The organism is Streptomyces sp. NBC_01268, from assembly GCF_036240795.1.
In the GTDB taxonomy this organism is placed as follows: domain Bacteria; phylum Actinomycetota; class Actinomycetes; order Streptomycetales; family Streptomycetaceae; genus Streptomyces.
In genome coordinates, this window is sequence record NZ_CP108454.1 from 5,612,946 (window position 1) to 5,843,631 (window position 230,686).

Genomic DNA, 230,686 nt, shown 5'->3' on the forward strand with positions numbered 1-230,686 from the left:
GCAGCGCAGGAAGGTGGACTTGCCGGAACCGGACGGGCCGATCAGGCAGAACACCTCACCGTTCTGCACCTCCAGGTCGATGCCCTTGAGGATGTGTGCGGCGCCGTAGGACTTGTGGACGCCCTCGGCCTTCACCATGGCAGTCACTTGGCCACCGCCTCACGGTTGGAGAATCGGGAGAGGTTCGCCTTGACCTTCTGCCACGGCGTGAGCGGCAGCGAGCGCAGCGCGCCCTTCGCGTAGTGCCGCTCCAGGTAGTACTGGCCGACGCTGAACACCGAGGTCAGCGTCAGGTACCAGACCGAGGCGACGAAGAACATCTCCATCACCGCGAACGAGGTCGAGGCGATGTCCTGTGCGCTGCGCAGCAGGTCCGGGTACTGCACCGCGACCACCAGCGACGAGGTCTTGAGCATGTTGATGAACTCGTTGCCGCTCGGCGGGATGATCACCCGCATCGACTGGGGCAGGATCACCCGGCGCATCGTCTTGCCCTGGGACATGCCCAGTGCGTGCGCCGCCTCGGTCTGGCCCTCGTCGACGGACTGGATGCCCGCTCGGACGATCTCCGCCATGTACGCGCCCTCGTTGAGGCCGAGGCCCAGCAGGGCGGCCAGGAAGGGGGTCATGACGTCGGTCATCTCGTCCTTGTAGAACCCGATGTTGAGGATCGGGAAGATCAGGGCGAGGTTGAACCAGATGAGCAGCTGGACGTAGACCGGGGTGCCCCGGAAGATCCAGATGTAGAGCCAGGCGACGCTGTTGGTCACCGGGTTCTTCGAGAGGCGCATGATCGCGAAGACGATGCCGAGCACCAGGCCCAGCGCCATCGAGGCCACACTGATCAGGATGGTGTGCCACAGGCCGGTGAGGATGCTCGGGTCGAAGAGCTTCTCCGGCACGGTCGCCCAGCGCACGTCGCCCTGCGAGAAGGCGAAGACGAGCAGGGCGAGGAGGGCGACGACCAGGATTCCGGCGACCCAGCGGCCGTAGTGGCGTACCGGGATGGCCTTGATCGCCTCAGGCGGGTTCCCCGCAGGGGCGGGCGACGCCCCGGCGGGAACCTTGTCGATCTTGTCAGTCACAGCGACTGCCCTTCGGTGTTGCGGGACGAGGGTCAGGAGCCGCCGTTGATCTTGGCTGCGGGGATGGCGCCGTCGCCGGCGTTCCACTTGTCGAGGGCGGCCTTGTAGCTGCCGTCCTTGATCGCCGCATCCAGAGCCGCGGCGAGAGCGTCCCGCAGCTGGGTGTTCTTCTTGTCGACGGCGATGCCGAAGTAGCCGGCATCGGTCTTGTTGGCGATGGCCTCGAAGTCGTTGCCGCCACCGGCCGTCTGGGCGATGTACGCCGCGACGGGCGAGTCGTTGAGGTCGGCGACGGCGCCGCCGGCCTTGACCCGGGTCTGGGCCTCGGCGTCGGTGGGGAAGGACTCGAAGGTCAGCTTCGGCTTGCCCTCCTTCTCGCACTTCGCCGCCTGGTCCTTGGCGGCCTGCTCGTAGGTGGTGCCCCGCTGCACGGCGAGCTTCTTGCCGCACAGGTCGTCCAGCGACTTGATGTTCTCCGGGTTGCCCTTCTTCACCAGGATGCCGGTGGAGGCGGTGAAGTAGTCGACGAAGTCGACGCCGGTGCCGGTCTTGTTGCCCTTGTCGTCCAGGCCCTCCTGGCGGGCCTTCGTGTCCGTCATCGAGGACATCACGATGTTCGTGCGGCCGGTGGGCAGGGCCGTGAGCAGGGTGTCGAACGTGCCGCTCTCGAACGTGAACGTCACGCCGAGCTGCTTGGACAGGGCGGCCGCGATGTCGGGGTCGACACCGACGACCTGCTCGCCCTTCTTGAACTCCATCGGCGCGTAGGTGGCGTCCGTGCCGACCTTGATGACGCCGGCCTTCTGGATGTCCGCCGGCAGCTTCGAGAAGAGCGGGGCCTTGCTGGAGCCGGCGGTGGTGGAGGAGCCGCCCTCCTTGGTGGAGCCGCCGTTGGTCTGGTCACCACAGGCGGTCAGCAGCATGGAGCCGGCGACCGCGATGGCGGCGACCGCGGCAAGACGGGAGGTGCGGGTCTTGGCGGTCGTACAGCGCGTGGAGCGTGCGGTCATGGTCGGGTTCCTCCGGCGTGTGAGGGAGTTGCCATAGGTCGCGCACGCACCTTCGAGTGCCGCGACCTCGTGTGATTACGGCATCTTGCCATTCGGACCGCCTCAAACCGACGGCCACGGATGTCAAAATCGGGTAACGGGTCATTGCCGAATCACGGCGACCAGATGCCCCAAGGCAGAACCTTCTGCGGGAAGACATTCCCCGCACCGAAAATTATCCCGCGGATCTCGCCATTCGGACTATACGAAGGCCGCTATTCGGGTGGGGAATACATCTTTCCGGACAAGGTGTGACGTGTCGTTCTCCGTCCGTACCCGGTAGCGCTCGGTATGAGTCGCGTCACCGAGGGGGTATGGACTCGTCTCCGGACCCGTCCGTCCGGTAAGAAGGATCCTTACACCCCTCATCCGGGGCTCAGGGCGCGTTGTGCGGCGCGCCCGCGCGGCTGCCAGACACGGCGGCTGCGGGACCCACCCACCCCTCCTCATCCAGGAGCGGCCACCCTCAAATGAAGAAGACTTAAGGGGTCAACCCAATGGCAGCGGAGATCGTCAATCCTCGCAGCGACACCGGCACGGAAGGGGCTCCCGGTGAGCCCTTCGATCCGGCCTTCGCGCTGCACCGCGGCGGCAAGATGGCCATCACGGCCACCGTGCCGCTCCGCGACAGGGACGACCTGTCCCTCGCGTACACGCCCGGCGTCGCCAAGGTGTGCACCGCGATCGCAGAGAACCCCGAGCTGGTCAACGACTACACCTGGAAGTCCCAGGTCGTCGCGGTCGTGACCGACGGCACGGCGGTGCTCGGACTCGGCGACATCGGCCCGGAGGCCTCGCTTCCGGTCATGGAGGGGAAGGCCATCCTCTTCAAGCAGTTCGGAGGCGTGGACGCGGTGCCGATCGCGCTCGCCACCACCGACACCGACGAGATCGTGGAGACCGTCGTCCGGCTCGCCCCCTCCTTCGGCGGCGTGAACCTGGAGGACATCTCGGCGCCGCGGTGCTTCGAGATCGAGCGCAGGCTGCAGGAGCGGCTCGACATCCCGGTCTTCCACGACGACCAGCACGGCACGGCCATCGTCACCCTCGCCGCACTCCGCAACGCGGCGAAGCTGACCGGCCGGACCCTCGGCGAGCTGCGCGCGGTCATCTCCGGCGCCGGCGCGGCCGGTGTGGCCATCGCCAAGTTCCTGCTGGAGGCGGGCCTCGGCGACGTCTGCGTGACGGACCGCAAGGGCATCGTCAGCAGCGACCGCGGCGACCTCACCGACGTCAAGCGCGAGATCGCCGGCCTCACCAACAAGGCGGGCCTGACCGGCTCCCTGGAGGACGCGCTGGCCGGCGCGGACGTCTTCATCGGCGTCTCCGGCGGTACGGTCCCCGAGGCCGCGGTCGCGTCCATGGCGCCGAACGCCTTCGTGTTCGCCATGGCCAACCCGAACCCCGAGGTGCACCCGGACGTCGCGCACAAGTACGCGGCGGTCGTGGCCACCGGCCGTTCGGACTACCCGAACCAGATCAACAACGTCCTCGCGTTCCCCGGCATCTTCGCCGGCGCGCTCCAGGTCCGGGCCTCCCGGATCACCGAGGGCATGAAGATCGCCGCCGCGAACGCGATCGCGGACGTCGTGGGCGACGCGCTCGCCGCCGACTGTGTGATCCCGTCGCCGTTCGACGAGCGGGTCGCCCCCGCCGTCGCGGCCGCGGTGGCCGCCGCCGCCCGCGCGGAGGGCGTCGCCCGCCGCTGACGCGTCACCGCGCGCGACTGCCGATCGTCGAAAGGGCCCCGTACACGCGTACGGGGCCCTTTCGCGTACGCGGGCGGCGCGGCCCCGAGGGACGCGCGTCACACCTGTGCCTGGTTCCGTGCGCTCCCCGTCGGCCCCTAGTGTCAGGCGCATGTTCGCCGCCTACGCTGCCCGAATCGACCGCGACCAGCCCCTCAACGGCCTCGAACTGGGGGAACGCCCCGAGCCCGAGGTGCGGCCCGGCTGGACTACCGTCACCGTCAAGGCCGCCTCGCTCAACCACCACGACCTGTGGTCGCTGCGCGGGGTCGGACTGCCCGAGGAGAAGCTGCCGATGATCCTCGGCTGCGACGCCGCCGGGATCGACGAGCACGGCAACGAGGTCGTGCTCCACTCCGTCATCGGTCAGACCGGCCACGGCGTCGGCCCGGACGAGCCGCGCTCGATCCTGACCGAGCGCTACCAGGGCACCTTCGCCGAGCGGGTCACCGTGCCCAGCTGGAACGTGCTGCCCAAGCCGAAGGAGCTCTCCTTCGAGGAGGCCGCCTGCCTCCCCACCGCCTGGCTCACCGCGTACCGGATGCTCTTCACCAACGCCGGTGTACGGCCCGGGGACTCGGTCCTCGTGCAGGGCGCGGGCGGCGGTGTCGCCACGGCCGCCATCGCGCTCGGCAAGGCGGCCGGCCTGCGGGTCTACGCCACCAGCCGGGACGAGGCCAAGCGCAAGCGGGCCGTCGAGCTCGGCGCCGTCGAGGCGTACGAGCCGGGGGCGCGGCTGCCCCGGCGGGTGGACGCCGTCATCGAGACGGTCGGCGCCGCCACCTGGTCGCATTCGGTCAAGTCGCTCCGCCCGGGCGGCACGCTCGTCATCTCCGGCGCCACCAGCGGCGACCGGCCCTCGCACGCCGAACTGACCCGGATCTTCTTCCTGGAGCTGAAGGTGGTCGGCTCGACCATGGGCTCCAAGGACGAGCTGGAGGACCTGCTCTCCTTCTGCGCGGCCACGGGCCTGCGCCCGGTGATCGACGAGGTGCTGCCGCTGGACCGGGCGCGCGAGGGCTTCGAGAAGATGGCCTCGGGCGAACTCTTCGGAAAGATCGTCCTGTCGACCTCTTGATGACTCGCCAGTAGTACTGATGGGATCTCCGGCACGCGAAACGTGAACAATGCTCACTTCATCGTGCCGGAGGCTCCCTTGTTGCGCACCACCCTCATGGCGACCGCCGTCGTCGCCGCGCTCCTCGCCCCGACGACCGCCCACGCCACCCCGGACACCCCGTCAGGCGCCCTGTCAGGCGCCGCGCCGGGCACCGCGACGGGCGGGGACGGGATACCCGCCCTCACCGACGCCCAGGGCCGCGCCCTCACCCTGCGCGGCTGGAACCTGGCGGACAAGTCCCACAGCGGTGACCAGGCCCTGAGCGGCATCACCGAACGCCACTTCCGCGACATGCGGGCCAAGGGCTTCAACTTCGCCCGCCTGCTGGTCTTCTGGGACGACCTGGAGCCGAGGCCCGGCCAGTACAGCCAGGCCTACCTGCGGAAGATCGACCGGGTCCTCGGCTGGGCCCGGAAGTACGACGTGAAGGTCGTCCTCGACGCCCACCAGGACGTCTTCGGGCCCGAGTTCGGCTCCCGGGGCATCCCGAAGTGGGCGACCAGGACCGACGGGCTGCCCTTCACCCCGCACCCCGACGACTGGTTCTCCGAGTACTTCGAGCCGGCCGTGCAGCGGGCCTTCACCCATCTGTACGAGGACGCCGACCTGCGCCGCGCCCAGGCCCGGATGTGGCGGGTGCTGGCCGAGCGCTTCCGCGACCACCCGGCCGTCCTCGGCTACGACCCGATCAACGAGCCCATGGGCGAGCTGCGGGAGGGCGAGGACCTGCCGACCGCCGCCCGCCGGATCGAGCGCGAGCAGCTGACCCCGATGTACAACCGGATCGCGGACGAGATCCGCGCGGTCGACCGCGACGGCTGGATCTTCGTCGAACCCACCCCGATCGTGGGCGAGGGCGTGCCGACCGGGCTCGGCCGGATCGACGACCCGAAGATCGTGTACGCGCCGCACTTCTACAACGGCGCGATGGAGGCGGGCGGCGACTACGACCCGGCCGCCCGCTGGATCGAGAACTACGAGCAGGCCGTCACCCTCTACCCCAAGCAGTACAAGGTGCCGGTGATCGTGGGGGAGTGGGGCCCGCTCAACAACTCCCAGCCGAACATGAACCGCTTCTACCGCGAGGCCATGGCCTCGCTCGGCCGCTACAGCTCCGGATCGGCGGGCTGGGAGTGGTGCTACGGCGGCGGCTACTGCGCCGTGGACGGCGCCGGAGCCTTCCGCACCAACAAGGAGCTCACCGCCGAGCCGTACGCGGAGGCCGTCGCGGGCACCGTGCGCTCCTCCTCGTACGACCCGGCCGCGGGCGTCTACCGGCTCACCTACGACTCCCCGACCCGGCGCGGCTCCCGCGTCACCGAGCTCTCCCTGCCCCCGGGCGCGTGGCAGGTCGCGGCCCGGGGGAGGGCGTTCGTCTGGCAGAGGGCCGACGGCCGGGCCTGGGTCCTCGCCGCCCCCGGCGCCCGGGTGACGGTCACGGTCACCCGGGGCTGACGACGGGCACCGGGCCCGGCCTCAGCTCTTCGCGCGGGGGCGCAGGAGCGCGGTGATCTCCGTGGCCGCGCTCGCCAGGTGGCGGCGCGCCTCCGCCAGCTGGTCCCGGTGCACGCCGTGGTCGCGGGCCGCGTCGCGGACCTCGTCGCGGAAGCGGTCGAGGAGCCGGTCCAGCTCGCGGGCCGGATCGCCCCCCGTCCCTATGTCCGCGGCCCAGTCGGCGGCGGCCCGCTCCGGGCCGTGCGCCTGCTCCTTGCCCGGCGCGTGCTCCGGGGCCGGGGCGTACTCCGCGGCCAGGCCCTGGTCCGGGGTGTGCTCCGGGGCGAGGCGCTTCGGGGCCGGGGAGCCCTCCGTGCCCGGGGCCTCCGCCGCGGTCAAGGTGTCTCCGGCCGGCGCGACCCGGTCGGACCCGGGAGCCGCTTCCTCGGCCGGGGCCCGGCCGGGGGCGGGGGCACCGCCGGTGGGCTGGTCCGGGACGGGGCCGCGGCGGGAGGCCTTGTCGTGGCCGGCGCCCGTCACCAGGTCGCCCAGCTGGGCCGTGATGTCCGAGATGCCCTTCCAGACGTCCTTCGGCCACTCGCCGCGCGACACCTGCTCCCGCACCTGCTCCTGGACCTGCTCCTGCACCTGCCGGGCGATCCGCTGGAACTCCTTCGCCTGGCGCTTGGCCGACTGCGCCTCCGCGCGGGCCTGGCGGGTCTGCTCCCGCCACTCCTGCCGGGCCCTGCGCAGCTCCTCCTTGGCGTCGGCGAAGGAGGAGGACTCCTTGGTGCGGGACGCGCTCGCCGCCGCCCGCATCTCGTTGCGCAGCTTGCCCGCGGCGCCGCGGACGTCGTCGCGGATCTCGGCGGCCAGCTCGGAGACGGACTCGCGGATCTCCACCTCCAGGTCGGCCAGCTCGCCGCCCCGGCCGGCCAGCTCGGCGCGGCCCGCGTCGGTGATCGAGTAGACCTTGCGGCCGCCCTCGGTGGCATGGGTGACCAGGCCCTCGGCCTCCAGCTTGGCGAGCCGCGGGTAGACCGTGCCCGCGGAGGGCGCGTACAGCCCCTGGAAGCGCTCCTCCAGGAGCCGGATCACCTCGTACCCGTGGCGGGGCGCCTCGTCGAGCAGCTTGAGCAGGTAGAGGCGGAGTCGGCCGTGGGCGAAGACGGGCGGCATGTCAGAGGGCCTTTCCGGACGCGGAGGGGGTGGCGGTCCAGCCGTCGCCGTCGGGCTCGGGCTCGGGGCGGCGCAGCAGGGCGATGGAACCGGAGACCGTGGTGGCCCGCACCGTGCCCCGGCCGGCGCCGAGGGTACCGGTGATGGACTTGGTGCCCCACTGGCCGCCCACCCGCAGGTCCTCGAACGCGTTGGAGACGCCGCCGCTGGTGGTGCTCGCCTCGACCGTGGCGTCGGTCGGGTGCGGCAGCCGGATGGCGACCTCACCGGAGACGCTGGTGAGGCGGATGTCGGCGGGCGGCCCGTCGAGGCCCGCGGCCGGGTCGAGGTCCACGACCATGTCCCCGCTGACCGTCTCGGCCTTCACCGCGGTGCCCGCGCCCTCGAACACGGTGACGTCCCCGGTCACCGAGTTGACCCGCAGCGCGCCGGTGACGGACTGGGCCTCCAGGTTCCCCGAGACGGTCTCGGCGCGGACCGGGCCGGAGAGCTTGACCAGGGTGGTGTCGCCGGTGACCCCGCGGACCTCCGTGCGTCCTCTGATGCCGGAGATCACGGCCTCGGCGCCGATCACCCCGACCTCGACGTCGGCGCCCGCGGGGACGGCGACGGAGACGACGGCCCGGCGCCGGTGGCCCTTGGGATCGAGCCACTTGAGGAAGCCCTTCCAGTGGAGGTCCTCGTAGCTCACGGTCAGGGTGGAGCCCTCCTGGCTCACGATGAGCGGCGGGCCCTCGATCTCGGAGATCTCCAGGCGGGCGGAACTCTCGTCGGTGCCCACGACGTTGACCGTGCCGTTGACGACGCGGATCTGGAGCCGGGTCACGGGATCGGTCAGCGGGAGCTTCCGCGGCTCGGTGACGGACCACTCTGTCATGGTGCTGGCCTCCCGTGTGGGCTCACGACTCCGGACGATGCGCGACGCAACATATCGCGTATCTCGATAGACACGATATATCGCGGTAGGGTCACGTCAACCCTGAATCTCCCCTGACAGGGTTCGATGAGGGGGCGTCGCGGCGGGCATGTACCGCCGTACACGGACAAATTGCCCTAGCGTAGGGGCCATGAACGCGACATCGGGATCCCGCCCCGCCGGAGCGCTGCTGCTCTGCCGTGCCGAGCCCTCGGCGGTCCGTCCGCCGGCCCAACTGCTCAGGGAGGGGCTGCTCCTCGCCCCCGCGGGACCCGAATGGAGCGTCCTCGTACCGGAGGGCAAGCCCTGGCTCGACGACGGCGAGCCCGTCGAACGGGTCGTCACCGGCTGGGCCACCGCCCTGGCCGTCTCCGCCGCCACCTGGCCCGTCCTCGCCCTGTGGTGGGACGCGGAACGCGCCGGGCTCACGCTCGCCGCCGGGTTCCGCAGGACCGTCGGCTACACCTGGCTCGCCGACGGGACGCCCGTCGGCGAGGACGAGGCCATGCGCACCTTCGCGGCCCGCCTCGACCTCGACCCGGTCCTCGACGTCCAGGCCCTCGAACCGCTCACCCGGCCCGACCCCGACGCCGACGCCCACGCCCGGCTGATCGGCATCACGGCCGTCCTCGCCCGCGCCGGACTCGCCCTGCCCACCGGCCTCACCCCCGGCGAGAGCGCCGACCGGCTGCGTTCCGTGGCCCGCGTCCAGGGCGCCGAACCCATCGAATGGCACGGCTGGCGCGATGCCGTACGCGCCGAGCTCGACGCCGTGGAGGGCGGCCGCCTCGGTCCGTACCTGCGCGGCCCGAAGGCCCGGCTGCTGGGCGCGGCCCAGCTCGCGGCCGGAGTGCCGCTGCTCGCCCTCGGGGTCACCCGCCGCAGCGGCGGCTGGGCGACGGCCGGTGTGCTCCTGGTCGCCCACGGGGCGCTCGGACTCGCCTACGACCGGCTGCGCGGCGACACCCCCTAGCGGGTGTCCCGCCCTGATCCGCGGGGCGGGCCCACGGCCCGCCCGGTACCCGCTCAGTCCTCGTCGTCGTCCTCGTCGTCGAGACGGGCCAGCCAGGTCGCGAGGCGCTCGACGGGCACCTCGAAGTCGGGGTTCAGGTCGACGAAGGTCCGCAGCTGCTCGGCGAGCCACTCGAAGGTGACCTCCTCCTCGCCGCGCCGCTTCTCCAGTTCCTCGATGCCACGGTCGGTGAAGTACATGCGATCAGAATAGGCCGTGCCGCGACGCCCCCACGGCGTCCCCTGTTCCTCCTCCGCACCACGGACTAGCCTTCTTCATCATCGTTTCGGGGAGCGGGGGCCGCTGTGACGCATGGAATCGCTCGCATTCGACTGGACGACGGGACACCCGTCTGGGCCCGGGTCGGCGCCGTGGAGGAGCTGGACCGGGGCGGCGGCTTCCAGGACACCGGCATCGGCTCCCTCGGGGACCGGGTCGTGTCCATGGCCGGCGGCCTCTCCGACGTGGTGCGCGGGGTGGTCGGCTCGCTGCGCGCGGGCATCGACCCGCAGTCGCCCGTCGAGGTCGCCGTCAGCTTCGGCATCGAACTCTCCGCGCAGGCGGGCAAGGTGATCGGCGTCCTCGCCGACGGCGGCGGCAAGGCCTCCGTGAACGTCTCCCTCACCTGGACCGAGCCGGGCCCCGCGCCCGCCGCACCACCGCCCGGCGGCTCCGCGCCCACCGTCCCGCCGCCGACCGCATCCCCGGAGGACGAGCGCGGCACCGGCCCCCTGCGGCCCCCGGCGGCCGATGGCGCCTCATGAACGCCTTCGACGCTCTCGTGCGCCCCGCACTCGTACGCATCGCCGCTCCCGGTGGCGGGTATGACCCGCACGGCGACCCGTACTGGGGCACGGGCTTCTTCATCGCCCCCGGCTGGGTGCTGACCTGCGCCCACGTCGTGGCGAAAGGGGGGAGCGCGGTGTGGAGGGACGAGCCTGCCGTCGGCATCACCTGGGAGGGCGGCGAGACCACCGGCCGGGTCGTGCTGGCCAAGCCGCGACCCGCCACGCCCGAAGAGGTCCCGGCCCGCTGGGACTTCCCCGACCTCGCCCTCGTCCACGTCCCCGACGCCCAGGGCGCCGCCTGCGTCCGGCTCAGTGAGCGTCCGCCCACCACCCCGAGCCCGATCAGCCTGCACGGCTGGTCCCACCAGACCGGCGAGGTCCGGATCCGGCACGCCGAAGGAGAGGCCCACGCCGTCGACGGCGGAGCGCTCCTGCTGCGCTGGACCCTCCCCGTGGAAGGCGTCTCCGGCGGGCCCGTCGTCGACCTGCGCCGGGGCGCGGTGATCGGCCTCAACAAGGGCCGCGGCCGCGACGAGGGCGCCGCCGTCCCGCTCACCGCCCTGCGCGAGCTCCACGACGTGCCCGGCGGCGAGATCCTCCACGAGGTGCTGCGCGCCCACGACCGGCACCACCTGGCCCGCCTGCGCTCCCCGCGCGGCGGACGCACCTGGACCGCCGCGCAGATGGAGCTGTGGCCCGCCACCGCGCGGGGGGTCAGCCCCGTCCGCCGCGCCCAGCTCTACGGCCGCTTCGCCGAACTCCCGCCGCCCACCGGCCCCGGCGAGGTCATGGCGCTGGTCGACGCGGTCAAGCGCCGGGTGCTCCACCCGGACTACCAGGCCGTCCTGGAGACCGACGCCCGCACCTGGCGCGACGGCGTCGGCCTGCTGCACGAACTCCACGCCACCCAGCAGGAGAACCGGCCCGGGAGCACCGACCTCGGGCTCGACGCCGTGCTCCTCTACGCGGCGCACATCGTCCGGCACCTCACCGACCGGTACGGCTCCGGGCCCGGCACGGAGGGCCTGGGGCGCCTGGAGGACTGGATCGTCGACGAGTCCGGCGGCGCCCACGGCGCCGTCCAGGAGGAGATCGCGGCCCTCCTCGACCCCGAGGCGCCCCGGACCGGCGCCGCCGACGCGGAGCACGAGGAGCCCGCCGAGCGCCCCGCGCGCGAGGCCGGCGCCCGTGCCGACGTACGCATCGAGGTCGACCCCGTCCCGTGGGCCACGCCCCAGCGCTACACCTGGCGCCTGATGCTGCTCTTCGACGGGCGCACGGTCAGCCCGCTCAGCGGCAACGACACCGGGGTGGCCCGCGACCAGCTCCAGGAGACGCTGCGCGCCCCGCTCGTGGACGCCCTGCGCCGCGGCGACAGCGGGGACCACCTCGCCGCCGTCGAGGTGGTGCTGCCGCGCGAGCTGTTCGACCTGCCGCTCGACACCTGGCGGCTCACGCCCGAGGAGGAGCACTTCGGCGAGCGCTCCCTCCCGCTCGGCCAGCGCCGGATCGTCGTCCTCCGCGACCGCCACCGCAGCCACCACCCGCCCTCGCCCGAGTGGCGGCGGCGCTGGCGGGGCAGCGAGAGCGGCCCCCTGCGCGCCGTGCCGCTGCGCGCCGAGGTCCTCGCCGCGGGAGCCGAGGGGCACGCCCCGCACGTCCGCAGGGAGAGCCGGATGGGCGCCTACGAGCGGCTCGGCGGCGCCGTCGACGGCAGCGTGCCGGTCTACTGCGGCCCGGTCGGCGGCGGTGACGGCCACCGCGCGATGGACGTGGCGCTCGCCGCCGGGCACCCCATCGCCCTGTGGCGGCACGGCGCGCCCGAGCACGGCGACTGCGCCGAGTTCCACCACAAGGCCGGCAAGCTGCTCGCGGGCGCCGGCTCCGCCGAGGGCCTGCACCAGCCCGTCCGCACCCTGCGGATGCGGGCCGCCGACGTGGAGGCCGACCCGAGCGAGCGGTCCGAGCACGCCTGGGCCGAGGACCTCGCCGTGCTCTACGACCCCCCGGACCGGCCGCCCTTCGACGACCTCCTCCAAGGGCCGCCCCTGCTCGGTGAGGCCGACCGGTGAGCCCCGCCGCGAGCGCGCGTGCCCGGACGCAGGCCCCGCCGGCCCGGACGGCGGTTCCGCCTCTCCGGGACCCGCCTCCGTCAGCCGGGACGGCGGCTCCGCCCGCCCGGAGTGCGCCGCCGCTCGCCCGGAACGCGCCCCCACCGGTCCGGAGCACGCCCCTGCCGGCGCCCCCCGCGCGCCCGGAGCGCACGACCTCGTGCCCGCCCCCGCCTCCGGTCCCAACTCGCCCGCAGCGAGACCGATTTGACCGTCGGCAGACCGGGTGGCCGAACGGTACCGTCGAGGGGGCCGGTGACATCACCACTGCCAGGAGGAGTCAGGCGTGAACGATTGGCGGATCTACCGTGGTGCCGGCCATCCGCACGACGAGGTACGGCGACTGCCCGCCCCGCCGCCTTGGCGCGACTTCTCCGCCGGAGGGGCCGACGACACCCTCGCCGGCTCCGACCGGCGGCTCGGTGTGCGCCGCCGGCTGGTCCAGAACCACCACCCGAGGCCCGCCGAGACCGACGCCGTCAACGCCGCGCTCTACCTGCGCCGCCCGCTCCTGGTCACCGGCAACCCCGGCACCGGCAAGTCCACCCTCGCCCACGCCGTCGCCCACGAGCTCGGCCTCGGACGGGTGCTGCGCTGGCCCATCGTCAGCCGCACCACCCTCCAGGACGGCCTCTACCGCTACGACGCCATCGGGCGCCTCCAGGACGTGCAGCTGGAGCGCGCCCGCGCCGACGCGGGAGGCACCGCCACCGCCGCGAGCCCGGCCGGCATCGGCTCGTACCTGCGGCTCGGTCCGCTCGGCACCGCGCTGCTCCCCTCCGAACTGCCCCGCGTGCTGCTCATCGACGAGCTGGACAAGAGCGACATCGACCTGCCCAACGACCTCCTGAACGCCCTGGAGGAAGGCGAGTTCGCCATCCCCGAGCTGGAGCGGCTCGCCGACCGCGAACCGGTCGTGGAGGTGCTCACCGACGACGGACGCAAGGTCCCCGTCTACGGCGGACGGATCCGCTGCAGCACGTTCCCCTTCATCGTCCTCACCTCCAACGGCGAACGGGACTTCCCCGCGGCCCTGCTGCGGCGCTGCATCCGACTGGAGCTCGAAGCCCCCGGCGAGGAGCAGCTCGGCGCCATGATCGAGGCCCACCTCGGCCCCGACGCAGCCGCGGCCGAGCCCGGCCTCGTCGACCGCTTCCTCGACCGGGAGCCCGGCGAGGTCATCGCCACCGACCAGCTGCTCAACGCCCTCTACCTGACCCAGCACGCCCCCCGCACCGAGCGGGTGACCCGGGAACGCATCGCGGACATGCTCATGCAGCCGCTCGATCAGCCGAGGTGATGGCCGGATGCACCGGACGAACCGGATGCACCTGGAAGAACTCACCCGCAGAATGCGGGCCGGCGGCCAGGACCCCACCGCCGAGGAGGTGGCGGACGCCGTCTGGCTCGCCCAGTGGCTGCCGGGAGCCGACCCGGAGGGGCGCTCGGAGGACCGGCCGTCCGGTCCCGGGCTGCCCGGAGACCCCGAGGACCGTACGGATCAGGCCATCGGCGACGACGTCACCCCGGCACCACCCGACGCGACCGACCCACCGGCCCGCGCCACCGAGACCGTCGACCTGCGCATGCGCTACGACCGCACCGGGGCGAGCGGCGCCGGCGGGGCCGCCGTGCGCTCCGGCGCCGCCCTGCCCGTCCGCGCCCCCGGCGCCAACGCACTGCCCGGCCTCCTCGGCCTGCAGAAGGCGCTGCGCCCGCTGCGCCACTACGCCGCCCGCTTCCCGGCCCGCCCCGGCGAGGGACGGCTCGACGAGGACGCCACCGCCGAACACAGCGCCGCCTCCGGCATCCTCACCCCCGTGCTCCGCCCCGCGGCCGGAGTGCGCCCCGACATCCAGCTCCTCATGGACACCGGCCCCGCCATGGTCGTGTGGACCCGGATGGTCGAGGAGCTGCGCCAGGCCTGCCAGCAGTCCGGCGCCTTCCGCGACGTCCAGGTCCACCGCCTCTACGACACCGGCGAGGGCCCGCCGCTCGTCACCACCACCTCCGGACCGGACGGGCGCCCGCGGCTCCGCCCCGGCGACCAGCTCCACGACCCCACCGGGCGCCGCCTCACCCTGATCGTCAGCGACTGCGTGGGCCCCCTCTGGCAGCGCGGCGCCGCCCAGCGGCTGATCCACCAGTGGCCCCGCCAGTCGCCGCTCGCCCTCGTCCAGCCGCTGCCCCCGCGCCTGTGGTCCCGCACCGCCCTGCCCGTCGAACCCGGCGTCCTGCTGCGCCCCGCCGCCCCCGGCGGGCGGCCGCGCTTCGAGCCCGACGAGGCCCCCTGGGAGCCCGTCGCCCCCGACCTGCGGGCCGTGCCCGTGCTCACCCCCACCCCCGAGGCCTTCGCGTCCTGGGCGCGGCTGCTCACCGGACACGGCGGAGGAGCGGTCCGCGGCTGGGCCGCCCGCATCGGCCCGGAGTCCGCCCCCCTCGCGAGCCCCGGCGTGCCCCGGAGCGTGCGCCGCGGCGACGACGAGCTGCTGCGCGCCTTCCGCGCCGGAGCCTCCCCGGGTGCGATGCGGCTCGCGGTCCATCTCGCCGCCGCCCCGCTCGCCCTGCCCGTGATGCAGCTGGTGCAGCGCGCCATGCTCCCCGACACCGGCCCCATGGAGCTGGCGGAGGTCCTGCTCAGCGGACTGCTGAGACGCCTGCCCGAGCCCACCCCGTACCCCTGCTTCAGCTACCCCCGCCCCGTCCAGGACCATCTGCTCGGCTCGCTCGACCGGGGCGCCGCCGCACTCGTCCTCAAGCACGTCTCCGAGTTCGTCGAGCGCAACTTCGGCCAGGGCATGCGCAACTTCCCGGCCCTCGCCGCCGCCCGGCTCGCCGGCCACCGCACCGAGGACGAGGCCGCCGCCACCGTGCCGGGGGAGGAGCCCCTGGAGGCCGCCGACGCCGAGACGGAGCTCTTCGCCCGCATCCCCGCGCGCGTGCTGCGCTTCTACCAGCCCGACCTCGTCACGCCCGACCCGCTCGCCCGCGCCCGCCGGCTGCTCGACGAGTGGCGCGCCCAGTCCGACCCCGCCCTGCTCACCGCCGCCCGCGAGCTGGCCGAGGCCGCCCTGGGCGGCGAGGACCCGGCCGCGTCGCCCGAGGACACCGCGGGCGCCCTCCTCGTCCTCGGCCAGGCGCTGTACGCGCAGGCCGGCACCCTCGCCGTCCGGGACGCCGGGCAGCGCCAGGAACTCCTCACCCGGGCCCTCGCCGAGCTCGAACGGGCCGGGGAACTGGCCGCGCCCGGCGGCTACGTCTGGGCCGAGGCGCACCTCGAACAGGCAGCCGCCCGCCACGCCCTGTGGCGCCACACGGGCGACCCCGCCGGCCTCGACGCGGCCCTCGCCGCGCTCGCCTCGGACCTGAGGGGCACCTCCTCGGACCTGAGGGGCACCTCCTCGGACGTCACGGGCGTCGCCTCGGACGTCGCGGGTGCCGCCTCGGACGTGACGGGCTGGCCCGAGAGCCACCGGCCCGCCCTCCTCGTCCGTCGCGGACGCCTGCTGCTCGCCCGGGGCGACGGAACGCCCGCCGCGACCGCGTTCACCGCCGCGCTGGCCCTCGGCGAGAGCGGCCCCGTCCTGCTCGACCTGGCCGACGCCCGCCACCTCGCCGGCTCCGCCCCGGACACGGTCGCCGCCGCGCTCGACCGGGCCGAGCCGCTGCTCGGCGACTCCACCGCGCTCCGGCTGCGCTGGACCACCGCGAAGGCCCGGCTCCACGAGACCACCGGCGACGGCCCCGCCGCCGACGAGGCCTACGAGCAGGCCACCCTGCTCACGCCCGCCGAGGGCGAGCAGCGCGGCCGGCTCCTGATGACCTGGGGCGAGTCCCTGATGCGCCGGGCGGCCGCCGGGGCCGGCACCGCGCCCGTCGACCGCGCCGAGTCCGTGCTGCGCGAGGCCCTCACCTGCCTGCCCGCCGACGACGCCGCCCGCTCCCGCGCCCGGGTCCTCATCGGCAGCGTGCTCGCCCTGCGCTTCGACCGCGGCGGCTTCCTGCCCGACCTCTACGAGAGCCGCCACCTCCTCGACCAGGCCGTCCGCGCCGCCCGCGAACCCGGACCGCGCGCCGCGGTGTGGCTGCAACTGGGCTGGGTGCGCTTCCAGCTGAGCGAGACCTCGCGCGACGGGCAGCTCGCCGACGCGCTCACCGCCTACCAGCGCGCCGCCGAGGACGCCCGCACCGCCCGCGGCGAGGTCCCCGGCACGATCACCGCGGCCCGCGCGCTGCACGCCCAGGGCGCGGTGCTGTACCTGATGGGGCGGGTCGGGCGCGCCACCACGGTGCTGCGCTCCGCCGCCGGACAGTGGCGGCGGCTCGACGCGGCGCTGCAGCCCGTGGACTGGGCGGACGTGGACCGCACCCGGGCCCTCCTCGCGGAGGTCGAAGCCCACCCGAGGCAACGGCCCGACCGGCTCACCCGGGAGGACCGGCGCCGGATCGCGCCGCCGTGGTGGGCGTGGGGCGGGGCGGAGGCGTAGCCGAGGAGCGCGCGGAAGCGGCGGAAGCGGAACGGCTTGATAACGGGGGCGTGAATGGGCGCAGTTGAGTCGAACGGGTTTCTGAGTTCTTGGCGTCGGGAAGAACCGCTGCGCCGCTACGACCGTGGGGGACAGGCGCCGGTGAGGAGGAGCCGAGAGTGTTGGAGCACATGGAGTGGGTGGCCGATGTCGACCGCGAGGACGGTCGCTCGTCGCACCTGCCCGATCTCGCGGCCGTCGACCTGCGGACCTTGCGCTTCATGGACGATCCAGAGCTCGCGACGGCCGTCGACCGGCTGTTGTGGCGGCCCGAGCAACTGGCCGACGCCTGGCCGGAGGGCGCACTCACCGACGACGGCGAGGCCTACGGCGTCCACTGACGGCACGTCCGGCGGACGACGCCTGTTTCCGGCCAGAGACGGGGAGTCGCGGGCGGCCTGTGGGAGGCGGCGGCCATGACCCTTGCCGGCCCCCACGCCGCGGCCCTCGCGGAGCTGGCGCGCACGCGCTCCGAGCAGAGTGGCGCCTCGCTGCTGCGCTCCGCCCTGCACGCCCGGCGCCTGTTGCTGCTCAAGGCCCTGCTGGTGCGGGTCCAGCGGAACCGCGACGCCGTCGACGAGGCGGTGTTCCGGCGTTTCACCGCCTCCTGGCGGCTGCTCGAAGAGGCCGAACGGCGCCACCCCGCCGTCGTCCGGGACCTGCTCGACTACCCGACGACGGGCGGCTGGCTGGCCGCCGCGCTGGCGGAGCCCGTCGGACCGGGCCTCGACCGCCATCTGGCACGGCTCGACGTCCTCGCCGCCACGGCCGCGTTGCGGGCGGGCTGCCCGGTCGACCGCACGGTCGAGGTGCCCGGCGGGCTCCTCGTGCTGCCCGGGGTCGGGCGGCTGCGCGCCGGAGCGGACCGGATCCGGATCACGTCCCGGTCCCGCGTCGGCCGGCTCCGCCCGGAGGGGACCGAGCGCGCCGCCCCCGTCGTCCTCCTGCTCACCGACCGCCGGACCGGCGCCCTCACCGGCCGGGGCCCCGGCTGGCGCGGCCTGCACGTGCTCAGCGGCTCCGTCGCCCGCCTCGACGACATGGACCCGTACCGCGTGCCGCCCGGCGGCATCGGCAGCCCGCCCCGCGCGGCCACCGACCACGCCGTCACCGACCGGGAAGCCTGGTCCGACCGCTGGCGGTCGGGGCTCGCCCTGCTGGTCAGGACCGACCCCTCCCGGGCCGCCGAGGTGCGCCGCGCGGTGCGCGCGCTCGTGCCGCTCGTGGCCCACGGGCCCGGAGCGTTCGGAGCGACGCTCAGCGCCGCCCCCGGAGCCGTACTGACCTCGTTGCCGTCGGGTGCGCAGGACATGGCGGAGACGCTCGTCCACGAGCTGCACCACAGCAAGCTGGCCACCCTGCACGAGCTCGTGCCGCTCTACGGGCCGGGGCGGGCGGCCGTGCACAAGGTCGGCTGGCGTGCCGAGCCCCGGCCCATCTCCGGGGTGCTGCACGGCGCCTACGCCCACCTGGCGCTGACCGACCTGTGGCGCGGCGCATCCGTTGCCGAGCAGCTTCCGCGACCCTGGCGGGCGCGTGCCGGTCAGCAGTTCGACCGTATCCACGATCAGGTGGGTGAAGCCTTGGCGATCCTGCTTGAATCAGATGAACTGACCACTGAGGGACGGAAGTTCGCCCATCAGATGCGGCGGCACCACGCGAGCCTGAGAGCGGCCCCGAGGGCGGCTGGGTAACACTGTGCCCACGGCACATGACACTGCGTTGCGCGGGAGCGGGACGGGAGACGTACAGATGGCGGAACAGCGGTCGGGTGGCGACGCGACGGCGGAGCACGGAGGAAGAACGGCGCCGGGACACGTCCTCGTCGTCTTCCCCGGCTACAACCGCGCCTGGGCGACCTGGATCAACCAGCGGCTCGAAGCCCACGGGGTGCGCGCCACCCTCCAGAGGTGGGACCCGCCCCGCGAGATCCCCCTGGTCGACTCCCTCGGCGACCTGCTGCTGGCCCGCGGGAGCGTCCTGCTCGTCCTCGACGACTGGTTCTTCCAGCTGGGCCCCCGCCCCGCCGGCGAATGGAACGAGGTCCTGCGCGGCTTCGTCCTGGAGCGGGCCGAGCGCTTCGCCGCCGTCAACCTCACCAACCGCACCCTCCTCCCGGCCACCGCCGTCCTCGAACCCGTCAGCCTCTGGGGCGTCGGCGAGGAGGAGGCAGAGGCGCGGCTGCTCAGCCGGCTCGGCATCGAACCCCGCCGTTCGGCCGGCCGCCGCATCGCACCGGGGTCCCTGGTCCGCTACCCCGAGACCCCGCCGGAGATCTGGGGCGAGATCCCGCGCCGCAACCCCCGCTTCACCGGCCGCGACGACCTCCTCACGGAGCTCCAGGAACGGCTCATGGACGCCGAGCGCGGCAAGGCCGCCTGCACCCTGCTCGGCATGTCCGGCATCGGCAAGACCCAGATCGCCGCCGAGTACGCCCACCGCTTCAGCCCCGACTACGACGTCGTCTGGTGGGTCAACTCCGACGACCGCAACGTCCAGCGCGACCGCTTCGGCGAGCTGGCCGCCGCCCTGCAGCTCCCCAGCGGCAACGAACCGGGCGAGCGCATCCGCGCCGTCCGCGAGGCGCTGCGCCGGGGCGACCCGCACGCCCGCTGGCTCATCGTCTTCGACGGCTGGGACGACACCGACGGGGCGGGCGTGCTGCTGCCGCAGGGACCCGGCCACGTCCTCATCACCTCCCGCAACCGCGGCTGGGGCGACCACACCGACACCCTCGCGGTCCCCGGATTCGACCGGGCCGAGTCCACCGCCTACCTGATGCGGCGCGCCCCGCACATCACCGCGCCCGAGGCCGACGACGTGGCCGCCGAGTTCGGCGACGTCCCCCTGCCGCTCGTCCAGGCCGCCGCCTGGCTCGGCGAGTCCGGCATGGAGGTGCCCGAGTACCTGCGGATGGTCCGCGACGGCCGGCTGTCCACCGTGGACGAGCCGAGCGCCGGCGACGGCTTCCCCAACGCCTCCCTCACCTCCTGGTCGATACTGATCAACCGGCTCCGCCGCGCCCAGCCGCAGGCCATCGACGTGCTCAGCCTCTGCGCGTCCTTCGCCCCCGGGCGCATCCCCCTCGGCATCGTCCGCGCCTACCCCCAGGCCGACCTGCCCGAGGACCTGCGCTGGATGGTCACGGACCTGCCCGCCTGGAACCGCGCCCTGGACACCCTGGTCAACTACTCGGTGCTGAGCCGCGAGGCGCGCGGACCCGTGGCCAACGTCGAGATGGGGCCCCACCAGGAGTCCGTGCACATGCACCGGCTCGTCCACGACATCGTCGCCCGGCTCACCGACGGCGAACACCGCGAGGCGCACCGCAAGGCCGTCCGCACGCTGCTCGCCGAGGCCGACCCCGGCAACCCCCTGGACAGCCGCCACTGGCCGCGCTACGCCGAACTCCTGCCGCACCTGGAGCCCTCCGGCGCCCTCGCGAGCCGCAACCCGCGCGTCCAGACCGCCGTCCTCAACTGCCTGCGCTACTGCTTCCGCAGTGCCGAGTTCCGGGCCGGCATCCGGCTCGCCGAGAAGATCCGGGAGAACTGGTCCGGCTTCATGGACCCGGTGAGCGCCGAGATGCAGGAGCTCACCACGCAGGAGTGCTACATCCTGCGCTCCTTCGGACGCTTCCGCGAGGCGTACGAACTCGACCTCGCCCTGCGCGCCAAGCTGGACGAGGCCGCCCCCGACGAGCTCGGCTCGCTGAGGTCCGCCGTCTCCATCGCCAGCGACCTGCGCTTCCTCGGCCAGTACCAGGAGTCCGAGCGCATCCAGCGCGACGCCTTCGCCGAGGCCCAGCGCCTCCTCGGGGAGAACGAGTTCCTCACCCTCGTCGCCGGACACAACCTCGGCCTGATGCTGCGCATGCTCGGCCGCTACAAGGAGGCGTACGAGCACGACGTCGCCTCCCTGTCCCGCAGCGAGGCCGTGCTCGGCACCCGGCACTCGCACACCCTCAGCGCCAGCAACGCCGTGGCCCAGGACCTGCGCCTGCTCGGCAACTACCGCGAGGCGCTGGCCCGGCAGGAGGCCAACGTCCGCTTCCACGTCCAGGTCCTCGGCCCGCAGCACCTGAACACCCTCTACGCGCGCGCCCAGCTCGCCCTGTGCCGGCGCCGGGAGGGAGGCTTCCAGCAGGACCTCGGCGCCACCATGGCGAGCCTGCTCGAACAGATGCACCAGGTCCACGGGCGGGACCACTACCTGACGCTCTCCTCCATCAACAACTACGCCAACTACCTGCGCGAACACGGCGACCTCAGCCACGCGCGCGACCTCATCCAGGAGGCCGAGGCCGGCTACCGCAGCCTCGTCGGCCCCGCCCACCCCGTCGCCACCGGCGTCTTCGCCAACACCGCCCTCGTCCTCCAGGCCGCCGGCCAGCGCGCCGACGCCCTGGCGATCCTGGAAGGCGCGCTCGCCGGTCTCACCGCCTCCCTGGGGGCGGACCACCCCTGGGTCATCGGCTGCGCGCTCAACACCACCGCCGCCCGCAACTTCAACGGCCGGGTGAGCGACGCCGCCGAACTCAGCCGGGAGACCCTGCGCAGGGCCCGGCACACCCTCGGCAACGAGCACCCGCTCACGCTGTCCTGCCAGGTGGCGCTCGCCACCGATCTGCGGGGGCTGCGGGAGACCGAGGAGGCGGGGAAGCTGGAGGAGGACGCGCTGCTCACGCTCACCCGGACCCTGGGCGCCCAGCACCCGCACACGCTGTCGGCGCGTCAGCGCAACCGGCCGTACTGGGACTTCGAGGCCAACCTGGGCTGAGCCCCGTACCGTCCGCGGCGACGCCGGAGGCCCGGCACCCCACGCGGGGTGCCGGGCCTCCTCGGTGCTTGGACTCGACTCAGGCGTCGAAGACCTCCGCGACCAGCTGCGCCTGCTCGGCCTGGTGGCGCTTGGCAGAGCCGACCGCCGGGGACGAGGAGTGCGGGCGGGAGATCCGGCGCAGGCGCTCGCCCGCCGGGATGTCCGCGCCGACCGCCAGGTCCAGGTGGTCGATCAGGTTGAGCGCGATGAACGGCCAGGCACCCTGGTTCGCCGGCTCCTCCTGGGCCCAGATGTACTTCGCCGCGTTCGGGTACTTGGCGATCTCGGCCTGCAGCTCGGCACCCGGCAGCGGGTACAGGCGCTCCAGACGGATGATCGCGGTCTCCGTGTCGCCGCGCTTCTGACGCTCGGCCTCCAGGTCGTAGTAGACCTTGCCCGCGCAGAAGACGACCTTGCGGACGTCCGCCGGGTTCACCGTGTCGTCACCGATCACCGGGCGGAAGCCGCCGGTGGTGAACTCCTCCACCTTGGACGCCGCGGCCTTCAGACGCAGCATCGACTTCGGGGTGAAGACGATGAGCGGCTTGTGGTGCGGGTTGTGCACCTGCCAGCGCAGGAGGTGGAAGTAGTTCGACGGCAGCGTCGGCATGGCGACCGTCATGTTGTCCTGGGCGCACATCTGGAGGAAGCGCTCCGGGCGCGCGGACGAGTGGTCCGGGCCCTGGCCCTCGTAGCCGTGCGGCAGGAGCAGCGTGACGCCGGAGGTCTGGCCCCACTTCTGCTCGGCCGAGGAGATGAACTCGTCGACGACGGTCTGCGCGCCGTTGACGAAGTCACCGAACTGGGCCTCCCAGACGACCAGGGAGTCCGGACGGGCCAGCGAGTAGCCGTACTCGAAGCCCATCGCCGCGTACTCGCTGAGCAGCGAGTCGTAGACGTTGTAGTGGGCCTGGTCCTCGGCCAGGTAGAGCAGCGGGGTGTAGTCCTCGCCGGTCTCCTGGTCCACCAGGACCGCGTGGCGCTGGCCGAAGGTGCCGCGGCGGGAGTCCTGGCCCGACAGGCGGACCGGGGTGCCCTCCATCAGCAGGGAGCCGATGGCGAGGGTCTCGCCGAAGCCCCAGTCGATGGTGCCGTCGTCGATCGAGGCCGCGCGGCGCTGCATCTGCGGCATCAGGCGCGGGTGGACCGTCACCCGCTCCGGGATGCTCACCTGCGACTCGGCGATCCGCTTCACGACCTCCGCGGAGACCGCGGTGGTCACGGCGACCGGGAACTCGGGCTTGGCGTCCGGGACCTGCGGGGTCGACGGCGCGGCGGTGGCCTCGCGGACCTCCGCGAAGACCTTCTCCAGCTGGCCCTGGAAGTCCTGGAGCGCCTGCTCCGCCTCTTCCAGCGTGATGTCGCCGCGACCGATCAGGGACTCGGTGTACAGCTTGCGCACCGAGCGCTTCTTGTCGATCAGGGTGTACATCTGCGGGTTGGTGAACTGCGGGTTGTCGCCCTCGTTGTGACCGCGGCGGCGGTAGCAGATGAGGTCGATCACGACGTCCTTGTTGAACGTCTGGCGGAACTCGAAGGCGAGCCGCGCGACGCGGACCACGGCCTCCGGGTCGTCGCCGTTCACGTGGAAGATCGGCGCCTCGATCATGCGGGCCACGTCGGTCGCGTACATCGAGGAACGCGAGGACTCCGGGGCGGCGGTGAAGCCGACCTGGTTGTTGATGACGATGTGGACCGTGCCGCCGGTGCGGTAGCCGCGCAGCTGCGACATGTTCAGCGTCTCGGCCACGACGCCCTGGCCCGCGAAGGCCGCGTCACCGTGCAGGGCGACGGGCAGGACGGTGAAGTCCGTGCCGCCCTTGTTGATGACGTCCTGCTTGGCGCGGACGATGCCTTCCAGGACCGGGTCGACCGCCTCCAGGTGCGAGGGGTTGGCGGCCAGGGAGACCGTGATCTGCTCGCCGTCGAGACCGGTGAAGGTGCCCTGGGCGCCCAGGTGGTACTTCACGTCGCCGGAGCCGTGCATCGACTTCGGGTCGAGGTTGCCCTCGAACTCGCGGAAGATCTGCGCGTACGACTTGCCGACGATGTTCGCCAGGACGTTCAGGCGGCCGCGGTGGGCCATGCCGATGACGACCTCGTCGAGGCGGGACTCCGCCGCCGAGTCGATGACCGCGTCGAGCAGCGGGATGACGGACTCGCCGCCCTCCAGCGAGAAGCGCTTCTGGCCGACGTACTTGGTCTGCAGGAAGGTCTCGAAGGCCTCCGCCGCGTTCAGCCGGCGCAGGATGCGCAGCTGCTCCTCGCGCTCCACGCGGGCGTGCGGGCGCTCCACGCGGTCCTGGATCCACTTGCGCTGCTTCGGGTCCTGGATGTGCATGAACTCGACGCCGGTGGTGCGGCAGTACGAGTCGCGGAGCACGCCGAGGATGTCGCGGAGCTTCATCATCGACTTGCCGGCGAAGCCGCCGACCGCGAACTCGCGCTCCAGGTCCCACAGGGTGAGGCCGTGCTCGGTGATGTCCAGGTCGGGGTGCTTGCGCTGCTTGTACTCCAGCGGGTCGGTGTCGGCCATGACGTGGCCGCGGACCCGGTAGGAGTGGATCAGCTCGAAGACGCGCGCGGCCTTGGTGACGTCGTCGTCGTGCGAGGCGTCGATGTCCCGGAGCCAGCGGACCGGCTCGTAGGGGATGCGCAGCGACTTGAAGACGTCGTCGTAGAAGCCGTCGTCGCCGAGGAGGAGGTTGGCGACGATCCGCAGGAACTCGCCGGAGGCGGCGCCCTGGATGACCCGGTGGTCGTAGGTCGAGGTCAGGGTCATGACCTTCGAGATGCCCAGCTTGTTCAGGGTGTCCTGGGAGGTGCCCTGGAACTCGGCCGGGTAGTCCATCGAGCCGACGCCCATGATGACCGACTGTCCGGGCATCAGGCGCGGCACGGAGTGGACGGTGCCGAGGCCGCCGGGGTTGGTCAGGGAGACCGTGACGCCGGTGAAGTCGTCCATCGTCAGCTTGCCGACGCGGGCGCGCTTGACGATGTCCTCGTAGGCCTGCCAGAACTCGAAGAAGTTCAGGGTCTCGGCCTTCTTGATGCCGGCGACGACGAGCTGGCGGTCGCCGTTGGGCTTCACCAGGTCGATCGCGAGGCCGAAGTTCACGTGCTCCGGCTTGACCAGGGTCGGCTTGCCGTCCTTCTCCGCGAAGGAGTGGTTCATCGCCGGCATGGCCTTGATGGCCTGCACCATCGCGTAGCCGATGAGGTGGGTGAAGGAGATCTTCCCGCCCCGGGCACGCTTCAGGTGGTTGTTGATGACGATGCGGTTGTCGAACAGCAGCTTCACCGGGACGGCGCGGACGGACGTGGCCGTCGGCATCTCCAGCGAGGCGTTCATGTTCTTGGCGACCGCGGCGGCCGGGCCACGCAGGGTGACCAGCTCCGGGCCGGCGGGGGCCTCGGTGGCCTCCTTGGCCTTGACCGGTGCGGGAGCCGCGGCGGCGGGCTTCGCGACCGGCGCGGGGGCCACGGGAGCCGCCGGAGCGGGCTTCACGGGGGCCGGGGCCGGGGCGGGCACCGAGGCGGCCGGGGCGGCCGGAGTGGCGGCAGGCGCGGCCTGTGCGGGGCCCGCCTGCGTCGCCACGGGCGCGCTCGGCGTGGTGGCGGCCGGGGTCGCGGGGGTCTCCGCGGCGCCGGGCTTGTAGTCGGCGAAGAAGTCCCACCAGGCACGATCGACCGAATTCGGGTCCTGGAGGTACTGCTGGTAGATCTCGTCGACGAGCCACTCATTGGCACCGAAGGCGGCGGCAGGGGACTTTCCCTGCCCGTCTTGGTCGGTCGGGGAGCTCGGGGTACTGGGGGACTGAGACGACACGGCGGTAACCGCCCTCTTCCGCTTCACAAGGTGATGGACAGCGGAAATAAAGGCTACGCCTCCCTGGCCGGGAGGTGCAGGCCGGGCACTCCAACGTCGCGCAAGTCACACTTGACGGGGTGTTTCGGTGCCATGAATGGCGGGAAACAAGCGTGGTTCTGCCCTCGTACGGGTAGGGGAAAGTGCGGGTGCCGCCCCCTGGGGGCGCATCCCTGTCCTGTTCCTGACCACGTCACGCGGGTCTCTCGTACGAGTGCTCGTACGGTTACACGCAGAACGCCTGCTTCCGGTTCGAACCCTACGTCAATCCCGCGAGGGAAAGCTGCCCGGAAGGGTGAGCCTGATGCGGCATCCACGTGACGATTCGGCCACGCCGATGTGGCCGCCGTGCAGATCCACCGCCCAGCGCGCGATCGCGAGGCCGAGCCCCGTGCCGCCGTCACTGCCGGGACCCTGCTGGGCCGGGACCGTGCCCCGGTTGAAACGCTCGAAGACCTTGTGCCGCTCCGCCTCCGGGATGCCCGGGCCCTCGTCCTCGACCTCCAGCTCCAGGGAGTCCGGGAACGGCCCGCGCCGGGCCCGTACGGTGACGCGCCCGTGCGGCGGAGAGTGCTTCACCGCGTTGTCGATCAGGTTCGCCATCACCTGGTGCAGCCGCTCGGCGTCCGCGAGGGCGGTCAGCTCCGGCGGCGACACGTCCAGGTGCAGGTGCACGTCCGTGCGGTTGTGCAGCCCCGAGCTGGTGGTCAGACCGCGCTGGGAGGCCGCCAGGTTCGCCTCCCGCAGCACGCCGGAGAGATAGGGCCAGACCTCGAAACGACGCGTCCTGAGCGCCACGACACCGTTGTCGAGCCGTGACAGGTCGAGGAGCGTCTCCACCAGCCGGCCGAGCCGCTCGGTCTGCTTCAGGGCCGTCCGCATGGTCTCCGGATCGGCCTCGGAGACCCCGTCCACCACGTTCTCCAGCACCGCGCGGAGCGCCGCGATCGGGGTGCGCAGCTCGTGTGAGACGTTCGCCACCAGCTCCTTGCGGTGCCGGTCCACCGCCTCCAGGTCGTCCGCCATCCGGTTGATCGTCGACGCCAGGTCGCCCAGCTCGTCCCGGCGGTCCGCGCCGCGCACCCGGCGGCTGAAGTCGCCGCGCGAGATCGAGCCCGCCACCGTGTTCATCTCGTCCAGCGGCGCGGTCAGCGACTGCGCCACGAACTGGGTGATCAGCAGGGTCGCGATCATCGCGAAGATCGTGATGTAGCGGAACTCGGTCGAGGTGCGGATCGCGACCAGCGCCAGGCACGAGGTCAGCAGGACGGCCCCGACCACCAGCGCGCCCAGCTTGGTCTTGATCGAGATCACTATCCGGTGCCGCTCCCGCCGGGGGCGGCCGTCGGCGTCCCGCCGCGGGCGGCTCACGGCGCCGGGGTCTCCAGCGCGTAGCCGACCCCGTGGACCGTACGGATGCGCTCGGCTCCGATCTTCCGGCGCAGCGCCTTGATGTGGCTGTCGACGGTCCGGGTGCCGGAGGCGTCCGCCCAGTCCCACACCTCCGCGAGGAGCTGCTCGCGGGAGAGCACCGCGCGGGGCGTGTTCGCCAGGCAGACCAGCAGGTCGAACTCGGTCGGCGTCAGGTGCACGTCCTCGGTCCGGACCCGGACCCGGCGCTGCGCGTGGTCGATCTCCAGCTCGCCCAGCCGCAGGATGCCGCTGCGCGGCGTGACCGCCGCCAGCGCGGCGCGCTCCACCCGGCGCAGCAGGACGTGCACCCGGGCGGCCAGCTCGCGCATCGAGAACGGCTTCGTCATGTAGTCGTCGGCGCCGACGCCGAGACCGACCAGCATGTCCGTCTCGTCGTCACGGGCCGTGAGCATCAGGACCGGGACCGGGCGCTGGGCCTGGACCCGCCGGCAGACCTCCAGGCCGTCGAATCCGGGCAGCATCACGTCGAGGACCATCAAGTCCGGCTGCCAGGCCTCCGCCGCGTCGACGGCGGCGGGGCCGTCCGTCGCCGTCTGCACGAGGAAGCCCTCCGCCCGCAGCCGCGCGGAGATCGCCTCCACGATCGTCGTGTCGTCCTCGACGACAAGGACGCGCCGCTGGGCCCCCGGAGTGGTCGCCGCACCGTGGTGAGTGGTGTGTGTCTGCTCCATTGCCCCGCCTCGCGTCGCTGATGTCGGTGCAGCAGCCTAGAGGTACCGGCGGCGTCACGGCTACGCAGGCCGGACGGCGAGGTGCACCGCGTCGGGGACGCCCCGGGCAACGGGGATCTCTTCGGTGCGTACCCCGCTGAATCCGGCATTCCGCAACGACCCTTCGAAATCGGCGGACGGCCGGGCGGACCAGACGGCGAGGATTCCGCCGGGCTTGAGCCGGTCCGCGCAGGTGGCCAACCCCTGGGCGGAGTACAGGGATTCGTTGTCCTCGGTGACCGTCCAGTCCGGGCCGTTGTCGACGTCCAGACAGAGGGCGTCGTAGGTGTCGGGAGAGGTGCGGAGGTAGTCCAGGAGGTCCGTGTGCAGGATCACGGTGCGCTCGTCGGCGAGCGCCGGGCCGGAGATCGCCGCGAGGGGGCCCTCGCGGTGCCAGTCGATGACCGCCTCCTCACGCTCCGCCACGGCGATCCTGCGCCAGCGGGGGTCGGCGGCGGCGTGGGCCAGCGAGAAGCCGACGCCCAGACCGCCGATGAGGACGGCGGGGCCCGAGTCGCGGACCGGCTCGGGGAGCGCCGCCATCGCCGCGTCGATCAGCAGGCGCTCCGAGCGCCCGTCGGAGGTGTCCATGAGGAAGGTGCCGTTGGCGATGATCTCGTAGCGCTCGGCGTGTCTGCGCAGGACCACTTCTCCGTACGGGCCCTCGCGGCGGTCGATGACGACGGGGGTGACGGGGGTGGCGGGGGTGCTCATCGCTGGCTCGCTCCGTTCTCGTCCGCGGTGCTCGGCCCGGCCATCCTCCCGAGGGCGGACGGCCGGGGCAAACACGTTACGGAGTCCGGGGGTTCGCCGCGCGCGTGCTCAGAAGCGGGGCGCGTCGTGCTTGACGTACCGTTCGATGCGGTTCAGCGTGCGCCGCGCCTCGACCGGCGTGCCGTACGTGCGGTCCCAGGTGACCGGCGCGACCGTGATGTGGCCCTGGTCGAGCAGCCAGGTCGAGTCCGCGTCCTCGCGGCCCTCCGCGCACTCGCCCTCGCCCGTGCCGTCCACCGGGCACAGGCCGAGCGCGATGTCGAAGGAGTCGCTCGTGCCCCGCTGCTCGAAGGCGTGGTAGACCACCGCGCCGTCGCCGACCCGCGTCCACACCGGGGGCTTCGCGCGCTGTCCGGCGCTCACGTCCGGGTAGTCGACCTTGAGCGCGAAGTCCGGGGTCAGCAGGGAGCGCGCCCGGAGGCCGGCGACGAGGCGGGCGCCGAACACTGCGTGGGCGCGGTAGTTCTCGCGCGGGAAGGACGTGTTGCTCTCGTCGCCGGACGACGAGAAGGCGACGGCCGGGACGCCCTGGTCGATCGCGGCGACGGCGGCGCCGACCGTACCCGAGTCGTTGACGCTGGCCGAGACGTTCGGGCCCGAGTTGATGCCGGTGAGGACGACGTCCGGGGCCTCCTTCCAGCCCACCTTCGCTCTCAGTCCGCCGCGCAGGGCCAGCTTCACCGTGTCGGCCGGGGTGGCGCTCGGGGTGTCCTTGCCGCAGGGGCCCGCGGCGAGGCACACGCCGAAGACCGCGCCCCGGGACGGGGCGGTCGCGCAGTCGCCCTCGTAGCCGGCGGGCAGGGCGGTGCGGCGCTGGGCGGTGACCACGCCGCCGTTGGTGACGGCGGTCCCCTTGCCCGACTGGACCTGCCAGGGGGCCATCACGACGACGTCCGCGCCGGCGGCGCACATCGCGCGGCGCAGTTCGTAGAGGCCGAGGCCGTCGGAGTTGCTCGCCTTGGCGGCCTGCATGGAGTCGTCGTTGGAGATCAGGACGCGGAGGCCGGCGAGGGGGCGGTGCTCGGCGGCGGGGGCGGCGGGCGCCGTGGCGTAGGCGGTGGCGCCGGCGGTGAGGAGGGCGGCGGCTGCCGTGGTGAGGGCGGTGTAGGTGCGCATGAGGGTCCCTTCGTGTCATGGGCATGGCAGGTGGGGAGGAAAAAACGATCCGGGGCCCTGCCCCCCACGGGAGGGCCCCGGATCGGGCGCGGGGCGGCGTCAGGAGCCCCGCGGTCTGTGGGTGTGGTGCGGTCTGTGGTGTGGTCTGTGGTGCCGTGGTCCGACGGGGGCCGGGGCCTCCGCGGGGGTGGGGGTGTCCGGACTGCGACCTTCACTTCGCTTCGCTCGTTACGGGCGCCGCCACGTCCGGACACCCCCACCCCCGCTCCGGCCCCGGCCCCCTCCCGCCGTCTAGATCTCCAGGCCGTGGCCGTACGGGAAGACCGGGTCCACCGTGTCGTTCGGGACGTCCGGGCGGGAGGCCGCCACGGCCGCCATGGAGCGCGGCAGCTCGAAGGGGAGGCGGCCCTCCGGCTTCGCCCGGCCGAAGGCCACGTCCAGCAGGGCCTCGTCGCTCGCGCCGTAGTCGGCGATCAGGGCCGCCGCGTGCTCCGCGATCTCGGGGAGGACGGCCGGGCGCTCCAGGTTGACGCACACCACGGTGGGGGTCGCCTCGAGGAGGGCGAGGACGCGGGTCAGTTCGGCGTCGGGGAAGGCCAGCGAGCCCGAGTGGAAGAACGACTCGAACTTGTTCGGGCGGTCCTCGAACGGAGTGCGCAGGCGGAGGATCGCCAGGTCCGCCTCCGCCGGGGTCGGCACGGTCTCGCCGTACGCCGCCGCGGTGGCCGGGTCGACGTTCTCCACGTACAGCTTCGGCCGGCCCTGGAGGGGCAGCGGTCCGTCGGTGAGGACCGTCAGGGAGCGGCGCTGCGCCGCCGCGCCCAGCGCCGTGAAGTCGGCGCGGCCGACCGTCTCCTCGGCCTCGTCGGGGTCGACGTACCGCCGGTCGTCGAAGAGGCCGAGGGTGAACTTCTCGTGCAGCAGGCGCCGTACGGAGGCGTCGACGCGGGACTCGGCGATGCGGCCCGAGGTCACCAGCTCGACGACGACCTCCGGGCACTCCTCGCCGCCGAACTGGTCCGCGCCCGCGTCCAGGGCCTTCGCCGCCCGCTCGGCCACGCTCAGGTGCTCCACGCCCCAGGCCCGCGCCTCGTGCGGCTCGCCGAAGATCTCGCTGTCGTTGAGCAGGCCCCAGTCGGTGCAGACGATGCCGGTGAAGCCGAGCTCGTCGCGCAGGAGGCCCTGGATGACGCCCCGGTTGAAGCCGAAGCCGACCTCCTCCCAGTCGGTGCCGACGGGCTGGCCGTAGTACGGCATCATCTGCGAGCAGCCGGCGGCGATGGCCGCCTTGAACGGCTCCAGGTGGTGGTCGCGCAGCCCGCCCGGGTAGACCTGCTCCTTGCCGTGCGGGAAGTGCGGGTCCTCGCCGTCCTTCTGCGGGCCGCCGCCCGGGAAGTGCTTGACCATCGCCGCGACCGAGTCCGGGCCGAGCTCCTCGCCCTGGAGGCCGAGGACGTAGGCGCGGACGAGTTCGCCGGTGAGGGCGGCGTCGGAGCCGAAGGTGCCGGACTGGCGGGACCAGCGGGGCTCGGTGGCCAGGTCGATCTGCGGGTGCAGCGCGGTGCGGAAGCCGACCGACAGGTACTCGCGGCGCACCGTGTCGGCGAAGCGGAAGACCAGCTCGGGGTCGCGGATCGCGGCGAGGCCGAGCGCCTCGGGCCAGGCGGAGAAGGCGCCGGAGTCGAAGGAGGCGCCGATGTTGTCGGTGAACGCGTGCCGGGGGTCCGTGGAGAGCGAGACCGGGATGCCGAGCCGGGTGGCGGCGGCCATCTCCTGGATCGCGTTGTGCCACAGGGCCATCTGTCGGGCGCCGTGGCTGCCGAGCAGGTTGAAGTGGGTGAGGCCGCGGCCCTCGATGAGCTCCGGGGTCGTGCACTCCACCATCGAGCCGTCCGTCTCGGTCACCGGGGTGCCGTCCGGATTCATCATCAGCATGGAGTGGAAGAGCTGCCCGGCCTTCTCCTCCAGGGTCATGCGGGCGAGGAGGTCCTCGACGCGCTCGGCGACCGGGCGGGAGGGGTCCTGGTAGGGGTGCATGTCCGTACCTGCTCTTGCGTCGCTGATCGGACGGCCAGGCTAAGCGTGAAAACCGAGTACCTACTAGGTTTGTGTTCTGTGGCGTGGGTCACAGGGTGGGGAGGGGGGTGGTCCCGCTTCGTTAGGGTGGCTCCATGGCGGAGGACGAGGGGCGGCCGGGGCGCAAGAGCGCAGGCCGGGGCAGCTATGCGGTCGGTGACGCGCGGCGGCTGAAGATCCTGGACACCGCCGTCGAGCACTTCGGGCGCTGGGGCTTCCACGCCTCCTCGCTCGCCCGGATCGCCAACGACTGCGGCATCACCCAGGGCGGGCTCCTCCACCACTTCCGCAGCAAGGAGGACCTGCTCCTCTCCGTGCTCGCGCAGAGCGAGGAGCACGACGTGGAGCGGCTCTTCAGCGAGGAGCCGGAGTCCTACGCGGCGTACGTGGACACGCTCGTCGGCCTGATCGAGGACAACACCCGGCGGCCCGGCATCGTGCGCATGTTCAACGTCCTCGTCGGCGAGTCCGGCAACGTCGGCCACCCCGCCCACGCGTACTTCAAGGAGCGGTACGCGCGCGTGCTCCGGCACACCGTCGAGCTCCTGGAGGCGTGCGTCGAGCGCGGCGAGCTGCGGGCCGGCATCGACTGCGAGGCGGTCGGCAGGGAGCAGCTCGCCGTCATGGACGGGCTCCAGATCCAGTGGACGCTCGACCCCGGGACCCTGGACATGCCGGGGCGGGTGCGGGACTTCCTGCGGCGTCAGTACGAGGAGATCAGGGCCTAGGTCTGCGGGCGCGCCCTGGGGTATGTCCGGCGATGCCTAGCGTCCCGTCGGCGGGCCGCCGTCCGGGAGGGCCTTGAAGACGCGGTCCAGGGCGGGCGGGCGTGCGCCGTCGCTCGCGATCACCGTCCGGTGGGCGTACGTCAGGGAGTACTGGAAGCCGTCGGCGATCGGGCTGCCGGACGGGCGGGCCGGGACCTTCGCGTACGCCGGGTCCTCCAGCGCGGCGCGCAGCTCGGCGACCTCGGCCGCGGTCATCCGGCCGCTCTTCGGCGACTTGGCGCGGGTGACCGTGGTGTAGGTGCCGTCGTACTTCACGACCAGCCGGTTGTCGACGCCGGCGAAGCCGCCGGTGACCGCCACCTCGAGCAGGACGTCCTGCGGGGCCGGCTGCGCGGTGCCCGCGGTGGGCGACGCGGTCGCCGGGGTGGTGGCCGGGGTCGCCGGGGCCTGGCCGCAGCCCGTCACGGTGATCACCGCGGCCAGCAGGGCCGCGGCACCGTACCTCTTCTCCATGGAGCCGAGCATGCCCGCTCGGCTCCCTCCGTGCAGCCGGAACGGCTCAAGCCGCGCGGACGATGCCGGTCAGTGGCCCCCGGTAGCACCAGCCGAGCGAGTCGTACAGCGCCATCCCGTCGGTGGTCGCCGCCAGCACGCCGGTCTCCGCGCCCGCCTGCGCGGCGGCGGCCTCCAGGGTGCGCATGACGTTGGCGCCGAGGCCCCGGCGGCGGTGGGCGGCGTCCGTCTCGATCTGGTCGGCGACGGCCGTCGGTCCGGTCGGCGCGATCTGCCCCCGGGCGGCGAGCGTGCCGTCCGGGGCGAGGATCCGGACCCGGATCACGCCGCCCTCGGTCTCCGTCGTCCGCGCGTAGCCGTCCGGGGGTGCGGGCCGGGCCGCCGGGTCCAGCTTCTTGGTCATCATGAACCCCGGGTCGTCCGGGATGGTCCACCCGTCGGTGATCCACCGCGCCGCCTCCTCGGGCGCCGCCATCACCTTGAGCCAGGCGTACGGCTCGGTGATCCCTGCGCACAGCCTGCCCACGGAGGCCGCGTCAGGGTGCGGCAGCACGTGCCGGAAGGGGTGGCGGGGCAGTCCCACGTGGATCCGGTAGCCCCAGGGTTCGACGACGGCGGGCTCGGTGCCGCGGGAGGCGGTCCAGCCGGAGACCCAGGCGGAGGTAATAGATGCAGTGTCCATGGGGGTATTACAGTCGCTGTTCGCGGGGCGTGCGAGGGTGATCGCTCAGAGCGAACAGCGGGAGGGGAACATTCCTCCGCTCACGTGCATTGAGTCCATGTAGCTCAACTTGACTGCCGAAGGGGAGATCATGGCTTCTGAGTCCATGGGGACCGCGCCGCTCACACTGCCTGTGCTGCCGCTCGACGACGAGGTCGTGCTGCCCGGAATGGTGGTGCCGCTGGACCTGTCCGACAACGACGTCCGGGCCGCCGTCGAGGCCGCCCAGGCCGCCGCCCGCAGCGGGACGGGCAAGCCGCGCGTGCTGCTCGTGCCCCGGGTGGACGGCACCTACGCCGCGACCGGCGTGCTCGGCACCGTGGAGCAGGTCGGGCGGCTCTCCGACGGCGACCCCGGCGCGCTCGTCCGCGGGCGCGGACGGGTCCGCATCGGCGCCGGCACGACGGGCCCCGGCGGGGCCCTGTGGGTCGAAGGCGCCGCCGTCGAGGAGGCCCTGCCCGATCCGCTGCCCGGATCCGTGACCGAACTGGTCAAGGAGTACAAGGCGTTGGCCACCAGCTGGCTCAAGAAGCGCGGCGCCTGGCAGGTCGTCGACCGCGTCCAGCAGATCGACGGCGTCGGCGCCCTCGCCGACAACTCCGGCTACTCGCCCTTCCTCACCGTCGAGCAGCGGGTCGCGCTCCTGGAGACCGCCGACCCGGTCGCCCGCCTCAAGCTGGCCACCGCGCAGCTGCGCGAGCACCTGGCCGAGCAGGACGTCGCCGAGACCATCGCCAAGGACGTCCAGGAGGGCGTCGACAAGCAGCAGCGCGAGTTCCTGCTGCGCCGTCAGCTCGAAGCCGTCCGCAAGGAGCTGCGCGACCTCAACGGCGAGGCGGAGGGCGACGAGTCCGACGACTACCGGGCGCGCGTCGAGGCCGCCGACCTGCCGGAGAAGGTGCGCGAGGCCGCCCTCAAGGAGGTCGAGAAGCTGGAGCGGGCGAGCGACCAGTCGCCCGAGGGCTCCTGGATCCGGACCTGGCTCGACACGGTCCTCGAACTGCCGTGGAACGAGCGGACGGAGGACGCGTACGACATCCAGGGCGCCAAGGCCGTGCTCGACGCCGAGCACGCGGGCCTGGAGGACGTGAAGGAGCGGATCACCGAGTACCTGGCGGTGCGCAAGCGGCGCGCCGAGCGGGGCCTCGGGGTCGTCGGCGGACGGCGCGGCGGCGCCGTGCTCGCGCTCGTCGGCCCGCCCGGCGTCGGCAAGACCTCGCTGGGCGAGTCCGTCGCGCACGCGATGGGACGCACGTTCGTGCGCGTCGCCCTCGGCGGCGTGCGCGACGAGGCCGAGATCCGCGGCCACCGGCGCACGTACGTGGGCGCGCTGCCCGGCCGGATCGTCCGCGCCATCAAGGAGGCCGGGTCCATGAACCCGGTGGTCCTGCTCGACGAGATCGACAAGGTCGGCTCCGACTACCGGGGCGACCCGGCGGCGGCCCTCCTGGAGGTCCTCGACCCCGCGCAGAACCACACCTTCCGGGACCACTACCTGGAGGTCGAGCTCGACCTGTCCGACGTGGTGTTCCTCGCCACCGCCAACGTGCTCGAAGCCATCCCCGAGGCGCTGCTCGACCGCATGGAGCTCGTGCGGCTCGACGGCTACACCGAGGACGAGAAGGTCGTCATCGCCCGCGACCACCTGCTGCCCCGGCAGCTGGAGAAGGCCGGTCTGGAGCCGGGCGAGGTCGTCCTGGAGGAGGCGGCGCTGCGCAGGCTGGCCGGCGAGTACACCCGGGAGGCGGGCGTCCGCACCCTGGAGCGGTCCCTCGCGCGCCTGCTGCGCAAGGTGGCCGCCCAGCACGAACTGGGCGACCGGCAGCTGCCGTTCACCATCGGCCCGGACGAGCTGCGCGGCCTCATCGGGCGCCCGCACCACGTGCCGGAGTCGGCGCAGGACCCGGCCGAGCGCCGCACCTCGGTGCCCGGCGTCGCCACCGGTCTCGCCGTGACCGGGGCGGGCGGCGACGTGCTCTTCGTCGAGGCCTCGCTGGCCGACCCGGAGACGGGCGCGGCGGGGCTCACCCTCACCGGCCAGCTGGGCGACGTGATGAAGGAGTCCGCGCAGATCGCGCTCTCCTTCCTCCGCTCGCACGGCGCGGAGCTGGAGCTGCCCGTCACCGGCCTCAAGGACCGCGGCGTGCACATCCACTTCCCGGCGGGCGCGGTCCCGAAGGACGGTCCGAGCGCGGGCATCACGATGACCACCGCCCTCGCCTCGCTCCTGTCCGGACGGCTGGTCCGCACGGACGTGGCGATGACCGGCGAGGTGTCGCTGACCGGCCGGGTGCTCCCGATCGGCGGTCTGAAGCAGAAGCTGCTCGCCGCCCACCGGGCGGGCGTCACGACGGTCGTGATCCCCAAGCGGAACGAGGCCGACCTGGACGACGTCCCGGCCGAGATCCTGGAGAAGCTGGAGGTCCACCCGGTGACGGACGTCCGGCAGGTCCTGGAGATCGCCCTCGCCCCGGCCCAGGTCGCGGTGGGCGCGGCGGCCTGACGCCCGTTCTCCCGTACGGCGGTGGGGCGCCCTCCCAAGGGGAGGGCGCCCCACCGCCGTTGTCAGTGGCGGCTGCGATGCTGAGGGTATGGACGAGAAGGCCTTCTGGGCGCTGATGGGGGAGCTGCGGCACCGACCGGGGTCGCGGGACGAACGGCTGGAGTGGCTGCGGGGGGAGCTGGCGCGGGGGCCGGCGCAGGAGTGCGTGGCGTTCCAGGTCGAGCTGGAGGCGGCCTGCGACCGGGCCTACCGGGCCGACCTGTGGTCGGCGGCCGAGCGGATCCTGGGCGGTTGGTGCTCCGACGACGGGTTCTTCTCGTTCCGCCTCTGGCTGGTGGCGCTGGGGCGCGAGGTCTTCGAGGAGGCCCTGGTGTCTCCCGACAGTCTGGCCGGGGTGCCCGAGGTGCTCCGGCTCGCGGGGCGGAGCACCGACTCCTGGTGCGAGGCGGAGGAGTGGCCCGACCTGGAGGAGCTGGACTACGTGGCGGCGGACGCCTACGAGGACCTGACGGGGGTGGCCGACGAGGGGGAGGCTTTCTACGACGCGCTCGACGCGGCCCAGGGCGACGACGTCCCGGACCCCGAGGCGCCGCCGCGCGAAGAGCCCCTGGAGGAGGACGGGATACCGCGGCTCGCCGCTCTCTTCCCTCCTCGGGCCGACCTGGGCTAGGACCCGCCCCGCGGACGGGGCCTGGCCCAGGTGCTCAAGGGCTCGGGGTTCAGGCCTGGTTGCGGCGCCGCGCCAGCAGGATGCTGCCCGCGCCGAAGGCGGCGAGCGCGCCGGCGCCCGCGAGGGCGAGCGGGAGCGGGGAGGCGGGGGCCTCGGTGGTGTCGGCGGACAGGGCGGGGGGCTGCTCGTCGCCGCCGTGGCCCTTGTGGCTCACGGTGGAGAGCTGGGCGCCCGCGGCGAGCTCGGCCTCGGTCGGGGCCTCGGCCTTCAGTGCCGTGGTGGCGGCGGCGGAGCCGAAGGTGACGTCCGAGCAGCTGTAGAAGGCCTCGGGGCTGTCGTTGCGCTGCCACACCATGTAGACGATGTGGCGGCCGGAGCGCGCCGGGAGGGTGCCGTCGAAGGCGTAGTAGCCGTCGGTGGCGGTGCGGGTGGTGTTGTAGACGGCGACCGGCGCGGTGTCGAGGTCGGACCACTTCAGGGGCTGGGTGGGGTCGAAGCCCTGCTTGGTGATGTACATCGTCATCGTGCCGGAGTGCGCAGCCGTGGCGCGGATCTTGAAGCCGAAGGCGCCGGGGGCGACGGCGGTGGCCGGCCAGTCGGTGCGGGCCCAGTCCAGGGCGCGGTACTTCGCGCGGTTGGCCGAGCAGAGCTTGCCGTCCGGGATCAGCGCCTTGTGCTGCCCGTCGGCGTTGGCGATGTTGACCTCGTTCCAGTCGTAGAGCGGCTGGGTGCCGGAGTCGGCGACGAGGTCCTTGCACACCTGCGACTTGGGTGTCTCCGGGCCCTCCGCGTAACAGGCCGCCACCCTGCTGACGGGGTTGAACACGGCGCCGTGCGCGCTCGCGGCGGTCGGCGTGAGGGGGACGAGCACGGCGGCGGTGAGCGCGGTCGCGGCGGCGGCGCGGCGGGAGCGGGAGGTCGTGATGCGGGGCATGGCGGAGCTCTCTCTCGTGCGTGGGGGAGTACGGGACGAGCAACGTGCGCACGGTGCGGGCGAGTTGCGGCTCGTCCGCGGCCCACCGAGGGTCGCATTGGTCCATACCAATGGGCAAGGGGTGCGCCCGAGAAAGCCGGAACGCGGGGCGCGGGGCCGCGGCGAGGCAGCGACGCGGCGACGCGGGACGGCTTGGGGGAGAGGAGGTCCGTCGGCGCGGGCGCACAAAGGGGCGGGCCTCCCGGGTGCGCCGCCGCACACCCGGGAGGCCCGCCGCCCCGCACCGTCAGCCGTTCGCGAGCGCCTGCACCCGCGAGTAGTCCCCGTTGAAGTGGTTGTGGTCGCCGACCGTGGGACCGGACGACGTGTACTGCCACATCGTGTAGTAGCCCCAGCCGGCCGGCAGGGTGCCGACCTCGGAGGCGTACCGCGCGACCCACAGCGGGTTGGCCGAGGCGAAGCCGCCGTAGTTGCCGGTGCACTGGGTCCACCAGCTCGTCGCCGTGTAGATCACCGCGTCCCGGCCGGTGCGGTACTTGTACCGGTCGAGGAAGTCCCTGATCCAGGCCACCATCCCGGACTGCGTCTTGCCGTAGCAGGTCGCGCCGTACGGGTTCCACTCGATGTCCAGCGCGCCCGGCAGCGTCCGGCCGTCCTTGGACCAGCCGCCGCCGTTGTTCACGAAGTAGTCGGCCTGTGCCGCGCCCGTCGTCGTGTCGGGGGTGGCGAAGTGGTACGTGCCGCGGATCATGCCCACGTTGTACGAGCCGTTGTACTGCTGCGTGAAGGAGGTGTTCTTGTAGTACGTGCCCTCCGTCGCCTTGACGTAGGCCCACTTCACCCCGCTGTTCCACAGGGTCGCCCAGTTCACGTTGCCGTTGTGGCTGGACACGTCCACGCCCTCGGTCTGGACGGCCTGGATCGAGAGGCCGGCGGGCTTGGCGCCCTGGCCGTCGTGCGCGACCACGCCCATGCCCATGTAGGCGGAACCGCGGGCGGGCACCTGCCGGGCGCCCGGGTCCTGGGCCGCGGTGGCGGGGCCGGCGAGAGTGAGGGGAAGGAGGAGGGCCAGGGCCGCGAGGGCGGCGCCGGCGAGGGACGTCCCGGATCTGTGCACACGCATTGCGTGCCTCCGAAAGGTTCGGTGGGGGGAGCGATGTCGACGAGTCCTGGTGTGGACATGTCAGCGAAGACGCTTGGGTGAGACGCTACGCACGTAGACCCGCCCGGCGGAAGGGGGCCCGACTGCTGCCGTTGGTCTACGCCTGCGAAATACTGGAGGAGCTGCGGCGATGGCCGCGGCCGGAAGAAACTTTCAGCGAGCGGAAAGCGCGTGAGGGGTGCTGACGTGCACGGAAGCGGTACGGGGAGTGAATCCGCGTCCACCGGCGGGAGTGGTGTGGACCAGGAGTTCCTCGCCCTGGAGCGCGAACTGGCGGTCTTCCTGCGCCGCGCCCGGGCCCAGTCCGGCGAGATGGCCCGCGAAGTGCACCCCGAACTGGAGCCCGCCGCCTACGGCCTGTTCGTCCGGCTCGACGACGCCGGACCCCAGCGCGCCACCGACCTGGCCGGCTACTTCGGCGTCGGCAAGGCCACGATGAGCCGCCAGCTGCGCGCCCTCGAACAGCTGGGTCTGGTCGCCCGCGACCCCGACCCCGCCGACGGCCGCGCCTCGCTGGTCCGCCTGACGGAGGAGGGCCAGGGCCGCTTCCGCAGTGTCCGGGACGCCCGCCGCGAGCGGTACGTGCGCAAGCTGGCCGACTGGGACCGCTCCGAGGTCGCCGAACTGGCCCGGCTGCTCCACCACTTCAACGTGCGCTCGGAAGGCTGACCGAGGGGCGCGGGCCCCGCCGCGCCCCTAGGGCGGGCCCTAGAGCTCCGCGTACACGGCCGTCGCGTCGTCGTGCGGCTTCCCGCGGTGGACCCCGCCGGCCTCCGCGGCGGCGGTCTCCAGGGCCCGCACCCGCCGGAGCAGGCCGTGCGCCCCCTCCGCGTCGAGCACCCCGAAGCAGTCCGCCCAGTCGCCCTCGCCGAACAGCTCGACCCAACGGGTCGCCCCGTCCGTGAGCGCCGCCAGGGCCCGGACCCCGGCGCGGGGCGTGGTGCCGGTCACCGCCCGCGCGGCCACCGCGGGATCGGCGGCCGCCGTGAAGAAGCCGCCCTCCCGGTTGCGCAGCCGGTCCGTCGCCTCCAGCGAGCGCAGGACCTCCTTCGGGACGCGGTCCAGACGGTCGTCGAGCACCGCCCGAACCGAACCGTCCGGGGACCGCAGGAGCAGCGCCGCGTCCGACAGGACGAGGTGCTCCACCGTCGTCCCGTCCCAGCGCGCCATGGCCACCGTCGCCTGCGGAGTGCGCACGTGAGAAAGGTCACAGGTGTTCCGGTGGGCGTCCGCGGTGCGCCGGATTGCGGCGGCGAGAATCTCCGGCAGCGTCAGATCGAGGCGCGAAGCGGACAGTTCCGTCAAAGCGCCGCCGAGCCGCGCGGTGAACCAGGGCACCGTGTGCACACATCCGGTGTCGCCCGCCGGTGGCGTCACCCCGTCGAGGACCACGACCGTGCCACCCGCGCCCGAGGCGGGCAGGGCTGCGGCGACCCAGTCCTCGTTGGGCCGTTCGGGACTGCCGGGGAGGGTGACCGCTTCGGTGCGCATGATCCCCAGTCTGCCCCGGGCGACCCCGCCCTGCATCACTCCTTCACAGCGCCTCCAGACCCCCGAATCTGGCCTGTACCAAAGGGGCCTGACGGGGTCCGAGGCCCGGAACGGCAAGCTCCGGGAAGCTGCGGGCGGGCATCCTGCCAAAGGCCGCGCGGAAGATCCAACCGAGGGTAAGTCCGGTGCCCCGGCGCTCACCGGGAGGAGTTGTTTGCCAACTCATGAGTGTTGTTCACTCGTTCGGGTGGCGGAGCGGCCGATGCGAGTCCCCTGACCAGAACCGCTGAAATGGTCGGAAGACACACCAGGGGTGGGGGCTCTCGACATGTGACCGGTCGTCACCTCTGCTTCATGGGCGGACGATCAAGAATGCGAGCACCGGTGCAGAAGAAGCGGCCTCGGAGCAACAACGGCGCGCGGAGCCAGACCCCCGGTGACCCGCAGCACCCCGGCCTGCCCGCGCACGGCACCGACAGCGCCCCCCAGGCCCCCGCCGGCCGCCCCAAGAGGGTCCGCGGCCGCCTCGTCGCCGGTGTCGCCCTGGTCGGCGTCACCGTGCTCGCCGCCGGCGCCCCCGCGATCCTCACCGCCTCAGGCGACCTCGACGACTCCGTCAGCCTGGTCGCCCTCGCCGAACTCGACCGGCAGGCCGTCACCCTCGCCCACTCCCTCTCCGACGAGCGCGACGAGGTCGTCGCGTACATCGCGGCCGGGCGCGACGAGCAGACCGGCGACGACAAGCGGCAGGTCACCAGCGCCCGGTCCGCCCGGGTCGACCGCCAGATAGACGAGATCCGCACCGCAGCCCCCGACGACCTGCGCCGTGAGCTCTCCGGCGTCCCGTCGATCCGCCGCACCGCCCTCACCGGCAAGGGCTCCGCCCTCGACGCGCACCGCGCCTACACCGAGGTCATCGCCAAGCTGCAGGCCCTCGCCGACCGGCTCGCCGAGGACACCCCCGCGCGCGCCGCCGAGTCCGTCCGGGCCCCCGCAGCCCTCGGCCGGGCCACCGAGCAGGCCTCCGCCGAGCGCGGCCTGCTGCTCGCCGCGCTCGCCGTCCCCCGGCCCGAACCCACCGGCACCACCCACTACGACCCCGCCACCGGCACCTACGTCGCCGACGAGGCGGAGGGCGCCGCCGAGGCCGACCGGCTCCGGGCCGCGCTGACCTCGGCCGCCCAGCAGGCCCGGGTCCGCGAACTCGCCGCCCTCGGCGACTTCGACCAGGCCGCCACCACCCCCGCGCGCGACTCCCTCGCCGCCACCGTCACCGGGCCCGACGTCAAGAACGCCGAGCGCTACCTGGCCCGCCTCACCGACCGGCCCGAGCTCTCCGCCTCCGAGCTCAACACCGACCCGGCCAAGCTGGACGCCGCACTCTCCGCCCGCATCGAGCAGATGCGCGGCGTCGAGTCCGCCCTCGCCACCGAGCGCGCCGAGCGCCTCACCGCCCTCCGCGACGACGACGTCACCGCCCTCGAAGTGCGCATCGCCTTCCTCGGCGGCTGCCTGCTCGTCGCCGTCGGCATCTCCACCTACGTGGCCCGCAGCCTCACCCGGCCGCTCGCCGTGCTGCGCATCGGCGCCGCCCGGCTCGCCACGGCCGCCGAGCCGCACGCCGAAGAGCCGATCCGCTTCACCGGCCGCAACGACGAGTTCGCCCAGGTCGTACGGTCCCTCAACACCCTCCAGGGCAAGCTGGGCGCGCTCGCGGCCCGCGCCGAGCGGCTCGACGCCGAGCACGCCGACCTGACCGGCGCCCGCGAGGCCCTCGCCGCCGAGCTCGCCGCCCAGCGCGCCGAACTCCAGGGCCACAGCGCCCGGCTCACCGCCGAGCTCGAACGGCTCAAGCAGACCGTCCAGCACACCTTCGTCAACCTCTCGCTGCGCAGCCTCGGGCTCGTCGACCGCCAGCTCGGCGTCATCGAGAAGCTGGAGGAGCGCGAGCAGGACCCGGACCGCCTCGCCACCCTCTTCAAGCTGGACCACATGGCGACCGTCATGCGCCGGCACAGCGAGAACCTCCTCGTCCTCGCCGGCCACGAGCACCACCAGGGGCACCCCGGCCCGGTGCCGCTCGTCGACGTGCTGCGGGCCGCCGTCAGCGAGATCGAGCGGTACGAGCGGGTCAGCATCCAGGCGCTGCCGCCGCACGCGCAGGTCGCCGGGTTCGCCGCGGACGACCTGAGCCACCTGGTCGCCGAGCTCCTGGAGAACGCCACCTCGTTCTCGCCGCCCGACTCCCAGGTCCAGCTCTCCGGCTGGCTCCTGGAGTCCGGCGAGGTCATGCTCTCGGTCCAGGACGCCGGCATCGGCATCACCCCCGACCGGCTCGCCGAGCTCAACGCCCGGCTCGCCGACCCCGCCATCGCCGACACCGAGGGCGAGGGCCTCGGCATCCGCGTCGCCGCGCTGCTCGCCGCGCGCCACGGTGTGCGGGTCGAGCTGCGCGAGCAGAAGCCGGGCGGCGTCGCGGCCGTCGTGGTCCTGCCGCTGCCGCTGCTCCCCACCACCCCGCCGGCCGCCGTCCCGCCGCCCGTCCCGGTCGCGGCCGACGCGCCCGTGGTCACGCTCCCCGGCTCCGTCGCCGAGGCCAACTCCAACACCCTGCCCTCCCGCCACCGCGACCCCCTGGTGGAGGCCGCGGAACGCGCCATCGCGGCCGCGGAGGCGGAGACCCGCGCCGCGACGGCAGCACGGGAGCAGGCGCAGGAACAGGCGCAGGAACAGGCCCAGGAGCAGGCGCAGGACCAGAGGCCCGAGCCCGCGCCGGCGTACGAGCCGGAGTCGGCGTACGAGCCCGTGCCCGCCCCCGTACCGGCGTACGAGCAGGAGCCCGAGCCCGCCCCCGTACCGGCGTACGAGCAGGAGTCGGCGTACGAGCCCGAGCCCGCCGCTCCTGACGAGATCCCCGCCGCGACCCCGGTGGAGTCCGTCTCCGAGACCACCCTCCAGGTCCGGCTCCCCGACCCCCCGCCCGAGCCCGACGCGCACGAGCGGAGCGTCGAAGAGGCGGAGATCCCCGCGGACGAGGCCGGGCCGCGGCCCGGGCGCTGGGAGCGGGTCACGGACAAGGGGCTGCCCAAGCGGACGCCGCGGATCGTGCGGCAGGCCGGGAGCGCCACCCCGCCGATACGCACCCGCGGCGTCGACGCGGAGGCCCTGCGCCGCCGGCTCGGCGGCTTCCAGCGGGGCGCCGAGCACGGCCGCCGCGACGTGGCCGCCGAGATCGAGGCCGGGCACACAGCACGTACCGAGGAGAACACGGGGGACACAGTCGAGGAGGCACGCGGTTGACTGCGACCGGAACATTCGGGCTGAGCACTGAGGCCCGCAATCTGCAATGGCTGTTGGGCAACCTCGTCGAGGAGGTGCCGGGGGTCCGCTCCGTCGCCGTCGTCTCCTCCGACGGGCTGCTCCTGCTCTCGTCCGACCCCGAGGTCCAGAACGCGGCCGTCGAGGCGGACCGGCCCGAGGGGCCGCGGGGCTCCACCGCCGACCTGGCCACCATCGTCTCCGGCATCGGCAGCCTCACCATCGGCGCCGCCCGGCTGATGGACGGCGGCGGCGTGAAGCAGACCATGGTCGCCATGGAGGAGGGCAGCGTCTTCGTCATGTCGATCAGCGACGGCTCGCTGCTCGGCGTGCACGCCACTCCCGACTGCGACATGAGCGTCATCGCGTACCACATGGCGCTCTTCGTCGGCCGCGCCGGCCACGTGCTCACCCCCGAACTCCGCAGCGAACTGGCCAAGTCGATGGAGAGCTCCCAGTGACGTCCGTTCCCTCGGGGTTCTCGGCCCACCACCCGCACCGGCTGCCGATACGCGGCGAGGGGCGGCGCCCGGCCCGCGTCCGCCCGTACTCGCTCACCGGCGGGCGCACCCGCTTCGGCCACATCCTCCTCGTCGAGACCTTCGTCGCCGCGCTGGAGGCCGCCCCCGAGCGGAAGGTCCTGACCGGCGGGGGGCTCGCCGCGCGCGGGCTCATGCCGGAGATGCGGGCCATCGTCGAGGTCTGCCGCCGCATGCGCACGGTGGCGGAGATATCGGCGCTCCTGAAGATGCCGTTGGGAGTCGTCCGGGTGCTGCTCAGCGACCTGGCCGACCAGGGAAAGATCCGCGTGTACGGGACAGGGCACGGCACCGACCGGCCCGACCGCGCGCTCCTCGAAAGGGTGCTGAGTGGACTCCGCCGTCTCTGAACCGCCGACCGCCGTCGTCGGCATCCCCGCCCAGCCCACCGGCCCGGCCGAACCGGAACCCGAAGAGGGCGCCCAGGACTGGCAGCTGGACCACACCCGCGCCCCGATCGCGACCAAGGTCGTCGTCGCGGGCGGCTTCGGTGTCGGCAAGACCACCTTCGTCCGCGCGGTCTCCGAGATCACCCCGCTGCAGACCGAGGCCCTGATGACCCGGGCGAGCGAGGACCACGACGACCTCACCGCCACCCCGGACAAGCTCACCACCACGGTGGCGATGGACTTCGGGCGGATCACCCTCGACGACGACCTGGTGCTGTACGTCTTCGGCACGCCGGGACAGCAGCGCTTCTGGTTCATGTGGGACGACCTGGTGCGCGGCGCGATCGGTGCGATCGTCATGGCCGACACGCGGCGGCTGACCGACTGCTTCCCCGCGCTCGACTACTTCGAGAGCTGCGGCCTGCCGTACATCGTGGCCGTCAACCACTTCGAGGGCACCGAGGTGTTCGAGACGGACGACGTGCGCGAGGCGCTGACCGTGCCGGCCCACGTGCCGGTCGTCGTCATGGACGCGCGCAAGCGGTACAGCGTCGTCGAGACCCTGCTCGCGATGGTCGCCCACGCGCTCGAAGCCTCCCCCGAATAGCCCCCGAGTCCCCCCTCAAGGTCGGTCGCACATGCGGAAGATACTCATAGTCGGCGCCGGTCAGTCCGGTCTCCAGCTCGCCCTCGGTCTGCAGTCCAAGGGCTACGAAGTCACCCTGATGTCCAACCGCACCGCGGACGAGATCCGGTCCGGCCGGGTCATGTCCACCCAGTGCATGTTCGACACCGCGCTCCAGCACGAGCGCGACCTCGGCATCAACTTCTGGGAGTCCCAGGCCCCGCGCATCGAGGGCCTCGGCGTCTCCGTCGGCGCGCCCGACGGCGGCCGCGCGATCGACTGGGTCGGCAGGCTCCGCGGCCACGCCCAGTCCGTCGACCAGCGCGTGAAGATGGCCGGCTGGATGGAGACCTTCGCCCAGCGCGGCGGCCAGCTCGTCATCCACGGCGCGGCCGTCGGCGACCTGGACTACTTCGCCCGCAGCTACGACCTGGTGCTGGTCGCGGCCGGCAAGGGCGAGCTGGTCTCCATGTTCGGCCGGGACGCCGCCCGCTCCCCGTACGACGAGCCGCAGCGCGCCCTCGCCGTCAGCTACGTCCACGGGCTCGGCCCGCGGCCCGAGCACCCCGACTTCGACGCGGTGCGGTGCAACGTGGTGCCGGGCGTCGGCGAGCTGTTCGTCATGCCGACCCTCACCACCTCCGGCCGCGCCGACATCCTCTTCTGGGAGGGTGTCCCCGGCGGCCCGGTCGACGCCTTCAAGGGCGTCAAGGACCCCTCCGAGCACCTGGCGCTGACGCTGGAGCTGATGGAGAGGTTCACGCCCTGGGAGTACGCCCGCGCCACCAAGGTCGAACTGACCGACGCCGGCGGCACCCTGGCCGGCCGCTACGCCCCGACCGTCCGCAACCCCGTCGGGCAGCTGCCGAGCGGCGGCCTGGTCCTCGGCGTCGCCGACGTCGTCGTCGCCAACGACCCGATCACCGGTCAGGGCTCCAACTCGGCCGCCAAGTGCGCCGCCGCCTACCTGGCCGCGATCGTCGAGCACGGCGACCGGGAGTTCGACGAGAGCTGGATGCGGGCGACCTTCGAGCGCTACTGGCAGACCGCCCGGCACGTGACCAAGTGGACCAACGCGATGCTCGCGCCGCCGCCGGAGCACGTCCTGAACCTGCTCGGTGCGGCCGGCGGCCTCCAGCCCGTCGCCGACCGCTTCGCGAACGGCTTCGACGACCCGGCCGACTTCGAGAACTTCTTCTTCGACCCGGAGAAGACCGCCGCCTACCTGGGCTCGGTCGCCGGCTCCTGAGCCGCCGGGCCCCGAACCGCCGGGCCCCGAACCGCCGGGGCACGGTCCCCGCCGTACCCCTCGTCCGCGCCGTCCGTGGCTCCCGCCGGGAGCTCGGGCGGCGCGTACGTCGTCAGGGCCGGGGTGTCGGGATCGGGGCGTACGGCGCCCAGGAGCGGGTTCGCCGCGAGCGGGGAGACCTTGATCCGGGCGCCGGGGCGCGGGGCGTGGACCACCAGGCCGTCGCCGAGGTACAGGGCGACATGGGTGGCCTCCGGGAAGTAGACGACCAGGTCACCGGGGCGCAGCCGGGACAGCGGGACGCGCGGCAGGGTCCGCCACTGCTCCTGGCTGGTGCGGGGGAGTTCGCGGCCCGCGTCCGCCCAGGCCCGCTGGGTCAGGCCCGAGCAGTCGTACGTGTCGGGGCCCTCGGCGCCCCACTCGTACGGCTTGCCGATCTGCGCCACCGCGAAGCGCAGCGCCTCGGCGCCCGCCCGTGAGGGGGCGCGGGGGCCGTCGAGGACGCCGGAGCCGAGGAGTTCGGCCTGGGCGCCGGCGGTCTGGGTGCGTTCCAGGGCGCCGAGTCCGGCGAGCTGCTCGGGGGAGAGGGCGGCGAGCAGCCCCTCCACCTCCCGGAGCCGGGTCTGCACGTCGTCGCGGTGGGCGCGCTGCCGGGCGGCGAGCGCGGTGCGCCGGTCCAGCGCCTTGCGGGAGGCCGTCGCCAGGTCGGCGGCCCGCCGTTCGGCCCCCTGGAGCCGGGTCACGGCACCGGCCCGGTCGCGGGCGGCCCGGGCGAACAGGTGGTTCTGGTCCAGGGCGTGCTGGGGGTCGCGGGCGAGCAGCAGCCGCAGGTACGGGGAGAGTTCGGAACGCCCCTGGTACTGCTCCCGCGCGAGCCGCCCGGCCTCGTTCCGGCCGCGCGTGAGCTCGGCCCGCGCGGCGGAGAGCCGCGCGGTGACCTGCCGGGTGTCGGCGGTCTGGCGCCTGAGGGTCTCCTCGCCGGCGTTGTAGGCCTCGGTGGCCTGCTCGGTCTCCCGGTAGAGACTCCGCAGCCGCCCGAGGAGGGAGCCGAGGGACTCCTGCGCCCCGGCGGCGGGGGCGGCCCCCGGAGCCGCCACGGCTCCCGCGGCGCTCCCCGCTTCCGCGTCCGTTCCCGCGTCCGTTCCCGCGTCCGCGGCGGCCCCGGTGTCCGAGGCCGTCCCCGTCCCCGTCCCCGTCTCCGTCTCCGGCGCCCCTGGCTCCGGCGCTTCCGTCTCCGCCGTCCCTGCCTCCGACCTCCCCGCCGTCCCCGCCGTCCCTGTCTCAGCCGTCCCCGTCTCCGCAGCCCCCGCCACTCCCGTACTCCCGGGTACCGGTGGCTCGGCCGCCGTCGCCGGGGGGCCGGTCACTCCTGTCACCCCGGTCAGGGCCGTTGTCGCGGCGAGTACCCCCGTGCAGACCGTGCGCAGCAGCCGTACCGACACGTCACCACCTCCATCGGGATGATGGCGCGGTGATTAGTGTGATGAGCGGACCGGCGTGGGGGTGTTCGCGGGGCTCACTCGTTCGGCGCAGCCGGTTTCCGGGGCTTCGACCAGGGCCAGCGGATCTCGCGGCGCTCCCGGCCCTCCGGCGCGTACACGTAGACCCAGCCCTGCTGGAGCCCGAGCCGCTTGCCGTACCCGGCCGGCTCGCGGTGGTAGGCGTACACGGCCGCGGGGCGGCCCTCGTGGGCCGGGACCGGGACCTCGTACCACTTCGGGGGGTGCCCGGTCGGGCCGAGCAGGACGGGCAGCGTCCGGCCGTCGAGGGGGCCGCCGCGGAAGGGGGTGTTCTCGCTTCTCACCCCACCAGTGTCCCCTCCGCCGGGCTCAGAGCAGGTGCGCGGCCTCGCTGACCACCGGGATGACGTTCCTGGCCAGGGTGCCGACCGGCCCCGCCGCCGTCTCCTGGGAGAGCAGCCGGGTCACCACCCGGCCGGTCTCCGGGTCGCTCGCGGCGGTCGCGGCGAGCAGGGCGACCAGATGGTCCACCAGCCAGTCCCGCAGCTCCCCGGCGGCCGGCTGCTTGCCCTCGTCGACCCAGATCAGGGAGGCCGCCTCGACGGCCGCGATCCAGGTCCGCACCATCATTCCGAGACGCGGTCCCGGCCGGTCCACGCCCAGGTGGAAGAGGATCTGTTCGGCCGCCGCCCGCCGGACCTCGTCGACGATGGCCGAGGTCCGCGAGGTCTCGGCGACGCTGCCGCCGCGCAGCAGCGCGGCGAACCCGGCGTCGTGCCCGTCCACGAAGGCCAGGTACCGGTCCAGGACCCGCGCGAGCCGCTCGGTCGGCGGCCCCGCCGCGGGCTCGGCGAAGCAGTGCTCCAGGGCGTCGGCCGAGGAGCGCAGCGCCGACTCGTACAACTGCTGCTTGCCGCCGGGGAAGTAGCGGTAGACGAGCGGCCGCGAGACCCCCGCGGCCTCGGCGACGTCGTCGAGGGAGACGTCCTCCGGCGCCCGGTGCGCGAAGAGCGTCTGGGCGGCGTCGAGCAGCTGCCGCTTCCGCTCCTCGACGCTGAGCCGGCGGTACGCGGGCGAGGCGGGACTCGTCATGCCCGCAGCGTAGCGCCGTACGGGGCCGCGCCGGGCGGCTCCGTACGGATCGGGGCAGCTCAGGCGGGCGTTCAGGCCAGCAGCCCGGAGGACTTCCAGAGCCGGCGGCCGGCGCCGCGCAGCACGCCGATGTCGTCCAGGAAGTCGGTCAGCCGCTTCGCCCCGGACTGCATGACCTCGCGCCGGTGGCCGCTCGCCTTCACCTGGGCGACGGCCTCGCGGCGGTCCAGGCCGACGTTCTCGTACACCTTCGGGTTGACGAAGCAGGTGGAGAAGACCCGGGCGGCCTCGCCGCAGCTGAGCCGGGTGAACTCCTGCTCCCAGCGCGGGGCCGTCGCCATCTGCCGGCGCAGCTCCTCCCGCGCGTACCGCACGTGCCGGGCCTCCTCGACCACGTGGATGCGGGTGACCCCGCGGACCAGCGTCTGGACGCGCTCGTCGGGGAAGGTGAGCCGCTGCATCCAGTCCAGGATCTCCTCGCCGAGGAGGGTCGCGGCGAAGGAGCCGGGGGTGGTGGAGACGGTCTTCAGGATCCGGCCCAGGTTGTGGTAGACCCGCGGCACCGGGTACTCGGGGGAGCCGCCGCGGGTGATCAGCCGGGCGAACATCATCGAGTGCCGGCACTCGTCGGCGATCTCGGTGAGCGCGTAACGGACGTGCTTGCTGGTCAGCGCCTTGTCGTAGATGTGCCGCACGAGCAGCTGCATGAGGATGATCTCGAACCAGATCCCGAGCGAGGCCAGCGAGGCGGCCTCGTGCCGGGAGAGGTCGATCCGCTGCTCCTCGGACATCCGGCGCCACAGCGGGGTGTCGTAGAGGGAGACCAGCTCGGGCGGCCAGAACCATTTGCCGTCCTCGAAGGGGGCGTCCCAGTCGAGCTCGGTCTCGGGGTCGAAGGAGTGCTTGAGGGAGGACTCCAGGAGCCGCTCGGCGACCTGTTCACGGTCGCGCAGCGGGCCGAGGGCGTCACGCAGGAGGGCGAAGTCGGGCTCGGTGAGACTGGCCATGCAACGTATAAGACTCCTCGTCAGTAACGTCGTCAATCCCTCACGCACGACTTGTTGACCCTGCGTCTACCAACGTGTGAGCCTGCTGGGAACCGTAGGAAGGAGCCGTCAGTGTCGACGCACGACCTCTATGCGCAGGCCCCCAGGGAGCCCGTCTGGCAGGTGCCCGCGACGGGCGCCGCGCGCTTCGGCTGGGATTACGACGACGGGCGTGACCGTCTCCTCGCCCTCTACCAGAAGGGCAAGGACAAGCAGTGGGACGGCGCCACGCGGATCGACTGGGACCTGGAGGTCGACCCGTACGACCCGCTCGGGACCCCCGACGAGGCCATGTCCCTCTACGGCACCCGGCACTGGGCCAAGCTCACCGACAAGGACAAGGGCGAGCTGCGCCGGCACTACACCTCCTGGCAGTTCAGCCAGTTCCTGCACGGTGAGCAGGGCGCCATGATCTGCGCCGCCCGGATCGTCGAGTCGGTGCCCGACCTGGACGCCAAGTTCTACTCGGCCACCCAGACCATGGACGAGGCCCGGCACGCGGAGATCTACGGGCGCTTCCTGCACGAGAAGATCGGGATGCTCTACCCGATCAACGACAACCTCCAGAGCCTGCTCGGCGACACCCTGCGCGACTCCCGCTGGGACATGCCCTACCTCGGCATGCAGGTGCTCATCGAGGGCCTCGCGCTCGCCGCCTTCGGCATGATCCGCGACACCACCGACAAGCCGCTGCCCAAGCAGATCCTCGCGTACGTGATGCAGGACGAGGCCCGCCACGTCGCCTTCGGGCGGATGGCGCTGCGCGACTACTACAGCCAGCTCTCCGACGCCGAACTGCGCGAGCGCGAGGAGTTCGTCATCGAGGGCTGCTACCTCATGCGCGACCGGCTGCGCGGGGTCGAGGTCCTGGAGAACTTCGGCATCCCGAAGAAGGAGGCCGAGGCGCTCAGTGAGCAGAGCGAGTTCCTGCACCTCTTCCGCAAGCTGCTGTTCAGCCGGATCGTGCCCTGCGTCAAGGACATCGGCCTGTGGGGCGAGCGCCTCCAGAAGGCCTATCTCGACATGGGCGTCTTCGACCTCGGCGACTCCAACCTGGACCTCCTGATGACCCAGGACGAGGAGATGGCCGAGGCCCTGGACCGCGAGCGCTTCGCGGCCGAGGAGCAGGCGCGGGTCGCGGAGGTCGAGACGGCGATCGCGGAGGGCGGGGCCTCCGCCTAGCCGGTACGGGAAAGGGGTGAGCCCCCGGCGCCTCGGGGGCGCCAGGGGCTCGGTGTCGTGCGTGCGGCCGAGATCAGCCGAACGCCTTGATGGTCCGCCAGTCGACGGCCAGGACCGTCTTGACCGGCCCGTTGGTGTTGGTGGTGGACGGGTTGTACAGCTTCATGTTGCCGGTGTCGCCGAAGCGGGCCCAGATGTCCGGGATCCCGTCCTTGTTGACGTCGGGGATGCCGATCGCCGACGTCACGTTGGCCTCGGTCCAGTTGGTGCCGAAGGTGACGTCGCCGTTGAGCGAGTTCGCCGCCAGCTTGATCGACTCCAGGTCGACGCTGCCGGCGACCGGACCGGGCTTGCCGTGCCGGGCGTACATGTTGCCGTTGTCCAGGTTGCGCCAGAGCAGGTCGGGCGTGCCGTCCTTGTTCATGTCCGCGATGTTGACGATGTCGCGGCGGGCCCAGGCCGTGCCCTCCATGAGCGTGGCGGTCTGGAAGCTGGCGCCGGTGTAACCGGACAGGATCCAGAACGCGGTGCCGGCGCGGAGCGCGATGTCCGGGTGCTTGTCGCCGGTGACGTCGCCGATCGCCTTCATCTGCGTCCAGGTGCTCGGCGCGGGCGCGTTGGACGGCAGCCGGATCTTGATCCGGTCGTCCACGTTGAAGCTGCCGTAGCCGTCGCCCGGGTAGAGCCAGAACTGCTTGTCCGGGGTGACCGCGAACAGGTCGGTCGAGCCGTCGCCGGGGTAGGCGTCGTTGTAGTGCGCGATCAGGGACGGCGTGCCCGCGGCGTCGATCCAGTGGTTCGGCGGATCGGTCTGCTTGCCGGCCGTCACGTAGGCCGCGGCCAGGCAGCTGTACAGCTCACCGCCGGTGCCCGCGACCGCGGGGTCGGCAGGAGCACCGACGCAGTTCTTCAGCTTGCCGTCCGGGTAGAGGACGAGCAGGTCCGGGATGCCGTCACCGCCGGTGTCCATCGGAGCGTCGGCCGTGTCCCGCGGCGGCAGGTAGAAGGAGTAGTCGCCGCGCAGGCTCTGGTTGCCGTTGGCGTCGTACGCGAACACGTTGATCTGGATCGGACCCGCGTGCGGCGGGGCGACGTCCGGCAGCGTGATCTTGCCGTTGACCGGCGGCGGGGTGTCCTTGTAGCCCTGCCCCTCGAAGCCGTACGAGAAGCGCGTCGCACCGGGGGCGCTGAAGGTGAAGTCACCGGGCTTGCCGAACTTGACCTTCGCCCAGGTCTTGCCGTCCGCGGTCGCCTCGTCGAACACCGTGCTGGTGATGTCCGGCTGCGGCGGTGCGGTCGGGTCGACCGTGAGCCGGCAGGGGTAGGACCCGTCCGGGAAGTACGAGGAGCTGGAGCCCGCGGCGGGGTAGGTCGAGTCCTCGGAGCGCACGTCCCAGAGGAACGTGGTGTTGGCCGTGATGTCCTTCAGGAGCGGATCCGTGGCCGGGATGATCACCTGCGCCCAGCCGTTGGAGTCCGGGGTCGCCAGCGGACGCTCCTGCGCGGAGCCGCCGTCCTTCCAGAACCGGAAGCGCAGCTTGGAGAGGTTCCCGTCGACGTCGGCGCCCTTGGCCTTCAGGGTGATGTTGGTACGGCCGATCAGCACACCGGTGCCCGAGCTGCCCGTCACGCACGCGCCGCCGGGGGCGGAGGTGCCGGAGGTCGGCTGGGTCGGCGGGCGGTTGAACTGACCGGTCAGGGTCGCGCCGGTGGCGGCGAACTTGCGCCACGTCTGGGTGTCGGACTCGCTGGTGGCGCGCATGCCGAAGGTGATGTTCGACCAGCCCTTGTCGGCGCCCTCCTGGGCCGCCGCGGTGACGGTGAACGACTCGTACTCGTCCGGGCACGAGGTCGACCAGCCGTGCGCGAAGGACTTCTTGTGCAGCACCTTCGCCCAGCTCGGCTGCGCGTTCCAGGTGGTGCCCGAGGAGATTCCGCCGGTCAGCCAGAACTCCATCTGCCGCTCGGTGCAGGACCAGGAGTGGTTGTTCTTGACCTTGAAGTAGGCCCAGTCGAACTTGGCGTCCTTGTAGGTGGAGGAGAACCGCATCTGCCAGAAGGAGCGGGCCAGACCGCCGGTGTCGCTCTCGTAGCCGACCCGGGCGTCGGAGGTGCCGGAGGAGAAGTTCGTACCGTTCCAGAAGCTGGAGCTCGGGTACTTCTTGTACGCCACGGTCCAGTTGAGGAAGCCCGTGTTCAGCGGCGGGTCGATGAAGACCGGGTACGCGGTGTCGGCCCGGGTCAGCAGCTTGGTCTCGGCCACCTTCAGACCGACGGTCAGGTCGCCGGTGCCTTCGCCGGCGAGCGCGACCGGCAGCTGGGCCGACTTCGCGCCCGGCTCGATGCCGGTCAGACCCGACAGCTTGAGCACGTCGGCCGGGGTGGCGACGGCGGTGCGCGGCGCGGCGTCCGGCTTGTCGGAGTCACGTCCGGAGGAGTCCCAGGCGAACGGCGTCGGGATGGAGGCGATCTCCTGGCCCGACTTGTCCAGAACCTGGATCACGTTGGCGCCGGTGTTCTGCCGGAAGACGGCGGTCTTCGAGGTCACCCCGAACTTCACCGTCGCCAGCGCCTCGTTCCGCGCGGCCTCGCGGTTCTTCACGATCAGGACCTGGCCGAAGCCCCCCTCCGCGCGGGCCACGAGCAGCAGGTCGACGCCCGGGAAGACCTCGGGGTAGAGCGCACGCGGGCCGTCGAGGACGGGCTCGGGAAGTGCGGTCGGCCAGGTGTACGTGACGGTGTGGCCGCCCAGGTCGACCTCGGCGAGCGGGGTCCCGTTCGACGTCCCCCCGGCCAGCGGGAGCCGGCTGAAGGAGCGGTCGGCGCGCGCGGGCTTGCCGCCGCCGGAGAACCGGACCGGGACGACGGCGTTCGCCGGGCTGACGTTCAGCGGCCCGGCGGCCTTCGTGCGGTGCAGCGTGGTGTCGATCGGCGCCCACGTGCCGGCAGCGTTCTTCGCGCGCTGGGGCAGGGCGTCGATCTGGGTGAGCATCTTGCCGTTGGGCTGCGCCCAGATGAGCTGGGTCTCGGTGGTCGCCGTCTCGACGAGCACCTTCTTGCCCGTCCGCTTCGCCTCGGCCACCGCGGTGGCCTCGTCACGCGGACCCACCGACGCGTTCCGCGCTTCGGTGGAGGTCTGGGAACCCGGGACGGTCGGGCCGTTCGGCTGCCACCAGGGCAGCAGCGCGGCGGTGAGTGCGGCCAGGACGAGGCCGAGAGTGAGGGTCAGCCGTGTGCGCGTGCGCACGAACGGGCTGAGAAGGCTAGGCGGCGCGGGCACGGCGTTCGACTCCCGTGTGAACCAGAGGATTTCGGACAGAACAGACAGCCCCGCGGTACAGACCGCGGGGCGCAGGCGCGCACACGATCACACGGCAACCAAAAGACGTCCATATCTGAGAGATTTATGAAGATGTTATGAACGAATGTGGCAGAATCCGACTGAACGTCAAGATGGCTGCATTATGCATATTTGTCGGATCGTAAGATTCCGGATGTGGCGAACTGTCCGCTCTTTCGCAAAGATCGAGAGTGCGGTGCTCTGTTTGCGCATGCACCGTGGCGAATCTCACCCCGCGCGGCTGCCGCTGTGCTCATCGTTCTTGAACCCAGAGCCGTACATGACAGAGAGTGCGCACGCACGCGCCTGATCCGGGCGCGTGCTCTTTGGTGTTTCCGCACCTCATCCGTTGTCTTGTTCGTCTGGGTGGGAGTCGACGCGTATGCGTGCTTCAGGTCCACTGTCATGGCTGGGGCGACATCGCCTCGCCCTGACAGAGTCACAACGACGACGCCGTCGGCTCAGCCGCACGGCGGTCGTCCTATTGTTGTCATCGACGTTGACGGTGACCAGCCTGGGCTCGCAGGCCCTGGCCGTCCCCGGGGACGGGATGAGCCGCGAGGAGACGACCGCAGAGGTCGACCTCCCGGACATCCCGGAGAGCACCGCCCTGGCCGACGACATCGAGGCCCAGAAGGTCCTGAGCACCGCTCAGGCTCAGGAGGTCAAGCCGTACGTGCCGCAGGCGGTCGACCCCTGGGCGGCGGACGCCGGCAAGGCCGACCCCTCCAAGGTCGAGGCGGGCAAGACCGTCCAGGTCACCAACACGGCCACCTCGGCACTGCTGCCGGTCGGTGTCGGCGTCCCGGTCGGACAGGACCCCGCCACGATCGCCGGTGACTGGCAGGTCGCGATCAAGTCGACCACCACGTCCGAGGAGTCCGGCGTCCCCGGCATGGTCATGGAGATCGTGCCCCCGGCGACGGCCGACCCCACCGCACAGGTGCTCCTCGACGTCGACACCAGCGGCTTCAAGGACCGCTACGGCCAGCTCGCCGCCGAACGCTTCGGCCTGATGCTGCTGCCGAGCTGTGTCCTCGACTCCCCGGACACCGGCGACTGCGCCCCCGACGAGGGCGTCGAGACCATGGCCGGGAAGGCCGAGCAGGACCACGGCGTCGCGCGGCTGCGCAGCACCGTCAAGGACGTGCCGACCGCGCAGGCCGGACTGAAGCCGACCGCGAAGAAGGGCTCCGCGACCCGGCAGATCCTGTCGGGAACCGTTCCGGTCGCGAACCTGCTCCCGGACGCGGGTGCCGCGTCGCAGACCTCCGGCGCCTCCGCGCGCAAGGCGTCCCTGCCGGCCGCGGACGGCCTCCAGGTCGTCGACGCCTCCGGCCGCCAGGTCGTCGGCGCGATGGACACCGGTTCCTCGGCGTCCGGTGACTTCACGGCCTCGCCGCTGCTGTCCGCCGGCTCGTGGGCGGCGGGTTCCTCCAACGGCGCCTTCACCTACGCGTACCAGGTCCAGACCCCGGAGACCGCCGGCGGCCTGATGCCGAAGGTGAACCTGTCGTACAACTCGCAGTCCGTCGACGGCCGCACCTCCTCGACGAACAACCAGGCCTCCTGGATCGGCGACGGCTGGGACTACAACCCGGGCTCCATCAGCCGGACGTACACCAACTGCCGCCAGGACTCCAAGAAGGCCGGGGCCAACAACAAGGACCACCGCACCGCGGACCTGTGCTGGGGCTCCGACAACGCCACCCTCTCGCTCGGCGGCATGACCACCGAGCTGGTGTGGGACGCGGGCAAGAAGCAGTGGTTCACCGCCAACGGCGACGGCTCCACGGTCCGGCAGGTCACCGGTGAGGACACCGACAACAAGGCCCGCAACAACGAGTACTGGATCGTCACCACCAAGGACGGCACCAAGTACCACTTCGGTCTGAACCGGCTCCCGGGCTGGTCGAACCACGGTGCCGACCCCGACGACCCGACCACCGACTCCGTCCTGACGGCGCCCGTCTACGGCAACCACCCGGACGAGCCCTGCTACGCGGGCCCGACCAAGGAGGACTGGAAGAAGTCGTCCTGCACCCAGGGCTGGCAGTGGAACCTCGACTACGTCGAGGACATCCACGGCAACGCGATGTCCTTCTGGTGGAAGAAGGAGCAGAACTACTACGCGAAGAACTTCTACTTCAAGGGTCCGGTCAAGTACGACCGCGGCGGCTACCTGTCGCACATCTACTACGGCCAGCGCAAGGACACCCTCTTCACCGCCACCGCCCCGGCGCGCATCGGCTTCGAAGTCGCCGAGCGCTGCTACAACGAGGGCACGCTGACCTGCTCGGACGACAACTTCGCGTCGCCCGACCCGGGTAAGTACCGCATCTGGTACGACACCCCGGCCGACCTGCGCTGCCAGGCCGTCACCTCGACGTACAAGCGGAAGTGCTGGAACGCCGGTCCCACGTTCTGGACCACCAAGCGCCTGGACAAGATCACCACGTCCGCGCAGCGCCTCACCACCACCGCCGCGCGCCAGGTCGTCGACGAGTACCAGCTCAAGCAGAGCTTCCCGGTCCTCAGGACCGGCGCCAACACGGCCCTGTGGCTGGAGTCCATCCAGCGCACCGGTTACGCCCGCAAGGGTTCGACCGACGCCAAGGTGCAGCTGAACCCGGTCCGCTTCGAGTACAACGCCGATGACATGCCCAACCGCGTCCTGCGCGGCGGCAGCGAGGCCACCGACCCGCGCCCGGGCTTCTCCCGGCTGCGTGTCGCCCGCGTCGTCAACGAGTACGGCGGCGAGACGGTCGTCGAGTACAAGAAGCGCCAGGACCAGTGCCTGTCCGGCACCGGCCTGCCGGGCAAGACCGACACGGCGGCGCTGAAGTCCAACACGCGCCTGTGCTACCCCTCGTACTGGCACCCGGACTCCGAAGTCGAGGACATCGACTGGTTCAACAAGTACGTGGTCGACTCGATCGAGGAGCTGCCGAACGTCGCCGGCTCGTTCTCGACGACGACGGCGTACGACTACAAGAACGCCGGCTGGAAGCTGGCCGAGGCCGAGTTCACGAAGAAGTCCACCCGGACCTACTCGCAGTTCGCGGGCTTCGAGCAGACCACGGTCGTCACCGGTCAGCGCAAGGCCGCCTCCGACAGCGGCGAGGGCTCCACCCCCGGCGAGGACACTCCCGGCCAGGGCGGTCCGGGCGCCGAGGCGCCCAAGACCAAGGCCGTCACCCGCTTCTACCGCGGCATGGGCGACAACGTCCCCATGACGGACGTCCATGGCAACCCGATCAAGACGGCGGACGGCCGGCAGGTCTACGACCGTGACGCCTTCGCGGGCCGCATCGCCGAGGAACTGGCCTACACCAACGCGACGGACGCCGACACCGACTGGCTGACCCGCAGCATCACCATCCCCGAGGCGACCGAACTGGCCAGCCGCGACCGCGGCGACGGCCTGACGGCGCTGAAGGCGTGGCGGGTGACCGAGCCGGAGGAGGTCGCGTACACGAAGTCCTCGGGCACCGGCGACGACAAGCGCACCCTGCGGACCGTGCGGACCAGCACGACGTACGAGTCGACCTACGGCCTGCCGGTGTTGGTGGAGTCGCTGGGCGACGACGCCAATCCCGGCGACGAGTCCTGCACCAAGATGGAGTACCTGCACGACACGACCAGGAACCTGATCGGTCTGTCGAAGCAGGTCCTCGCCTCGCCGACGACGTGTGCCAAGGCCGACTGGGCCAACCTCGGCTCGCTCAGCGGCGCGGCGCGCACGGCCTACGACAACACCACCTACGGCACGGCTCTCGGCGCCACCGGGCGCGGTCTGGCGACCGAGTCCTGGTCGCTGAACGGCAAGGGCACCGGCTTCCAGTCCAGCGGCACCACGGTCTTCGACGCCATCGGCCGGGTCACCAAGCTGATCGACCCGGACCGCAAGGAGTCGCTGATCACCTATGACCCGCCCTCGGGTCAGGTGTTCAAGATCACCGAGACGAATCCGCTGGGCCACGCCCAGGTCAAGGAGATCGAGCCGGGCCGTGCGGTCACGCTGAAGGCGACCGACGCCAACGGCTACGTCAGCGAGTCGATCTACGACCCGCTGGGCCGACTGGCGGAGGCGTGGTCCCCGGGCCGCACTCCGGGCTCCGGTGTCCCGGACTTCCGCGCCGACTACGTGATCCCGCAGGAGGTGACGGACCCGGACGACCCGGACGGCAAGAAGATCCGCAAGCCTCCTTACGTCACCACGTACGCGCGTGGCTACGAGGACCGGATCGAGAAGTCCGTCACCATCTACGACGGTCTCGGCCGTGAGCGCCAGTCGCAGGAGAAGGCGGACGGCGGCGGCCGTCTGATCACCGACACGCTGTACAACAGCGCCGGTGAGGTCTACCAGACCAACAACGCCTACCTGAACCAGGACGAGCCGGACGGCGAGCTGTTCACGCCGCTGGCTGACACCACCGTCCCCAACATCACCCGGTACTCGTACGACGGCCTCGGCCGCGTGCTCGAGGAGATGCCGGTCCTCAAGGTGAAGGCCCCGGGTACGACCGAGGCCATCTCCCAGGACGTCCCGGAGAAGGCGGTCCGGTACGAGTACGGCCCGGACTGGTCCAAGGTGATCCAGCCGCAGGGCACCTCGACCTACCAGGTCTTCACCGACGCCGTCGGACGCACCGTCCGCACCGACACCATCAACCCGGCGGCGCCGGGCGGCCGCACGTCGACGCGCTACGAGTACGACCCGCGCGGCCAGCTGGCGAAGGCGACCTCGTCGACCGACGAGGCCCACCCGTGGTCGTGGACGTACGACAAGCGCGGCCGGATGGAGACGGCGACCGACCCCGACACCGGCACCACGGTGACCACGTACGACGACCGTGACCGTCCGGTGACCGTCGCCAACGCCCGTGGCACCGTGTGGAACAGCTACGACGAGCTGTCCCGCCCGAAGCAGCAGCGTGAGACGGACGCCAACGGCAAGGTCCTGTCCGACTTCACCTACGACACGGTGCCCGGCGGCAAGGGCCTGCCGGCTACCGCCACCCGTTACACGGACGGCCTCGCGTACGTCCAGAAGGTCAACGGCTACTCCAAGGAGTACCAGCCGACCTCGACGACCCTCTCGCTGCCCGACTCGATCGTCAGCACCTGGGGTCTGCAGAAGGACTACACCTACGGCTACACCTACTCCGACAACGGCATGCTGGACGAGGCGACCCTGCCCAAGGCCGGCAAGTTCGACGCGGAGAAGCTGGTCGTCCGGTACAACAAGGACGGCAAGCCGGTAGCCCTCTCCGGAAAGGACTGGTACGGCACGGAGACGGTCTACTCTCCGTACGGCCAGGTCATGCGCTCCACGCTGGGCGCGCAGCCGTACCGGGTGTGGGCGCAGAACTCGTACGACGAGTCCACCGGCGAACTGACCAAGCAGGAGACCTACCGCGAGAAGGCCGACCCGTCGGTCGTCAGCGGCAACCTCGTGTCGAGCCGTTCCTACTCCTACGACCCCTCCGGCAACGTCACGGGCATCCGTGAGGGAGCCACCGGGATCGAGGAGAACCAGTGCTTCACGTATGACCCGCTGGGTCAGCTGAAGGAGGCCTGGACCTCCAAGGACCAGACCGCCTGCACCACCCCGAAGAAGGCCGACGGCAGCCTCAACGTCGCCGCCGGTGCCGACGGTTCGGGTTACTGGCAGCAGTACGAGTACGACCTGATGGGCAACCGGAAGAAGCTCGTCGAGAAGGACCTGTCGGGCAACACCGCCAAGGACGCCACGACCGCCTATGCGTACGGCAAGGCGGACGGCGCTCAGCCGCACACGCTCACCAAGGTGTCGAAGACCTACACCACCCCCGCGGGTGCGCAGGTCCAGGCCGAGGCCGAGCGGCTGTACGAGCTGACCGGCGAGACCAAGCAGGTCACCTCGCTCCAGAACGGCGACAAGCAGACGCTGTCCTGGACGTACGACGGCCAGATCGACCGGATCACCGGCGCGGGCGCCGGAGGCCAGACCCCGTACGTGGGCCTGGCGGACAAGTGCCTCGACCTCAAGAGCGGCCTCGGGGCCGCCGCACAGCCGGTCCAGCTCTACACCTGCAACACCACCGTCGCCCAGAACTGGAAGTTCGTGCCGACCCCCGCCCTCGTGGGCGGGACGCAGCCGGACGCCAACCGGGGCACCATGACGGTGTACGGCGACTGGTGCCTCCAGCCCGCCGCCAACACGGCCGGCTCGGCGGTCCAGATCCAGAAGTGCAACGGGTCCGCCGCGCAGGAGCTGAAGCGGAACACCGCGGGACAGCTGATCCACCCCGCGTCGAACAACCTGTGCCTCGCGGTCCAGGGCGCCAACGCGACGAACGGCACGGCGATCGTGCTGGCCGCCTGTGACACCGCGTCCGCGGCCCAGCTGTGGGGGGCCCAGAACGACACCCGCCACATCTACGGTCCCGGCGGCGACCGTCTGCTGACCATCAAGGGCAAGACGGCCACGCTGTACCTCGGCGACACCGAGGTCACGATCCAGCCGGGCGGTGTGCTGCTGAACAGCCAGCGCACCTACTCCACCCCCGGTGGCCAGGTCATGCGCTACGCCGCCGGAACGGCGGGCGACCAGCTGGTCGCCATGACCAGTGACCACCAGGGTTCGACGTACGCCGAGGTCGCCATGAGCGGCACGATGGCGGTGCGGATCCGCAAGCAGGACCCGTTCGGCAACCAGCGGGGCGCCGGCACCGTCGGGGCCAACCAGCAGAGCCACACCGGCTTCCTGGGCAAGGTCCGGGACGACGCCTCCGGCTACACGCCGCTGGGTGCCCGTCTCTACGACCCGGTGGTCGGACGGTTCCTGTCCGCCGACCCGATGATGGACCTGAACGACCCGCAGCAGTCCAACGGGTACGTCTACGCCCACAACAACCCGGTGACGTTCGACGACCCGAGCGGTCTCGCCATCAGCCTGACCGCATCCGAGCGGGCCGCGGCCCTCGCGGGCGCGGGTCTGTCGGCGGCGCAGGTGGCCCAGGCACAGGCGATGCAGGGCAAGTCCCTCACCTCCGTCATCCTCGCGGTCGCGTGGGAGACGCTGAAGGACTTCATCGGCATCAACGACGCCATGGCCTGCTTCGGCGGCGACATGTGGTCCTGCGCCAGCATCATCATCGACGCGATCCCGTGGGCGAAGCTCGGCAAGATCCCGTCGGTGATCAAGGCGGTCAACCGCACCATCGACGCGATCCACGCGTTCAAGGCGGCCAAGAAGGCGGCGGAGGCCGTCCTCAAGGCGGCCAAGGCCGCCGAGGCGGCAGCCTTGAGAGCCAAGAAGGCGGCGATCGACAAGGCCAAGAAGGAAGCGGCGCAACGGGCGAAGAAAAAGGCGGCCGAGGCAGCCAAACGCAAGGCCGACGCCGCCGCCGCGGCGAAGCGGAAGACCGGTAACCCGGCCCACAAGCAGTCCCAGGCGAAGGCCGCGCCGAAGTCCTCCTCCCAGCCCAGGCCCAAGAGCGGGGGCGGCGGCAAGAGCTCCGGCGGCAAGGTCAACACCAGCAAGCCCGGCGGTTCCTCCGGCGGTTCCTCCCGGAACAGCGGCGGTTCCAGTGGTGGCGGCGGCTCCGGCAAGGCCGGCTGCAACAGCTTCGTGCCCGGCACGAGGGTGCTGATGGCCGACGGCTCCACCAAGCCGATCGAGAAGGTCAGGACCGGCGACAAGGTCCTCGCGACCGAGCCGGAGACCGGCGAGACCCGCGTCGAGACGGTCACCGCCGAGATCAAGGGCCAGGGCCTCAAGCACCTGGTCACGGTCACCATCGACACCGATGGTGCCGCCGGCGACCGGACGGCCCTGTTCACGGCGACCGACGGCCACCCCGTGTGGGTGCCCGAGCTGCGCCGCTGGATCAAGGCCACCGACCTGAAGCCGGGTCAGTGGCTGCGGACCAGCTCTGGTACGTACGTGCAGGTCACGTCCGTCCAGCGGTCGATCGCTCCGGCGGCGACCGTGCACAACCTCACGGTCAGCGAGATCCACACGTACTACGTGCTCGCGGGTGCGACCTCGCTCCTCGTCCACAACGACTCCTGCCCGACGGCGGGCGAGTCGGGCGGCGGCGACCATGAGAACTGGGCGCCGGACAACTACTCGGACGCGGAGATCGAGGCCCGCCAGACGGACATGAACGACCTCGGTGCGTTCTTCGACGTTCCGGAGGAGACGCACCAGCTGGTCGCCGACTTCCGTGCGAACCCGAACATGCCGGCGCGTCACGGCACCGCTCCTGACGGACTCGACCACTTCACCGGACGGGACCTCAATCCCCGGCAGCGGGCCCAGTGGTCCTCGTGGATCGGACAGGGCCCGACGGGTGGAGCGTTGATCTACTGGAACAGGCAGCAGGGAAGTCAGATCCGGATCATGGTCCATCCGACGACCGGTCAGATCGCCTGGTTCCCGCTGACGAGGGGTGGCGTCCACAACTACGGCTCGCCACGCATCTACAGCGGCCTCTGGGGCAGGTAGTAGATTAGAGAAAAAGCAGTGCGCGGCATCCCACAAGGGGTGTCGCGCACTGTTACGTCCACCCTCCGTGGACGTGTCCGAAGATCTTCCGGAAAGGTTTGAACAATGGACCACGCTGGGCGACTCGCCCCTGCCGGACTGGTCTTCCTGGAACTGATGGACCTGGAACTCCCACTCGTCCCGCCGACGCTGGCCAACCTGGCCACGGGATATCAGCAGCGTTCCGGGCAGTGTTCCGTCGCGACCGTCGAGCGCACCGAGCCGGATTTCCTCACCAAGGCGAACGACAGCTGGTTCGAGCTGTGCCGTGCGGGCGGGCTCATCGGGGACGACGGCGCATTCCTGGTCACCGTCCCGCTCGACGAGAGCCGCCGGGACCTGTGGTGGGCACGGGTCCGGCTTGCCGAATCCTGGGACCTGGTGGGCGAGGGTTCCGTCACCGCGCTGGGTCTCGGTTTCGGCTCACCGGAGTTCACCACGCTCTCGGTGGCGGGAGACGTCGCCGCCTTCTGCGCCTCGCACGAGCTGGCCGTGACCACCGTGGTGGCGGCCGGATTCTCCGGTCTCGCGGATCTCCGGAAGCACGCGGAATGGGTGGCGAGCCAGCGGAGGACCTCGAAGCAGGAAAAGGAAGCCGCCGGGCGTTGGCTCGAAGCCACCGCAGGCTGAGCAAGGGCCGTCGTCACCACCACCGTGGGGACGACGGCCCTTCTCGTTCCCCCTACCGCCCCCGCCCCTCCGCCTCCAGCCGCAGCCCCTCCTCCATCACCGCGCGGGCGATCGGGGCCGCGTTCCCGCCGCCGCTGATGTCCGTGCGGTTCGCCTCCGCGTCCTCCACCACCACCGCCACGGCGACCGCCGGCTGGGCCGAGTCGGTGGCCTGGGCCCAGGCGATGAACCAGGCGTAGGGGGTGCCGGTGTTGCCGAGGCCGTGCTGGGCGGTGCCGGTCTTGCCGCCGACGCGGGCGCCGGGGATGGCGGCGTTGGTGCCGGTGCCCTCCTCCACCGCGCGGACCATCAGGTTCTGGAGCTGGTTGGCGGTCGAGGGGCGCATGGCCTGGCGGTAGCTGCGGCGGCCCGTGGTGTCGACGGTGGTGCCGCGTGCGGTGGTGGTGCGGTCGATCAGGTGGGGGGCGGCGATCTCGCCGTTGTTGGCGACCGCCGCGGCGACCATCGCCATCTGGAGCGGGGTGGCCGCGGTGTCGAACTGGCCGATCGAGGAGAGGGCCAGCTGGTCGTCGCTCATGGCGGTGTCGAAGTTCGACGCGGCCACCCAGGACGGGACCCGCAGACCCGTGTCGTTGAAGCCGAACTGTCCGACCGCCGTCACCATGTCCGCGAGGCCGACCTTCACCCCGAGGCCCGCCATCACCGTGTTGCAGGACCACTGGATCGCGTACGCGAGGGAGGCGTCCCCACAGCCCGTCGCCTCGTTGGGGAGGACCCGGCGGGTGCCGGGCAGGACGAACGGGTCGGGGGTGCGGGTGGGGGCGTCGACGTCGGTGACCACGCCCGCGTCGAGGGCCGCCGCCGCGGTGACGATCTTGAAGGTGGAGCCGGGCGGGTAGGTCTGGCGCAGCGCCCGGTTCAGCATCGGCTGGCTCGGGGAGGTGGTGAGCCGCTTCCAGGAGTCGGCCACCGCGGGGCCCGTGCCGGACAGGACGCCCGGCTCGTACGAGGGGGAGGAGACCAGCGCGAGGATCCTGCCGCTCGCCGGCTCGATCGCCGCGACCGCGCCCCGTCGGCCGTCCAGGCCGCGGTACGCGGCCTCCTGCATCCGGGCCCGGATGGTGGTGACCACGTCGCCGCCGGGCTGCCGGCCGCGGCTGACGTCGTTCCACAGCGGGAGCGGCGCGAGCATCGGGTCGGTGCCGGAGAGGAGCGCGTCCTCGGCGTTCTCGACGAGGCTCGTGCCGTACGTCTGGGAGGCGTATCCGGTCACCGGTGCGTACAACGGGCCCTGGGTGTAGGTGCGTTCGTAGCGGAGCTGCTGGCCGCTGTCGCGGGAGCCGGTGACCGGGTGTCCGTCCACGAGGATCTCCCCGCGCGGCTCGCCCCAGCGGGTGATCGCGATGCGACGGTTGGCCGGGTCGGCGTCGTACGCGTCGGCCTCGAAGACCATGACCCGGGCCGCGTTGACGAGGAGGGCGACGAGCAGGACCAGGCAGAGGGCGGCGGCCCGGCGGATGTAGCGGATCATCGGGAGTCCTTCGTGTCGCGGTCCGCCGTCACTTCGCGTCCTCCGTGATCGGTGCGATGACCCCGCCGTCGGCCATGTCGGGGCGGGGGGCCCGGGCCGAGTCGGAGACCTGGACCAGGAGGGCCACGATGATCCAGTTGGTGACGACGGAGGAGCCGCCCTGGGCGAGGAACGGCATCGGCATGCCGGTGAGCGGGATCAGGCCCATCACCCCGCCGGCGATGACGAAGACCTGGAGGGCCAGGATCGAGGCGAGGCCGATCGCGAGGAGCCGCCCGAAGGCGTCGCGCAGGGCGAGGCCGGCCCGGTAGCCGCGCGCGACGAGCAGGGCGTAGAGCAGGAACAGGGCGGTCAGGCCGACCAGGCCGAGCTCCTCGCCCGCGGTGGCGAGGATGAAGTCGGACTTGGCGGCGAAGCCGATCAGGATCGAGTGGCCGAGCCCGAGGCCCGCCCCGAGCATCCCGCCGGCGGCGAAGGCGAAGAGCGACTGGGCCAGCTGACCGGGTCCGTCGCCGGCCCGGATCGAGGCGAACGGGTCGAGCCAGTCCGTGACCCTGCCGTGCACGTGCGGTTCGAGGGAGCCGACCAGGAAGGCCCCGGCCGCGGCGAGCACGAGCCCGACCGCGATCCAGCCGGTCCGGCCGGTCGCCACGTACAGCATGATCACGAAGAGGCCGAAGAACAGCAGCGAGGTGCCCAGGTCGCGTTCCAGGACCAGGACGCCGACGCTGAGCAGCCAGATCGCGACGATCGGGCCGAGGACCCGGCCGGTGGGGAACTGGAGCCGCCAGACCGTGCGGCCGGTGTAGGCGAGCGCGTTGCGGTTGGCGGCGAGGTACGCGGCGAAGAAGACCGCGAGCAGGATCTTCGCGAACTCCCCGGGCTGGAAGGAGAGTCCGCCGATCCGGATCCAGATCTTGGCCCCGTTCACGGCGGGGAAGAAGATCGGCAGGATCATCAGGGCGAGGGCCGTCGCCACCGACAGGTACGCGTACCGCTGGAGCACCCGGTGGTCGCGCAGCAGCAGCACCACCACGATGAACAGGCCGACGCCGAGCGTCGACCAGACCAGCTGGGTGGGGGCGGCCCGGTCGCCGGGGGTCTCCAGGTCGAGCCGGTAGATGAGGACCAGGCCGAGTCCGTTGAGCAGGACGGCGATCGGCAGCAGCAGCGGGTCGGCGTAGGGGGCGCGCCATCGGACCGCGAGGTGCGCGAGCAGGGAGAGGAGTCCGAGCCCGGCGCCGTACCGGGCGGCGTCCGGCGGCACGGCGCCGCTGCGGGCCAGGCCGACCTCCGCGTAGCCGTAGACGCAGATGAGGACGGCGCAGACGAGGAGCGAGAGTTCCACGCCGCGGCGCCTGGGGATGCGCAGCCCCGGCGGGGGCGCGTCCCGCGCGTCCTTCGTGTTCGTCGGCGGCGGTGCGGTCATGGACCGCAACGTAGCAAGCAGTAAGCCTTATGTCCCTTTTGTGTGACGGTGTGCCGCCGGGCGGCCGTCAGGCGCCGTCAGCGGCCGGTCGCCCCGGGGCCCTTGGCGCCGCGGCCTTCGGCGCCCGGGCCCTCGGTCGCGGCGGGGTCCGCCCCGGCCTCCGGATCCGCGAGCGGCACGTACTCCGGGAGCGTCAGCCGGGCGACCGCCCCGCCGTCCGGCGCGTTGGCGAACACCAGCTCCGCGCCGATCACCTCGGCCTGCCCCGCCGCGATCGTCAGACCGAGCCCGTGGCCCTTGCCGCCGCTCTCCGTACGGAACCGCTGCGGGCCCGCGGCCAGCAGGTACTCCGGATACCCGGAGCCGTGGTCCCGTACGGTCACCACCGGTCCGTCCACGCTCAGCACCACCGGCGGCAGTCCGTGCCGGTGCGCGTTGGCGACCAGGTTGCCGAGCACCCGCTCCAGGCGCCGCTTGTCCGTCTCCACCGTCGCGCCGCGCACGATCCGCACCTCGGTCGTGGTGCCGGAGCCCCGCACCACCCGTTCCGCCAGCGGGCCGAGCTCGTGCACGGCGAGGTCGACGGTCTCGGTGCCCGCGTCGAGGCGGGAGATCTCCAGCAGGTCCTCGGTGAGCCCGCGCATCGCCCGCACCCGGTCCCGGACCAGCTCCGACGGGCGTCCCTCGGGCAGCAGTTCGGCCGCGGCTGACAGGCCGGTCAGCGGGGTGCGCAGCTCGTGCGCCACGTCGGCGGTGAAGCGCTGCTCGGTCTGCAGCTTGCGCTGGAGTGAGGAGGCCATCGTGTCGAGCGCCCCGGAGACCGTGGCCACCTCGTCCTGGGGGCGCGAAGGGTCCTCGGTACGGGGGTCGTTGACGCGTGCGTCGAGGTCGCCGGCGCTGATCCGCCGGGCCACCTGCGCGGTCAGGTGCAGCCGCCGGGTGATCCGGGTGACGGCGAAGGCGCCGACGAGCAGGGTGGCGCCGATGGCGAGCACGGAGGAGCCGAGGATCGAGCGGTCCAGGCCGTCGATGGTGGCCGCGCTGGTCGTGTAGTCGACGCGGACGGCGAGGGCCCTGCCGTCCGCCGGGCCCGCCGCCCACATCGTCGGCCGCCCCTGGTACTCGGTGACCATCGTGCCCCGGTCGCCGCGCAGCGCGAGGGCGCGCAGCGAACCGGGCAGCCCGTCCGGGTCGACCCCGGCGAAGCGGGGGAGCGGCTCGCCCGACTCGTACAGCCGGCTGACCTCGTCGAGCCGGCCGAGCGCCTTGTCGCGGGAGTCCTTGACGGTCTGGCCGGCCACCGACACGTGGACGAGCACGCCGAGGAGCGCCGCGAGCGCGCAGCACATGACGGTGATGAAGACCGCGGCCTTCCAGGTGAGGGTCGCGGTCCAGGCGGGCAGCAGGGGTCGCCTCACTGGCTCACCTCGGGCGGTGCCGCGTCGGGCCGTCCGGCCCCGGGCGCGGCGGGCGGCGGCGCGACCGGGTGCGGGGTGGCGCTGGGGCTGACGAACGCGGGCGCCGGGACGACCGAGGTCCCGGGGCCCGGCGGCTTGACCCGCACGATCTCGTCCCGTGCGGGCAGCATCGTGCGCTGCTGCTCGTCCCAGGACCAGGCGGTCCGGTACTCGTAGCCCGGGATGCCCGCCGAGCTGACCCGCATGATCAGGTCCCGGCCGGCCAGCTCGACGCTGATCACCTGGTCGACGGTGGACATGATCCGGGTCAGTCCGCCGTTCTCGGCGAGGTAGACCCGCACGCCGAGCTGCTGGTCGGGCATCCGGATGCCGACGATCAGCTCGTCGCGACCGTTGCCGGTGAGGTCGCGGTAGTACGGGGCGAGGACCGGGCAGTCCTTGTGGTCGGTGGTGCAGGCCTCGATCGCCCGGGTCGTCTGCTCGTACAGCCCGTCCGCGCCGCTGCGGGCGTCGCCGTGGGCGCGGACCTCCGCCTGGACCACCGCCACCGCGTCGACGGAGTGGACGTCGTTGTCGGGGACGTCGATGCCGGGGACCCGTTCGGTGTCGGACTCGCCGTAGTCGATCGGCGGGTTCGTCGCGGGCGGCACGTCGGGCCAGAGCCGGACCGGCCCCACGGCGGTGGGGGTGGGGCCCGCGCTCTTCAGCTCGCCCTGGTTGCCGCAGCCGGCCAGGGCGAGCGCGCCGAGCAGCACCGCGGCCGGGACGGCCGCGGCGCCGATGAGGTGTACTCCGCGCGGTCTCACGCTGTTCCTTCGCGTCTCACTTCACCAGGTCGGCGAAGACGATGATGTTGTCGGTCCGGTGCCCGTCCCGGACGGGTCCCCCGCAGGTGATGAGGCGGAGCTCGGGGCGGTCGGTCTTCCCGTAGACCTTATTCGTAGGGAAGTCCTTTTTGTCTACCTGCTGTATCTCACGGACCGCGAACCGGGCCGTGGTGCCGTCCGCCCTTCGGACTTCGATCAAGGACCCCGCACCGAGCTTCGCCACGTTCCGTAGCAGCGCCGGACCCCGGGCCGTGTCGTAGTGCGCCACCAGGACGGCGGCGCCGCGCTCGCCCGGCGTCACGCTCCCTGTGTACCAGCCCGGCTGCTCCGCCTGTTCGACGGAGGGCACCTGGAGCTCCCCGTCCGCGTCCAGGCCCAGGCGCAGGACGGGCCCCGCGTCCACGTCCGCCGAGGGGACCACCAGCCGGACCGGCTCCGAGGCCGCCATCGGCCGCACGGCCGCGCGGTGCTCCGCCGGGGCCGCGGAGACATGCGGCACCCGCACGTCGGGCGCCGTGGCGGCCGTCCCCGCCCCCGCGCAGCCGACGACCGTGCCACCCCCGACGGCCAGCGCGAGCACGCTCCCGGCGAGGAGCCGCCGGTGGCGGGCGGGGGTGCGGCGGTGCGGCGTGCGGCCGGGGGAGGCGAGGCCGGGGGTACGGGAGGTGCGGCGCGGGACACGGCTCATGGCGGGCTCCGATTCGGGCGGGACTGAGGCCGAATCCGAACCTAAATGCCCTAGTTCGCGGTGATGTAACGGTCGGCCGGAGGTGAGGCCGCGAAGCCGTCACACCTGCCGGCGCGCAGGGCCCCGCCCCCGCCGACGACGTACCGGGACGCGCGCCCTCACGGCGCCGGCCGGACGGGCCTCGCCCCCGCCGTCACATCCGGTGCCGCTCCATCCGGGCCAGCGCCGCCCGGCACAGCGTGAGCAGCTTCTCGTCGTCGTGCACGTCGTGCGAGCCCGCACCGTCCTCGCGCGCGTTGTGGCGGTGTCTTCGGGCCAGCTCGGTACGGATCGCGAACTCCGCCTCCGCCGCCGCCGGGCCCATCTCCGCCAGGCACTCGGCCACCGTCACCCGCGTGTGCCGGTTCTCCTCCCAGGCCGCCAGCAGCACCGGCAGCACCGTCTCCGCGTCGCCCGACACGCGCCACAGGGCAGCCGCCGAACGCACCCGGACCCACAGGTCCCGCGCCCCGAGCCCCGCCCGCAGCGCCGGGGCCGCCGCGGCCGCCGCCGGGCCGATCGCGCCCAGCGCCCGCGCCGCCGCGCACCACTCCGCGCCCGAGGCGCCCGGCCGCAGCCAGCGCCCCAGGGCGTCCAGCGCCTCCGCCGGCGAACCGTCCAGCGCCCACACGGCCTGCGCCGCCATCGAGGACACCGCCGCCGACTCCGCACCGAGCAGCGCCCGCGCGTCCTCCAGCGCCTCCCGGGCCGAGGGCCCGAACGCCGCCAGCGTCCGCAGGCACGCCTCCCGCACCCAGTCCCGCCGGTTCGGCGGCGCCTCGCGCAGCACCCGCAGCACCTCCGGCAGCGCCTGGACGCCCCGGACCGCGCCCAGCGCGCACAGCAGCGGCGCCGCCCGGTCGTACAGGAGCTCGTCCAGCTCCACCTCCGCCAGCCTGCGCCGCAGCGCCGGGGCGAGCGGCAGCGCCGCCGGGCCCAGCGCCTTCACCGCGTACAGCAGCTCGCGCCGCACCTCGCCCTCCTCCAGGGCGCGCGCGAGCAGCGGGATCGCCCGCGCGTCCCCGCAGCGCGCCAGGGCGAGCAGGGCACCGCCCCGCCCGGCCCGCGCCCCCGGACCCGGCAGGCCCAGCGGACCCTGCGGGGCGGCGGCGAGCCGGACCGCCAGCGCGTCCGCCGAGGGGCCCGCCAGCTCGAAGAGGCGCTCCAGGAAGGAGGTGGCGGCCTCGCGCAGCCGCGGCTCCGGATCGCTCAGCTGCGCGCCGACGAGCCGGACCACCTCCTCGTACCGCCCGCGCCACACCCGTATCAGGGCGCCGCACAGCCAGATCGCGTCCGAACGCTGCCCCCAGTCGGGGCTGCGCAGCTGGGCCAGGATGAGCGCGATGCGGTCGTCCACCCGGTCGTCGAGCGCCGTGTGCAGGGTGCGCAGCAGCTCCTCGGTCCACGGCGTGGGGCGGCCCGCCGAGTGCTCCTCCAGGAGCTCGCGGACCTGCCCGATGAGCGTGGGGGTGGCCGCCCGCGGGGTCTCCCCGGCCGGCTCGCCCGGGGCGGTGCGCACCTCGTCGAGGAGGACGGTGACCCGCTCCACCACGTCGTGCGGGATCTCGGCGGGCGCGACCCGGGCCAGCTGGGCGAGGGCCGCGAGCCGCAGCCCGGGCGCCTGCGCGGCGCGCGAGAGCCAGGCCAGCCAGTCGGCGGTCTCGGCGCGCAGCGACTCGTGCCGCAGCGCGAGCCGGCCGACGGCGTGGACCAGGGCCAGGCGCACCTCGGTGTCCCGCTCCACGGTGAGCCGCTCCCGCAGCAGGCCGAGCACCCGGACGGGGTCGGGGTGCAGCGCGGCGAGCGCGCACGGGGCCGCGATCCGCACCTCGGGGTCGGGGTCGCAGACCAGGGCGAGGAAGACGTCGGCCCCGGCGGCGATGGCGGCGGCGGCCATCGCGAAGTTCGCCGCCGGTATGAAGTCCTCGTCCTCCGCGTCGAGTTCGGCCAGCTCCTCGTCGTCGCCGAGGTCGATGCCGCCGATGCTGGTCAGCAACTCGACGATGCAGCCCCGGTCCTGGACCTCGGGGTCGGCGACGAGTTCGAGCAGGAAGGGGATGCAGGCGAGCGTCGAGTCGTACACGTCGCCCTGGTGGTGGACCGCCCCGTACATGCCGTCGATCGCGTTCTCCCGCTCGGCGGGATCGGCGGAGGCGAGTCCGCGCAGCAGCTCCGGCACGTCGTCCGCCGGGCCGTACGCGTGCCCCAACGAGGCCCAGTCGACCTCCTCGATCCCCGTCAGCATGCCAGGCCGCCTTCCCCGTGAGCGCTGTACCAGGCAGCAAGTGTGCACCAACGTGCCGATAACGAGGGCCCGCCTGCGGGACGCTCTCGGCGAACCCCCGCGCGGCCGCTCGCTTTGCGCCACGCGGCGGAACGCCCGTCACCCCGCCGTCACCCCGCCGGAGCCCCGCGGGACCCCTCCCGGACCCCCTCAGGACCCTCACGAGGCCCCCGCACCCGGTCCATACCCGTACCCGGGGACGGCCGACCGGCCCGGTTCCGCACCGGGTGGGCCGCCGGGCGGCCGCGGCGGCGTTTGCTGAGTTTGTCCTGAACGAAGCGCCGGAGGAGGGGGACGATGCGGGCGGGGGAATCAGCCAGTGGGCTCGTTCGTGGCTTGACCGGAGCCGGAGCCCGGGGCAGGCTTCCCCGCCCCGTCCCGCCCGGTCTCCCGTTCCGGCTCCTCCGCCCCCTCCCGTACCCGGACGAAGCGGGCGGTGTCCTGGCGGCCCGCCGGCATCCGCAGCTCGACGGGCAGCTGCTCGGTCAGCGGGCGTACGGTCCCGTGCTCCGGGTCGGCCATCGGCCCGGCGAGGAGCCCCGCCGTCAGCTCGGCGACCTCGCGGGCCTGCGGTGCGGTCAGCCGGGGACTGGTGCGCAGGGTGCGCCCGTCGGGCAGCCGGACGAGGACGGCGTGCGGACGGTCGGGCGGCCCGAAGACGCCGACCAGGACGGCGTCCCGGGTGTCCGCGTACCGCACCTTCCGCCAGGACCAGCTGCCGCCCGGTCGGTACGCAGAGGTCCAGGCCTTCGCCACGATCCCCTCGACGCCCGCCTCCCGCAGGCTCCCGAACCACTCCCGGGCGGTGTCCTCGTCCTCGGTCGCGAGCACCCGCTGGAGCGGCGGGCCGGTGTCGGCGAGGGCCGCGCCGAGCAGCTCCCAGCGCTCCCGCAGGGGCCGGGCCCGCAGGTCGTGGCCGGGGAGGGCGAGCAGGTCGAAGGCGATGTACGAGACGGGGACGCCGGCCCGCTCGCGCTCCCGGTGGGAGCGGAGCAGGTCGGTGAAGCTCAGCCGCCCTTCGCGGTACGCGCAGAGCTCGCCGTCCAGGACGACGCCCGGCGGCAGCCGCTCGCCCAGGTACGCGGCGACGGCAGGGAACTCGGGGGAGAGGTCGCGGCGGGCCCGGGACTGGAGGAAGACCCGGCCGCCGTCGAGGACGAAGGCGAGGGCGCGGAAGCCGTCCAGCTTGAGGGAGTACTGGAGGCCGCCCGGGACGCTGCCCTGCGCGGGGATCTCGTCGGCGGACCGCGGCCGCATCACGTCGACGGGCGGGCGGAGCACGACGCCGGAGTCGGGGCCGGGGCCGGGGCCGGGGCTGGGATCGGGGTCGGGGTCGGGGGTCCGGTACGTGCTCACGGTCCTCCTCCGGGGGTGCGGGCGCCGGCCGCGCGGCCGCTCACGGCAGCGCTCCCGCGGCCGCCGGGTCGAAGAGCGGGGCGAGCAGCTCCCCGTACCGCTCCAGGCGCGGGGCGATGTCGTCCAGGAGCAGGACGAGCCGGTCGGGGGAGGTGCAGGCCTCGACCTCGGCCCAGGTGACCGGCGCCGAGACGGCGGGGAGCGGGCGGGCGCGCAGGGTGTAGGGGGTGGCGGTGGTCTTCGCGGCGGCGTTCTGGCTGTGGTCGACGAAGACCTTGCCCCGCCGCAGCGCCTTGGCCATGCGGTGGACGACCAGCCGGGGGAGCTCCGCCTCCGCCTCGACGGCGAGCGCGCGGGCGTACGCGGAGACCTGCCCGGACGGGGTCGGCTCCAGCGGGACGAGCAGGTGCAGGCCCTTGGACCCGGAGGTCTTCGCGTACGCCGTGAGACCGTCGGCCGCGAGGCGTTCCCGCAGGTGGCGGGCGACCAGGCAGCACTCGACGACGCTCGCGGGCGGTCCGGGGTCGAGGTCGAGGACGAGCCGGTCGGCGACGGCCTCGGAGCCCGCCCGCCACTGCGGGGTGTGGAACTCGACGACCAGGTTGGCCGCCCACATCAGCGAGGCCAGGTCCTGGACCATCACCTGCCGGGCCCGCGGGTCCTCGGAGCGGGGCACGGGGGTGGTCTTCACCCAGGCGGGGGTGCCGGGCGGCGGGTTCTTGGTGAAGAAGAGCTGGCCCTCGGGGCCGTCCGGATAGCGCAGGAAGGAGACCGGGCGGTCGCGCAGATGGGGCAGGATCGCGGCCCCGACGGTGGCGTAGTAGTGCAGCAGCTCGCCCTTGGTGGTGCCGGTGGCGGGGTGGAGGACCTTGTCCAGGTTGCTGAGCGCCAGCCGCCGCCCCTCCACCTCTGTGATGGGCGTCATACGATGAGAATCCCATGATTCCCGACTTCACGGGATGATCACGGCAAACCGGCTCGAAAGGCGATGAAACGTGCGATCCATCTGGAACGGCGCCATATCCTTCGGGCTGGTCAGCATCCCGATCAAGCTGGTGAACGCCACCGAGAGCCGGTCGGTCTCCTTCCGCCAGATCCACCTCGAGGACGGCGGCCGGGTCCGCTACCGCAAGGTGTGCGAGCTCGACGGCGAGGAGGTCTCCGCGGCGGAGATCGGCAAGGCGTACGAGGACGCCGACGGGTCCATGATCCCGATCACCGACGAGGACCTGGCCGCCCTGCCGCTCCCGACGGCGAAGACCATCGAGATCGTGGCCTTCGTCCCGGCGGGGGAGATCGACCCGCTCCAGATGGACGCCGCGTACTACCTCTCGGCGAACGGGGTGCCGGCCGCCAAGCCGTACACCCTGCTGCGCGAGGCGCTGAAGCGCAGCGACAAGGTGGCGGTGGCGAAGTACGCGCTGCGCGGGCGCGAGCGGCTCGGCATGCTGCGGGTGGTCGACGACGTGATCGCCATGCACGGGCTGCTCTGGCCGGACGAGATCCGGGCCCCGGAGGGGGTCGCCCCCGAGACCCCCGTCACGGTGCGGGACGCCGAACTCGACCTGGCGGACGCCTTGATGGCCACCCTGGGCGAGGTCGACATCACCGGCCTGCACGACGACTACCGGGAGGCCGTGGAGGAGATGATCGCGGCGAAGGCCGAGGGTGGCGCGGCGCTGGCACCCGCCGAGCCCGAGGCGGAGGGCGGCGGACAGGTCATCGACCTGATGGCGGCCCTGGAGAGCAGCGTCCGCGCGGCGAAGGAGGCCCGGGGCGAGCCGGGCGGGGAGGCGGCCGGGGAGAAGGTCGCCGAGGTGACCGAGCTCACCTCGCGCAAGAAGGCGGCCCGGGCGCCCGCGGCGCCCAAGGAGACGGGCGCGAAGAAGTCCACGGCGCGGACGGCGACGAAGAAGACGGCGGCACCGGCCCGCAAGTCGACGTCCAGGACGGCGTCCGGCGGATCGTCCGCGAAGGGCACGGCCAAGAGCACGGCCACGAAGAGCACGGCCACGAAGAGCACCGCCAAGTCCACGGCGGCCGGGTCCGCGGCGAAGGGCGCCGCCAAGTCCCCCGCCAGGAGCGCGGCCAGGGGCTCCGCCAAGTCCGCGGCCGAGCCGGCCGCGACGAAGCGGCAGGCGAAGAAGGCGACCCCGCGCAAGCGGTCCGCGTGATCCGGCGGAGGTGGCCGGAAGTGACTCCAGCCACACCCCGAATGGGGGCACGGGTAAAGAATTCGCCATGATGTCGCGGGGGCGTCTCGATATGTGGTCCAGGGGCCTCGCGTACACGTCTGTGGGTAGCGCACACGCGTGTTCCTGACTGTTTTCGGTCGCGACGCGTGCTGGCCGGAGACCGCCCCGACCTGCTGACGGCCCGGCCCGGGCGGGGCGGACGTGTCCGGAATGCTTCGGCCGCCACGGGCCGTACATGCGGCCGGTGTATCCTCGGGGATCAAAAAAGGTCCGGAAAATGTAACCGGAATTCAATGTTCCCCTTTACTTCGCAGACACAGCCCGTTTACGGCGTCGATCTTTGACAAAGCGAAGCGGTGGTTTTTAGACTCGTTGGACAACAGTCTAGGGGGAGACGATGAGTCAGCGTACGCAGGAGAAACCGAAACCTCTGATACCCGACGTTTATATCGACCGTGATTCCGTCGGCTGTGACAGCTGGCGGATCCTCGTGGTGGAGAGCGAGCTCCGGTACGCCGAGTCGCTCGTGACGGGCCTGCGCCGGCACGGCCACCAGGTGTCCACCGTCGAGACCGGCGGCGCCGCGCTCCAGGTCTACACCTCGGCCGACCTGGTCCTGATCGATCTCGAACTGCCCGATCTCGACGGCCTTGAGGTCTGTCGGGCGATTCGCGCCGCCGGAGACACCCCGATCATCGCCGTCACCGCCCGCGGCTCCGAACTCGACCGGGTCCTCGGCCTCCAGGCCGGCGCCGACGACTACATGGTCAAACCGTACGGATTCCGTGAGCTCATGGCCCGTATGCAGGCCGTCATGCGCCGGTCCAGGCCCCGGCCGCGCGTCATGGACGTCATCGACCAGGGCCCGCTCCGCATTGACGCCGGAGCCCGCCAGGTCAGCCTCCACGGAAAGCAGATAGACGTCACCCGAAAAGAGTTCGACGTTCTTTATCTGCTCGCCTCCAATCCGGGAAACGTCGTCCCCCGCAAAAGGCTCATGCAGCAGATATGGGGAGATTCCTGGTCTCGTAGAACCGTGGACACGCACGTGAGCAGCCTCCGCAACAAGCTGGGCTGCCGGGACTGGATCGTCACCATTCGCGGTGTCGGATTCAAGCTCGGCAAAGTGTAATAGGCAGCGTCGGCGCACGGTTTCGGAACACGGAGAATCGGAAAATGGCTCACCCGGCGACGCACCTGCCCCCGCGGGCCGTGTGCGTGGGCGAGGACTGCAGGCGCAGCGCCGTCGACGGCGGCGGCAAACGACGGGTACGGCCGGACCTCCGGCTCTGCCCCCCATGTCTTGGCCGGCTGGTCGCGGCCCTCGAAGAACTTCCCGGCCTCTACGCCGAGTGCGAGCGGGTGCTCGGCGGCGCCGGCCCGGCGCGAGGGTCCGGCGAACGGCGCGGCACCGGCGGCCGGCCCGCCGGAATCCCGCTCAACGGCCCGGCGGCCGAGGTGCGTTCGGCGATCGTCGCCACCCTCGGTTCCTGGAGCGGACTCGTCGCCGAAGAGCGGGGCTTCCCCGCACCCCGGCGCACCCCCGTCCACCTGGCGGCCTTCCTGCTGCGCAGCGCCGAGTGGCTGGCCGCCCACCCCGCCGTCGCGGACGCCACCCGCGAGCTGGCCCGGCTGGTCGGCGCCGCCCGGCGGGTGGCCCGCGAACCGGTGCGCCACCTCCCGGTCGGGCCCTGCGTGGAACCCGGCTGCACGGGCGGACTCGCGGTCGTCGGCGGCACCCGGCGCATCCTGTGCGACGCGGACCCGGCCCACCAGTGGGCGAGCCACGAGTGGACCCGGCTGCGCCGCGCCATGCCCGGCCAGCGCGTGCCCGCCCAGGCCGCCGCGCGGGTCCCGGCCCAGGGCGCGGCACGGGTTCCCGCCCAGGGCACGGCGCCCGCGCCCGAGCCCGTCGAACGCTGGCTCACCGCCCGGGACATCGCGGACCTGTGGGGCGCGCCCACCGGCACCGTCTACCGGCTCGCCAGCGAGCAGCGCTGGCGCAGGCGCAACCGCTGCGGCCGCACGTACTACGCGGAGAGCGACGTCCACGGCAGCTTCAGCGGGCGCCGGCCCCGCACTCCCGCGATGAAGTGACACGGAGGGCCGGGGACCGGGGGGCCGGAACACGGCCCACGGCACCCGCCCACGGCCCCGCCCGCGCACCCGCCCACGGCGCCCGCCCACGGCCCCGCCCACGGCGCCCGCCCACGGCACCTGCGCATGGCGACCACCCCACGGCACCCGCCCCGAGCCCACACCCACCACCCACCACCCCGACGCCCCGCCCCCGGCTCCCGTCCGGACGGCGGGGCGTCGCCGTTCCCGAGGAGATCCCGCCCGATGCAGGCCGAAGCCTGGTTCCTTGAGGTGGACACCGTCCCGTCCGCCGACGCACTCGACACCACCGCCCTCGACGCCCACGAGCGGCAGCGCGCCGCGTCCTTCGTACGGGCCTCCGACCGCACGCTGTACACCGTCGCGCACCTCGCCCTGCGCACCCTCCTCGCGCGCCTCCTCGGCGCCCGCCCCGAGGAACTGGCGTTCGCGCGCGAGCCCTGCCCCTGCTGCGGGGCCGCCCACGGGCGGCCGGTGCTCGCCGTCCCCGAACCGCCGGTGCACTTCTCCCTCTCGCACACCCAGGGCCTGGTCCTCGTCGCCACCGCCCCGGTCCCCGTCGGCGCCGACGCCCAGCTGCGCCCCGCGCCGGGGGACGTGACCGGACTGCTGCCCGCCCTCCATCCCGCCGAACGCGCCGCCCTCGCGACCGAACCCGACCCCGCCCGGCGGGCCGCCGCGTTCGGCCGGATCTGGGCCCGCAAGGAGGCGTACCTCAAGGGCCTCGGCACCGGCCTCGGCCGCGACAGCACCCTGGACGACCTCGCCGCCGACCCGGCCGGCTGGACCGTGGACGACCTGCCCTGCGGCCCCCGCCACCACGCCGCCGTCGCCCTGCGCGCCGCCCGCCCCGACACCCGGCCCCCGGTGTCGCACCACGTCCTGTCCCTGACCGAGTTGTGAGAGAACCCGCGCAGCCCGACCGGGATTTGAGAAACCCGACACAGCTCTGACACAAGCCCCATTGAACGCGGGGGCCCGTCCGAAGAAGCTGGACGTGAAGGTCGGTGCGCTGTCTCCACCGCGCGGCCCGCCCGGCCGGATCCACCTTCCCCGGCCGCCCCCACGCCGTCTCCGTCGCCGTCGTGCTGCCCATCCCGCAGCCGGCGGCGGCCGTGTTCCGGCACCCGTCGCGCGCCCCTCCACGGGGCCACCGCACCCCACACCGCACACCAGAGAGAGGACATCGCCATGACCGTGGCCATCCCATCGACCCGGACCGTCGCGGACCTGCTGCTCCAGGCCGCGGAGGCCCACCCCGGCTCCGGCGTCCTCCACCACGAGGGCGACGCCGGCGCCGCCGCCGCCCCGCTCCAGACGTACCCGGAGCTGGTGCACGAGGCCCGTCGGGTCCTCACCGGCCTGCGCGCCCGCGGGCTCGCCCCGCAGGACAAGGTCGTCCTGCTCCTGGAGCGTCCGCGGGAGTTCCTCACCGCCTTCTGGGCCTGCCTCCTCGGCGGCTACGTGCCGGTGCCGATGGCCCCGCTCGGCGGCGACCCGGAGCGCTGGGCCGCCCAGCTCGGCCACGTGCACACCCTGCTCGACGGGCCGCTGGTCGTCACCAACGACAGCCTGGCCGCCGAGCTGCCCCGCGTCGACGGCCTCGCCGTCACCGCCCTGGACACGCTGTACGGCACCGAGCCGGCCGAGCTGCTGCACGAGGCGGCCCCCGAGGACACCGCGCTGCTCGTCCTCACCTCCGGATCCACCGGCAACTCCAAGGCCGTCCGCCTCACCCACGCCAACCTGATCGCCTCCATGGCGGGCAAGAACACGGCCCACCACATCGGCCCCGACGACCTCTCGCTCAACTGGGTCTCCTTCGACCACGTCGCCGCGCTCCTGGAGTGCCACCTGCTGCCGCTGTCCGTCGGCGCCACCCAGCTGCACGTCGAGGCCGCCGTCGTCCTCGGCGAACCGCTGGACTTCCTGCGGCTGGTCTCCCGCTACGGCGTCACCATGACCTTCACCCCGAACTTCCTGCTCGGGCTGCTCAACGCCTCCGCCGACCGGCTCGACGAGCACGGCCCGGTCGACCTGTCGAAGCTGCGGCACATCATCAGCGGCGGCGAGGCCGTCGTCCGCACCACCGGCGAGGCCTTCCTGGCCCACTTCGCGCCGTACGGCCTCAAGGGCGACACCCTCTGGCCCGCGTTCGGCATGACCGAGACCTGCGCCGGGTCCATCTACTCGCGCGAGTTCCCCGCCTCCGACCAGGGGCAGGAGTTCGCCAACCTCGGGCGCCCCGTCGACGGCCTGCGGATCCGCGTCGCCGACGAGCAGGACCGGCCGCTGGGGGAGGGGCAGACGGGCGAGCTCCAGCTCATCGGCCCGATGATCACGCCCGGCTACCACAACAACGAGCAGGCCACGAAGGACGCCTTCACGGCCGACGGCTGGTTCCGCAGCGGTGACCTGGGCCGGATCGACGACGGGCGGCTCACCCTCGTCGGGCGCAGCAAGGACAGCATCATCGTCAACGGCGTCAACTACTTCAGCCACGACATCGAGACCCTGCTCCAGGAGCTCGACGACGTCGCCCGCTCCTACGTCGCCGCCTTCCCCACCCGCGCCCCGGGCTCCGACACCGAGCAGCTCGTCGTCGCCTTCCACCCCGAGGTCGAGGACGGTGACGAACTCGCCCTCTACCGCGTCCTGTCCGCGGTCCGCGCCAGCGTCGTCATGCACTGGGGCTTCCGCCCCTCGCTGATCCTCCCGCTGCCGAAGGAGGCCTTCCCGAAGACCAGCCTCGGGAAGATCCAGCGCCCGCTCATGCGCAAGCGCCTCGAAGCGGGGGCGTACGCGGAGACCGCCGACGCCGTCGCCGACCTGATCCTGCGCCGCCTCGGCGGCTACACCGCGCCCGAGGGCGAGACCGAGACGGTCCTCGCCGGGATCTACGCGGAGATGTTCGACACCGACCCCGCGAAGCTGAGCGCCACCGCCAACTTCTTCGACCTCGGCGGCACCTCGCTCGACATCCTGCGGCTGCGCAGCCTGGTCGCCCGCCGGCTCGGCGCCCAGGACCTGCAGATCATCACCGTCCTGATGGCGCCGACCGTCCGCGCGCTGGCCGCCCGGCTCGCCGAGGACGCCGCCGGCGGGGCCGCGGTCCGCCCGTACGACCCGATCGTGCCGATGCAGGTCGTCGGCGACAAGACGCCGCTGTTCTGCGTCCACCCCGGCGTCGGCGAGGTCCTCGTCTTCGTCAACCTCGCCAAGTACTTCGTCGGCGACCGGCCGTTCTACGCCCTGCGTGCCCGCGGCTTCAACCCCGGCGAGAAGCCCTTCGAGAGCTTCGAGGAGATGGTGAGCACCTACGTCGCCGCCATCCGCGAGAAGCAGCCGCACGGCCCCTACGCCGTCGCCGGCTACTCGTACGGCGGCGCCGTCGCCTTCGAGATCGCCAAGGTCCTGGAGGCCGAGGGCGAGCGGGTCGACTTCATCGGCAGCTTCAACCTGCCTCCGCACATCAAGTACCGCATGGACGAGCTGGACTTCGTCGAGACCGCGGCCAACCTGGCCTTCTTCCTCGCCCTCATCGACAAGAAGCAGTCGCTCGACCTGCCGAACGAGCTGCGCCACCTGTCGCGCGAGGAGCAGCTCGCGTACTTCATCGACCACGCGCCCGCCGCCCGGCTCGCCGAACTCGACCTGGACCTGGCCAAGTTCACCGCCTGGGCCGAACTCGCCGACGGGCTCACCGACCTCGGCCGCAGCTACTCGCCGTCGGGCCACGTCCGCGGCATGTCCGTCTTCTACGCGATACCGCTGCGCGGCACCAAGGAGGACTGGCTGAACAACGAGCTCAGCCGCTGGAAGGAGCACGCCGACGACGTCAGCTTCATCGACGTCCCCGGCGAGCACTACACGCTGATGGGCCCGCAGCACGTGGCCGGCTTCCAGTCGATCCTCCGCAAGGAGCTCGACCGGGCGCTCGGCGACGGCAAGTAAGCACGAAACGAAGGGGACTGCACAGATGAACGGCAAGAAGATCCTGGTCACCGGCGGCACGGGCCAGGTGGCCGGACCGGTCGCCAAGGCGCTCGCCCAGGACAACGAGGTCTGGGCGCTCGGGCGCTTCGGCACCCCCGGCTCGGAGGACGCCCTGCGCGAGCACGGCATCACCACCTTCCGCTGGGACATGGACGACACGAGCGAGGACGCCCTCAAGGGACTGCCCGAGGACTTCACCCATGTCATCCACTCCGCGGTGAACCGCGGCGAGGACGGCGACTTCAACCGGGCGGTCGAGGTCAACACCGTCGCCGCCGGCCGCCTGATGACCCACTGCCGCACCGCGGAGGCGTTCCTGTACGTCTCCACCGGCGCCCTCTACAAGCGCCAGACGCTCGACCACGCCTACCGGGAGGACGACCCGGTCGACGGCGTCGCCGACTGGCTGCCCGCCTACCCGGTCGTCAAGATCGCCACCGAGGGCGCGGTCCGCGCGTACGCGGCGACCCTCGGCCTGCCCACGATCATCGCCCGCCTCAACATCGCCTACGGTCCCGGCGGTTACGGCGGCGTCCCGATGCTCTACTTCAAGCGGATGCTGGCCGGCGAGCCCATCCCGGTCCCGGTCGAGGGCCAGAACTGGTGCTCCCTGCTCTACACCGACGACCTCGTCGAGCAGGTCCCCCACCTGTGGAACGCGGCGACCGTGCCCGCCACCCTCACCAACTGGGGCGGCGACGAGTCCGTCGGCATCACCGACTGCGTCCGTCACCTGGAGGAGCTCACCGGCGTCCAGGCCAAGCTGGTGCCGAGCGAGGTCACCCGCGAGACCTACCAGTTCGACCCGACGCTGCGGAAGCAGCTCACCGGGCCGTGCAAGGTCGACTGGCGCGAGGGCATCCGCCGCACCGTCGAGTCCATGTATCCCGAGTACGCGAAGCAGCGCTGAGGAGCGGCGAGCGATGACCACCACCACCAGCAACCTGGACCTGATCCACGCGGCCTACGCCGCCTTCCGCGACCGTGACGTCGACGCGCTCGTCGCCACGATGGCCGAGGACATGGAGTGGATCCACCCCGAGGGCATGCACGCCTACGGCCTCGGCGGCACCAAGCACGGCCACGCCGGGGTCCGGGGCTTCCTGGCCCACGTCCCGACCGTCCTCGGCGGGATGAGGCTCCAGCCCCTGGAGTTCCTCGACCACGGAGACCGGGTCGTCGTCTTCGGCGTCCGTGACGTGACCTCCCGCAGCGGCCACACCGAGACGCTGCAGTTCGTCCACTCCTGGACGTTCCGCGACGGCAAGGCCGTCCGCATGGAGGACATCTTCGACACGGTCGCGTTCCACCGGGTGATCGAGAGCTGACGGGCGCCCTCGGCCATGACATCCGCCACCGCGTACGCCTTCCTGGGCCCCGAGGGCACCTTCACCGAGGCGGCGCTGCGCAGGCTCCCCGCGTACGCCGCCCACGGTGAGGAACTGCCCCGGCGCCCGTACCCCAGTGTCCCCGCGGCCCTGGACGCGGTCCGCCGCGGCGACTGCGCGACGGCCGTGGTCCCGCTGGAGAACTCGGTGAAGGGCGTGGTGCCCGCCACCATGGACCAGCTGGCCGAGTCCGGGCTGCACATCACCGGCGAGGTCGAACTCCCGGTGACCTTCGCCCTGATGGCGCCGGACGGCACGGAGCTGGGCGACGTACGGGAGGTGTACAGCCACCCGCACGCGCTCGCCCAGTGCGCCGGGTGGCTGGACGAGCACCTCCCGGCAGCCCGGGCCGTGCCCGCCGACTCCACGGCCGCCGCCGCGCACGAGGTGGCGCGGCGGCCGGCCGGCGGGGCTGCGGCCATCGCCGCCCCGCCGGCCGCCGAGCGCTACGGCCTGCGGGTCCTGGCCGCCGGCCTCGGCCGCCGCGGCGGAGCGGTCACCCGCTTCGTCGCGGTCTCCCAGGCCTGGTTCCCGCCCGCCCGCACCACCCGCGACCGCACCTCGCTGGTCGTCACCACCGAGGACGGCGGCCCCGCCCGGCTCGCCGCGATCCTCGCCCTCTTCACCGACCGCGCCATCGAGGTGAGCCGGGTCCACGCCTGGCCCACCGGCGAACGCCTGGGCAGCTACCGCTACTTCGTCGACGTGGACGGACACGTGGAGAACCCGGCGGTACGGGGCGCGTTGTCGAGCCTGGCCGGACTGGGCGCGACAGCCCGCTTCCTCGGGAGCTACCCGAGATGGACCGGTCCCCGCCGTCCCGCGGCGAGCCACCGCCCCGCCCCCGCCCACACCGTCGTGGGCAGTCGTTCCGCCGGGGCGGAAGGGGTGGGCACAACGGAACGGCGCCCCGCCGGGCGCCTCCGCTCCGATCACCCGGCCCCGAGCACCCGCACCTAGGGGTGCCGTGGGTCATGCCGGGCCCGCCACCGCCGCCGGGCCCGGCGGAAACCCCCTCCCAGGAGAGGTCCCCCATGCCGCCCACCCTGCTCCACATCGACACCAGCGCCCGCCTCGGCTCCACCACCCGCCGCGTCACCGCCGAGTTCGCCGCTTCCTGGCGCGCCGCCAACGAGGGCGGCACCCACCTCCACCGCGACCTCGCCGCGACCCCCGTGCCGCACATCGACGGCGACCAGATCGCCGTGACGCAGCGCATCGAGGCGTCCGGGGTCCGGGACCTCGACGAGGCGAGGAACGCGGCCCGCACGGCCGGCGAGAAGGCGAGCTGGGCCACCACCTGGGAGCTGGTCGACGAGGTGCTCGCCGCCGACACGATCGTCCTGGGGCTGCCGATGCACAACTTCTCGCTGCCCTCCACGTTCAAGGCCTGGCTCGACCGGGTCCTCATCCCGCCGCTCGTCGTCGACCCGGAGACCGGCACCGGCCCGCTGGCCGGCCGGCAGGTCGTGGTGGTCACGGCCCGCGGCGGCGCGTACGGCCCGGGCACGCCCCGGCACGCCTACGACTTCCAGGAGCCCTATCTGCGGGCCGCCTTCGGCATGGTCGCCCTCGCCGACGACCTGGTCTTCCTGCACGCCGAGCTGACGAAGTCCGGGCACGTGGCCCGGCTGGCCGGCTTCCAGCGGCTGGCGGCCGAGTCGCTGAAGGAGGCGCTGGAGGGCGCCCGCAAGCACGCGCAGCGCGTGCACCTCTGACGTACGGAACGTCGCGTCCCTGACCTCACCCCCTCTTTCTTCCTCTCCGAGAGGTTTCGCCATGGAGACCCTGAAGCCCGAGACCCCTGAATTCGAACTGGTGAACACATGGGCCGGCCTCCCCGCCGCCCAGCAGCCGGAGTACCCCGACCCCGCCGCCCTCCACCGCGTCACCCGCGGGCTCGCCACCGCCCCGCCGCTCGTCTTCTCCGGCGAGTGCGACCGCCTCAAGGGCCGGCTGGCCGCCGTCGCGCGCGGGGAGGCCCTGCTCCTCCAGGGCGGCGACTGCGCCGAGACCTTCGACCGGGTCTCCGCGGAGACCGTGCACAGCAAGCTGAACACCCTGATGCAGATGTCCGCGGTCCTCACGTACGCGGCCGCCATGCCCGTCGTGAAGGTCGGCCGCATCGCCGGTCAGTACGCCAAGCCGCGCTCGCAGCCCACCGAGACCCGTGACGGCCTCACCCTCCCGACCTACCGCGGCGACGCCGTCAACGGCCTCGCCTTCACCTCCGAGGCCCGGATCCCCGACCCGGAGCGCCTGCTGCGGATGTACCAGGCCTCCTCCAACACCCTCAACCTCGTCCGGGCGTTCACCGCCGGCGGTTACGCGGCCCTCAGCCAGGTGCACGAGTGGAACCGCGACTTCATCGCCGGCTCGCCGCTGCGCGAGCAGTACGAGGCCATCGCCAGCGGCATCGACCGCGCCCTGAAGTTCATGGACGCCACCGGCGCCAGCCCGCGCGCCTTCGACGACTCCGAGTTCTACGTCTCCCACGAGGGGCTGCTGCTCGACTACGAGGCCCCCCTCACCCGCCACGATCCCGACACCGGCCGGGTCTACGCCACCTCCGGGCACATGCTCTGGATCGGCGAGCGCACCCGCGACCTGGACGGCGCCCACGTCGAGTACTTCTCCCGCGTCGCCAACCCCATCGGCGTGAAGCTGGGCCCCAGCACCACCGCCGACACCGCCCTGCGGCTCATCGACCGGCTCGACCCCGACCGGGAGCCCGGCCGGCTCACCTTCGTCGTACGGCTCGGCGTCGGCAAGGTGCACGAGGTGCTGCCCGAACTCGTCGAGAAGGTCACCGCCTCCGGCGCCCGGGTGGCCTGGGTCTGCGACCCGATGCACGGCAACACGATCGGGGCGCCCTCCGGTCACAAGACCCGGCACTTCGACGACATCCTCGGGGAGGTCCGCGCCTTCTTCGAGGTCCACGGCGCCCTCGGCACCCACGCCGGCGGCATCCACGTCGAGCTCACGGGCGACGACGTCACGGAGTGCGTCGGCGGCGGCCACGACCTCGGCTTCCCCGACCTCTCCGCCCGGTACGAGTCGGCCTGCGACCCGCGCCTCAACCGCAGCCAGTCGCTCGACCTGGCCTTCCTGGTCGCGGAGTTCCTGCACGGCGAGGAGGGCGCGTGACGGCGCCCGCCCGGCCGAAGGGGGAGGCATGAGTACGGCACGTGCCGAGCTGGGCCGGCTCCGCGACAGCATCGACAACATCGACGCCGCCGTGGTGCACCTGCTCGCCGAGCGTTTCACCCACACCCGCCGGGTCGGCGAGCTGAAGGCCCGGCACGGCCTGCCGCCCGCCGACCCCGGGCGCGAGGCCCGGCAGATCGCCCGGCTGCGGAGCATCGCCGAGTCGGCCCGGCTGGATCCGGAGTTCGCCGAGAAGTTCCTCAACTTCATCGTGGCGGAGGTCATCCGGCACCACGAGTCGATCGCACGGTCCAGCACGGAACATCGAATTCCGGCCGCTCGTGACGGGGGTGTTTCCATGCCCGTCCTAGCGGAATATTGACATTCGCTTGGTGAAAACCGACAGAGCATGTGCACGACCTGCGAAAGTGCGCACAGCCCTGAATCCTCCTCCGTTGATCGAGGTTTCCGGCCCACCGGAGAATTAAGGCCATGATCCGGCCCGATTCTCCGAGGCCGGCCTCTCTCGTTCACGACGGACCCGGCGTCTTCTCTCCGGGATCACCATGGGGGATTTCGTGATCAGTCGCAGAAACATGCTCAAGGCGGGCGTGGCCACCGGCGCGGTCGGCGCCGCCGGCCTGCTGGTTCCGGCGACGGGGGGATCCGCCCAGGCGGCCGACCTCGACCCGGCGGGCATCCCCAAGTTCACCCAGCCCATGCCCCTGGCGCCGACGCTCGCCCCGTACTCCTCCACGGGCACCGCGGACTACTACGCGATGACGATGAAGGAGGCCGACGTCGAGATCATCCCCGGCCGCCTCACCCGGGTCCGCACCTTCAACGGCAGCTTCCCGGGTCCCGTCATCCGTGCCAAGTCGGGCGTGCGGGCCGTGGTGCAGCAGACCAACACCCTGTCCGTGCCCACCTCGGTCCACCTGCACGGCGCGCACGTGCCGCCGGACAGCGACGGCGGCCCGATGGACCTCCTCGCGCCGGGCGGCGGGACCAAGACGTACACGTACCCGAACCAGCAGCCGCACGCCAACCTCTGGTTCCACGACCACGCGCACCACCAGGAGTCCGAGAACGTCTTCCTCGGCCTGACCGGCACCTACCTGCTCACCGACGACGTCGAGCAGGGCAACATCCTGCCGAAGGGCGCGTACGACATACCGATCCAGCTGCGCGACGCCCGCTTCGACGACAAGGGCCAACTCGTCTACGCCATGGACGACTTCCTCAACCGGAACGTCATCCTCGCCAACGGCAAGGCCTGGCCGTACTTCGAGGTCGCCCGCAAGCTGTACCGCTTCCGCATCTTCAACACCGCGAACATGCGGTACTTCAAGCTCAGCCTGACCGGCAACGCGCCCTTCACGCTGATCGGCACCGACGGCGGACTCCTGCCCAGGCCGCAGGAGGTCACCAGCGTGACCCTCTCCCCGGGCGAGCGCGCCGACATCATGATCGACTTCTACGAGTACCCGCTGGGCACCACGCTGGAGCTCAAGAACGCGCCCGACGCGATGCCCGGCGGCCCCGCCGACGCGATCACCAAGGTGCTCCAGTTCCGCGTCACCGGCACGGGCAAGGAGTTCGGCACCATCCCGTACGACCTGCGCACCCTGCCGGCCCTCCCGCCCGCCACGGTGAACCGGTCCATCACGCTGAGCATGGACGAGAACGGCATGGCCTCGGACATGGGCTACATCAACGGCCTCGTCTACGACATGGACCGGATCGACACCGAGATCGCCTACGGCACCACGGAGATCTGGACCGTCACCAACGCCAACACGATCATCCCGCACAACTTCCACATCCACCTGGTGCAGTTCAGGGTGCTGGAGCGCAACGGGGTGCCGGTGACCTCGGGCCCGGAGGTCGGGCTCAAGGACACGGTGAACCTGAACCCGGGGGAGACGGTCAAGATCCAGGCGACGTTCACCGGATACCGGGGCACGTACCTCTACCACTGCCACATCTTCGACCACGCGGCGATGGGCATGATGGCCACGATGAAGATCGTCTGACGGGACGCGGCAGGACGGGTCCGGGCGCGGGGGCGGGCACGAGCGACACGTACGGGGCGGCGGCTGCCGCCCCGTACGTGTGCGTGCCGCCCGGCTCACTCGGAGTCGAAGGTCCTCCGCGACATGCTGATGTACTCGCGGTGCTGCTCGGACCACTTGATGAGGGAGCCCACCTCCGTGGACAGGGTGTGCCCGACCGGCGTCAGTTCGTAGTCGACCCGCGGCGGCGTGCTGGGCGTCACGGTCCGGATCACCAGGCCGTCGCGCTCCAGGCTGCGCAGGGTGAGCGTCAGCATGCGCTGGGAGATGCCGTCGATGGAGCGCCGGAGCTCCGAATAGCGCCGGGGCCCGTCCCCCAGGATCGCCATGATCAGAACGCTCCACTTGTCGCCGACCCGGTCGAGCACATCCCGCAGCTGACAGATGGCCAGACCCTCGCTGACCTGGTCAGGAACATTCATGTGCGTAGCGATCTTTGAAGTGCCGTCTTCTGCCACCCCTGCAGCATCGCCCAGAATTCTTGTGGAAACAAGAAGTGACCAGCGCACTGTTTGTGCGCGGCTTTGCCGCGCCCCGCACCGGAGGAAAACCATGGCCGTCGATCTGAGCGTTCTGCCCCCGCGCAAGGGACCCCGTCCCGAGACGACCGGCCGGGAGATCCCGCACGACCAGCTCGAGGACTTCTCCCCGCCGGAGATCCGTGACGCCCTGGTGGCGCGTGCCCAGCAGCTGCCGGGCGTCTTCACCAGCCCCAGCCTGGTCTCCGAGCCCGGCTCCATGGCCCTGCGGCTGAACCGGAGCAACCGGCCCTTCGAGGCCTTCCTGCACCCGTCGGTCGACGAGTTCGGGCACATCCACCGGTCCGGCTTCATGCACCTCGCGGTGCCGGTCGAGGCCCTGCCGGCGCTCACCGAGCTCGGCTGGATCGAGCCGCACCCCATCACCCGGCGCGCGGAGTTCCCGGACAGCATCGTGATGCTCTACGCGCCCCGCGACGAGGACGAGCTGGAGGTCGCGGCCGTGGTGCTGCAGGCCTCGTACGAGCAGGCCGTGGCCTGAGGCAGGCCACGGCCCGCGCGGCCGCAGTCCCCGTCCGTCCACCGCTCCACCGCTCCACCGCCCTTCCGTTCATCGGGAAAGAGGAACACCCCATGCGTGCAGTGACCATCGAGGAATTCGGCGCCGCCCCCACCGTCAACGAGGTGGCCAAGCCGGTCCCCGGCCCCGGCGAGATCCTGGTCAAGGTCAGCCACTCCTCCCTCAACGGCTTCGACGGCGCCGTCATCTACGGCTTCCTCAAGGACGTCCTTGAGCACAAGTTCCCGGTGACCCTCGGCAAGGACTTCGCCGGCACGGTCGAGGCCGTCGGCGAGGGCGTCGGCCGCACCGCCGGCGAGCGGGTCTTCGGCGTCGTGATGAAGCCGGTCGTCCAGGACGGCGCACTCGCCGAGTACGTGGTGGTGGGCGAGGGCTACGGCATCGCCGCCGCCCCCGAGGGCCTGGACTCCGCCCACGCCGGCGCGCTCGGCCTGGCCGGCTCCGCCGCCGTCGGCGTGATCGACGCGCTCGCCCCCCAGCAGGGCGAGACGGTGCTGGTGATCGGCGCGACCGGTGGCGTCGGCGCGTACGCGGTGCAGCTCGCCGCCAAGACCGGCGCGACCGTCATCGCCACCGCCAAGCCGGGCGCGGAGACCGAGTTCGTCAAGGGCCTCGGCGCCACCCACGTCGTCGACCACACCGGCGACCTGGCCGCCCAGATCCGCGCGCTCTCCCCGGGCGGCGTGCACGCCGCGGCCCACCTGGCCGGCGACCCCGGTGCCGCCGTCGCGCTGGTCGCCGCCGGCGGCCGGCTCGCCTCCACCCTGGGCTTCGGCCCCGAGGCCGCCACCGAGCTCGACATCACCGTCACCTCCGTGATGGCCAACCCCGACCCGGCCACCCTGGAGCGCCTCGCCGACGCGGTCGTCTCCGGCGCCCTCACGGTGCCGATCGCCGAGACCTACGCCCTGGACGCGGTCGGCCAGGGCTTCGCCGCCTTCGGCGCGGGCACCGTCGGCAAGATCGGCGTCTCCGTCGCCTGACACCCGCACCACCTGCGTACGGGGTGGCCGGGGCCCACGGGCCTCGGCCACCCCCGCACGGCCGCACGCCGCACAGCACGCCCCACAGCAACGCTTCGCCCCGCCCGTACGACGTCACGCAGCCAGAGCCCCGGAGACTTCCCCATGGACGCACCCACCAGCGCCGCCGCCGAGCAGCGCCAGCCCGACTTCGGCCGGATGTTCGAGATGGTCACCAGCTTCTGGGTGGCCCGCGCCGTGCACGCCGGAACCGTGCTCGGCCTCCCCGACCACGTCGCCGAGCGGCCCCGGACCTCCACCGAGCTCGCCACCCTGACCGGCACCGACCCGCGCTCCCTGCACCGGCTGCTGCGCGCGCTCGCCGGCGTCGGCGTGCTGAGCGTCGACGAGCGGGGCCGGTACGCGACCACGGCCCTCGGCGACACCCTGCGCACCGACCTCCCCGGCTCGCTCGCCTCCTTCGTCCAGCTGGAGCTCGGCGCCGCGCACCACGGCACCTGGGGCCTGCTGGCCGACGCGGTACGCACCGGGGAGCCGGTCTTCGCGGCCGCGTCCGGCCACCCGATCTGGGAGTACTTCGAGCGCACGCCGGAGATGGCCGACCACCTCGGCAAGGCCATGACCGGGCTGACCGCGATGGTCGCCGACGCCGTCCTGGAGGTCTTCGACTTCTCCTCGTACGGGAAGATCGTCGACGTCGGCGGCGGCGAGGGCGGCTTCCTGAGCGCGATCCTCGGCGCCCACCCCGAGGCGTCGGGCATCGTGTTCGACCTGCCCCACGTGGTCGCCAACGGCCGGACCCGGATCGCCGACGCGGGCCTCGCGGACCGCTGCGACCTGGTCGGCGGCAGCTTCTTCGAGAAGGTCCCCGAGGGCGGCGACCTCTACACGATGAAGTGGGTCCTGCACGACTGGAACGACGAGTCCAGCATCGAGATCCTCAAGTCCGTGCGGCGCGTGATGCCGGACGACGGACGGCTCCTGGTGGTGGACACGGTCGTCCCGGAGGACGGCGGCTTCTCGCCGAGCAAGATCATCGACCTCAACATGATGGTCCTCAGCGGCGGCCAGGAGCGCACCGCGGAGGAGTTCCGCGCCCTCCTCGACGCGGCGGGCTTCACGCTCACGCGCATCCTGCCGACGGCCTCGCCGAGCAGCGTGGTCGAGGCGATCCCGACCCGCTGAACGCGGAGCACGCCCCCGCACGCCCCCGCTCTCTCTCCCCTTCGTCCCACCCCTTCCCCTCCCTCTCCCCATCCCCATCCCACCCGCTCAAGGAGCAACCGTGTTCATCGCATACGTCGTCCTGGCGATCCTGGTCTCGCTGGTCCTGCTCGGATCGGCGCGCGGCAAGCTGGTGCGCGACGAGAAGATCGTCGCCGGCATGCAGAAGGTCAACGTCCCGGACAACTGGCTGCCCCGCCTCGCCACGCTGGAGATCCTGGGCGCGATCGGCCTGATCGCGGGCATCTGGTTCCGCCCGCTGGGCATCGCCGCCGGCGTGGGCGTGGTCCTCTACTTCCTCGGCGCGATCGTCACCCACATCCGCGCCAAGGACGGCAAGGGCGCCCCGGTCCCCGCGGTCCTCGCACTGCTCGCCGCCGCGCCGGTCGTCCTCGGCCTCGCCGCCAACTGACCCGTCACCGCAAGGAGGAGTCCCATGACCGCCGCCACCGAGAACCCGACCCCGGTCGACTTCTGGTTCGACCCGCTGTGCCCCTGGACCTGGCTCACCTCGCGCTGGCTGGTGGAGGTGGAGCGTCAGGGCCTCGTCGAGATTCGTTGGAATGTCATGAGCCTGGCGATTCTCAACCAGGACCGGATCGACCAGATCCCGGAGCAGTTCCGGGAGTTGCTGGGCCCGAAGGGCTGGCGCCCGGTGCGCGCTCTGGTGGCGGTCAAGGACAAGTTCGGCAACGAGGCGGCCGCCCGCCTGTACGCGCAGCTGGGCGAGCGCTTCCACCCCGGCGGCCGGGCCCCCGAACTCGACGTGATCCGCGAGGCGCTGGAGGCGGCGGACCTGCCGGACAGGGCGGCCGCCGAGCTCATCGCGTACGCGGAGAACGACACGTACGACGATGCGGTGCGCACCTCGCACGAGGCGAGCCAGGCGGCGGTGGGCGAGGAGGCCGGCAGCCCGGTCCTCGCGGTGCCTGGCCCGGAGGGGGAGCCGCTGGGCTTCTTCGGCCCGATCCTGTCGCGGGTGCCGCGGGGCGAGGCGGCGGCGCGGCTGTGGCAGGCGACCCGGCTGGCGGCCTCGGTTCCGGGCTTCGCGGAGTTCAAGCGGGCGAGGGTGGAGGGCCCGGTCTTCGACTGACGCGGGCGGACGGAGCCTCGCGCCGACCACTCGCCGCACACCCTCGCTCCCCCTCCCCGCACCCCCCTCGCACCCCTCTCCCACCCCCATTCCACCCCTACACCACCCTCAGGGCGGTCAGCTCCCCGCATAACGGACGGAGTTGGCCGCCCTTCGGACAACTGATGGTCAAATCCTTGTTGCGCACCTGTCATTAACGCTCGTTCGCTGGCACGCTCACTGCTCGCACCACCCCCCACAACCCCCCCCCACGCTTCACAGCGAAGGAGCCCGCGTGACCCGCCAGCAGTCCTCGCACCGTCGTACCACCGTCCGCGCCGCCGCCCTGATCGCCTCGGCCGCCATGGTCGTCGTCGGAGTCCAGTCCGGCTCCGCCAGCGCCGATGCCCAGCGCGAAGCCGGCGCGACCGCCCTCGCCCTCAGCAAGACGCAGCGCGCCGCCGCCATCCAGGACGCCCAGGCCGCCGCCGTCGGCACCGCCGCGTCCATCGGCCTCTCCGCCCCGGAGAAGCTGGTCGCCCGTGACGTCGTCAAGGACGCGGACGGCACCGTCCACACCCGCTACGAGCGCACGTACGAGGGCATCCCGGTCCTCGGCGGCGACCTCGTCGTGCACCAGAAGAAGAACGGCGCGCGCTCGACCACCAAGGCGACCCAGGCCCGGATAGCCGTGGCGGACACGACCCCGGAGCTGTCGGCGGCCGTCGTCGGCAAGACGGCCGTGGCGTCCTCGGGTGCCCGGTCCGCGGCGGCCTCCTCGGCCCGCAAGGTGATCTGGGCGGCCACCGGCAAGCCGGTCCTGGCGTGGGAGACCGTGGTCACCGGCACCCAGGCCGACGGCACGCCGAGCCGCCGTCACGTCGTCACCGACGCGACCAGCGGCAAGGAGCTGTACTCCTACGAGTCCATCGAGACCGGCGTCGGCAACACCGAGTACAGCGGCCAGGTGACGCTGGGTACCTCGGGCTCGTACACGCTGACCGACGCGGCTCGCGGCGGCCACAAGACGTACGACCTGAAGGGCGGCACGTCCGGCACGGGCACGCTCTTCACCAACTCCACGGACGTGTGGGGCAACGGCCTGGCGAGCAACCGCGAGACCGCGGCGGCGGACGCGCACTACGGTGCGGCGGTCACGTGGGACTTCTACAAGAACGAGCTGGGCCGCAGCGGCATCCGCGGCGACGGCGTCGCGGCGTACTCGCGCGTGCACTACGGCAACGCGTACGTGAACGCGTTCTGGGACGACGCGTGCTTCTGCATGACGTACGGCGACGGCACCAACAACTCGGCGCCGCTGACCTCCCTGGACGTGGCGGGCCACGAGATGTCCCACGGCCTGACCTCCTCGACGGCGAACCTGCGCTACAGCGGTGAGTCCGGCGGTCTGAACGAGGCGACGTCCGACATCTTCGGCACGTCGGTCGAGTTCTACGCGGCGAACTCCACGGACGTCGGCGACTACCTCATCGGCGAGAAGATCGACATCAACGGCGACGGCACCCCGCTGCGCTACATGGACAAGCCGAGCAAGGACGGCAAGTCCGCCGACTACTGGTCGAAGTCGGTCGGCCGCCTGAACGTGCACTACTCCTCGGGCCCGGCGAACCACTTCTTCTACCTGCTGTCCGAGGGCAGCGGCACGAAGACGGTCAACGGCGTGACCTACAACTCCCCGACCTACGACAACTCCACCCTCGCGGGCATCGGCCGCCAGAAGGCCTACAAGATCTGGTACAAGGCCCTGTCCACCTACATGACCTCGTCCACGGGCTACTCGGGCGCCCGCACCGCCACGCTCTCGGCGGCGACCGACCTGTACGGCGCCGGCAGCACCGAGTACAACGCGGTGGCGGCGGCGTGGAAGGCGATCAACGTCAAGTAGCAGTCCAGGAACGGAAGAGGGCCGCGCGGCAGCGAACTGCCGCGCGGCCCTTCCTGCTTGCGCGCCTGTCTCCGCGCCCCCGACTCACTCGCCGTGATGGACCTCTCCGGTCATGGCGTCCATGGAGGGATGCATCTTCATGGGCCCGTAGTCGTCGATGTCCGAGGGCCGGGGCTTCTCGGGCCCGTCCGGGCCGAAGCGGACGATGCGCTCGACGCGGCAGATCCTGAACAGGCGGTCGTCGACCGTGAGTTCGTCGGCCCGGTCGGCGGCACGGTACTTCTCGGCGATCCGGGCGTACCGCTCGCGCTGGGCCTCGCCGAACTCGTAGAGCAGCGGCCAGATCCGGGTGAGCGCGGAGTAGAGGAACCGCCGGGCGTCGTGCGGGGTGGCCAGGAGGGACCCCTCGGGCCGCCAGGTGTCGCCGGTCCGCTCGACGACCCCGAAGGTGACGGGCATCAGGGCGATCTCGGGATGCCGTACGACCGCCCGCCGGGAGTCCTCGCGGACGGCGGCGGGGTAGCGCTTCCCGGAGTACTCGAAGCTGCGCAGCCCGAGCCGCAGGGCCTCGGACATGAGCCCGCGCTCTCTGAACGGGTCGAGCACGAAGCCGACATCGGGGGAGTCGGCCGACCCGCGGTCGTCCCAGGTCCGCTCGATCGGCTCCACGTCGGTGGGCCGGGGCGGCTCGAGACCGTCGGGACCACTCCTGGCGAGCTCGTCCCCCCGGACGATCCGGTACCGCTCGTCGAGCACTTCCACCTCGTCGACGGCCTCCCGCTCCAGCACGGCCACGGCGGCGAGCAACTCCCGCCGCACGTGGGGGTCGTCGGTGTCGTCCTTGGCGCGGAACCAGAGCCTGGAGTTCAGGCCGTCCCGCGAGACCTGCGGCATGCCGTCCTGTAAGGGCGTCACCATCCGCCACTCCCCACCCCCTTCCCCGCCCTTGCGCTGCACGGCCACCCCGAACAGGGCGCCCCGCACGGCGAGAGACGGAAACCGCAGCGAGGCCTGCACGGCGTCGGCCTCACTCACCCAAGCGACGGGGTCCCCACTGGCGACGAGATCCCGCTTCATGCGCTCCAGCCGTAGCTTCCAGTCATCGCTCATGCGCGCATTGTTCCGCCGGGGGAGGGGGCCCTGGCCAGACTTCCAAAAGAACGACCAGCGCAGTTGGGTTGCCCAGGGGGCGCACACCCCACCCGCCTCACGCACCCGCACGACAACCCGCCGCCCGGCCCCGCGCATGAACCCGGAACGCCCGCACAGGGGACCCGCCCCCACATACAACAAGACCCCGTCCTCAGCGTTTCCACTGAAGGCGGGGTCTGTTCGGCACTTCTCGCGAAGTGCCCCCGGCAGGATTCGAACCTGCGCACACGGCTCCGGAGGCCGTTGCTCTATCCCCTGAGCTACGGGGGCGTCCGCCGCGTTCGGCGGCGACGGGTAGAACCCTACCAGCTCGTGAGGCGTGCCTGTGAACAGGTATTTCCGCCGCGTCACCAGGGGGTGTTCCCTCGCGCGGGTCGGAAGTGGGCAAAAGCCGGACGTGGCCCTTCCCGTAGACCTACTCTCGACGTGTGTCAGGCGTGTCCGGGCGGGTGCTCGTTGTCGATGACAACAGGGTGATCCGCCAGCTGATCAGGGTCAATCTCGAACTCGAGGGGTTCGAGGTGGTGACCGCGGCCGATGGTGCCGAGTGCCTGGATGTCGTGCATCGGGTCTGTCCTGATGTCGTCACCCTCGATGTCGTCATGCCCCGGCTGGACGGGTTGAAGACCGCCGCTCGCCTGCGGTCCGATCCGCGGACCAGTCACCTCCCCGTGGCGATCATCAGTGCCGGCACCGAATACGAGAGGGAGGGCGGCGCCTCCGGCGTGGACGCCTTCCTCGCCAAGCCCTTCGAGCCGTCCGAGCTCGTGCGGGTCGTGCGTCAGCTCATGCACCGGGAGCGGCGCGGGCAGCACGGCGAGGGAGCCGGGCAGGAGCAGGAGGGCGGCGAGGAGCCGCCCGCATCCTGGAGAGCGCGCGGCTGGGTGCGCTAGGCGGGAGGCGGGGCGCTCACGTGCGGAAACGTCGGGGCGCCCGCCTTCACCGCCCACATGCCGAAACCGGTTCGCGTTCTCACCCCCCTCCTCCCCTAGGCTGGTCCCGTGACCCCCGCGGACCTCTCCCTCACCGTGCTGCACGCCGTGCGCCGTGCGGTCGACGAGGGTGCGCTGCGGGTCGAGGTGCCCCCGCGCGTCAAGGTGGAGCGGCCCCGGCCGGGCGGTGTCGGCGACTACGCCAGCAGCATCGCCCTCAGCCTCGCGCGGCCCTCCGGGCGGCAGCCCCTCGACGTCGCCGGGATCCTCAAGGAGCGGCTGCACGGCAGCCCCGGGATCCGCGCCGTCGACATCACCGGGCCCGGGTTCCTCAACTTCACCCTCGACGTCGGACAGGGCGCGCAGCTCGTCCGGGAGGTGGGGGAGACCGGGCCGGCGTACGGGCACTCCGACGCGCTCGGCGGCAGTGTCGTACGGCTCGCCGATGCCACCGAGGACCGGGCCCGGCTCGTCAACGAGACCGTCGTCCGGCTGCTCCGTTCCCAGGGGGCCGACGCGGAGGTGGGTGGCGCCGGCGCGAGCGAGCGGATCCACGTCCTTCCCGCTCCCTTCACCCCCGACCTCCTCGGTCCCGACGCCGCCCGCTGGGCGCTCCTGCGGCCCGCCCCCCACGATCACGCCCTCCCCGGCGGCCCCCTCCTCGTCCAGCACGAGCGCAACGCCCTCTTCCGCGTGCGGTACGCCCACTCCCGGGCCCGGGCTCTGGTCCGTAACGGCGCACAGCTCGGCATCCGGGCCGGGTACGAGGCCGAGGCCGAGCCCGAGGCCCGAGGCGATGCCCAGGGCGAGGTCCGGGGTGAGGTCCCGAGCGATGCCCACGCCGACGTCCGGGCCGATGCCGACGCCGGGGCCGATGCCGGCGTCCGCGCCCATGCCCGCGCGGGCGCCCCCGACACCCACACCGCCGCCCCCGCCCCCGCCCTCCTCGCCCTCCTCGCCGATCACCCCGCCGTTCTCCTCGCCGCCGCGCGCCACCGCGCGCCCGACCGGGTCGCCCGGCACCTCGAAGGCGTCGCCGACGTGCTTCTCGGGTTCCAGCACACCGTTCTGCCCCTCGGTGACGAGAAACCCTCGGCCGCCCACCGTTCCCGGCTCGCGCTCGCCGAAGCCGCCGGGACGGTGCTCGCCGGTGGCCTCTCCCTGCTCGGCATCAGCGCACCCGACCAGATCTGAAAGAGCCAGTCGCCATGAGCCGTTCCGCACACCCCGCCGGGCCCCGTCACGCCGACGTCCTTCCCGAGGGGCACTACTCCGCCCCGCCCGCCGACCTCAACCAGCTCGACCCCAAGGTCTGGGCGCGCACCGTCGCGCGGGACGAGCGGGGGGTCGTGACCGTGGGCGGGATCGGAGTCGACGCGCTGCAGCAGGAGTTCGGCACGCCCGCGTACTTCCTCGACGAGGACGACTTCCGGGCGCGCTGCCGGGCCTGGGCCGACGCCTTCGGCAAGGACGCCGACGTGTTCTACGCCGGCAAGGCGTTCCTGTCGCGGGCCGTCGTGCGGTGGCTCAAGGAGGAGGGGCTGAACCTGGACGTGTGCTCCGGGGGCGAGCTCAGCACCGCGCTCTCGGCCGGGATGCCCGCCGAGCGCATCGCCTTCCACGGGAACAACAAGAGCGAGGGCGAGATCCGGCGGGCCGTCGAGGTCGGGGTCGGGCGGATCGTGCTCGACTCGTTCCAGGAGATCGTCCGGGTCGCGCACATCGCGCAGGCCCTCGGCAAGCGGCAGCGGGTGCAGATCCGGGTGACGGTGGGCGTCGAGGCGCACACGCACGAGTTCATCGCCACCGCCCACGAGGACCAGAAGTTCGGCATCGCCCTCGCGGGCGGCCAGGCCGCGGAGGCCGTGCGCCGCGCGCTGTCGCTGGACGGGCTCGAGCTCATCGGCATCCACTCGCACATCGGGTCGCAGATCTTCGACATGGCCGGCTTCGAGGTGTCCGCGCGGCGGGTCGTGCAGCTGCTCGCCGAGGTGCGGGACGAGCACGGCGTCGAGCTGCCCGAGATCGACCTCGGCGGCGGCCTCGGCATCGCGTACACCTCCGACGACGACCCGCGCGAGCCGCACGACATCGCCAAGGCGCTCTCCGAGATCGTGACGCGCGAGTGCGAGTCCGCCGGGCTCGCCACGCCGCGGATCTCCGTCGAGCCGGGGCGCGCCATCGTCGGTCCCACCGCCTTCACCCTGTACGAGGTGGGGACGGTCAAGCCGCTGGAGGGGCTGCGCACGTACGTCTCCGTCGACGGCGGCATGTCGGACAACATCCGCACCGCTCTGTACGACGCCGAGTACAGCGTCGCCCTCGTCTCGCGGACGAGTGACGCCGAGCCCGTGCTCGTGCGCGTCGTCGGCAAGCACTGCGAGAGCGGCGACATCGTCGTACGCGACGCCTTCCTGCCCGCCGACGTGGCGCCCGGCGACCTGCTCGCCGTGCCGGCCACCGGGGCGTACTGCCGCTCCATGGCGAGCAACTACAACCACGCGCTGCGCCCGCCCGTCGTCGCGGTGCGGGACGGCGAGGCGCGGGTCATCGTGCGGCGCGAGACGGAGGAAGATCTCCTGCGTCTCGACGTCGGGTGATGAAATAGTCGGGTGATGGAATCGATGTCTCAGGATCCGGACCGAGGGCGGAATCGCCCGTCCGGTGAGTGAGACTGGTTCCCACCGCAGGAAACCGTAGAGATACGAAGACCAAGAAGTACGAGAGACGAGGTCGGATGATGCGTACGCGTCCGCTGAAGGTGGCGCTGCTGGGCTGTGGAGTGGTCGGCTCAGAGGTGGCGCGCATCATGACGACGCACGCCGCCGACCTCGCCGCGCGCATCGGCGCTCCGGTCGAGCTCGCCGGCGTGGCCGTCCGCCGGCCCGACAAGGTGCGCGGCGGCGTGCCCGCCGAGCTGATCACCACCGACGCCACCGCCCTGGTCAAACGCGGGGACATCGACGTGGTCGTCGAGGTCATCGGCGGGATCGAGCCGGCCCGCACGCTCATCACCACCGCCTTCGAGCACGGCGCCTCCGTCGTCTCCGCCAACAAGGCGCTGCTCGCCCAGGACGGCGCGGCCCTCTACGCGGCCGCGCAGGAGCACGGCGAGGACCTCTACTACGAGGCCGCCGTCGCCGGCGCCATCCCGCTGATCCGGCCGCTGCGCGAGTCGCTCGCCGGCGACAAGATCAACCGCGTGATGGGCATCGTCAACGGGACGACCAACTTCATCCTCGACAAGATGGACACCTCGGGGGCCGGCTACTCCGAGGCGCTCGACGAGGCCACCGCGCTCGGATACGCCGAGGCCGACCCGACCGCCGACGTCGAGGGCTTCGACGCCGCCGCCAAGGCCGCCATCCTGGCCGGGATCGCCTTCCACACCCGTGTGCGCCTCGACGACGTGTACCGCGAGGGCATGACCGAGGTGACCGCCGCCGACTTCGCCTCGGCGAAGCAGATGGGCTGCACCATCAAGCTGCTCGCCATCTGCGAGCGGGCCGCCGACGGCGAGTCCGTCACCGCGCGCGTGCACCCGGCGATGATCCCGCTCAGCCACCCGCTCGCCTCCGTCCGCGAGGCGTACAACGCCGTCTTCGTCGAGGCGGAGGCCGCCGGGCGGCTCATGTTCTACGGCCCCGGGGCCGGCGGCTCGCCGACCGCGTCGGCCGTCCTCGGCGACCTGGTCGCCGTGTGCCGCAACAAGCTCAACGGGGCCAACGGCCCCGGCGAGTCCGCGTACACCCAGCTGCCCGTGAGCCCCATGGGCGACGTGGTGACGCGGTACCACATCAGTCTCGACGTGGCCGACAAGCCGGGCGTCCTCGCCCAGGTCGCGACGGTCTTCGCCGAGCACGGCGTGTCGATCGACACCGTCCGCCAGACGGGCAAGGACGGCGAGGCCTCCCTCGTCGTCGTCACCCACCGCGCGCCCGACGCCGCCCTCTCCGGGACCGTCGAGGCGCTGCGCAAGCTGGACACCGTTCGTGGTGTCGCCAGCATCATGCGTGTTGAAGGGGAGTAAGGACCCATGACCACCAAGGGCACCCACCAGTGGCGCGGCATCATCGAGGAGTACCGGGACCGTCTTCCGGTCACGGACACGACGCCGGTCGTCACGCTCCGTGAGGGCGGCACGCCGCTCGTCCCCGCTCAGGTGCTCTCCGAGCGCACGGGATGCGAGGTGCACCTCAAGGTCGAGGGCGCCAACCCCACCGGCTCCTTCAAGGACCGGGGCATGACCATGGCCATCAGCAAGGCCAAGGAGGAGGGCGCGCAGGCCGTCATCTGCGCGTCCACCGGCAACACCTCCGCCTCCGCCGCCGCCTACGCGGTGCGCGCCGGCATGGTGTCGGCGGTGCTCGTCCCGCAGGGCAAGATCGCGCTCGGCAAGATGGGCCAGGCGCTCGTGCACGGCGCCAAGATCCTCCAGGTCGACGGCAACTTCGACGACTGCCTCACCCTGGCCCGCAGCCTCTCCGAGAACTACCCGGTGGCGCTGGTCAATTCGGTGAACCCGGTCCGCATCGAGGGCCAGAAGACCGCCGCCTTCGAGATCGTGGACATGCTGGGCGACGCCCCCGACATCCACGTGCTGCCCGTGGGCAACGCCGGCAACATCACGGCGTACTGGAAGGGGTACCGGGAGTACGCCGCCGACGGCATCGCGGCCCGCACCCCGCGCATGTGGGGCTTCCAGGCCTCCGGCTCCGCGCCCCTCGTGCGCGGCGAGGTCGTCAAGGACCCGTCGACCATCGCCACCGCGATCCGCATCGGCAACCCGGCCTCCTGGGACTACGCGATCGCCGCGCGCGACGAGTCGGGCGGCTTCATCGACGAGGTGACGGACCGTGAGATCCTGCAGGCGTACCGCCTGTTGGCCGCGCAGGAGGGCGTCTTCGTCGAGCCCGCCTCGGCCGCCTCGGTGGCCGGCCTGCTGAAGGCCGCGGCGCAGGGCAAGGTCGACCCGGGCCAGCGGATCGTCTGCACCGTCACCGGCAACGGCCTCAAGGACCCCGACTGGGCCGTCGCGGGCGCTCCGCAGCCCGTCACCGTCCCGGTCGACGCCGCGGCCGCCGCCGAGCGACTCGGCCTGGCCTGACCCCGGGTGCCGTGCGGTTCCTGATCGGGGTCACACCCGATCAGGAACCCACATAGGCGCACAGGTTGGCGCGCGACACGCATCGTGCGCCTCCTGTGCGCCCTATGTCGCCACAGAACCTTCCTTCGATAGGCTGTACCGAACCCGCCCCGGTGCATATGCGCGGTGCTGTTGCCGTTGTCGCCCCCGAGGCACGAGCGGCCCCCGGGTTCTGAGCACCTCCGCAGTCATCCCCGCAGTCCCCACGCAGTCACGCAGTGCCGCAGTACCGACGCAGTGCCGCAGTCACCACGCAGTGCCGCAGTTCTTCCCCCGCACAGTTCCCGCAAGTCAAGGAGAGTCAACGAGCGATGGCCGGTCCCGCGTTCCGCGCCGCCGCCGTACGGGTGCGCGTCCCCGCCACCAGCGCCAATCTGGGCCCGGGCTTCGACGCCTTCGGCCTGTCGCTGGGGCTCTACGACGACGTGGTCGTCCGGGTCGCCGACTCCGGGCTGCACGTCGACATCGCCGGAGAAGGTGCCGACACCCTTCCCCGCGACGAGAGCCACCTGCTCGTACGCTCGATGCGCACCGCCTTCGACCTGCTCGGCGGGCAGCCGCGCGGCCTTGAGGTCGTCTGCGCCAACCGCATCCCGCACGGCCGCGGCCTCGGCTCCTCCTCCGCCGCCATCTGCGCCGGCATCGTCGCCGCCCGCGCCGTGACCATAGGCGGCGACACCCGCCTCGACGAGGCGGCGCTGCTCGAACTGGCCACCGAGATCGAGGGGCACCCCGACAACGTCGCGGCCTGCCTGCTCGGCGGCTTCACGCTCGCCTGGACCGAGGGCGGGGCCGCCCGGGCGATCAGGATGGAACCCTCGGATTCCATCGTTCCGGTGGTTTTCGTGCCCGGCAAGCCCGTGCTCACCGAGACCGCCCGCGGCCTGCTCCCGCGCACCGTCCCGCACGTGGACGCCGCTGCCAACGCCGGGCGCGCCGCCCTCCTCGTCGAGGCCCTGACCCGCCGCCCCGAGCTGCTGCTCGCGGCCACCGAGGACCGGCTGCACCAGGAGTACCGGGCCCCCGCGATGCCCGAGAGCATCGCCCTTGTGAACCGGCTGCGGGCGGACGGTGTGCCCGCGGTCATCTCCGGCGCGGGCCCCACGGTCCTCGCGCTGGCCGACCACGCAACGGCCGACAAGGTCGCGCTGCTCGCGGGCGAGGGGTGGGCCGCGAACCGGCTCGACCTCGACGCGCCCGGAGCGAGCGTCCTGCCGCTCGCGCCCTGACGGGCAGCCCGTGCGGCTCCTGAGCCGGAGCCGCACGGACACGAGATTGCCGGTGACGGAGAGGGGGAATGTTTGTTGGAGCCGGTAGTGTTAACCTCAAGTCTGCACCCGACGTCTTTGTGGCGCGGTGCTGAGTGTCCCCATCAGGGACCGCCAATTCTTCCGGGAGCCTCCTCCACTGCCTGAGCAGCCTGCCTGAGCAGATTCGAGCACGCTCCGGAACCGGCACGACACCCCTCGCTTTTCTTCTTCGAGGGCCGAGCAGGGGGCGCTCGGGCCGGACCCACAGCTTTTCTCTCTCTTCCGCCGTACCCGGCGGGACCACCGCCCCGGACACGGTCCACCAAGCAGGACCGCTGCCGGACAGCACAACCGGTCGCCGAGCCAGATGGCCGACGTCCGCTCCAGGGAAGGACCCTTCGTGAGCGACACCACCGATCTGATGGGCGTGACTGCCGACAACAGTGTCGACACCTCCGCGCCCGCCGCAGGTGCTGCCTCCGGCACCACCGCACGGCGCCGCCGCTCCGGCACCGGCCTCGAGGGCATGGTCCTGGCCGAGCTGCAGCAGGTCGCGTCCGGCCTCGGCATCAGGGGCACCGCGCGGATGCGCAAGAGCCAGCTGATCGAGGTCATCAAGGAGGCGCAGGCCGGTGGCGGTTCCGCCGCCCCCGCCAAGTCGGCCGACGCCGCCGAGACCAAGCCCAAGCGCCGCACCGCGGCCAAGGCCCGTACGAGCGACGCCGAGGCCGCGCCGAAGGCCGAGAAGGCCGAGCCGGTGGCCCAGCAGCAGATCGAGATCCCGGGCCAGCCCGCGTCCGAGGACGCCCCGGCCGGCGAGCGCCGCCGCCGTCGCGCCACCGCCCCCGCCGGTTCTCCGGAGGGCGAGGCCAAGGCCGAGACCGCGCAGGCCGTCAAGACCGAGGCGCGCGCCGAGACCAAGACCGAGACCCAGGGCGACGCCAAGGCCGAGGCCGCCGTCGACGGCGCCGAGGGCCGCGGCCGTCGTGACCGCGGCGAGCGGGGCGAGCGCGGTGACCGCCGCGACCGTCAGCGCGACCGCCGTGACCGCGGCAAGGGCGACGAGCAGCAGGGCGGTGGCCAGGGCGGCCAGCGCCAGCGTCAGGGCGGCCAGGGCCAGCCCCAGGTCCAGGGCCAGCCGGGCGGCCAGCCGGCCGGTCTGCAGGACGAGGACGACTTCGAGGGCGGCCGTCGCGGCCGTCGCGGGCGCTACCGCGACCGTCGTGGGCGTCGTGGGCGTGACGAGTTCGCCGCCGGCGAGCCGCAGGTCGCCGACGACGACGTCCTGATCCCCGTCGCGGGCATCCTCGACATCCTCGACAACTACGCGTTCATCCGGACCTCCGGCTACCTGCCCGGCCCGAACGACGTGTACGTCTCCCTCGCCCAGGTCCGCAAGAGCGGCCTGCGCAAGGGTGACCACGTCACCGGTGCCGTGCGCCAGCCGAAGGAGGGCGAGCGCCGCGAGAAGTTCAACGCGCTGGTGCGCCTCGACTCGGTCAACGGCATGGCGCCGGAGTCCGGCCGCGGCCGCCCCGAGTTCAACAAGCTCACCCCGCTGTACCCGCAGGACCGCCTCCGTCTGGAGACCGACCCGGGCGTGCTGACCACGCGGATCATCGACCTCGTGTCGCCGATCGGCAAGGGCCAGCGCGGTCTGATCGTGGCCCCGCCGAAGACCGGCAAGACCATGATCATGCAGGCGATCGCCAACGCGATCACCCACAACAACCCCGAGTGCCACCTGATGGTCGTCCTGGTCGACGAGCGTCCGGAAGAGGTCACCGACATGCAGCGGTCGGTCAAGGGCGAGGTCATCTCCTCGACCTTCGACCGCCCGGCCGAGGACCACACCACCGTCGCCGAGCTGGCCATCGAGCGCGCCAAGCGCCTCGTCGAGCTGGGTCACGACGTGGTCGTCCTGCTGGACTCCATCACCCGCCTGGGCCGCGCGTACAACCTCGCGGCGCCCGCCTCCGGCCGCATCCTGTCCGGTGGTGTCGACTCGACCGCGCTCTACCCGCCGAAGCGCTTCTTCGGTGCCGCGCGCAACATCGAGGACGGCGGCTCGCTGACCATCCTGGCCACCGCGCTGGTCGACACCGGCTCGCGCATGGACGAGGTGATCTTCGAGGAGTTCAAGGGCACCGGCAACATGGAGCTCAAGCTGGACCGGAAGCTGGCCGACAAGCGCATCTTCCCGGCCGTCGACGTCGACGCCTCGGGCACCCGCAAGGAGGAGATCCTCCTCGGCAGCGACGAGCTCTCCATCACCTGGAAGCTGCGCCGCGTGCTGCACGCGCTGGACCAGCAGCAGGCGATCGAGCTGCTGCTGGACAAGATGAAGCAGACGAAGTCCAACGGCGAGTTCCTGCTCCAGATCCAGAAGACGACTCCCGGAGCGGCGAACAACGACTGACGCGAGACGTCGGTCACACGGCCGCGGGCCGGCTTCGGCCCCGTGATCCGGCCGTGACCTGCACGAACGACTGCGCCCACCGTGTCCGCACGGTGGGCGCAGTCGCGTTACCGTCCGTAGCGCACCGAAACCTCACAGGCTCCTGTGCAACCCTTTTGGGTGTTTCGCCGTCACAGAAGGTGAAACCGAGGCCTGAGGGATGACGATGACCGAGCACAGCCAAGGCACCCGAATACGAGGCACCGGCCGCCGTCGGAAGCCGCCCACCAAGGGGCGCCGCGTGGTGACCGTGGTGGCGTGGGGCGCCGCGGCGCTCGTCGTCCTCGGCGGTGCCGGACTCGGCTACGCGTACGTCAAGCTGGACGGCAACATCAAGGGCGTCGACATCAACGCCCAGCTGGGCAAGGGTCGCCCCGACGACGTCGACAACGGCTCGATGGACATCCTCGTGCTCGGTTCCGACTCCCGCTCCGGCGACAACAGCGCGTACGGCAAGGACGAGGGCGGCGCCCGGTCCGACACCGCGATGGTCGTGCACGTCTACGAGGGCCACAAGAAGGCCTCCGTGGTCTCCATCCCGCGCGACACCCTGATCGACCGCCCGCGGTGCACCGACTCCGCGGGCAACGCCGTGCCGGCCGAACACCGGGCCATGTTCAACACCGCGTACGAGGTCGGCGGCCCCGCCTGCGCCGTGAAGACCGTCGAATCGATGTCCGGGATCCGCATGGACCACTACATCGAGGTCGACTTCACCGGCTTCAAGAAGCTCATCGACCGGCTCGGCGGCGTCGAGGTCACCACGACCAAGGCCATCAAGGACAGCAAGAGCCACCTCGACCTCGAACCCGGCACCCACACCCTCGACGGCGAGCAGTCCCTCGGCCTGGTCCGCACCCGCAAGAGCGTCGGCGACGGCAGCGACCTCGGCCGCATCCAGCTCCAGCAGGCCTTCATGAAGGCCTTCATCGACCAGGTGAAGAGCGTCGGCGTCTTCACCAACCCCAAGACGCTCTTCGACCTCGCCGACACCGCCACCAAGGCCATCACGCCCGACTCCGAGCTCGACTCGGTCAACGAGCTCATGGGCTTCGCCAAGAGCCTGTCCGGCCTCGGTGCCGACGACGTCCACATGGTCACGCTGCCGGTCGAGTACGACCCGCGCGACCCCAACCGCGTCATCCCCCTGGAAGCCCAGTCCCAGGAGGTCTGGAAGGCCCTCAAGGCCGACCGGCCCATCCCGGCCGCGGCCGCCGAGAGCGGGGCCACCGGCAAGGCCGACGGCCTCGTGAAATAGCCCGGGGGAGCCCTGGAGGCACCCTCGGGAGCACCCCGGACGAAGCCCAGGAATAGTTTCGGCCACACCCCGGTTTTGGGAGATGCGGCCGGTCCTGGCAGACTGGTACGTCGGCCCCGGTTCACGCAGGTGCAGCCAGCACGGCGACCCGGAGCCCTCCCGAAACTAGGAGACACCTTGAAGCGCGAGATCCACCCCGAGTACGTCGAGACCCAGGTCAGCTGCACCTGTGGCGCGTCGTTCACCACGCGTAGCACCCTGACCGAGGGCACCATCCGTGCCGAGGTCTGCTCCGAGTGCCACCCGTTCTACACGGGCAAGCAGAAGATCCTCGACACCGGCGGCCGCGTCGCCCGCTTCGAGGCCCGCTTCGGCAAGGGTGCGGCCAAGAAGTAGCACGTCACTGCGCCGGTCCTTGGTCGCTCCCGCTCGGGGCACCGGACCGGCGCTTTGCCGTCCCCGCAGTGGTTCCCGCAGCAGCCCTTTTTGAAATCCACCCCAGGAGCACCCGATGTTCGAAGCGGTCGAGGACCTGGTCGGCGAGCACGCCGACCTCGAGAAGAAGCTCGCCGACCCTTCGGTCCACTCCGACCAGGCGAACGCGCGCAAGCTCAACAAGCGTTACGCGGAGCTGACCCCGATCATCGGCGCGTACAAGGCGTGGAAGCAGACGGCGGAGGACATCGACACCGCCAAGGAGCTGGCCGCCGACGACCCCGACTTCGCCGCCGAGGTCAAGGAGCTGGAGAAGCAGCGCGAGGAGCTGACGGACAGGCTCCGCCTGCTGCTCGTCCCGCGCGACCCCAGCGACGACAAGGACGTCATCCTGGAGATCAAGGCCGGCGCGGGCGGCGACGAGTCCGCCCTGTTCGCCGGCGACCTGCTGCGGATGTACCTGCGCTACGCCGAGCGCGTGGGGTGGAAGACCGAGATCATCGACGCCACCGAGTCCGAGCTGGGCGGCTACAAGGACGTCCAGGTCGCCGTGAAGACCAAGGGCGGCAACGGGGCCACCGAGCCCGGCCAGGGCGTCTGGGCGCGGCTGAAGTACGAGGGCGGGGTGCACCGCGTGCAGCGCGTGCCCGCCACCGAGTCGCAGGGCCGCATCCACACCTCCGCGGCCGGCGTGCTGGTCACCCCGGAGGCCGAGGAGGTCGACGTGGAGATCCACGCCAACGACCTGCGCATCGACGTCTACCGCTCGTCCGGTCCCGGCGGCCAGTCCGTCAACACCACCGACTCCGCGGTCCGCATCACCCACCTGCCGACCGGCATCGTCGCCTCCTGCCAGAACGAGAAGAGCCAGCTCCAGAACAAGGAGCAGGCCATGCGCATCCTGCGGTCCCGGCTGCTCGCCGCGGCGCAGGAGAAGGCCGAGGCCGAGGCCGCGGACGCGCGCCGCAGCCAGGTCCGCACGGTCGACCGCTCCGAGAAGATCCGGACGTACAACTTCCCGGAGAACCGCATCTCGGACCACCGCGTCGGCTTCAAGGCGTACAACCTGGACCAGGTGCTCGACGGAGAGCTGGACCCGATGATCCAGGCCTGTGTCGACGCCGACTCGGCCGCCAAGCTGGCCAACGCGTAAGGCCGCGCACGACCTTGTAAAGCCCCACCCGCACCACGGAGGACCAGCGTGAACCTGCTGCTTGCCGAGGTGGCCCAGGCCACCCAGCGGCTGGCCGACGCCGGCGTTCCCTCACCGCGTTTCGACGCCGAGGAGCTCGCCGCGTTCGTGCACGGCGTCAAGCGGGGGGAGCTGCACAACGTCAAGGACGCGGACTTCGACGCCCGCTACTGGGAGGCGATCGCGCGCCGCGAGGCGCGCGAACCCCTCCAGCACATCACCGGGCGGGCGTTCTTCCGCTACCTGGAGCTCCAGGTGGGCCCCGGCGTGTTCGTGCCGCGCCCGGAGACCGAGTCGGTCGTCGGCTGGGCCATAGACGCCGTACGCGCCATGGACGTCGTCGAGCCGCTCATCGTCGACCTGTGCACCGGCTCGGGCGCCATCGCGCTCGCCATGGCGCAGGAGGTGCCGCGCTCGCGCGTGCACGCGGTCGAGCTCTCCGACGACGCGCTCGTGTGGACCCGCAAGAACGCCCAGGGCTCGCGCGTCACCGTGCACCAGGGCGACGCGCTGACCGCGCTGCCGGAGCTCAACGGCCAGGTCGACCTGGTCATCTCCAACCCGCCGTACATCCCGCTCACCGAGTGGGAGTACGTGGCCCCCGAGGCCCGCGACCACGACCCGGACATGGCGCTCTTCTCCGGCGAGGACGGTCTCGACACCATCCGGGGCATCGAGCGCACCGCGCACCGGCTGCTGCGTCCCGGCGGGCTCGTCGTCATCGAGCACGCGGACACGCAGGGCGGCCAGGTGCCGTGGATCTTCAACGAGGAGGCCGGCTGGGCGGACGCCGCCGACCACCCCGACCTGAACAACCGGCCGCGCTTCGCGACCGCCCGCAAGGCCACCCCATGACCAACCAGTCCAGGCACGACGCGTACGAGAAGGCAGGCGAGTGATGGCCCGGCGATACGACTGCAACGAGGCGACGGACCGGGCGACGGGTCTGCGTGAGGCCGCGTCCGCCGTACGCCGCGGCGAGCTCGTCGTGCTGCCCACCGACACCGTGTACGGGATCGGCGCGGACGCCTTCAGCTCGGAGGCCGTCGCGGACCTGCTCGCGGCCAAGGGCCGCGGCCGGAACATGCCGACGCCCGTCCTGATCGGCTCCCCGAACACGCTGCACGGCCTCGTCACGGACTTCACCGAGCAGGCCTGGGAGCTCGTCGACGCCTTCTGGCCGGGTGCGCTCACCCTGGTCGCCAAGCACCAGCCCTCGCTCCAGTGGGACCTCGGCGACACCCGGGGCACCGTCGCGATCCGCATGCCGCTGCACCCGGTCGCCATCGAGCTGCTCACCGAGGTCGGCCCGATGGCCGTCTCCTCGGCCAACCTGACCGGACACCCGTCGCCGGAGGACTGCGACGCCGCCCAGGGCATGCTCGGCGACTCCGTCTCCGTGTACCTGGACGGCGGTCCGACCCCCGGCATCGTGCCGTCGTCCATCGTCGACGTGACGGGCAAGGTGCCGGTGCTGCTGCGCGCCGGCGCGCTCACCGCGGAGGAGCTCCGGAAGGTGGTACCCGACCTCGAGGTGGCGAATTGACCGCCCCTGAGGGGCGTGGCATAGCGGGGCACCCGAACGACGGCACCACCTTCCGCATCCTCCACGTCAGCACCGGCAACGTCTGCCGCTCGCCGATCACCGAGCGGCTGACCCGGCATGCCCTGAGCGACCGCCTCGGCGATCCGCTGGGCGGCGGCCTCATCGTGGAGAGCGCGGGTACCTGGGGCCACGAGGGCGCCCCCATGGAGGCCAACGCGGAGCTGGTCCTCGCCGACTTCGGCGCGGACCACACCGGCTTCGTGGGGCGCGAGCTCCTCGACGAGCACGTCATCCGCGCCGACCTGGTCCTCACCGCGACCCGCGACCACCGCGCGCAGGTCATCTCGATGGGCCACTCGGCGGGCCTGCGCACCTTCACCCTGAAGGAGTTCACCCGCCTCGTCCGGGCCATAGATCCGACGACCCTCCCCGACCCCCGCGACGGCCACGACACGATCGACCGCGCCCGCGCCCTGGTCCGTGCCGCCGCCGCTCTACGCGGGTGGCTCCTGGCCCCGTCGGCCGAGGCGGACGAGGTGAACGACCCGTACGGGGCGCCCATCACGTTCTTCCGCTCCATCGGCGACGAGATCCAGCAGGCGCTGGACCCGGTCGTGACGGCGCTGACAGGCGTGTCGGCCAGGCGCTGACGCCGCTGACGGGGGCTCCGGCGCCCCGGCAGGTGCGCGTGGACCCCGGGCGGCCCCGTGGGGCGGCGAAGGCGGCCCGGCGTGCCTACAGTGGATTTCCAGACCGCTCACGCCCGGAGCCCCCCATGCCGGTCACCGCGCCTCCCGAGGCAGAACACCAGAGCCCGCTCGACGTGCTGCGCCGCCAGGACCCCGAGGTCGCCGACGTGCTGCTCGGCGAGGCGCGCCGGCAGGGGGACAGCCTCCAGCTGATCGCCGCCGAGAACTTCACCTCGCCGGCCGTCCTCGCCGCCCTCGGCTCGCAGCTCGCGAACAAGTACGCCGAGGGATATCCCGGCGCCCGTCACCACGGCGGCTGCGAGTACGCCGACGCCGCCGAACGGATCGCCGTCGACCGGGCGCGCTCCCTCTTCGGCGCCGAGCACGCCAACGTGCAGGCCCACTCGGGCTCCTCCGCCGTGCTCGCCGCCTACGCGGCGCTGCTGCGCCCCGGGGACACCGTGCTCGCCATGGGGCTCGCGTACGGCGGGCACCTCACGCACGGCTCGCCCGCGAACTTCTCCGGCCGCTGGTTCGACTTCGTCCCGTACGGCGTGGACGCGGAGACGGGGCTCGTCGACTACGAGCAGGTCGCCGCGCTCGCCCGGCACCACCGGCCCAAGGCGATCGTCTGCGGCTCGATCTCCTACCCCCGGCACCTGGACTACGCCGTCTTCCGGTCCATCGCCGACGAGGTCGGCGCCTATCTGATCGCCGACGCCGCCCACCCCCTGGGCCTCATCGCCGGCGGCGCGGCCCCGAGCCCCGTCCCGTACGCGGACATCGTCTGCGGCACCACGCACAAGGTGCTGCGCGGTCCGCGCGGCGGGCTGATCCTGTGCGGGGCGGAGCTGGCCGAGCGGGTCGACCGGGCGGTGTTCCCGTTCACCCAGGGCGGGGCGCAGATGCACACCATCGCCGCCAAGGCCGTCGCCTTCGGCGAGGCGTCGACGCCGGCCTTCACCGGCTACGCCCATCAGGTGGTCGAGCACGCCCGCGTGCTGGCCGCCGCGCTCGCCGCCGAGGGCTTCGCGCTGACCACCGGCGGCACCGACACCCACCTCATCACCGCCGACCCGTCGCCGCTGGGCGTCGACGGACGTACCGCCCGGGCCCGGCTGGCCGCCGCCGGTGTGGTCCTCGACACGTGCGCGCTGCCGTACGGAGACGGCCGGGGCATCCGGCTCGGCACGGCCGCGGTGACGACACAGGGGATGGGGGCGCCGGAGATGGCCCGGATCGCCGCGCTGTTCACCGCCGCGCTGCGGGACGACCCTCGGGAATCGGCCAGGGTACGCGCCGAAGTACGCGATCTGGCCGGGCGTTTTCCCCCGTATGGCCGGTAAAAAGCGGGTCGCCGCAACCGTTCGTGGAGCCGGTGTGTCCTCGACCATGGGGACGGCCCGGCTAGGGTGTGGGGCTGAGATGGCCAGCGATTCCTGTGGGGCAGCCCGTGCGTGATTACCTGCTGACGCTCTGTGTCACGGCCGCGGTGACCTATCTGCTGACCGGTCCGGTGCGGAAGTTCGCCATCGCGACCGGAGCGATGCCGGAGATCCGCGCCCGCGACGTACACCGAGAACCGACACCGCGGCTCGGTGGCATCGCCATGTTCTTCGGCCTGTGCGCGGGGCTCCTGGTCGCCGACCACCTGCAGAACCTGAACAGCGTCTTCGAGCTGTCCAACGAGCCCCGCGCGCTGCTCTCCGGCGCCGCACTGATCTGGCTGATCGGTGTCCTCGACGACAAGTTCGAGCTGGACGCGCTGATCAAGCTGGGCGCCCAGATGATCTCCGCCGGCGTGATGGTGATGCAGGGTCTGACCATCCTGTGGCTGCCCATCCCCGGCGTCGGCACGGTCGCGCTCACCCAGTGGCAGGGCACCCTTCTGACCGTCGCCCTCGTCGTCCTCACCATCAACGCGGTGAACTTCGTCGACGGTCTCGACGGTCTCGCCGCCGGCATGGTCTGCATCGCCGCCGCGGCCTTCTTCCTCTACGCGTACCGGATCTGGTTCGGCTACACGATCGAGGCGGCCGCCCCCGCGACCCTGTTCGCCGCCATCCTGATGGGCATGTGCCTGGGCTTCCTGCCGCACAACATGCACCCGGCGCGGATCTTCATGGGGGACTCGGGCTCGATGCTGATCGGCCTGATCCTGGCGGCCTCGGCCATCTCCATCACGGGCCAGGTCGACCCGGACGCGCTGAAGATCTTCGAGGGCTCGACGAAGGCGGCCACGCACGCGGCGCTGCCGGTCTTCATCCCGCTGGTGCTGCCGCTGACCATCATCGCGATCCCGATGGCCGACCTGGTGCTCGCCATCGTGCGCCGCACCTGGAAGGGCCAGTCGCCGTTCGCCGCGGACCGCGGCCACCTGCACCACCGGCTCCTGGAGATCGGGCACTCGCACAGCCGTGCCGTGCTGATCATGTACTTCTGGTCGGCGCTGATCGCCTTCGGCACGCTGGCCTACTCGGTGCACTCGACGTCGATGTGGATCGTCCTCGCCGTGGTCTTCCTGAGCGCGGTCGGTCTGGTGCTGCTCCTGCTGCCGCGGTTCACGCCGCGCGCCCCGCGCTGGGCCGAGGCGGTCGTGCCGCCGCGCTACCGGCGCCGCAAGGTCGTCCCGCTCGCCGAAGTGCCCGAAGGGCCGGAGGAGGAGCGCGTTCCGGTGCCCGCGGGGGTCAACGGATCGACCGCGATCGGCAACCGGGCGCGCTTCTCCGACCGGAGTAAGGCCGGAGCGCGTGGTTGACGCACCCGTTTGCGAATGCCGCATCGGGTGCCAATACCAGACAAGTCGCCCTGCTGTCCTGCACACACGGGCGCGTTAACTCTCAGGTGTGACAGTTGGCACACCTCACGAGTAAAGACCTATTCAAATAGTTTGTGATACGGTTCACGAGACCCGGCGCCAGTGCCGAAAGACCGTAGTGCGACGGTCCGTTGGCCCCGAGACCCACCTCGGACCGGGCTTACGCTCGTCCTTGACGACACCATCGCCCCCTCCAGCAAGCGGAGACACCGCCATGCCGTCCAACGACGCACGCCTACTGCTGCACACCGCTGTACCCACCGCTGCCGCCGGCGCCATCGCGACCGTCGTCAGTGGTGTCGTCGCGGGCGGCAAGGGCGCTCTCGGCGCCGTCGTCGGCACCCTGGTGGTGATCCTCTTCATGGGGCTCGGGCTGGTGGTGCTGCAGCGGACGGCGAAGAAGCTCCCGCAGTTGTTCCAGGCCATGGGACTCATGCTCTACACGGCCCAACTGCTGGTGCTCTTCATCTTCCTGGCCTTGCTGAAGGACACGACCGCGTTCGACTTCAAGGCCTTCGCGTTCACGCTTCTCGCCACGACCGTGGTGTGGGTCGCCGCCCAGGCCCGGGCCTACATGAAGGCCAAGATCATGTACGTCGAGCCCGATAAATCGGGACCGAAGTCGTGAAGGGTAGGGCCGGGATAAAGACGAGTTCGGCTTCCTGCTATCGTCCGGTGCCAACTGCGGCACTGCGGGCGCGGGCATCCGAAACGGCGCCTGACCCAGCGCGAGGCTCGATGCCGAACCGCCGCCCCCTTATCCGTAAGACCAGTCCAGTGCCGACCCGCGGCTGCGTGCCGCGCCGACACAACGAGGTTGCCGTACCTATGCGCCACGCTGAAGGAGCCCGCGGTGAGTGCTGACCAGACGCTTGCCTTCGACCCGGATTGCCACATCTTCACCGGATGCGGCTTCCCGGCGCCGGGCCTGCACACGTTCATGTACGAGCCGATCGCCACATGGGGGAGCTTCGAGCTCACGAAGCCCATGCTGCTCGCGATCCTGGGCTCGATCGTGGTCGTCGGCTTCTTCTGGGCCGCTTTCAACAAGCCCAAGCTGATCCCCGGCAAGATGCAGATGGTCGGCGAGGCCGGTTACGACTTCGTGCGCCGCGGCATCGTCTACGAGATCATCGGCAAGAAGGACGGCGAGAAGTACGTCCCGCTGATGGTGTCGCTGTTCTTCTTCGTGTGGATGCTCAACCTCTGGTCGATCATCCCGCTCGCCCAGTTCCCGGTCACGTCGCTGATCGCCTTCCCGGCGGCCCTCGCGCTGATCGTGTACGTCCTCTGGGTCTCGCTGACCTTCAAGAAGCACGGCTTCGTCGGCGGCTGGAAGAACATCGTCGGCTACGACAAGTCGCTCGGCCCGATCCTTCCCCTGGTCGTCGTTCTCGAGTTCTTCTCGAACCTGCTGATCCGGCCCTTCACGCACGCGGTCCGACTGTTCGCGAACATGTTCGCCGGTCACCTGCTGATCGTGATGTTCTCGCTGGCCACGTACTACCTCATGCACGGCCTCGGCTTCGTCTACGCCGGCGCCTCGTTCGTGATGGTCCTCGTGATGACCGCCTTCGAGCTCTTCATCCAGGCCGTCCAGGCGTACGTCTTCGTCCTCCTGGCCTGCAGCTACGTCCAGGGCGCGCTCTCCGAGCACCACTGAGCCGACCCGGCCCGCAGCACCACACCCCCCAACCCACAGTCGTCCGGTGGCCAACCCCCACCGGGTCCTTGAAAGAGAAGGAAGAACCGGCATGTCCGCTCTCGAGACTCTCGCCGCCGTCAACGGAAACGTCGCCTCCATCGGCTACGGCCTCGCTGCCATCGGCCCCGGCGTCGGCGTCGGCATCATCTTCGGTAACGGCACCCAGGCCCTCGCCCGTCAGCCCGAGGCGGCCGGCCTGATCCGTACCAACCAGATCATGGGTTTCGCCTTCTGTGAGGCGCTTGCCCTCATCGGCATCGTCATGGGCTTCGTCTACAAGTAAGCCGGACCGACAGCCCGACCCTTTTTACGGAAGGCACTGATGTGAACGCTCTGCTTCTTGCGGAAGCGGCGGAGCCCCAGCCTCCGCTCATCCCGCATCTCGATGAGCTCGTCATCGGCCTGATCGCCTTCGTCATCGTCTTCGGCTTCCTCGCCAAGAAGCTCATCCCGAACATCAACAAGGTTCTGGACGAGCGCCGCGAGGCCATCGAGGGTGGCATCGAGAAGGCCGAGTCGGCCCAGATCGAGGCTCAGAGTGTGCTGGAGCAGTACAAGGCCCAGCTCGCCGAGGCCCGCCACGAAGCCGCGCGTCTCCGCCAGGAGGCGACGGAGCAGGGCACCGCGATCATCCAGGAGATGAAGGCGGAAGGCCAGCGCCAGCGCGAGGAGATCGTCGCGGCCGGTCACACCCAGATCGAGGCCGACCGCAAGGCCGCGTCCGCCGCGCTGCGTCAGGACGTCGGCAAGCTGGCCACCGACCTGGCCGCGAAGCTGGTCGGCGAGTCCCTCGAGGACGTCGCCCGCCAGAGCCGCACCATCGACCGCTTCCTCGACGAGCTCGAGGAGAAGGCCGAGGCCGTCCGATGAACGGAGCGAGCCGCGAGGCACTGGGCGCCGCACGCGAGGCCCTCGACGCGCTGACCGACAACACGTCGGTCGACGCGGCGAAGCTCGCCGGTGAGCTGGCCGCGGTCACCGCGCTGCTCGACCGCGAGGTGTCGCTGCGCCGGGTCCTGACCGACCCGGCCCAGGCGGGCGAGGCCAAGGCCGAGCTCACGCAGCGACTCCTGGCCGGTCAGGTGGGCGGCGAGACCGTCGACCTGGTCTCCGGTCTGGTCCGTGCGCGCTGGTCGAGCTCCCGTGACCTGGTCGACGCGGTCGAGGAACTGGCGAACATCGCCGACCTCACCGCCGCCCAGCGGGCGGGCGCCCTGGACGACGTCGAGGACGAGCTGTTCCGGTTCGGCCGGATCGTCTCGTCCAACCCCGAGCTCCGCTCGGCGCTGACGGACAAGACCGCCACGGCCACGGCCAAGGGCGAGCTGCTGCGCAGCCTGCTCGGCGGCAAGGCCAACGCGGTCACGGAGCGACTCGTCGTCCGTCTGGTGACCCAGCCCCGTGGACGTAGCCTGGAAGCGGGACTCGAGTCCCTGTCCAAGCTCGCCGCGGCGCGCCGGGACCGGATGGTCGCGGTCGTCACCTCGGCGGTGCCGCTGAGCGATCAGCAGAAGCAGCGCCTCGGTGCCGTGCTGGCCAAGCTGTACGGCCGCCAGATGCACCTGAACCTGGACGTGGACCCGGCGGTCCTCGGCGGGATCACCGTGCGGGTCGGTGACGAGGTCATCGACGGCAGCATCTCGGAGCGCCTCGGCGAGGCGACCCGGCGACTGGCCGGCTGACACCAGCCGCCACACCAAGCAAGACAGCAACACATGCGGCCCGGTTGGGCCGTGCAGAGATTGCAGAAGTTCCTGGGGGTCGGCCCCCAGACCCCTAAGAAACTTCGGGCCCAACAAGGAGAGCAGGGAACCCAGATGGCGGAGCTCACGATCCGGCCGGAGGAGATCCGGGACGCGCTGGAGACCTTCGTCCAGTCGTACCAGCCGGACGCGGCCTCGCGCGAGGAGGTCGGCACGGTCAGCCTGGCCGGCGACGGCATCGCGAAGGTCGAGGGTCTTCCCTCGGCCATGGCGAACGAGCTGCTGAAGTTCGAGGACGGGACCCTCGGTCTCGCGCTGAACCTCGAAGAGCGCGAGATCGGCGCGATCGTCCTCGGCGAGTTCAGCGGCATCGAGGAGGGGCAGTCGGTGCAGCGCACCGGCGAGGTCCTCTCCGTCGGTGTCGGTGAGGGATACCTGGGTCGCGTCGTCGACCCGCTCGGCAACCCGATCGACGGTCTCGGCGAGATCGCGACCGAGGGCCGCCGCGCCCTCGAGCTGCAGGCCCCGGGCGTTATGGCCCGTAAGTCGGTCCACGAGCCGATGGAGACCGGCTACAAGGCCGTCGACGCCATGACGCCGGTCGGCCGTGGTCAGCGTCAGCTGATCATCGGTGACCGTCAGACCGGCAAGACCGCGCTGTGCATCGACACGATCATCAACCAGCGTGACAACTGGCGCTCGGGCGACGTGAACAAGCAGGTGCGCTGCATCTACGTCGCCGTCGGCCAGAAGGGCTCCACCATCGCGTCCGTCCGCGGCGCGCTGGAGGAGGCCGGTGCCCTCGAGTACACGACCATCGTCGCCGCCCCGGCGTCCGACCCGGCCGGCTTCAAGTACCTGGCGCCGTACACCGGTTCCGCCATCGGTCAGCACTGGATGTACCAGGGCAAGCACGTCCTGATCGTCTTCGACGACCTGTCGAAGCAGGCCGACGCCTACCGCGCCGTGTCGCTGCTGCTGCGCCGCCCGCCGGGCCGCGAGGCCTACCCGGGTGACGTCTTCTACCTGCACTCGCGTCTGCTCGAGCGCTGCGCGAAGCTGTCGGACGAGCTCGGCGCGGGTTCGATGACCGGTCTGCCGATCGTCGAGACGAAGGCGAACGACGTCTCGGCGTTCATCCCGACCAACGTCATCTCCATCACCGACGGCCAGTGCTTCCTGGAGTCCGACCTGTTCAACGCCGGCCAGCGTCCGGCCCTGAACGTCGGTATCTCGGTCTCCCGAGTCGGTGGCTCCGCCCAGCACCCGGCCATGAAGCAGATCGCCGGCCGCCTCCGCGTGGACCTGGCCCAGTTCCGTGAGCTGGAGGCCTTCGCGGCCTTCGGTTCGGACCTGGACGCCGCCTCGAAGGCGCAGCTGGAGCGTGGTCAGCGCATGGTCGAGCTGCTCAAGCAGGCTCAGTACCAGCCGATGCCCACGGAGAACCAGGTCGTCTCGGTCTGGGCCGGCACCACCGGCAAGATGGACGACGTCCCGGTCGCCGACATCCGTCGCTTCGAGGCCGAGCTCCTGGCGTACATGCGTCAGAGCCACTCCGGTCTCATGACCTCCATCCGCGAGGGCAAGAAGATGTCGAACGACACCCTGACGGCCGTCGCCGACGCCATCGCGGAGTTCAAGAAGCAGTTCGAGACGTCTGACGGCAAGCTGCTCGGCGAGGACGCTGCCGCCGTCAACGTCTCGAAGTGACGACGGAAGGGACCTGACTCATGGGAGCGCAGCTCCGGGTCTACAAGCGTCGCATCAAATCCGTCACCGCGACGAAGAAGATCACCAAGGCGATGGAGATGATCGCCGCCTCGCGCGTCGTCAAGGCGCAGCGCAAGGTGCAGGCGTCGACCCCGTACGCCACCGAGCTGACCCGCGCGGTCACCGCGGTGGCCACCGGGGCCAACGACAAGCACGCGCTGACCACCGAGGTGGAGAACCCCAGCCGTGCCGCGGTCCTGCTCCTCTCGAGCGACCGCGGTCTGGCCGGCGCGTTCAACTCCAACGCCATCAAGGCGGCGGAGAAGCTCATCAAGCAGCTGGAGGGCGAGGGCCGCGCGGTCGACATCTATGTCGTCGGCCGCCGTGGTGTCGCGCACTTCAACTTCCGTGAGCGCAAGCTCAGTGACACGTGGACCGGCTTCACGGACGAGCCCACGTACGCGGACGCCAAGACGATCGCGGCACCGCTGATCGAGGCGATCGAGAAGGACACGGCCGAGGGTGGTGTGGACGAGCTCCACATCGTCTACACCGAGTTCATCTCGATGATGACGCAGACGGCGGTCGAGGCCCGGCTGCTGCCCCTCAGCCTCGACGAGGTGGCGAAGGACGCCGGCGAGTCGGACACGCTCCGCCCGCTGTACGACTTCGAGCCGTCGGCGGAGGACGTCCTGGACGCCCTCCTGCCGCGCTACGTCGAAAGCCGGATCTACAACGCGCTGCTCCAGTCGGCTGCTTCCAAGCACGCCGCCACGCGCCGCGCGATGAAGTCGGCGACCGACAACGCGGGAGACTTGATCAACAACCTCTCCCGACTTGCCAACGCGGCCCGACAGGCCGAAATCACCCAGGAAATCAGCGAGATCGTCGGTGGCACCGCAGCCCTGGCCGACGCGACCGCGGGGAGTGACAAGTAATGACGACCACTGTTGAGACGGCCGCCGCCACGGGCCGCGTCGCCCGGGTCATCGGCCCGGTCGTCGACGTGGAGTTCCCCGTCGACGCGATGCCGGAGATCTACAACGCCCTGCACGTCGAGGTCTCCGACCCGGCCGAGGACGGCGCCAAGAAGACGCTGACCCTCGAGGTCGCGCAGCACCTCGGTGACGGCATCGTCCGCACCATCTCGATGCAGCCCACCGACGGTCTGGTCCGCCAGGCCCCCGTGGTCGACACCGGCGACGGCATCACGGTGCCCGTCGGCGACGTCACCAAGGGTCGCGTGTTCAACACGCTGGGCCAGATCCTGAACGAGCCCGAGGCGGAGTCCGAGGTCAGCGAGCGGTGGTCCATCCACCGCAAGGCCCCGGCGTTCGCGGACCTCGAGTCGAAGACCGAGATGTTCGAGACCGGCCTCAAGGTCGTCGACCTTCTCACCCCGTACGTCAAGGGTGGAAAGATCGGTCTGTTCGGTGGCGCCGGTGTCGGCAAGACCGTTCTGATCCAGGAAATGATCATGCGTGTGGCCAAGCTGCACGAGGGCGTTTCCGTCTTCGCCGGCGTCGGCGAGCGCACCCGTGAGGGCAACGACCTCATCGCGGAAATGGAAGAGTCCGGCGTTCTGGACAAGACCGCGCTGGTCTTCGGCCAGATGGACGAGCCCCCGGGCACCCGTCTCCGCGTCGCCCTCGCCGGTCTGACCATGGCGGAGTACTTCCGCGATGTGCAGAAGCAGGACGTGCTGTTCTTCATCGACAACATCTTCCGCTTCACGCAGGCCGGTTCCGAGGTGTCGACCCTGCTCGGCCGTATGCCCTCCGCGGTGGGTTACCAGCCGAACCTGGCCGACGAGATGGGTCTCCTCCAGGAGCGCATCACCTCGACCCGTGGTCACTCGATCACCTCGATGCAGGCGATCTACGTCCCCGCGGACGACCTCACCGACCCGGCGCCGGCGACCACCTTCGCCCACCTCGACGCGACGACGGTTCTCTCCCGTCCGATCTCCGAGAAGGGCATCTACCCGGCCGTGGACCCGCTGGACTCCACGTCCCGGATCCTGGACCCGCGCTACATCGCGCAGGACCACTACGACGCCGCCACGCGCGTCAAGGGCATCCTGCAGAAGTACAAGGACCTCCAGGACATCATCGCGATTCTCGGTATCGACGAGCTGAGCGAGGAGGACAAGCTGGTCGTCCACCGCGCGCGCCGTGTCGAGCGCTTCCTGTCCCAGAACACCCACGCGGCGAAGCAGTTCACCGGTGTGGACGGTTCGGACGTTCCGCTCGACGAGTCGATCGCCGCGTTCAACGCGATCTGCGACGGTGAGTTCGACCACTTCCCGGAGCAGGCCTTCTTCATGTGTGGTGGTCTCGAGGACCTCAAGAAGAACGCCAAGGAGCTCGGCGTCTCCTGAGCCCCGTGCTCGCCTGAGGGGGGCGGGAGACGTTCCCGCCCCCCTCTTCACGCCCTTTAGAATTGATCCCAACACCCGGCAGCACCGCCGGGTGGTGACCCGAGGAGCCACCCTTGGCTGCTGAGCTGCACGTCGAGCTGGTCGCCGCGGACCGGAGTGTCTGGTCTGGCGAGGCCACCCTGGTCATCGCGCGTACGACCTCCGGCGACATCGGCGTCATGCCCGGTCACCAGCCGCTGCTGGGTGTGCTGGAGTCGGGCCCCGTGACCATCCGTACGAGCGAGGGCGGCACTGTCGTCGCCGCCGTCCACGGCGGTTTCCTGTCGTTCGCCGATGACAAGCTGTCTCTGCTCGCGGAGATCGCCGAGCTGGCGGACGAGATCGACGCCCAGCGCGCCGAGCGCGCACTGGAGCGCGCGAAGACGGATTCGGACGCCGCCGCCGAGCGGCGCGCCGAGGTCCGGCTGCGCGCGGTATCGGTCCGCTAGCGGACCGCGCGAGAGCCCAAGCCCTCAGCCGCGGTACGGTCCGGAATTTTCCGGACCGTACCGCGGCTGAGGCGATGCAGATGCAGGTTGTATTCGGTACGGCCGGGTCCACCGGTTACGGGACGCAGCGAGGAGGTCGGTGAAGATGTTCCTCGCTCTGCTCGTGTGCGGCCTGGTCGTCGCACTGGTGGTGGTCGGACTCTTCGTCTTCGGCTTGCGCCGCAGGCTGATCCAGCGCGCCGGCGGCACCTTCGACTGCTCCCTGCGGTGGAACGTCGCCGACGAGCCGGACCCCTCCGGCAAGGGCTGGGTGTACGGCGTCGCCCGCTACAGCGGTGACGAGATCGCCTGGTTCCGTGTCTTCTCGTACGCCCCCCGCCCGCGCAGGGTCCTGGAGCGCTCGGCCATCGAGGTCCTGGAGCGCCGGATGCCCGAGGGCGAGGAGGAGCTCGCGCTGCTCTCCGACTCGGTGATCCAGGGCTGTCTGCACCGCGGCACCCGCCTGGAACTGGCCATGAGCGAGGACGCGCTCACCGGTTTCCTGGCCTGGCTGGAGGCGGCGCCTCCGGGCCAGCGGGTCAATGTCGCTTGATCCCTGTTCTTCCGTTCGGCCCGGCGAGTGCCATGTGTGGATCGCCCGGGCCGTTTCCGTGTCCGCTTCCGGGCACCTGTGCGCCCTGCTCGACCAGCGTGAGCGGCGGGTGTACGAGTCGCTGACCGGGGAGCCGGTCCGCGCGCAGTACCTGACCGCGCACGCCCTGCTGCGTTCGGTGCTCGGCGCCGCCCTGGACCGGGATCCTGCGGGTCTGGCCTTCGGGGCCGGGCCGCACGGCAAGCCCTACCTGACGGACGCCCCGGTCGAGTTCTCGATCTCCCACTCGGGCGAGCTGGTCGCGGTCGCGCTCTGCGCCGACACGCCCGTCGGGGTCGACGTCGAGCGGATCACCGCGCTGGCCGAACCGCCCCTGCCGGTGCTCTCGGAGCGGGAGCGCGCCGCGTTCGACCGCGTGCCGGGGCCGGAGCGGGCGGTGGCCTTCACCTCGTACTGGGTGCGCAAGGAGGCGGTGCTGAAGGCGACGGGGGAGGGGCTGCGGGTGGATCCCGCGCGGCTCACGGTCTCCGCGCCGGACCGGCCGGCCGAGCTGCTGGCCTGGCGGGGCCGGGACGGCGGACAGCCGCACCCGGAGGTGCGGCTGTACGACCTGGACGCGGGGGAGGGCTACCGGGGCGCCGTCGCCCTGCTGGGCGGGGCGCACCGGATCGTCCGGCACGACGGGGGCGGCGTGCTGCACCGCCCCCGCCGGATCGTGGGCTAGCTCAGCCCGCTGTTGATGGCGCCGACCAGCTCGCCGTTGCCGGTGTCGCCGCTGAACTCCCAGAAGAAGGCGCCGCCGAGGCCCTGGTTCTTGGCCCAGCCCATCTTCGAGGTGACGGTGGCGGGGGTGTCGTAGCTCCACCAGTTGGTGCCGCAGTGGGCGTAGGCGGTGCCGGCGACGGTCCCGGTGGCCGGGCAGGAGTTCTTGAGGACCTTGTAGTCCTCGATGCCCTGCTCGTAGGTGCCGGCGGCCGGTCCGGTGGCGGTGCCGCCGGGCGCGGCCTGGGTGACGCCGGTCCAGCCGCGGCCGTAGAAGCCGATGCCGAGCAGCAGCTTGTTGCCGGGGACGCCCTGGGCCTTGAACCTGGCGATGGCCTCGGCGGAGTTGAAGCCCTGCTGCGGGATGCCGGCGTACGAGGTGAGCGGCGAGTGCGGGGCCGTCGGGCCCTTGGCCGCCCAGGCGCCGAAGAAGTCGTACGTCATCACGTTGAACCAGTTCATGTACGGCGCCGCGCCCGCGTAGTCGGTGGCGTCGATCTTGCCGCCGGTGGAGGCGTCGGCCGTGACGGCCGCGGTGACCAGGGCGTTCGCGCCGAACTTGGCGCGCATCGCCTGCATCATGTTCTTGAAGGCGGCCGGGCCGCTGGTGTCGCAGGACAGACCGCAGGCGTTCGGGTACTCCCAGTCCAGGTCGATGCCGTCGAAGACGTCGGCCCAGCGCGGGTCCTCGACCAGGTCGTAGCAGGACTGGGCGAAGGCGGTCGGGTTCTGGACGGCCTGGCCGAAGCCGCCGGACCAGGTCCAGCCGCCGAAGGACCAGATGACCTTGATGTTCGGGTAGGCCTTCTTCAGCTTGCGCAGCTGGTTGAAGTTGCCGCGCAGGGGCTGGTCCCAGGTGTCGGCGACGCCGTCGACGGACTGGTCGGCGGTGTAGGCCTTGTCGTAGTCGGCGTAGGAGTCACCGATCGTGCACTTGCCGCCGGTGACGTTGCCGAACGCGTAGTTGATGTGCGTGATCTTGGCGGCGGAGCCGGAGGTCACGATGTTCTTCACGTGGTAGTTGCGCCCGTAGACGCCCCAGTTGGTGAAGTAGCCCATCTTCACGACGTTCGGGGGCGGGGTGCCGCCTCCGCCGCCCGTGGTGCGGACCGGGGTCGCGGCGCTGGCGGGGCCGGTCTGGTCGATGGTGTCGCGGGCGACGACCGTGTAGCTGTAGTCGGTGCCCGCGGTGAGCCCGCTGTCCGTGTAGGTGAGGGCGGTCGTGGTGGTGACCTTCGTGCCGTCGCGCAGCACGTCGTAGTTCTTGACGCCCTTGTCGTCGGTGGCCGCGCTCCAGGTGAGCTTCACCGAGGTGTCGGTGACGGCGGAGGCCGCAGGGGCGCCGGGTGCGGAGGGCGGGTTGTCCCCGGGCTGGGTGGAGCCGTCGCAGGAAGCGCCGTTGATCTTACAGCCGCTGGGCGCGCCGGAGCCGCTGCCGTTGAAGCCGAAGGAAGCGGTGGCGCCGGGGGCGAGGGTGCCGTTCCAGCCGACGTTCTTGGCGGTCCAGTGCGTTCCGGAGCTGGTGACGGTGGCGTCCCAGGCGGAGGTGACCGCGGTGCCGGAGGGGAAGTCCCACTCGACGGTCCAGGAGGAGAGCGTGGTGGTGCCGGTGTTCTTCACCGTCCACTTGCCCTCGAAGCCGGAGCCCCAGTCGGAGCCCTTGGTGTAGGTGGCGGTGGCCGAGGTCGCGGCCTCGGCGGGGGCGGCCAGACCGATCATGGCGGCCAGTGGCAGGACGAGGGCGGTCAGACCGGCGGCAGCCCGGTGTCTGAACCCTGCTCTGCGCGTCGGTGCTTGAGTGCTCAACGGTGCTCCTCAAGTTGCGGACGACAAGGGTGGGGGTGGTCCGAAAAGGTGCGCGCGCCCGCCGAGCGTAGAAAGGTCTGGACCAGCCGTCAAGAGGTCCAGACCAACGTTGGAACGGTCTCTCTCAGATTTCTCTCAGATATCCGCCGGGTATGTGCCAGGGCTCCAGGGGCTCCTCACTGGATCCCCAACTCCTGTGCGAGCACGGCCGCTTGGACCCGACTGCGCAGTTCCAGCTTCCCCAGCACCTTGCTGACGTGCGTCTTCACCGTGGCCTCCGCCATGTCGAGGCGGACCGCGATCTCCGCGTTCGACAGACCCGAGCCCAGCGCCCCGAGCACCTCGCGCTCACGGGGCGTCAGCCGGTCCACGATCCCCGGATCGACGGTCGGCGCGGGACGGCGCGGGGTCGCGAACTCGGCGATCAGCCGGCGGGTCACCGCGGGCGCGATCAGTCCCTCGCCGCCCGCCACCGTCCGTACCGCCCCGATCAGGTCCTTGGCGTCCGTGTTCTTCAGCAGGAAGCCCGAGGCCCCGGCCCGCAGCGCCCCGAAGACGTACTCGTCCAGGTCGAAGGTGGTCAGCACCAGCACGTCCGCCAGGCCCTCCGCCACCACCAGCCGGGTCGCCGTCACCCCGTCCATCCGGGGCATCTGCACGTCCATCAGGACCAGGTCCGGGCGCAGTTCACGGGCCAGTTCCACCGCCCGCTCGCCGTCCGCGGCCTCGCCGACCACCTCGATGTCCGGGGCGCTGCCCAGGATCAGCACGAGCCCCGCGCGCACCGCGCTCTGGTCCTCCGCGACCACGATCCGGATCGTCATGCCTCCGGTGTCCTCTCCTCGGCGGGCAGCTCGGCCCGCACCCGCCAGATCCTCGTCCCGTGCCCGTCCGGCACGGGTCCCGCCTCGAACTGCCCGCCGAGCAGCGCCACCCGCTCCCGCATCCCCACCAGACCGGCCCCCGACCCGGGGGCGCGGGGTCCGGGGCGCTCCCCGAACGGACTGGTCACCCGCACCGTGAGGGCCCGCTCGTCACGCGCCAGGGTCACGGTGACCGGTCCGGCCGCCGCGTGCTTGAGGGCGTTGGTCAGCGACTCCTGCACGATCCGGTACGCGGCCAGCTCGACCGGCGCCGGGAGCTGTTCCCCGGTCTCCTCGCGGGTGTCGTCGAGCCGGAACGCCAACCCGCTGCTCGCGCCGTTCGTGCGGGCCTGCGCCACCAGGGCGTCCAGGCCGGAGAGCCGGGGCACGGCCGCCGGTGCGGTGTCGTCGGAGCTGTCCCGGAGCAGGCCGATCAGCCGCCGCATCTCGGCGAGCCCGGCCACACTGTTCTCCCGGATCACGCCCAGCGCCTGCCGGGTGGTGGCCTCGTCGTCCAGGGAGAGCGCGGCCGTGGAGTGGATCGCGATGGCCGACAGGTGGTTGGCGACCATGTCGTGCAGCTCCCGGGCCATCCGGGCGCGTTCGGCGACCACCGCCTGGGCCCGGTCCATCTCGGCCAGCAGCGCGGTCTGTTCCGCGCGCAGCCGCGCCGACTCGGCGGCCTCCCGGTGGTTGCGCACGACGGCGCCGGTGACCGCGGGCAGGAACGACACCATGCCGCTGACCACGCCGACCAGCAGGGCGATCGCGTTCTGCCACCACACCAGCAGGCCGATCGTCAGGCCGACCGTGATCAGACCCGTCGAGTACGGGATCCGCTTGGCCGAGGCGGGCGTCCCGTACACCACGGCGGCGTAGACGACGTCCGTGAACATGAGGACGGTGGCGAGATTGCCGTTGGTGAGCTGGTCGGCGACGATCGCGAGGGTGCCGACGGTCAGGGCCGTCCGGGGCGCGGTCCGGCGCACGGCCTCCATCGAGGCCATCACCACGAGCGGGACCAGCGCCGCCCAGGGCTGCGGGAAGACGTTGTCGACCTTGGTGTACAGCCCGAACGACCACAGCAGCAGGCCGCAGGCGAGGCCGGCGGCGGCGATGAACAGGTCGTCACGGTGAGGTCGGGGCAGGCGCACCCCTCCATCCAACACGCTGCTCCCGCGCCGGACGTCCTCGTACGGGCCGAGCCGTCCCTCCGTCGAAGGATGTAGACGCGGTTCCTCACCGCCGACGACGCGACCGCGCCGACCGGCCGCGAGGCTGGTGGGGTACCGGAAGGGGAGTCCCGTGATCGTCACTCTGATCGTGATCTGCGAGGTCGGCTTCTGGGTCCTGCTCGCCGCCGGACTCGCCGCCCGCTACCTGTGGCGCAAGCCGCGCCTCGGCCTGGCCCTGCTGCTGTGCGAGCCGCTCCTGGAGGTCGTGCTGCTCGTGGTCACCGCGATCGACCTCAAGAACGGCGCCGACCCGAGCGCGAAGCACGGGCTGGCGGCGCTCTACATCGGCTACACCGTCGGCCACGGCCACCGCACCGTGCGGTGGCTCGACGGGCACGCCGCCCACCGCCTCGGCGGCGGCCCGCCGCCCGTGGGAGCGCCGAAGTACGGGATGGCCCGGGCCCGCCACGAGGGCCGGGTGTGGCTCGGCTCGCTGGTGGCAGCGTCCGTCGCGACCGGCCTGCTGCTCCTGGCCGCCTGGTACGTCGGCGACTCCGGCGACACCGAGTCGCTCAGGGGCTGGATCACCGTCGCCTGGCGGGCGGCCGGCATCCACGGCCTGATCGCCCTCTCGTACATGCTCTTCCCGAAGAAGGCGCCCAAGAGCGCGCCCAAGAGCGCGCCCAAGAGCGCGCCCAAGAGCGCGCCCAAGAGCGCGCCCAAGAGCGCGCCCAAGAGCGCGCCCGAGAACGCGCCCGAGGGCCCGCCGGAGGACGCACGCAAGGATGCGCCCGTGGACACGCCGAAGGGCGCGTCCCAGGGGCGGCCGTCCGGACCGGACCCGTCAGCGGTCTCCGCCCGGGACCCACAGGACGTCCCCGACCTCCTTGTTCGCCGTCCGGGCCAGGATGAAGAGCAGGTCCGATAGGCGGTTGAGGTAGGTGGCGGTCAGCGGGTTCATCGTCTCGCCGTGGACCTCGATCGCGGCCCACGTCGAGCGCTCCGCCCGCCGGACCACCGTGCACGCCTGGTGCAGCAGCGCGGCGCCGGGCGTGCCGCCGGGCAGGATGAAGGAGCGCAGCTTGTCCAGCCGCTCCAGGAACAGGTCGCAGTCGGCCTCCAGCTTGTCGACGTACGTCTGCTCGACGCGCAGCGGCGGGTACTGCGGGTCGGGGACCACCGGGGTCGACAGGTCCGCGCCCACGTCGAACAGGTCGTTCTGCACGCGGACGAGGACCTTCACGACGTCCTCGTCGAGCTGTCCGAGCGCGACGGCCGTGCCGATGACGGCGTTGGCCTCGTTGGCGTCGGCGTAGGCGGAGATCCGCAGATCGGTCTTGGCGGTCCGGCTCATGTCGCCGAGGGCGGTGGTGCCCTTGTCGCCGGTGCGGGTGTAGATGCGCGTCAGATTGACCATGGGGCCAGCCTAGTTAGGCGTGGGCCCTGCGGAAGGTGCGTGTGCCCACCGTCACGGCCAGCGCCGCGAGGCCGACGGCGACCAGCACCCCGTACAGCATCGCCGTGGTCGCGTACCGCCCGACGTAGGCGTCCCGGACCGCGTCCACCAGGTAGCGGAACGGCATCAGCCGCGAGAGCAGGTCGAGCCAGCCGGGGGCGAGGGTCATCGGCAGCATCAGCCCGGACAGCAGCATCGACGGGACGGTGAGGGTGTTGACGGCGGGGCCGAACTCCTGCGGACTGCGCAGCTTCAGCGCCAGCGCGTACGAGAGGGAGGCCAGCGCGAAGGTCAGCAGCGCCACGAAGCCGAAGCCGATCAGGATGCCGGCGAGCGGTGCCCGGAGCCCCATGAGCAGGGCGACGAGCACCAGGAGCACGGCCTGGAAGACGAAGAGCGCGGCGTCCCGCAGGACCCGGCCGAGCAGCAGCGCGAGCCGGCTCACGGGGGTGACGCGCAGCCGTTCGAGGACGCCCCAGTTCTTCTCCATGATGACCGCGAAGCCGGCGAAGGAGGCCCCGAAGAGGCCGAGCTGGAGCAGCAGTCCGGGGACCAGGACCTGCCAGGAGTCGCCGGTGCGGCCGAGCGGCAGGCCGGTGAGCAGCGGGCCGAAGAGGAGCAGGTAGAGCAGCGGCATCAGCACGCCGAAGAAGATCTGGAACGGCGAGCGCAGGGTCTGCCGGGCGTAGCGGCCGAAGAGCACCGCGGTGTCGTGGAGAAGCATGGGGAACTCCTGGGGCTGGCGTCGGCGCGCGGTCAGACGGAGACGGGCGCGGTGTCGGCGGGCGCGGGGCCGCGGCCGGTGAGGGCGAGGAACGCGTCCTGGAGGGTGTCGGCGCCGTGCTCGGCCTTGAGCGCGGCGGGGGTGTCGTCGGCGATGACGACGCCCCGGTCCACGACGACCAGGCGGTCGGCGAGGGCGTCGGCCTCGTCGAGGTAGTGGGTGGTCAGGACGACGGTGGTGCCGTGCTCGTCGCGCAGCCGGCGCACCAGCGCCCACAGGTCGGCGCGGCTGCCCGGGTCGAGGCCGGTGGTCGGCTCGTCCAGGAAGAGCAGCTCCGGGCGGTGGGTGAGGCCGAGCGCGAGGTCCAGGCGGCGCCGCTGGCCGCCGGAGAGGGCGGTGGTGGAGCGGTCGAGGAGCGCGGTCAGGCCGAGGTCCTCGGCGAGTTCGACCGCGCGGGCCTCGGCGCGGGGGCGGCGGAGCCCGTACAGGCGCCCTTGGAGGACCAGCTCGGAGCGCACGGTCTCCTGCGGGTCGACCCCGCCGGACTGGGCGACGTAGCCGATCCTGCGCCGCACGCCCACGGGGTCGCGGACCAGGTCGTGGCCGGCGACGGTGGCGGCACCGCCGGTGGGCGCGAGCAGCGTGGTGAGCATCCGCAGGGTGGTGGTCTTGCCGGCGCCGTTGGGGCCGAGGAAGCCGAGGATCTCGCCCTGCCGCACGGTGAGGTCGATCCCGCGGACGGCGTGGACCTCGCCCTTGGGCGTGCGGAAGGTCCGGGACAGCCCGGAGGTGCTGATGATTGGCATGGTGACCACAAAAACAGAGTCGCTTAAATTTTGCAACGTCTCCAAAATTTCAGGGCGCCTAGGATGGGCGCATGGCTGAGGGGCTCAGGGAGCGCAAGAAGCGTCAGACGAAACAGCGGATCTCGGACATCGCGACCGGGCTCTTCCTGGAGCGCGGCTTCACGGCCGTCACGGTCGCGGAGATCGCGGAGGCGGCGGACGTCTCCGTCAACACCGTCTACAACTACTTCCCGGCCAAGGAGGACCTCTTCCTCGACCGGATGGAGGGCATCACCCACCGGCTCGCGCGGATGATCCGCGGCCGGGACGAGGGGGAGTCCGCGGCCCGCGCCGTGCTGCGGGAGATCCGCGGGCACGTCACCGCCGTCTCGCCCGCGTACGGACTGATGGACGGCTACGACGCCTTCATGCGGGTGATCGACGAGGCGCCCACCCTCAAGGCCCGCCTCTTCCACCTCCAGCAGGAGGTCCGCGAGGCCACCGTCGCCGCCCTCCGGGAGGACGTCGGCGCCCCGGCGGACGACCCGATGCCGCTGCTCGTCGGCAGTCAGATCGCCTGGATCCAGGACACCGTCATCGCCTTCATCAGCGCCGAGATGACCGCAGGCCGCAAGGCGGGCGAGGTCTCCCGCGAGGCCCTCGACCTGCTCGACGAGATCGAGGACCTGCTCGGCGGGCGCGTGCTCGACTACGCGGTGCGCACCGGCTGAGCCGCCCGCACCCCCGCCGCCAGGGCGCCGGCCGCGCGGACCGCCTGCTCCTCGGTGGTGAAGCGGCCGAAGCCCACCCGGATGCTGCCCCGGATCCGCTCCGGCGGCAGCCCCATCGCGGTCAGCACATGGGACGGCTCCTGCGCCGAGCTGTTGCACGCCGAACCCGAGGAGACGGCGACCGCCGTGACCTCCAGGAGCAGCTGCTGCGCGTCCGCCTCCTCGAACGACAGGTTCACCGCGTGCGGCAGGAACCCGACGCCCGTACCGCTGTTGAGCGTGTGGGGCACGAGCTCGGCCAGCTCCGCGAGGAAGCGCCCGCGCAGCGCGGCCAGCCGGCCCGCCTCCCGGTCGCGGCCCGCCGCCAGCAGCTCCACCGCCCTGCCGAGACCGACGACGGCGGTCGTGTTCGGCGTCCCGGCCCGCAGGCCGCGCTCCTGCCCACCGCCGTGCAGCAGCGGCACCAGCGGAGCCCGGTCCGACAGGTCGTTGGCGACGTACAGGACGCCGATGCCCTTCGGGCCGTAGATCTTGTGCCCGGAGAAGGTCAGCAGGTCGACGCCCAGCTCCCGCACGTCCACCGGAAGGGTGCCCACGCCCTGGGTGGCGTCGCAGTGCAGCGGCACCCCGGCCGCCCGGGTCAGCTCCGCGATCCGGGCCACCGGCTGGATCGTGGAGACCTCGTTGTTGGCGAGCATCACCGACACCAGCGCCGTCTCCGGCCGCAGCGCCGCCGCCACCCGCGCCGGGTCCACCCGGCCCTCGGCGTCGACCGGCAGCACGGTCACCTCGTGGCCCGCCGCGCGCAGCGAACGACAGCTGTCCAGCACGGACTTGTGCTCCACCGCCGTCGTCACCACGTGCCGGGCCCGGCCGCCGGGACCCCGCCCGACGACGCCCTTGACGGCGAGGTTGTTGCCCTCGGTGGCACCCGAGGTGAAGTAGACCTCGCTGCGCGCCGCCCCGATGAACCGGGCCACGGTGCCGCGCGCCCGCTCGATCTCGCGGAAGGCCCGGAGGCCGGCCGCGTGCGGGCTCGACGGGTTGGCGAAGCACTCCGTGGCCGCGGTGTGCATCGCGTCGGCGACCGCCGGGTCCATCGGGGTGGTCGCCTGGTGGTCGAGATAGATCGTCGCCATGTCGCGCTCTCCTCAGAAGTCGTACGCGGTGTAGGTCAGGGCGATCGGGTCGGCGCACTCCGCGTCGGCGAAGACCAGCGTGATCTCCTCCTCGGAGCTGCCCAGGGTGCGCAGGTAGATCTCGGCGCCCTTGGTCACCTTGTCGCGGTCGGCCAGGGAGTTGATGTCGACGACGTGGCGGCGGGGGCAGTCGGGGAAGGCCCGCAGCCGGGCGAAGTAGCGGGCGAAGTACTCGGCGACGATCAGCGGGCAGCGCGGCACGACGTGGGCGTCCTTGACCACGCCGGCGAGGACCTTCGCGTAGCTCCGGGAGCGGAAGAGGATCTCGTCGCCCTCGCGGGAGAACGGCGGTTGGAGCTCGGTCCCCCGCGCGGCGTGTTTCATCGCGCGGGCGGCCCGGTTGCGCAGGGTCCGCTCGCGGGTGACGGAGTAGGAGACCCCGGCCGCGGCCGCCGCGGCGTCGAGCGGGGCGAGATCGAGCGCCTCGGGGGCGGACGAGCCCGGAGCCGGGACCGTGCAGACGTCGGTGGAACAGGACGTGCCGAGGTCGTTGACGATGACGTCGTAGAGGACCTTGTTGCCCCGGTGCAGCCTGCGGGCCACCGCGCCCGTCTCCAGGGCGAGGTCGAAGGAGTTCCGCGAGAAGGCGCCGATCCCGGCGGCGGTCTCGAAGTAGCCGCCGGCGACGAGCACGGCCGAACGCGTGGTGCGGGAGACGGTCTCCAGGAGGGGCGCGACGCGGGCGGCGCGCTCGGTGCTCAGGGTGGTGGTGGGGCTCATGTCTGGTGCACTCCGTTCTGCTTCGGGGAAGTTCGATCGGACGGTGCTGCGCACGTGCCGGGTACGGGGTCGGGGTCCGGGCGGGGGGTCAGGGCCGGGCGCGGGGCCGCCGGGCCGGGGCGCGGCCGGGGCCGGGCACCGGACCGCAGTCGCGGGCGGGGCCGGAGGCGCGGGCGGCGCCCGGATCGGGGCCGGTGTCGGTCCCGGGGGCCTTCGTGCTGTGCGCCGCGCCCACGCCCGTACCGATCGCCGCGCCCACCACGCAGAGCACGGCGGCCCACTGGAGCGGCGAGAGGCGTTCGCCGAGCAGGGCCAGGCCCACCAGGGCGGCGATGACCGGTTCGACGGTGGAGAGCACCGCGAACACCCGGGGCGGCAGCCGGCGCAGGGCGGCGAACTCCAGCGAGAACGGGACCACCGTGGTCAGCACGGCCACCGTGAGCGCCGCGGCCAGGACGCCCGGTTCGGTGAGTACGGCGAGCGGCGGAAGCCCGAGGGTGGGGGCGGCCGGCAGGGCGAGCACGGCGGCCACGCTCAGGCCGAGGGCGAGTCCCGCGCCGCCCGGGACGGCCCGCCCGACCCGGGCGCCGAGCAGGATGTAGCCGGTCAGGGCCGCACCGGTGAGCAGGGCGGCGGCGAGCCCGACCGGGTCGTCGAGGCCCCGCGTGCCGCCGAGGACGAGCAGTCCGGCTGCCGCGAGCAGCACCCAGAGCCGGTCCAGGGCCCGTCGGGAGGTCAGCGCGGCGAGCAGCAGCGGCCCGCTGAACTCCAGGGTGACGACCACGCCCAGCGGGAGCCGGGAGGTCGCCTCGTAGAACGCGAACTGCATGACGGTGAAGACCGCCCCGTACGGCAGCAACAGCCGCCACCGGGTGCGGAGCAGCCGTAACGCGGGCCGGGAGAACAGGCAGAGCAGCGCGGCGGAGAACAGCAGCCGGAGCAGGGTGGCCCCGGCCGGGCCGGTCTGCTCGAAGAGCGTCTTGGCGAAGGCGGAGCCGAACTGCAGGCTGATCATGCCCGCCAGCAGCAGAAGCGGCGCGGGGGCGGCTCTCGGGTCGTGGCGACGCATGACAGGGGAGTGTATACCCCCCAGGGGTATAGCGCGAGGCGCGGCGGCCCGCCGGCGGGGTGTCGCGAGTGTGACGTCCGTCAAACCGGGCGTGACGCGCATTACTTCACGGTCACTTGGCGCCCCGGGCCCGCTAATCTCCGCCGAAGAGCCAGAAGTGAACAGTTGTTGAGGGCATAGAGGGGTGGAAGACGTGGCCAGGAAGCTCGCCGTCATCGGGGCCGGACTCATGGGGTCCGGTATCGCGCAGGTCTCGGCCCAGGCGGGCTGGGACGTCGTCCTGCGGGACGTCACCGACGCCGCGCTGACCCGGGGCACCGACACCATCAAGGCCTCGTACGACCGCTTCGTCGCCAAGGGCAAGCTGGACGCCGCCGACGCCGAGGCCGCCCTCGGGCGGATCACCGCGACCACCGAGCTCGAAGCCGTCGCCGACGCCGACATCGTCGTCGAGGCCGTCTTCGAGAAGCTGGAGGTCAAGCACGAGATCTTCCGCGCCCTCGACAAGGTCGCCAAGGACGGCGCCGTGCTCGCCTCCAACACCTCCGCCATCCCGATCACCAAGATCGCCGCGGTGACGGAGCGCCCGGAGGCCGTCGTCGGCACCCACTTCTTCTCGCCGGTCCCGATGATGCAGCTCTGCGAGCTGGTCCGCGGCTACAAGACGAGCGACGCCACCCTCGCCACCGCGCGGGAGTTCGCCGAGTCCGTCGGCAAGACCTGCATCGTCGTCAACCGCGACGTCGCCGGCTTCGTCACCACCCGTCTCATCTCGGCGCTCGTCGTCGAGGCCGCCAAGCTGTACGAGTCGGGCGTGGCCACCGCCGAGGACATCGACATCGCCTGCAAGCTGGGCTTCGGGCACGCGATGGGACCGCTCACCACCACCGACCTCACCGGCGTCGACATCCTCGTCAACGCCACCAGCAACATCTACACCGAGACCCAGGACGAGAAGTTCGCCCCGCCGGAGCTGATGCGCCGGATGGTGGACGCGGGTGACATCGGGCGCAAGAGCGGGCAGGGCTTCTACACGTACTGATGCCGCACGGGGGTCGGTACGGAGTCCGCACAGGGGTCCGACCGCCCCCCGCGCCATCGCCCCCAGGGGTGAATTTCGATATCGGTTCGCTTACAAGGCGCAACGCTTCTGCCGATGCGGCAGTCAGTCGTTGCGAAGACGGGCACACGACGGAGCACTCTCGGGGAGCGCATATGCACATCAGGGGCGACCACGTCGAGCTGGTCGTCGGGGGCCGCCTCGACGTCCGCAGCGCGGCGGACGCCCGTACGGTCCTGCACTCGGCGGTCGACGACGGAGTCGGCGACCTCGTGCTCGACCTGACCGGCCTCGACTCCTGGGACGCCACCGGGCTCGGGGTCATCATGGGCGCCCACCGCAGAGCCGGCCGCTGCGGCCGCCGACTGGTGCTGCGCGGGGTGCCGCCCCAGATGCAGCGCCTCCTCGTGGCCACCCGGCTGCACCGCATCCTCGCCATCGAGGGCGGCCTCGCCGCGGAGTCGCTGCCGCGCGTCTGACCCCGCGTCACCCGTGACAGGGTGCCCGTGGGGCACCCGCGCACCTGTGAAGCTGTTGTGGAGACCAGGCGTCACGCTCAATCCTCACAAGACCGTGACGTCTTGGTCTCCACGGCACCCCGCCTGTTCCCGGAGCTCGGACAACCGTCTAGGGTCGGCTCTCCTGCACATCGCCCGCCGCTTGGGAGCTTGGACCATGGACCCGATCAACCGGGGACCCGAGGAGTACGGTCACGACACCGAGGGCGAGGACGCCCGCCCCGGACACGCCGCACTCGTGCCCGCGGCCACCACCCCCGCCCGGGTCCGCACGACCCGCGTCGTCGCCGGCGGCCTGCTGCTCACCGTCAACCCCGTCGACGGCAGCGAGATCGAGGTCTGCCCGCCCGGGGAACAGCCCCCGGCCCCCCGCCGCCGCACCGCCGAGGAGCGCGCCGAGGCCGCCCGCGCCGCCGCGCCCCCCGTACCGCCGGGCCCCGCGGCCGCCGCCCTGCCCCTGCTGGAACGGCAGGAACAGCGCGAGCTCCTGGTCGAACACCTCAGCCGCGGCCGCTCCGCCCGCCTCACCGGCCCCGCGGGCTCCGGCCGCAGCACCCTGCTCGCCGCCGTCGCCGCCGACTGCGCGGACATCGCCCCCGACGGCGTCGTCCACCTCTCCGGCCACCACCGCACCCCCACCGAGCTGCTGTACGAGCTCTTCCACACCGTCTTGTACGCGCCCGGATTCCGGCCCGACCGCGAGGAACTCCTCCTTGAGGTGCGCCGCATCGGCGCCATCGTCCTCGTCGACGACCTGGAGTTCGGCGGCTCCGCCCTCGACGACCTGCTCGCCGCCACCCCCGACTGCGCCTTCCTCTTCGGCGCCGCCCCCGACGCCCCCGCCGCCTCTCCCGAGGCCGACCTCGAAGAGGTCGCGCTCACCGGACTCGGCCGCGCCGCCGCCGTCGAGCTCCTGGAGACCGCCGTCGGCCGCACCCTCACCGAGGAGGAGGCCAACTGGGCCGGCGACCTCTGGTTCGAGTCCGAGGGCCTGCCGCTCCGCTTCGTCCAGGCCGCCGCCCTGCTCCGGCAGCGCGACCGGCTCCGGGTCGCCCCCGCCGAGTTCGACGCCTTCGGCGCCCTGGAGGAGGCCTTCGGGCCCTCCGGCGCCCCCGTCGCCGCCGCCCCTGCCCCCGGGGACGCCGCCGACGACCCCGACGTCGAGGTGCGCGACATACCGCTGCCCAGCCTCGGCGAGGGCGCAGCCCCGGCCTCCCTGCTCGCCTCCCGGCTCAGCCGCGCCGCCCAGGACACCCTGCGCTTCGCCGTCGCCCTCGGCGGCGAGGTGCCGCACCAGGCCCACCTCCCCGCCCTCGTCGGCGACACCCACGCCGACGCGGCCCTCGGCGAACTCATGGGCTGCGGACTGCTCTCCCCGGTCGGCTCCCGCTACCGCCTCGCCGCCGGAGTCCTCACCCAGCTCCTCGCCCAGGGGTACGAGGGGGACGCCGCCGACCGCGCCCACACCGTCGCCCAGCACTACGCCTGGTGGGCCGGACACCCCTCCGTCACCCCCGAGCGCGCCACCGCCGAGGCCGACGCGCTGCTCGCCGCCCTGGGCGCGCTCGTCCCCGGCGCCGCCGCCGAGCACACCGCGACCGCCGTACAGCTCGCCCGCGCCGCCGCGCCCGCCTTCGCCGCGGGCCTCCACTGGGGCGCCTGGGAGCGGGCCCTGCGCAGCGGCCAGGAAGCCGCCCGGCGGGCCGGCGAGGTGGCCGAAGAGGCCTACTTCCACCACGAGTTGGGCATCCTCGCGCTCTGCGCCGGCAGCCTCCAGCGGGCCCGCGCCGAACTGGAGGCCTCCATCGCCCTGCGCGGCGCCCTCGCCGACAAGCGCGGCACCGTCGCCGGCCGCCGCGCCCTCGCGCTCGTCGCCGACCTCACGGGCGAGTCCGCCCCGGTCGAGCCCGCTCCGCCCGCCGCGCCGGCCCCGTCGGCCCCGCCGGCCCGCCGTGACGGCCCGGCCTCGCCGCCCCGCGGCGTCCCGCTCGCGGCCAAGCCCGCCTTCCCCGCCCTCGCCGCGCCGAGCGACTTCTCCGACTTCCCGGCCTTCCCCGGCCCCGCGTCGGCCCCGCCGACGGCACCCACCGCCGTCGTCGGCCCGCTCGCCGCGTCCGCCGCGTTCCCGGCCTTCCCCGACGACGCCCCCACCGTCCTCACCCCCGCGGACCGGGCGCAGGACCAGGGCCGGCCCGGGCTGCGCAAGGGCATCGTCGCCGGCGCCCGCCGCAACCTGGCCGCGGTCGGCGCGGGCGCCCTGCTCGTCGCCGTCCTCGGCACGGTCGTCACCATCGGCGCCACCTCCGGCAACGACGAGCACCCCGCCAACGACCGGGTCACCTCCGACAGCACCGCCGACCAGGGCGACGGCACCGGCGACGGCACCCCGGGCGACGACGAGCCCACCGAGGACTCGACCAGCCGCCCCTCGGACCCGGGCGCCCCGCAGCCCACCGGCACCGCCACCCCCGGCGGCACCGGCTCCCCGGGCACCCCGACGGCCCCCACCGGCTCCCCGTCCGCGACCGGCAGCGCCACTCCGAGCGACCCGGCGGCCACGACGACGGCGCCGCCGAAGCCCACGCTGTCGCCGACGAGGACCACCTCCCCGTCCACGAAGCCGCCGGTCACCCCGTCGACGACGCCGCCCACGACTCCGCCGACGACGCCGCCGACCACCGCCCCGACGACGACGCCGCCCACGGAGAACCCCAGCGGCTCCGCCTCCGCCTCCCGCTCCGAGTCCGCCCCCGCGGAAACGGGCGGGAACCCGGTCTGATCCGCGGGCCCCGCGGACTGCGCGGACCCCGAGAAGGACGAAGGCCCGGATGCCGTGGGGCATCCGGGCCTTTCTCGTACCTGCGTGCGTACGGTCAGAACAGACGCAGCTTGTCGTCCTCGATGCCGCGCAGCGCGTCGTAGTCGAGCACCACGCAGTCGATGCCGCGGTCGTTGGCGAGCACGCGGGCCTGCGGCTTGATCTCCTGGGCGGCGAAGATGCCCTTGACCGGCGCCAGGTGCGGGTCGCGGTTGAGCAGCTCCAGGTAGCGGGTCAGCTGCTCGACGCCGTCGATCTCGCCGCGCCGCTTGATCTCCACCGCGACCGTCGCGCCGTCGGAGTCGCGGCACAGGATGTCCACCGGGCCGATCGCCGTCGGGTACTCGCGCCGGACCAGGGTCCATCCCTCGCCCAGGGTCTCGATGCGGTCCGCGAGCAGCTCCTGGAGGTGCGCCTCGACGCCGTCCTTGATCAGACCGGGGTCGACACCGAGCTCGTGCGAGGAGTCGTGGAGGATCTCCTCCATCGTGATGATCAGTTTCTCGCCCGCTTTGTTGATCACGGTCCAGATGCCCGCCTCACCGTCGGCACCCTCCTTCAGGGTGCACGGCGGCGACATCCAGTTGAGCGGTTTGTACGCGCGGTCGTCCGCGTGGATGGAGACGCTGCCGTCTGCCTTGACCAGGATCAGACGGGGCGCGGAGGGCAGGTGGGCGGTGAGCCGGCCGGCGTAGTCCACGGAACAGCGGGCAATGACGAGACGCATGGTCCGCAACGCTACAAGACGGACGCCTTCCGGCGCGATTCGGGCCGTAACGCCCGCCCGGCGCACGCCCAACGACCGTCACTTATTGGCCGGTTGTGTGCCCAATCTCCTGGTGCGGGCAGACCGGCGCGCTTACCGTGGAAGACAGGAGGTCGTCGCCCGTGCACGCTGCGTGCGCGTCGCCGGCCTCTGCCCCTGCCCGCAAGACCCCGCCCGTCGGGGTCGCGAGAGGAGAACCCATGTCGCTCGACGTCTCACCGGCGCTGTTGGAACAGGCCGAGCGAGGCGAGGTCGACGAAGCCGACTTCGTCGACTGCGTCCGGACCTCCCTGCCCTACGCATGGGAGATGATCAGCTCTCTGGTGGCACAGCTGAAGGTCGACGGCGGCGAGTTCGCCGACAACCAGACGCCGCCGCCGAACGAGCAGGCTCGTGGTCAGCTGCTGCGCGCACTGGCGAGCGATGCCATCCGAGGTGCGCTTCAGCGGCACTTCGGGGTGCGTCTCGCCTTCCAGAACTGCCACCGCGTGGCGGTCTTCCCGCTGGACCCCTCCGTGGACGAGCGGCTCGCCCGCTTCACCTCCATACGGGGCCAGCTGCTCAACCAGTCGCCCGAACTGCGCGACTGCTGACAAGGCCTGGTGCTGCCGCTCCGCGTCGCGGGAGAGCGAGGAGACGCCGGAGCGGCAGCACGGTCCCGCACCACCCGCACGCGGGTCAGACCAGCAGCGGCAGCACCTCGGTGCCCAGCCGCCGCACGTTCTCCTCGGTGCCGGCGAGCTCGCCCGAGCCTTCGGCGAGCAGGGCGAAGCGGGTGATCCCGGTCCGCTCGGAGGTCGCCGCGAGCCGGTCCGCCGCCAGCTTCGGCGTGCCCACCGGGTGCAGCCCGCACAGCAGCTCCGTGTACGCCACCGGATCGCGCATCGCGCGCTGCCGGCCGTCCACGGTCACATGGGCGTCGAGCCCCTGCTTCAGCCAGCCCGGCATCGCCTTCACCAGGGCCTCCGCCGCGTCCGCGCCGCGGTCCGCGAGCTGGACCACACCGGCCGAGACGTGCCCGGCGCCGATCCGCGCGATCTCGTCCCGCCCGCGCCCGGCCTCCCGCGCGGCCCGCTCCCAGCAGGCGACCATCTCGGCCTTCTCCTCGTCCCCGCAGTGCATGCCGAGGAGCATCGGCAGGCCCCGCTCGGCGGCCAGCCGCACGCTCGTCGGCGAGGTGCAGGCGACCACCACCTCGGGCGAGGCCGGTCCGCCGATCAGCTCGCCGGGGCCCGGCACGACGGCCACCTCGCGGAAAGCGAATCGTTCCCCCTGGGCGCGGACCCGGGGCTCGCGCAGCCAGCGGAGCAGCAGGTCCAGCGATTCGGGGAAGCCCCCCTCGTACGCCGGGAGCCCCGAGCCGAACACCTCCAGGTCCACCCACGGCCCGCCCCGGCCCACCCCGAGGGTGAATCTTCCCCCGGAGGCCACGTGCAGCAGGGCCGCCTGCTCGCCCAGCGCGACCGGGTGCGCGCTCGGCAGCACGCTGACCGCCGTGCCGACGCGCAGCCGGCGGGTGCGCCCGAGGAGCAGCGCGGCCAGGGTGACGGCCGACGGGCAGACCCCGTACGGCACGAAGTGGTGCTCGGCGAGCCAGACGGAGTCGAGCCCCGCCTCCTCGGCCGCCTCGGCGGTCCGTACCGCCCGGTGCAGCGCCTCCTGCTGGCCCTGGCCCGGGAACTGGGCGGCCAGCACGAACGTACCCACGCGCATCGCCTTCTGCCTCCTTGCGGCCGACGCGTTCTCCCCCTCGCGAACTTCCCCTCGTACCGGCAACAACGTCTGACACGTGCCAAAGGCAACGGGCGTTCATGAAGTTCTTGCGATTTTCGGCTGATCCGCCATGGGCGGGTGCGGGACGACCCCGTCGCGGCCCGTAGGCTGGACGGAACCGTCAGTTTCCACGCCCCCGTGAGGTGTCGAAGTGTCCCCGCGCCACAACCGCGCCCGAGGCGGCGCGAACCCCGATCCGCAGGGTGATCAGGGCGACCGGTACGGCGGCTCGCAGCGCAGTGAGACCTGGCAGGGCGAGGAGTGGTACGTCCGCCATGTCGCCGGCGCGAGCTCGCCCGGCAAGCGCTACCGCTGCCCCGGCTGCGACCAGGAGATCCCCGGCGGCGCCCCGCACGTGGTGGCCTGGCCCGAGTACGGGGGAGTGGACGACCGCCGGCACTGGCACAAGGCCTGCTGGAACGCGAAGGACCGCCGCACCAGCCGGGTGCAGCGGTCCCGCAACGCGCCGAAGTACTGAGCCCGGGGCCGGGCCCTACACGTCCTTGCTGTTCAGCAGGGCGAACGAGCCGCCGAGCACCACCGCCGCGACGCCCGTCATGATCAGCAGCGGCTCCCAGCCCGCCGGGCCGTTCTCCCCCAGGGGGGCGGCGTCGCTGTACAGCGCGATCATCTGCGAGGGGATCGAGTAGGTGAACAGGAACTCCTGCACCGACTTCAGCGCCTCGGAGAACATGAACAGGGCCGCCACCAGCGGAAGCAGCAGCAGGCCGATCATCACCGTGATCGCGCCGGCCGAGTGCCGGATGAGCGTGCCCACCGCCAGCGACAGCAGACCGAGCATGGCGAGGTAGCCGCCCGCCCCGACCGTCGCCCGCAGCCACTCGCCCGTGGTCGGCGTCGCCGCCGAGTCCACGATGGCGACCTGCGCGGCCGCCACGAGGGCCGCCACCACGGTGGTGACCGTGAAGACCAGCAGGAAGAAGACGATCGCCTTCGCCGTGAGCACCCGGGCCCGGCTCGGGCAGGCCGTGAGGGTCGTACGGATCATGCCCGTGCCGTACTCGGAGGCGATGGTCAGGACGCCGAGCGTGATCACGCAGATCGAGGCCGGCAGCATCCCGAAGAAGCCGAAGCCGAGCGCGGACTCCTCACCCATCGGGGCGTCCGCCCCCGCGGCGATGGCCGCGACACCCAGGCCGATGGCCAGCATCAGCAGCACCATGACCCCCAGCGTCCACATCGTGGAGCGCACCGAGCGGATCTTCGTCCACTCGGAGGCCAGCGCGTCGCCGAGGTGCGCCCTGCGGACCGGGATGGGGGAGACGTAGGCGTACGGGGTCGTCATCGGGCGTCCTCGGGGTTCTGGCCCTGCTGGGGGTTCTGCGGGGTGGCGTACGGGTTCTGTCCGGGCGGCGGCGGGGCGTACCAGCCCTGCTGCGGCACCTCGGGGACCACGTACCCCTCCGGCTGCTGCGGCTGCCCGTACGGCTGCTGCTGCGGCGCCTGGAGGTGGGCCAGCCGGTCGTCGGTCGAGCGGTAGTCGACGGCGCCCTGCGTCATCCGCATGTACGCCTCCTCCAGCGAGGCCTGGTGCGGGGAGAGCTCCCACAGGCGCACGTCCGCGCCGTGCGCCAGGTCGCTGATCCGGGGCAGCTGGAGCCCGGTCACCCGCAGCGCGCCGTCCGGCTCCGACATCACCCGGCCGCCGGCCTCGGTGAGCACCGCCGTCAGCTTCTCCCGCTGCTGCGGCTCGGTCTCCGGGGTGCGGACCCGGGCGAAGTCGGCGGAGTTCGCCGAGATGAAGTCCGTCACGCTCATGTCGGCGAGCAGCTGCCCCCGGCCGATCACGATCAGGTGGTCGGCGGTCAGCGCCATCTCGCTCATGAGGTGGCTGGAGACGAAGACCGTCCGCCCCTCGGCGGCCAGCTTCTTCATCAGGTTGCGCACCCAGAGGATGCCCTCGGGGTCCAGGCCGTTGACCGGCTCGTCGAAGAGCAGCACCTGCGGGTCGCCGAGGAGCGCCGCCGCGATGCCGAGCCGCTGCCCCATGCCCAGCGAGAAGCCCTTGGAGCGGCGCCGCGCGACGTCCTGGAGGCCCACGACCCCGAGCACCTCGTCGACCCGCCGCGCAGGGATCCCGGCGAGCTGGGCGAGCGACAGGAGGTGGTTGCGGGCGCTGCGGCCGCCGTGCACGGCCTTCGCGTCGAGCAGCGCGCCGACCTGCCGGGGAGCGTTCGGCAGCTGCCGGAAGGGGTGGCCGCCGATCGTCACGTGGCCGGCGGACGGCGTGTCCAGGCCGAGGATCATGCGCATGGTCGTGGACTTGCCCGAGCCGTTGGGGCCCAGGAAGCCGGTGACATGGCCGGGCCTCACCTGGAAGGAAAGGTTGTACACGGCCGTCTTGGCGCCGTAGCGCTTCGTCAGGCCGACTGCCTCGATCATTCTCCAGCCCCATCGACAGGTCAGGTCGTCGTCGGGGCGTGATGGCCGGTGGCCGGAGCCCCCCGTATGAGCTAGGAGCTTAACCAGCCGTTGACGGTTCCGACGAAGCGGAACCGTGACGTTCCCGTAAGGACCGGACGCGCTACGCGTCCCGGTTCTTCAGCACCAGGTAGCCGCCGAGCAGCGACGCCGCCACCCAGATCAGCATGATCCCGAGGCCGCCCCACGGGCCGTACGGCGCCTTGTCCGAGCCCATCGCGTCGGGCACGACCTGCATGATCTTGGAGCCGGCCTGGTCGGGGAAGTAACGGGCGACCTCCTTGGCCTTCGGCACCGCCGACAGGATCTGGGAGATCAGGAAGAAGAACGGCACCAGGATGCCCAGCGACAGCATCGAGGAGCGCAGCATCGTCGCCACGCCCATCGAGAAGATCGCGATCAGGCCCATGTAGAGGCCGCCGCCGACCACCGCCCGCAGCACGTTGTCCGCGCCCAGCGTCGTGCGGTGGTCGCCGAGCAGCGCCTGGCCGAGGAAGAAGGACAGGAAGCTGGTCGCGAGGCCCACCAGCAGGGCGAGGCCGCCGGCCACGACGATCTTCGAGAAGAGGAAGGCGGCGCGCTGCGGAACGGCCGCCAGCGAGGTGCGGATCATGCCCGAGGAGTACTCGGTGCCGACCACCAGGACACCGAAGACCACCATCGCCAGCTGCCCGAGCACCATTCCGGAGAAGCTGAGGAAGGTGGGGTCGAAGGTCGCGCGCTCGACGTCGGACAGCTTGGCGTACTGGGAGCTCATCAGCGCGCACAGCGCCGCGCTCATCGCCACCGTCACCAGGAGGGCGCACGCCAGCGTCCACACCGTCGACGAAACCGTCCGGATCTTGGTCCATTCCGACTGGAGGACCGCGGATGCCGCTGCCATCGATCAGGCTCCCTCGAAGCTCTCGCCCCAGCGGGGCCCGTCGACCGGGGCGTGGGGCACGCCCCCGCCACCGTGTACGTCCGTCCCGTGCGCGTGGTACTCCACCGCGCCGGCCGTCATCTGCATGAACGCCTCTTCGAGCGAGGCCCGCTGGGAGCTCAGCTCGTGCAGCACGATCTGGTGGGAGGCCGCGAGCTCGCCCAGCTTCTCGGTCGTCGTCCCGTCGACCTCCAGCGTCCCGCCGCCCGCCTCGACGGCGACGAAACCGTTGGCGTGCAGCAGATCCCGCAGGCGTTCCTGCTGCGGGGAGCGCAGCCGGACGTAACTCCTGGAATTCTGCTGGATGAAATCCGCCATCGAGGTGTCGGCCAGCAGCTTTCCCTGCCCGATGACGATGAGATGATCCGCCGTCAGCGCCATTTCACTCATGAGGTGGCTGGAAACGAAGATCGTCCGGCCCTCCGCGGCCAGTGCCTTCATCAGATTGCGGATCCAGTGAATTCCCTCGGGGTCCAGACCATTGACGGGTTCGTCGAACATCAGGATCTCGGGATCCCCGAGCAACGCCGAGGCGATTCCCAGCCGTTGGCCCATGCCGAGCGAGAAACCCTTCGACTTCTTCCGCGCGACCGCCGTCAGGCCGACCAGATCGAGCACCTCGTCGACCCGCTGCTGCGGGATGCGGTTCGCCTGGGCCAGGCACAGCAGGTTGTTGTACGCCGAGCGGCCGCCGTGCATCGCCTTGGCGTCGAGGAGCGCCCCGATGTACTTCAGGGGCTCCTGGAGCTCCCGGTAGTGCTTGCCGTCGATCCGGACCGTCCCGCTCGTCGGGTTGTCCAGATCCAACATCATCCGCATCGTGGTCGACTTGCCCGCCCCGTTCGGCCCCAGGAAGCCGGTGACCACGCCGGGCCGCACGGTGAAGCTGAGACGGTCGACCGCGACCTTCGACCCGTACCGCTTGGTGAGGCCCTGCAGCTCGATCATGCGTACCAACCTACGGGCACGCGAAACCCCCCGCCACCGGAATGACAGGGGGTTTTCGGGAACTCCTGACGGCCCGCGGGCCGCCGCCGACTAGCGGGTCTGCTGGGCGGGCACGCCCGCGGTCCGCTCGTCGTCGATCGGGGAGCTGGCCGCGGCCACCGCGGCACCGGTCAGCGTGGCCAGCATCTCGCGGACGTTGGTCAGCTGCGCGTTGATGGAGTCGCGGCGGTTCGTCAGCGCCGCCAGCTCGCGCTCCGATTCGCTGCGGATCCGGTCGGCCTTGGCGTTCGCGTCGGCCACGATGTCCTCGGCCTGGCGCTGCGCGGTCTCCACCGTCTGACGGGCCCGGCGCTCCGCGTCCGTGCGCAGCTTCTCGGCCTCCAGGCGCAGCTGCTCCGCCCGGTGCTCGATCTCGGCCAGACGCTTCTCGGCCTTCGCCTGACGCGCGGCCAGGTCCCGCTCCGACTGCTCGCGGCGCTTGGCCAGGTTCGTCTCGAAGTCCGCGGCGGCCTGGGCGGCCTTGGCGCGGGTCTCCTCGAAGAGGGCGTCCGCCTCCTCGCGCTTCGACTGCGCGTCCTTCTGCGCCTCGGAGCGCAGCGAGTTGGCCTCGCCCTGCGCCTTCTCGACGATCCGGACGCCCTCGTCCTCGGCCTTCGACTTGCGCTCGGCCGCGAAGGACTCCGCGTCGTTGCGCACCTGCTGGGCGGCCGACTCGGCCAGCTCGCGGTGCTGCTCGGCGGCGCGACGGGCCTCCTCACGCAGGTCCTTCGCCTCCTCCTCGGCCAGCCGGAGGATCTTCTCGACGCGGGCGCCGAGACCGGCGTACGACGGCTCGGCGTCGCTGACCTGGGCCTGGGCGTTCTGCGTTTCGAGGTGGAGTTCCTCGATGCGCTTTTCCAGAGAGGTGATGCGAGACAGGGCGCTGTCACGGTCGGCGACGAGCTTGGTAATGCGGTCGTCCACCTGACCGCGGTCGTAACCACGCCGCACGAGCTCGAAGCCGAAGGGGGAGGATGTGTCGCTCATGAGGTTCCTGTCGAAAGAGACCGGTGAGGTGTTAGAGGGAATCCTAGGGGCCGAAGCGGCGTGTCATCGAGCGTATGCCCGTTTGATCTGGAGAATGTCCAGCCTTTTGAGTGGCTAGCTCTCCGAAGACTTGCCACTCGAACGAGTGGACCCCGTCGACGCGCCCGCCTTGACCGTCTGGGCACCGGAGGACTTCGCCCCACCGCCCGGAGCCTCGAAAGACTCCAACGCTTCGAGGACGTCCTGGACACGGGAGATCTCGGCATTGATGCTCTCGCGCCGGCGCACCAGCACCTCCAGCTCGCGCTTGCCCTCCTCGACGGTCTGCTCGGCCTCCCGCTCCGCCTCCGCCTTGATCTTCTCCGCCTCCGCGACGAGCGACGCCTTCTTCTGCTCGGCCTCCTTGAGGAGCGCCTCCGCCCGCTTCACCGCGGCGATGCGCACCTTGCTCGCCTCGGAACTCGCGTCGGAGAGCATCTCCTTGGCCTTCTCCTCGGCCTCGGCCCGCTGCTCGGTCGCCGCCTTCACCAGCTTGTCCACGCGCTCGCCGGCCGTCTTCATCTGCTCGGACGTCTCGTGCCGCGCCCGCTCGTGCAGCTCCTCGATCTCGCTCTCGACCCGGGCACGCAGCTCCTCCGCGCGGTCCCTTATGGCCGTGGCGTCGCTGCGCGCCCCGATCAGCAGCTCGTCCGCGTCGGTGCGGGCCTTCTCCACCAGCGAGTTGCCCTCGATGGTCGCCTCGGCGGCGATCCGCTCGGCCTCCTTGCGGGCCGCGCCGACCATCGTGTCGGCCTGCGTCTCCGCCTCGGTGGTGGCGCGCAGCGCCTCCTCCTGGGCCTTCGCCATCAGCTGGTCGGCCTGCTCGGCCGCGTCCGCGCGCTTCTTCGCGCCGGCCTCACGGGCCTCGTCGAGCGTCCGGTCGGCCTCGGCGCGCGCCTCGGAGCGCATCTCCTCGGCCGCCGCCTCGGCGTCCGCCTTGACCCGCTCCGACTCGACGCGGATCCGCTCGGCCTCGGCCGTCGCCTCGCCGACGAGGGTGTCGGCCTGCTCGGCCGCGTCGGCGCGCCGCTTGTCGGCGGCCTGCCGGGCCTCGTCCAGGACCTGCTCGCCGTCGGCGCGGGCCGCGGCGCGCAGCGCCTCCGCCTCCGCCTCTCCGTCGGCCTTGACCTGCTCGGCCTCGGTACGGAGCCGGGCCGCTTCCTGCTCGGTGAGCTCCAGGAGCTCGGCGGCCTCGGTGGTGATCCGCTCGGCCTCGGCCGTCGCCTCGGCGATCAGGGCGTCGGCCTGCTCGGCCGCGTCGGAACGCCGCTTGTCGGCCGCCTGCCGGGCCTCGTCCAGGATCCGGTCGGCGTCCTCCAGCGCGGCCGTCCGCAGCGCCTGCGCGTGCGCCTCGCCGTCCACCTTGACCTGCTCGGCCTCGGTACGGAGCCGGGCCGCGTCCTGCTCGGTGAGCTCCAGGAGCTCGGCGGCCTCGGTGGTGATCCGCTCGGCCTCCGCCGTCGCCTCGCCGACGAGGGCGTCGGCCTGCTCGGCCGCGTCGGAACGCCGCTTGTCGGCGGCCTGCCGGGCCTCGTCCAGGACCTGCTCGGCCTCCGTGGTGATCCGCTCGGCCTCGGCCGTCGCCTCGCCGACGAGGGTGTCGGCCTGCTCGGCCGCGTCGGAACGCCGCTTGTCGGCGGCCTGCCGGGCCTCGTCCAGGACCTGCTCGGCCTCCGTGGTGATCCGCTCGGCCTGCGCACGGGCCTCGCCGACCACCGTCTCCGACTGGGCGGCCGCCTCCGAACGGATCCGGTTCGCGTCGTCGCGGGCGTCCGCACGGGTGCGGGCCGCGTCCTGCTCGGCCGACGCCAGCGCGTCGGTCGCCTCGGTCCGTACCCGCTGCGCGTACTCCGCGGTGTCCGCCCGCAGCTTCTCCGCCTCCGCGAGCGCGTCCGTCACCGTCCGCTCGGCCAGCGCCTTCGCCGCCTCGGACTCCTCCTGCGCGCGCCCACGGACGCGGTTCGCGTCCTCGGCGGCCCGCTCCCGCTCCTCGTACGCGTCGGAGCGGACCCGGTCCGCCTCCTCCTGCGCCTCGGTACGGGTGCGCTCCGCCGCGTGCTCGGCGGCGCTGCGCAGACCCGCGATCTCCTCCTCGGCCGCCTCGCGCAGACCGGAGACCGAGTCCCGCACGTCCTGTGCGGTCTGCTCGGCCGCGGACACCATCTCCGTGGCGCGGGCGTCGGCCTCCTCGACCAGCCGGTGCGCCTCGGTCTGGGCCTCCTCCACCCGCGTACGGGCGGAGGCCAGCAGGTCCTCGCTCCGCTCCCGGGCGAGCTCGCGCTCCCGGTCGGCCTCGGTACGCGCCGAGTCCAGCGTCTCCTCGGCCTCCCGGCGGCGCCGGTTGGCCTCCTCCTGCGCGGCGGACAGCGCCTCCGCGGCCTCGGCGGCGACCCGCTCCGCGGCGGACGCGGCCTCCGCCCGCACCCGGTCGGCGGTCTCCTGCGCCTCGGACTTCAGCCGCTCGGCCTCGGCCCGGGCCTCCTCGCGCAGCGTCGTGGCGGCGGACTCCGCCTCGGAACGCGCCGTCGACGCGTCCTGCGAGGCCTCCGTACGCAGCCGCTCGGCCTCCTGCTCGGCCTGCGCCTGGAGCGTACGGACCCGCTCGGCGGCCTCCGTACGCAGCCGGTCGGCCTCCTCGGCGGCCTCCCGCCGGATCCGCTCGCCCTCGGCCCGCGCGCCGGTCAGCTCCTCACCGGCGGCCGACAGCTTCGTCTCCGCCTCGGTGTGCAGCCGGGTCAGCTCGGCGGCCGCATCCGCCTGCCGCGCCGCGGCGGCCCGCTCTGCCTCGTCGCGCAGGGCGACGGCGATCTCCTCCGCCGCCTCCTTGACCGCCTCGGCCTGCTCCTCCGCCTCGGCCCGCATCCGCTCGGCCTCGGCGCGGGTGCGCTCCAGCGTCTCCTCGGCCTGGGTGCGCAGGGTCTGCGCCCGCTCCATGGCCTCGCCGCGGACCCGCTCGCTCTCCGCGCCCGCGCTCGTCCGCTGCTCGTCCGCGTCCGTCCGCGCCTTGGTCAGCAGCGCCTCGGCGGTCTTCGCGGCCTCCTCGATCTGGCCGACGGCCTCGCGCCGGGCCTCGCCGCGGATCCGCTCACCCTCGGCGATGGCCTCGGCCCGCAGCTGCTCGGCCTCGCCGCGCAGCCGGCGCGCCTCCTCCTGCAGCTCGACCGTCTTGGCGCGGTACTCCTTGGTGTCGTCCTTCGCCGAGCCCAGCAGCTCGTCGGCCTGCTCCTCGGCGGTGGACCGCAGCCGGTCCGCCTCCGTCTCGGCCTCACGGCGGATCCGCTCGGCCTCCTCGGCCGCCTTGCGGGTGGTCTCCTGGGCGTTCTCCGACGCCTTGGTCAGGACCTCCTCGGCGGTCCGCGCGGCCTTGGCGAGCGCGGCGGCGGAGTCCTCCGCGGCGACCGTACGGGCCTTCTCCGAGGCCTCCGAGACCAGCTTCTCGGCCTCCGCGGTCGCCTCGCGCAGCTTCTCCGCGGCCTGCTCCTTGAGGGCCTCGGCCTCCTTGGTGGCCTCGCCGACCAGGCGCGCGATCTCCGCCTTCGCGGTCCGGGTGCGCTGCTCGTTGACCGACTCGGCCGAGGCGATCTGCTTCGCCGCGGAGTCCTTGGCCTCGGTGAGCGCCCGCTCGGCCTCCGTACGGGCCTCGCGCAGCCTCTCCTCGGCCGCCTGGACGCGCTGCTCCGCGGCCCTGGACAGCTCGGCGGCCTCACGGCGCGCCTGGTCCGTCTCCGCGGTGGTGGCCGAGCGCAGCTGCTCGGCGTGGCTGGTGGCCTCCTGCGCCTGGCTGGAGGCGGCGCCGAGCATCCGCTCGGCGTCCTTGCGGGCGCGCAGCAGGATCGCTTCCGCCTCGGCACGGGCCGACTCGGCCTCGGAACCGATCCGGCGACGGGTCTCCTCGGCGACCCGGGCCGCCTCGGCGCGCGCGGCGGCCAGCGACTGCTCGGCCTCGGCGCGGGACTCCTCCATCAGCCGGCGGGCCTGCGACTCCGTACGGGCCCGCAGCTGCTCGGCCCACGCCACGTTCTCGTTGACGTGCGACTCGACGGTCTGACGGCGCTCGTTCAGCTCCTGGTCGAGCTGCTGGCGGCGGGTGACCGCCTCCGTGTGCAGCTCCGACTGGAGCCGGGCCTGCTGCTCCGCGTGCTCCTGGAGGATGCGCTGGGTCTGGGCGCGCGCCTCGCGCAGCTCCCGCTCGGCGTCCTGGCGCAGCTGCTCGGCCTGCGCCTGCGCGTTGCGCAGCATCTGCTCGGCCTGATAGCCGATGTCCGCGCTGTCGTAAGCGGGCCTGGACGCGATGGTGCGGCGCGCCTCGTGCAGCTTGGCGCGCAACACCTCGACCTGGTAGCCGAGGTCCTCGGCGTGCTGGACGGCCTTCTCCCGCTCGGTCTTCAGCCGTTCCATCTCGGCTTCGAACCGCGAGAGATGGTCGTCTTCAGCTCGCTGGCTCTCCTGGCGTTCGTAGCCCCGCACTGCGCGGTCCATCCTTCCCCGAGCTCTTCGAGCAGGGGAGACCCCAACCCTGGTCGCAACTCCAGCGATCACGCCCTCACGGACGAGGGCGGACCCCCGGGGAATCGTGGCAGATCGGACGACCCCGACATCCCGACTTCGGACCCGTGCGCGCACGGCTCCGACCGGCCCCGGCCCGGAGTCGCCCACTCTACCGGGCCGGGAATCCGGAGGTCAGTGCTCCGCTGAGGAGTGGTCAGCCGAGGGCTTCGCCGAGGTGACCAGTTCCGTCAGCACGCCGTGGCAGTCCTTGGGGTGGAGGAAGGTGATGCGGGAGCCCATGGAACCGATCCGCGGCTCGTCGTAGAGCACCCGGACGCCCTTGGAGCGGATGTCCGCGGCGTCCGCGTCCACGTCCGCGGTCCCGAAGGCGATGTGGTGCACGCCCTCGCCGTTCTTGGCGAGCCACTTGCCCACCGCCGAGTCCTCCCGGGTCGGCTCCAGGAGCTGGAGGTAGGAGGCCCCGCCGTCCGAGGTCTCGTTGATCTTGAGCATGGCCTCGCGGACGCCCTGCTCCTCGTTGACCTCTTCGTGGAAGACCTCGAAACCGTAGGTGGCCCGGTAGAACGCGACGGTCTCGTCGAGGTTCCGGCAGGCGATTCCGATGTGGTCGATTCGCGTCAGCATTCCTCCAGTGCAGCGCCGACCGGATGGTTACGCAACGTGCGCGCGATCACACCGGCAGGCCGGTGACCCGGCGCGGCACCGCTCAGTACATTGGCGGTAAACCCTCGTTCACTCCTCATCTCAAGGGGCTGTGCCTCATGTCTGGAACGACCGGTACCACCTCAGTGATCGTCGCGGGCGCCCGCACGCCCATGGGTCGCCTGCTCGGCTCGCTCAAGTCCTTCTCGGGCGCCGACCTCGGCGGCTTCGCGATCAAGGCCGCCCTCGACCGCGCCGGCATCGGCGGCGACCAGGTGCAGTACGTGATCATGGGCCAGGTGCTCCAGGCGGGCGCCGGCCAGATCCCCGCCCGCCAGGCCGCCGTCAAGGCCGGCATCCCGATGAACGTCCCGGCCCTCACCATCAACAAGGTGTGTCTCTCCGGTCTCGACGCCATCGCGCTCGCCGACCAGCTGATCCGCGCGGGCGAGTTCGACATCGTCGTCGCCGGCGGCCAGGAGTCCATGACCAACGCCCCGCACCTGCTGCCCAAGTCGCGCGAGGGCTACAAGTACGGCGCCATCGAGATGCTCGACGCCATGGCGTACGACGGTCTGACCGACGCCTTCGAGAACATCGCCATGGGCGAGTCGACCGAGAAGCACAACACCCGTCTGGGCATCCCGCGCGACGTCCAGGACGAGATCGCCGCCCTCTCGCACCAGCGCGCCGCCGCCGCCCAGAAGAACGGCGTCTTCGAGGCCGAGATCACCCCGGTCGAGATCCCGCAGCGCAAGGGCGAGCCGGTCGTCTTCTCCCAGGACGAGGGCATCCGCGCCGAGACCACCGCCGAGTCCCTCGGCAAGCTGCGCCCCGCCTTCGCCAAGGACGGCACCATCACCGCCGGCACCTCCTCGCAGATCTCCGACGGCGCCGCCGCCGTGGTCGTCATGAGCAAGGCCAAGGCCGAGGAGCTGGGCCTGGAGTGGATCGCCGAGATCGGCGCCCACGGCAACGTGGCCGGCCCGGACAACTCGCTCCAGTCGCAGCCGTCCAACGCGATCCTGCACGCCCTGAAGAAGGAGGGCCTGGAGGTCGCCGACCTGGACCTCATCGAGATCAACGAGGCCTTCGCCGCGGTCGCCCACCAGTCAATGAAGGACCTCGGCGTTACCCCGGAAAAGGTGAACGTCAACGGCGGCGCCATCGCGCTCGGCCACCCCATCGGCATGTCCGGCGCCCGCGTGGTGCTGCACCTGGCCCTGGAGCTCAAGCGCCGCGGCGGCGGCGTCGGCGCGGCCGCGCTGTGCGGCGGCGGCGGCCAGGGCGACGCCCTGATCGTGCGCGTCCCCGGCGTTTCCGGCAAGTAAGTCACCCACGCAAGGAGCACCGCTGATGGTGGACGTCCCCGCTCTGGTCGCCCAGGCACGGGAGGGCCGGCCGCGTGCCGTGGCCCGGCTGATCTCGCTCGTGGAGGGGGCGTCCCCGCAGCTGCGCGAGGTCATGGCGGCGCTCGCGCCGCTCACCGGCAACGCGTACGTGGTGGGCCTCACCGGCTCGCCCGGCGTCGGCAAGTCGACCTCGACCTCGGCGCTGGTCAGCGCGTACCGCCGGGCGGGCAGGCGGGTCGGCGTCCTCGCCGTCGACCCCTCCTCGCCGTTCAGCGGCGGCGCGCTCCTCGGCGACCGGGTGCGGATGTCGGAACACGCCTCCGACCCGGGCGTCTACATCCGCTCCATGGCCACCCGCGGGCACCTGGGCGGCCTCGCCTGGTCCGCCCCGCAGGCCATCCGGGTCCTGGACGCGGCCGGCTGCGACGTGATCCTCGTGGAGACCGTCGGCGTCGGCCAGTCGGAGGTGGAGATCGCCTCCCAGGCCGACACCTCCGTGGTGCTGCTCGCCCCGGGCATGGGCGACGGCATCCAGGCCGCCAAGGCGGGCATCCTGGAGATCGGCGACGTCTACGTGGTCAACAAGGCCGACCGGGACGGCGCCGACGCCACCGCCCGCGAGCTCAACCACATGCTGGGCCTGGGCGAGGCCCGCGCGGCCGGTGACTGGCGCCCGCCGATCGTCAAGACGGTCGCCGCGCGGGGCGAGGGCATCGACGAGGTCGTGGAGGCGCTGGAGAAGCACCGCGCCTGGATGGAGGAGCACGGCGTCCTGGCCGAGCGCCGCCGGGCCCGCGCGGCCCGCGAGGTCGAGACCATCACCATCACGGCGCTGCGCGAGCGGATCGGCGACCTGCACGGCGACCGGCGCCTGGACGCCCTCGCCGAGCGCATCGCGGCCGGCGAGCTCGACCCCTACGCGGCCTCCGACGAGCTCATCGCGAGCCTGACGGGGCACTGAGCACGCCCCTGAGCCACCGGAAGGGCCCGGCACCTGTCACCAGGTGCCGGGCCCTTCCCGTCCGCGTACGCGGTCCTACGGCTTGCCCCTCCGCCCGCGCAGCTGCTCGGCGACGGGCTTGAGCGACTCGTGGAGGTCGGTCAGCGCCGCGGAGCTCAGCAGGTCGATGAAGTGCTTGCGCACGGACTCCACGTGGTGCGGCGCGACCTTGCGCATGGTCTCCATGCCGTGGTCGGTGAGCACCGCGTACAGGCCGCGCCGGTCCGACTCGCAGTTCTCGCGGCGCACCAGCCCGGCGTTCTCCATCCGGGTGATCTGGTGCGAGAGCCGGCTCTTGGACTGGAGCGTCGCCGCGGCCAGATCGCTCATCCGCAGGCGCCGGTCCGCCGACTCGGACAGATTCACCAGAATCTCGTAGTCGTTGTTGGTCAGGCCGAAGGGCTGGAGGTCCTTCTCCATCTGGTACGTCAGCATCCTGTTGACGTCGAGGTAGGTGCGCCAGGCGCACTGCTCGGCATCGGTGAGCCAGGGGGTGGCCGTCTCGGTCTCCATATATGGATTCTACCTAAGAAGTTGAAAACTTGACGAAATGGGAAGGTGTGACGCCGGGCACCCGGACCCGGCCCCCGAGCCCCGGTCGACGGGCGCAGACGTTCGAGGACGTCACACTCCGCAGACTACCGCTCACAGGCCGAAGCGACGCTGGAGGTCTCCGAGCTGTCCGGGAAGGCGCGGTACCTGGCCGAGCGGGCCCTGGCCGGAACCGGGTGCCCCGTGGGTGCCCGGCACGCCCGGCTGGGCGCCCGGCTCGCCGATGGCGCGCTCCGGCATGAGCAGCTCCGTCGACTGGAGCAGCACCGTGCCCGCGCCGACGAACTCGAACTGGTGCTCCTCGCCCGAGGTGCCGCCGAGGCCCGTCAGGGCCCGGACGCCGCCCATCACGCCCGTCATGTAGCCGTGGTCGTAATGGTGGCAGGGGGAGGGGCAGTCGGCCCAGCCGACCAGGGCCTGCGGGTCGACCCGGAGCGGGGGCTCCATGAAGACCACCGGGCCGTTGGAGGCGGCGACGAACTTGCCGGTGCCGATGAGGGTGACGAAGCCCGGCACGATCGACTGCTTGAGGGCCAGCGTCGGCTGGTAGGCGAGCAGGTTGCCCGATCGGATCGTCAGGTTGCCCTCGTCGAGGTCGAACGAGTTCACGTCGAAGGCCCGGTCGGCGAGGAGCATCTTGCCGCTGCCCTCGGCCACCACCCAGTCGCCGGCGTGCAGCGGCGAGTGGAAGGAGGTGCGGACCAGGCGGTCGAGCCGGCCGTGGCCGATGCCGTTGAACTCGATGCGCCCGTAGTAGGCGATCATCTTGCCCTTCTGCAGGAACCACTGGGAGCCCTTGAGCTCCACGCAGAAGGTGTACGCGTTGACGTTGTCGTCGGAGGGGAGGGAGTGCGGGTCGAGGGCGACGGGCCCTCCGGACGAAAGGGTGCTCACAGCTTCTCCTCCGAGGCCTGTACGTACACCGCGCCGCTCCCGCTCAGCTCCAGCTGGAACGCCTCGCCCGAACCGCGGCCGACCATGTCGCGCCAGCCCAGCGCGGTGGACAGCTTGTTGCGGACGTCGCCGTGGTGGGCGACGTAGGCCTGCGGGTCCACGTGGACCGGGCGGCCGGGGGTGATGGGGAGTTCGATGACGCCGCCGTGGGCCATGACGGCGACCGCGCCGTGGCCGCGCAGGGTGGTGGTGAACAGGCCCTGGCCGGAGACCTGGCCGCGGACCATGCCCATGACGCCGCCCTGGGAGCCCAGGAACATCGTGCCCTGCTCCAGCGTGCCGTCGAAGGCGAGGAGCCGGTCGGCCTCGACGTACAGGGTGTCGCCGGTGAGGCCGATGACCTGGATGTGGTGGCCGCCGTGGCCGAACATCACGGTGCCGTTGCCCTCGACGGTCATCAGGGGGGTCGCCTCGCCGGCCACCCGGCGGCCGATCATCGACATCAGACCGCCCTGGCCGCCGGCGATGTTCGGCGTGAAAGTGACGTCGCCGCGGTACGCGAGCATCGCGCCGCGCTGGCTGAAGAGCCGCTGGCCCGGGATCACCGTGGCCTCGACCATCTTGGAGTTGATCTCGCGGAAGGGCATCAGACGTCGCCCCCGATCGTGTTGCGCTCGCTGGGCTGCACGTAGACGAGGCCGTCGCCCTCGAAGCGGATCTGGAAGGCCTCGCCGCCGCCCTCGCCCATGAAGGTGCGGAAGGTCACACCCGACTGGAAGTGCTGCTGGAGGTTGCCCTGGTGGGCGATGTACGCGCCGGGGTCGACGTTCAGCGGGTACTGCGGGGTGACCCGGAGCACGACCGCGGGGCCGTCGGACATGATCGCGGCCTGGCCGGTGCCCTCGACGGTCGTCGTGAACAGGCCGTTGCCGGTCGCCCCGCCGCGCAGGCCGGTGAAGGTGGTCCCGGTGCGCAGGCCGGCGTCGGCGCAGAGCAGGTTGCTGGACTCGACGTACAGCTTGTCGCCGTGCAGCTGCACGAGGTTGATCTCGGAGGCGCGGTCGGCGAACCAGCAGGTGCCCTGCCCGCGGACCTCCATCACCTCCATCTGCTCGCCGGTGAGCCGGCGGGTCACCATGCCGCGCAGGCCCTCACCGCCGCCGGACATCTTCTTGAACGCCATCTGGCCGTCATAGGCGACCATCGAGCCGTTCTTCGCCTTCACGGCGTCGCCGGTCATGGACACGGCGAGCACTTTGCTGCCTTGGAGTCGGAACGTTGCCACGGGGGTGAAGGTACTTGCCCCCCGCCTAAAGGGACAGCAAAGTCCCCGTGCACAATGGGACGGCCCTTGTGCATCCGTTCACAAGATCGAACGAAGGTGACCCCTGCCGTGGACATCAAGACCGCCTCCTCCCTGCACCGGCTCCGGCTCGTCTCGGCGCCGGAAGCCGTGTCGTTCCTGCTGCTGCTCGTCTGCTCCGTGCTCAAGCGGACGACGGACTTCAACGCGGTGCCGGTGATGGGTGCGATCCACGGCATCCTCTTCGTCCTCTACGTGCTCTTCTGGCTGGACGCGTGGAACCGCACCAAGTGGAGCTTCGGCACGGCCGCGCTCTACTTCGTCCTCTCCGTGCTCCCGCTCGGCGGCTTCTTCGCCGAGCGCAAGCTCAAGGCCGAGGCCGAGGCCGCCGTCATGGCCTCCCGCGCCCGCCGCGAGGGCGTGGTGAACGCGTGATCGTCGCCTTCTCCGTGACTCCCCTCGGTGTGGGGGAGGAGGTCGGCGAGTACGTCGCCGACGCCGTCCGGGTCGTCCGCGAGTCCGGCCTGCCGAACCGCACGGACGCCATGTTCACGTCGATCGAGGGCGAGTGGGACGAGGTGATGGACGTCGTGAAGCGCGCCGTCGCCGCGGTGGAGGCGCGGGCGCCGCGCGTCTCGGTCGTCCTGAAGGCGGACATCCGGCCCGGTGTCACCGACGGTCTGACCGCCAAGGTCGAGACGGTCGAGCGGCATCTCGGAGCCTGAGGCCGCCCACCCGCGCACGTACGGAGCCCCCGATCCCGACCAGGGCCGGGGGCTTCGTCGTGTCCGCGTCCCGAACCGCCTTGAGCATGTGCTCAAAACTCGCTACTGTCCCCCTTGAGCGGTCGCTCAAAACGACGCTCGACAACGGGGAGGGGCCATGGGGCTCTACGTCGAGGCGCGCGTGCGCACCGACCTGGACACGCTCTGGGAGCGGACCCAGGATCCGGCGCAGCACCAGCGGTGGGATCTGCGGTTCACCGAGATCGCGTACCTGCCGGGCGCCGAGGGGGAGCCGCAGCGGTTCCGGTACGCCACCCGCGTGCTGCCCTTCCTGGCCGTCGCCGGCACCGGTGTCTCCGCGGGGGAGCGCCACCGGGCCGGCGGCGACCGGGTCTCCGCCCTCCGCTTCTCCTCGCCGCACCCGCTGTCCCCGCTCGCCGAGGGCAGCGGCTACTGGCGTTACGTGCCCGGGCGGGACGGCGTGCGCTTCCTGACCGGCTACGACTACCGGCCGCGCTGGGGACGGTTCGGACGCCTCGCCGACCGGCTGCTCTTCCGGCCTCTCATGGGGTGGGCCACCGCCTGGTCCTTCGACCGGCTGCGCCTGTGGTGCGAGCTCGGGGTGAGCCCGGAGCGGGCCCGCGCCCACTGGCTGTTCGAGACCGCCGCCCGGATCCTCCTCGTGGCCGTCCCCGTCACGGCGGGCTCCCTGTCACTCGGCGCGGTGTCGCTCGCCGCGGTGCCGGCGGCCGTCCTCGGGTCCCTCGCCGCCCTGCTCGTACCGCCGTCCCCGCGTACCCCGGCGGCCCGCCGCTGTCTGCGCGCCGCACCGTCCCGGAGCCGCGCGCCGCGTCTCCTCGCCACCCTGGAGGGGCCGTGAGCTCGATCTTCCGCACCGCCATGGGGGAGGCCGCCTTCGGACGGCTCCACCCCGAGCTGCGGCGGCGCTTCTCCGTCGGGCTCGACAGCGGTGAACTGTGCGTCGGGCGGGGCGTCATGGAGCGCATCTGGCACGGCCGGGGCCTCGCCCGGCCGCTGATCCACCCGTTCCTCGCGCTCGGCGGCACCCGCAACATCCTGCTGCCGCGGACCGGGCGGGACGTCCCCTTCACCATCGAGAACGTGCCGTACCTCGACTCGTACGGACGCGAGACCGTCACCTTCGTGCGGACCTTCGCCCTGGCCGGCGGCCCGCGCCGCTTCGACGCCACGATGGTGCTCGGCCCCGGGCGCGGCAGCGTGCTCGACTACCTCGGCACCCATCAGCACCTCGCCAGCGAACTGCGCCTGTCCGCCGAGCCCGACGGCTCGCTGCTCATCCGCTCCGGCGAACACCGTTTCCGCGAGGGCCCGGTGGACCTGCGGGTGCCCGCACTCGTCGGCGGCGACGCCGAGGTGCGGGAGTCCTTCGACGAGCGCACCGGCCGCTTCCGCATCCGGGTCCGGGTCGTCAACCGGTACGTCGGGCCGCTGTTCGGCTACGACGGGTCGTTCGCGGCCGAGTACGCGCCGGTGCGCGAGCGCGGGGTGCGTCCGGGGCTGCGGCCGGTGCGCGAGGAGGTGCGGGCGTGAGCACCGAGGACACCCGGGAGCGGCTGCTCGACGGGGCGCTGCGCACGCTGATCGAGCAGGGCATCGCCAAGACCTCGGCGCGCGCGGTCGCCGCCACCGCCGGTGTCAACCAGGCGCTGATCTTCTACCACTTCGGCTCGGTCGACGAACTCCTCTCCGCCGCTTGCCGCCGGGGCGCCGAGCAGCGGGTCGCCCGGCACCGCGAGCGGCTGCGCGCGGTGGGAAGCCTCTCCGAACTCCTGGCGTTCGGGCGGCAGATGCACGCCGAGGAGCGGTCGGCCGGACACGTCGCCGTGCTCGGGCAGCTGCTCGCCGGGGCGCAGACCCACCCGCGGCTCGCGCCCGCGACGGCCGCCGGGCTCGACCTGTGGATCGAGGAGATCGAGGGGGTGCTGCGCCGGGTGTTCGCCGGCGGTCCGGTCGACGGTCTGGTCGATCCGGCCGGGCTCGCCCGGGCCGTGGCCGCCTCCTTCGTGGGCATGGAGCTGTACGAGGGGGTCGACCCGGAGGGGGCCGGAGCCGCCCTCGACGCGCTCGAGCAGCTGGGCGGCCTGATGGCCGCGCTCGACGAGCTGGGCCCCGTCGCCCAGAAGGCCCTGCGCTACGCGTTGCGCCGTCGGAGTGACGTTCCGTAGAAACCCTCGCTCGGCCGAATCCAGTCGACACGTCGATGAATGTCCCCTTTCGTGGGGCTATCGACTCGTTCGACGACAGCTGGAGGCACCGTGCGGCCGCGAGGCTACGACTACGACACCTACAGCCGACTCGCCGGTCCCCTCACGGAGCCGGACCAGGACTCGTACCGGGTGCGGTACCGAAGTCTGCTCTCGAAGGAGCCGCACCGCGTACGAGCCGTCCTCCTCATGGGGCTCGCGCCCCTGCTGTCCGCGCTGCTGCTGGCCTACCTCGTCTGGCCGAGCCACTGGACGGTCCGCGAGGGCGACGACCGCTGGCGGGTCCCGTACGACACCGTGATGCTCGTGTCGATCGGGCTCATCTGCTTCTTCATGCTGGTGAACGTCACCTCGATCGCGCACGCCACCCTCGTCGCCCGCGACCCGATACCCGTGTACCCGGAGAAGGGCACCCGGGTCGCCTTCCTCACCACGTACGTGCCCGGCAAGGAACCCCTCTCCATGGTCCGCGCCACCCTCCGGGGCGCGGTCCGGCTGCGGCACGAGGGGCCGTTCGACGTGTGGCTGCTCGACGAGGGCGACGACGCCGACGCCAAGGCCCTGTGCGAGGAGCTCGGCGTCCGCCACTTCACCCGGGCCGGCGTGCCCGAGTGGAACCGCCGGAAGGGCGCCCACAAGACCCGCACCAAGCACGGCAACTACAACGCCTGGCTCGCCGTGCACGGCGACGCCTACGAGTTCTTCGCCTCCGTCGACACCGACCACGTGCCGCTGCCGGACTTCCTGGAGCGGATGCTCGGCTACTTCCGCGACCCCGACGTCGCCTTCGTCGTCGGCCCGCAGGTCTACGGCAACTACACCTCCGCCGTCACCAAGGCCGCCGAGTCCCAGCAGTTCCTCTTCCACGCGCTCGTCCAGCGGGCCGGCAACCGCTACCGCGCGCCCATGTTCGTCGGCACCAACAACATCGTGCGGATCTCCGCCCTCCGGCAGATCGGCGGCCTGTGCGACTCGATCACGGAGGACATGGCCACCGGCTTCGAGCTGCACCGACGCAGGAACCCGCAGACGGGGCGCTTCTGGCGTTCCGTCTACACCCCCGACGTCCTCGCGGTCGGGGAGGGGCCGGCCTCCTGGACCGACTTCTTCACCCAGCAGCTGCGCTGGTCCCGCGGTACGTACGAGACGCTGCTCAGGCAGTACTGGAAGGCACCCTTCCGCACCCCGCCCGGCCGCCTCCTCAACTACACGCTGATGCTGGTCTACTACCCGATGACCGCGGTCAACTGGTTCCTCGGCATCCTCAGCTGCGTCCTCTTCCTGTGGATCGGCGCCTCCGGCACCCAGGTCTCCTCCGCGGTCTGGCTGATGATCTACAGCGACGCCGTCGCCCTCCAGGTCGGCCTCTACCTCTGGAACCGGCGCCACAACGTCTCGCCCCACGAACCCGAGGGATCCGGCGGCCTCGCCGGCATGGCGATGTCCGCGCTCGCCGCGCCGATCTACCTCGCCTCCCTCGGCTCCGCCGTGCTGCGCACCCGCGGCCGCTTCGTCGTCACCCCCAAGGGCGGCGAGGCCAGCCCCGACCGGGTCCGCACCTTCCGCATCCACCTCGCCTGGGCGGCCGTCCTCATCGCCTCCCTGGTGGCCTCCGCGCGGTTCGGCCACACCCACGCGGCCATGCGCACCTGGGCGGTCCTCGCCCTCGCCGTCAGCCTGGCGCCGATCGTGATCTGGAGCCTCACCGCCCTGCGCGGCCGGCGCAGCCGGCGGATCCGCGCGCAGGCCAGGGAACGGGTCCGGGCCCGCGGCGGGGCGGACGCCGCCGAGGGCGTCGCCCGCGTCTCCCCGCCGGTGCCGCCCGCGCCCGCCGGCACCGGCGCGCCCACGACGAGCGGGGGGAGCTGAGCCATGGCCTACCGGCCCTCCCGGCAGTTCAAGAAGACCCTGCTCGGCAGTGGCGCCGTCCTCGTCCTCGCGGCGCTCAACGCCCCGGCGGCGGTCTCCTTCGCCACCGGGAAGTACCACGCCTACAAGATCGCCCAGCCCGGCTACAAGCGGCAGTTCGGCTCCTGGTCGGTGGTCGACGTTCCCGACCGGTACCGCGTCAACGCGATCCACGCGGCCCTCCTGCACACCGGCAAGGTGCTGCTGATAGCGGGCTCCGGCAACAGCCAGGAGAAGTTCGACGCCGGCACCTTCGAGACCGTGCTCTGGGACCCGGTGCGGAACACCTTCGAGGCGATCCCCACCCCCGAGGACTTCTTCTGCTCCGGCCACACCGCGCTACCCGACGGGCGGCTCCTCGTCGCCGGCGGCACCGCCCGCTACGAGATCCTCGACGGCGAGGTCAAGAAGGCCGGCGGGGGCATGCGGGTCAAGAACGAGAGCCCCGACCGGGCCGTCACCCTGAAGAAGGGCACCCTCTTCCGCTCCCCGTCCGGCGTCGAGTACGTCTCCAAGACCGACGTCACCGTCCCCAAGGCCAAGCGCGAGTTCGAGATCTCGTACTTCGAGTCCGGCCGGATGAAGCCCTGGAAGACCAAGGTCACCGCCGCCGAGGCGCGGGTCTTCGTGGAGGCCGTGCAGGAGGGCCCGCAGGCGCTGACCACGGAGGCCGCGCAGTACGAGGTCGTCGGGCTCAAGGGCGAGGAGGCCGACGACGTCTACGGCCTCGCCCAGAAGCTCACCACCGAGAAGCAGGACTTCCAGGGCATCAGGGCCGCCTACGAGTTCGACCCCGAGGCGGAGCGGTACATCCCCGTCGCGCCCATGAGGGACGCCCGCTGGTACCCGACCCTGGTCACCCTCGCCGACGGCAGGGTCCTCGCCGTCTCCGGGCTCAACGACGTGGGCGACGTCGTCCCCGGTGACAACGAGATCTACGACCCCACGACCAAGAAGTGGTCCACGGGCCCCTTCCGCTACTTCCCCACCTACCCCTCGCTCTTCCTCACCAAGGGCGGCAAGCTGCTCTACACCGGCTCCAACGCCGGCTACGGCCCCGCCGACAAGGGCCGCGAACCGGGTCTGTGGGACCTGGAGAAGAACTCCTTCACCAAGCTGGGCGGCCTCAGCGACCCCGACCGGCTGGAGACCTCCAGCTCGCTCCTGCTGCCGCCCGCGCAGGACCAGCGGGTGATGGTCCTCGGCGGCGGCGGGGTCGGCGAGTCGCCCGCCTCCACCGCCCGCACCTCGATCGTCGACCTGTCGAAGGAGGGCCCGGTCTTCCGCGACGGGCCCGCCCTGCCGCAGGGCACCCGGTACCTGAGCAGCGTGCTCATGCCCGACGACACCGTCTTCACCAGCGGCGGCTCCCGGGACTACCGCGGCCGCGGCGGCAGCGACATCCTGCGGGCCCAGTTCTACGACCCGAAGACCAACGCCTTCGCCGCCGCCGCCGACCCCACCGTCGGCCGCAACTACCACTCCGAGGCGCTGCTGCTGCCCGACGGCCGGGTCGCCACCTTCGGCTCCGACCCGCTCTTCGACGACACCGACAACACCAAGCTGGGCACCTTCGAGCAGCGCATCGAGGTCTTCACCCCGCCCTCCCTGTACCGCGGCGGCGCCGACCGGCCGGTCCTCGGCGAGGGTCCGCAGGAGCTCGACCAGAACGGGCGGGCGACGTTCAAGACGAAGGACGCCGCCCGGATCGCCGAGGCCCGGCTGATGCGGCCCAGCGCCGTCACCCACACCACCGACGTCGAGCAGCGCTCGGTGGAGCTGGGCCTGACCAGGGAACCGGACGGCGTCACCGTCACCGTCGAGGTCCCCAAGGACCGCACCCTCGTCCCGCCGGGCTGGTACATGGTCTTCGTCACCGACCGGGACGGGATCCCGTCCGAGGCCCAGTGGATCCAGGTGAAGGACGACCCGGCGGGCCGGCCGAGCCGGCCGGAGCGGACGGAGCGGCCAGAGCGGCCAGAGCAGGCGGTGGCGGAGTGAGGAGCGCTCAGGCCTTCGCGCGGCGGGCGAGCCCCAGCGCGTAGTCGGGCCACCAGGTACCGGCGGCCGGGCCGCCCCGGCAGGGGCCGTCCGAGTCGCCGGGCCGCTTGATCCACAGATAGGCGTCGACCAGCTCGTCCCCGGTCCGGTCGGTCGGCGGCACGCCGAGCGAGCGGCCCGGCGGATTGCACCAGCCCTCCGGCCGGTCGCCCGGCAGTGGACCGTCGCCGTTGCGGCTGGTGTCCACGGTGAAGTGGGTGCCGCCGAGCAGCCGGGAGAGCCCGGCGCCGAAGCCCCGGACCACGTCGTTGGTCTGGAAGTTGGAGACGTTCAGCGCGAAACCGTCGGCGCGGGCGATGCCCGCCCGCCGCAAGGGCTCCACCAGCTTGTCGGGCCGCTCGATCCAGGCCGGGTTGCCCGCGTCCAGATAGACCCGGGTGCGCGGCTGCCGCTTGAACCGCTCCACCGCCTCCGACAGCAGCCGCAGCCGCTCCTCGTGGTACTCCGCCGGGGTGCAGCCGTCCACGACGTGGGGCACCGCGTCCGGCTCCAGGACCACCACCGCGGGGGCGTCGCCGATGGCACCCGCGAAGGCCTCCACCCAGCGCCGGTACGCCGCGGCGTCGTGCGCCCCGCCCGCCGAGTACATGCCGCAGTCGCGATGCGGGATGTTGTACGCCACGAACAGCACGGTCCGCAGATCCGGCGCCGCGCCCCGCACCGCCTTCGCCACGTCCGGTACGGGGTCGTCGCCGGCCGGCCAGTCGGCGACCGGCCGCTCCGCGATGCGCCTGAGCAGCCGCGCGTCCTCCGACCGCCCCTGCGCCTCGTACTGCCGCACCTGCCGGGCCGCGTCGCTGTCCGGGTCCACCCAGAAGCGCGAGCCGCCCGTGGGGGGCGCCGCCCCGCCGCGCGAGACGGGCGCGTCGTCGCGGCCGCAGCCGGCGAGCACCAGCGCGCCGACGAGGGCGAGCGCGGCGGCGGTGACGGAGCGACGGGACATCCGGCCCCCAGGGTCGGGATACGGGAGGTACGTGAGCGTGCGTAGGGCCTGAGCGTGCGTCGGGCCTGAACGTGCGTCTGGCCCGAGCGTGCGGTGGACCCGAGCGGGGCTCCTGCGCGGGCGGCCTTCGAGCGAGCCCGCTCGAAGGGGGACAGACCGGGGTCATCCTGACATGTCGGTCAGTCGGCGTCCGGCTGCGACACCGCCAGCGCGATCCCCAGCGGCGTCCGCTCGTACAGCACCTGGTGCCCGTACCGCCGCGAGCTCAGCAGCCCCGCCGCCCGCAGCACCGCCAGGTGCGCCGACACCGACGAGGGCGCCAGTCCCAGCCGGTGCGCCAGCGCCGTCGTCCCGGCCGGCTCCTCCAGCGCGCACAGCACGTCCGCCCGCGCCCGTCCGAGCAGCCGCGCCAGCGCCTGCGGCGTCCGGTCCCGGGCCTCCGTCCACAGCGCGCCGATGCCCCGCGCCGGATACGCCACCGTCGGCTGCCACGGCGGGTCGAAGCCGCTCACCACGTCCGGCCAGGTGAACACCGAGGGCAGCAGCACCAGACCCTGACCGTCCAGCGCCCGCACGTGCTCACCGTGGTAGTCCACCGTCAGCGTCGAACTCTCCTCAGCCCAGGAGAACGCCGGGTGCAGCTCGCTCAGCAGCCGCTCCAGCCCCCCCTCGGCGAGCCGCCGCGAGTGGTACGCGACGTCGGCTTCGAGCAGCGCCCGCAGCCGCGGCCACTCCGGCTCGATCAACGCCTCCCAGGCCCGCTCCAGGAGCTCGGCGAGCCGCTCCAGCGCCCCGGCGGGATCCGCGAGCATCCGCCGCCCCTCGGCCGTGGCCGCCGCACCCGGGGTCTCCGCGAGCGCGCGCCGCACGTCGTCCAGGACCAGTGCCGGATCCGTCTCCCGTACGGCCGCGATCTCCCGCTCGAACGTCGCCGTCGGTCCGATCGGCGGCGGATAGAGGAAGTCCGGACTGTGCCCCCGCAACGGCATCAGCAGCTGCAACGGCCCCAGGTCCACCCCGGCCGCCGCGTCCGCGATCCGCCGCAGCCACGGCAGGTGGTACCCCTGCTGGCGCGGCCGGGCCAGCACCCGCACCGCGCAGTGCGTCTCCCACAGCGGCGAGATCGCGAACCGGATGCGCAAGGGATCGGCCTCGCCGAAACGCAGGTGGTACGGCATGGGCGCGCCTCCGGCCCGGGACGGAAGATTCGGCTGGACCCGAAAGTCTAGGGCCCCGGCCCGAAGGACCGCACGCTCCTGCCATGTCCACGAACGACACCCGGGAGCCCGCGGCGGCCCCCGCGCCCACCCCCGCCGCCTCGCCCGCCGCCCCCGCCTCGCCCGGATACTCCGCCGTCTTCGCCGTACGCGAGTTCCGCTTCGTCTTCGTCGCCCACCTCTTCTCCCTGCTGGGCGTCGTCGTCAGCGAGCTCGCCCTCACCGTGCTCGTCTACGACCTCACCCGCTCCCCGCTCCTCTCCTCCCTCACCTTCGCCCTCGGCTTCCTGCCCTACCTGCTCGGCGGCACCTTCCTCGCCGGCCTCGCCGACCGCCACCCGCCCCGCCGCGTGCTCGTCGTCTGCGACCTCGTCTGCGCCGGCTGCGTCGCGCTCATGGTCCTGCCGACCACCCCCGTCGCCGCCCTGCTCGCCCTGCGCTGCGCCGTCGCCGCCGTCGCCCCCGTCTTCAACGGCACCCGCATCGCCACCCTCGCCGACATCCTCGGCGAGGGCGAGCTCTTCGTCCTCGGGCGCTCGCTGCTCCGGATCGTCTCCCAGAGCGCCCTGCTCACCGGGTTCGGCGTCGGCGGAGTCCTGCTCACCGTGCTCACCCCGCGCGGCGCCATCGCGGTCACCGCCGCCACCTTCCTCGCCTCCGCCGTCCTGCTGCGCCTCGGCACCGCCCGCCGCCCGGCCCGGGCGCCCGAGCGCCGCGAGGGGATCGGGGCCACCTGGGGCATCCTGCGGAACCGGCGGATCCGGGCGCTCATGCTGCTGTTCTGGGTCCCGCCGGTCTTCTTCGTCGTCCCGGAGGCGCTCGCCGCCCCCTACGCCGACGAGATCGGCGTCTCCACCGCCGCCCTCGGCCTCCTCATGTGCGCGGTCCCCGCCGGCACGATCCTCGGGGAGCTCCTCGCCGGCTCCGCCCTCAGCGCCGCCACCCGCTCGCGGATCGTCCACCCGCTGCTCCTCACCGGCTTCCTCCCCTTCCTCGTCTACGCCCTGCGTCCCGGCCTCGCCCTCGCGGCCGCCGCGCTCTTCCTGGCCGGGGCGGCGGGCGCGTACAGCCTCGGTCTGGACGCCTGGTTCGTCGCCGCGGTGCCCGAGGAGCAGCGCGGCCGGGCGATGACCCTCATGACCGCCGGGATGATGACGGTGCAGGGCCTCGGCATGGCCGGCGCCGGGCTCGCCGCCGAGTTCGCGCCGGTGCACACGGTCGTCGCGGGGACCGGTGTCCTCGGCACGCTCTGCGTGCTCGGGCTCGTCCTGGAGGTGCGGGCGACCGAAAGGCGAGACGCGGCTGACCGTCATATGACCAGTGGGTAAGGTCGACGCGTGCCGAAGCCGCTCAGTCTCCCGTTCGACCCCATCGCCCGCGCCGACGAACTCTGGCAGCGGCGCTGGGGTCCGGTCCCCTCGATGGCCGCGATCACCTCGATCATGCGCGCCCACCAGATCCTGCTGGCCGAGGTGGACGCGGTCGTCAAGCCGTACGGGCTGACCTTCGCGCGCTACGAGGCGCTCGTCCTGCTCACCTTCTCCAAGGCCGGCGAGCTGCCGATGTCCAAGATCGGTGAGCGGCTCATGGTGCACCCCACCTCCGTCACCAACACGGTGGACCGCCTGGTGCGCTCCGGCCTCGTCGCCAAGCGCCCCAACCCGAACGACGGCCGCGGCACCCTCGCCACCATCACCGACAAGGGCCGCGAGGTCGTCGAGGCCGCCACCCGGGACCTGATGGGCATGGACTTCGGGCTCGGGGTGTACGACTCCGAGGAGTGCGCGGAGATCTTCGCGATGCTGCGCCCGCTGCGGGTCTCGGCGCACGACTTCGACGAGGGCTGACCGGACCCCCGACCCGCGCGAAGATCGCCCGGAACGTGCCGTTACGCTCGACGGCATGAAATCCAGCGTGCTGACCCGCTACCGCGTCATGGCCTACGTGACCGCGGTCATGCTGCTCGTGCTCTGCACGTGCATGATCTTCAAGTACGGGTTCGACATGGGCGAGGACGTGACCTTCGCGGTCTCCCAGGCCCACGGCGTCCTCTACATCATCTACCTGGTCTTCGCCTTCGACCTGGGCTCGAAGGCCAAGTGGCCGTTCGGCCGGCTCCTGTGGGTGCTGCTGTCCGGGACGATCCCCTTCGCCGCCTTCTTCGTCGAGCGCAAGGTCGTCCGCGACACGCTTCCGCTGGTCAGCGGCGCGCAGCCGGTTCCGGCCAAGGCCTGACCCCCACCTCCGCACGTATGTGCGGAGGTTTCCCATCGACATTTACTAGGACGTCCTAGTAAATTCGAAGCATGGACGCTGACGCGATCGAGGAAGGCCGCCGTCGCTGGCAGGCCCGTTACGACAAGGCCCGCAAGCGCGACGCCGACTTCACCACGCTCTCCGGCGACCCCGTGGAGCCGGTCTACGGCCCGCGCCCCGGGGACACCTACGAGGGGTTCGAGCGCATCGGCTGGCCCGGTGAGTACCCCTTCACCCGGGGGCTGCACCCGACCGGCTACCGCGGCCGGACCTGGACCATCCGCCAGTTCGCCGGCTTCGGCAACGCCGAGCAGACCAACGAGCGCTACAAGATGATCCTGGCCGCCGGCGGCGGCGGGCTCTCGGTCGCCTTCGACATGCCGACCCTGATGGGCCGCGACTCCGACGACCCGCGCGCGCTGGGCGAGGTCGGGCACTGCGGCGTGGCCATCGACTCCGCCGCCGACATGGAGGTCCTCTTCAAGGACATCCCGCTCGGCGACGTCACCACCTCCATGACGATCTCGGGCCCCGCCGTCCCGGTCTTCTGCATGTACCTGGTCGCCGCCGAGCGCCAGGGCGTCGACCCGGCCGTCCTCAACGGCACGCTGCAGACGGACATCTTCAAGGAGTACATCGCGCAGAAGGAGTGGCTCTTCCAGCCCGAGCCGCACCTGCGCCTCATCGGCGACCTCATGGAGCACTGCGCGGCCGGCATCCCCGCGTACAAGCCGCTCTCGGTCTCCGGCTACCACATCCGCGAGGCCGGGGCGACGGCCGCGCAGGAGCTCGCGTACACGCTCGCCGACGGCTTCGGCTACGTCGAGCTCGGCCTCTCCCGCGGCCTCGACGTCGACGTCTTCGCGCCCGGCCTGTCCTTCTTCTTCGACGCGCACCTCGACTTCTTCGAGGAGATCGCCAAGTTCCGCGCCGCCCGCCGGATCTGGGCCCGCTGGATGAAGGAGGTCTACGGCGCCAAGACCGACAAGGCGCAGTGGCTCCGCTTCCACACCCAGACCGCCGGTGTCTCGCTCACCGCGCAGCAGCCGTACAACAACGTCGTGCGCACCGCGGTCGAGGCCCTGTCGGCGGTGCTCGGTGGCACCAACTCGCTGCACACCAACGCCCTCGACGAGACCCTCGCGCTGCCCAGCGAGCAGGCCGCCGAGATCGCCCTGCGCACCCAGCAGGTGCTCATGGTGGAGACCGGCGTGGCCAACGTGGCCGACCCGCTGGGCGGCTCCTGGTACGTCGAGCAGCTCACCGACCGGATCGAGGCCGACGCCGAGAAGATCTTCGACCAGATCAAGGAGCGCGGTCTGCGCGCCCACCCGGACGGCAAGCACCCGATCGGCCCGATCACCTCCGGCATCCTGCGCGGCATCGAGGACGGCTGGTTCACCGGCGAGATCGCCGAGTCCGCCTTCCGCTACCAGCAGTCCCTGGAGAAGGACGAGAAGCGGGTCGTCGGCGTCAACGTGCACCACGGCTCCGTCACCGGCGACCTGGAGATCCTGCGGGTCAGCCACGAGGTCGAGTGGGAGCAGGTCCGGGTGCTCGGCGAGCGCAAGGGCCGCCGCGACGACGCGAAGGTCACCGCCTGCCTGGACGCCATGCTGGCCGCGGCCCGGGACGGCTCCAACATGATCGGCCCGATGCTGGACGCCGTGCGGGCCGAGGCCACGCTCGGCGAGATCTGCAACGTGCTGCGCGAGGAGTGGGGCGTCTACACGGAGCCCGCGGGCTTCTGACCTCCCGAGCTCCGCACCGAGCCGCCGTACGCCCCTCCGGGAGTGTGCGGCGGCTCCGTCGTACCGGAGGACCACCGCTCCCGGCGGCTACCGCTCCGCCGCCGCCGCGAGGCCGCCGAGGAGCAGGGCCGTGAGGCGCTGCACCCAGGCCTCGTCCACCGGCTCCGCGCTGACCAGCGCCCGGTGCACCACCGCGCCCGCGACCACGTCGAAGATGAGGTCGTCGATCGCCTCGACGGTCAGCGGGTCGCGCTCCTCGGGGAGTTCGCCCCGCTGCTGGGCGCGCTGGCGGCCCTCCAGGACGAGGCGCTTCTGGCGGTCCACGATCGAGGCGCGGATGCGCTCGCGCAGCGGCTCGTCGCGGGTGGACTCCGCGACCACGGCCATCAGGGCGGTCTTGGTCTCGGGGCGTTCGAGGAGCGCCGCGAACTGGAGCACCACGTCGGCGATGTCGGCCTGGAGGGAACCCCGGTCGGGCAGTTCGAGTTCGTCGAAGAGGACGGCGACGGCGTCCACGACGAGTTCGTTCTTGTTGGCCCAGCGCCGGTACAGGGTCGTCTTGGCGACCCCGGCCCTGGTCGCCACGTCACCCATCGTCAGCTTGGACCAGCCCAGCTCCACCAGGGCCGCCCGGGTCGCCTCCAGGATGGCCGTGTCGGCCTCGGCGGAACGGGGGCGTCCGGATCGAGCGCGGGAGCGGGTACGGCTGCACATGGAGGTCGACCATACCCGCCGGTAGGTATTGCGCCAGGGGGCGGTGATGTGAGGCAGTTCACGACCCGGGCCTCCCCACGGCCGCGGGTGGAGGATTACGCTACGACCCGTAGCGAAAGGCTTTCAGGGGCCGGCTCGCGACAACCACTCGCGCCTGGTGGGGACCCGGCGCAGACGAACAGCGATCCGTGCCGTCCCTCCGCGGACGGCACGGATCAGCCATGGCTTACCGGTTACGCGCGCGGAAGGGGGAGGATGTAGGCATGCAGCCCCGAAACATGTCCATGAGCGGCGTCGTCGACCTCGCCGCGGTGAAGGCGGCCGGTGAGGCCAAGGCGAAGGCGGAGCAGGCCCGCGCCGAGTCCGCACGGCAGGGCGGGACGCCCGCCGTCGCCCCTTCGGCCCTGGTGATCGACGTCGACGAGGCGGGCTTCGAGCGCGATGTGCTCCAGCGCTCCGCCGAGGTCCCGGTCGTCATCGACTTCTGGGCCGAGTGGTGCGAGCCCTGCAAGCAGCTCGGCCCCCTTCTGGAGCGCCTCGCCGTCGAGTACAACGGACGCTTCCTGCTCGCCAAGGTCGACGTCGACGCCAACCAGATGCTGATGCAGCAGTTCGGCATCCAGGGAATTCCGGCCGTTTTCGCGGTGGTCGCCGGTCAGGCGCTGCCGCTCTTCCAGGGCGCGGCCCCCGAGGCCCAGATCCGCGAGACCCTCGACCAGCTGGTCCTGGTCGCCGAGGAGCGCTTCGGTCTGACGGGCATCCAGGTGGACCCGTCCGCCGGGGACGTGGACGCCGAGACCGCCGTCGCCCCGGTCGGTCCCTACGACGCCCTGCTCGAAGCGGCCATGTCCGCGCTGGACGCCGGTGACATGGCCGGCGCCGTCCAGGCGTACAAGAACGTGCTCGCGGACGACCCGGAGCATCCGGAGGCCCGACTCGGCCTCGCCCAGGCCGAACTGCTCGCCCGCGTGCAGGCGATGGACCCGCAGGCGGTGCGCAAGGCCGCGGCCGAGGGCCCGGCCGACGTCGCCGCGCAGATCGCCGCCGCCGACCTCGATCTGGTGGGCGGTCATGTCGAGGACGCCTTCGGCCGCCTGGTCGACGCGGTGCGCCGCACGGCGGGCGAGGACCGGACCGCGGCGCGGCTGCGGCTCCTGGAGCTGTTCGAGGTGATCGGCGGCGACGACCCGCGCGTGACGGCCGCCCGGCAGGCGCTGGCGAGGGCGCTGTACTGAGCCGGTCGCCCCGTCCGTACGGGGACGATTTGGCGACACAGTGACATTCGGCGGCCGCGCTTTACCAAAACTTGGTAATCGCGGCCGCTGTTACTTGCAGTAAATCGAACCCGGAATTCTGTCCGGGTTTCCCCTTCCTCCTCATCCTTTGTCCCGTCACGCGGCGGCACCGTGTGTGGCGGTCCGGCGCCAGCCTGTCGTGTCGTGGTTATCAGGCCGTTACTAGCCAGTAACGAACCCCCTTGTGCGGGGGCCCGTAATGGACCACGATCGGCGACGCTCGGTCCGATACCGCACCAGCGGCAGAGGGTCCCCACCGAGCGGGCCGGCGGCGGTGCCGCCGGTCGTGGACAGGGGGGTTCCTGCTCTGACCGGCAGGGCCTGTCCAAAATCCGGCCGCGCGCACGGCGTGGCCAGTGGTTGTCGCTCGGGGGTGATCGCCGGTGATTCGGACGCGCGTCGTGCCGCCTGAGCCCTCGGCGCTCCCCTTCCCGAGGACGTAGCACTTCTCCCATCCCAGGACGGGCCCGGGGCCCATCCGGAGATGTACGTCCGAGAAGGAGGAATTCTCATGAAGTCCCAGGTTCGTGGCGGGACCAGATGGAAGCGGTTCGCCGTCGTCATGGTGCCGAGCGTGGCCGCGACGGCCGCGATCGGTGTCGGCCTGGCCCAGGGCGCGCTCGCCGCGTCCTTCAGCATCTCCGGCCAGGAGTTCAAGGTGAAGGCCGACACGCTCGTCGGCAAGGACTTCGTCCAGTACGGCAGCGTCGACGCCGGTAAGGACCTCGAGGGCAAGGACTTCGCGGCTCCGGTCGCCGTGTCCGGCTTCTCCGAGGCCTGGATCTCCAACATGTGCCAGTCCGTCGTGACGCCGAACGTCCCGTTCGTCGGCGACGTGACGCTGGTGCTGAAGGCCGGCACCGACGACAAGAAGCCGGTCTACGCGAAGGACATCTACCTGGATGTCTCGGAGCTGAAGGCCGACGCCGAGTTCGGCAACATCGACATCGGTGTCGCCGCGGGCAAGCTGGCCAAGGCGGACGGCAAGCCGGGCATCCAGCCGGGCACCAAGGCCAACCCGTACGGCTTCGGCCAGCGTGCCGAGGACGCGAAGCTCAGCGACGTCCACCAGAAGGCGTGGGCCACCACGGCCGCGACCTTCAAGCTGCCGAACCTCGACCTCTCCCTGAAGCGGGGCAAGGGCGCCGGGGTCGAGTGCTACTGATGCCGACGTCCCCCCGGGACTGACGCGTCCGGGTGCGGGGCCGTCCCCGACGGCCCCCACCCGCTTCGGCGGGCGCACCCCTTCTTCACCTTTCAGCAACACCGCTTCCAGGGAGCTGTTTTCCATGAGCGCCGAGTCCACTGCTTCCAGCGGAGTCCCCCACGACAACGGGTTCAAGGTCTGGCGGCAGACCCGGCCCTTCTGGGCGGGCCTTCTCACCATGATCGGCGGCGTACCGATCGCCTACCTCCCGTACGGGGACATGCGGCTCGGCAACGTCACGCTCGCGATGAAGACGACGGCCGGCGCCGGCGCGCTGATCATCGGCGTCCTGCTCATCACGCTCGGTCTGACGATGTGGTTCCAGCCTCTCGTCCGGGTCTTCGCAGGTGTCGCGGCGATCGTGCTCGCGCTGGTCTCCATCCCTGTGTCGAACTTCGGCGGGCTCGTCATCGGCTTCCTCTTCGCCCTCGTCGGCGGCGGAATGTCGGTGGCCTGGGCCCCGGCACCCCCGGCCAAGGAACCCGCGCCGGGCGTCGAGCAGCACGAGATCCCGGGCCAGCCCGGGACGGCCGCACCGGTCGAGTACGCGCACATGCACGACGGCACGACGCAGCCCGTGATCCCGCAGCAGGGTCCCGAGGCGCCGGCGGCCGAGACGACGATCGAAGCCAACGGCGGGAGGAACAGTGCGGGGTGACGAGACACAGTCGGCGGCGCAGACGTCGAGAGGACCGCGCCACGCGGCCCCGCGCAAGTCACTGCTGAACAAGATCCACGTCCCCGCGGGCAAGGCGATGGCCCTCGCGGCCATGCCCACCGCGGTGCTGGTCGGCATGGGGCTCACGCCCCGGCTGGCCCTGGCCGACGACAAGGACATCCCCTTCGCGCCCGGCCCGTGCGTGACCCGCTCGGACGAGCCGACGGCCGACGCGAGCACCAAGCCGGACGAGACCAAGAGCCCCGACCCCACGGCGAGCGCGAGCGCCACCGAGACGGCGAAGCCCGACCCGACCGGGTCCGCGACCACCGCCCCGGAGCCGACCGCCACCGGCGGCACCACCGCCACCACGGCCCCCAAGACGGACGTCACGCAGGCCCCCGCGCCCAAGTCGACGCCCGCCGCACCCGCGCCCACCAAGTCGGTCAACCCGCTCGACCCGCTGGGCCTCGGCGACGCGCTCAAGGACCTGTTCGACGGCCCGGACAAGACCACCGCGCCGGCCCCCGCCCCGACCACGACGGCTCCGGCCGCACCCAAGCCGACGGCGTCCGCTCCGGACACCCCGAAGCAGACGGAGCCGCCGAAGACCGGCACGACCGGCACGTCCGGCACCACGGCGGGCACGACCGGCACGACCGCCGACAAGGCGACCGAGAAGACCAAGGCCGCCATCAAGTCCGCCGCCGACAAGGCCGGTGCGAAGACCGAGGAGCTGCCGGAGTCCGCCCAGGGCCTCGACGCCAAGAAGGACGAGGACATACCCGAGGGCGCGAAGCCGCGCTTCCCGTGTCCCGAGCCGGACCCCCAGGCGCTCGCCGACGCGCAGCTGGAGCCGGGCATCCCGCTGCTCCCGGACGACCCGTGGCTCCTGGAGACCTCGATGCTCACCCTGCGGGGCCTGGACTACAAGGGCATCGTCGAGGTCAAGACGGGCAGCGGGAAGATCAAGAAGGTCCTCAAGTTCACCGCGGACGAGATCGACATCAAGGACCTGCACCAGCTGACGGTGCACTCCGACGGTCTGACCGGCCACGTCCGCTCGGACCGGGGGTCGACCTCCACGATCCGCAACGGCACGGTGACCATGTACACGGAGCAGCTGAAGGGCAACCTCTTCGGCCTCATCCCGGTCACCTTCAGCCCGGAGACCCCGCCCCCGCTCAACGTCCCCTTCGCCTTCTTCTCCCAGGCCAAGGTGACGCAGGCGGGCCAGTTCGGCGGCACCCTCAAGGTCCCGGGCCTGCACAACACGATCGAGCCCAGCTGACCGCGCCGTGACCGGCCCGGTCACGACGGAGCCCCCGTCCCCTCCGCGGAGGGGACGGGGGCTCCGTCGTGCCGTCGGCCGTGCGGTGCCGCCGGCCCGCGTCAGTCGCGGTCGCCGCCACCGAGGTGGTGCACCCGGACCATGTTGGTGCTGCCGGGGACGCCGGGGGGCGAACCGGCCGTGATGATCATCGTGTCGCCGGCGTTGAAGCGCTGCAGCTTCAGCAGCTCCGCGTCGACCAGCTCGACCATGGCGTCGGTCGTCTCCACGAACGGGGCCAGGAAGGGCTCCACGCCCCAGCTCAGGGTGAGCTGGTTGCGGGTCGACTCCTCGGTCGTGAAGGCGAGGATCGGCTGGGCCGCGCGGTAGCGGGAGAGGCGGCGGGCGGTGTCGCCGGACTGGGTGAAGGCGATCAGCGCCTTGCCGCCCAGGAAGTCGGCGATCTCGCAGGCCGCGCGGGCGACGGAGCCGCCCTGCGTGCGCGGCTTCTTGCCCGGGACCAGGGGCTGCAGGCCCTTGGAGAGCAGCTCCTCCTCGGCCGCGGCGACGATCTTCGACATCGTCTTCACGGTCTCGATCGGGTACGCGCCGACCGAGGACTCGGCCGACAGCATGACCGCGTCCGCGCCGTCCAGGATCGCGTTGGCGACGTCGCTCGCCTCGGCGCGGGTCGGACGGGAGTTGGTGATCATCGACTCCATCATCTGGGTGGCGACGATGACCGGCTTCGCGTTGCGGCGGCACATCTCCACGAGGCGCTTCTGCACCATCGGGACCCGCTCCAGCGGGTACTCCACCGCGAGGTCGCCGCGCGCGACCATGACCGCGTCGAAGGCGTCGACCACGGCGGCCATGTTCTCGACGGCCTGCGGCTTCTCCACCTTGGCGATGACGGGGACCCGGCGGCCCTCCTCGTCCATCACCTTGTGGACGTCCTTGACGTCGTTGGCGTCGCGGACGAAGGACAGCGCGACCATGTCGCAGCCCATGCGCAGCGCGAAGCGGAGGTCCTCGACGTCCTTCTCGGACAGGGCCGGGACGTTGACCGCCGCACCGGGCAGGTTGATGCCCTTGTGGTCGGAGATGACACCGCCCTCGATGACGACGGTCTTGACCCGCGGGCCCTCGACCTCGACGACCCGCAGCTCGACGTTGCCGTCGTTGATGAGGACCTGGTCGCCCTTGGACACGTCGCCGGGCAGGCCCTTGTACGTGGTGCCGCAGATGGACTTGTCGCCCGGGACGTCCTCGGTGGTGATGGTGAACTCGTCACCGCGCACCAGCTCGACGGGGCCCTCGGCGAAGGTCTCCAGACGGATCTTGGGGCCCTGGAGGTCGGCGAGCACGCCGACGGCGCGGCCGGTGTCCGCCACCGCCCTGCGGAGACGGTCGTACCGCTCCTGGTGCTCTGCCTGGGTCCCGTGGCTCATGTTGAATCGGGCCACGTTCATGCCGGCCTCGATGAGAGCCTTCAGCTGCTCATAGGAGTCGACGGCGGGGCCCAGCGTGCAGACGATTTTGGAACGGCGCATGGAGCGGATCCTATCGGTTTGTTTCACTGCGGAATATTCCGTCTGGTGGAAAGTACAAATGGGCGGGGGCCCGCTCAGGCGTTCACTCCCTCAGGCGACAGTTCGCGCACGAGTGCGTAGCTCTGCCGGGCGATCTCCAGCTCCTCGTCGGTGGGCACCACGGCGACCGCCACCCGCGCGTACACCGGCGAGATGATCCGGGGCTCGTCGGAACGTACGGCGTTCAGCTCGGCGTCCACCGCCAGGCCCAGCTCCTCCAGGCCCGCGATCGCAGCCTCCCGCACCGGGGCCGCGTTCTCGCCGACCCCCGCCGTGAACACGACCGCGTCCACCCGGCCGAGCACCGCGTAGTACGCCCCGATGTACTTCTTCAGCCGGTGCACGTAGATCTCGAAGGCGAGCGCCGCCCGCTCGTCGCCCTCGTCGATGCGGCGCCGGATCTCGCGCATGTCGTTGTCGCCGCAGAGCCCCACCAGCCCGGACCTCTTGTTCAGCAGGGCGTCGATCTCCTCCATCGACATGCCCGCGTTGCGCGCGAGGTGGAAGGTGACCGCCGGGTCGACGTCGCCCGAGCGGGTGCCCATGACCAGGCCCTCCAGCGGGGTCAGCCCCATGGAGGTGTCCACGCACCGGCCGCCGGCCACCGCCGAGGCGGAGGCCCCGTTGCCCAGGTGCAGCACGATCACGTTCACCTCCTCGGGCGTCTTGCCGAGCAGCTTCGCCGTCTCCCGCGAGACGTAGGCGTGTGAGGTGCCGTGGAAGCCGTAGCGGCGGATCCGGTGCGCGTCCGCGGTCTCCACGTCGATCGCGTACCGCGCCGCGGCCTCCGGCATCGTCGTGTGGAACGCCGTGTCGAAGACCGCCACCTGGGGCAGGTCCGGGCGCAGTGCCTGCGCCGTGCGGATGCCCGTGACGTTCGCCGGGTTGTGCAGCGGGGCCACCGGCACCAGCCGCTCGATCTCGGCCAGCACCTCGTCGTCGACGACGGTCGGCGCGGTGAAGCGCAGCCCGCCGTGCACCACCCGGTGGCCGATCGCGGCCAGCTCGGGCGAGTCCAGGCCGAGCCCGTCCGCCGCCAGCTCCTCGGCCACCGCCTTCAGCGCCGCCGCGTGGTCGCCGATCGGGCCGTTCTGCTCGCGCTTCGCGCCGCCGCCGCCCTGCAGCGGGGTGTGGACGAGGCGCGAGGTCGCCTCGCCGATCCGCTCGACCAGGCCGACCGCGAGCCGGCTGCCGTCCGCCATGTCGAGCAGCTGGTACTTCAGCGACGAGGAGCCGGAGTTGAGGACGAGGACGCGGGTGGGGGTTGTCATGCGGGGAGCTCCTGACCCTGGGCGGGGTTCTGGGACTGGATCGCCGTGATGGCGACGGTGTTGACGATGTCGCTGACGAGCGCGCCGCGCGACAGGTCGTTCACGGGCTTGCGTAGACCCTGCAGCACCGGACCGACGGCGACCGCGCCGGCCGAACGCTGCACGGCCTTGTAGGTGTTGTTGCCGGTGTTGAGGTCCGGGAAGATCAGCACGCTCGCCTGGCCGGCCACCTCGGAGCCGGGCAGCTTGGTCGCCGCCACGGAGGGCTCGACGGCCGCGTCGTACTGGATCGGGCCCTCGATCCGCAGCTCCGGCCGGCTCTCCCGGACCAGCTTGGTCGCCTCGCGCACCTTGTCGACGTCGGCGCCGGAGCCGGAGGTGCCGGTGGAGTACGAGAGCATCGCGATCCGCGGCTCGACGCCGAAGCGGGCGGCGGTGGCCGCGGACTGGACGGCGATGTCGGCCAGCTGCTCGGCGTTCGGGTCCGGGTTGACCGCGCAGTCGCCGTAGACGAGGACCTTGTCGGCCAGGCACATGAAGAAGACCGAGGAGACGATCGAGGCGTCCGGCTTGGTCTTGATGATCTCGAAGGCGGGCCGGATGGTGGCGGCGGTGGAGTGCACCGAGCCGGAGACCATGCCGTCGGCGAGACCCTCCTGGACCATCAGGGTGCCGAAGTAGTTCACGTCCGACACCACGTCGTACGCGAGCTCCACGGTGACGCCCTTGTGGGCGCGCAGCGCCGCGTACTTCTCGGCGAAGGTGTCGCGCAGCTCCGAGGTCTGCGGGTCGATCAGCTGGGTGTCGCCCAGGTCCACGCTCAGGTCGGCGGCCTTCTTGCGGATCGTCTCCACGTCGCCGAGCAGGGTGAGGTCGCAGACGTCGCGGCGCAGCAGCACGTCGGCGGCGCGCAGCACCCGCTCCTCGGTGCCCTCGGGCAGCACCACCCGGCGCCGGTCGGCCCGGGCCTGCTCCAGCAGCTCGTGCTCGAACATCATCGGGGTGACCCGGCCGCTGCGGGCGACCGAGATCCGGCGCAGCAGGTCGGCGGTGTCGACGTGCCGCTCGAACAGGCCGAGGGCGGTCTCCGCCTTGCGGGGCGTGGCCGCGTTCAACTTGCCTTCGAGGGCGAAGAGTTCGGCGGCGGTGGGGAAGCTGTTGCCCGGCACGGAGATGACCGGGGTGCCGGGCGCGAGGCGGGCCGCCAGGGTGAGGATCTCGGCGCTGGGCCGCTCGTTGAGGGTGAGCAGCACGCCCGCGATCGGCGGGGTGCCCGCGGAGTGCGCGGCGAGCGCGCCGACCACCAGGTCGGCGCGGTCTCCGGGGGTGACGACCAGGCAGCCGGGGGTCAGCGCGTTGAGGAAGTTCGGCAGCATGGCGCCGCCGAAGACGAAGTCGAGGGCGTCGCGGGCCAGTCCGGCGTCGTCGCCGAGGACGACGGTGGCGCCGAGCGCGTGGGTGATCTGGGCGACGGTCGGCGCGGCCAGGGCCGGCTCGTCGGGCAGCACGTAGCAGGGCACCGGCAGGCGCGCGGACAGCCGCTCGGCGATGGCGGCCCGGTCGTCGCCCGCCACCCGGTTGACGACCATCGCGAGGACGTCGCAGCCGAGCCCGTCGTAGGCGCGGAAGGCGTTGCGGGCCTCGGCCCGTACGGATTCGGCCGTCTGGCCCTTGCCGCCGACCACCGGTATCACCGAGGCGCCGAACTCGTTGGCGAGCCGGGCGTTGAGGGCGAGCTCGTCGGGGAGCTGGGTGCCGGCGAAGTCGGTGCCGAGGACGAGGACGACCTCGTAGTCGCGGGCGACGGCGTGGAAGCGGTCGACGAGCCGGGAGACCAGTTCGTCGGTGCCGCGCTCGGCCTGGAGGTCACCGGCCTCGTGGTAGTCCATGCCGTAGACGGTCGCCGCGTCCTGGCTGAGCCGGTAGCGACTGCGCAGCAGATCGAACAGACGGTCGGGTCCGTCGTGCACGAGCGGGCGGAACACCCCCACCCGGTCCACCTGGCGGGTGAGGAGCTCCATGACTCCCAGCTCGACGACCTGGCGGCCGTCCCCGCGGTCGATCCCGGTCACGTACACGCTGCGCGTCACGCCGTCGTCTCCTGATGTCGGTCGAGGTCCGGTGGGGGCCACCGAGGGTCCATCGAGTGTCGGATGCCGAGCCTCGATCGGATGTCAATCGAGTGTGTTCAAAAAACACCGATAGGGTGGCATTGCCCTCTTGACAATACCCCCGCGGGTGGATAGGACGCCCGCCGGACGGAGGGCCCTAAAGGGTGGGACCAAAGGCCCCGGAAGGCCCATGGGCGCCGGGCGCGCGGAGTAGCAGCGAGCGCGGCGGCACACCCGGCCGTGTGAGAATCGACGAGGCTCACACGTACCACTACCGAGCAGGAGACACAGCACGATGCGCATCGGAGTTCTCACCGCAGGCGGCGACTGTCCCGGCCTGAACGCAGTGATCCGGTCGGTCGTGCACCGGGCGCTGACCGGCCACGACGACGAAGTCATCGGCTTCGAGGACGGGTTCAAGGGTCTTCTGGACGGCCACTACCGCCCCCTCGATCTCAATGCGGTCAGCGGCATCCTCGCGCGTGGCGGTACCATCCTCGGCTCCGCGCGGCTCGAACGCAACCGGCTGCGCGAAGCCGCCGAGTCCGCCCCCGACTTGGCCCGCACGTACGGCATCGACGTCCTCATCCCGATCGGCGGCGAAGGCACCCTGACCGCCGCCCGGATGCTCTCCGACGCCGGCATGCCCGTCGTCGGCGTCCCGAAGACGATCGACAACGACATCTCCTCCACCGACCGCACCTTCGGCTTCGACACCGCCGTCGGCGTGGCCACCGAGGCCATGGACCGCCTCAAGACCACCGCCGAGTCGCACCAGCGCGTGATGGTCGTCGAGGTCATGGGCCGGCACGCCGGCTGGATCGCCCTGGAGTCCGGCATGGCCGGCGGCGCCCACGGCATCTGTCTGCCCGAACGCCCCTTCCAGGTGGCCGACTTGGTCAAGATGGTCGAGGAGCGCTTCGCCCGCGGCAAGAAGTTCGCCGTCATCTGCGTCGCCGAGGGCGCGCACCCCGCCGAGGGGTCGATGGACTACCAGAAGGGCGAGATCGACCAGTACGGTCACGAGCGCTTCCAGGGCATCGGCAACCGCCTCGCCGTCGAGCTGGAGCGGCGCCTCGGCAAGGAGGCCCGCCCTGTCATCCTCGGCCACGTCCAGCGCGGCGGCACCCCGACCGCGTACGACCGGGTGCTCGCCACCCGCTTCGGCTGGCACGCGGTGGAGGCCGCCCACCGGGGCCAGTTCGGCCGGATGACCGCGCTGCGCGGCACGGACATCGAGATGGTCCCGCTCGCCGAGGCCGTCACCCGGCTGAAGACCGTCCCCGAGGACCGCATGCGCGAGGCCGAGTCCGTCTTCTGACGGGCCCACCCGGCCCCCCGAGGGCAGGGCCCCCGGACCCCGCGCACGGGACCAAAGTCCCGACTTGTCCCGGACGCACCCCCGGCCCCGATCATCCCCCCGTGGACGATCGGGGCCGAATCCATGCTTGAGCCCCGTGCCGCGATCAACAAGGCTTGGGGCTGTCCCGGACATGTCCCAACGAGGGGAGCGGCGCGCCATGACGACGGGGGAGAGGGCTCCCGACCCTCGGGAGGCACGGAACCCGGCCGAGTTCATCGCGCGGCTGCAGGCCCTGAAGGACCGGTCCGGCCTCACCTACCGCGAACTGTCGGCCCGCGCGGAGGCCGGCGGCGACGTCCTGCCCCGCTCGACCGTCGCCAACATGCTGGCCCGCACCACCGTCCCCCGCGAGGAACTCCTCGCCGCCTTCGTCCGCGCCTGCGGGGTCCCGCCGGAGCGGGCGCAGGAGTGGGAGACGGTCCGCGCGGAGCTCGCGGTGCGGGGGAGGCACGGGGGCGGGCCGGACGGTCCCGCCGGGCCCGGCGGACCCGGGGACGGCGCTCCCGACGGGGCGGACGCTTTCCGGACGGCCGCGCCCGAGGCCGGGCCGGACGAGCTCCGGACCGGGACCTCCGACGGGCCGGACGGGCCCCCGGCCGACACCGACGGGCCTCCGGCGGGCGGCCTCGGCGGACCCGCGGCGGGTGTCCTCGACGGACTCTCGGCGGGTGCCCCCGACGGGCCCCCGGCCGGCGGCCCCGACGGGCCGCACCCGCTCCCCGCCGGGGCCCCCGCCTGGCCCGCCGCCGAGGAGGAGCCCGAGGAGCCGGATCCCGAACCGCCGTCCCGGTGGCGCCGGGCCCTCGTCGGTGCCGTCGCCGTGGCGGGGCTCGTCCTCGCCACCGTCAGCGTCGTCGCCTTCGTACGGGACGACCCCCGGCCCGGCCGCGCGCACCGCCCGGTGCTCACCGCGCCCGCCGAGGGCGCCGTGCACATCCGGGTGATCGGCTCGGACCTCTGCCTCAACGAGCGGCGGGGCAGCCGCGACGGCCAGATCTACCAGCGTGCCTGCGCGGGCGCGGACGTCCCGCGGTACGAGCTGAAGCGGCTCGGCGGGGACCGGTGGCGGATCGTCTCGGTCCACCCGGACTTCCCCGTCGGCTGCTCCGGCATCCCGTCCGGCGGCCGGATACCCTACGCCGCGCTCGAGGACTCCGAGTGCGGCGACCCCACCCGCGTCGAACGCTTCACCCTGGAGCCGCACGGCACCCCGGTCACCGGCTACCGCATCGTCCCGGCCGACTCCGCGACCCCCGGCAGCTGCGTCACCGTCGTCGGCGACCGCATGGCCGAGTGGTCCCGGCTGACCCAGGCGCCCTGCACGGCGGACGCCCGGGGCCAGCTCTTCAGCTTCGACCGGCACTAGGGCGCGCGCCCGGCCCTTCCCGCCGGGTCCGGCCCGCCCGCCCGCGCCGGACGGCCCGGCCTGATCCGGCGCGGATGTCGGACACGCCCTCGGTCGTGCCCTTCGGGCGGACGGCGCTACTGCCCGGACACCACCCGGTCGCCGGCCACGGGAGCCGCCGGCTCGACCAGCCGGGCGCGCAGCGCCGTCACCACGGCCGGGTCGAGACCGACGTGCCCGGTGACGTACGCGTCCACCGAGCCGTACTCCACGCGCAGGTCCGCCAGGACCAGCCGCATGACCTCCTCGGGCGCCCGCCCGTACCCCGGCCAGCGCAGCTCGCGGCCCGGATGCGCGGCCTTCCAGTCGGCGATCAGCCGTTCGGTGGCCAGCTCGGTCAGGGCGAAGTCCGCCAGGATCTGCTCGTCGGAGACGTCGAGCAGCGCCAGGACGAGGGCCGCGAGCAGCCCCGTACGGTCCTTTCCGGACGCGCAGTGGAAGACCAGCGGCCCCTCCGCCCCGGCGACGAGCTCCAGGGCCTCGCGCAGTTCGGCCGCGCCGTCGGCGGCGACCTCGGCGAAGCGGTCGGCGAGGTAGCGCCAGGGGTCGAGCGCGGGGTCGATCTCGGCCTGGTCGTACGGCCGGTGCTCGATGCTCAGGTTGTGCCAGGCCTGCGGTTCGCCCTCGGGGTGGCGGCCCTTGGCCGCGATCTCCCACGGGTAGCGCAGGTCGATCACGGTGGCCACGGACAGCTCGCGGAAGCGCTCCAGGTCGGCCTCGCCGTCGGGTCCCGCCAGCTTGGCGAGGGAATCGGAGCGGTAGAGGGTCTCCCACCGTACGGTCCCGCCGTCGGCGGTCCGATAGCCGCCCAGGTCACGGAAGTTGTGCAGCCGGTCGAAAGATATGTGTCGTCTCACGCGGTCAATCTACGGGGGGTGCTACCGCTCCACGAGGCCCCAGAAGTGCTCCATGATCTCGTCGAGGTACGCCCGCCCCGCGTCGCCCGTCGCGGCCGACGCGCCCCAGCTGCTGGTGGCCGCCATCCTGGCGTGGTAGTCGGTGTGCAGCCGCTGCAGCGCGTCCTCGACGGCCCGCTTGGGCAGCGGCAGCAGCTTCACCACCGGTTTCACGTAGGCCTGCCAGCGGGTGGTCGCCGCGTCCCGCAGCAGCCCCGACAGCTTCTCGTCGCCGCCGGTCGCGGTGAGCAGCGCGCGCGGGCCCAGGCCGAGGGTCCCGGCGAGGGCGGCGGTCTGGCGTTCGTTGCCGCGCCAGTGCCCCGACTCCTCCATCCGCAGATACGCGGCGGGCTCGAGCCCCACCCGGCGGGCCAGGTCCTCGGGGGCCAGGCCCCGCGCCATCCGGTGCTCGCGCAGGGTGGTGGCGGAGGCGAGGAGCTCGGCGGGGGCGCACCACAGGACACCCGCGAGGGCGGTCAGCTCCTGCGCGCTGGGGGTGGCCCGGCCGCGCTCCCAGGCGGCGACGGTGTCGGGGGCGACGAGGAGGCCGTACTGGGCCCGCAGGCCGTAGGCGACGTGGCCGGGCGTCATGCCGAGCCCCTCGCGCAGGCGGCGGGCGGCGAGGGCGTCGAAGGGCGGGGAGGGTTGGTGCACGATGACACGGTAGGAGCGGAGGGTGAGTCGTGGCTACGGTGTGTTCGCCCAACCCTGACGATCGTAGGAACGTGGGAACCGATCGGTAATCAGCCAGTCACCCACCGATATCCGGCCACCGATGACCGGTGATCGGTCAGCGGAGACGGCGACCGGCGCCCGGCCGGCGGAGGCCGCCGCCGGGGAGCGTGTGGCGGGTCACCAGGCCCGCCCGCTCCCACCCGGACCGCCTGCCCCGCCCGCCGCGCTGAGCCACCGGTACTGCAGCTCCGGCCGCCCGATCTGGCCGTACTGCGGGGCCCGGGCCGCCCGGCCCTCGGTCACCAGGTGTTCCAGGTAGCGGCGGGCGGTGATGCGGGAGATGCCCACGGCCGCGCCCGCCTCCGCCGCCGTCAGCCCCTCCGCCGCGCCCCGCAGGCTCCGCGTCACCGCCTCCAGGGTCGGTGCGCTCAGCCCCTTCGGCAGCGAGGCGGGCTGTGGGGTGCGCAGGGTCGCGAGCGCCCGGTCCACCTCGTCCTGGCCCGAGGCCTCGCCGGCCGACGCCCGGAACTCGGCGTAGCGGGCCAGCCGGTCGCGCAGGGTGGCGAAGGTGAACGGCTTGAGGACGTACTGGACGACCCCGAGCGACACGCCCTCGCGGACGATCGCGAGGTCGCGCGCCGAGGTCACGGCGATCACGTCCGCCGCGTGCCCGGCCGCGCGCAGCGCCCGCAGCAGCTGCAGCCCGTGCCCGTCCGGCAGGTAGAGGTCGAGCAGGATGAGGTCCACCGGCACCCGGTCGAGGAGCCGCACGGCCGCGGCCCGCGAGTGGGCCACGCCGACCACGGTGAAGCCCGCCACCCGCCCCGCGTACAGCGCGTGCGCGTCCGCGGCGACCGGGTCGTCCTCGACGACCAGCACTCTGATGCCCGTAGCGGCGGTGCTCATGCGCCCACCTCCACGGCGCCGGTCCGCACGGCGGCTCGCAACGGCATGCGGGCGGTGAACTCCGCGCCGCCCAGCGGGGATTCGGACAGCGTCAGGGAGCCGGACGCGCGCGTGACGGCCTGGTGCACCAGCGCGAGGCCGAGCCCCCGGCCCGGGCCGCGGGTGGACCAGCCGCGGTCCAGGACGGCCGCGCGGTCCGCCGGGCGCACCCCGGGCCCCGAGTCGCCGACCTGGAGCAGCAGTTCGCCGTCCTCGGCGAGCGCCGTCACCGTCACCCGGGCGGACGGGGTCCCGCCCGCCGCCTCGACCGCGTTGTCGACGAGGTTGCCGAGGATCGTCACCAGGTCGCGGGAGGGCAGCGACTCCGGCAGCACCCCGTCGTCGATCCGGCTCGCCTCGGTCAGGACCAGCTCCACGCCCCGCTCGTTGGCCTGCGCCGCCTTGCCGAGCAGCAGCGCCGCGAGGACGGGTTCGCCGACCGCGCTCACCACCCGGTCGGTCAGCGCCTGGGCCAGCTCCAGCTCGGCCGTGGCGAAGCCGACCGCCTCCTCGACCCGGCCGAGCTCGATCAGCGAGACCACGGTGTGCAGCCGGTTCGCGGCCTCGTGGGCCTGTGAGCGCAGCGCCTCCGTGAACCCGCGCTCCGAGTCCAACTCGCCTGACAGTGCCTGTAGTTCGGTGCGGTCCCGCAGGGTGACCACGGTGCCCCTGCGCTCCCCGCCCACGACCGGGCGGGTGTTGACGACGAGCACCCGCTCGTCCGTCAGGTGCAGCTCGTCCACCCGCGGCTCCGAGGAGAGCAGCGCCCCGGTGAGCGGCGCCGGGAGCCCGAGCTCGGCGGCCGAGCGGCCGACGGCGTCCGGTCCGAGCCCGAGCAGCTCCCGCGCCCCGTCGTTGATCAGCGCGATCCGCCGCTGCCCGTCCAGCATCACCAGGCCCTCGCGCACGGCGTGCAGCGCGGCCTCGTGGTAGTCGTGCAGCCGGCTCAGCTGGGTCGCGTTCAGGCCCTTGGTGTGCCGCCGGAGCCGGGCGTTGATCACGTACGTGCCGGCGCCGCCGAGGGCCAGGGCCGCGCCGGCCATCCCGAGCAGCGCGGTGACCTGCTCGCGGACCTGCTCGCTGATCTTCTCGATGGTGATGCCGGCGCTGACCAGGGCCACCACCCGGCCGTGGTCGAAGACCGGGGCGACCGTGCGCACCGAGGGGCCGAGCACGCCCATGTGCGTCTCGGAGAAGGTCTCCCCGTGCACGGCCCGGTCGATGTGCCCGAGGTACGTGCGCCCGATCTGCTCCGGTTCCGGGTGGGTCCAGCGGGTGCCGTCCGGCGCCATGATCACCACGAAGGTGACGCCCGCGTGCCGCCGCAACGACTCCGCGTACGGCTGGAGCAGCGCGCTCGGATCCGCCGAGCGGGCCGCCGCCACCACCGAGGGGGAGTCGGCCACGGCCGAGGCGGTCGCCTGCGACTGGCGGCGCGCGGTCTCCTCGGCCTGGCCGCGGTCCGTCACGTACGCGAAGACGGCGCAGCCCGCGACGACGGCGGCCACCAGCACGACCTGCATCGCGAAGAGCTGGCCGGCCAGGCTGCGCGGCCGGGGGAGGGGGAGACGCATGCGGCAAGTGTGCCTGGCCGATTCGCGACCCCGAACCGCCGGTCCGAATCGTGCCGCGACCGAGACGTGCCGCCTTCCGGTCGTGAACGAAACGCACGCAAGCGTGACCCCGGTCACAGGGCTGATGGATAGTCGCGGGGTCCACCGGGACGTGGACGATCCCTGCGTACGAGGAGGAGCCCGTGGCCGCACGACGGGACCGCACCCACTATCTGTATCTGGCCGTCATCGGCGCCGTCCTGCTCGGCATCGGCGTGGGCTTCCTGGCGCCCGGCGTCGCCGTCGAGCTGAAGCCGCTCGGCACGGGCTTCGTCAGCCTGATCAAGATGATGATCTCGCCGATCATCTTCTGCACGATCGTGCTCGGCGTCGGTTCGGTCCGCAAGGCCGCCAAGGTCGGCGCCGTCGGCGGGCTCGCCCTCGGCTACTTCCTGGTGATGTCGACCGTGGCCCTCGCCATCGGCCTGCTCGTCGGCAACCTCCTGGAGCCCGGCTCCGGCCTGCACCTCACCAAGGACCTCGCCGAGGCGGGCGCCAAGCAGGCCGCGGGGGCGAGCGAGGGCACCGCCGACTTCCTCCTCGGGATCATCCCCACCACGATGGTCTCCGCCTTCACCGAGGGCGAGGTGCTGCAGACCCTGCTGGTCGCCCTGCTCGCGGGCTTCGCGCTGCAGGCCATGGGCGCGGCCGGCGAGCCGGTGCTGCGCGGCATCGGGCACGTCCAGCGGCTGGTCTTCCGGATCCTCGCCATGATCATGTGGGCCGCCCCGGTCGGCGCCTTCGGCGCCATCGCCGCCGTGGTCGGCGCGACCGGCATGGACGCGCTGAAGTCGCTCGCCGTGATCATGATCGGCTTCTACGTGACCTGCGCGCTCTTCGTCTTCGTGGTGCTCGGGACGCTGCTGCGGCTGGTCGCCGGGGTGAACGTCTTCGCCCTGCTCAAGTACCTCGGCCGCGAGTTCCTGCTGATCCTGTCCACCTCCTCGTCCGAGTCCGCGCTGCCGCGGCTCATCGCGAAGATGGAACACCTGGGCGTCAGCAAGCCGGTGGTCGGCATCACCGTCCCGACCGGCTACTCCTTCAACCTCGACGGCACGGCGATCTACCTGACGATGTCCTCGCTCTTCGTCGCCGAGGCGATGGGCAACCCGCTCTCGGTGGGCGAACAGATCTCCCTCCTCGTCTTCATGATCATCGCCTCGAAGGGCGCGGCGGGCGTCACCGGCGCCGGTCTCGCGACCCTCGCCGGCGGCCTCCAGTCGCACCGCCCCGACCTGGTCGACGGGGTCGGCCTGATCGTCGGCATCGACCGCTTCATGAGCGAGGCCCGCGCCCTCACCAACTTCGCGGGCAACGCCGTCGCCACCGTCCTCGTCGGCACCTGGACCAAGGAGATCGACAAGGCCCGGGTCGCCGAGGTGCTGGCCGGCAAGGCCCCGTTCGACGAGACGACCCTGGTCGACGACGGCCACGGCCCGGCGCCCGTGCCGGACCAGCGGTCCGACGAGGGCGAGGAGCGCGCCCGCGCGGGCGTCTGAGCTCCGGGTCCCGGGCCTTGAGCCGGATCCGGGCACCGGAAGCGGATCGACCCCGGCCGTTCCCCCGGCCGGGGTCGTTCCGTGCGTGCGCAGGGTGGCGGGTCAGCCCTCGGTGCGGGCCGCGGGCCTCATCCGAAGGGGATGCGGACCACCGACCGGTTCCCCGTGCCCAGGGTGCTGGGCCCGTTGCCGATCGCGTTCCACACCTCGACCTTGACCCGCCCGTTCACCAGGTTCCCGAGCGTGCCGGTGGCGGACCGCAGGCCGGCCGCCTCCGTGTAGTGCTCGTCGCCGGGCACCGGGTCGGTGGCGAAGTAGCGGTAAGTCTCCACCCGGTCCCAGCTCCCGTCGCCGGTGCGGTCGTAACTCACCCGCACCTGCTGTCCGTTGGCGACCACGGCGCCCGCGTCCACGAGGAGGTCGAAGCGGGTCGCGCCGCCGTCGTACGTGCGGGTCAGCGGGCCCGAGGTGAAGACCTGCGGGCCGACGGGCGTCCCGTCGTGGTTGGCCCCGCCCGCCGAGGCGAGGGTGACCGTCCCGGCCGACCCCTGCGCGTCCCCGGCACCGCCGTCGCCGCGCAGGTACAGCTCCGAGGAGCCCGAGGGCGGCGGCGTGGTCGGCGGCGGTGTGGTCGGCGGTGTGGTCGTGGTGCCGCCCTTGGTCCACACGGCCACGTAGTCGACCAGCATCGGCCGCCCGGGCACGGTCGCGGCCGTCGGGGTCCGCCCCGCCAGCGCGTCCGGGAACGCCCCGCCGACCGCCAGGTTGAGCAGGACGAAGTAGCCGGCGTGGCTCGTCATGTCGGCCCAGGCGGTGGCGCCGACCCGGGTCTCGTTCACGCTGTGGAAGAGCTGTCCGTCCACGTACCAGCGCAGCTCGCCCGAGGAGGCGGAGCGGTCCCACTCGAAGCGGTACGTGTGGAAGCCGGACTGGCAGGTCGACCCGGGGCAGGCGCGGCTGGCGCCGATGCCCGTGGTCTCGCCGCAGGGGCCGCCCGGGTTCACCCCGCAGTGCAGCACCCCCCACACGGAGTCGAGGCCGTTGACGTTCTCCATGATGTCGAACTCGCCGATGGCGGGCCAGTTCCAGTAGTTGCCGCGGTACGGCGCGCCGAGCGCCCAGAAGGCCGGCCAGTAGCCGAGGGCGGCCTCACCGGTCACGTTCGGCATCTGAACGCGGCCCTCGATGCGCAGGGTGCCGCCGGCCGGGGCCTTGAAGTCGGCCCGCCTGGTCTCGATCCGGCCCGAGGTCCAGTTGCCCGCGCCGTCCTTGAGCGGGGTGATGCGCAGGTTGCCGGTGCCGTCGAGCCGTACGTTGTCGGGGCTCGCCGTGTACTCCTGGATCTCGCCCGTCCCCCAGTTCGCGGGGCCTCCGGGGTAGTTGTGCCCGGTGTCGATCTGCCAGCGGCCCGCGTCGGGCAGCGCGCGGTCGGGGCCGTCGAAGTCGTCGCTCCACTGGAGCGTCCAGCCGGGGGCGGGCGGCACGGCGCCGCTGGCCGTGCCGGCGCCGCCGAGTCCGAGCAGGGCGCCGCCGGCGAGGGCGGCGGCGAGGAGCGAGGCGAGCAGAGGGGTGCGTCTGGCGCGGCTCAAGGGGAGCACCTCCGGTGGGGGGCGTGGGGGCCTGCGGGGTGGTGAGAGCGCTCTCAGGATGCTTTTCTAGGTGAAGGCACCGGCCCCGTCAATGGGTCCGGCGCCTTCGCCTCTCAAACCCCCAGCTCGGCCAACTCTGCTTCTGTCAAGACCAGTTCGGCGGCCAGGGCCGAGTCGCGCGCCGACTCCGGGCGGCTGGCGCCGGGGATCGGCAGCACGTTCCCCGGGCGGGCCAGCAGCCAGGCCAGCGCCACCCGCTGGGGGCTCACCCCGCGGGCCCGTGCCACCCGGTGGAAGGCTCCGGACTCCGGGTCCTCCTCCTGCGCGGAGGGGCCGTCGAGGGAGCTGCGGGAGATGCCGCCGAGCGGGCTCCACGGCAGGAAGGCCAGGCCCAGCTCCGCGCAGAGCCGCAGCTCGGCCTCGGCGTCCCGGACGGCCGGCGAGTACCGGTTCTGCACCGACACCAGGCGCTCGCCCAGGATCTCCCGGGCCAGCCGGATCTGCCCGCCGTTCACGTTGGAGACCCCCGCCAGCCGGATCGTCCCCGCGTCGAGCAACTCCCTCATCGCACCGAGTGATTCGGCGTAGGGGACGGCCGGGTCCGGCTTGTGCAGCTGGTAGAGGCCGAGCGGAGTGGCGCCGAGCCGCCGCGCCGAGGCCTCGGCCGCCCGCCGCAGGTGCTCCGGGCGTCCGTCGACGGTCCAGCCGCCGTCGGCGCTCCGGCCCCGGCCGCCCTTGGTGGCCACGAGCACCGCGTCCCGGTCGCCCCCGTACGCGGCGAGCGCGCGGGCCACCAGCCGTTCGCCGGCGCCGGGTTCGCCGCCTGGCGGGTGGTACGAGTCGGCCGTGTCGAGCAGGGTCACCCCCGCGTCCAGGGCCGCGTGGACGGTGGCCAGGGCGCGGGATCCGTCCGGGTGCCCCTCGATGGACAGGGGCATCGTGCCGAGCCCGACGGCGCCGACGGTCACGTCGCCGAGGGTGCGGTACCTCATCACGCACCCGCCGGCGCGGTCACCGTCTCCGAGACGGCCCGCGCGAGCCATTCCGAGGAATGCGAGAAGCGGAATCCGAGTGCTTCCGCCCGGGAATTGTCCATCCCGTAGGAGCGGGCGAAGGAGAACGGGGAGACCTCCCCGACCTCTACCTCCTGGAAAACGGTCCTGCCGCCCACCCGGGATTCGATCGCGGCGCAGATGTCGGTCGTGGTCAGCGGCCCGTGGGAATGCGCGTTGACGGGGCCGGTGAATTCCGCCCCGACGGCCCAGGCGAGAAAGGCGGCGATCTCCTCCACGTACACGTAGGTCGCGGGCCGGTTCACCGTGGGCACGGCGATCGGCTCGCCCGCCCGGATCCGCCGCGCGTAGTGCTCCACCCGCCCCGTGAAGTCGTCGGCGCCGCCCAGCACGTGCGCGACCCGCACCGAGGCCCAGGGGAACGCCGTGCCGCCCGCGAACACCGCCTCGGCCTGCCGCTTCCCCTCCCCGTAGTGCGCGTCGAGGAACTCCGGGTCCTCCCAGGGGAGTCCCGGGTCGACCGTGACCGTGCCCAGGTCGAGGGCGTCCTCGGCGACCGGGACGGGGGAGTCCTCGTACCCGTACACCTCCACCGTCGAGGTCATCAGATAGCGTCCGGTCCGCCCCGCGAACACCCGCCGGGCGATCTCCGCCTGGCGCGGCGTGTAGCAGACCTGGTCCACGACGACATCGAAATACCGCCCGTCGAGGGCCTTTTCCAGTGCGGTCTCGTCGTTCCGGTCGGCGACCAGTCGAACGGTTCCTTCCGGGGCCTCGGAAGAACCGCGGTTGAGCACCGTCACCCGATGTCCCGCATCCAGCAGGCGCGTTGTCAGCCGCTTTCCGAAATAGCGGTTCCCGCCGATGATCAGAATGTCCATGGCTCAAGTGTTACGTTGTGCGCTCGGCATCTGAAGGGGGAAACATGGGAGTCCGGGCCGCCGCACCGAAGGAACCTCGGCATCTGCGCGCCGCCGCCGTCGAAACGACGGCGGGTGCCTTCGACCCCATCGACCGGCAGATCCTGGACCTGCTCCAGAGCGACGGCCGGATCAAGCTCAGCGAGCTCGGCCGCCGGGTCCGGCTCAGCCCCGCCGCCGTCACCGAGCGGGTCCGCCGCCTGGAGTCCTGCGGCGCGATCACCGGCTACGGCGCCCAGGTCGCCGCCGCCCGGCTCGGCTACGGCATCCAGGCCTTCATCAGGGTGAACCCGCACGGCGGTTACACCCTCAAGCACCCCCGCACCCTGGAGCTCATCGCCCGTCCCGAGATCCGCGAGGTGCACCACGTGGTCGGCGAGGACTGCTGGATCCTCAAGGTCGCGGTGACCGACACCGTGCACCTGGAGGAGGTCCTGGAGCAGGTCTCCGCACTGGGCCGCACGACCACGTCGATCGTCCTGTCCTCCCCGGTCGAGCGGAAGCCGCTGCTGCCGCCGGGCGCCTGACCGGCCGGGCTTGCCTTGACGTCGGCGTCAAGGCGTACGTTCGGGGACATGCGAATCGGCGAGCTTGCCGAGCGGGCGGGCACGACCACGCGGACTCTGCGCTACTACGAGTCCCGGGGCCTCCTGACCGCGCGGCGCACGGACAACGGCTACCGCACCTACGACGAGGACGACCTGCGGCTGCTCCGGCAGATCCGGACCCTGCAGGACTTCGGGTTCGACCTGGAGGAGACCCGGCCGTTCGTGGACTGCCTGCGGGCCGGGCATCCGGCGGGTGACGCGTGCCCCGCGTCGCTCGCCGTCTACCGGCGCAAGCTGGCCGAGCTCGACGGGCTCATCGAGCAGCTGACGGAGGTGCGCGCCCAGGTCGGCGCGCAGCTCCTGCGGGCCGAGGCGGAACTGCCGGGCGGCCCGGAACCGCGATGCGAACTGGGAGGAGCGACGCAATGACGTACGCGACGGGCGTGGCCGAGGTCACGGACGCGGACTTCGACACCGAGGTCCTGGGGGCCGGAGTGCCGGTCCTGGTGAAGTTCACCGCGCAGTGGTGCGGGCCGTGCCGGCAGCTGACGCCGGTGCTCGGCGCCGTGGCGGCGGAGGAGGGCGAGCGGCTGCGGATCGTCGAGATCGACGTGGACCACAACCCGCTGACCACGGTGAGGTACGGGGTGATGGCGACCCCGACCCTGATGGTCTTCGACGGGGGCGAGCCCGTGAAGTCGATGGTGGGCGCCCGCCCCAAGCGCCGCCTCCTGGAGGAGCTGGCCGACGTCCTGGAGCCCTCCAGGGCGTGACGGGGGAGGCCGAAGGGGGCGGCGCCCGGCGCCGCCCCCTTCGGCACGTTCCCCGGTCGTGCCGGACCGTTCCGGCCGGTTCGACACGACCGGACACGCCTAGCGGCCGGCCACGTCGACCAGCATCCGCGCCGCCGTCTCCGCCCCGTCCTCGCGGAAGCCGGCGGCCACGGCGGCGGCCCGCTCGCGGGTCTCCGGAGCCAGCGCCGTCCCCAGCGCCGCCGACAGGGACGCGAAGGCGGGGACCGGGCCGGCGTGCTCCGCGCCGATGCCCAGGGCGGTGACCCGCTCGGCGAAGTACGGCTGGTCGCCGCCCTGCGCCACGATCACCTGCGGTGCGCCCGCCCAGGTGGCGGTCGTCGTGGTGCCGGCGCCGCCGTGGTGCACGACGGCCGCCACCCGGCGGAACAGCGCCTGGTGGTTGGACTCGCCGACCACGAAGCAGTCGTCCCGCGCGTCGGCCGGGGCGAGTTCGGCCCAGCCGCGCGAGAGCAGCACCCGGCGGCCCTGCGCCCGGACCGCGTCGACGGCCGCCCGGGCGACGTCCTGCGGATCGCGTACGGGGACGCTGCCGAAGCCCACGTACACGGGCGGGGTGCCGGCGTCCAGGAAGGCCAGCAGCTCGGCGGGGAGCGGGCGTTCGTCCGGCAGGACCCACGCGCCGGTCTGCACCACGTCGAGCTCCGCCGGCCGCACCCACGGGGCGAGCACCGGGTCCGAGGCCAGCCACGGCCGGTCGGTGAAGACGTGGTCGCGCAGCGCGTCCACCGGCGGCAGGCCGACCGACACCCGGTGCCCGTTGACCGCCTCGCCGAACACGTCCTGGGCGTCCTGGGCGTCCCGCCCCCACAGCGCCGCGTGGTCCGTCACGTCCGGCGGCAGCGGGCGCCCGGGCCGTGGGATCGGCGGGTGGTGCGGCGACGGCAGGCTGACCGGCTGGTAGCTCGCGTACACGTAGGGGATGCCCCGCTGCTCGGCGACGGTCTGCACGCCGGCCGCGGCCGGCAGGAGGCCCGTCGCCAGGAGCACGTCGCAGCCCTCCGCGACGGCGGAGACGTTCTCGTGGAACGCGGCCACCAGTTCGGCGGCCCGCCGCGGCACCCCGCCCGGCGAGGGCGGGACCTTGCCGCTCACCAGGTCCCGCACGGACGCTCCGGTGGGCACCATCGCGACGCCGACCCCGGCGAGCCGCTTCGCGAACTCCTCGTCGGGCGGCGCGCACACGAGCACCTCCGCCCCGAGCCCGCGCAGCCGCACCGCGAGTCCGACCAGCGGCTCGACGCCCCCGCGCGAGTCGTACGCCGACAACACCACACGCATCTTCGTGTCCCCGTCCTCAGTGGATCTTGCTCGAACGGCCGATTCTGCCGCAGTGGCGCGCGGGGACGGGGCCGTGCGGACGGACGCGCGGGGACGAACGGGGAGGAACGCGGGCACAAAAAAGCCCCGGACTAGAATTGACAGCCGGGGTCGCCACTCGCGTATATTAATAGATTCCGTGTCCGGACATGGAAAAGACACGGAGAAGTTCAATAAACGCACTGTATCGCGCCGGGAGTCGAATTGTCAACCGAGGAATTTCGGAAAGAGCAGCGATTCATCACCGAGCTCTACGCACGACTCGACGACCTGAGGGACCGGGCCGAGGCCGGAGTCGCGCGGGCGCTCGCCACCTCGGGGGAGGGCAGCGCGCAGGCGCGGCTGGAACGGGACGTGCTCGTCGCCGAACAGGCCGGGCTGCTCGCCGCGTTCAACGCGGGCGAGACCGGGCTCTGCTTCGGACGCCTCGTCTTCCAGGACGGACGCGACCACCACATCGGCCGGATCGGCATCCGCGAGGACGACCCGAACCGCACCCCCCTCGTCGTCGACTGGCGCGCCGAGATCGCCCGCCCGTTCTACCTCGCCACCGGATACGAGCCCATGGGCCTCAGCCGCCGGCGGCACATCACCACCCACGGCCGCGAGGTCGTCTCGCTCCACGACGAGGTGCTCGACCTCGCCGACGCCACCCGCTCCGGGCACGAGAGCCGCGACGCCGACGAGGTCCTGCTCGCCGCGCTCGACGCCGCCCGGACCGGCCGCATGCACGACATCGTGCAGACCATCCAGGCCGAACAGGACGCCATCATCCGCTCCCCGCACCGCGGGGTCCTCGTCGTCGAGGGCGGCCCCGGCACCGGCAAGACCGCCGTCGCCCTGCACCGCGCCGCCTACCTGCTCTACGCCCACCGCGAGCAGCTCGCCAAGCGGGCCGTGCTCATCGTCGGCCCCAACCCCGCCTTCCTCGGCTACATCGGCAACGTACTGCCCTCCCTCGGCGAGACCGGCGTCCTGCTCGCCACCCCCGGCGAGCTCTTCCCCGGCGTCCGCGCCACCGGCACCGACACCCCCGAGGCCGCCACCGTCAAGGGCTCCGCCGTCATGGCCGACGCCCTCGCCGCCGCCGTGCGCGACCGCCAGCAGGTCCCCGAGCGCGGGGAGCCGCTGATCGTCCCGCACGAGGACGGCGACCTGGTCATCGACTGGGACATGGCCCTGGAAGCCCGCCACAAGGCCCGCGAGACCTTCCTCCCGCACAACCTCGCCCGCCCCTACTTCGTCTTCCGGATCCTCGACGCCCTCGCCGAGCAACTCGCCGACCGCATCGGTGCCGACCCCTACGGCGGCCCCAACTTCCTCGGCCCCGACGACCGCGCCCTGCTCGCCAAGGGCGTCGCCGCCAACCCCGAGGTGCACAGCGCCCTCGACACCCTCTGGCCGGACCTCACCCCGCAGGAGTTCCTGGCCGACTACCTCGCCGAGCCCACCCACCTGGACGAGGCGGACATCGAGGCGATCCGGCGCACCGGCGACGGCCCCTGGACCCCCGCCGACGTCCCCCTCCTCGACGAGGCCGCCGAACTCCTCGGCGAGGACGACTCGGCCGCCCGCGCCGCCGAGGAGGCCGAGCGGCAGAAGCAGATCCAGTACGCCCAGGGCGTCCTCGACGTCTCCTTCGCCTCCCGCACCTACGAGTTCGAGGACAAGGAGGAGCTCGACAAGGACGCCTCCGAGGTGCTCTCCGCGCACGACATCATCGACGCCGAGCGCTTCGCCGAACGCCACGAGGAGGCCGACCACCGCAGCGCCGCCGAACGCGCCGCCGCCGACCGCACCTGGGCCTTCGGCCACATCATCGTCGACGAGGCGCAGGAGCTCTCCGCGATGGCCTGGCGGCTCCTCATGCGCCGCAGCCCGACCCGCTCCATGACCCTGGTCGGCGACCCCGCCCAGACCGCCGACCCGGCCGGCGTCGGCTCCTGGGAGCGGATCCTCGCGCCGTACGTGGCGGACCGCTGGGAGCTCGTCCGGCTCGGCGTCAACTACCGGACCCCGGCCGAGATCATGGCCGTCGCCGCCGAGGTGCGGCGCACCGCCGACCCGGCGTTCGAGCCGCCCCGCTCGGTCCGCTCCACGGGCGTCGAGCCCTGGGACCGGACCGTCGAGGACCCGGTCAAGGAGACCGCCGACGCCGTCGCCGCGGAGCCGGCCGGCGAGGGCAGACTCGCGGTGATCGCCCCGGTCGCCCTCCACCCGGCGCTGCTGGCGGCCCTGCCGGACGCCTCGTACGGTCCGAAGCCCGACCTCACCCGGCAGGTCGTGCTGCTCGACCCGCGCCAGGCCAAGGGCCTGGAGTTCGACACCGTCCTCGTCGTCGACCCCGACGGCATCCGGGACGGCGCCACGCACGGCATCAACGACCTGTACGTGGCGCTCACCCGGGCCACCCAGCGGATGGGCGTGATCAGGCGGGCCTGAACCACACCGTCGCCAGCGGCGGCAGCGTCGTCCGCAGGCTCGCGGAACGCCCGTGCCACGGCACCGACTCGGTCTTCACCGGGTCGGTGCCCACCACGTCCCCGCCGCCGTAGCGGGCCGCGTCCGTGTTCAGCACCTCCGCCCAGGCCGCGAACGTGTCCGGCACGCCGAGCCGGTAGTCGTGCCGCACCACCGGGGAGAAGTTGCACACGGCGAGCAGCGGGGAGCCGCAGGCGTCGAAGCGGAGGAAGGCGAAGACGTTGTCCTCGGCCGCGTCGCCCACCACCCACTGGAAGCCCTCGGGCGAGGTGTCCCGCTCCCACAGCGCCGGCGTCGCCGTGTACACCGTGTTCAGGTCGCGCACCAGGTCCCGCACGCCCCGGTGGTCGGCCTCCGCCCCGTACGACGGGTCGAGCAGCCACCAGTCGGGGCCGTGGTCCACCGACCACTCCGCTCCCTGGGCGAACTCCTGCCCCATGAACAGCAGCTGCTTGCCCGGGTGGGCCCACATGAAGCCCAGGTAGGCGCGGTGGTCGGCCCGCTGCTGCCACCAGTCGCCGGGCATCTTCGACACCAGCGCCCGCTTGCCGTGCACCACCTCGTCGTGGGAGATCGGCAGGATGTAGTTCTCGCTGTACGCGTACACCATCGAGAAGGTCATCTCGTGGTGGTGGTACTTGCGGTGCACCGGCTCCTTCCCGACGTAGCCGAGGGAGTCGTGCATCCAGCCCATGTTCCACTTCAGGCCGAAGCCCAGCCCGCCGAAGCCGCCCGGACCCACCTGGTCCGTCGGCCGGGTCACCCCGTCCCAGGCGGTGGACTCCTCGGCGAAGGTGACGACCCCCGGGCAGCGCCGGTACACGGTGGCGTTCATCTCCTGGAGGAACGCCACCGCGTCCAGGTTCTCCCGCCCGCCGAACTCGTTCGGCAGCCACTCGCCGTGCTCGCGCGAGTAGTCCAGGTAGAGCATCGAGGCGACCGCGTCGACCCGCAGTCCGTCGAGGTGGAAGCGCTCGCACCAGTACACGGCGTTGGCGACCAGGAAGTTGCGCACCTCCTTGCGCCCGTAGTCGAACTCCAGCGTCCCCCAGTCGGGATGGGCCGAGCGGCGCGGGTCCTCGTGCTCGTACAGCGGCCGCCCGTCGAACTCCGCGAGCGCCCAGTCGTCCCGCGGGAAGTGCGCCGGCACCCAGTCCATCAGGACGCCGATGCCCGCCTGGTGCAGGGCGTCCACCAGGTAGCGGAAGTCGTCGGGGGTGCCCAGCCGGGCCGTCGGCGCGTAGAAGCCGGTGACCTGGTAGCCCCAGGAGCCGTGGAAGGGATGCTCGGCGACCGCCATGAACTCGACGTGGGTGAAGCCGAGGTCGCGCACGTAGCCGGGCAGCTGCTCGGCCAGCTGCCGGTAGGTGAGCCCGGGCCGCCAGGACGGCAGGTGCAGCTCGTACACGGACAGCGGCGCCTCGTGGTGCGGGCGTGCCCCGCGCCGCTCCATCCACTCCGCGTCGCCCCACACGTGGTGGTCGTCGGTCACCACCGACGCCGTGTTCGGCGGGCACTCGGTGCGGCGGGCCATCGGGTCGGCGCGGACCGTGTGCGAGCCGTCCGGGCGGGCGATGTCGAACTTGTACAGCGCGCCCTCGCCGACGCCCGGCACGAACAGCTCCCACACGCCCGACGAGCCGAGCGAGCGCATCGGCAGCGCGCTGCCGTCCCAGTACGTCCAGTCGCCGGTGACCCGCACCCCGCGGGCGTTCGGCGCCCACACGGTGAAGCGGGTGCCGGCCGTGCCCTGGTGGGTCATGACGCGGGCGCCGAGCGCCGTCCACAGCTCCTCGTGCCGGCCCTCGCCGATCAGGTGCAGGTCGAGCTCGCCGAGGGCGGGCAGGAAGCGGTACGGGTCGTCGACGGGCAGCTCGTCGGCGTCGTACCGCACCCGGAGCTCGTACGCGGGCACCTTCCGCAGCAGCGGGACCAGCCCGGAGAACAGCCCGTCCCCCTCGTCGTCGAGGACGATCCGCCGCCCCTTCGGCAGGAGCACGGCCACCTCCTTCGCCCAGGGGCGGAGCACCCGCACCACGATCCCGCCCTTGACCGGGTGGGCGCCGAGCACGCCGTGCGGGTCGTGGTGCTCACCGGCGAGCAGCCGGGCCCGGTCGCCGGGATCCAGCGGCGGGGCCTTCCGCGCGCTGCCTGCCGTCTTGCCAGCCGTCTTGCCTGCGGGACGGGGGGTCACCGGGATGCCTCCTGGAGGGCGAGGGGTACGGGGGTACGAGGACGCAACGGCGCCGCCCGGCTCGGGGAAACTCGGCCGAACGGTGCGAGTCGCCTCCACCGCAGGCCCGCGCCCCGGCCGGTTCGGCCGAACGGGGTCACGTCGCGCTCGACAGACGTTCGATGGCGGCCATCGGGACCGGGAGCCAGTCCGGCCGGTGGCGGGCCTCGTAGACGACCTCGTACACCGCCTTGTCCGTCTCGTACGCCCGCAGCAGCGCCGGATCGTCCCGCGGATCGGTGCCGGCGGCCTCCGCGTAACCGGTGCAGTAGGCGTCCCGGCAGCGGGCCGCCCAGTCGGCGTTCCAGGGGCGGTGGGTGCGGGCCGCGTAGTCGAAGGAGCGGAGCATGCCGGCGATGTCCCGCACCGGCGGCTGCGGGCTGCGCCGCTCGTCCAGCGGCTTCGCGGGCTCGCCCTCGAAGTCGATCACGGCCCAGCCCCCGTCGGAGCCCCGCAGGGTCTGCCCCAGGTGCAGGTCCCCGTGGATCCGCTGGAGCCGCCCCGAGCCCAGGGCGTCCTCCGCCGCGGCGAACACGGAGCGCAGCCCGGGCACGTACGGCATCAGCGCGGGGACGGCCTGGGCGGCGGCGTGCAGCCGGGCGTCCATGGCCGCGGCGAGGTGCCGCGACTGGGCCCGGTGCAGCCGCTCGGTGGGCAGGGCGGTGGCGAGCGCCAGGTGGACCTCCGCGGTGGCCCGGCCCAGCGCGAAGGCCTCGTCGGTGAACTCCCGGCCGTCGGCCAGCGCGTCGAGCGCCAGCCGCCAGCCGTCCCGCGAGCCGCGCAGGTACGGCTGGAGCACGCCCAGGGTGGCCGCGCCCGTCTCGAACCAGGCGACCGGCGCCGGGACCCGCGCGCAGCCCGCGCCGGCCAGGGCCAGCGGCAGCTCCAGATCCGGGTTGGCGCCGGGGCTGACCCGCCGGAAGATCTTCAGGATGAACGAATCTCCAAAGACCAGCGACGAGTTGGACTGCTCGGCGTCCAGCACGCGCGGGGCGAGCGCGGGCGGGAGCGCCGCGGTGGTGTGGAAGCTCAGCGGGCCGATCCGGCCCGGGGAGCGCAGCCGTTCGTACAGCAGCCCGGCGAGGCGCGGATCGCGCAGCCCCTCGTATACGGCCCGGCCGGCGAGCGGGCCCTGCCGGATCCGTCCGATCAGGGCGGGGGCGAGGCGCGGCGGCAGCTGGGGCCGCACGCCGAGGAGCAACTGGTAGCAGTCGGCGGGCGTTCCGGCCGGGCGGCCCGGCTGTTCGACCCGTACGAGCAGATGGAGGAGTCCGGGTCCGGTGCCGTCCAGCGGCAGCAGCTCGGTGGCCGCGTCCAGGGTGAATCCGGTGACCCGGCGCCCCTTGCCCGCGAACCAGCGCTGTCGGGGCAGCCAGCCGTGGAGCAGGGGCGTGAGTGACGGGAGGAGGGCGTCCGGGGCCCGGGTGGTGGATGCGGTCTCCGGCATGGCATCGCGTCCTTTCCCCGGGGTGCGCAATTGGCTTTCGTATGCGTTCAAATGCGCAGAGTGTCCCGGATGGCGGCTTCGGCTGTCCGGATGTGCGGGACGTGTCGGAAGGGGAAGATCCGTATGGGCCCGGCAAGAAGGCCCGTATGGACCTGAAGTGTGTGTGGGACACAGTTCCCTGTGCGGGGCGGGGGAAACCGCCCCACACGGGACAGAACTGAATTGACGGTACTTCAGGACCGCTTGAGGCGGAACCAGTAGAACCCGTGCCCGGCGAGGGTGAGCAGATACGGCAGCTGTCCGATCGCCGGGAACTCCACCCCGCCGATCAGCTCCACCGGCCGCACCCCGTCGAATCGGCGCAGGTCCAGCTCCGTCGGCTGGGCGTGGCGGGAGAAGTTGTTCACGCACAGCACCAGATCGGCGTCCAGGCCCTCCTCGGGCGCGGTCTCGCGGAGGAAGGCCAGCACCGCCGGGTTGGTCGAGGGGAGTTCGGCGTACGTCCCCGTCCCGAAGGCGCGGTTCTGCTTCCGGATCTCGATCATCCGCTTCGTCCAGTGCAGCAGCGAGGACGGCGAGGCCATCCCCGCCTCCACGTTGGTCACCTGGTAGCCGTGGACCGGGTCCATGATGGCCGGCAGGTAGAGCCGCCCCGGGTCGCAGGAGGAGAAGCCCGCGTTGCGGTCCGGGGTCCACTGCATCGGGGTGCGCACCCCGTCCCGGTCGCCCAGCCAGATGTTGTCGCCCATGCCGATCTCGTCGCCGTAGTACAGCACCGGGGAGCCCGGCAGCGAGAAGAGCAGGGCGGTGAACAGCTCCATCTGCTTGCGGTCGTTGTCGAGCAGCGGGGCGAGCCGCCGCCGGATGCCGATGTTGGCCCGCATCCGCGGGTCCTTGGCGTACTCGGCGTACATGTAGTCGCGCTCTTCGTCGGTGACCATCTCGAGCGTGAGCTCGTCGTGGTTGCGCAGGAAGATGCCCCACTGGCAGCCGGACGGGATCTCCGGGGTCTTCGCCAGGATCTCGGAGACCGGGTACCGGGACTCGCGCCGCACCGCCATGAAGATCCGCGGCATCACCGGGAAGTGGAAGGCCATGTGGCACTCGTCGCCGCCGGAGCGGAAGTCGCCGAAGTAGTCGACGACGTCCTCCGGCCACTGGTTGGCCTCGGCGAGCAGCACCGTGTCCGGGTAGTGCTCGTCGATCTCCCTGCGGACCTGCTTGAGGAAGGTGTGGGTGGCGGGCAGGTTCTCGCAGTTGGTGCCCTCCTGCTGGTACAGGTACGGCACCGCGTCGAGCCGGAAGCCGTCGATGCCCAGGTCCAGCCAGAAGCGCAGCGAGGACATGATCTCCTCCTGGACCGCCGGGTTCTCGTAGTTGAGGTCCGGCTGGTGGGAGAAGAAGCGGTGCCAGTAGTACTGCTTGCGGACCGGGTCGAAGGTCCAGTTGGACGTCTCGGTGTCGACGAAGATGATCCGGGCGTCCGCGTACTGCTTGTCGTCGTCGGCCCAGACGTAGTAGTCCCCGTAGGGGCCCTCGGGGTCGCTGCGGGACTCCTGGAACCACGGGTGCTGGTCACTGGTGTGGTTCATGACGAAGTCGATGATCACGCGCATGCCGCGGGCGTGGGCCGCGTCCACGAACTCCACGAAGTCGGCGAGGTCGCCGAACTCGGGCAGCACCGAGGTGTAGTCGGCGACGTCGTAGCCGCCGTCCCGCAACGGGGACCTGAAGAACGGTGGCAGCCAGAGACAGTCGACGCCCAGCCACTGGAGGTAGTCCAGGCGGGACGTGATGCCCTTCAGGTCGCCTACTCCGTCGCCGTTGCTGTCCTGGAAGGAGCGGACCAGGACCTCGTAGAAGACCGCCCGCTTGAACCAGTCGGGATCGCGGTCCTTGGCGGGGGTGTCCTCGAAGGTGTCGGGGACGGGTTCGTTGACAGTCATGATGTGGGTGACCCTCCGGTCTGCGGGGACGGTCGCAGGACGAGTACGTGCGCGGGCGTGACGCCCGGCTCTAGGCGCACGTAGTTGTTCCTGCCCCAGTGATAGGTCTCGCCGGTGAGCTCGTCGCGCACCGGTACGGTCTCGTGCCAGTCGAGGCCGAGTTCCGGCATGTCCAACGAGACCGTGGCCTCCTGGGTGTGGTGGGGGTCGAGGTTGGCGACCACCAGAACGGTGTTCGAACCGGAGCGCTTGGCGTACGCGATCACGGCGTCGTTGTCGGTCGTGTGGAAGGTCAGGTTGCGCAGCCGGCGCAGCGCCGGGTGACGGCGCCGGATCCGGTTCAGGGTGGTGATCAGCGGGGCGATCGAGGCGCCCGAGCGCTCGGCCGACTCCCAGTCACGCGGACGCAGTTGGTACTTCTCCGAGTCCAGGTACTCCTCGCTGCCGTCCCGCAGCGGGGTGTTCTCGCACAGCTCGTACCCGGCGTACATGCCCCAGGTGGGCGACAGGGTGGCGGCGAGCACCGCCCGCACCTCGAAGGCCGGCCGGCCGCCGGTCTGGAGGTAGGCGTGCAGGATGTCCGGGGTGTTCACGAAGAAGTTCGGCCGCATGTGGGCGGCGGCCTCCCCGGAGAGTTCGGTCAGGTACTCCGTGAGCTCCTCCTTGGTGTTGCGCCAGGTGAAGTACGTGTACGACTGCTGGAAGCCGACCGCGCCCAGCGCGTGCACCATCGCGGGCCGGGTGAACGCCTCCGCCAGGAAGATCACGTCCGGGTCGGTCCGGTTGATCTCCCCGATCACCCGCTCCCAGAACACCACCGGCTTGGTGTGCGGGTTGTCGACCCGGAAGATCCGCACCCCGTGGTCCATCCAGTGCCGCAGCACCCGGACGGTCTCGGCGACGATCCCGTCCATGCCGTCGGCGGCCCCGTCGAAGTCGATCGGGTAGATGTCCTGGTACTTCTTCGGCGGGTTCTCGGCGTACGCGATCGAGCCGTCCGGGCGGTGGCTGAACCACTCCGGGTGCTTCTCCACCCACGGGTGGTCGGGGGAGCACTGGAGCGCGAAGTCCAGGGCGACCTCCAGGCGCAGCTCGCGGGCCCGGGCGACGAACGCGTCGAAGTCCTCGATCGTGCCGAGGTCCGGGTGGACCGCGTCGTGGCCGCCCTCCGGCGAGCCGATCGCCCACGGCACGCCGACGTCCTCGGGGCTCGCCGACAGCGCGTTGTTGGGGCCCTTGCGGTGGGTGACGCCGATCGGGTGGATCGGCGGCAGGTACAGCACGTCGAAGCCCATCGCGGCGATCGCAGGCAGCCGCTCGGCGGCCGTGCGGAAGGTGCCGGGGACGGTACGGCCGCGGACCTTCCGCACGCCCTCGGAGCGCGGGAAGAACTCGTACCAGGAGCCGAACAGGGCCCGCTCGCGCTCCACCCTCAGCGGCAACGCGGGGGAGGCGGTGAGCAGTTCGCGCAGGGGGTGGCGGGCCAGGGAGTCCAGGACGCGCGGGGCGAGCGCCGCCGCGAGCCGGACCGCGGCCGGCCGGGACTCGTCGCGCAGCGCGTCCGCCACGGCGAGCACCGCCTCACGGCCGCCGCCCTTCTTCGGCACGCCCTTCGCGGCCCGCTCGTGCAGCAGCGCGCCCTCCGCCAGGACCAGCTCGGAGTCGATCCCCGCCGGGATCTTGATCTTCGCGGTGTGCCGCCAGGTCGCCAGCGGATCGCTCCAGGCCTCGACCGTGTACGACCAGGCGCCCTCGGCGTCCGGGGTGACCTCGGCGCCCCACCGGTCGGTGCCGGGGGCCAGTTCGCGCATCGGGGTCCAGGGGCCGGACCGGCCGGAGGGGCCGCGCAGGACCACGTTGGCGGAGACGACGTCATGGCCCTCCCGGAAGACGGTGGCCGTGACCTCGAAGGTCTCGCCCACCACCGCCTTCGCGGGGCGGCGGCCGCATTCGACCAGCGGGCGGACGTCCAGTACGGGAATGCGTCCCATGAGCGGATTCACAGCATCACCTGACGGTTCGCGAGGGTTCGGGTGGTGGTGCGCTCTTTCTAGCTCCGTCGACGGCCGGCGGGTTGCGGGCATGACCGCTCCTGTGCGCGTTCACTCGGATGGCGGGTCTGGAAGGAGTACGGAGGGGTACGGGGAGGAGCCTTCCCACGGATTTCGGGTGGGCAATCCGGCGCTTTGTTAACTACTAGGGCGTAGCCGGACCGGCAAGAACACGTCCCGGACAAGAAACCGGCCCCGTCCTTGTCGGACGGGGCCGGTTCCCCCCGGGCCCGGACCGTGGCTCCGGTCCCCGGAGGGCTTCATGTGCTTCGGTTCACGAGCCGTCAGGAGGACGCGGGCTGCTCCTCCGTGTCGCCGTCGCCCGCCCACACCTGATCCAGACCAGAAGGCGTGCGTCGCGCCCTCGAACAGACGCCGTACGTCGGCCGGGCTGCCCAGCTCGCCCGCCACGAACTCGGCCCCCGGCAGCGGCGGCCGGTCCCCCTCCGGACGGCGCGTCAGCGTACGGACCCGGTGCTGCCGCTCCGCGGGCAGCCGTGCCACGGCACCACCGTGGAAACCGGTCGCGCCCACGACCGCCACCCGCATCGGAATCTGACCGGACATGTGTCGACGAGGCCCTTCGATAGGCTGTGACCCGCTGCCGTGACGGCTCCTTCACAGGCTGTGGCGGCGACTCCATCCGTTCAATTAACAAACCGGGGCGGAAGTTGAAGGATCGTCCATGGACACCGTGGGAACCCAGCACGCCGGCCAGTGCGAGACGGAGCACGACGACCTCCTCAGCGAACTGCTGAAACCGCTCCGGCTCACCGGGGTCTTCGACAGCCGCTGGCACGTCAGCGCCCCCTGGGCCATCGAGGGCGACGCCGAGCAGAGCTGCGCCGCCCTCCACTACGTCGTCGAGGGCGGCTGCTGGATCACCGGCGCCGACCAGACCCCCATCGAACTGCGCGCCGGCGACCTCGTCGTCTTCCCCACCGGCCTCGCGCACCGGCTCTCCGACCGCCCCGACCGCCAGGGCGTCCCGCTCAAGGCCGTCCTGCCCGAACGCAGGCCCGGCACCTCGGGCGAGATCCGCATCGAGGGCACCGGCGCCGAGAGCCGGCTGCTCTGCGCCGGGCTGCACTACGACGCCGGCGCCGCCACCGGCCTCTACCGGTCGCTGCCCTGGGCCCTCGTCCTCGACGGCGCCCAGGTCGACCGCGAGCCACTGCTCCGCGACACCCTCCGGCTGCTCGCCGCCCCCGACCGGCCCGTCGGCCCCGGCGACCGGCTGATCACCCTGCGCGCCTTCGAGATGGCCCTCGTCCTCGCCCTGCGCCCGCTCCTGCGCGAACTCGCCGACAACCCCGCCGCCCTGCCCGTCCTCGGACACCCCGGCATCAGCCGCGCCCTGGTGATGATCGCGACCCGCTTCTCCGAACCCTGGACCATAGACTCCCTCGCCCGCGAGGTCGGCATGTCCCGCTCCGCGTTCACCGCCGCCTTCCGCGACCTCGTCGGCGAGTCCCCGGCCCGCCACCTCACCGCCCGCCGCATGCAGGAAGCCGCCCGCCTCCTCACCGAGACCTCCCTCCCCCAGTCCTCCGTCCCACCCCGCGTCGGCTACCAGAGCGCCGTCGGCTTCCACCTGGCCTTCCGCAAGTGGTTCGCGATGACACCGGGGGAGTACCGGGCGGGGGTCGCGAACGCCGCCTGACCCGCCGTACGCCCCTCCGCCGGGCTGGCCGGATCTTAAAGACCCCTGGACGGACGTTCATTGCCCGGGGGGGCTTCGGCCGTGGAGGCTCGGGACGGCGCGTCGTGGCACCCGCAGGACCCGAGGAGAGGCGAGACACCGGTGACGAGGTCAGGGCAGGAGTATCCGGCGGCGTTACGCGACGGGCGGGAGGTCTGGCTCGACGGGGAGCGCGTCGCGGACGTCACCGCGCACCCGGCCTTCCGCTCGGCCGCGGCCTCCTCGGCCCGGCTCCACGAGCTCGCCGCCGACCCGGCCCTGCGGCCCGGGCAGGGGATCCCCTTCGCCCAGCGGATCACGGCCGGCGAGCCGTACCCCCGCGTCGTCCAGGGCATCAAGCTGCTCGCCGGCGGGGCGCTGATCCAGCTCCCCGCGAGCGACCGGGCCCTCCACCCCGAACTCGGGGCGCTCGTGCACCGCTGGTTCCGCACCCCGGGCGAGCCCTCCGAGAACCGGATCAAGCTCCTCGAACTCGCCCGGGACGGCCCCGGTTCCGAGTTCGCCTACCGCCACCGGCAGTACGAGCGCTTCCACCAGGGCGCCCCGCGCGTCTACCTCACCATGCGGACCCGGGCCGGCGCCGCCGACGCCGGCGAGGCACCGGCCCGGGCCTGTCTCGACGGCTACGACCTGGGCACGAGCCGGTGAAGGCGCCGGACCGACCGCCCCGAGCGGTCGGCCCGGCCGGGACCACACGGGCCCGCTGATGCCGTACGACCTCGTCGCGCCCGGACTCGACGCACGCACCGACCCGCGCAGCTGTCCGCCGCCGTCAGCCGGGAGGCCGTCGAGCGGCCGACCCCGCGGCCGGAGGCCTCCGCTCGCGCGGGTGCTGCGCCTGCTCACGTCCTTCCGGGCCCGGCACCTCGCCCTCGCCCGCAAGGCCTACCGCGACGGGCTGCGCCGGTACGACGAGGGCAGCGGCGGCGCCCCCGTCGTCCTGCTCCGCTCGATCCTCGACCTCACCCGCGACAACGAGACGCTGGTGCGCCGCAGCGGCGCCTGACGCAGGAGACCTCCATGACCCCCCACATAGTGATCGCCGGCGGCGGAGTCGCCGGACTCACCACCGCGCTCGCCCTGCACGCCGTCGGCTTCGAGCGGGTCACCGTCGTCGAGGCCGTCCGCGAACTGCGCCCGGCCGGGGCCGGACTCAACCTGATGCCGGGCGCCGTCCGCGAGCTCGACGCGCTCGGACTGCTCGCCGCCCTGGAGTCCGGCGCCGCCCTGCGCACCCGCGAGCTGCGCTCCTACCACCGCTCGGGCGCGCTGATCTCCCGCGAGCCGCGCGGCCTGGGCGCCGGCTACCGCTGGCCCCAGCTCTCGGTCCACCGCGCCCACCTCCAGCGGGTGCTCGTCGACGCCGTTCGGGACCGGCTCGGGCCCGCCGCCGTCGTGCCCGGCGTCCGGGTGGCGGGCGTGGAGCTCCCCGGCGGCGGGCGGCCCCGGCTGCGGCTGGTGCACCGCGACGGCGGGCGCCGGGGGCGGGCCTCGATGGAGCCGGACGTGCTGATCGGCGCCGACGGGATCCGCTCGGCGGTCCGGGCCGCGCTCCACCCGGGCGAGACGGGACCGGTGTGGAACGGGATGCTGGTGTGGCGCGGGGTCTCCCGGGTGCCCGCCGCGGCCATCGGCTCCTTCATGCTGATCGCCGGCGACGACCGGCAGAAGGCCGAGGTCTACCCCATGACCCGCCCCGCGCGCCCCGGCGGCGAGGTGCTCGTCAACTGGGCGCTGGCCCGCCCGGCGGACGGCGCGCCCGAGGACCGGCTGCTGGGCGACTGGCGCCGGGACGTCGACGTGGAGACGTTCCTGCACCACTTCGAGGGCTGGGAGTTCGACGGCGTCAGCGTCCCCCGGGTCCTGCGCGCCGCCGAGACCGCCCAGGAGTACCCCGTGGTCGAACGCGACCCCCTCGACCGCTGGAGCCACGGCCCCACCACCCTCGTCGGCGACGCCGCCCACGCCATGTACCCCACCGGCTCCAACGGGGCCAGCCAGTCCGTCGTCGACGCCCGCGCCCTCGCCCACGCGCTCGCCTGCCACCCCGACCCGGCCGAGGCCCTGCGCGCCTACGAGGCGGAACGACGCCCCGTCACCACCGCCCTCCAGCAGGCCGACCGGCGGCTCGGCCCCGAGGTCGTCATCGACCTCGCGCACCGGCGCGCCCCGCACGGCTTCACCGACGTCCACCAGGTCATCCCCGCCGAGGAACTCGCCGCCATCGCCGCCCGCTACGCCGCCGCCGGCGCCTTCGACCCGGCCACCGTCAACCAGGGCTCCCCCTACGGGCCGCCGTGCCTCCCCGCGCGCGCCCCCCGCGCCGTAGCGGGACCCGTCACCTTCGCCTAGCCTCCGCGACGGAACCGCGGCCGCACAGCGTGGTGCTTCCGCTCCGCTCCGTCACACCCTGCGAAGGTGGAACACGTGAAGGCAATCCGTCGATTCACCGTGCGCCCCGTCCTCCCCGACACCCTTCGACCCCTCGCCGACCTGGCGCGCAACCTGCGCTGGTCCTGGCACGAACCCACCCGCGAGCTCTTCGACTCCCTCGACCCCCTCGGGCACGGCGACGGCGACCCCGTCCGCGTGCTCGGCGCCATCGACGCCGGCCGCCTCGCCGCGCTCGCCGCCGACGAGGACTTCCAGGCCCGGCTGCGGGCCGCCGCCGAGGACCTCGACCGCTACCTCCACGAGCCCCGCTGGTACCAGCGCCAGGCCGGCGAGCCGCCCGCCTCGATCGCGTACTTCTCGCCCGAGTTCGGCGTCACCGCCGCCCTGCCGCAGTACTCCGGCGGCCTCGGCATCCTCGCCGGCGACCACCTCAAGGCCGCCAGCGACCTCGGCGTCCCGCTCATCGGCGTCGGACTGCTCTACCGCCACGGCTACTTCCGCCAGTCCCTCTCCCGCGACGGCTGGCAGCAGGAGCACTACCCCGTCCTCGACCCCGGCGAGCTCCCCGTCACCCTGCTCCGCGAGCCCGACGGCACCCCCGCCCGGATCACCCTCGCCCTGCCCGGCGGCCGCAGCCTCCACGCCCACCTGTGGATCGCCCAGGTCGGCCGGGTCCCGCTGCTCATGCTCGACTCCGACGTCGAGGAGAACGCCCCCGGCGAACGCGAGGTCACCGACCGGCTCTACGGCGGCGGCAGCGAACACCGCCTGCTCCAGGAGATGCTCCTCGGCATCGGCGGCGTCCGCGCCGTCCGCACCTGGTGCCGGCTCACCGGCACCCCCGCACCCGAGGTCTTCCACACCAACGAGGGCCACGCCGGCCTCCTCGGCCTCGAACGCATCCGCGAACTCGCCGGACAGGGGCTCGACTTCGACGCCGCCCTGGAGACCGTCCGGGCCGGCACCGTCTTCACCACCCACACGCCCGTCCCCGCCGGCATCGACCGCTTCGACCGGGCCCTCGTCGCCCGCCACCTCGGCGAGGACGGCGAACTCCCCGGCGTCGACGTCGGCCGGGTCCTCGCCCTCGGCGACGAGACCCCCCTCGGCGGCGAGCCCGGCCTCTTCAACATGGCCGCGATGGGCCTCCGGCTCGCCCAGCGCGCCAACGGCGTCTCCACCCTGCACGGCGCCGTCAGCCGGGCCATGTTCGCCGGCCTCTGGCCCGGCTTCGACGGCGACGAGATCCCCCTCACCTCCATCACCAACGGCGTCCACGCCCCCACCTGGACCGCCCCCGAGGTCGCCCGGCTCGGCCCCGAGGCCGACGACCGCACCCTGTGGGAACTCCGCCGCACCCTGCGCGAACGCCTCGTCACCGACGTACGGCACCGGCTCCGGGCCTCCTGGCGCCAGCGCGGCGCCGCCGCCGCCGAACTCGGCTGGACCGACTCCGTCCTCGACCCCGACGTCCTCACCATCGGCTTCGCCCGCCGCGTCCCCTCGTACAAGCGGCTCACCCTGATGCTGCGCGACAAGGACCGGCTCCGCGGCCTGCTGCTCCACCCCGAACGCCCCGTGCAGCTGGTCGTCGCCGGGAAGGCGCACCCCGCCGACGACGGCGGGAAGCGGCTGGTCCAGGAACTCGTCCGGTTCGCCGACGACCCGCGGGTGCGGCACCGGATCGTCTTCCTGCCCGACTACGGCATGGGCATGGCCCGCGGCCTCTACCCCGGTTGCGACGTCTGGCTCAACAACCCGCTGCGCCCCCTGGAGGCCTGCGGCACCAGCGGCATGAAGGCCGCGCTCAACGGCTGCCTCAACCTCTCCGTCCTGGACGGCTGGTGGGACGAGTGGTTCGAGCCCGACTTCGGCTGGGCGATCCCCACCGCCGACGGGGCCGCCGCCCGCGACGAGGACCGCCGCGACGACCTGGAGGCCGCCGCGCTCTACGAGCTGATCGAGCGCCGGATCGCCCCCCGCTTCTACGACCGGGGCCCCGACGGGGTGCCGGCCGGCTGGACCACGATGGTCCGGCGCACCCTCGGCGACCTCGGCCCCAAGGTGCCGGCCGACCGGATGGTGCGGGAGTACGTGACCCGGCTGTACGCCCCCGCGGCCGCCGCCCACCGGGAGCTCGACCCGGCCCGGGCCCGCGGGCTCGCCGCCTGGAAGGCCCGGGTGCGCGGCGCCTGGCCGAAGGTGTCCGTCGACCACGTGGAGATCGGCGACGGCCTGGAGGACGCCGAACTGGGCGCCACCCCGGCCGTCCGGGTCCGGGTCGCCCTCGGCGAACTGACCCCCGACGACGTGGAGGTGCAGGCGGTCACCGGCCGGGTCGACCCCGACGACCGCCTCATCGAGCCGAGGACGACCGTCCTCAAACCCACCGGCGGCCCGGACCTCGAAGGACGGATCCCCTACGGGGGCGCCCTCTCCCTGGACCGCACCGGCCCCTTCGGCTGCACCGTCCGCGTCCTGCCGGCCCACCCCCTGCTCGCCCACCCGGCCGAACTGGGCCTGGTCACCCACCCGGCGGAGACGCACGCCGAGAACGGGGGAGTGATCCTGCGCTAGCCGCCCGCGTCACGGCACCTCCGCCCGGTCCACGAGCCGCCCGCCGACGAAGCAGAGCCGGTACACCGGGATCGCGGCGAACATCGTCGCCCGGTAGTACAGGCACTCGTCCCTCCCGGGCGGCTCCGCCGGCACCCGCTGCGGGCGCCCGTCGAGCGCCCGGTCGGGCAGCCACTCGCCGACCTCCGAGCGGGTCTGGCCGAGGCGGATGCGGGCGTAGTCCTCCGGCTCCAGGTACGACTGGTGCTGGGTGTACAGGGCGACGCCCGCCATCAGCAGGCCCAGCGCCACGAGCAGGGCCAGCGGGATCCAGATCACCCGCGCCAGCCCCCGGCGCACCTCACGCCGGGCCCGGTCCAGCTCCCGCGCCGACCGGGGCGCGGCGGGGCGCGGCGCGGGCGGGCGTGGCGGCAGGGCGGCGGACAGCTCGAAGCCGCCCTCCGCGGTGACCCGCTGGCCGAGCGTGCCGCCGGCGAGCCGCACCCGCTCGTCCAGACCGACGAGCCCGGTCCCGCCCGAGGCGAGCCCGGACCGCCCCGGCCCGGCGGGCCCACTGGTGACCCGGACCCGCACGTTGCCGGAGCCGGCGGTGCCGCCGGAGCCGGCCGCGCCGGAGCCGCCCGTGCCGCCGGAGCCGCCCGCATGGTCGGCGCCCGCGCCTCCCGCGCCGTCGGATCCACCCGTGCCACCCGTGCCACCCGTGCCTCCCGCGCCGCCCCCCGAGCGCTCCACGACGACCTCGACCGGCGCCCCCGGTGCGTGCTTGGCCGCGTTGGTGAGGCCCTCCTGCACCACCCGGTGGACGGCCCGCGCGGTCATGTCCGCGAGCGGCGCGGCCCCCGCCGCCTGGGTGAACCGGACCTCCATCCCGGAGGCGCGGGCCCGGCCGACCAGTTCGGCGACGGTCTCGTCCGCCGGGGCGACCGGCGCCGCCGTCGCCTCGTCGTCGCCCTCGCGCAGCACGCCGATGATGTCCCGCAGCCGCCCGGTCGCGTCGGCCGCCGCCCGGCGCAGCTCGCCCGCCGCCCGCTGCTGGTCGGCGCCGAGCGCGGGATCCACCTCCAGGGCGCCCGCGCGGACCGCGATCAGGGCCAGGTCGTGGCCGAGCGAGTCGTGCATGTCGCCGGCGATCCGGGACCGCTCGCGCAGCCGCTCCCGGTCGGCGACGGCGGCCTGCTCGCGCTCCATCCGGTCGGCGAGCTCCCAGCCGCTGCGCACCAGCCGGTCGTACTGGCGCACGTATCGCCCGATCAGCCAGGGCGCGACGACCGCGAGGGCCAGCGACAGGATCAGCGCGAACCAGATCACCAGGGGCCGCCCGGTCAGCCGGACGAGGGCGAAGCCCACCACGGGCACCGCCGCGAACAGCCACAGCGCCGACCGGGTCGCCTCCGCCCGGCGCCCCGCGAGGTAGCCGAAGGCCACCAGGGCCAGGGTGTACGAGGGGGTGAACAGCTCCGGGCTGGTGGCCAGCGAGGCCGCCACCACGAGCGCCAGCGGCACCGCCGGCCACCGCCGCCCCAGCGCCACGCACACCGCGAGCACGGCCACGCCGACGCCGACCCGGGTCCACGAGCCGCCGTCGTTCGGGTCCGACTTCAGCAGCACCGGGACGCAGAGCAGCAGCCACAGCGCGAGGTCGAAGGCCCGCTCGCGGGCCCGCTCACGCATCGGGCACCAGCCCCGCCTCGTACGCGAGGATCGCCAGCTGCACCCGGTTCCGCAGCCCGATCCGCCCCAGGACGGCGCTGACATGGGCCTTGACGGTGCCCTCGACGACGTACAGGCGTTCGGCGATCTCCTGGTTGGCCAGGCCCGCCCCGACGAGGGCGACGACCTCGCGCTCGCGCCCGGTCAGCGGTTCGAGCCGGGCGCGGGCCCCGGCCGCCCGGGAGAAGCGCTCGCCGCCGAGCGTGTCGAGGACCCGGCGGGCGACGGCGGGGGAGAGGAAGGCGGCCCCCTCGGCCACCGCCCGTACGCCCGCGATCAGCTCCCGCGGATCCCCGGACTTGAGCAGGAAACCGCTCACGCCGCTGCCGAGCGCCCGCGCGATGTACGCGTCCTCGGAGAAGGTGGTGAGCATGACGACGGCCGCGTCGGGCACCGCCCGCCGCAGCTCCTCGGCCGCGCCGAGCCCGTCCAGTCGGGGCATCCGGATGTCGAGCAGCACGACGTCGGGCCGGTGCACCCGCGCGAGCTCCACGGCCTCGTGCCCGTCCCCGGCCTCGGCGACCACCTCGATGCCGGGGTCGCTGGCGAGGATCGCCCGGACCCCGGCCCTGATCATCGCCTCGTCGTCGGCAAGCAGCACCCTGATCATCGGGCCACCCTACGCAGACGCGCGGACGCCCGGAGGGAGCGTTCCCTCCGGGCGTCCGTCAGCTCGGTCGTTCCACCTGGGTCGGGTTCTCCCGCGCGGCGGGAGACCGGTCCTTAGGGGAAGGTGAGCTTGAACTGGTTGATGTAGCCGGTGTCGATCGAGGCCTTGTCCTGGACGCGCAGCTTCCAGACGCCGTTGGCGACCTCGGAGGAGGCGTTGACGGTGTAGGTCTGGTTGATGTTGTCGGCGCTGCCGCCGGCGCGGTTGTGCAGGTTGTAGACCGAGCCGTCGGGGGCGATGAGGTCGACGACGAGGTCACCGATGTAGGTGTGGACGATGTTCACGCCGACCGAGAGGCTGGCCGGGGCGTTGCCGGTCACACCGGAGACGGTCACGGACGAGGTCACCGCGGCGCCGTTGTCCGGGATGGACACGTCGGTGTCGTTGGTGAAGACCGTGCCGCCGGGGTTGCCGCCACCGGGGCGGGTGCCGACGTTGATCGCGGCCCAGGCGTTCTCGACGGCCGTGACCTCGGGGCTGTTCGCGCCGTAGAGGTCGGTGGCGGCCGCGACGGTGCCGGTGCGGGCGCCCGCGTAGTTGGTGTTGGAGCTGAACTTGGTGGTGAGCGCCTTGAACCAGATCAGCGAGGCCTTGTCACGGCCGATGCCGGTGACGGGCAGACCGTCGGAGGTCGGCGAGTCGTAGTTCACGCCGTTGACGGTCTTGGCGCCGCTGCCCTCGGAGAGCAGGTAGTAGAAGTGGTTCGCCGGACCCGAGGAGTAGTGGACGTCGATGCCGCCGAGGCCCGAGTACCACGCGTCCTTGGACGAGCCGTCCTTGCTCGGCTTGTCCATGTAGCGCAGCGGGGTGCCGTTGCCGCGGATGTCGATCTTCTCGCCGACGAGGTAGTCGCCCTGGTCGGACGAGTTGTTGGCGTAGAACTCGACGGCCGCCGCGAAGATGTCCGAGGTGGCCTCGTTGAGGCCGCCGGACTCGCCGCTGTAGACCAGGCCGGCCGTGTTGGAGGTGACGCCGTGCGTCATCTCGTGCGCGGCCACGTCGATGGAGGTCAGCGGCTTGGTGTTGCCGGACCCGTCGCCGTAGGTCATGCAGAAGCAGGAGTCCGACCAGAACGCGTTGACGTACGCGTTGCCGTAGTGGACCCGGGAGTACGCGCCGACGCCGTCACCGCGGATACCGCTGCGGCCGTGCACGTTCTTGTAGTAGTCCCACGTGAGCGCGGCGCCGTAGTGCGCGTCGGCACCCGCGGTGGCCCGGTTGGACGTGGTGCCGTTGCCCCAGGTGTCCGTGGTGTTGCTGAACAGCGTCCCGGTGCCCGACGTACCGCCGTTGAGGTCGTACGTCTTGTGGTTGCCGCGCGTCGTGTCGGTCAGGGTGTACGACGGGGCGGTGCCGAGGGTGACCTGGCCGCTGTACTGCGTGTTGCCTATGCCGGTCTCGATGGCCTGCCACTCGTACAGCTTGGCGCCGCTCTTGGCGTCCGTGACGACGTGCAGCTCGTTGGGCGTGCCGTCGTGCTGGAGGCCGCCGACGACGGTCTCGTAGGCGAGGACGGGGGTGCCGTTGGCGGCCCAGACGACCTTGCGCGGGGCGCGGTCGGCCTTGGTCTTCTTCGCACCTTCGGCGTTCGCGCGGCCCAGCGCCTGGCGCTCGGCGGCGGCCGGCGCGAGGGTGGCGGCCGTGTCGACCTTGGTGATGTCCGCGCGGGTGGCCTTGGCGACGGACGTGGTGGCGCCCGCCTTGGTCTCCTCGACGATCAGGTCCCCACCGAGGACCGGGAGGCCCGCGAAGGTGCGCTCGTAGCGCGTGTGGGTCGAACCGTCACGGTCCTGGATGACGTCGCGGACGACCAGCTTCTCCTGGGCACCGAGGCCGAGGCGCTTGGCCGCGGCCGCGGTGTCCGCCTGGGCGGCACGGATCAGCGCCGCGCGCTGGGCCGGCGAGAGGTCGGCCGGCAGCTTGCCGGGGTTCGCCTTGGAGGCGGCCTGCGCCTTGGGGGCGGCGCCGAACTGGTCGGCGGTGGCGGAACCGGACTGGACGCCGACGGCGATCATGGCGGCGGCAGCGATCAGGGCGCCGGTCGCGGTGGCGCGACGGCTGGGCGTGGATCTCACGCAGACTCCTTTTGCGAGGGGGGTACCGGGAGGGCTGGGTGATGCCGCCCGGGCTGAGCAAACAGAGCTGTGGAGCACGTTCGGGTGATGCGCTGAACGTTGGTGCGAAGAGCCGGGGGAAGAGTGGCAGTTGTTGCCGTCGCCTGTCAGGAGCGCGTCAACAAGTTGGCCGGAAATCGTCCGCTGGTTGAAGGGCTCTGTTCGTTAAGCGGACGTTTCACCGATCATGGTCGCGATGCCGTCCAGCGTTCTCCGAAGGCCGAATTCGAAGAGAGAGTCCAGGCTCAGAGTGAACCCTCCGTCCAGGGTCAGAGCATGCAGGAGGGGGTAGGAACCGGCGGACTGGATCGCATCGAACCGTGGCTCGTTCTGATCCATCCACTCGTCGTCCGAGATCCCCGAATCCTGCCGCGCCTGCGCCTCCAGGTCATTGGCCATTCCCACCCCTTGGACATAGGCGAAGATCGCCAGATGGGTGTGCAGCTTCTGCGCCGCCGTCATCGGAGTCGACCGCAGCACCCCCAGCACCCACTCCGTGTAGGCCATCGCGTGCGGCGCGGCGACCGGACGCATGAATCCCGCCATCGCGTGCGCCATCCACCCGTGCCGGGTGTACACCCCGCGCAGCCACCAGGCGGCCCGCTCCAGCCCCGTCCGCCAGTCGGCCGGCACCGGGCCCAGCGGCACCTCCGCGCAGACCGCGTCCGTCATCAGGCGCACCAGTTCGCCCCTGCCCGGGACGTGCCGGTACAGCGCCGTCGTCGACACCGACAGGGACGTCGCCAGCCGGCGCATGGTCAGCGCGCCGAACCCCTCCGCGTCGGCGAGACCGACCGCCGCCGTGACGATCCGCTCCCGCGACAGGCCCGCCGCCGGCCCCGCCCCCTCCGCGCCGGGCCCCACGACCACCGTCCCGACCCCCGGCTCCGGGCGCACCAGACCCTCCTGGCGCAGCGCGGCGAGCGCCTTCGTCGCCGTCGCCATCGCGACTCCCCACTCGTGGGTGATGGCCCGCGTCGACGGCACCCGCTCCCCCGGGGAGAGCTCCCCCGAGCGGATCCGGCGGCCGATCTCGGCGGCGATGGCGAGGTAGGGAGGTCGGCTGGTCACGGGCGGCGAGTGTACTAGTGCACCCCGCGCGGCGTGCACCTCGCCCACCAGCAGCTTCTCCCGTCGTGACGGAGGTGCACTAGGGCGAGGCTGGCCGGTTGTCCGCCGCGCTGGTTCCTTCCTCCCATGACGCTCACCACCCCGCCCCGCGCCGCCGGCGAGCCGCTCGCCGGCCGCCGTGAATGGACCGCCCTCGCCGTCCTCATGCTGCCGTTGCTGCTCGTCTCCATGGACGTCTCCGTCCTCTACTTCGCCCTTCCCGCCATCGCCGCCGAACTCCGCCCCGGTGCCACCGCCCAGCTGTGGATCCTGGACGTGTACGGGTTCGTGCTCGCCGGACTCCTCATCACCATGGGCGCCCTCGCCGACCGCATCGGCCGCCGCCGGCTCCTCCTCGCCGGCGCCGCCCTCTTCGGCCTGGCCTCCTGCGCCGCCGCCCTCGCCGACAGCCCCGGCACCCTGATCGCCGCCCGCGCCCTCCTCGGCGTCGGCGGTGCCTGCCTGATGCCCGCCACCCTCGCGATGATCCGCACCCTCTTCCGCGACGAGGCCCAGCGGGCCAAGGCCGTCACCACCTGGACCGCGGTCATGGCCGGCGGCATCTCCCTCGGCCCGATCCTCAGCGGCGCGCTCCTCGAACACTTCTGGTGGGGCTCGGTGTTCCTCGTCAACCTGCCCGCCATGGCCCTGCTCCTGCTCCTCGGCCCCGCCCTCCTGCCGGCCGGCCGGGGCGCGCCCGCACCGGGCCGCTTCGACGGGGGGAGCGCGCTGCTCTCCCTCGGCGCCGTCCTGCCGACCGTCTACGGCGTCAAGGAGTTCGCCAAGGACGGCTGGTCCACCGGCGCCGCGCTCGCCGTCGCCGCGGGACTCTGCGTCGGCGCCGTCTTCCTGCGCCGCCAGGCCCGGCTCGCCCACCCCATGGTCGACCTCGCCCTGCTGCGCCGCCCCGCCTACGGCGGCTCCGTCCTCGTCAACCTGCTCGCCATGGCCGCGACCGTCGGGTTCGCCGTCTTCACCACCCAGTACCTCCAGTCCGTCCTCGGCCAGAGCCCCTTCGAGGCCGCCCTGTGGAGCGTCGTGCCCACCGTCGGCGTCATGGCCGCCGCCCCGGCCGCCGCGATGCTCGCCCGGCGCATCGACCGGGCCTACGTCATGGCCGGCGGCTTCCTCGTCGCCGCGGCCTGCTTCGGGTGGCTGGCCCTCATCGACCTCGGCACGCCGCTGTGGGTCGTGCTGACCGCGAGCGCCGGCTACGCCGCCGGACTCGTCTCCGCCATGACGCTCGGCAACGAACTCGCCCTCGGGGCGGCTCCCGTCGAGCGGGCCGGTGCCGCCGCCGCGGTCCTGGAATCCGGCCAGGAACTCGGCGGCGCCCTCGGCATGGCCGTCCTCGGCTCCGTCGGCACCGCCGTCTACACCGCCGCCATGCCCGCCTCCGCCCCCGCCGCCGCCCGCGAGACCCTCGGCGGTGCCCTGAGCGCCCCCGCGCCCGTCCTGGCCGCGGCCCGCGCCGCCTTCACCGAGGCGATGGGCGGCGCGGCGGTCGGTGCGGGGACGCTCATGCTGGTCGCCGCGGTGTGCTCGTACGGTCTGCTGCGCACCCGCCGGCCGGGCGCCTGAGGGGCGCGTCAGGGGGTCCCTCTCCGCGGTGTCACCTCAGGTACGGGCCGTCGGTTCCGATCTTCCCGGGGCCGTCGAGCACGTACACGCGGAGGTTGCCCTTGCCGGGCGCGGCGACGGACAGCCGACCGCCGGTGACGGTCTTCACGTCACCGGTGACGGCGTCGCGGTACGTGCCGTCGGGGATGCCGTCGTACGTGGCGCTCCCGCTGACCGTGACGAGCGCGAAGCTGTCCGTGCCGCCCTGCGTGGAGCGGCGCTTGAACGCCATGCCGCCGCCGACGCCCTCCGTGGAGTACTGGCCCATCTGCAGGGCGGGGACCGCCCGCCGGATGAGGTTGAGCCGCTGGAGGTGCTTGACCAGGGGCTTGTCCAGGGTGGTGGCGACCGCGCCGCTCGCCGAGGCGACCTTCGAGAAGTCGGCGGCCGTCACCTGTCCCGCGAGGTGGTCCCCGTAGTAGGCGCGGCCCGTCGTGGCCAGCGGACAGGTGGGCCCGCAGTCGATCTTCTTGCCGGCCTGGAACTCGATCTCGGAGCCGTAGTACAGCGTCGGGATCCCGCGGAAGGTCCACATCAGCGACATGTTCTCCGCCCAGGCGTCGGTGCCGCCCGCGTAGCGCTCGCTGCTCTTGTTGGGGCCGTAGTCGTGGCTGTCGACATAGACGACGTTGTACGTGGCGTCGTTGACGCTGTCGTCGGAGTCCTTGCCGTTGGAGAAGGCGTTCTGCGCGTCGCCGAAGTTCATGTGCATGCGCATGTCGATGATGTTCATGCCGGAGAACTTCGAACGGTCGGGCGTGTGGTAGCTGTTGCCCTGGAGGAAGGCGTTGTTGCTGGTGGGCTGGCCGGCCGGGCCCTGACCCTGCTCGTAGGCGTACATCTCCAGCGCCGCCTTGGTGTCGTCGGCGTCGTACTCCTTGCGCTCCTTCCAGGTGTAGAACTGCGCGGAGTGGTTGACCGAGCCGCGGTTCCACTTGTCGTTGACGAAGGCGGCCACCTCGCCGAAGACGAAGAAGTTCCTCGCCGCCTCGGAGCCGTGCCGCTGGGCCACCCGCTCCTGGATCGCGGGCAGGAAGCGGCGGTTCCAGGTGGTGCGCGGGATGTGGACGGCGGTGTCCACGCGGAAGCCGTCGACGCCCATGTCGATGTACTTGTCGTACGCCCCGATCAGGTAGTTCTGCACGGTCGGGTTCTCGGTGTCGAAGTCGGCCAGGTCCTCGTGCAGCCAGCACGAACGGGAGTCCTCGCCCTCCCAGTTGCCGATCCAGCACTGGTGGTAGAGCGCCTTCGGGAACATGCCGGAGGTCGGGGAGGGCCACTGGCAGTTGTAGACGGTGTAGCCCTCGGCGCTCTTCCCTCCGGTCGGCACGCCCCAGTTGACGCAGGTGTTGCCGGCCGGCGCGGCCGTCGACCACAGGTCGCCGTTGTAGTACGACTTGCCGCTCTTGGCGTCGACGGTCAGCCCGTCGTACTCGAAGCCCGGCTGCCTCTCGTCGTAGTACCAGCTCCACTGCGAGTCGCGGACGCCGTAGACGGTCGGCACGAAGAGGCCCTTGGCGCCCCAGCGGGAGGAGTGGTTGTAGACCACGTCCTGGTAGATCTTCATGCCCTTGGCGTGGGCGGCGTCGATGAGGTCCTGGTAGGAGGCGCCGGCGGACTCCAGGCGGGGGTCGACCTTGTAGAAGTCCCAGCCGTGGTAGCCGTGGTAGTCGTAGTCCGAGCGGTTGAGGACCACCGGGGTGATCCACACGGCGGAGAAGCCGAGCGCCTTGATGTAGTCCAGCTTCTCGACCAGGCCCTTGAAGTCCCCGCGGAACATCGGGTCGCCGTTGGCCGCGTTGCCGGACTTCACGTGCTGGCTGCCGCCCCGGTCGTTCGCTGGATCGCCGTCGTTGAAGCGGGCGGTGAGGACGAAGTAGATCGGGTCCTTGCGCGGGTCGGTGCCGAGCGGCTTGCCGGGGGCCGGTGCGGCCGGCTTGTCGCCGGTGGTCGCCTGCGCGGATGCCGAGGCCGCGGAGACGTTCCCGGCCGCGTCCACGGCCCGTACGGCGTAGGTGTACGTGGTCCGTTCGGCCAGGCCGGTGTCGGTGAGGACGGTCGAGCCGACGCTGGAGACGACGGTCCCGCCGCTGCCGCCGGTGCGGGTGACCTGGTACGCGGTGACCCCGGTGTCGTCCGTGGCCGGCTGCCAGCTCACGACCACGGACACGCCGTCGGCCTTCGCGGTGAGGCCGGTCGGCGCGGTGGGCGCCTGGACGTCCGGCGGCGCGGCGGCGCACGGGTCCTGGGCGTTCGGCGTGACCGTCCGGTTCCTCACCGTGCTCGTGCCGGCCGGGATCGTGTAGTCGGCGCCGTTGTTGTTGTCCCAGACGCCGTTGCCGTTGTTGAAGGCGGCCTTCAGGGAGGCCGCCGTACCGAGGTCGACGGTCTGCTTCCACCAGCCGGGGCAGGCGGCCCGCATCCCGATGCCGGGGACGGGCGTCCAGGAGCCGCCGGCCGGCGCGTAGTGGAGGTTCGCGGTCGACCAGCCGAGCGCCTCGGACGAGTAGTACACCGTGGCGGAGGCGGGGGAGGGGGTGGTGCCGGCGCAGGGGTCGGAGTGGGCCACGACGCCGTCCTTGACGGTGATGTTCCCGGTGCCCAGCGCGTAGTTCGCGCCGTTGTTGTTGTCCCAGGTGCCGTTGCCGTCGTTGAAGGTGGCCTGCAGTCCGGCGGCGGATCCCAGGTCCACGGTCTTCTTGACCCAGTCGGTGCAGGCCGCCTCCATCGCCACCCCGGGGACGGTGGTCCAGGAGCCGCCGTCGGGGGCGTAGTGGAGGTCGTACCGCGACCAGTTCCTGGTCTTCGTGTAGTAGAAGACGGTCGCGGTGTTCGCGGTGGCCGTCTCGGCGGCGGGTGCCGTCCGGGCCGCGGGGGCCGCGGCAGGCGACGGGGACGGGGTCAGGCTCAGCAGCGCGCCGGCTACGGCGGCGGCTGTCAGGGGTCTGGCCGGTCGGCGGGTGGGGCTGCGTTCCACGGGGACTCCCTCAAGGGGCAAGAAGCATCGGAAAGTTGCTGCAAGCGCTTGCGATGGCTGGAAGTTACCCGCGGTTGATTGAGCCGTAAAGGGAACGCGTGAAAGCGCCCGCATGCCGGATTCCGTGATCCGGCATACGGGCGCTCGGGGTGCGGTCGGCCGCCTGTCAGCCCACCAGGCTGTCGCGCCAGGCCTTGTGCAGGCCCGCGTAGCGGCCCTCGCCGCCGACCAGTTGCTCCGGTGAGCCGTCCTCCACCACCCGGCCCGACTCCATCACCAGGACCCGGTCCGCCACCTCGACCGTCGACAGCCGGTGGGCGATGACCACCGCCGTGCGGCCCGCGAGGACCGTGTCCATCGCCCGCTGCACGGCCCGCTCGCCCGGCACGTCCAGCGAGCTGGTCGCCTCGTCCAGGATCAGCACCGCCGGGTCCGCCAGCAACGCCCGCGCGAAGGCGACCAGTTGGCGCTGACCCGCCGAGATGCGGCCGCCCCGCTTGCGTACGTCGGTGTCGTAGCCGTCCGGCAGCGCCGTGATGAACTCGTGCGCCCCGATCGCCTTCGCCGCCCGCTCGATCTCCTCGCGGCTCGCCTCCGGGCGGCCGATCGCGATGTTCTCCGCGACCGTCCCCGAGAACAGGAACGCCTCCTGCGTCACCATCACCACGCCCCGCCGCAGCTCCGGCGTGGCCAGCTCGCGCAGATCGGCGCCGTCCAGGAGGACCCGGCCCTCCGTCGGGTCGTAGAAGCGCGCCAGCAGCTTCGCCAGCGTCGACTTGCCCGCACCGGTCGAACCCACGACGGCGACCGTCTGGCCCGCCGGGATCGTCAGGTCGAAGCGCGGCAGCACCTCGCCGCCCGTCCGGTACGCGAACCGCACCCCCTCGAAGACCACCTCACGGCCCGGCGCACCGGTCCGCGCCGGCAGCTCCCGGGGCGCGGTCGCCTCCGGGACGCCCGGGCGCTGGGCGAGCAGACCCGCGATCTTCGCGAGCGAGGCCGCCGCCGACTCGTACGAGTTGAGGAACATCCCGAGCCGGTCGATCGGGTCGTACAGGCGCCGCACGTACAGCACCGCCGCCGCCAGCACGCCCAGCTCCAGCGTGCCGCCCGCGACCCGGTACGCGCCCCACAGGCACATGCCGGCCACCGCCGTGTTCGCCACCAGCCGGGAACCCACCACGTAGCGGGCCATCTCCAGGAGCGCGTCGCCGTTGCTGCGCTCGTGGCTCGCGTTGAGGACCGCGAACTCCGCGTCGTTCGCCCGCTCGCGGCGGAACGCCCGCACCGGGCGGATCCCGTTCATCGTCTCCGCGAACTTCACGATCACCCTGGCGATGGCCGTGGACCGGACCGCGAACACCGCCGCGGAGCGGCGCCGGTAGCTCCGTACGAGGAGGTACAGCGGGCCGAAGGACGCCACCGCCACCGCGCCCATGCCCAGGTCCAGCCAGAGCAGCATCGCCGAGATCGAGAGGAAGGACAGGGCCACCCCGAGGAGTTCCTGCAGGCCCTCGGAGAGCAGCTCGCGCAGCGACTCCACGTCGGTCGTCGAGCGGGAGATCAGCCGGCCCGACGTGTAGCGCTCGTGGAAGTCGACGCTGAGCTCCTGCGCGTGCCGGAAGATGCGGCCGCGCAGGTCCAGCAGGACGGCCTGGTTGACCCGGGCGGCCGTCCGCACGAACGCGTACTGGAGCAGTGCGCCGGCCGCCGCGCAGGCCAGGTAGCCGAGGGCCACCGCGACGACGGGGGCGTGGTTCCCGGCGCGGAAGGCCGGCACGCCCTTGTCGATCGCGTACGCGACGAGCAGCGGGCCCGCCTGGAGGGCCAGTTGCTGGACCACGAGGACCAGTACCGCCGCCAGGACCCTCGCGCGGTGGGCGTGGAGGAGGGAGCGGAGCAGCCTTCCCGTCGCCCCGGGGGCGGTGGGCAGGTCGTCCTGGTCGAAGGGGTCCGCGGGGGGTGCGGGGGCCGGAGCCTCCGCACCCCTTTCCGCCGCGGGCCGGGTGCCGGTGCCGGTGGCCGGGTCGGTGTTGGTGTCCGTCATCGGGATTCCTCGGGGGTCTCGCCGGACATCAGCCATGCGTATTCGGCGTTCTCACGGAGCAGTTCGTGGTGGGTGCCCACGGCCGCCACCCTCCCGCCGGACAGCAGCGCCACCCGGTCGGCCAGCAGCACCGTCGACGGGCGGTGCGCCACCACCAGGGCGGTCGTGTCGCGCAGCACCTCCCGCAGCGCGGCCTCGACCTTCGCCTCCGTGTGCACGTCCAGCGCCGACAGCGGGTCGTCCAGGACCAGGAAGCGGGGGCGGCCGACCACCGCCCGCGCCAGGGCCAGGCGCTGTCGCTGGCCGCCGGAGAGGCTCAGGCCCTGCTCGCCGACCTGCGTGTCCGCGCCCTCGGGCAGCTTCGCCACGAAGGCCTCCGCCTGGGCCACGGCCAGGGCCCGGGCCAGTTCGGGGGCGGCCGCGTCCTCGTCGGCGCCCATCAGGACGTTCTCGCCGATGCTCGCGGAGAAGAGGGTCGGCTCCTCGAACGCCACCGACACCAGGGAGCGCAGTCGCTCCCGGGGCATCCGGGTGATGTCCTCGCCGTCCAGGAGGATGCGGCCGGCGGTCGGCTCGTGCAGCCGGGGGACGAGGGCCGTGAGGGTCGTCTTGCCGGAGCCGGTCGTGCCCACCAGGGCCAGCGTCTCGCCCGGGCGGACGTGCAGGTCCACGTCGGCGAGGAGGGGCGGGCTGTCCGGCGGCGCGTCCGGGTAGCGGAAGGACACCTTCTCGAAGCGGAGGCCGTCGGACGGGGCCGCCGTCGTCCGCGGCGCGGTGGTCTCCGCTTCCTCCGGGGCGTCCATCACCTCGAAGTAGCGCTCCGTCGCCGTCGCCGCCTCCTGGCTCATCGCCAGCAGGAAGCCGATCGACTCCACCGGCCAGCGCAGCGCCAGCGCCGTCGACAGGAACGCCACCAGGGTGCCCGCCGACAGCTGCCCGTCCGCCACCTGCACCGTGCCCAGCACCAGGGCCGCCCCCACGGCCAGTTCGGGCAGGAGCGTCATCACCGCCCAGATCCAGGCCAGCAGCCGGGCCTTGGCCAGTTCCGTGCCGCGGAGCTGTTCCGCCAGGTTCCGGAACGCCTCCGCCTGACTGCGGTGGCGGCCGAAGCCCTTCACGATGCGGATGCCGAGGACGCTCTCCTCGACGACCGTGGTCAGGTCGCCCACCTGGTCCTGCGCCCGCCGGGTCACCACCGAGTACCGCCGCTCGAAGAGCCAGCAGAGCAGCACCATCGGCCCGACCGGGGCCAGCAGCACCAGGCCCAGCGTCCACTCCTGGGCGAACAGCACCGCGTAACCGACCAGGATCGTCACCGCGTTGACCAGCAGGAAGGTCAGCGGGAAGGCCAGGAACAGGCGGACCATCATGAGGTCCGTCGTGCCCCGCGAGAGGAGCTGGCCCGACGCCCAGCGGTCGTGGAAGGCGATCGGCAGCCGCTGCACGTGCCCGTACAGGTCGGCGCGCATCGACGCCTCCACCCCCGCGAGGGGACGCGCCACCAGCCACCGCCGGACGCCGAAGAGCACCGCCTCGGTGATCCCCAGCAACAGCAGGTACAGCGCGCCCAGCCACACCCCCGTCGCGTCGCCGTCCGTGACCGGGCCGTCGACCAGCCACTTCAGGACCAGCGGGATCACGAGGGACAGACAGGAGGCCACGATCGCGACGAACGCGGCCGTGAAGAGGCGGGCGCGCACCGGGCGTACGTACGGCCACAGGCGCAGCAGCGTGCGCACGGTCGAGCGTCCCCCGGCGGCGGGCGATTCCTTGATGGGTACATGTTCTGTGGGCATCAGGTCCGAGCCTACGGTTCACCCCTGACCGGACTCATGTGGTTTTCCGGCCACCGGCCAGGTCGGAGAGGTCGGGCGCCGACCGCTGCCGGTCGTGCCGGACGGTGCCGGTCGGTGCCGGTCGTAGGGCCGCATCAACCGATCGGTTGACCGGCGGTCGAGCGGGACGGCCGATACCGGCGGGCCGCGACTTTCACGAACCTTGGGGCATGCCCGTGATCGAGGTTCAGGACCTGCACAAGGCCTACGGCGAGCGGAAGGCCGCCGACGGCGTCGCCCTCGCCCTGAGCCTCGACCCGGACGTCGTCCTCATGGACCTGCGGATGCCCGGCGGAGGCGGCGTCGACGCCATCGGCGAACTCACCCGGCGCGGCGCCCGCGCCCGGATCCTCGTCCTCACCACGTACGACACGGACACCGACACCCTCCCCGCCATCGAAGCGGGCGCCACCGGCTACCTCCTCAAGGACACGCCCCGCGAGGAGCTGTTCGCCGCCGTCCGCGCCGCCGCCGCGGGCCGCACCCTGCTCTCCCCGGCCGTCGCCGGCCGACTCGTCACCCGCGTCCGCACCCCCGCCGCACCCGCCGACGAGCCCCTCTCCGCCCGCGAACACGAGATCCTCGAACTCGTCGCCAAGGGCACCTCCAACCGCGAGATCGCCGCCGAGCTCTTCATCGGCGAGGCCACCGTCAAGACCCACCTCACGCACGTCTACGCCAAGCTGGGCGCCAAGGACCGCGCCGCGGCCGTCGCCGTCGCCTACCAGCGCGGCATCCTCGGCCGCACCGGCTGACCGCTGCGCCCAGCGTCAACGAGCCCTGCGCCCCAGGCCAACGACACCCCACGCCCCGGCACGCAGACTGGAACCGCACGGGACGGTCCACGGGGGACGCCGGACCGTCACGTGCTCCTTCCCCCGCCGGCCACCGCCGTCGCGCCGTGGTGGCCGGTGCGGGGCCCGTCGCGGCGTCGCCGCGCCCACCCCGTAGGATCCCGCCCGATCGCCCACCGGGCGGGAGGACGAGGGTGGGGACCATGAACGACTCCAGGACGCGCCGCCGCGCCGCCGCGCTGGTGCTGCCGCTGCTGCTGAGCACACTGGCCGCCTGTCAGTCCGGCGGCCGGGACGGGAAGTCCGCGGCCGCGACGCCCTCGCCCTCGCCCACACCGATCCCCGTCTTCTCGGTGCGGCTCGACGACCAGCTCTCCGCCGCGAGCCGCGCCACCACGGCGACCGGCTCCGCCGCCTTCACCTGGACGCTCCGCTACGGCTCCGCCAAGGGCACCGCGGTGGAACGCGTGACCGGCGTGCAGGACTACGCCAAGGACACCGCGCGGGCCGAGCGGGTGGTCCGGATCCCGCGCCGCTTCCCGGCGGACGCGGCGCGCGAGCTGGGCGGGGAGCCCGCCGGCGCGCGCAAGCCGCAGACCTTCGCCGTCTCGGGCAACGAGGTCTCCTACCGCACCGCGGACGGCGACTGGCTGCGCTACTCCTCCGCCGCCCCCGGCGAGGTCGTCGACCTGATGGACGGCGCCCTCCAGCGGGCCGGCGAGACCGCGCCGTACGGCGGCACCCTCGCCGAGGTCGTGAGTGTCGCCGACGCGAGCAAAGCGCCGGTCAAGGGCGCCGACGGCAGCCGCACCTACCAGGTCGACGTCCCGCTCACCTACGCCTCCGTCGCGCTGCCACGGGCGCTCGACATCAGCCAGGACAGCGCGCGGCAGGCCCCCGGGCCGATCCGGACGACGGTCGTCCTCGACCGCGACGGGCGGCTCCTGCGGGCCACCGCCGACTACGCCCCCGCGCTCAAGCCGCTGCACGACGCACACCTCCTGAAGGGAGTGACCTCGCTGCGCGCCGAGTACACGCTCTCCGGCCACGGGAGGACGCCCGTGCCGCCGCCGCCCGCCGGCGGGAAGTCCCGTGACGCCGCGAAGGTCCTGACGGACGTGCACAAGGTGAAGCCGGGCGCCTGCGCCTCCCTCGACACGGGGCTCGGCACCCTGGCCCTCGTCCGGGTCGTGCCCTGCGGCGCGCGGGCCGACCTCCGCGTCTTCGGCCAGGTCAGGTTCAAGGAGACCGTCCAGGGCGACCCGGACGGCGTCGCCGTCCGGGAGGGCCAGGACCGGTGCAAGGCCGCGTACCGCTCGGCGCCGCGCTCCTGGACCGCCGACGGGCGGCCCGCCGACCGGTTCACGACCTACGGACAGGGCACCACCTCCTCCGCGTACACCGGCCCCGACGTCGACGTCGAGGGCGACTACACCTGCCTCGTCGAGACGCCCTAGCCGCCGACCCGCAGCAGCACCACCGAACGCCCCGCCACGCTGATCGTCCCCCCGCCCCGGTGCACCGTCCCCGGGGCGCGGGACTGGTCCTCCGCCGCGGTGTCCACGATCCGCTCGTACGTGTCCGCCCACGGCGGGCCCGGCAGCCGGAACTCCACCGGGCGGGGGCCCGCGTGCAGGACGGCGAGGAAGCTGTCGTCGGTGACCCGCTCGCCGCGCGCGTCACGGCCCGGTATGTCGCGGCCCGACAGGTAGAGGGCGAGCGTGGCGGCGGGCGCGTACCAGTCGGCCTCGGTCATCTCCGTGCCCTCGGCGGTGAACCAGGCCAGGTCCCGCAGCCCGTCGGCGGCCGGCCGGCCCGAGAAGAAGGCGCGGCGGCGCAGCACCGGGTGACGGTGGCGCAGGTCGAGCAGTCGCCGGGTCAGGGCGAGGAGCTGGGCGCGGCCCGGGTCGTCCGGGAGGCTCCAGTCCAGCCAGCCGATCTCGTTGTCCTGGCAGTAGGCGTTGTTGTTGCCGCCCTGGGTGCGGCCCATCTCGTCACCCGCGACGAGCATCGGCACCCCGGTCGACAGGAGCAGCGTGGTCATCAGGTTGCGCAGCTGGCGCCGGCGCAGGGTGTTGACCTCGGGGTCGTCGGTCTCGCCCTCGGCGCCGCAGTTCCAGGAGCGGTTGTCGTGGGTGCCGTCCCGGTTGCCCTCGCCGTTGGCCTCGTTGTGCTTGCGCTCGTAGCTGACGAGGTCGCGCAGGGTGAAGCCGTCGTGGGCGGTGACGAAGTTGACGGAGGCGTACGGGCGGCGCCCGCCCCAGGCGTAGAGGTCGCTGGAGCCGGAGAGCCGGTAGCCGAGGTCCCGGACGTCGGGCAGGGCGCCGCGCCAGAAGTCCCGTACGGCGTCCCGGTAGCGGTCGTTCCACTCGGTCCACAGCGGCGGGAAGGCGCCCACCTGGTAGCCGCCGTTGCCCACGTCCCAGGGCTCCGCGATCAGCTTGACCCGGCGCAGCACCGGGTCCTGGGCGATGACGGCGAGGAACGGCGAGAGCATGTCGACGTCGTGCATCGAGCGGGCCAGCGCCGCCGCCAGGTCGAAGCGGAAGCCGTCCACGCCCATCTCGGTCACCCAGTAGCGCAGGCTGTCGGTGATGAGCCGCAGCACCTGCGGCTGCACCACGTGCAGGGTGTTGCCGCAGCCCGTGTAGTCCGTGTAGCGCCGGGCGTCGGAGGGGAGCCGGTAGTAGCCCCGGTTGTCGATGCCCTTCAGGGACAGGGTGGGGCCGAGCTCGCCGGCCTCGGCGGTGTGGTTGTAGACGACGTCGAGGATGACCTCGATCCCGGCGGCGTGCAGTGCCCGCACCATCCGCTTGAACTCGCCGACCTGCTGCCCGGCCGTCCCGCTCGCCGAGTAGCCGGCGTGCGGGGCGAAGTAGCCGATCGAGTTGTAGCCCCAGTAGTTGGTGAGGCCGCGGCGCAGCAGGTGGTCCTCGTGCGCGAACTGGTGCACCGGCAGCAGTTCGACCGCGGTCACCCCGAGCCGTACGAGGTGCTCGATCGCGGCCGGGTGCGCGAGGCCCGCGTACGTGCCGCGCAGGTGCTCCGGGATGTCCGGGTGGCGGGCGGTGAAGCCCTTGACGTGCAGCTCGTAGATGACCGAGTCCGGCCAGGGCGTCTTGGGCCTGCGGTCGTCGGACCAGTCGTCGTCGTCCTGGACGACGACCCCCTTGGGGACGTGCGGGGCCGAGTCCCGCTCGTCGCGGACGGTGTCGGCGACGTGCTGCTGCGGCCAGTCCCGCACGTGCCCGTACGCCTCGGGCGGCAGCGAGAAGCCGCCGTCGACGGCCCGCGCGTACGGGTCGAGGAGCAGCTTCGCCGGGTTCCAGCGGGCGCCGGTCCACGGGTCCCAGCGGCCGTGCACCCGGTAGCCGTACCGCTGTCCGGGGCCGACGCCGGGCACGAAGCCGTGCCAGATCTCATGGGTGAGCTCGGTCAGTTCGAGGCGCGTCTCGGTGCCGTCGGCGTCGAACAGGCACAGCTCGACGGCCTCCGCCCCGCCCGACCACAAGGCGAAGTTGGTGCCCGCGACGCCGTCCGGGCCGACCCGGCAGCGGGCGCCCAGCGGAGTCGGCGCCCCCGGCCACACCACCCGCTCCGGCCCCTTCGGGGCGCGGGCATGCTCGTGTACCGCCTCCTGCTCGGCTGCGCTCGACACCGTCCCTGCCTCCCGCGGCTCTCCCCGTACGAGAGGGCGGCGACGTCCCGGCCGCTGCCTTCGCACGTGGTCCTCCCACCTGTTCTGCCCGCACGGCAGTGCTCCCAACATGCCCCGCACGCACGTTTCCCCTGGAGGGTGGCCGTCGTTGGGCCGGTCGTGAGACATGTGATGAAGCGGGCGGGGTACGCGCTCGCCGTGGCGGGACTGTTGGCGGGACTGTTGGCGGGCCTCGCGGGCTGCACCGGAGCCGGTGGCAGTGGCGGTGGTGGCGGCGGTGGCGGCGTGGACCTGGCCCTGCCGGGCAAGGCGCGGGCGCCGGGCGACGTGATCCGGGTCAGCCCCGAGGACGGCAGTCGGGGGGTGCCCGCCGACGGGCCCCTGGTGGTGAAGGTGGACAGCGGGCGCCTGGAGCGGGTGTCGGTGGTCCAGGTGGAGGACGCGCAGCGCACCCAGGTGGCGGGGGAGATCTCCACGGACGGGCTGAGCTGGCGGCCGGGCCCGGACACCCGGCTCGCGCTCGCCGCGAAGTACAGCGTGGACGCGGTCGCGCTCGACGCCCACGGGCGCCGGTCCGCCCGGCACACGACCTTCACCACCGTGGTGCCCGAGCGCCGCTTCATCGGCTACTTCAAGCCGGAGAACCGGTCCACCGTCGGCACCGGCATGATCGTCTCCTTCTCCTTCAACCGGGAGATCGAGAACCGCGCGGAGGTCGAGCGGGCCATCCGGATCACCTCGGACCCGCCGGTCGAGGTCGTCGGCCACTGGTTCGGCAAGGACCGGCTCGACTTCCGCCCCGCCGCGTACTGGCAGCCCGGTACCGAGGTCGCCGTCGACCTCGACCTGCGGGACGTCGAGGGCGCGCCCGGGGTGTACGGCATCCAGCGCAAGAAGGTCGGCTTCACGGTGGGCCGCTCGCAGGTCTCCCTGGTCGACGCCGAGCGGCACACGATGGAGATCCGCCGGGACGGCGAGCCGCTCACCACCCTGCCGATCACGGCCGGGGCGCCGAAGACCACCACGTACAACGGCAAGATGGTGGTCACGGAGCTGTACGAGGTGACGCGGATGGACGGGCGGACGGTCGGCTTCGGCGGCGAGTACGACATCAAGGACGTGCCCCACGCGATCCGGCTCACCGACTCGGGGACCTTCCTGCACGGCAACTACTGGGCCTCGGCGTCGACCTTCGGCTCGGCGAACGTCAGCCACGGCTGCGTCGGGCTGCGGGACGTGAAGGGCGGCGGCGCGGACACCCCGGCCGGCTGGTTCTTCGACCGGACCCTGATCGGCGACGTGGTCGAGGTGGTCAACTCGCGCGACAAGCAGGTCGCCGCGGACAACGGTCTGGGCGGCTGGAACATGGAGTGGAGCCGCTGGCGGACCGGTTCCGCGCTGCGCTGACCCCGACCGCCCCGGAGCGACGGGCACACCCCGCGTGAACTGGGACTGAACGGTGACATTCGCGTAGAACTTTCGTGTCCGGCGGTGTGATTGTCTAACGCCGTGTGCGCGGGAGGATGCGCACGGGGGTGGGGCCCGAGCTGTGCCGGGTC

General features: G+C 72.4%; 187 protein-coding genes, 1 tRNA gene and 2 pseudogenes (1 of these 190 running past the window's edge). 107 read left to right on the forward strand and 83 right to left on the reverse strand.

From position 1 onward, the window contains the following. The 3 genes in view from OG309_RS25530 to OG309_RS25540 are tightly spaced (at most 32 nt apart) and all read right to left on the reverse strand, a layout consistent with a single transcriptional unit that may run on beyond the window. A protein-coding gene (locus tag OG309_RS25530; RefSeq protein WP_329424070.1) for an amino acid ABC transporter ATP-binding protein crosses the window boundary here: on the reverse strand, nucleotides 1-147 show its 5' portion. 615 nt of this gene lie to the left of the window's left edge; only the first 147 of its 762 coding nucleotides appear in the window; its start codon is at nucleotides 145-147; the stop codon falls past the left edge of the window. Beyond that, nucleotides 144-1,085, reverse strand: a complete 942-nt coding sequence (locus tag OG309_RS25535) for an amino acid ABC transporter permease (protein WP_329424072.1) — start codon at nucleotides 1,083-1,085, stop codon at nucleotides 144-146. Before OG309_RS25535 ends, OG309_RS25530 begins: the two co-directional genes overlap by 4 nt. A gap of 32 nt (nucleotides 1,086-1,117) precedes the next feature. Next, the gene (locus tag OG309_RS25540; protein ID WP_329424074.1) at nucleotides 1,118-2,095 is read right to left on the reverse strand and encodes an ABC transporter substrate-binding protein; all 978 of its coding nucleotides are present in this window, start codon (nucleotides 2,093-2,095) and stop codon (nucleotides 1,118-1,120) included. Nucleotides 2,096-2,631: 536 nt separating this feature from the next. Between OG309_RS25540 and OG309_RS25545 the strand changes: the two genes are divergently transcribed. The 3 genes from OG309_RS25545 (at nucleotide 2,632) to OG309_RS25555 (ending at nucleotide 6,457) form a co-directional block, all read left to right on the forward strand. After that, entirely contained in the window at nucleotides 2,632-3,843 is a 1,212-nt protein-coding gene (locus tag OG309_RS25545; protein WP_329424076.1) for an NAD(P)-dependent malic enzyme, read from the forward strand. A 151-nt stretch (nucleotides 3,844-3,994) separates the two neighbouring features. After that, entirely contained in the window at nucleotides 3,995-4,960 is a 966-nt protein-coding gene (locus OG309_RS25550; protein WP_329424078.1) for a zinc-binding dehydrogenase, read from the forward strand. 96 nt (nucleotides 4,961-5,056) lie between these two features. Continuing rightward, nucleotides 5,057-6,457 (forward strand): cellulase family glycosylhydrolase, encoded by a 1,401-nt coding sequence (locus OG309_RS25555; RefSeq protein WP_402546255.1) that lies wholly within the window; start codon nucleotides 5,057-5,059, stop codon nucleotides 6,455-6,457. A 21-nt stretch (nucleotides 6,458-6,478) separates the two neighbouring features. Here the strand turns inward: OG309_RS25555 and OG309_RS25560 are convergent, their stop codons facing one another. Together OG309_RS25560 and OG309_RS25565 are read right to left on the reverse strand one after the other, a co-directional pair. Then, complete coding sequence (locus OG309_RS25560; RefSeq protein WP_329424081.1) at nucleotides 6,479-7,615, reverse strand: PadR family transcriptional regulator; 1,137 nt, start codon at nucleotides 7,613-7,615, stop codon at nucleotides 6,479-6,481. A gap of 1 nt (nucleotide 7,616) precedes the next feature. Beyond that, nucleotides 7,617-8,492, reverse strand: coding sequence for a DUF4097 family beta strand repeat-containing protein (locus OG309_RS25565; protein ID WP_329424083.1), 876 nt, complete (start codon nucleotides 8,490-8,492; stop codon nucleotides 7,617-7,619). Nucleotides 8,493-8,682: 190 nt separating this feature from the next. Between OG309_RS25565 and OG309_RS25570 the strand changes: the two genes are divergently transcribed. Next, nucleotides 8,683-9,504, forward strand: coding sequence for a hypothetical protein (locus tag OG309_RS25570; protein ID WP_329424084.1), 822 nt, complete (start codon nucleotides 8,683-8,685; stop codon nucleotides 9,502-9,504). 53 nt (nucleotides 9,505-9,557) lie between these two features. Here the strand turns inward: OG309_RS25570 and OG309_RS25575 are convergent, their stop codons facing one another. After that, entirely contained in the window at nucleotides 9,558-9,743 is a 186-nt protein-coding gene (locus OG309_RS25575) for a DUF6104 family protein (protein ID WP_046907272.1), read from the reverse strand. A gap of 105 nt (nucleotides 9,744-9,848) precedes the next feature. Between OG309_RS25575 and OG309_RS25580 the strand changes: the two genes are divergently transcribed. The 7 genes from OG309_RS25580 (at nucleotide 9,849) to fxsT (ending at nucleotide 21,747) form a co-directional block, all read left to right on the forward strand. Then, nucleotides 9,849-10,307 carry a CU044_2847 family protein gene (locus OG309_RS25580; protein ID WP_329424086.1) on the forward strand — a complete coding sequence of 153 codons (459 nt, stop codon included), beginning with the start codon at nucleotides 9,849-9,851 and terminating at the stop codon, nucleotides 10,305-10,307. Continuing rightward, entirely contained in the window at nucleotides 10,304-12,403 is a 2,100-nt protein-coding gene (locus OG309_RS25585; protein ID WP_329424087.1) for a VMAP-C domain-containing protein, read from the forward strand. Before OG309_RS25580 ends, OG309_RS25585 begins: the two co-directional genes overlap by 4 nt. Before the next feature lie 325 nt (nucleotides 12,404-12,728). Next, nucleotides 12,729-13,742, forward strand: coding sequence for an AAA family ATPase (locus tag OG309_RS25590; RefSeq protein ID WP_329424088.1), 1,014 nt, complete (start codon nucleotides 12,729-12,731; stop codon nucleotides 13,740-13,742). 7 nt (nucleotides 13,743-13,749) lie between these two features. Continuing rightward, the gene (locus OG309_RS25595) at nucleotides 13,750-16,929 is read left to right on the forward strand and encodes an SAV_2336 N-terminal domain-related protein (protein ID WP_329424089.1); all 3,180 of its coding nucleotides are present in this window, start codon (nucleotides 13,750-13,752) and stop codon (nucleotides 16,927-16,929) included. 158 nt (nucleotides 16,930-17,087) lie between these two features. Continuing rightward, nucleotides 17,088-17,309 carry a hypothetical protein gene (locus tag OG309_RS25600; RefSeq protein WP_329424090.1) on the forward strand — a complete coding sequence of 74 codons (222 nt, stop codon included), beginning with the start codon at nucleotides 17,088-17,090 and terminating at the stop codon, nucleotides 17,307-17,309. Between the two features lie 75 nt (nucleotides 17,310-17,384). Then, on the forward strand, nucleotides 17,385-18,662 hold the full coding sequence (locus OG309_RS25605; RefSeq protein ID WP_329424091.1) for an aKG-HExxH-type peptide beta-hydroxylase: 1,278 nt from the start codon (nucleotides 17,385-17,387) through the stop codon (nucleotides 18,660-18,662). 58 nt (nucleotides 18,663-18,720) lie between these two features. Beyond that, on the forward strand, nucleotides 18,721-21,747 hold the full coding sequence (gene fxsT, locus OG309_RS25610) for an FxSxx-COOH system tetratricopeptide repeat protein (RefSeq protein ID WP_329424092.1): 3,027 nt from the start codon (nucleotides 18,721-18,723) through the stop codon (nucleotides 21,745-21,747). A gap of 79 nt (nucleotides 21,748-21,826) precedes the next feature. Here fxsT and OG309_RS25615 read toward each other — a convergent pair whose 3' ends face one another. From OG309_RS25615 to OG309_RS25640, 6 genes are all read right to left on the reverse strand, one after another. Then, nucleotides 21,827-25,618: a multifunctional oxoglutarate decarboxylase/oxoglutarate dehydrogenase thiamine pyrophosphate-binding subunit/dihydrolipoyllysine-residue succinyltransferase subunit gene (locus tag OG309_RS25615; protein WP_329424093.1), complete on the reverse strand. Its 3,792-nt coding sequence runs from the start codon at nucleotides 25,616-25,618 to the stop codon at nucleotides 21,827-21,829. Nucleotides 25,619-25,921: 303 nt separating this feature from the next. After that, complete coding sequence (locus OG309_RS25620; RefSeq protein WP_402546184.1) at nucleotides 25,922-27,028, reverse strand: HAMP domain-containing sensor histidine kinase; 1,107 nt, start codon at nucleotides 27,026-27,028, stop codon at nucleotides 25,922-25,924. Next, the gene (locus OG309_RS25625) at nucleotides 27,025-27,762 is read right to left on the reverse strand and encodes a response regulator transcription factor (protein WP_329424095.1); all 738 of its coding nucleotides are present in this window, start codon (nucleotides 27,760-27,762) and stop codon (nucleotides 27,025-27,027) included. Before OG309_RS25625 ends, OG309_RS25620 begins: the two co-directional genes overlap by 4 nt. A gap of 60 nt (nucleotides 27,763-27,822) precedes the next feature. Further along, nucleotides 27,823-28,515, reverse strand: a complete 693-nt coding sequence (locus OG309_RS25630; protein ID WP_329424097.1) for a spermidine synthase — start codon at nucleotides 28,513-28,515, stop codon at nucleotides 27,823-27,825. Between the two features lie 108 nt (nucleotides 28,516-28,623). After that, nucleotides 28,624-29,691, reverse strand: a complete 1,068-nt coding sequence (gene surE / locus OG309_RS25635; protein ID WP_329424099.1) for a 5'/3'-nucleotidase SurE — start codon at nucleotides 29,689-29,691, stop codon at nucleotides 28,624-28,626. A 291-nt stretch (nucleotides 29,692-29,982) separates the two neighbouring features. Beyond that, nucleotides 29,983-31,728 (reverse strand): glycoside hydrolase family 3 protein, encoded by a 1,746-nt coding sequence (locus OG309_RS25640; RefSeq protein ID WP_329424100.1) that lies wholly within the window; start codon nucleotides 31,726-31,728, stop codon nucleotides 29,983-29,985. A 134-nt stretch (nucleotides 31,729-31,862) separates the two neighbouring features. Here OG309_RS25640 and OG309_RS25645 point away from each other — a divergent pair, with 134 nt between their 5' ends. Next, complete coding sequence (locus OG309_RS25645; RefSeq protein WP_329424102.1) at nucleotides 31,863-32,495, forward strand: TetR/AcrR family transcriptional regulator; 633 nt, start codon at nucleotides 31,863-31,865, stop codon at nucleotides 32,493-32,495. A 36-nt stretch (nucleotides 32,496-32,531) separates the two neighbouring features. Here the strand turns inward: OG309_RS25645 and OG309_RS25650 are convergent, their stop codons facing one another. Then, the gene (locus tag OG309_RS25650; protein ID WP_329424104.1) at nucleotides 32,532-33,008 is read right to left on the reverse strand and encodes a hypothetical protein; all 477 of its coding nucleotides are present in this window, start codon (nucleotides 33,006-33,008) and stop codon (nucleotides 32,532-32,534) included. Nucleotides 33,009-33,054: 46 nt separating this feature from the next. Continuing rightward, a complete protein-coding gene (locus tag OG309_RS25655; RefSeq protein ID WP_329424106.1) occupies nucleotides 33,055-33,690 on the reverse strand; it encodes a GNAT family N-acetyltransferase in 636 nt (211 codons plus the stop codon). Nucleotides 33,691-33,820: 130 nt separating this feature from the next. On the opposite strand from OG309_RS25655, the gene lon reads away from it, so the two are divergent. Together lon and OG309_RS25665 are read left to right on the forward strand one after the other, a co-directional pair. After that, complete coding sequence (lon, locus tag OG309_RS25660) at nucleotides 33,821-36,232, forward strand: endopeptidase La (RefSeq protein WP_329424108.1); 2,412 nt, start codon at nucleotides 33,821-33,823, stop codon at nucleotides 36,230-36,232. 88 nt (nucleotides 36,233-36,320) lie between these two features. Beyond that, nucleotides 36,321-36,902, forward strand: a complete 582-nt coding sequence (locus tag OG309_RS25665; RefSeq protein WP_329424111.1) for a DUF4240 domain-containing protein — start codon at nucleotides 36,321-36,323, stop codon at nucleotides 36,900-36,902. A gap of 49 nt (nucleotides 36,903-36,951) precedes the next feature. Here the strand turns inward: OG309_RS25665 and OG309_RS25670 are convergent, their stop codons facing one another. Together OG309_RS25670 and OG309_RS25675 are read right to left on the reverse strand one after the other, a co-directional pair. Further along, nucleotides 36,952-37,836: a lytic polysaccharide monooxygenase auxiliary activity family 9 protein gene (locus tag OG309_RS25670; protein ID WP_329424112.1), complete on the reverse strand. Its 885-nt coding sequence runs from the start codon at nucleotides 37,834-37,836 to the stop codon at nucleotides 36,952-36,954. Between the two features lie 286 nt (nucleotides 37,837-38,122). Next, nucleotides 38,123-38,959 (reverse strand): lysozyme, encoded by an 837-nt coding sequence (locus tag OG309_RS25675; protein WP_329424114.1) that lies wholly within the window; start codon nucleotides 38,957-38,959, stop codon nucleotides 38,123-38,125. Between the two features lie 225 nt (nucleotides 38,960-39,184). On the opposite strand from OG309_RS25675, the gene OG309_RS25680 reads away from it, so the two are divergent. Then, complete coding sequence (locus tag OG309_RS25680; protein ID WP_329424115.1) at nucleotides 39,185-39,667, forward strand: MarR family winged helix-turn-helix transcriptional regulator; 483 nt, start codon at nucleotides 39,185-39,187, stop codon at nucleotides 39,665-39,667. A gap of 39 nt (nucleotides 39,668-39,706) precedes the next feature. Here the strand turns inward: OG309_RS25680 and OG309_RS25685 are convergent, their stop codons facing one another. Beyond that, complete coding sequence (locus OG309_RS25685) at nucleotides 39,707-40,489, reverse strand: hypothetical protein (protein ID WP_329424116.1); 783 nt, start codon at nucleotides 40,487-40,489, stop codon at nucleotides 39,707-39,709. Between the two features lie 384 nt (nucleotides 40,490-40,873). Here OG309_RS25685 and OG309_RS25690 point away from each other — a divergent pair, with 384 nt between their 5' ends. From OG309_RS25690 to OG309_RS25710, 5 genes are read left to right on the forward strand one after another with little or no spacing between them, the layout of a single operon-like run. Next, nucleotides 40,874-43,789 carry a nitrate- and nitrite sensing domain-containing protein gene (locus OG309_RS25690; protein WP_329424118.1) on the forward strand — a complete coding sequence of 972 codons (2,916 nt, stop codon included), beginning with the start codon at nucleotides 40,874-40,876 and terminating at the stop codon, nucleotides 43,787-43,789. After that, on the forward strand, nucleotides 43,786-44,268 hold the full coding sequence (locus OG309_RS25695; RefSeq protein ID WP_329424119.1) for a roadblock/LC7 domain-containing protein: 483 nt from the start codon (nucleotides 43,786-43,788) through the stop codon (nucleotides 44,266-44,268). Before OG309_RS25690 ends, OG309_RS25695 begins: the two co-directional genes overlap by 4 nt. Next, nucleotides 44,265-44,696: a DUF742 domain-containing protein gene (locus OG309_RS25700; protein ID WP_329424121.1), complete on the forward strand. Its 432-nt coding sequence runs from the start codon at nucleotides 44,265-44,267 to the stop codon at nucleotides 44,694-44,696. Before OG309_RS25695 ends, OG309_RS25700 begins: the two co-directional genes overlap by 4 nt. Continuing rightward, a complete protein-coding gene (locus OG309_RS25705; protein ID WP_329424123.1) occupies nucleotides 44,677-45,342 on the forward strand; it encodes a GTP-binding protein in 666 nt (221 codons plus the stop codon). Before OG309_RS25700 ends, OG309_RS25705 begins: the two co-directional genes overlap by 20 nt. 31 nt (nucleotides 45,343-45,373) lie before the next feature. Next, nucleotides 45,374-46,609, forward strand: a complete 1,236-nt coding sequence (locus tag OG309_RS25710) for a styrene monooxygenase/indole monooxygenase family protein (RefSeq protein WP_329424124.1) — start codon at nucleotides 45,374-45,376, stop codon at nucleotides 46,607-46,609. On the opposite strand, the gene OG309_RS25715 is transcribed toward OG309_RS25710, so the two are convergent. From OG309_RS25715 to OG309_RS25730, 4 genes are all read right to left on the reverse strand, one after another. Continuing rightward, nucleotides 46,582-47,706 (reverse strand): C40 family peptidase, encoded by a 1,125-nt coding sequence (locus OG309_RS25715; RefSeq protein WP_329424125.1) that lies wholly within the window; start codon nucleotides 47,704-47,706, stop codon nucleotides 46,582-46,584. The two genes, OG309_RS25710 and OG309_RS25715, sit on opposite strands and share 28 nt — an antisense overlap. A 419-nt stretch (nucleotides 47,707-48,125) precedes the next feature. Further along, nucleotides 48,126-48,413 (reverse strand): hypothetical protein, encoded by a 288-nt coding sequence (locus OG309_RS25720; RefSeq protein WP_329424126.1) that lies wholly within the window; start codon nucleotides 48,411-48,413, stop codon nucleotides 48,126-48,128. Nucleotides 48,414-48,438: 25 nt separating this feature from the next. Then, nucleotides 48,439-49,161: a TetR/AcrR family transcriptional regulator gene (locus OG309_RS25725; RefSeq protein WP_329424128.1), complete on the reverse strand. Its 723-nt coding sequence runs from the start codon at nucleotides 49,159-49,161 to the stop codon at nucleotides 48,439-48,441. Nucleotides 49,162-49,232: 71 nt separating this feature from the next. Continuing rightward, nucleotides 49,233-50,168 (reverse strand): AurF N-oxygenase family protein, encoded by a 936-nt coding sequence (locus OG309_RS25730; protein WP_329424129.1) that lies wholly within the window; start codon nucleotides 50,166-50,168, stop codon nucleotides 49,233-49,235. A gap of 111 nt (nucleotides 50,169-50,279) precedes the next feature. Between OG309_RS25730 and OG309_RS25735 the strand changes: the two genes are divergently transcribed. Then, a complete protein-coding gene (locus tag OG309_RS25735; protein WP_329424131.1) occupies nucleotides 50,280-51,389 on the forward strand; it encodes a ferritin-like domain-containing protein in 1,110 nt (369 codons plus the stop codon). Nucleotides 51,390-51,462: 73 nt separating this feature from the next. On the opposite strand, the gene OG309_RS25740 is transcribed toward OG309_RS25735, so the two are convergent. Continuing rightward, nucleotides 51,463-54,636 carry a DNRLRE domain-containing protein gene (locus tag OG309_RS25740; protein WP_329424133.1) on the reverse strand — a complete coding sequence of 1,058 codons (3,174 nt, stop codon included), beginning with the start codon at nucleotides 54,634-54,636 and terminating at the stop codon, nucleotides 51,463-51,465. 598 nt (nucleotides 54,637-55,234) lie between these two features. Here OG309_RS25740 and OG309_RS25745 point away from each other — a divergent pair. Both OG309_RS25745 and OG309_RS25750 read left to right on the forward strand, forming a co-directional pair. Then, a complete protein-coding gene (locus tag OG309_RS25745; RefSeq protein WP_329428538.1) occupies nucleotides 55,235-63,226 on the forward strand; it encodes a ricin-type beta-trefoil lectin domain protein in 7,992 nt (2,663 codons plus the stop codon). A 105-nt stretch (nucleotides 63,227-63,331) separates the two neighbouring features. Then, nucleotides 63,332-63,895: a hypothetical protein gene (locus OG309_RS25750; RefSeq protein ID WP_329424135.1), complete on the forward strand. Its 564-nt coding sequence runs from the start codon at nucleotides 63,332-63,334 to the stop codon at nucleotides 63,893-63,895. Between the two features lie 52 nt (nucleotides 63,896-63,947). On the opposite strand, the gene OG309_RS25755 is transcribed toward OG309_RS25750, so the two are convergent. From OG309_RS25755 to ligD, 8 genes are all read right to left on the reverse strand, one after another. Continuing rightward, nucleotides 63,948-65,426 (reverse strand): penicillin-binding transpeptidase domain-containing protein, encoded by a 1,479-nt coding sequence (locus OG309_RS25755; protein ID WP_329424137.1) that lies wholly within the window; start codon nucleotides 65,424-65,426, stop codon nucleotides 63,948-63,950. Between the two features lie 28 nt (nucleotides 65,427-65,454). After that, entirely contained in the window at nucleotides 65,455-66,855 is a 1,401-nt protein-coding gene (locus OG309_RS25760) for an FtsW/RodA/SpoVE family cell cycle protein (protein WP_329424138.1), read from the reverse strand. A gap of 77 nt (nucleotides 66,856-66,932) precedes the next feature. Beyond that, nucleotides 66,933-68,273: a HAMP domain-containing sensor histidine kinase gene (locus OG309_RS25765; protein WP_329424140.1), complete on the reverse strand. Its 1,341-nt coding sequence runs from the start codon at nucleotides 68,271-68,273 to the stop codon at nucleotides 66,933-66,935. Then, entirely contained in the window at nucleotides 68,270-69,079 is an 810-nt protein-coding gene (locus OG309_RS25770) for a hypothetical protein (protein WP_329424142.1), read from the reverse strand. Before OG309_RS25770 ends, OG309_RS25765 begins: the two co-directional genes overlap by 4 nt. 16 nt (nucleotides 69,080-69,095) lie before the next feature. Further along, complete coding sequence (locus OG309_RS25775; RefSeq protein WP_329424144.1) at nucleotides 69,096-69,788, reverse strand: class F sortase; 693 nt, start codon at nucleotides 69,786-69,788, stop codon at nucleotides 69,096-69,098. 193 nt (nucleotides 69,789-69,981) lie between these two features. Next, nucleotides 69,982-72,072 carry a PBS lyase gene (locus tag OG309_RS25780; protein WP_329424145.1) on the reverse strand — a complete coding sequence of 697 codons (2,091 nt, stop codon included), beginning with the start codon at nucleotides 72,070-72,072 and terminating at the stop codon, nucleotides 69,982-69,984. A gap of 351 nt (nucleotides 72,073-72,423) precedes the next feature. Continuing rightward, nucleotides 72,424-73,467 carry an ATP-dependent DNA ligase gene (locus OG309_RS25785; RefSeq protein WP_329424147.1) on the reverse strand — a complete coding sequence of 348 codons (1,044 nt, stop codon included), beginning with the start codon at nucleotides 73,465-73,467 and terminating at the stop codon, nucleotides 72,424-72,426. Between the two features lie 40 nt (nucleotides 73,468-73,507). Further along, the gene (ligD, locus tag OG309_RS25790; RefSeq protein ID WP_329424149.1) at nucleotides 73,508-74,392 is read right to left on the reverse strand and encodes a non-homologous end-joining DNA ligase; all 885 of its coding nucleotides are present in this window, start codon (nucleotides 74,390-74,392) and stop codon (nucleotides 73,508-73,510) included. A 70-nt stretch (nucleotides 74,393-74,462) separates the two neighbouring features. On the opposite strand from ligD, the gene ku reads away from it, so the two are divergent. The 12 genes from ku (at nucleotide 74,463) to OG309_RS25850 (ending at nucleotide 88,347) form a co-directional block, all read left to right on the forward strand. Next, nucleotides 74,463-75,641 carry a non-homologous end joining protein Ku gene (gene ku, locus OG309_RS25795; protein WP_329424151.1) on the forward strand — a complete coding sequence of 393 codons (1,179 nt, stop codon included), beginning with the start codon at nucleotides 74,463-74,465 and terminating at the stop codon, nucleotides 75,639-75,641. A gap of 418 nt (nucleotides 75,642-76,059) precedes the next feature. After that, nucleotides 76,060-76,794 carry a response regulator transcription factor gene (locus OG309_RS25800; protein WP_329424153.1) on the forward strand — a complete coding sequence of 245 codons (735 nt, stop codon included), beginning with the start codon at nucleotides 76,060-76,062 and terminating at the stop codon, nucleotides 76,792-76,794. Nucleotides 76,795-76,838: 44 nt separating this feature from the next. Continuing rightward, the gene (locus OG309_RS25805) at nucleotides 76,839-77,759 is read left to right on the forward strand and encodes a hypothetical protein (RefSeq protein WP_329424155.1); all 921 of its coding nucleotides are present in this window, start codon (nucleotides 76,839-76,841) and stop codon (nucleotides 77,757-77,759) included. Between the two features lie 246 nt (nucleotides 77,760-78,005). Then, nucleotides 78,006-78,683, forward strand: a complete 678-nt coding sequence (locus OG309_RS25810; protein ID WP_329424157.1) for a 4'-phosphopantetheinyl transferase family protein — start codon at nucleotides 78,006-78,008, stop codon at nucleotides 78,681-78,683. A gap of 288 nt (nucleotides 78,684-78,971) precedes the next feature. After that, nucleotides 78,972-81,734, forward strand: coding sequence for a non-ribosomal peptide synthetase (locus OG309_RS25815; RefSeq protein WP_329424158.1), 2,763 nt, complete (start codon nucleotides 78,972-78,974; stop codon nucleotides 81,732-81,734). 25 nt (nucleotides 81,735-81,759) lie between these two features. Further along, nucleotides 81,760-82,686, forward strand: a complete 927-nt coding sequence (locus OG309_RS25820; protein WP_329424160.1) for an NAD-dependent epimerase/dehydratase family protein — start codon at nucleotides 81,760-81,762, stop codon at nucleotides 82,684-82,686. Between the two features lie 13 nt (nucleotides 82,687-82,699). Beyond that, complete coding sequence (locus OG309_RS25825; RefSeq protein WP_329424161.1) at nucleotides 82,700-83,104, forward strand: nuclear transport factor 2 family protein; 405 nt, start codon at nucleotides 82,700-82,702, stop codon at nucleotides 83,102-83,104. A 15-nt stretch (nucleotides 83,105-83,119) separates the two neighbouring features. Continuing rightward, nucleotides 83,120-84,124 (forward strand): prephenate dehydratase, encoded by a 1,005-nt coding sequence (gene pheA, locus OG309_RS25830; RefSeq protein WP_329424163.1) that lies wholly within the window; start codon nucleotides 83,120-83,122, stop codon nucleotides 84,122-84,124. 74 nt (nucleotides 84,125-84,198) lie between these two features. Further along, nucleotides 84,199-84,882, forward strand: a complete 684-nt coding sequence (locus tag OG309_RS25835; RefSeq protein WP_329424165.1) for an FMN-dependent NADH-azoreductase — start codon at nucleotides 84,199-84,201, stop codon at nucleotides 84,880-84,882. A gap of 61 nt (nucleotides 84,883-84,943) precedes the next feature. After that, entirely contained in the window at nucleotides 84,944-86,311 is a 1,368-nt protein-coding gene (locus tag OG309_RS25840) for a class II 3-deoxy-7-phosphoheptulonate synthase (protein ID WP_329424166.1), read from the forward strand. Nucleotides 86,312-86,339: 28 nt separating this feature from the next. Continuing rightward, complete coding sequence (locus tag OG309_RS25845) at nucleotides 86,340-86,693, forward strand: chorismate mutase (RefSeq protein ID WP_329424168.1); 354 nt, start codon at nucleotides 86,340-86,342, stop codon at nucleotides 86,691-86,693. A 196-nt stretch (nucleotides 86,694-86,889) separates the two neighbouring features. Then, a complete protein-coding gene (locus tag OG309_RS25850; RefSeq protein ID WP_329424170.1) occupies nucleotides 86,890-88,347 on the forward strand; it encodes a multicopper oxidase domain-containing protein in 1,458 nt (485 codons plus the stop codon). 95 nt (nucleotides 88,348-88,442) lie between these two features. Here the strand turns inward: OG309_RS25850 and OG309_RS25855 are convergent, their stop codons facing one another. Then, nucleotides 88,443-88,808 (reverse strand): winged helix-turn-helix transcriptional regulator, encoded by a 366-nt coding sequence (locus OG309_RS25855; protein ID WP_329424172.1) that lies wholly within the window; start codon nucleotides 88,806-88,808, stop codon nucleotides 88,443-88,445. Nucleotides 88,809-88,938: 130 nt separating this feature from the next. On the opposite strand from OG309_RS25855, the gene OG309_RS25860 reads away from it, so the two are divergent. The 6 genes from OG309_RS25860 to OG309_RS25885 all read left to right on the forward strand — a co-directional run bounded on the left by OG309_RS25860 (nucleotide 88,939) and on the right by OG309_RS25885 (nucleotide 94,630). Then, nucleotides 88,939-89,406 carry a luciferase domain-containing protein gene (locus OG309_RS25860; RefSeq protein WP_329424174.1) on the forward strand — a complete coding sequence of 156 codons (468 nt, stop codon included), beginning with the start codon at nucleotides 88,939-88,941 and terminating at the stop codon, nucleotides 89,404-89,406. Nucleotides 89,407-89,498: 92 nt separating this feature from the next. After that, nucleotides 89,499-90,428, forward strand: coding sequence for an NADP-dependent oxidoreductase (locus OG309_RS25865; protein WP_329424176.1), 930 nt, complete (start codon nucleotides 89,499-89,501; stop codon nucleotides 90,426-90,428). 144 nt (nucleotides 90,429-90,572) lie between these two features. Next, entirely contained in the window at nucleotides 90,573-91,613 is a 1,041-nt protein-coding gene (locus tag OG309_RS25870) for a methyltransferase (protein WP_329424178.1), read from the forward strand. Nucleotides 91,614-91,713: 100 nt separating this feature from the next. After that, complete coding sequence (locus OG309_RS25875; RefSeq protein WP_329424180.1) at nucleotides 91,714-92,064, forward strand: DoxX family protein; 351 nt, start codon at nucleotides 91,714-91,716, stop codon at nucleotides 92,062-92,064. A 24-nt stretch (nucleotides 92,065-92,088) separates the two neighbouring features. Continuing rightward, nucleotides 92,089-92,745, forward strand: a complete 657-nt coding sequence (locus OG309_RS25880; protein WP_329424182.1) for a mycothiol-dependent nitroreductase Rv2466c family protein — start codon at nucleotides 92,089-92,091, stop codon at nucleotides 92,743-92,745. A gap of 343 nt (nucleotides 92,746-93,088) precedes the next feature. Next, a complete protein-coding gene (locus tag OG309_RS25885; protein WP_329428540.1) occupies nucleotides 93,089-94,630 on the forward strand; it encodes a M4 family metallopeptidase in 1,542 nt (513 codons plus the stop codon). An 84-nt stretch (nucleotides 94,631-94,714) separates the two neighbouring features. Here OG309_RS25885 and OG309_RS25890 read toward each other — a convergent pair whose 3' ends face one another. Further along, nucleotides 94,715-95,740, reverse strand: a complete 1,026-nt coding sequence (locus tag OG309_RS25890; RefSeq protein ID WP_329424184.1) for a DUF5954 family protein — start codon at nucleotides 95,738-95,740, stop codon at nucleotides 94,715-94,717. Nucleotides 95,741-95,980: 240 nt separating this feature from the next. Continuing rightward, nucleotides 95,981-96,052: transfer RNA gene (locus tag OG309_RS25895), tRNA-Arg, on the reverse strand. A gap of 158 nt (nucleotides 96,053-96,210) precedes the next feature. On the opposite strand from OG309_RS25895, the gene OG309_RS25900 reads away from it, so the two are divergent. The 26 genes from OG309_RS25900 (at nucleotide 96,211) to OG309_RS26025 (ending at nucleotide 122,808) form a co-directional block, all read left to right on the forward strand. Then, nucleotides 96,211-96,675, forward strand: coding sequence for a response regulator (locus OG309_RS25900; RefSeq protein WP_329424186.1), 465 nt, complete (start codon nucleotides 96,211-96,213; stop codon nucleotides 96,673-96,675). Between the two features lie 108 nt (nucleotides 96,676-96,783). Then, nucleotides 96,784-97,908, forward strand: coding sequence for an ArgS-related anticodon-binding protein NrtL (nrtL, locus tag OG309_RS25905; RefSeq protein WP_329424187.1), 1,125 nt, complete (start codon nucleotides 96,784-96,786; stop codon nucleotides 97,906-97,908). A gap of 14 nt (nucleotides 97,909-97,922) precedes the next feature. Further along, nucleotides 97,923-99,314 (forward strand): diaminopimelate decarboxylase, encoded by a 1,392-nt coding sequence (lysA, locus tag OG309_RS25910; RefSeq protein WP_329424189.1) that lies wholly within the window; start codon nucleotides 97,923-97,925, stop codon nucleotides 99,312-99,314. Between the two features lie 137 nt (nucleotides 99,315-99,451). Next, the gene (locus OG309_RS25915; RefSeq protein ID WP_329424191.1) at nucleotides 99,452-100,744 is read left to right on the forward strand and encodes a homoserine dehydrogenase; all 1,293 of its coding nucleotides are present in this window, start codon (nucleotides 99,452-99,454) and stop codon (nucleotides 100,742-100,744) included. A 6-nt stretch (nucleotides 100,745-100,750) separates the two neighbouring features. Beyond that, nucleotides 100,751-101,821: a threonine synthase gene (thrC, locus tag OG309_RS25920; protein ID WP_329424193.1), complete on the forward strand. Its 1,071-nt coding sequence runs from the start codon at nucleotides 100,751-100,753 to the stop codon at nucleotides 101,819-101,821. Nucleotides 101,822-102,171: 350 nt separating this feature from the next. Next, nucleotides 102,172-103,089, forward strand: coding sequence for a homoserine kinase (thrB, locus tag OG309_RS25925; RefSeq protein WP_329424195.1), 918 nt, complete (start codon nucleotides 102,172-102,174; stop codon nucleotides 103,087-103,089). 421 nt (nucleotides 103,090-103,510) lie between these two features. Further along, nucleotides 103,511-105,529, forward strand: a complete 2,019-nt coding sequence (gene rho, locus OG309_RS25930; RefSeq protein ID WP_329424197.1) for a transcription termination factor Rho — start codon at nucleotides 103,511-103,513, stop codon at nucleotides 105,527-105,529. Between the two features lie 205 nt (nucleotides 105,530-105,734). After that, nucleotides 105,735-106,826: an LCP family protein gene (locus OG309_RS25935; protein ID WP_329424200.1), complete on the forward strand. Its 1,092-nt coding sequence runs from the start codon at nucleotides 105,735-105,737 to the stop codon at nucleotides 106,824-106,826. 177 nt (nucleotides 106,827-107,003) lie between these two features. Then, complete coding sequence (gene rpmE / locus OG309_RS25940; RefSeq protein ID WP_158990484.1) at nucleotides 107,004-107,222, forward strand: 50S ribosomal protein L31; 219 nt, start codon at nucleotides 107,004-107,006, stop codon at nucleotides 107,220-107,222. A 115-nt stretch (nucleotides 107,223-107,337) separates the two neighbouring features. Further along, nucleotides 107,338-108,414 (forward strand): peptide chain release factor 1, encoded by a 1,077-nt coding sequence (gene prfA / locus OG309_RS25945; RefSeq protein ID WP_329424202.1) that lies wholly within the window; start codon nucleotides 107,338-107,340, stop codon nucleotides 108,412-108,414. A 48-nt stretch (nucleotides 108,415-108,462) separates the two neighbouring features. Next, nucleotides 108,463-109,308 (forward strand): peptide chain release factor N(5)-glutamine methyltransferase, encoded by an 846-nt coding sequence (gene prmC / locus OG309_RS25950; RefSeq protein ID WP_329424204.1) that lies wholly within the window; start codon nucleotides 108,463-108,465, stop codon nucleotides 109,306-109,308. 43 nt (nucleotides 109,309-109,351) lie between these two features. After that, nucleotides 109,352-109,999, forward strand: a complete 648-nt coding sequence (locus OG309_RS25955; RefSeq protein WP_329424206.1) for an L-threonylcarbamoyladenylate synthase — start codon at nucleotides 109,352-109,354, stop codon at nucleotides 109,997-109,999. Next, on the forward strand, nucleotides 109,996-110,649 hold the full coding sequence (locus OG309_RS25960; protein WP_329424207.1) for an arsenate reductase/protein-tyrosine-phosphatase family protein: 654 nt from the start codon (nucleotides 109,996-109,998) through the stop codon (nucleotides 110,647-110,649). Before OG309_RS25955 ends, OG309_RS25960 begins: the two co-directional genes overlap by 4 nt. 125 nt (nucleotides 110,650-110,774) lie before the next feature. Further along, the gene (glyA, locus tag OG309_RS25965; RefSeq protein WP_329424209.1) at nucleotides 110,775-112,034 is read left to right on the forward strand and encodes a serine hydroxymethyltransferase; all 1,260 of its coding nucleotides are present in this window, start codon (nucleotides 110,775-110,777) and stop codon (nucleotides 112,032-112,034) included. 107 nt (nucleotides 112,035-112,141) lie between these two features. After that, the gene (locus OG309_RS25970; RefSeq protein ID WP_329424211.1) at nucleotides 112,142-113,446 is read left to right on the forward strand and encodes an MraY family glycosyltransferase; all 1,305 of its coding nucleotides are present in this window, start codon (nucleotides 112,142-112,144) and stop codon (nucleotides 113,444-113,446) included. A gap of 274 nt (nucleotides 113,447-113,720) precedes the next feature. Further along, nucleotides 113,721-114,134 carry a hypothetical protein gene (locus tag OG309_RS25975; protein WP_329424212.1) on the forward strand — a complete coding sequence of 138 codons (414 nt, stop codon included), beginning with the start codon at nucleotides 113,721-113,723 and terminating at the stop codon, nucleotides 114,132-114,134. A 225-nt stretch (nucleotides 114,135-114,359) separates the two neighbouring features. Then, nucleotides 114,360-115,169: a F0F1 ATP synthase subunit A gene (gene atpB / locus OG309_RS25980; RefSeq protein WP_329424215.1), complete on the forward strand. Its 810-nt coding sequence runs from the start codon at nucleotides 114,360-114,362 to the stop codon at nucleotides 115,167-115,169. A gap of 91 nt (nucleotides 115,170-115,260) precedes the next feature. Continuing rightward, nucleotides 115,261-115,494 (forward strand): ATP synthase F0 subunit C, encoded by a 234-nt coding sequence (atpE, locus tag OG309_RS25985; protein WP_010474382.1) that lies wholly within the window; start codon nucleotides 115,261-115,263, stop codon nucleotides 115,492-115,494. 41 nt (nucleotides 115,495-115,535) lie between these two features. Then, on the forward strand, nucleotides 115,536-116,081 hold the full coding sequence (locus tag OG309_RS25990; protein ID WP_329424219.1) for a F0F1 ATP synthase subunit B: 546 nt from the start codon (nucleotides 115,536-115,538) through the stop codon (nucleotides 116,079-116,081). Next, on the forward strand, nucleotides 116,078-116,893 hold the full coding sequence (locus tag OG309_RS25995) for a F0F1 ATP synthase subunit delta (RefSeq protein WP_329424221.1): 816 nt from the start codon (nucleotides 116,078-116,080) through the stop codon (nucleotides 116,891-116,893). The genes OG309_RS25990 and OG309_RS25995 overlap by 4 nt, the downstream gene beginning before the upstream one ends. Nucleotides 116,894-117,028: 135 nt before the next feature. Further along, entirely contained in the window at nucleotides 117,029-118,624 is a 1,596-nt protein-coding gene (gene atpA / locus OG309_RS26000; protein WP_329424223.1) for a F0F1 ATP synthase subunit alpha, read from the forward strand. Between the two features lie 20 nt (nucleotides 118,625-118,644). After that, on the forward strand, nucleotides 118,645-119,562 hold the full coding sequence (locus tag OG309_RS26005; RefSeq protein ID WP_329424225.1) for a F0F1 ATP synthase subunit gamma: 918 nt from the start codon (nucleotides 118,645-118,647) through the stop codon (nucleotides 119,560-119,562). Further along, nucleotides 119,562-121,004, forward strand: a complete 1,443-nt coding sequence (atpD, locus tag OG309_RS26010; protein ID WP_046909152.1) for a F0F1 ATP synthase subunit beta — start codon at nucleotides 119,562-119,564, stop codon at nucleotides 121,002-121,004. The genes OG309_RS26005 and atpD overlap by 1 nt, the downstream gene beginning before the upstream one ends. Nucleotides 121,005-121,117: 113 nt before the next feature. Beyond that, a complete protein-coding gene (locus OG309_RS26015) occupies nucleotides 121,118-121,492 on the forward strand; it encodes a F0F1 ATP synthase subunit epsilon (protein WP_329424228.1) in 375 nt (124 codons plus the stop codon). Between the two features lie 145 nt (nucleotides 121,493-121,637). Then, nucleotides 121,638-122,084 carry a DUF2550 domain-containing protein gene (locus tag OG309_RS26020; protein ID WP_329424229.1) on the forward strand — a complete coding sequence of 149 codons (447 nt, stop codon included), beginning with the start codon at nucleotides 121,638-121,640 and terminating at the stop codon, nucleotides 122,082-122,084. A gap of 58 nt (nucleotides 122,085-122,142) precedes the next feature. Continuing rightward, on the forward strand, nucleotides 122,143-122,808 hold the full coding sequence (locus OG309_RS26025; RefSeq protein WP_329424231.1) for a 4'-phosphopantetheinyl transferase family protein: 666 nt from the start codon (nucleotides 122,143-122,145) through the stop codon (nucleotides 122,806-122,808). Here the strand turns inward: OG309_RS26025 and OG309_RS26030 are convergent. The 3 genes from OG309_RS26030 to OG309_RS26040 form a co-directional block, all read right to left on the reverse strand. Continuing rightward, nucleotides 122,805-124,652: a glycosyl hydrolase family 18 protein gene (locus OG309_RS26030; RefSeq protein WP_402546150.1), complete on the reverse strand. Its 1,848-nt coding sequence runs from the start codon at nucleotides 124,650-124,652 to the stop codon at nucleotides 122,805-122,807. The two genes, OG309_RS26025 and OG309_RS26030, sit on opposite strands and share 4 nt — an antisense overlap. 176 nt (nucleotides 124,653-124,828) lie before the next feature. Continuing rightward, nucleotides 124,829-125,476, reverse strand: coding sequence for a response regulator transcription factor (locus OG309_RS26035; protein ID WP_329424234.1), 648 nt, complete (start codon nucleotides 125,474-125,476; stop codon nucleotides 124,829-124,831). Further along, nucleotides 125,473-126,669: a sensor histidine kinase gene (locus OG309_RS26040; RefSeq protein WP_329424236.1), complete on the reverse strand. Its 1,197-nt coding sequence runs from the start codon at nucleotides 126,667-126,669 to the stop codon at nucleotides 125,473-125,475. The genes OG309_RS26035 and OG309_RS26040 overlap by 4 nt, the downstream gene beginning before the upstream one ends. A 151-nt stretch (nucleotides 126,670-126,820) precedes the next feature. On the opposite strand from OG309_RS26040, the pseudogene OG309_RS26045 reads away from it, so the two are divergent. Further along, nucleotides 126,821-127,393, forward strand: a pseudogene (locus tag OG309_RS26045) (hypothetical protein); the annotation flags it as partial. On the opposite strand, the pseudogene OG309_RS38165 reads toward OG309_RS26045, so the two are convergent. From OG309_RS38165 to OG309_RS26060, 4 genes and pseudogenes are all read right to left on the reverse strand, one after another. Continuing rightward, nucleotides 127,381-127,491 (reverse strand): annotated as a pseudogene (locus OG309_RS38165) (hypothetical protein); the annotation flags it as partial. The pseudogenes OG309_RS26045 and OG309_RS38165 sit on opposite strands and share 13 nt — an antisense overlap. 43 nt (nucleotides 127,492-127,534) lie before the next feature. Then, nucleotides 127,535-128,107 carry a cob(I)yrinic acid a,c-diamide adenosyltransferase gene (locus OG309_RS26050; protein ID WP_329424238.1) on the reverse strand — a complete coding sequence of 191 codons (573 nt, stop codon included), beginning with the start codon at nucleotides 128,105-128,107 and terminating at the stop codon, nucleotides 127,535-127,537. A 13-nt stretch (nucleotides 128,108-128,120) separates the two neighbouring features. Next, nucleotides 128,121-128,870 (reverse strand): ABC transporter permease, encoded by a 750-nt coding sequence (locus tag OG309_RS26055; protein WP_329424242.1) that lies wholly within the window; start codon nucleotides 128,868-128,870, stop codon nucleotides 128,121-128,123. Between the two features lie 32 nt (nucleotides 128,871-128,902). Further along, nucleotides 128,903-129,676 carry an ABC transporter ATP-binding protein gene (locus tag OG309_RS26060; RefSeq protein WP_329424243.1) on the reverse strand — a complete coding sequence of 258 codons (774 nt, stop codon included), beginning with the start codon at nucleotides 129,674-129,676 and terminating at the stop codon, nucleotides 128,903-128,905. A 71-nt stretch (nucleotides 129,677-129,747) separates the two neighbouring features. Between OG309_RS26060 and OG309_RS26065 the strand changes: the two genes are divergently transcribed. Beyond that, on the forward strand, nucleotides 129,748-130,386 hold the full coding sequence (locus OG309_RS26065; RefSeq protein WP_329424246.1) for a TetR/AcrR family transcriptional regulator: 639 nt from the start codon (nucleotides 129,748-129,750) through the stop codon (nucleotides 130,384-130,386). Here OG309_RS26065 and OG309_RS26070 read toward each other — a convergent pair. From OG309_RS26070 to OG309_RS26080, 3 genes are all read right to left on the reverse strand, one after another. Next, nucleotides 130,365-131,525, reverse strand: coding sequence for a cysteine desulfurase family protein (locus OG309_RS26070; RefSeq protein WP_329424248.1), 1,161 nt, complete (start codon nucleotides 131,523-131,525; stop codon nucleotides 130,365-130,367). The genes OG309_RS26065 and OG309_RS26070 overlap by 22 nt on opposite strands. A gap of 12 nt (nucleotides 131,526-131,537) precedes the next feature. Beyond that, nucleotides 131,538-132,305: a hypothetical protein gene (locus tag OG309_RS26075; protein WP_329424250.1), complete on the reverse strand. Its 768-nt coding sequence runs from the start codon at nucleotides 132,303-132,305 to the stop codon at nucleotides 131,538-131,540. 88 nt (nucleotides 132,306-132,393) lie between these two features. Next, nucleotides 132,394-133,374 carry an EamA family transporter gene (locus OG309_RS26080; protein ID WP_329424252.1) on the reverse strand — a complete coding sequence of 327 codons (981 nt, stop codon included), beginning with the start codon at nucleotides 133,372-133,374 and terminating at the stop codon, nucleotides 132,394-132,396. A gap of 193 nt (nucleotides 133,375-133,567) precedes the next feature. Between OG309_RS26080 and OG309_RS26085 the strand changes: the two genes are divergently transcribed. The 3 genes from OG309_RS26085 to OG309_RS26095 all read left to right on the forward strand — a co-directional run bounded on the left by OG309_RS26085 (nucleotide 133,568) and on the right by OG309_RS26095 (nucleotide 137,731). Further along, nucleotides 133,568-134,416: a 3-hydroxyacyl-CoA dehydrogenase family protein gene (locus tag OG309_RS26085; protein WP_329424254.1), complete on the forward strand. Its 849-nt coding sequence runs from the start codon at nucleotides 133,568-133,570 to the stop codon at nucleotides 134,414-134,416. Nucleotides 134,417-134,589: 173 nt separating this feature from the next. Next, on the forward strand, nucleotides 134,590-134,913 hold the full coding sequence (locus OG309_RS26090) for an STAS domain-containing protein (protein WP_024761898.1): 324 nt from the start codon (nucleotides 134,590-134,592) through the stop codon (nucleotides 134,911-134,913). A gap of 196 nt (nucleotides 134,914-135,109) precedes the next feature. Next, complete coding sequence (locus tag OG309_RS26095) at nucleotides 135,110-137,731, forward strand: ATP-binding protein (RefSeq protein WP_329424256.1); 2,622 nt, start codon at nucleotides 135,110-135,112, stop codon at nucleotides 137,729-137,731. A gap of 94 nt (nucleotides 137,732-137,825) precedes the next feature. Here OG309_RS26095 and nucS read toward each other — a convergent pair whose 3' ends face one another. Beyond that, nucleotides 137,826-138,497: an endonuclease NucS gene (gene nucS / locus OG309_RS26100; protein ID WP_329424257.1), complete on the reverse strand. Its 672-nt coding sequence runs from the start codon at nucleotides 138,495-138,497 to the stop codon at nucleotides 137,826-137,828. Nucleotides 138,498-138,736: 239 nt separating this feature from the next. Between nucS and OG309_RS26105 the strand changes: the two genes are divergently transcribed. Beyond that, entirely contained in the window at nucleotides 138,737-139,129 is a 393-nt protein-coding gene (locus tag OG309_RS26105) for an SCO5389 family protein (RefSeq protein WP_132913375.1), read from the forward strand. 85 nt (nucleotides 139,130-139,214) lie between these two features. On the opposite strand, the gene OG309_RS26110 is transcribed toward OG309_RS26105, so the two are convergent. Continuing rightward, nucleotides 139,215-140,249: an LLM class flavin-dependent oxidoreductase gene (locus OG309_RS26110; protein ID WP_329424261.1), complete on the reverse strand. Its 1,035-nt coding sequence runs from the start codon at nucleotides 140,247-140,249 to the stop codon at nucleotides 139,215-139,217. A 211-nt stretch (nucleotides 140,250-140,460) separates the two neighbouring features. Between OG309_RS26110 and OG309_RS26115 the strand changes: the two genes are divergently transcribed. Next, on the forward strand, nucleotides 140,461-140,787 hold the full coding sequence (locus OG309_RS26115; RefSeq protein ID WP_329424263.1) for an ATP/GTP-binding protein: 327 nt from the start codon (nucleotides 140,461-140,463) through the stop codon (nucleotides 140,785-140,787). A 15-nt stretch (nucleotides 140,788-140,802) separates the two neighbouring features. Here the strand turns inward: OG309_RS26115 and OG309_RS26120 are convergent, their stop codons facing one another. The 7 genes from OG309_RS26120 to mce form a co-directional block, all read right to left on the reverse strand. Continuing rightward, nucleotides 140,803-141,615, reverse strand: coding sequence for an ABC transporter permease (locus OG309_RS26120; RefSeq protein ID WP_329424265.1), 813 nt, complete (start codon nucleotides 141,613-141,615; stop codon nucleotides 140,803-140,805). Further along, nucleotides 141,612-142,712, reverse strand: coding sequence for an ABC transporter ATP-binding protein (locus OG309_RS26125; protein ID WP_329424266.1), 1,101 nt, complete (start codon nucleotides 142,710-142,712; stop codon nucleotides 141,612-141,614). Before OG309_RS26125 ends, OG309_RS26120 begins: the two co-directional genes overlap by 4 nt. 142 nt (nucleotides 142,713-142,854) lie before the next feature. Further along, entirely contained in the window at nucleotides 142,855-143,634 is a 780-nt protein-coding gene (locus OG309_RS26130; RefSeq protein ID WP_329424268.1) for an ABC transporter permease, read from the reverse strand. 3 nt (nucleotides 143,635-143,637) lie between these two features. Beyond that, complete coding sequence (locus OG309_RS26135; RefSeq protein ID WP_329424269.1) at nucleotides 143,638-144,621, reverse strand: ABC transporter ATP-binding protein; 984 nt, start codon at nucleotides 144,619-144,621, stop codon at nucleotides 143,638-143,640. Between the two features lie 90 nt (nucleotides 144,622-144,711). Then, nucleotides 144,712-145,647, reverse strand: a complete 936-nt coding sequence (locus OG309_RS26140; RefSeq protein ID WP_329424271.1) for a cellulose-binding protein — start codon at nucleotides 145,645-145,647, stop codon at nucleotides 144,712-144,714. Between the two features lie 114 nt (nucleotides 145,648-145,761). Further along, nucleotides 145,762-150,153, reverse strand: coding sequence for a polarized growth protein Scy (gene scy / locus OG309_RS26145; RefSeq protein WP_329428544.1), 4,392 nt, complete (start codon nucleotides 150,151-150,153; stop codon nucleotides 145,762-145,764). Nucleotides 150,154-150,366: 213 nt separating this feature from the next. Beyond that, nucleotides 150,367-150,819 carry a methylmalonyl-CoA epimerase gene (gene mce / locus OG309_RS26150; protein ID WP_329424273.1) on the reverse strand — a complete coding sequence of 151 codons (453 nt, stop codon included), beginning with the start codon at nucleotides 150,817-150,819 and terminating at the stop codon, nucleotides 150,367-150,369. Between the two features lie 137 nt (nucleotides 150,820-150,956). Here mce and OG309_RS26155 point away from each other — a divergent pair, with 137 nt between their 5' ends. Continuing rightward, a complete protein-coding gene (locus tag OG309_RS26155) occupies nucleotides 150,957-152,168 on the forward strand; it encodes an acetyl-CoA C-acetyltransferase (protein WP_329424275.1) in 1,212 nt (403 codons plus the stop codon). Nucleotides 152,169-152,193: 25 nt separating this feature from the next. Further along, entirely contained in the window at nucleotides 152,194-153,150 is a 957-nt protein-coding gene (gene meaB / locus OG309_RS26160; RefSeq protein ID WP_329424277.1) for a methylmalonyl Co-A mutase-associated GTPase MeaB, read from the forward strand. Nucleotides 153,151-153,225: 75 nt separating this feature from the next. Here meaB and OG309_RS26165 read toward each other — a convergent pair whose 3' ends face one another. The 4 genes from OG309_RS26165 to OG309_RS26180 form a co-directional block, all read right to left on the reverse strand. After that, nucleotides 153,226-153,702, reverse strand: coding sequence for a MarR family winged helix-turn-helix transcriptional regulator (locus OG309_RS26165; protein WP_132913351.1), 477 nt, complete (start codon nucleotides 153,700-153,702; stop codon nucleotides 153,226-153,228). Nucleotides 153,703-153,834: 132 nt separating this feature from the next. Continuing rightward, the gene (locus tag OG309_RS26170; RefSeq protein ID WP_329424281.1) at nucleotides 153,835-154,635 is read right to left on the reverse strand and encodes an AIM24 family protein; all 801 of its coding nucleotides are present in this window, start codon (nucleotides 154,633-154,635) and stop codon (nucleotides 153,835-153,837) included. Further along, nucleotides 154,632-155,282 carry an AIM24 family protein gene (locus tag OG309_RS26175; protein WP_329424283.1) on the reverse strand — a complete coding sequence of 217 codons (651 nt, stop codon included), beginning with the start codon at nucleotides 155,280-155,282 and terminating at the stop codon, nucleotides 154,632-154,634. The genes OG309_RS26170 and OG309_RS26175 overlap by 4 nt, the downstream gene beginning before the upstream one ends. After that, nucleotides 155,282-155,920, reverse strand: coding sequence for an AIM24 family protein (locus OG309_RS26180; protein ID WP_329424286.1), 639 nt, complete (start codon nucleotides 155,918-155,920; stop codon nucleotides 155,282-155,284). Before OG309_RS26180 ends, OG309_RS26175 begins: the two co-directional genes overlap by 1 nt. A 108-nt stretch (nucleotides 155,921-156,028) precedes the next feature. Between OG309_RS26180 and OG309_RS26185 the strand changes: the two genes are divergently transcribed. From OG309_RS26185 to OG309_RS26215, 7 genes are all read left to right on the forward strand, one after another. Further along, on the forward strand, nucleotides 156,029-156,373 hold the full coding sequence (locus OG309_RS26185; protein ID WP_329424288.1) for a DUF3817 domain-containing protein: 345 nt from the start codon (nucleotides 156,029-156,031) through the stop codon (nucleotides 156,371-156,373). Next, complete coding sequence (locus OG309_RS26190; RefSeq protein WP_043219759.1) at nucleotides 156,370-156,663, forward strand: MTH1187 family thiamine-binding protein; 294 nt, start codon at nucleotides 156,370-156,372, stop codon at nucleotides 156,661-156,663. The genes OG309_RS26185 and OG309_RS26190 overlap by 4 nt, the downstream gene beginning before the upstream one ends. A 157-nt stretch (nucleotides 156,664-156,820) precedes the next feature. Continuing rightward, nucleotides 156,821-157,543: a hypothetical protein gene (locus OG309_RS26195; protein WP_329424294.1), complete on the forward strand. Its 723-nt coding sequence runs from the start codon at nucleotides 156,821-156,823 to the stop codon at nucleotides 157,541-157,543. Then, nucleotides 157,540-158,235 carry a DUF4166 domain-containing protein gene (locus OG309_RS26200; RefSeq protein WP_329424296.1) on the forward strand — a complete coding sequence of 232 codons (696 nt, stop codon included), beginning with the start codon at nucleotides 157,540-157,542 and terminating at the stop codon, nucleotides 158,233-158,235. The genes OG309_RS26195 and OG309_RS26200 overlap by 4 nt, the downstream gene beginning before the upstream one ends. Then, nucleotides 158,232-158,870, forward strand: a complete 639-nt coding sequence (locus tag OG309_RS26205) for a TetR/AcrR family transcriptional regulator (protein WP_329424297.1) — start codon at nucleotides 158,232-158,234, stop codon at nucleotides 158,868-158,870. Before OG309_RS26200 ends, OG309_RS26205 begins: the two co-directional genes overlap by 4 nt. Nucleotides 158,871-158,960: 90 nt before the next feature. After that, nucleotides 158,961-160,778: a glycosyltransferase family 2 protein gene (locus tag OG309_RS26210; protein WP_329424300.1), complete on the forward strand. Its 1,818-nt coding sequence runs from the start codon at nucleotides 158,961-158,963 to the stop codon at nucleotides 160,776-160,778. A gap of 3 nt (nucleotides 160,779-160,781) precedes the next feature. After that, nucleotides 160,782-162,818, forward strand: coding sequence for a kelch motif-containing protein (locus OG309_RS26215; protein ID WP_329424301.1), 2,037 nt, complete (start codon nucleotides 160,782-160,784; stop codon nucleotides 162,816-162,818). Between the two features lie 7 nt (nucleotides 162,819-162,825). On the opposite strand, the gene OG309_RS26220 is transcribed toward OG309_RS26215, so the two are convergent. Continuing rightward, nucleotides 162,826-163,821 carry a glycoside hydrolase family 6 protein gene (locus OG309_RS26220; protein WP_329424303.1) on the reverse strand — a complete coding sequence of 332 codons (996 nt, stop codon included), beginning with the start codon at nucleotides 163,819-163,821 and terminating at the stop codon, nucleotides 162,826-162,828. Between the two features lie 179 nt (nucleotides 163,822-164,000). After that, nucleotides 164,001-164,999 (reverse strand): ArsR/SmtB family transcription factor, encoded by a 999-nt coding sequence (locus tag OG309_RS26225; RefSeq protein WP_329424305.1) that lies wholly within the window; start codon nucleotides 164,997-164,999, stop codon nucleotides 164,001-164,003. 83 nt (nucleotides 165,000-165,082) lie between these two features. Here OG309_RS26225 and OG309_RS26230 point away from each other — a divergent pair, with 83 nt between their 5' ends. The 4 genes from OG309_RS26230 to OG309_RS26245 all read left to right on the forward strand — a co-directional run bounded on the left by OG309_RS26230 (nucleotide 165,083) and on the right by OG309_RS26245 (nucleotide 169,045). After that, nucleotides 165,083-166,366: an MFS transporter gene (locus OG309_RS26230; RefSeq protein WP_329424307.1), complete on the forward strand. Its 1,284-nt coding sequence runs from the start codon at nucleotides 165,083-165,085 to the stop codon at nucleotides 166,364-166,366. Nucleotides 166,367-166,375: 9 nt separating this feature from the next. Further along, a complete protein-coding gene (locus OG309_RS26235; RefSeq protein ID WP_329424309.1) occupies nucleotides 166,376-166,885 on the forward strand; it encodes a MarR family winged helix-turn-helix transcriptional regulator in 510 nt (169 codons plus the stop codon). Nucleotides 166,886-166,940: 55 nt separating this feature from the next. Continuing rightward, nucleotides 166,941-167,273, forward strand: a complete 333-nt coding sequence (locus OG309_RS26240) for a DUF3817 domain-containing protein (protein ID WP_329424311.1) — start codon at nucleotides 166,941-166,943, stop codon at nucleotides 167,271-167,273. Nucleotides 167,274-167,344: 71 nt separating this feature from the next. Then, nucleotides 167,345-169,045: an acyl-CoA mutase large subunit family protein gene (locus OG309_RS26245; protein ID WP_329424313.1), complete on the forward strand. Its 1,701-nt coding sequence runs from the start codon at nucleotides 167,345-167,347 to the stop codon at nucleotides 169,043-169,045. Nucleotides 169,046-169,132: 87 nt separating this feature from the next. Here the strand turns inward: OG309_RS26245 and OG309_RS26250 are convergent, their stop codons facing one another. Further along, nucleotides 169,133-169,759 carry a TetR/AcrR family transcriptional regulator gene (locus OG309_RS26250; protein ID WP_329424315.1) on the reverse strand — a complete coding sequence of 209 codons (627 nt, stop codon included), beginning with the start codon at nucleotides 169,757-169,759 and terminating at the stop codon, nucleotides 169,133-169,135. Between the two features lie 263 nt (nucleotides 169,760-170,022). On the opposite strand from OG309_RS26250, the gene OG309_RS26255 reads away from it, so the two are divergent. From OG309_RS26255 to OG309_RS26270, 4 genes are all read left to right on the forward strand, one after another. Continuing rightward, nucleotides 170,023-170,994, forward strand: a complete 972-nt coding sequence (locus tag OG309_RS26255; protein ID WP_329424317.1) for a tetratricopeptide repeat protein — start codon at nucleotides 170,023-170,025, stop codon at nucleotides 170,992-170,994. 571 nt (nucleotides 170,995-171,565) lie between these two features. Next, complete coding sequence (locus OG309_RS26260) at nucleotides 171,566-172,219, forward strand: DUF6230 family protein (RefSeq protein WP_329424319.1); 654 nt, start codon at nucleotides 171,566-171,568, stop codon at nucleotides 172,217-172,219. A gap of 124 nt (nucleotides 172,220-172,343) precedes the next feature. Continuing rightward, nucleotides 172,344-172,919 carry a DUF6114 domain-containing protein gene (locus OG309_RS26265; protein ID WP_329424320.1) on the forward strand — a complete coding sequence of 192 codons (576 nt, stop codon included), beginning with the start codon at nucleotides 172,344-172,346 and terminating at the stop codon, nucleotides 172,917-172,919. Continuing rightward, on the forward strand, nucleotides 172,909-174,210 hold the full coding sequence (locus OG309_RS26270; RefSeq protein WP_329424322.1) for a hypothetical protein: 1,302 nt from the start codon (nucleotides 172,909-172,911) through the stop codon (nucleotides 174,208-174,210). Before OG309_RS26265 ends, OG309_RS26270 begins: the two co-directional genes overlap by 11 nt. 101 nt (nucleotides 174,211-174,311) lie before the next feature. On the opposite strand, the gene pyk is transcribed toward OG309_RS26270, so the two are convergent. The 3 genes from pyk to pta all read right to left on the reverse strand — a co-directional run bounded on the left by pyk (nucleotide 174,312) and on the right by pta (nucleotide 179,142). Further along, the gene (gene pyk, locus OG309_RS26275; RefSeq protein ID WP_329424323.1) at nucleotides 174,312-175,742 is read right to left on the reverse strand and encodes a pyruvate kinase; all 1,431 of its coding nucleotides are present in this window, start codon (nucleotides 175,740-175,742) and stop codon (nucleotides 174,312-174,314) included. Between the two features lie 74 nt (nucleotides 175,743-175,816). Next, nucleotides 175,817-177,052, reverse strand: coding sequence for an acetate kinase (locus OG309_RS26280; protein ID WP_329424325.1), 1,236 nt, complete (start codon nucleotides 177,050-177,052; stop codon nucleotides 175,817-175,819). Continuing rightward, nucleotides 177,049-179,142, reverse strand: a complete 2,094-nt coding sequence (gene pta / locus OG309_RS26285; RefSeq protein WP_329424327.1) for a phosphate acetyltransferase — start codon at nucleotides 179,140-179,142, stop codon at nucleotides 177,049-177,051. The genes OG309_RS26280 and pta overlap by 4 nt, the downstream gene beginning before the upstream one ends. Nucleotides 179,143-179,458: 316 nt before the next feature. Here pta and OG309_RS26290 point away from each other — a divergent pair, with 316 nt between their 5' ends. After that, on the forward strand, nucleotides 179,459-180,484 hold the full coding sequence (locus tag OG309_RS26290) for an ATP-dependent 6-phosphofructokinase (protein ID WP_329424329.1): 1,026 nt from the start codon (nucleotides 179,459-179,461) through the stop codon (nucleotides 180,482-180,484). Nucleotides 180,485-180,683: 199 nt separating this feature from the next. Then, nucleotides 180,684-181,892, forward strand: a complete 1,209-nt coding sequence (locus tag OG309_RS26295) for an XRE family transcriptional regulator (RefSeq protein WP_329424331.1) — start codon at nucleotides 180,684-180,686, stop codon at nucleotides 181,890-181,892. A 116-nt stretch (nucleotides 181,893-182,008) separates the two neighbouring features. On the opposite strand, the gene OG309_RS26300 is transcribed toward OG309_RS26295, so the two are convergent. The 4 genes from OG309_RS26300 to OG309_RS26315 all read right to left on the reverse strand — a co-directional run bounded on the left by OG309_RS26300 (nucleotide 182,009) and on the right by OG309_RS26315 (nucleotide 186,021). Next, a complete protein-coding gene (locus OG309_RS26300; RefSeq protein ID WP_329424333.1) occupies nucleotides 182,009-182,788 on the reverse strand; it encodes a tyrosine-protein phosphatase in 780 nt (259 codons plus the stop codon). 21 nt (nucleotides 182,789-182,809) lie between these two features. Further along, the gene (locus OG309_RS26305; protein WP_329428545.1) at nucleotides 182,810-183,418 is read right to left on the reverse strand and encodes a helix-turn-helix domain-containing protein; all 609 of its coding nucleotides are present in this window, start codon (nucleotides 183,416-183,418) and stop codon (nucleotides 182,810-182,812) included. A gap of 261 nt (nucleotides 183,419-183,679) precedes the next feature. Continuing rightward, nucleotides 183,680-184,408: a response regulator gene (locus tag OG309_RS26310; RefSeq protein WP_329424335.1), complete on the reverse strand. Its 729-nt coding sequence runs from the start codon at nucleotides 184,406-184,408 to the stop codon at nucleotides 183,680-183,682. Continuing rightward, nucleotides 184,405-186,021: a sensor histidine kinase gene (locus OG309_RS26315; RefSeq protein ID WP_329424336.1), complete on the reverse strand. Its 1,617-nt coding sequence runs from the start codon at nucleotides 186,019-186,021 to the stop codon at nucleotides 184,405-184,407. Before OG309_RS26315 ends, OG309_RS26310 begins: the two co-directional genes overlap by 4 nt. Before the next feature lie 182 nt (nucleotides 186,022-186,203). Between OG309_RS26315 and OG309_RS26320 the strand changes: the two genes are divergently transcribed. Continuing rightward, nucleotides 186,204-187,559, forward strand: a complete 1,356-nt coding sequence (locus tag OG309_RS26320) for a cation:dicarboxylate symporter family transporter (protein WP_329424338.1) — start codon at nucleotides 186,204-186,206, stop codon at nucleotides 187,557-187,559. Between the two features lie 128 nt (nucleotides 187,560-187,687). Here the strand turns inward: OG309_RS26320 and OG309_RS26325 are convergent, their stop codons facing one another. The 3 genes from OG309_RS26325 to OG309_RS26335 form a co-directional block, all read right to left on the reverse strand. Continuing rightward, nucleotides 187,688-189,148, reverse strand: coding sequence for a glycoside hydrolase family 16 protein (locus OG309_RS26325; protein WP_329424339.1), 1,461 nt, complete (start codon nucleotides 189,146-189,148; stop codon nucleotides 187,688-187,690). A gap of 113 nt (nucleotides 189,149-189,261) precedes the next feature. Continuing rightward, nucleotides 189,262-190,140 carry an aldo/keto reductase gene (locus tag OG309_RS26330; RefSeq protein ID WP_329424341.1) on the reverse strand — a complete coding sequence of 293 codons (879 nt, stop codon included), beginning with the start codon at nucleotides 190,138-190,140 and terminating at the stop codon, nucleotides 189,262-189,264. Beyond that, nucleotides 190,140-191,042, reverse strand: a complete 903-nt coding sequence (locus OG309_RS26335; protein ID WP_329424343.1) for an NAD-dependent epimerase/dehydratase family protein — start codon at nucleotides 191,040-191,042, stop codon at nucleotides 190,140-190,142. The genes OG309_RS26330 and OG309_RS26335 overlap by 1 nt, the downstream gene beginning before the upstream one ends. Nucleotides 191,043-191,086: 44 nt before the next feature. On the opposite strand from OG309_RS26335, the gene OG309_RS26340 reads away from it, so the two are divergent. Genes OG309_RS26340 through OG309_RS26350 form a run of 3 tightly spaced genes read left to right on the forward strand, consistent with a single transcriptional unit; the run spans nucleotide 191,087 to nucleotide 192,402 of the window. Then, complete coding sequence (locus OG309_RS26340) at nucleotides 191,087-191,608, forward strand: Lrp/AsnC family transcriptional regulator (RefSeq protein WP_329424345.1); 522 nt, start codon at nucleotides 191,087-191,089, stop codon at nucleotides 191,606-191,608. A gap of 48 nt (nucleotides 191,609-191,656) precedes the next feature. Beyond that, nucleotides 191,657-192,058: a MerR family transcriptional regulator gene (locus tag OG309_RS26345; protein ID WP_329424346.1), complete on the forward strand. Its 402-nt coding sequence runs from the start codon at nucleotides 191,657-191,659 to the stop codon at nucleotides 192,056-192,058. Beyond that, nucleotides 192,055-192,402 carry a thioredoxin family protein gene (locus tag OG309_RS26350; protein WP_329424348.1) on the forward strand — a complete coding sequence of 116 codons (348 nt, stop codon included), beginning with the start codon at nucleotides 192,055-192,057 and terminating at the stop codon, nucleotides 192,400-192,402. Before OG309_RS26345 ends, OG309_RS26350 begins: the two co-directional genes overlap by 4 nt. Before the next feature lie 99 nt (nucleotides 192,403-192,501). On the opposite strand, the gene OG309_RS26355 is transcribed toward OG309_RS26350, so the two are convergent. After that, the gene (locus OG309_RS26355; RefSeq protein WP_329424350.1) at nucleotides 192,502-193,722 is read right to left on the reverse strand and encodes a glycosyltransferase; all 1,221 of its coding nucleotides are present in this window, start codon (nucleotides 193,720-193,722) and stop codon (nucleotides 192,502-192,504) included. Between the two features lie 243 nt (nucleotides 193,723-193,965). Between OG309_RS26355 and OG309_RS26360 the strand changes: the two genes are divergently transcribed. After that, entirely contained in the window at nucleotides 193,966-196,203 is a 2,238-nt protein-coding gene (locus OG309_RS26360; RefSeq protein WP_329424352.1) for a HelD family protein, read from the forward strand. Here the strand turns inward: OG309_RS26360 and glgB are convergent. The 5 genes from glgB to OG309_RS26385 form a co-directional block, all read right to left on the reverse strand. After that, on the reverse strand, nucleotides 196,190-198,436 hold the full coding sequence (glgB, locus tag OG309_RS26365) for a 1,4-alpha-glucan branching enzyme (RefSeq protein WP_329424354.1): 2,247 nt from the start codon (nucleotides 198,434-198,436) through the stop codon (nucleotides 196,190-196,192). The two genes, OG309_RS26360 and glgB, sit on opposite strands and share 14 nt — an antisense overlap. A 136-nt stretch (nucleotides 198,437-198,572) precedes the next feature. Then, nucleotides 198,573-199,922, reverse strand: a complete 1,350-nt coding sequence (locus OG309_RS26370) for a maltokinase N-terminal cap-like domain-containing protein (protein ID WP_329424356.1) — start codon at nucleotides 199,920-199,922, stop codon at nucleotides 198,573-198,575. A gap of 233 nt (nucleotides 199,923-200,155) precedes the next feature. After that, nucleotides 200,156-201,868, reverse strand: coding sequence for a maltose alpha-D-glucosyltransferase (gene treS, locus OG309_RS26375; protein WP_329424358.1), 1,713 nt, complete (start codon nucleotides 201,866-201,868; stop codon nucleotides 200,156-200,158). After that, a complete protein-coding gene (locus OG309_RS26380; RefSeq protein WP_329424360.1) occupies nucleotides 201,865-203,859 on the reverse strand; it encodes an alpha-1,4-glucan--maltose-1-phosphate maltosyltransferase in 1,995 nt (664 codons plus the stop codon). The genes treS and OG309_RS26380 overlap by 4 nt, the downstream gene beginning before the upstream one ends. Nucleotides 203,860-204,057: 198 nt before the next feature. Then, the gene (locus OG309_RS26385) at nucleotides 204,058-204,486 is read right to left on the reverse strand and encodes an NmrA family NAD(P)-binding protein (RefSeq protein WP_329424363.1); all 429 of its coding nucleotides are present in this window, start codon (nucleotides 204,484-204,486) and stop codon (nucleotides 204,058-204,060) included. Between the two features lie 118 nt (nucleotides 204,487-204,604). On the opposite strand from OG309_RS26385, the gene OG309_RS26390 reads away from it, so the two are divergent. The 5 genes from OG309_RS26390 (at nucleotide 204,605) to glgP (ending at nucleotide 210,592) form a co-directional block, all read left to right on the forward strand. Beyond that, nucleotides 204,605-205,582 carry an AraC family transcriptional regulator gene (locus OG309_RS26390; RefSeq protein ID WP_329424365.1) on the forward strand — a complete coding sequence of 326 codons (978 nt, stop codon included), beginning with the start codon at nucleotides 204,605-204,607 and terminating at the stop codon, nucleotides 205,580-205,582. A 141-nt stretch (nucleotides 205,583-205,723) separates the two neighbouring features. Next, the gene (locus OG309_RS26395) at nucleotides 205,724-206,269 is read left to right on the forward strand and encodes a 4-hydroxyphenylacetate 3-hydroxylase C-terminal domain-containing protein (protein ID WP_329424367.1); all 546 of its coding nucleotides are present in this window, start codon (nucleotides 205,724-205,726) and stop codon (nucleotides 206,267-206,269) included. Nucleotides 206,270-206,450: 181 nt separating this feature from the next. Then, nucleotides 206,451-206,627 (forward strand): hypothetical protein, encoded by a 177-nt coding sequence (locus tag OG309_RS26400; protein WP_329424369.1) that lies wholly within the window; start codon nucleotides 206,451-206,453, stop codon nucleotides 206,625-206,627. 14 nt (nucleotides 206,628-206,641) lie between these two features. Next, entirely contained in the window at nucleotides 206,642-207,973 is a 1,332-nt protein-coding gene (locus OG309_RS26405) for an FAD-dependent monooxygenase (protein WP_329424370.1), read from the forward strand. Nucleotides 207,974-208,048: 75 nt separating this feature from the next. After that, the gene (gene glgP, locus OG309_RS26410) at nucleotides 208,049-210,592 is read left to right on the forward strand and encodes an alpha-glucan family phosphorylase (protein ID WP_329424373.1); all 2,544 of its coding nucleotides are present in this window, start codon (nucleotides 208,049-208,051) and stop codon (nucleotides 210,590-210,592) included. A gap of 9 nt (nucleotides 210,593-210,601) precedes the next feature. Here the strand turns inward: glgP and OG309_RS26415 are convergent, their stop codons facing one another. The 4 genes from OG309_RS26415 to OG309_RS26430 form a co-directional block, all read right to left on the reverse strand. Further along, nucleotides 210,602-212,263 (reverse strand): sensor histidine kinase, encoded by a 1,662-nt coding sequence (locus tag OG309_RS26415; protein WP_329424376.1) that lies wholly within the window; start codon nucleotides 212,261-212,263, stop codon nucleotides 210,602-210,604. After that, complete coding sequence (locus OG309_RS26420) at nucleotides 212,256-212,912, reverse strand: response regulator transcription factor (RefSeq protein WP_329424377.1); 657 nt, start codon at nucleotides 212,910-212,912, stop codon at nucleotides 212,256-212,258. The genes OG309_RS26415 and OG309_RS26420 overlap by 8 nt, the downstream gene beginning before the upstream one ends. Nucleotides 212,913-213,025: 113 nt before the next feature. Beyond that, nucleotides 213,026-215,047, reverse strand: a complete 2,022-nt coding sequence (locus tag OG309_RS26425) for a M4 family metallopeptidase (RefSeq protein ID WP_329424379.1) — start codon at nucleotides 215,045-215,047, stop codon at nucleotides 213,026-213,028. A gap of 204 nt (nucleotides 215,048-215,251) precedes the next feature. Beyond that, nucleotides 215,252-216,157: a TetR/AcrR family transcriptional regulator C-terminal domain-containing protein gene (locus OG309_RS26430; RefSeq protein ID WP_329424382.1), complete on the reverse strand. Its 906-nt coding sequence runs from the start codon at nucleotides 216,155-216,157 to the stop codon at nucleotides 215,252-215,254. A 126-nt stretch (nucleotides 216,158-216,283) separates the two neighbouring features. On the opposite strand from OG309_RS26430, the gene OG309_RS26435 reads away from it, so the two are divergent. Beyond that, nucleotides 216,284-217,777 carry an MFS transporter gene (locus OG309_RS26435; RefSeq protein WP_329424384.1) on the forward strand — a complete coding sequence of 498 codons (1,494 nt, stop codon included), beginning with the start codon at nucleotides 216,284-216,286 and terminating at the stop codon, nucleotides 217,775-217,777. A 31-nt stretch (nucleotides 217,778-217,808) separates the two neighbouring features. Here the strand turns inward: OG309_RS26435 and OG309_RS26440 are convergent, their stop codons facing one another. The 3 genes from OG309_RS26440 to OG309_RS26450 all read right to left on the reverse strand — a co-directional run bounded on the left by OG309_RS26440 (nucleotide 217,809) and on the right by OG309_RS26450 (nucleotide 224,636). Then, a complete protein-coding gene (locus tag OG309_RS26440; RefSeq protein WP_329424386.1) occupies nucleotides 217,809-220,793 on the reverse strand; it encodes a carbohydrate binding domain-containing protein in 2,985 nt (994 codons plus the stop codon). A gap of 166 nt (nucleotides 220,794-220,959) precedes the next feature. Then, the gene (locus OG309_RS26445) at nucleotides 220,960-222,840 is read right to left on the reverse strand and encodes an ABC transporter ATP-binding protein (protein WP_329424388.1); all 1,881 of its coding nucleotides are present in this window, start codon (nucleotides 222,838-222,840) and stop codon (nucleotides 220,960-220,962) included. After that, a complete protein-coding gene (locus OG309_RS26450) occupies nucleotides 222,837-224,636 on the reverse strand; it encodes an ABC transporter ATP-binding protein (protein ID WP_329424389.1) in 1,800 nt (599 codons plus the stop codon). The genes OG309_RS26445 and OG309_RS26450 overlap by 4 nt, the downstream gene beginning before the upstream one ends. A 209-nt stretch (nucleotides 224,637-224,845) precedes the next feature. Here OG309_RS26450 and OG309_RS26455 point away from each other — a divergent pair, with 209 nt between their 5' ends. Together OG309_RS26455 and OG309_RS26460 are read left to right on the forward strand one after the other, a co-directional pair. Beyond that, nucleotides 224,846-225,430 (forward strand): response regulator transcription factor, encoded by a 585-nt coding sequence (locus tag OG309_RS26455; RefSeq protein WP_329424391.1) that lies wholly within the window; start codon nucleotides 224,846-224,848, stop codon nucleotides 225,428-225,430. A gap of 242 nt (nucleotides 225,431-225,672) precedes the next feature. After that, complete coding sequence (locus tag OG309_RS26460) at nucleotides 225,673-226,926, forward strand: hypothetical protein (RefSeq protein ID WP_329424393.1); 1,254 nt, start codon at nucleotides 225,673-225,675, stop codon at nucleotides 226,924-226,926. On the opposite strand, the gene glgX is transcribed toward OG309_RS26460, so the two are convergent. Next, a complete protein-coding gene (gene glgX, locus OG309_RS26465; RefSeq protein WP_329424395.1) occupies nucleotides 226,923-229,127 on the reverse strand; it encodes a glycogen debranching protein GlgX in 2,205 nt (734 codons plus the stop codon). The two genes, OG309_RS26460 and glgX, sit on opposite strands and share 4 nt — an antisense overlap. A gap of 159 nt (nucleotides 229,128-229,286) precedes the next feature. On the opposite strand from glgX, the gene OG309_RS26470 reads away from it, so the two are divergent. Beyond that, nucleotides 229,287-230,534, forward strand: coding sequence for a L,D-transpeptidase (locus OG309_RS26470; protein WP_329424396.1), 1,248 nt, complete (start codon nucleotides 229,287-229,289; stop codon nucleotides 230,532-230,534). The last annotated feature ends 152 nt before the right edge of the window (nucleotides 230,535-230,686 follow it).

Bases quoted from the DNA above. Each gene is read 5' to 3' on its own strand.
- OG309_RS25565 (WP_329424083.1), bottom strand. From the start codon at position 8,492: ATGACAGAGTGGTCCGTCACCGAGCCGCGGAAGCTCCCGCTGACCGAT.
- atpD (WP_046909152.1), top strand. From the start codon at position 119,562: ATGACGACCACTGTTGAGACGGCCGCCGCCACGGGCCGCGTCGCCCGG.
- OG309_RS26065 (WP_329424246.1), top strand. From the start codon at position 129,748: ATGGCTGAGGGGCTCAGGGAGCGCAAGAAGCGTCAGACGAAACAGCGG.
- OG309_RS25835 (WP_329424165.1), top strand. From the start codon at position 84,199: ATGCCGCCCACCCTGCTCCACATCGACACCAGCGCCCGCCTCGGCTCC.
- atpE (WP_010474382.1), top strand. From the start codon at position 115,261: ATGTCCGCTCTCGAGACTCTCGCCGCCGTCAACGGAAACGTCGCCTCC.
- OG309_RS26195 (WP_329424294.1), top strand. From the start codon at position 156,821: ATGGGGCTCTACGTCGAGGCGCGCGTGCGCACCGACCTGGACACGCTC.
- OG309_RS26260 (WP_329424319.1), top strand. From the start codon at position 171,566: ATGAAGTCCCAGGTTCGTGGCGGGACCAGATGGAAGCGGTTCGCCGTC.
- OG309_RS26455 (WP_329424391.1), top strand. From the start codon at position 224,846: ATGCCCGTGATCGAGGTTCAGGACCTGCACAAGGCCTACGGCGAGCGG.
- OG309_RS25595 (WP_329424089.1), top strand. From the start codon at position 13,750: ATGCACCGGACGAACCGGATGCACCTGGAAGAACTCACCCGCAGAATG.
- OG309_RS26415 (WP_329424376.1), bottom strand. From the start codon at position 212,263: ATGCGTGAGCGGGCCCGCGAGCGGGCCTTCGACCTCGCGCTGTGGCTG.
- OG309_RS26110 (WP_329424261.1), bottom strand. From the start codon at position 140,249: ATGCGCGTGGGTACGTTCGTGCTGGCCGCCCAGTTCCCGGGCCAGGGC.
- OG309_RS26255 (WP_329424317.1), top strand. From the start codon at position 170,023: ATGCAGCCCCGAAACATGTCCATGAGCGGCGTCGTCGACCTCGCCGCG.
- OG309_RS25800 (WP_329424153.1), top strand. From the start codon at position 76,060: ATGAGTCAGCGTACGCAGGAGAAACCGAAACCTCTGATACCCGACGTT.
- OG309_RS26355 (WP_329424350.1), bottom strand. From the start codon at position 193,722: ATGCGTGTGGTGTTGTCGGCGTACGACTCGCGCGGGGGCGTCGAGCCG.
- OG309_RS26380 (WP_329424360.1), bottom strand. From the start codon at position 203,859: ATGGGACGCATTCCCGTACTGGACGTCCGCCCGCTGGTCGAATGCGGC.
- OG309_RS26290 (WP_329424329.1), top strand. From the start codon at position 179,459: ATGCGCATCGGAGTTCTCACCGCAGGCGGCGACTGTCCCGGCCTGAAC.
- OG309_RS25730 (WP_329424129.1), bottom strand. From the start codon at position 50,168: ATGGCCAGTCTCACCGAGCCCGACTTCGCCCTCCTGCGTGACGCCCTC.
- OG309_RS25860 (WP_329424174.1), top strand. From the start codon at position 88,939: ATGGCCGTCGATCTGAGCGTTCTGCCCCCGCGCAAGGGACCCCGTCCC.
- OG309_RS26240 (WP_329424311.1), top strand. From the start codon at position 166,941: ATGAAATCCAGCGTGCTGACCCGCTACCGCGTCATGGCCTACGTGACC.
- OG309_RS25780 (WP_329424145.1), bottom strand. From the start codon at position 72,072: ATGCTGACGGGGATCGAGGAGGTCGACTGGGCCTCGTTGGGGCACGCG.
- OG309_RS25570 (WP_329424084.1), top strand. From the start codon at position 8,683: ATGAACGCGACATCGGGATCCCGCCCCGCCGGAGCGCTGCTGCTCTGC.
- OG309_RS26215 (WP_329424301.1), top strand. From the start codon at position 160,782: ATGGCCTACCGGCCCTCCCGGCAGTTCAAGAAGACCCTGCTCGGCAGT.
- OG309_RS26035 (WP_329424234.1), bottom strand. From the start codon at position 125,476: ATGACGATCCGGATCGTGGTCGCGGAGGACCAGAGCGCGGTGCGCGCG.
- OG309_RS25810 (WP_329424157.1), top strand. From the start codon at position 78,006: ATGCAGGCCGAAGCCTGGTTCCTTGAGGTGGACACCGTCCCGTCCGCC.
- OG309_RS25845 (WP_329424168.1), top strand. From the start codon at position 86,340: ATGAGTACGGCACGTGCCGAGCTGGGCCGGCTCCGCGACAGCATCGAC.
- OG309_RS26265 (WP_329424320.1), top strand. From the start codon at position 172,344: ATGAGCGCCGAGTCCACTGCTTCCAGCGGAGTCCCCCACGACAACGGG.
- OG309_RS26460 (WP_329424393.1), top strand. From the start codon at position 225,673: ATGAACGACTCCAGGACGCGCCGCCGCGCCGCCGCGCTGGTGCTGCCG.
- OG309_RS26070 (WP_329424248.1), bottom strand. From the start codon at position 131,525: ATGGCGACGATCTATCTCGACCACCAGGCGACCACCCCGATGGACCCG.
- OG309_RS25685 (WP_329424116.1), bottom strand. From the start codon at position 40,489: ATGCGCACCGAAGCGGTCACCCTCCCCGGCAGTCCCGAACGGCCCAAC.
- OG309_RS26120 (WP_329424265.1), bottom strand. From the start codon at position 141,615: ATGACGACCCCGTACGCCTACGTCTCCCCCATCCCGGTCCGCAGGGCG.
- OG309_RS25915 (WP_329424191.1), top strand. From the start codon at position 99,452: ATGATGCGTACGCGTCCGCTGAAGGTGGCGCTGCTGGGCTGTGGAGTG.
- surE (WP_329424099.1), bottom strand. From the start codon at position 29,691: ATGCGCACCTACACCGCCCTCACCACGGCAGCCGCCGCCCTCCTCACC.
- OG309_RS26090 (WP_024761898.1), top strand. From the start codon at position 134,590: ATGCACATCAGGGGCGACCACGTCGAGCTGGTCGTCGGGGGCCGCCTC.
- OG309_RS26165 (WP_132913351.1), bottom strand. From the start codon at position 153,702: ATGGAGACCGAGACGGCCACCCCCTGGCTCACCGATGCCGAGCAGTGC.
- OG309_RS26230 (WP_329424307.1), top strand. From the start codon at position 165,083: ATGTCCACGAACGACACCCGGGAGCCCGCGGCGGCCCCCGCGCCCACC.
- OG309_RS26330 (WP_329424341.1), bottom strand. From the start codon at position 190,140: ATGAGGTACCGCACCCTCGGCGACGTGACCGTCGGCGCCGTCGGGCTC.
- OG309_RS26450 (WP_329424389.1), bottom strand. From the start codon at position 224,636: ATGCCCACAGAACATGTACCCATCAAGGAATCGCCCGCCGCCGGGGGA.
- OG309_RS26175 (WP_329424283.1), bottom strand. From the start codon at position 155,282: ATGCCCTTCCGCGAGATCAACTCCAAGATGGTCGAGGCCACGGTGATC.
- OG309_RS25955 (WP_329424206.1), top strand. From the start codon at position 109,352: ATGGCCCGGCGATACGACTGCAACGAGGCGACGGACCGGGCGACGGGT.
- OG309_RS26135 (WP_329424269.1), bottom strand. From the start codon at position 144,621: ATGATCGAGCTGCAGGGCCTCACCAAGCGGTACGGGTCGAAGGTCGCG.
- OG309_RS26130 (WP_329424268.1), bottom strand. From the start codon at position 143,634: ATGGCAGCGGCATCCGCGGTCCTCCAGTCGGAATGGACCAAGATCCGG.
- OG309_RS25670 (WP_329424112.1), bottom strand. From the start codon at position 37,836: ATGCCCCGCATCACGACCTCCCGCTCCCGCCGCGCCGCCGCCGCGACC.
- OG309_RS26220 (WP_329424303.1), bottom strand. From the start codon at position 163,821: ATGTCCCGTCGCTCCGTCACCGCCGCCGCGCTCGCCCTCGTCGGCGCG.
- lysA (WP_329424189.1), top strand. From the start codon at position 97,923: ATGAGCCGTTCCGCACACCCCGCCGGGCCCCGTCACGCCGACGTCCTT.
- treS (WP_329424358.1), bottom strand. From the start codon at position 201,868: ATGACTGTCAACGAACCCGTCCCCGACACCTTCGAGGACACCCCCGCC.
- OG309_RS26050 (WP_329424238.1), bottom strand. From the start codon at position 128,107: ATGGTCAATCTGACGCGCATCTACACCCGCACCGGCGACAAGGGCACC.
- OG309_RS25645 (WP_329424102.1), top strand. From the start codon at position 31,863: ATGGCGGAGGACGAGGGGCGGCCGGGGCGCAAGAGCGCAGGCCGGGGC.
- atpA (WP_329424223.1), top strand. From the start codon at position 117,029: ATGGCGGAGCTCACGATCCGGCCGGAGGAGATCCGGGACGCGCTGGAG.
- OG309_RS25630 (WP_329424097.1), bottom strand. From the start codon at position 28,515: ATGAGCACCCCCGCCACCCCCGTCACCCCCGTCGTCATCGACCGCCGC.
- OG309_RS25550 (WP_329424078.1), top strand. From the start codon at position 3,995: ATGTTCGCCGCCTACGCTGCCCGAATCGACCGCGACCAGCCCCTCAAC.
- OG309_RS26420 (WP_329424377.1), bottom strand. From the start codon at position 212,912: ATGATCAGGGTGCTGCTTGCCGACGACGAGGCGATGATCAGGGCCGGG.
- ligD (WP_329424149.1), bottom strand. From the start codon at position 74,392: ATGACGCCCATCACAGAGGTGGAGGGGCGGCGGCTGGCGCTCAGCAAC.
- OG309_RS26315 (WP_329424336.1), bottom strand. From the start codon at position 186,021: ATGCGTCTCCCCCTCCCCCGGCCGCGCAGCCTGGCCGGCCAGCTCTTC.
- OG309_RS25625 (WP_329424095.1), bottom strand. From the start codon at position 27,762: ATGGAGCAGACACACACCACTCACCACGGTGCGGCGACCACTCCGGGG.
- OG309_RS25710 (WP_329424124.1), top strand. From the start codon at position 45,374: ATGCGGAAGATACTCATAGTCGGCGCCGGTCAGTCCGGTCTCCAGCTC.
- OG309_RS26335 (WP_329424343.1), bottom strand. From the start codon at position 191,042: ATGGACATTCTGATCATCGGCGGGAACCGCTATTTCGGAAAGCGGCTG.
- OG309_RS25820 (WP_329424160.1), top strand. From the start codon at position 81,760: ATGAACGGCAAGAAGATCCTGGTCACCGGCGGCACGGGCCAGGTGGCC.
- OG309_RS25975 (WP_329424212.1), top strand. From the start codon at position 113,721: ATGCCGTCCAACGACGCACGCCTACTGCTGCACACCGCTGTACCCACC.
- OG309_RS25560 (WP_329424081.1), bottom strand. From the start codon at position 7,615: ATGCCGCCCGTCTTCGCCCACGGCCGACTCCGCCTCTACCTGCTCAAG.
- OG309_RS25650 (WP_329424104.1), bottom strand. From the start codon at position 33,008: ATGGAGAAGAGGTACGGTGCCGCGGCCCTGCTGGCCGCGGTGATCACC.
- OG309_RS25540 (WP_329424074.1), bottom strand. From the start codon at position 2,095: ATGACCGCACGCTCCACGCGCTGTACGACCGCCAAGACCCGCACCTCC.
- OG309_RS25885 (WP_329428540.1), top strand. From the start codon at position 93,089: ATGGTCGTCGTCGGAGTCCAGTCCGGCTCCGCCAGCGCCGATGCCCAG.
- OG309_RS25605 (WP_329424091.1), top strand. From the start codon at position 17,385: ATGACCCTTGCCGGCCCCCACGCCGCGGCCCTCGCGGAGCTGGCGCGC.
- OG309_RS26295 (WP_329424331.1), top strand. From the start codon at position 180,684: ATGACGACGGGGGAGAGGGCTCCCGACCCTCGGGAGGCACGGAACCCG.
- OG309_RS26445 (WP_329424388.1), bottom strand. From the start codon at position 222,840: ATGACGGACACCAACACCGACCCGGCCACCGGCACCGGCACCCGGCCC.
- OG309_RS26345 (WP_329424346.1), top strand. From the start codon at position 191,657: ATGCGAATCGGCGAGCTTGCCGAGCGGGCGGGCACGACCACGCGGACT.
- OG309_RS26385 (WP_329424363.1), bottom strand. From the start codon at position 204,486: ATGTCCGGTCAGATTCCGATGCGGGTGGCGGTCGTGGGCGCGACCGGT.
- OG309_RS26055 (WP_329424242.1), bottom strand. From the start codon at position 128,870: ATGCTTCTCCACGACACCGCGGTGCTCTTCGGCCGCTACGCCCGGCAG.
- OG309_RS25775 (WP_329424144.1), bottom strand. From the start codon at position 69,788: ATGAGCCGTGTCCCGCGCCGCACCTCCCGTACCCCCGGCCTCGCCTCC.
- OG309_RS25865 (WP_329424176.1), top strand. From the start codon at position 89,499: ATGCGTGCAGTGACCATCGAGGAATTCGGCGCCGCCCCCACCGTCAAC.
- OG309_RS26095 (WP_329424256.1), top strand. From the start codon at position 135,110: ATGGACCCGATCAACCGGGGACCCGAGGAGTACGGTCACGACACCGAG.
- OG309_RS26140 (WP_329424271.1), bottom strand. From the start codon at position 145,647: ATGAGCGACACATCCTCCCCCTTCGGCTTCGAGCTCGTGCGGCGTGGT.
- OG309_RS25575 (WP_046907272.1), bottom strand. From the start codon at position 9,743: ATGTACTTCACCGACCGTGGCATCGAGGAACTGGAGAAGCGGCGCGGC.
- OG309_RS25935 (WP_329424200.1), top strand. From the start codon at position 105,735: ATGACCGAGCACAGCCAAGGCACCCGAATACGAGGCACCGGCCGCCGT.
- OG309_RS25890 (WP_329424184.1), bottom strand. From the start codon at position 95,740: ATGAGCGATGACTGGAAGCTACGGCTGGAGCGCATGAAGCGGGATCTC.
- OG309_RS25725 (WP_329424128.1), bottom strand. From the start codon at position 49,161: ATGACGAGTCCCGCCTCGCCCGCGTACCGCCGGCTCAGCGTCGAGGAG.
- prfA (WP_329424202.1), top strand. From the start codon at position 107,338: ATGTTCGAAGCGGTCGAGGACCTGGTCGGCGAGCACGCCGACCTCGAG.
- OG309_RS26305 (WP_329428545.1), bottom strand. From the start codon at position 183,418: ATGACGCCCGGCCACGTCGCCTACGGCCTGCGGGCCCAGTACGGCCTC.
- OG309_RS26060 (WP_329424243.1), bottom strand. From the start codon at position 129,676: ATGCCAATCATCAGCACCTCCGGGCTGTCCCGGACCTTCCGCACGCCC.
- pyk (WP_329424323.1), bottom strand. From the start codon at position 175,742: ATGCGCCGTTCCAAAATCGTCTGCACGCTGGGCCCCGCCGTCGACTCC.
- OG309_RS26155 (WP_329424275.1), top strand. From the start codon at position 150,957: ATGTCTGGAACGACCGGTACCACCTCAGTGATCGTCGCGGGCGCCCGC.
- OG309_RS26390 (WP_329424365.1), top strand. From the start codon at position 204,605: ATGGACACCGTGGGAACCCAGCACGCCGGCCAGTGCGAGACGGAGCAC.
- lon (WP_329424108.1), top strand. From the start codon at position 33,821: ATGGCTTCTGAGTCCATGGGGACCGCGCCGCTCACACTGCCTGTGCTG.
- OG309_RS26350 (WP_329424348.1), top strand. From the start codon at position 192,055: ATGACGTACGCGACGGGCGTGGCCGAGGTCACGGACGCGGACTTCGAC.
- OG309_RS26125 (WP_329424266.1), bottom strand. From the start codon at position 142,712: ATGATCGAGGCAGTCGGCCTGACGAAGCGCTACGGCGCCAAGACGGCC.
- thrC (WP_329424193.1), top strand. From the start codon at position 100,751: ATGACCACCAAGGGCACCCACCAGTGGCGCGGCATCATCGAGGAGTAC.
- OG309_RS26020 (WP_329424229.1), top strand. From the start codon at position 121,638: ATGTTCCTCGCTCTGCTCGTGTGCGGCCTGGTCGTCGCACTGGTGGTG.
- OG309_RS26080 (WP_329424252.1), bottom strand. From the start codon at position 133,374: ATGCGTCGCCACGACCCGAGAGCCGCCCCCGCGCCGCTTCTGCTGCTG.
- fxsT (WP_329424092.1), top strand. From the start codon at position 18,721: ATGGCGGAACAGCGGTCGGGTGGCGACGCGACGGCGGAGCACGGAGGA.
- OG309_RS26105 (WP_132913375.1), top strand. From the start codon at position 138,737: ATGTCGCTCGACGTCTCACCGGCGCTGTTGGAACAGGCCGAGCGAGGC.
- OG309_RS26075 (WP_329424250.1), bottom strand. From the start codon at position 132,305: ATGAGCCCCACCACCACCCTGAGCACCGAGCGCGCCGCCCGCGTCGCG.
- OG309_RS25805 (WP_329424155.1), top strand. From the start codon at position 76,839: ATGGCTCACCCGGCGACGCACCTGCCCCCGCGGGCCGTGTGCGTGGGC.
- OG309_RS26340 (WP_329424345.1), top strand. From the start codon at position 191,087: ATGGGAGTCCGGGCCGCCGCACCGAAGGAACCTCGGCATCTGCGCGCC.
- OG309_RS26310 (WP_329424335.1), bottom strand. From the start codon at position 184,408: ATGAGCACCGCCGCTACGGGCATCAGAGTGCTGGTCGTCGAGGACGAC.
- OG309_RS26005 (WP_329424225.1), top strand. From the start codon at position 118,645: ATGGGAGCGCAGCTCCGGGTCTACAAGCGTCGCATCAAATCCGTCACC.
- OG309_RS25665 (WP_329424111.1), top strand. From the start codon at position 36,321: ATGGACGAGAAGGCCTTCTGGGCGCTGATGGGGGAGCTGCGGCACCGA.
- OG309_RS25855 (WP_329424172.1), bottom strand. From the start codon at position 88,808: ATGAATGTTCCTGACCAGGTCAGCGAGGGTCTGGCCATCTGTCAGCTG.
- OG309_RS25585 (WP_329424087.1), top strand. From the start codon at position 10,304: ATGAACGCCTTCGACGCTCTCGTGCGCCCCGCACTCGTACGCATCGCC.
- OG309_RS26370 (WP_329424356.1), bottom strand. From the start codon at position 199,922: ATGCCGGAGACCGCATCCACCACCCGGGCCCCGGACGCCCTCCTCCCG.
- OG309_RS25880 (WP_329424182.1), top strand. From the start codon at position 92,089: ATGACCGCCGCCACCGAGAACCCGACCCCGGTCGACTTCTGGTTCGAC.
- OG309_RS26225 (WP_329424305.1), bottom strand. From the start codon at position 164,999: ATGCCGTACCACCTGCGTTTCGGCGAGGCCGATCCCTTGCGCATCCGG.
- nucS (WP_329424257.1), bottom strand. From the start codon at position 138,497: ATGCGTCTCGTCATTGCCCGCTGTTCCGTGGACTACGCCGGCCGGCTC.
- OG309_RS25750 (WP_329424135.1), top strand. From the start codon at position 63,332: ATGGACCACGCTGGGCGACTCGCCCCTGCCGGACTGGTCTTCCTGGAA.
- OG309_RS25675 (WP_329424114.1), bottom strand. From the start codon at position 38,959: ATGCGTGTGCACAGATCCGGGACGTCCCTCGCCGGCGCCGCCCTCGCG.
- OG309_RS25655 (WP_329424106.1), bottom strand. From the start codon at position 33,690: ATGGACACTGCATCTATTACCTCCGCCTGGGTCTCCGGCTGGACCGCC.
- OG309_RS25870 (WP_329424178.1), top strand. From the start codon at position 90,573: ATGGACGCACCCACCAGCGCCGCCGCCGAGCAGCGCCAGCCCGACTTC.
- OG309_RS26250 (WP_329424315.1), bottom strand. From the start codon at position 169,759: ATGTGCAGCCGTACCCGCTCCCGCGCTCGATCCGGACGCCCCCGTTCC.
- pheA (WP_329424163.1), top strand. From the start codon at position 83,120: ATGACATCCGCCACCGCGTACGCCTTCCTGGGCCCCGAGGGCACCTTC.
- OG309_RS26405 (WP_329424370.1), top strand. From the start codon at position 206,642: ATGACCCCCCACATAGTGATCGCCGGCGGCGGAGTCGCCGGACTCACC.
- OG309_RS25815 (WP_329424158.1), top strand. From the start codon at position 78,972: ATGACCGTGGCCATCCCATCGACCCGGACCGTCGCGGACCTGCTGCTC.
- OG309_RS25555 (WP_402546255.1), top strand. From the start codon at position 5,057: ATGGCGACCGCCGTCGTCGCCGCGCTCCTCGCCCCGACGACCGCCCAC.
- OG309_RS26245 (WP_329424313.1), top strand. From the start codon at position 167,345: ATGGACGCTGACGCGATCGAGGAAGGCCGCCGTCGCTGGCAGGCCCGT.
- OG309_RS25545 (WP_329424076.1), top strand. From the start codon at position 2,632: ATGGCAGCGGAGATCGTCAATCCTCGCAGCGACACCGGCACGGAAGGG.
- OG309_RS25640 (WP_329424100.1), bottom strand. From the start codon at position 31,728: ATGCACCCCTACCAGGACCCCTCCCGCCCGGTCGCCGAGCGCGTCGAG.
- mce (WP_329424273.1), bottom strand. From the start codon at position 150,819: ATGCTGACGCGAATCGACCACATCGGAATCGCCTGCCGGAACCTCGAC.
- OG309_RS25840 (WP_329424166.1), top strand. From the start codon at position 84,944: ATGGAGACCCTGAAGCCCGAGACCCCTGAATTCGAACTGGTGAACACA.
- meaB (WP_329424277.1), top strand. From the start codon at position 152,194: ATGGTGGACGTCCCCGCTCTGGTCGCCCAGGCACGGGAGGGCCGGCCG.
- OG309_RS25995 (WP_329424221.1), top strand. From the start codon at position 116,078: ATGAACGGAGCGAGCCGCGAGGCACTGGGCGCCGCACGCGAGGCCCTC.
- OG309_RS26435 (WP_329424384.1), top strand. From the start codon at position 216,284: ATGACGCTCACCACCCCGCCCCGCGCCGCCGGCGAGCCGCTCGCCGGC.
- OG309_RS25825 (WP_329424161.1), top strand. From the start codon at position 82,700: ATGACCACCACCACCAGCAACCTGGACCTGATCCACGCGGCCTACGCC.
- glyA (WP_329424209.1), top strand. From the start codon at position 110,775: ATGCCGGTCACCGCGCCTCCCGAGGCAGAACACCAGAGCCCGCTCGAC.
- OG309_RS25755 (WP_329424137.1), bottom strand. From the start codon at position 65,426: ATGATCCGCTACATCCGCCGGGCCGCCGCCCTCTGCCTGGTCCTGCTC.
- OG309_RS25760 (WP_329424138.1), bottom strand. From the start codon at position 66,855: ATGACCGCACCGCCGCCGACGAACACGAAGGACGCGCGGGACGCGCCC.
- thrB (WP_329424195.1), top strand. From the start codon at position 102,172: ATGGCCGGTCCCGCGTTCCGCGCCGCCGCCGTACGGGTGCGCGTCCCC.
- OG309_RS26280 (WP_329424325.1), bottom strand. From the start codon at position 177,052: ATGACAACCCCCACCCGCGTCCTCGTCCTCAACTCCGGCTCCTCGTCG.